Here is a 169506-nt window from a genome sequence, read left to right as displayed (position 1 = left end):
CTTCCACCCAGACGACGCCATCCCAGTTGAATGGATGTCTCGGGGGCTCGTATTTGTGTATAAGACACCGGTCGTACGCGGATGCATGAGTCCGGGGCGGGGCCGGCCGGCACCGCCCCTGACTCATGCGTTCACTGCTCTCTCATGCGTTCACTGTTTGAGCGGGTTGTTGTCGCTGTTGTTGTTTCCCGGCCGCCCGGAGTCCGCTCCCTCGCCCGGCAGGATGGGGGACTCGCTCGGGGACTCCGGCGACTGGGTCGGCGGCTCGATGGGCGACTGACTGGCCGAATCGCTGGGCGTCTCGCTCGGGCTCTGCGAGGGCACGTCAGGCGACTGGGACGTCGACGGGTCGGGGCTCGTCGTCTGCGAGGGAGTCGTCGACGGGCGCGTCGGCACGGTGACCTCGCCTCGCTCGACATCCTGCAGATCGAACTGGGCACCGGAGCCGCCGCCCAGCGCGCCGAGTGTGTAGTCCGCCCAGATCTGTGCCGGGAAGCCACCGCCGTTGGCCCGGCCGGAGTTGGCGGTACCGGTCAGGCTGACCTGGCCGCCGCCGTCCTTGGGGGATTCACCGAAGAGCGCCACGACCGTGGTGAGCTCCGGGGTGTAGCCCGCGAACAGGGCGGCCTTGTTGTTCTCCGAGGTGCCCGTCTTGCCGGCCGCTTCGTAGGCCGAGGTCTTGGCCGCCTGGCCGGAGCCGCTGTCCACGACGCCCTGCAGGACGGAGGTCACGGTGTCGGCGGACTTACGGCTGATCACCTGGCCGCCGATGCCCTTGACCGGCCCGACCGTCCGGTCGCGGTTCTTGGCGGACTTCACGATGAACGGGGTGACCTTCTTGCCGTGGTTGTCGAGCGTGGCGTACGCGCCCGCCATGTCCCAGGTCGAGGCGTTCATCGTGCCCAGCGAGATGGCGGGACGCTCGGGGAAGTTCTGGTCCGGTACGCCGAGCGCCAGCGCGGTCTTCTTCACCTCGGGCGGGCCGACGTCGACCACCATCTGCGCGAAGACCGAGTTGATCGACTTGTTCATCGCGGTCTGCACGGTGACGTTGCCGTAGCTCTGGTTGTCCTCGTTCTCCGGGGAGAACGGGGTGTCGCTGCCCACGACCGGCCGCTTGCTGGTGCCGTCGTAGCGGGTGTTGACGCCGATCAGATCGCCGTCCTGGGTCTTCGACTCGTTCTCCAGCGCGGAGGCGAGCACCAGCGGCTTGAAGGTGGAGGCGGGCTGATAGTCCCGACGCGTGGCGTTGGAAAAGTAGTGCTTGACGTAGTCCACCCCGCCGTAGAGCGCGACGACTTCGCCGGTCTTGGGATCGACGGAGGTGGCACCCGCCTGGACGGTCGCGTCGACCTTGTTGCCCTTGCGGTCCAGCTTGGACTCCAGCTGCCGTTCGACCGACTGCTCCAGCTGCTTCTGCCGCTTCCTGTCGATGTTGAGGGTGAAGGTCCAGCCGCCGGCCTGCCGCATGTCCCCGGTGATGCCCTGCTTGTCCAGCTCCTTGTTGGCGGCCTCGACGAGGTAACCGGTCTGGCCCTCCATGCCGGGGGCGGCCTTGGGCTTGTCCGGGACCGGGAACTTCAGGGTGTCGCGCTCGGACTGGTCGAGCCAGTGCATCTCGACCATGTTGTCGAGCGTGTAGCCCCAGCGGTCCTTGACGAGCTTCCTGCCGGTGGGCGTCGCGACTGCCCAGTCGTACTGGCTGGGGGCCTGGAGCAGCGCGGCCAGATAGGCGCCCTGGGAGACGTCGAGGTCCTTGGCGTCGACCCCGTAGTAGGCCTGCGCCGCGGCCTGGATCCCGCTCGCGCCGCGGCCGTAGTACGCGGTGTTGATGTACCCGGCGAGGATGAAGTTCTTGTCCTTCTTCTGGTCGACCTTGAGCGAGATCACCAGCTCTTTGAGCTTGCGGCTGACCGTCGGGTCCTGCGTCAGGTAGTAGTTCTTCACGTACTGCTGGGTGATGGTCGAGCCACCCTGCTTGCCCTTGCCGGAGAGCGTGTTGAGGATGCCGCGCGCGGTGCCCTTCAGGTCGACGCCCTTGTCCTTGTAGAACGTCTTGTTCTCGGCGGCGACGAAGGTGTGCTGCACCTCCTTGGGGATCTCGGCGAGGTCCACGATCTGGCGGTTGACCCCGTTACCGGTCCGGGTCAGCACTGTGCCGTCGCTGTACTGGTAGACGTTGCTCTGCCGCTCGGCCATGGCGTTGGCCTTGGGTATGTCCACGTACAGGTAGAGCGCCACGAAGGCGCCCATGACCAGCAGGCAGAACCCGAAGAAGGTGCCCAGCATCTTCCGCCAGGTGAAGAGTCTGCGTATGCCGCCGCTCTTCGCAGCCCGCCGCGCTCCGCGCCGCTGGGCTCGTCGCGCATCCGCTCGACCCATTGCTGTGTTGCTCCTGTTTCTCTGCTCGACCAGATCAGCTCGGCCCAGCCAGCTAACACTGTCGGCAAGGACGAAAAGCAACCGATGCGGCCTTTTACGGACGTGACAATCAGCACCGTTCTCTAGGGAACCGACTCACGAGAGGCACCCATGGTTGCGAATCCAGGTAATGTGTAATCACATTGCTAGCACCTAGTCAGTTTTTCGAAACGGGGGATCCCATGTCCGACCAACACGATCCGCACGCCGTGGCCACCCTGGCCGCCGATCTCACGCCCGACGCCCCTCAGATGCCCGAACCGCAGGTGAGGGAGGTGACGGCGCACAGCATTCCCGGCGGCCTCGGCCTGCTGCTGACCGTGCTCGGAGTGATCGCCGGCATCGGTCTCGCCATCGTCGGCGGCGTCGTCGGCTCGAACGGGAACAACGGCGTGGGCGTCCCGGTCCTGATCCTCGGGGTCCTGCTCGCCATCGCCTCGTTCTTCTGCATGACGGGTGTGAAGATGGTCGCACCGGGCGAGGCGCGGGTGATCCAGCTCTTCGGCCGGTACGTCGGCACGATCCGTACCGACGGGCTGCGCTGGATCAACCCGCTCACCAGCAGCCGGAAGATCTCCACCCGGGTCCGCAACCACGAGACCGCGGTCCTGAAGGTGAACGACGCCTACGGCAACCCGATCGAGCTCGCCGCGATCGTCGTCTGGAAGGTCGAGGACACCGCGCAGGCACTCTTCGAGGTCGACGACTTCCTGGAATTCGTCGCCACCCAGACCGAGGCAGCCGTCCGCCACATCGCGATCGAGTACCCGTACGACGCCCACGAGGAGGGCGGCCTCTCCCTGCGCGGCAACGCGGAGGAGATCACCGAGAAGCTGGCCGTGGAGCTCACCGCCCGGGTGCAGGCCGCCGGGGTGCGGATCATCGAATCGCGCTTCAGCCATCTCGCGTACGCCCCCGAGATCGCCTCCGCGATGCTTCAGCGCCAGCAGGCCGGTGCGGTGGTCGCGGCCCGGCAGCAGATCGTCGAGGGTGCGGTCGGCATGGTCGAGATGGCGCTGACCCGGATTGCCGAGCAGGACATCGTCGAGCTGGACTCGGAGCGCAAGGCGGCCATGGTCAGCAATCTGATGGTGGTGCTGTGCGGTGACCGCGCCGCACAGCCGGTCCTCAATACGGGCACTCTTTACCAGTGACGGAAGAGACCCCCGGGCGCAGGCAGCCGCAGCAGCGCAAGCAGATGCTGCTGCGGCTGGATCCCGCGGTGCACGATGCGCTGGCCCGCTGGGCCTCCGACGAACTGCGCAGCGCGAACGCCCAGATCGAGTTCCTGCTGCGCAGGGCGCTGGCAGAGGCGGGCCGTCTGCCGGGCACGGCCCGCCCGATCCCCCGCCGGGGGCGTCCCCCGAAGGACGAGTCGGGCTCGTCCGGCGATTGAGGACCGGGGGTCCGGTGGCCGAGCCCCCACGTATACACCCTAGGTATACACACCATGTAGAGTGCTGCGCATGTCTATTGGCCACACCCTGCTCGGACTCCTGGAGTCCGGCCCCCGCCACGGCTACGACCTCAAGCGCACGTTCGACGAGAAGTTCGGCCACGACCGCCCCCTGCATTACGGCCAGGTCTACTCGACCATGTCCCGGCTCCTGAAGAACGGCCTCGTCGAGGTCGACGGCATCGAGAGCGGCGGCGGCCCCGAGCGCAAGCGGTACGCCATCACCGAGGCAGGCATCACCGATGTCGGCACCTGGCTCGCGCAGCCGGAGAAGCCCGAGCCGTACCTCCAGTCGACGCTCTACACCAAGGTCGTCCTGGCCCTGCTCACCGGCCGCAGCGCCGAGGCCCTGCTGGACACCCAGCGCGCCGAGCACCTGCGCCTCATGCGCATCCTCACCGACCGCAAGCGCAAGGGCGACCTTGCCGATCAGCTGATCTGCGACCACGCGCTCTTCCACCTCGAAGCCGATCTGCGCTGGTTGGAACTGACCGCCGCCCGGCTGGACCGGCTCGCCGCGGAGGTGCGCGCATGACCCCCGCCGGCTCCCTGCTCAGCGCCGACAGCCTGTACAAGTCGTACGGGTCCACGCCCGCGCTCGACGGTGCCTCGTTCTCCATCCACCCGGGCGAGGTCGTCGCCGTGATGGGCCCGTCCGGCTCCGGCAAGTCGACCCTGCTGCACTGCCTCGCCGGAATCGTCACCCCCGACAAGGGCACGATCACCTACGCGGGCCGCGAGCTCTCCGCGATGTCGGACGCCGAACGCAGCGCTCTGCGCCGCACCGAGTTCGGCTTCGTCTTCCAGTTCGGCCAGCTCGTCCCCGAGCTGACCTGCGTGGAGAACGTCGCCCTGCCGCTCCGGCTGAGCGGCGCCAGGCGCAAGGACGCCGAACGCACCGCCCGTCACTGGCTGGAGCGCCTGGAGGTCGACACCGTCGGCGCAAAGCGCCCCGGCGAGGTCTCCGGCGGCCAGGGACAGCGCGTCGCGGTGGCCCGTGCGCTGGCCGCGTCGCCGAAGGTGATCTTCGCCGACGAGCCGACCGGCGCCCTGGACTCCCTCAACGGCGAGCGGGTCATGGAGCTGCTCACCGAGGCGGCCAGGTCGGCCAATGTCGCCGTGGTCCTGGTGACCCACGAGGCCCGGGTCGCCGCGTACTCCGACCGCGACATCACCGTGCGCGACGGCCGGGCCCGCGATCTGGAGCACGCGGTATGACCCTGCTCGACCAGAAGAACGCCCCGGCCGACGCACTGCCCCGGCCCACCCGGCCCACCGGTATCTCCGCCCTGCTGCGCGATCTCGGTCTCGGCATCCGGTTCGCCGTCTCCGGCGGGCGCGAGGGCTGGACCCGCACCCTGCTGACCGCTGTCGGCGTCGGCCTCGGTGTGGCACTGCTGCTGGTCGCCGCCTCCGCACCCCATCTGCTCGGCGAACGTTCCGCACGTGATCAGGCCCGCGCCGAGACCAAAATTTCCGAATCGCCCGACGCCGCGGCCAAGAAGTCGGACACCTCGGTGCTCCGGATCAACGCGGAGACGGAGTACCGCGGCCGCTCCATCGGCGGCTTCCTGATGCGCGCGGACGGCGCCCACCCGGTCGTCCCGCCGGGCGTCGCAGGCTTCCCCGCCGCGGACGAGATGGTGGTCTCCCCCGCCCTGAAGGAGCTGCTGGGCTCCTCGGAGGGCAGCCTCCTCAAGGAGCGTCTGCCGTACCGGATCACCGGCACGATCGCCGACGCGGGCCTGATCTCCCCGGGCGAGCTGTTCTTCTACGCGGGCAGCGACACCCTGACCCCCGCGGGCGGCGGCCACCGGATCGCCGCTTACGGCGACCCGGGTCCGGCCGAGGAGATGCCGCCCATCCTCATCGTGCTGATCATCATGATCTGCGTGGTGCTGCTGGTGCCGGTCGCGATCTTCATCGCGACGGCCGTGCGCTTCGGCGGCGACCGCCGCGACCGCAGGCTCGCCGCGCTGCGTCTGGTCGGTGCGGACATCCGGATGACCCGCCGGATCGCGGCCGGCGAGGCGTTCTTCGGGGCGGTGCTCGGCCTGCTGACCGGTCTGGTGTTCTTCCTGGTGTCGCGTCAGTTCATCGGCTATGTCGAGGTGTGGGACGTCAGCGCCTTCCCCTCCGACCTGGTCCCCGACCCCTTGCTGGCCGCCTTGATCGCCGTCGCGGTTCCGGTGGCGGCGGTGCTCGTCACGCTGACCGCCCTGCGCTCGGTGGTGATCGAACCACTCGGCGTCGTACGCAACGGCCGCGATCGCGGGCGCCGGGTCTGGTGGCGGCTGCTGATGCCGGTCGCGGGCCTCGCGGTGCTCGCGCTGACCGGCCAGGTCGACGAGCAGTCCGCGGTCGATCCGTATCCGATCGCGGGCGGCGCCGTACTGGTCCTGGTCGGGCTCGCGCTGCTGCTGCCCTGGCTGGTCCAGGCGTGCGTGAACCGGCTGCACGGCGGTCCGGTGCCCTGGCAGCTCGCCACCCGCAGGCTCCAGCTGAGCAGTGGCGCCGCCGCCCGCGCGGTCAGCGGCATCACCGTCGCGGTCGCGGGAGCGGTGGCGCTGCAGATGCTGTTCGCCGCGGTGAACGACGACTTCAACCGGGTGACGGGGCAGGACCCGACGCGCGCCCAGTTCTACACGTTCTCCGAGAACGTCACCGGTGACGCGGCCACCCGCACCATCAAGGAGTTCCGGGCCACCAAGGGGGTGGATGCGGTCATCGGCACGGTCGAGTCGTACGTCGTCAAACCGGGCACGTACACGGACGACGAAATGCAGCCCACCACCTCGCTGACCGTCGCCGACTGTGCGACGCTGCGCGAGATCGCCCGGATCGGCTCCTGCGAGGAGGGCGACGCGTTCGTCGTCCACCCCAAGGACAAGGACATGGCCGGGTGGATGGACAAGACCGCCCGCAAGGGCAAGGCGGTCGAACTCAACTACGATTCTGGATCCGCGCCCGGCGCGAAGTCGAAGCTGTGGACCCTGCCCGCCGGCACCCCGACCGTTCTCACTCGCCCGGATCCGATGGGCGAGGAGCACTGGGGCATCATGGCGACGGTCGGCGCGATCGACCCGAGCACCCTGCCGCACGCGCAGATCCGGGCTCAGATCCGGGTCGACGGGAGCGTGAAGGACGTCGCCGAGTACGTACGGAACGCAGCGGCCCGGATCGACCCCGGGATGCGGATCTCCACCCTGAACTCGGTGGCCCGCGACCGCCAGTACGCCAGCGTGCAGACCGGTCTCCAGGTCGGCGCGACCGCGACCCTGCTGCTGATCGCCGCCGCGATGCTGGTCTCGCAGCTGGAGCAGCTGAGGGAGCGCAAGCGGCTGCTCTCGGTGCTGGTCGCCTTCGGTACCCGGCGGAGCACGCTGGGCTGGTCGGTGCTCTGGCAGACCGCCGTGCCCGTGGTCATCGGCCTGGTGGTGGCCGTCGCGGGCGGTCTCGGCCTGGGTGCGGTGATGATCAGGATGATCGCCAAGCAGGTGACCGACTGGTGGCTGTTCCTGCCCATGACGGTGGCGGGCGCGGCGCTGATCCTGCTGGTCACTCTGGTCTCGCTGCCACCGCTGTGGCGCATGATGCGACCGGACGGCCTGCGTACGGAGTGACGGAGCAAGGGGTGCGGACCCAGGAGAACCGGAACCGCACCCCTTCTGCGTCACCCGCCCGCCGTCACCCGTACCGGCAGCGCCCCCATCGCCTCCCGCAGCGCCGTCGCGAACTCCTCGAACTCCTCGTGCCGCGCCGCCCCTGTCCGCATCCCCAGCGCCACCCGCCGCGACGGTGCGGGGTCCTCGAAATACCCCGTGGCCAGCGCATCGTTGCGGCCGGTCTCGACCGTCACCGCGGTACGCGGCAGCAGCGTCACCCCGAGCCCGCCGGCGACCAGCTGCACCAGCGTGGAGAGCCCGGCCGCGGTCGTGGTGACCGGCGCGCCCTCCGTACGCCCCGCTTCCCTGCATATGTCGAGCGCCTGGTCGCGCAGGCAGTGCCCCTCGTCGAGCAGCAGCAGCGGCAGCTCGCGCAGCGCCTCGCGCGGAATGTCGGTGCGCCCGCCCAGCCAGTGGTCCCGCTCCATGACCAGTACGAAGTCCTCGTCGAAGAGCGGAAGTTCACTCACGCCCGGCACCCCGAGCGGCACGGCGAGCAGCAGCAGATCCAGCCTTCCCGCGGCCAGCCCCTCCAGCAGCGAGGAGGTCTGTTCCTCGTGCACCTGGAGGTCCAGCTCCGGGTAGCGCTCGTGGACCAGCCGCAGCACGGTCGGCAGCAGATACGGCGCGACGGTCGGGATCACGCCGAGCCTGAGCACTCCGGTGAACGGCGCCCGGACCGCCTCGGCCTCCTCCATCAGCTCACCCACGGCCTCCAGCACCACCCGGGCCCGGACCGCGAGCCGCTCCCCGGCCGGCGAGAGCAGCACCTTGCGCGTCGTACGCTCGATGAGCTGGACACCCAGTGCCTCCTCCAGCGCCGACACGGCTCCGGACAGCGCCGGCTGACTCATCCCGATTGCTGCCGCGGCGTCCCTGAAGTGCAGATGTTCGGCGACGGCCACGAAGGCGCGCAGCTGCGACAGGCTGGGCTGTTTGGTCCGATTGCCCTGGTTACTCTGCGCCACTGATAGGCACCTCCGATCATCACGACCGAGTGTAGCTATTTCCGCGATCAATGCACTCTGTGCCAAGGTGGAGATCGTCCAACCCTCAGGAACTCCTGCAAAAGGGAATTCCTACGCTACAAGGAGAGCGCGTGCTCACTGTCGGTGACAAGTTCCCCGAGTTCGACCTGACTGCTTGTGTCTCGCTGGAGAGCGGCAAGGAGTTCGAGCAGATCAACCACAAGACCTACGAGGGCAAGTGGAAGATCGTCTTCGCGTGGCCGAAGGACTTCACCTTCGTGTGCCCCACCGAGATCGCCGCCTTCGGCAAGCTGAACGACGAGTTCGCCGACCGTGACGCCCAGGTCCTCGGCTTCTCCGGTGACTCCGAGTTCGTGCACCACGCCTGGCGCAAGGACCACCCGGACCTGACGGACCTGCCCTTCCCGATGATGGCCGACTCGAAGCACGAGCTCATGCGTGACCTCGGCATCGAGGGCGAGGACGGCTTCGCCCAGCGCGCCGTCTTCATCGTCGACCAGAACAACGAGATCCAGTTCACGATGGTGACCGCCGGCTCCGTGGGCCGTAACCCCAAGGAGGTCCTGCGGGTCCTGGACGCCCTGCAGACCGACGAGCTGTGCCCCTGCAACTGGACCAAGGGCGAGAACACCCTCGACCCGGTCGCGCTCCTCTCGGGCGAGTGAGCTGACAGCGACATGGCACTCGACGAACTGAAGGCCGCCGTTCCGGACTTCGCCAAGGACCTGAAGCTGAACCTCGGTTCGGTCATCGGGAACAGCGAGCTTCCGCAGCAGCAGCTGTGGGGCACCGTCCTCGCCTGCGCGATCGCCTCGCGCTCGCCGAAGGTGCTGCGCGAGCTGGAGCCGGAGGCGAAGGCCAACCTCTCCGCGGAGGCGTACACCGCCGCGAAGTCGGCCGCCGCCATCATGGCGATGAACAACGTCTTCTACCGGACCCGGCACCTGCTGTCGGACCCCGAGTACGGGACGCTCCGTGCGGGCCTGCGGATGAACGTCATCGGCAAGCCCGGCGTGGAGAAGATCGACTTCGAACTGTGGTCGCTCGCCGTCTCCGCGATCAACGGCTGCGGCCAGTGCCTGGACTCCCACGAGCAGGTGCTGCGCAAGGCCGGCGTGGACCGTGAGACCATTCAGGAAGCCGTCAAGATTGCCTCGGTGATCCAGGCGGTCGGCGTGACCCTCGATGCCGAGGCCGTGCTCGCCGAGTAGGACCAGCAGTACCCCTTGTACGAGAAGGGCCCCGGGGACGACCGACCGTCCCCGGGGCCCTTCTTCTGTTCACTCGGTCTTCTTGCCGCCGCTGTCCTCGGGCGGCGATCCCGGTGCGGGCGTCGGGGCGACGTCGATCGCGGTCGCCCCACGCGGGGGCGGCGCGTGCCTCAGGGCTTCCTCCTGCCCGAACGACCGCAGATAGCCGACCACCGTATTGGTGACCGCGACCAGCGGCACCGCGACGACCGCTCCGCCGATGCCCGCGACCATGCCGCCCGCGGCGACCGAGAGGACGACGGCGAGCGGATGCACCCGCACCGCGCGTCCCAGGATGAACGGCTGCAGCACATGGCCCTCGATCTGCTGCACGGCGAGCACCACGGCCAGCACCATCAGCGCGGTGAACACGCCCTCGGTGACCAGCGCGACGACCACCGCGAGCGCGCCGGAGATCACCGCGCCGACCAGCGGGATGAAGGCGAAGAGGAAGATGAAGACGGCGAGCGGCACCGCCATCGGCACGTTGAGGAACCAGATCCCGAGGCCGATGAAGATCGCGTCGATCAGCGCCACTATGACCGTGCCGCGCACATAGGCGGTCAGGGTCCGCCAGGCACGCGGCCCGGCACCCGCGACACCCGGCCGGGCCTGCGCGGGCACCAGCTTCAGGACCCAGCGCCAGATGCGCTTCCCGTCGTACAGCAGGAAGAGCGTCGAGAACATCGCCAGCAGTATCCCGGTGAGAACCTCCACCATCACGGTGACGCCCTGCAGCCCTGCGGAGGTGATCTGTTCGGTGTTGGTGCCGATGGTGTCGCTGAGGTTCTTCGCGACGTCGTTGATCTGCTGTTCGGTGACATGGAAGGGGCTGTCGAGCAGCCAGCGCTTCAACTCGTCGATACCCGCCCGCACCTTGTCGGAGAGGGTGTCGAGGTTGTCCATGACCTGCCAGACCACGAACCAGCCGACCAGCCCCATGATGACGAAGCCCAGGACCGCCGTGACCGCGGTTGCCAGTCCGCGCGGCAGACCGTACCGCCTCAGCCGGGCGACGGTCGGCTGCAGCATCGCGGTGACGAGCAGCGCGGCGACGAAGGCCAGAACCACCAGCTGTACGGCGCTGATGACCTTCATCAGCACCCAGAGCATGCCCGCCAGGACGAGCAGCCGCCAGGACGCCTCGGCCGCGACGCGCATGCCCCAGGGGATCGCCGCGACCGGATCGGGCCGGGCGGCCACGGAGGGGGCGTACGCGGGCGGCGGCGGCACCCGGTCGGCAGCGGCGCCACGCCGGCCCGGCTCGGCCGGTACGGCCCCGGCAGGCACTGCAGAGGGGACGGCAGCGGCGGGTTCGGCGCCGGTCTCCGGCGGCTCGATCGACGCGGCCTCGCCCCCCTCGGCCTCGGCCCTGCGCTGTTCCAGCCGCTCGCCCAGTTCGGTGAGTTCGGCGCCCAGACGGCCGAGCCACCCCGGAAGCTTCGACATGATCGTCCCTTTCCCCCGTCTTCTCTCCCCACCGCTCCCCCGCCGAGCGTCCGGAACGACCGTACACGCGCGAAGCCCCTCACCGTAGGACGGCGAGGGGCTTCGAGAGGTTGAGACCGTAACCTCGGAAGGTTCTAGTACCAGTGGTTGGCCTGCCAGAAGGACCAGGCAGCACACGGGCTTCCGTAACGGCCGCTGTTCATGTAGCTGAGCCCCCACTTGATCTGGGTGGCCGGGTTGGTCTGCCAGTCGGCTCCGGCGGATGCCATCTTCGAGCCGGGCAGCGCCTGGACGAGGCCGTAGGCACCGGAAGACTGGTTGGTCGCCCGGTAGTTCCAGCTCGACTCGACGTTCACGATGTTGCTGAAGCACTGGAACTGGTCGGCGGGAACGATCTGCCGCGCGATCGCCTGGATTTCGGCCACGGTGTACGAGCCCTGCTGCGCGAACGAGGAGGCGCTGCGGACCTCGGAACGGCTGGCGCGCTCGGCCGCGTCCTTCTTGTCCTGGCGCTCCTTCTCCAGCTTGTCCTCGGCCGCCTGCTTCTTCGACTTGGCGTCCTTGGCAGCCTGGATGCGGGCCGCTTCCTCCACGGACTTCTTCGCCGACGCGTCGGCCGCGGATGCCTGGGCGTCGGCCTGCTGAGTCAGCGAGGCGGTCTGCACCTGGGCCTGCTGGCCCGCAGGGATGTCGGCGAGAAGCGTCGTGTCGGCTGCGGTCGCCTCGAAGTTGTTGTCGTCGGCAGCGGGAGTGCTGCCCGAGGCAACGCCTACGACGGCGCCGACGGTGGTGACCGCAGTGGCTGACGCCACGGCGAACCCCCGGACCGAGATCCGGCTCACACGGTGTCCTTCCAGCAGCGTCCGCTTAGGTGACCTCGCGGACGCAATCGTGCCCCTGGCGCTGGCCTCCCTACTGCTTGGGTCACGGGAGGCACGGGCCCGGTGGGCAGCTCCCCTGGGGGAGTGCCGCGTGATGCTCGCGGGCGGCATACGGACGGCGATTGTTGAGTTGTGCGGTGCGTGGCACCTCTGGAGGTGCGGGTGTGCCGTATGCGGGGCCTGACGGAAGCAAGACTCTGCCGGAACGGCACGCCGGTAGGCAATTCTCTGTTGCGTGTGAAAGCTCACACCCCGTTCGGAGCAAGTGTTTTACGGAAATGCCGCCGCAGCATGATGCCGCCCGGCTAAGCTGCTTCGCTCGCCGGGCGGCACCAACTGTCGTATCCCGTATCAGATCTGGCCTTCCTCCAGCATTTCGGTCACCAGCGCGGCGATCTGCGAACGCTCGGAGCGGGTGAGCGTGACATGCGCGAAGAGCGGATGCCCCTTCAGTTTCTCGACCACGGCGACGACTCCGTCGTACCGGCCGACCCTGAGGTTGTCCCGCTGGGCCACGTCATGCGTGAGCACCACCCGGGAATTTGCCCCGATCCGGGACAACACGGTCAGCAGTACGTTCCGTTCGAGGGACTGCGCCTCGTCGACGATCACGAAGGCGTCGTGGAGCGAGCGACCCCGGATGTGGGTGAGCGGCAGGATCTCCAGCATGCCGCGCCCCAGCACCTCCTCGATCACCTCGCGTCCGGCGACCGCCGAGAGCGTGTCGAAGACGGCCTGCGCCCAGGGGCTCATCTTCTCGGCCTCGGTGCCGGGGAGATAGCCCAGTTCCTGTCCGCCGACCGCGTACAGCGGGCGGAAGACCATCACCTTCTGGTGCTGCCTGCGCTCCAGGACGGCTTCGAGACCGGCACAGAGCGCCAGCGCCGACTTGCCGGTGCCGGCCCTGCCGCCCAGCGACACGATGCCGACGTCCTGGTCGAGGAGCAGATCGAGCGCGATGCGCTGCTCGGCGCTGCGGCCGTGGATGCCGAAGACCTCCCGGTCGCCGCGCACCAGGCGCACATTCCCCTCGGCGGTGACCCGGCCGAGCGCCTTGCCGCGCTCGGACTGGAGGACCAGTCCGGTGTGCACGGGCAGTTCGGCGGCTTCGGGTACGTACAGCGTCTCCTCCCCGTAGAGCAGATCCACCTGCTCGGCGGCGAGGGGCAGTTCCGACATTCCCGTCCAGCCGGAGTCGGTGATGGCGAGTTCGGCGCGGTACTCCTCGGCGAGGAGGCCGACCGAGGACGCCTTGATACGCAGCGGCAGGTCCTTGGAGACGACCGTGACGTCGTACCCCTCGGCCTGGAGGTTGCGCGCGACCGCGAGGATCCGTGAGTCGTTGTCCCCCAACCGGTAGCCGGCGGGCAGTACGCCGGGGTCGGAATGGTTGAGTTCGACGCGCAGCGTCCCGCCCAGATCCCCGAGCGGGATCGGGGCATCCAGCCGGCCGTACCGGGTCCGGAAGTCGTCCAGCAGGCGCAGGGCCTGCCGGGCGAAGTACCCCAGCTCCGGGTGGTGCCGTTTGGCCTCCAGTTCCGTGACCACGACGATCGGGAGCACGACTTCGTGCTCGTCGAACCGGGCCATGGCGTTCGGATCGGCCAGCAGGACGCTGGTGTCGAGAACATAGGTGCGCCTGTCGGACATGCGGCGCTTTGTGCTGGTCACCACGGAAGGACGTACCCCCTCGGACGAGGTTGGGGTGCGACGGCGTCGCGGAGCATCCCAATGGGAGAGGACGGACCGGGCTGCGGCCCCGATGCACGGGCCGAGCGCCGGCCCTCCGCGTCGGCCGCACTGTATGTACGGTCCTTCGTGTGCAAGAGGCCTCCCGGGCGAGCGGACTCCATGCCGCTCACTTGGACACGACGTCCGCCTGGTTTGTGACCGGACATCGACCTGTCAGGGGTATTCCCTCGAACACGCGAAGCCATGCCGCTCCGGGGCGGGCGGTGAGCTGGGAGTGGTGGCCCGGGCCTGTGGGTTCGGGCACTTCACCCGAACGGCTCCGCCCGCAGAACTCCCCCATGGCCTCAAAGGCATGGGAAAGGCCCCCTCGACGGGCTGGAAAGGGGCCGTGTGGGCGCGGTACCACCACGAGATGACCGGCGGGTGGCAACACTCGAACCCGTCCGGCGATCGCGGACGGAACCGGTACCGCCGGGAGCGGTTGCCCTGTCGGGGGCGGAGCCCCGTGGGGCGGCGGTGTCAGCCGCCGTAGCGGCGGTGGCGGGCTGCGTAGTCGCGCAGGGCTCGCAGGAAGTCGACGCGGCGGAAGGCCGGCCAGAAGACCTCGCAGAAGTAGTACTCGGAGTGCGCGCTCTGCCAGAGCATGAAACCGGACAGCCGTTGCTCGCCGCTGGTGCGGATCACCAGGTCCGGGTCGGGCTGGCCCCGGGTGTAGAGGTGCTCGGAGATCAGGTCGGTGGAGACGATCTCCGCCAGGTCTTCGAAGGACGTCCCCTTGGCGGAGTGGTCCAGCAGCAGCGAGCGGACCGCGTCCGCGATCTCCTGGCGCCCGCCGTAGCCGACGGCGACATTGACCAGTATCCCGTCGATGCCGGCCGTGGCCTGCTCGGCCTCCTTGAGCACGGTCTGGGTGTGGGCGGGCAGCAGATCGAGCGTGCCGACGTGGTGGACCCGCCAGCGCCCGTCCGCCGCGAGGTCGCGCACGGTGTTCTCGATGATGCCGAGGAGCGGCGTCAGCTCGGATTCGGGCCGGTCGAAGTTGTCCGTGGAGAGCAGCCAGAGTGTGACGACTTCCACATCGGTCTCACTGCACCAGCCGAGCAGCTCCTGGATCTTGTCCGCACCGGCCTGATGCCCCTGCGCAGCCGTGCCGCCGGATGCCTTCGCCCAACGCCGGTTGCCGTCGAGGATGACGCCGATGTGCTTGGGCACCTGGGTGTGGTCGAGGCGGGCCTCCACCCGGCGCGCGTAGAGCCCGTACACCAGGTCGCGCAAGTTCACTGAGTTCACCTCTCGGTTCCGTGCGGGCCCGCCCGCCCCATTGCCCGGGGTCCGGGGTCGTCCCCCTGGGGATCGCCGCACTACTCCGCAGAGTCCATCGCCCCGCCGTGCCGTGGCAGTCCCCGAAGTCGCCACATTACTGCGCAGGCGGTGCACCGGCCCAACCCGGCCTGTCACAAGTCCGTGATAAGGAGAGAAACGTGACTGATTCTCCTCTCTTCTACCGGGCCGCCGGTTCGCGCTACGACTCCATGGAGTACCGCCGCACCGGCCGCAGCGGTCTCAAGCTCCCGGCCATCTCCCTCGGCCTCTGGCACAACTTCGGCGACGACCGCACGCTGGACTCCCAGCGGGCGATCCTGCGCCGCGCCTTCGATCTCGGGGTGACCCACTTCGATCTGGCCAACAACTACGGGCCGCCGCCCGGCTCCGCCGAGCTCAATTTCGGCAAGATGTTCCGGCAGGACTTCGCCCCGTACCGGGACGAGCTGATCATCTCCACCAAGGCCGGCTACGACATGCACCCCGGCCCGTACGGCGAGTGGGGCTCCCGCAAGTACCTGCTGTCGTCGCTCGACGCCTCGCTGAAGCGGATGGGGCTCGACTACGTCGACATCTTCTACTCCCACCGCTTCGACCCGGACACTCCGCTGGAGGAGACGATGGGGGCGCTGGCCTCCGCCGTACAGCAGGGCAAGGCACTGTACGTGGGTGTGTCCTCCTACAACGCGGAGCAGACCGCCGAGGCGGCCCGGCTGCTCAAGGAGATGGGTGTACCGGCACTGATCCACCAGCCGTCCTACTCGATGATCAACCGCTGGATCGAGGACGACGGGCTGCTCGACACCCTGGAGACGGCCGGCATGGGCTGCATCTCCTTCGTGCCGCTCGCCCAGGGCCTGCTCACGAACAAGTACCTGACGGGCATCCCGCAGGGTTCGCGCGCCACCCAGGGCAAGTCCCTGGACCCGGGCCTGCTCTCCGACGAGGTGCTGCGCCGGCTGAACGGGCTGAACGACATCGCCCAGCGGCGCGGGCAGTCACTCGCCCAGCTGGCACTCGGCTGGGTGCTGCGGGACAGCCGTATGACGTCGGCGCTGATCGGCGCTTCGAGCGTGAAGCAGCTGGAGGAGAACGTCGCGGCGCTGGCCGGGGCGCCGCTGTCCGCCGAGGAGTTGAAGGAGATCGACACCTTCGCCGTGGACACCGCGGGCACCAACATCTGGGCCGGACGGAGCTGACCGGGGGCGGCCTTCGCGGGGCCGATACGCAGTCGGCACGCGGCCGCCACGGGGTCCGCACAGCGGGCCCACAAAAAACGGGCCGGTCCGTGGGGGGGGATACGGACCGGCCCGAGGGGGGGTTTCCACCATAACCCTTCGTAAGTGATGCTGCGTGCCGCGCCACTCCATAATTACTCTCCGAATTCACTGGACTCCGCTGCGAGCACGGCATCCGGTGACGTCTCAGTGGCCGCCGACCGGCTTCACGCAGCCGGTGCCTTCGAGATACTTGCCGTGTGCCTCTGCCGTGACGAGCCCGTTGACCATGCCGTCCAGCGCCCCCTGCACACAGATCGCACCGAGGTCGAGGATGAACGTGTTGCGGTGGGGCCCGAAGGTGTCGGTGGAGATGGTCTCGGGGCCGTATCCCAGACGGGCGAGTGCCGCACGGATCTGGGACTGGGTCGTCTTGCGGCCCTCCGCCATCCCGGCCAGGCCCGCCTCGACCTTCTTCACTTCGGCAGCACCCTTGGCCCGGTCGGCCGGGGACAGCTCGGCGGTGGACTGAAAGGCGTGGTTCTCCCGGTAGTGCGGCGCGCCGTCGCCGGCGTCCGGTTCGACGTAGGGGGAGGCGCCCACGGCCGGAGGACTGTATCCCGCACCGGGTCCGGCGCCCCCGGCCCGCTCCGTGCCGCAGCCGGCGAGGGCGGGCGTCAGGAGGAGCACCGACGCGGTGACGAGAGCCTTGGCTGTACGTCTCGCAGAGGTCATGGGCCGAGTATGGGACAGGACCTGACCTGATGGGCCGCTAGTTTCCGAATCATGACGACACGAACCGCGACCGTGACCTGGACCGGGGCGAACGCGCGCCGGATGGAACGCCAGGGGCTCGCCGCTCCGGTGCACCTCACCCCGGCCGATGTGGTCGGCGCGCTGCCGGCCGCGCATGCCCAGGTGCTGTCGGCCGCCGAGCTCTCCGTCGGGCTGCGGACGGCGGGCGCGACCCGTATAGATGTGCGCGAGGCGCTCTGGACGGAGCGCACGCTGGTCAAGACGTACGGGCCGCGCGGCACCGTCCATCTGCTGCCGATGGCCGAACTGTCCATGTGGACCGGTGCGTTGTCCGCCGTACCGGCCGCACGCAGTCCGCTCCCCGGGGATATACGGATGACGCCGGAGCAGACCGAGGCCGTGCTCGCCGCCATCTCGGACGCGCTGACCGGGGCTGAGCTGACCATCGACGAACTCTCGGAGGCGGTGGTGGAGCGTGCCGGGGCATGGGCCGGGGAGCGGGTGATGCCCGCGTTCCAGGACATGTGGCCGCGCTGGCGGCAGGTGATGCATCTTGCCGGTCACCGCGGCGCGCTGTGCTTCGCGCCCGGTCGCGGCCGCAAGGTCACCTTCACCCGCCCGGACGCCGTTCCGCTCGACGGTCCGGAGGCGCTCGCCCGTCTCGTACGCCGCTATCTGTACGCGTACGGTCCGGCCACACCCCAGCATTTCGCGAAGTGGCTCGCGGCGCCGCAGCGTTGGGCGGCGGAGCTGTTCGCGGGGATGGCCGCGCGCGGGGAGATCGACGAGGTGGTGTACGAGGGGGAGCCGGCCTGGCTGGTGGCGGGCGACACCGCGTTTCCGGTGGAACCGGTGCGCGGGGTTCGGCTGCTCCCCTACTTCGACGCGTATCTCATCGCCTCCCAGCCGCGCGAGAAGCTCTTCCCCGGGGCGGCGTACATCCGTGCGCTGGCGGGTGGTCAGGCGGGGAACTTCCCGGTGCTGCTGATCGACGGGACCGTGGCCGGGGTGTGGCACCAGCGCCGGTCGGGCCGGCGGATCGCGGTGACGGTGGAGCCGCTGTCACCGCTCACGACCGGGCAGTTGCGGGGGCTGGAGGAGCAGGTGGCGCGGGTCGGCGAAGTGCTTGAGGGCACACCGGAACTGACGGTGGGGAAGGTGGCGGTGGGACCGCACGCGTAGCGCCTGCCGGCGCGGCCGGCGCTGTGACGGCATCGGTTCGCCGGGCCCGTCCGGTCGCCGTCCTGTTCTCAAGCGCCGGACGGGCCGGAAGTCATCCCCTTGCCGGTGCGCCCCGGTGGCCGCGGGTGAAGCGGATCGACACGGTGTCACCGCCGATGACCACGAAGCGTCCGCCCTCGCACCGGATGACGGCCTCGTGCACCTCGCCCTTCTCGTCCCTGCGCTCCTCGGTGCGGGTGACGGTCCAGCCGCCGTCGGGCGGCTGCGGCAGGTTCGACACGGCGGCGAACTCCCACTGCCCCGAGGGTACGCACCAGTCGGGCAGCCCCGGCCAGGCGCCGGGGCCGACATGCAGGGTCCCGTCGGAGGCGCAGGTCAGGAGCACCGACTGGCCGTCGGCCAGCAGGAATTCGACGGCTTCCGGCTCCCCCATCCGCCCTTCCGGCCGGTAGAAGACGCCGAGCACTCCGACGATCCGTGCGCCTCTGAGCCAGTCGGCCTTCCCCCGCCGCGGAACACGCGGCGCTTCGCCTTCGTTCCCCACCCTCATGGCCGGTTCCCTCCCATGCGCTCACCGTCCAGGGTCGCATCCTTCGGGCGAAAGCAGGGGGCACGGCCTACCCCGGTTTGCGGGCCTCGATCTTGCGGGCCTCGATCAGGAATCGGGTGGTGTGGGCCACGAACGGCCCCTCGGTCTCGATCCGGTGGTGCAGCGCGGCCAGTTTCGGCCGGTACTCCTCGACGGTGAAGCCCGGCACCATCCAGATCACTTTCCGCAGGAAGTAGACGACGGCGCCGATGTCGAAGAATTCGGTACGCAGCGTCTCCATCCGCAGGTCGACGACTTCGAGCCCGGCCGCCTCGGCTTCGGCCCGTGCCTTCTCCGGGTCGCGGGCACCGCGCGCCTCGGGCGGCTGCGGGCCGAGGAAGTACTCGACGAGTTCGAAGACGCTGGCCGGACCGACCTGCTGCGAGAAATACGTGCCCCCGGGGGTCAGCACCCGCGCGATCTCCGCCCACCAGGTGGTCACCGGATGCCGGCTGACCACCAGGTCGAAGGCGTTGTCGCCGAACGGCAGCGGTGGCTCGTCCGCATCGGCGACCACGGCCGCACCGAGCGGGTGCAGAAGTGCGGTGGCGCGGGCGATGTTCGGCGGCCAGGACTCGGTGGCGACGGTGAGCGGCGGCAGCTTCGGCACGGAGGCGAGGACCTCGCCGCCGCCGGTCTGGATGTCGAGGGCGGCCCTGGCCCGTCCCATCCGGTCCGCCATGGCGCGGGCGTAGCCCCAGGAGGGGCGCTGTTCGGTGGCCCGGCCGTCGAGCCAGGAGAAGTCCCAGCCGTCGACGGAGACGGCGGCGGCCTCCGCGACGAGGGCGTCGAACCGTGCGTGTTCTGCTGCTTCTGCGGGTGTTCCGGGCATACGGGAATGGTGTCAGCCGGGCGGTGGCCCGCGCGACCTCAATACAGCGGGGCGGGCGGCGGGCCGACCAGCGGTCAGGCGGCCAGAGCGCCGAGCACCATGCCCAGCAGCGCACCCGTGATCATGAAAGGTCCGAACGGGATGCCGGTCTTGCGCCCGGCCCGCTTCAGGACCATCAGCCCGAACCCGTACACCGCACCGAGCAGGAAACCGGCGAAGCCCCCGGCGAACACCACGGCCCAGCCGTACCAGCCGAGGGCCGCACCCAGCGACAGGGCGAGCTTGACGTCTCCGAAGCCCATTCCGTTCGGGTTGATGAGGAAGAGCAGGAAGTAGAAGGCGCCGAGGGCCGCACCGCCGAGCAGGGCCGAGGGCCAGGATCCGCCGTGCTCCGGGAGCAGCGCCGCAATGCCCAGAAGTACGGTGACCGACCCCGCGGCGGGCAGGGTCAGCCGGTCGGGCAGGCGGTGGACGCGGCGGTCGATGGTCGCGAGGAGTACGCCGACGGGGGCCAGCAGCAGCCAGACGGCGAGCTCGGGCCGGAGTCCGGTGGCCGCTGCGAGCGCGGCACAGGCGAGCGCGGTGACGACGGGGACGAGGACACCGGGGGCGTAGCGCGCCGCGGGCTGTCCGGTGTCTTCCCGGCCGCCCCGGTCTCCCGGCTCGGCGCCCGGAGCGGTGGGGACCGGCACCGCCGCCGCGCACATGGCGCACCGGGTGGAGCCGAGCCAGCCGCGGGCGACCCCGGTCAGGGCGTGGCCCGCGGGGCAGGTGTCCCGCCAGGCGTCCTCCGGTTCGACGGAGAACCGGTAGGCGGCGCGCGGGACCAGCAGTCCGGCCGCTGCGCCCCAGAGTGCGGCGAGCACTGTCAGCATGGCGTACACGGAGCAGACCCTAGGCGGGTGCCGGGCACGGGTCATGGGTCCTGGGGCCCACTGCGCACCGTTGTGGACCCAGCGGCCGTCACCGGACGCTACCGTCTTGGCCATGGCTCAATGGCGCAATGGGAATGGGACGTTGACGGTCACCGATCCGCAGGGGGGGCAGGAGCCGGAGATACCGCTGCGGATCGCGGCCACGTACAGGGCCAGGAGCCGCGGGCTGCTGGGGCAGGACGGAATCGACGGCGCCCTGCTGATCACCCCGTGCGGGAGTGTGCACACCTTCCGGATGCGGTTCACCATCGATGTGGCGTACCTGGACCGGAAGTTCAACGTGGTCGCCGTCCACACGATGAAGCCGGGCCGGCTCGGGATGCCGCGGCTGCGGGCCCGTCATGTGATCGAGTCGGAGGCCGGGGCGATGGAGAAGTGGGGACTGCGGCCGGGGGCGCGGGTGCGGATCGTCCAGACCGAGGAGAGCCGGGGCTGAGGCGTGGGCGGCCGGGCTGCCATCACGTAGCGGCAGCCGGGCCGCTCTCACACGTACGACACCTCGTTCACGCCGTCCAGGTGGGGCGGCCGCCGAGGTAGGTGGCCGAGACGGCGACCTCCTCCTGGAACCGTTCGTAGCGCTCGGCGGGTACGGCGTACGGGTCCTGGGTCAGGACCGCCAGGTCGGCCCGCATCCCGGGGCGCAGCATGCCGATCTCGTTCTCCAGGTGCAGTTGCCACGCCGGGTTGGTGGTCACCGCGCGCAGCGCCTCGTCGATGGTCAGGCGCTCGGTGGTGCCGTGGACGCGGCCGCTGGCCGGGGTGCGGCGGGTGAGGGCGGTGGCGACGGAGGCGAGCGGGTCGGTGGGTGAGCACATGCCGTCGTTGTGCAGGGAGACGCGGTGTCCGGCGTCCCAGGCCGAGCGCACGGCCATCCACCGCTCGGCGATCCGAGGGGTGAACAGATCGTCCGCGAGGACGTCGCCCCACCAGCGGATGTGGTCCATGAAGAGGCTGACGGTGGCGCCCATGGCGGCGGCGCGGCGGTACTGGTCGGGGGTGACCGCGCCGCAGTGCTCCATGCGCGGCCGCATGGCCCGCAGCCGCTCCGGGTCGTCGGCGCCGGCCTTGGCGTACGCGTCGAGCACGGCGTCGAAGGTGACGTCGCCGTGGACGTGGCAGGCCATCGGGTAGCCCTGGGCGGTGAACGCGGTGGCCAGCTCGGCGAGTTGATCGGGGCTGTAGTTCATGGGTGCGTGGGCGCAGGGGTCCAGGCCGATGCGGCGGGTGGCTTCGTTGTCCTGGAACGGGAAGCTGGTGGCGATGGTGCCCTGCCATGCGGTGCCCTCGGCCCACAGTTTCATGCCGGAGATGCCGAACAGCTCGGCGGCCGGGGCGTGTCCGGGAAAGCGCCGTTCGGGGTCGGCGGCCAGTTCGGGGGTGCCGATGAGGTAGGAGCGGACGCGCAGGGCCGCCCGGGGGTGATCGGCGGCGGCCCGCAGAGCGGCGAGCAGGCCCGGCTCGGTCGCCAGGTCGGCGGCGGTGGTGATGCCGACCCGGGCGTGCTCGGCGTACGACCATTCCAGCGCGGCGGCGAGCTTCGCCGGCTGGAGCCGGTCGCCTGCCACGACCCACATGAACGCCTCGACGGCGGCACCCTCCTGGGCCTCGCCGGTGGGTTCGCCGTCGGCGTCGCGGACGAAGCGGGCCCCGGCCGGGTCGGGGGTGTCCCGGGTGATCCGCGCGGCGCGCAGGGCGGCGGTGTTGGCGTACGCGGCGTGGCCGCTGGCGGTGAACACCACGAGCGGGGCGTCCGGGCACAGCTCGTCGAGCAACTCCCGCGTGGGGAGCGGAAGGTCGCGCTGGAGCAGCAGATCGATCCCGTACACGGCCACGGGCTCGCCGGGCGCCGCGGCCACGGCCTCCCGTATCCGGGCGTGGACGGCCTCGCCGGTCGGCACGGTGAACGGGCGCACGTCCACCGCGGGCGGGGCGATGGCCAGGGCCATCGTCGTCGGGTGGCCGTGGGCCTCGACGAATCCCGGCATGAGCGCCTGCCCCGCCAGGTCCACGACCTGGGTGCCGGGGCCGCGCAGGGCCAGTACCTCGTCCCTGCCGCCGACGGCGATGATCACGCCCGCCCGTGCGGCGAGGGCCTCGGCCCGGGGGTGTTCGGGGTCCATGGTGAGGACCGGACCACCGACGAAGATCAGTTCGGGGGCTTGCTTCATGGCTCTCTCCTCCGTCGTTCTGTCGTGCGCAGCGGCTATCGGGGGGTGTCGGCTTTGGCCGTCAGCCACTGCGCGGCGGCCGCCAGCAGCGATGTCACGCCGATTTCGACGGTCGGGTCGATGACCGGTGCGAACAGCGGCGAGTGGTTGCCGGGGATCTCGGACGGGATTCCGTTCTCCAGCAGGGCGTCGGGGTCTATGTCCTTGAAAGCGGCCAGGCCCGCGCCGCCGAAGTACCAGAAGACCGAGGGCACTTGGAGCGCGGTGCCGAAGACGCCGAAGTCCTCGCTGCCGGTGAGTGTGTGGGGCAGGGTGAAGACACGCCCCTCTTCCAGGGCCCGGGTCAGCGCCGCCTGGACGGTGGCGGTGGCCTCGTGGTCGTTGACGGTCACCGGGAAGGCGTTGAAGTCCGTGATCTCGGGTTCCTTCGGGGCGCCGGAGGCGGCGGCCTCGGCGCGGACGATCCGCTTGACGGCCTCCAGGACCCGCTCCCGTACCGCTGGAGTCGTACTGCGGATGTTGATCCTGAGGTCGGCGGTGTCCGGGATGATGTTCTCCTTGGTGCCGCTGTGGATCGAGCCCACGGTCACCACCGCCTGCTGCGCCGCCCCCACTTCGCGGGAGACGACCGTCTGCAGCCGCATCACGACCGCGGCGGCCATCACGACGGGATCCACGGTCGCCTCGGGCGTCGACCCGTGCCCGCCCCGCCCGAACAGCCGCACCCGCACACTGTCGGACGCGGCCATCACCGGACCGGGCCGGGTGGCGACGAAACCCGCCGGGACGGGCCCCACATGCTGGCCCAGGCAGACCTCGGCGCGCGGGAAGCGCTCCAGGAAGCCGTCGTCGATCATGGCCGGGGCCCCACCGATCTCCTCGGCGGGCTGGAACACCGCGACGACGGTGCCGCGCCAGGCGTGCCGGTTGGCGGCCAGCAGCGCGGTGGCGCCGAGCAGACAGGTGACATGCATGTCGTGGCCGCAGGCGTGCATCACCGGGACCTCGTTGCCCTCCGCGTCCACCCCGGTCCTCGTGGAGGCGTACGGGAGTCCGGTCTCCTCCTTCACGGGCAGCGCGTCCATGTCGGCGCGGAGCAGCACCACCGGGCCGTCGCCCTCGGTGAGGACACCGACGACGCCGGTTCTGCCCACCCCTTCGGTGACGTCCCAGCCCTGCTCCCGCAGCCGGGCGGCGACGATTCCCGCCGTACGGACCTCCTGGAAGGAGAGTTCCGGGTTGGCGTGCAGATCCTTGTACAGGTCGCGCAGGCCGGGCAGTTCGCCGTTCAGTCCGGACAGCAGCGAGGTGACCGAGGCAGTCATGAGTGCTCCATTGCGAGAGGGGTACGGCGTGCGGAGGAAGCATGGAAGGACGTGGTGTCCTGAGGGGTGGCGACGGCCATGACCGCGGCGACGACCGCGCCCAGCACGAGGAAGGCGAAGGCGACCTGGAAGGAGAAGGTGTCCGCGAGGACGCCCATGACGGGCGGGGCGATCATGCCGGCGACCTGTCCGCCGAAGACGATCACCGCGCTGCCCACTCCGACGTGTTCGGGAGCGAGGCTGCGCAGGGGCACCGCGAAGATCGGCATGTAGCAGAGGGAAGCGGCGAAGATGGCGAGAGTCCCGAAGACGATGAAACCGACGATCGAGGCCGAGAAGGCCATCAGGAGCAGCGCGAGCGCGGCCACCGTCATCCCGGGCACGATCACCTTCCGGTGGTGGCCCTCGAAACGGTCCGCCAGACGGCCGCCGACGATCGTGGCCGCGGCTGCCCCCAGTGCCGGAATCGCGACGAGGGCTCCGGCCGAGGTCAGGGAGATACCGCGCTCTTCGCTGAGGTAGGACGGAACCCAGGTGTTGAGGCCCCACACGATGACGCAGTAGCCGAACATCATCAGCGCGAAGCGCCAGAGCACGCCCATGCGCAGCAGGTCACGGACGCCCCGGCGGTCTCGCGCCCCGGCGTCCGGCTCTGTACGGGGCAGGGGATCCGGCAGCCGCATCCGTATCGCCACCAGGACGAAGACACCGAGCGCCGCCGTCGAGAAGAAGGCGGACCGCCAGCCGAAGACGCTGATCAGCGGTGCGACGGCGAGCGGTGTCACCACCGCGGCGAGTGCGTTCGAGCTCATGATCAACCCGTTGGCACCCATCCGCTCCTCGGGCGTGGTCCGCTCGACCAGCACCTTCGTCCCGGCGGGCGGAAAGATCCCTTCGGCCGCTCCGAAGGCGAAGCGCAGCACGAGCAGGGCGGCGAAGGACCACGCGAGGCCGGTCAGTGCCGTGAACAGGGACCAGGCCAGCAGGGCCCAGCAGGTGACCCGCTTGCCGCCGAAGCGGTCGGCGAGCATGCCGCCGGGGATCTGGCAGGCCGCGTAGGCGAGGAAGAAGGCGGAGACGATCAGTCCCTGCTGTCCCCGGTTGAGGTCGAAGTCCTCACCGATGGACGGCAGTACGAGGTTGATCACGAGCCGGTCGGTGTAGTCGACCAGCCAGGCGGCGAACAGCAGCACCACCGTGGTCCTGACCGTGCGGTTCGCGGCCTCGGGGCGCGGGATTCGCGGGCGCAGAGCAGGCACGGCACTCCTCTCTACAGTGGCCGATACTGGCTGTCGGCCGGGAAGTGCCCTTACGATCCGGCCTGTGTGCGAGGGAGGACCGAAAATGCAGGAAAGCGTCGTCGGCTCACCGGAGGCGCCGGATTCCGACACACGGTTCTCCGAACTGGATCTCGCCCTCGTCGACGCGCTCCAGGCCGCGCCCCGTGCACCGTGGACCCGCATCGGCCGGGCGCTCGGCGTGGACGCGACGACCGCGGCCCGCCGCTGGGAGCGTCTGCGCGCCAACCGCCTGGCATGGATCACCGCCTACGACGCGCCGAAATCGGCCACGGTCGCCTATGTCGAGGTGCGTTGCCGGCCCAGTTCCATCGAAGCGGTCAGTGCCGCCCTGGCCGAACTGCCCTGGGTCTTCAGCATCGACGAGACGGCCGGGGACTTCGATCTCTTCGTGTCCGTCGTCGCCACCGACCTGCCCACGCTCGGCCGGTCGGTCCACCGCACCATCGGCGGTCTGCCGGGGCTGCGCTCCACCCGTACCCGGCTCGGGATCACGCTCTACGGCGAAGGCGGCGACTGGCGGATCCGGGCGATGGAACCGGCGGGGCGTGCCACGCTCCCGGCTCCGCGTGCCGCTCGGCAGTCCACGTACAGCACGGACATGCACGACCGGCCGTCCCCCGAGTACCAGGCGTTGATGACCGCCCTCGGCGCCAACGGGCGACTCGGATACACCGAGCTCGGCGCCGCCACGGGGATGAGCGAGCACACCGCCCGCCGTCGCCTCCAGCGCCTGATCCACCACGGCGACCTCAATTTCCGCTGCGACATCGCCCACCCCCTGGCCGGTCTGTCGACCATGGTGATCTACCGGGCCGCCGTCCCGCACGCCCACCTCGAACACACCGGAAACACCCTCGCCCGCATGGAGCAGGTCCGTATGTGCGTCTCCGTCAGCGGACCGCACAACCTCCTGGTCATCGTCTGGCTCCATGGCCTGAACGCCATCGGCCCGTTCGAGATGCTGCTGGCGGAACGCTTCCCGGCGCTGGAGGTCAAGGACCGCACGGTGACGCTGCATTCCCCCAAGCGCATGGGCTGGCTCCTGGACACCCGGGGCCGCGCGACCCGTCGCATTCCGCTGGACCTGCCCCGGCCCTGACCGGGTTCACGCACATGCTCGCGCTCACGGCGGGCCGGAGCCGAGCAGCGTCCACGCCCCGTAGGCCGCCGACGCCACCGCGAGCACGGCGACGACCGTCACCGTACGGGCCGTGGTGCGCAGCCGCAGCAGCGCGACGGCGGGCGGGAGGAGCAGCGGGAACGCGGGCATCATCAGCCGCGGCCTGGATCCGAAGTACCCGGAGCCGATCAGCGCGATGACGACGACGGCGATGCAGTAGGCGAGTACGGGGAGCGGCTGGCGCTGCCGTACGCACAGGAACACCACCCATCCCAGGCCCACCAGCGCCGCGCACAGCCCGAGCGCGCCGGGCAGCGGCAGCCCGAGGATGAACGAGGCGAGCGCCACGCCTCCGTCGATGCTGTTGCCCCACTGTGCCTGGACGTCGAAGTACGCGAACGGGCTGCCCTCCCGTACGGCGACGAACACCACGTACGCGAGCCAGCCCAGCGGCGCCAGTGCGGTACCGGTCAGCATCCGCGCGTTGCGGCGGACGATGCCGTCCGTCCGGCCGGCCCGGTACTCCCGCACCAGCGTGACCGCGGCGGTGATCGCGAGGGCGGCGATGAGCGCAGCCGCGGAGGGCCTGGTCAGCCCGGCGAGTACGCACAGGACGCCCGCCACGATCCAGCGCCGGGTCAGTACGGCGTGGAGCGCCCAGGCGGCGAACGCGGTGAACAGCGTTTCGGTGTACGCCATCGACTGCACGAACGCCGTCGGGTACACGCCCCACAGCGCGGCCAGCACCACCCCTGCCCGGCGCCCGTACAGATGCGCCCCGACGGCGTGGATCCCCCAGGCGGCGAAGAGCGCGGCGACCCAGGCGACCAGCAGTCCGGCGCCCGCGAGGGAGAGCGGGGTCAGCTCGGCGATACCGCGTTCCAGAGCGGGCAGCAGGGGGAAGAAGGCCAGGTCGGAGTGGATGCCGCCGTTCGGGAGGGTGACGGTGTAGCCGTAGCCGTTCTCGGCGATCCGCTGGTACCAGACGGAGTCCCAGCGCTCGCCGAGGAGGTGGAAGGCGCTCTTGTCGGCGCTGGACGCGGCGGCGGCGAGGACGACGAGACCGATCAGACGCACGGCCGCGTACGCCCCGAGGGCCGGTGCCGCCGCCGCGAGGGCCGTGGCGAGGCGGCCTCGGGCGGGGGGATGCGGCGGTTGCGGCCGCGTTCGGCGGCTGCGCTGCCGCACGAGCTGCTGTGCGGGGGCGGTGGCCTGAGCGGCCGGATCGTCGGCGGGCATGCTGCCGATTATCTCCGCAGCAGGTGGCCCCACCCGCCACGAGCCGGGCAGCGGAGCCCGGCTACGGGCGGAGCTTGGTGCGGAAGAGCGGCAGGGCGGGGGCGATCGACCGGAGGACCTCGGCCCCGTCCTCGCGCCGTGGTCGGTTCGCTGTACGCCTTCTCCCGGCTCTCGCTCGGGGCGCCCGGCTCCTTCGTGACCGGCTGGGCCCTGCTCATCGCCGCGCTGGTCGTCGGCGTCGTCGGCTTCGCCGTGCTGCGGGTCCGGAAGCCGGAGGTCGCCGAACGCGCGGGAACGTTCGCGGATGATCTGGACCGATCCCCGGACCGCCTCTCCCCGATGTCCGGCTCCCCGCACCCCGCGGGGAGCCGGACATCGCTCGTTGGGCCCGACTTTGGGGCCAAGGGCCCAGGTCACCCGGCCCGTACCGCCGTACGCTCACGCCCACACCCGAATGCAGAACTGCGGGCACAGGCATGGCAAGTGAGCGTCGGAGAGGAAGAACCGTGACTGGTGGCGGGGGCTGGGGAAGCGGAAGCGCGGGCCACATACCACCGGGGAGCGGGGGTGGTGGTTCCGGCGGGAGCGGGGGCGTGTTCTTCGCACTGACCCGTAGTTGGGCCGCCGGTGCTCTGGTCTACATCGCCGCCGGATATCTGGTGTCGCGCGGGCTCGTCGAGATGCTCGCCACCGACGAACGGCTCTCGTCCTTCGGCTGGCGCCTCGCCCTGCTGCACGTACCGAACGTCATCACGACCGTGCTCACGGTCCTGGCATCGGCCCGCGTCCTGCCCGACGAACAGCGCGAGTCCCGCCTTCTGACGCTGCTCGCCTCCCTGGGTGTCCCGCTGGCCGCGCTCGTCTACGGATTCGCCGTGTCCTGGCATCTCGTGGGCTTCGAGGGCGCGTTGATGCCGATCGTCTCGCTGGTGACCGGTTCGGCCGTGGGGCTGGCCGTCGACCGACTGCTGGACGACCGCGACGAGCAGCCGGCCGCGGCGCCGTACCACCCGTACTCCTGGCGGGACGGCGGAGCCACCGCGATGGAGTACCTCGGGGTGATCGTCCTCGTCGTCACGATGATCGGCGCGATGGCCATGGCGGGGGTCGGCGGGCAGATCGGGGAACGCATCCGCTGTGCGATCAATTCGATGGGCGGCGGCGGTGCCGGCTGCTCCACCGGCGGCGGGGACACCACCGCGAAGCCGAAGACGGACGCCGACTACGAGCCCAAGATGTGCCAGGTCTCCAGCATCTCCGACACCGTCGGCGACAAGGTCAAGATCGGCTGGTTCGAGTGGGGCAACGAGTACGGCTTCCAGCAGAAGGTAAGCCAGGCCAAGACGGATGTGAACGAGGACGGCAAGGTCGACGAGAACGACAAGCTGGTCTACATGACGTTCACGGACGCCGCCTCGGCCGGTGCCACCGCCAGCACCCCCGGCGTCAAGCTCGGCAAGCTGGGCAAGGCCGATGTGGACGTCGGCGGCGGCATCAAGATCACCAACGGTGACACCTGGGTCTTCAAGAGCGAGGAGGACGCCAAGAAGATGCGGGACGACATCGAGGAAATGAAGATGTGGGAGACCTCCACCAAGTACAGCGGTGGCTACGGCGGCGGCTGGTACTCCGGGATGAAGTGGGCCGACAAGAAGAAGGACGTCGAGAGCAAGATCGGTGACAAGAAGATCTCGTACTCGACCGTCGGCCTCAATGTGTACGCGGACGGCGGCCTCTCCATCAGCGCGGGCGACGAGACCAAACTCGGTGCCAAGCTCGGCGGCAAGGCCAAGTTCTCCCCCGAGGTGACCATCACCAAGGACGACGTCAACGGCAACGAGTCGTACACGTACACCGCCAAGCTCGACCTGGAGGGCAAGGTCGGCGGTTCGGCCGGTCCGCTCGGCGGCACGGCCGCCGCGAAGGACAGCCGGACCGGGGCGATCACCGTCACCCGCGACCAGAAGACCGGCAAGATCGTCCGCATCGACATGACCCAGACCGTCGAGAACGGTTCGACGTCCGACAAGGGCGACATCAGCGGCGACAACGGCGAGAAGGGCAAGGACAAGCGCGGCGGCAAGGTCAGCGGCACCGACTCCTCCGGCGAGACCGGCATCGAGGTCCTGACGAACTCGATCGTCTTCGGCAAGGACACCGACAAGGCCACCGAGGACAAGCGGGCCGTCGCCGAGCAGTGGCTGGACGGCTCCGGCAACAACACCGCCCCGTTCGAGTACATGTTCGGCGACCACTCCATGCAGCAGAAGCCCACCGGAACCGACCCGTTCGACCAGCTGATGTTCCAGGACGGCCTGTCGAGCACCATGAAGTACCACGGTGAGACGGACGCCCAGGAGTTCGGCTTCGAGGTTTCGCTCGGCATGAGTCTCGGATTCTCCATCTCGGACGAGCACAAGAAGGAGACACTGACGGACGCGCAGTTCCTCGGGGCTCCGCAGGGCGACAAGCGCGCGTACCTTCCGTACAGCTACTGCGCGAAGTAGTTCGTACACCGGGTACGGCTACGGTGCGCAGCAACCACGCACGACGACGAGGCGATAGGCGATGACGACGACGATGAAGATGTCCCGGGCAATCGGCGCAGCTGCTGCCGCCGCCATCGGCCTCGCCCTGCTCACCGGCTGCGGCGAAGACGCCGCCGCGGTCCCGGAGGGCTGGGGCAAGCTCGACACCAAGAGCCTCTCCGTCGGCTACCCCGAGAAAGAGGGCTACAAGGAACAGCCCGCGGCCGACCGGGCCAAGGCCAACGCCGCCGTCGCGCTGAAGGAGGAGGGCGGGCTGCGCACCGGCATGGTCTCCGTGCAGCTCGACTTCGCCACGGGCGTGGACGACGCGGGTGAGGCCGCGGCTGCGGCGGGTGCCGGTATCGGTCTCGGGGCGACCCGGAAGGAGACCTCGGACGTGCGGCTGGCGGGTGCGGAGAGCGCCCGTGAGGCGCGCAGGATCGACTACGAGTTCACGTCGAGCGGCAAGGAGCAGACCCCGGCGCCGGGCACCGAGATGACGGGCGTCGTGGTGGCGGGCGTCGATTCGAAGGACGTGCCGTTCGCGGTCCGGATCAATGCGGTGAAGGGCTCGCTGAGCCGGCAGGACCTCGACGCGTTCGTCGATTCGATCACCGTCAAGTAGCGGATCAGGGGCGCTCGTTCATGCAGATCCTGCCCGGCGGCACGGCCACGTTCCTGCTTCTGTTCGGGCTGTTCCTCGGCGCGTTCGCCGTCCGCTCTGCGCTGCGTCTGAATCGGGTGCTGCGGCTGGTCCGGCACGGCGAACACGCCGAGGGCCGGTGCGCGGACCGTCGGACGGTCGACCGGGGGCCGGGCATGGACCGGAGTTACGTCACCGAGTACGTCTTCGCGTTCCGTACCCGCGACGGCCGCGACATCGAGTTCACCGACCATGCCCCGGGCCCGTTCGGCTTCGAGGTCGGGGCGCCGGTCCGGGTCAGCTACGACCCGGCGGCGCCGTCGAAGCACGCCACGGTGGCGGGCCCGGGGGCGTGGGGGCCGGTGGTGATGCCCGCGGTGTTCGCGGTCGTGCTGGGGGTGTTCGCGGTGGGGCTGCTGGTCGGGTTCGCGGCGATGCGCGGGTGGCTCTGACGGGCGTGAGGCGTGCGGGCGTGCAGGCGTCAGAACTTGTCGCGGTCGTACGGCTCCGGGATCGGCTCCAGCGCCCCGGCCGCCCGTAGTTCCCTGTTGGCCTCGACGATCGCCTCGACGCTCGGCACGGTCGTACCGCCCCGGGTGAGGTCGATGACCAGGCCGTCGTCCGCGGTACGGGTGTACGTGCCGTCGAGCCCTTCGGGTGCCGACGCCGCCCGCCCGGCGGAGAGGTAGACCGCCCGGCCGCATCGGGGATGGGAATTCTTGAGGTCGAACTCATCGGACACGGCCCGGAATTCGGACTTGTTGTACACCTGGCCGGCGTCGATGTCCCAGGCCTCGGCAATGACGCGGAGCATCTCGGGGGTGCGCCGGATCACCTCTGCCGATTCCTCCACCTCGCGGGAGCGGAAGGTGACCGCGAGGGAGTTCGTGACCCACTGGGAAGTGCCACCTGCGTGAACGGCCACGGTCACACGCGGCATCCCCGGGTTCTGCGCCCAGAGCGAGGACGTAATTCCGATCACGCCGATGTCCGGTGCTACGTTCTTCCGCTCGATGTAGGCGGTCAGCGTGTCGGCCGAAGGTTCCAGAACGGGGTCCGAAGCAACCCCGTCCTCCGCCTCGTGCCACCCGTCGAACGTCGGACCGTCAATGCCCCTGAGCCCGTTCAAGGTGGTGAGCCAGCGCTCGGCAATCGCTGATGTGCTCTCTTCGCGGACACCCCACAGGCCGTTGGCCACGACGTACAACACGGCTTTCCCTTCAGCCTTGCTTCCCGTTCCGCCTGCCCGGTCCTCGGCCGCCCGTACTCAGCCCGTCACATCACCAGGCGTGTGAACCACCTTAACGTTGATGCCTCGGGACTCGAACATTTCCCTGGCCGCCTCCGCGACGTCCGGATCGGACAGGTGCCATTCGACCGGCTTCCCACGCGCCGCGTCCACTTGCCGGGCGGCCTGGTCCGCCCACCGGTCCGCGACCTTCGGGGTGAGCTCCCCGGTCTCGGCGTTGTAGAAGTCCTTGCCCTTGTACCCGTACTTCGCCTCCAGGTACGTACCGCGCGAGGCGTCCCAGCCGTCGAAGTCGACCGGCTTCCCCGTGAGCTTGTCCAGCGGAACCCGGTACTCCTTTCCGCGGCCCACCTTGGAGATCTGCTCCTGATAACGGGCACCCATTTCGGTCGGGTAGTTCCAGACGCCCGGCTTGATTTCCTGCCAGTTGCCTTCCCCGCCGTCCTTGGCCCCGGCCGGCGGGTCCTTCAGGTCCTTGTACCAGGCCGGCTTCGGTTCGTTCTGAGCACGCTCCAGGTTCTGCCGCCGCTTGGCCGCGTCAGCCGCCTTCTTCGCCTCGTCGGCCAGCCTCTGGGCCTCGTCGGCAGCCGCCTTCTTCTCCGGGTCGACCTCGTCGCACTTTCCGGTGAGGAACCCGACGGGCACAAAGGTGCGGGCCGCGGCCATGACGCCGGTGCCCGAGCCGGGCAGTCCCATGCCCCCACCGCTGCCGTACGGGACTCGTACGTGGCCGCCCATGCCGACTGTGCAGCCCTTGAGGCCGGCCTGCTCGGCCGCGTCGTCGGCGTGCTGCTGTGCTTCCTTCGCGGCCTTCTCGGCGCCCGCGACATCGCCCGCCTTGGCGGCCTTCTTCGCCTTGGACGCGGCCTCCGAGGCCTTCTCGGCCACTTCGCCGAGCTTGCCGAGTTTCCCGAGCTTGCCCAGCTTTCCGAACTTGCCGACGAGCTTGGCCTCGCCGTAGCCGGGGATGAACAGCGAGCCGATGTTCCACAGGCCGGTGCCGATCGCCTGGCCCTCGTCGCCCCTCTTCCACATGTCGCGGACGTCGTCGCCGATGAACATGTCGTCCAGGACCTTCACCCCGGTGCCGCCGGACGCCTTGGTCCAGTCCCAGACCGCACCGAGGTAGTCGCCCTTGGACCACTTGTCCCCGGCGTCCTTGGAGTCCTGGCTCCACTTGTCGCCGAGGCTCTTGCCGTAGTCCATCAGGCCGTTCCACGCCTTGACGGGGTGGATGACCGTGTCGAAGGTGCCGGTGATGTCGCCCCACAGCCCGTCGCCGACCAGGCCCTCGAAGAAGCCACCGGTCTGGTGTGCGGCACAGGAGAAGAACGCGCCGACGCCGGAGGTGCAGCTCTCGCCGGGCTTCTCGTCGCCGCCGTTGTCGCCGTTGTCCACATCGTCGCCACCGTCCGGTTCCCCGGAGGTGTCCACGTCGTCGCCGCCGTCGTCGACCTGGGTGGCGGTGTCGCCTCCGCCGGAGCTGCCGGAGCCGGAGCCGCCTGCGGCGTCGGAACCACCCGCCGCATTGGAACCACCGGCGGCGTCGGAGCCTCCCGCAGCGTTGGAGCCGCCGGCCGCATTGGAGCCGCCTGCCGCGGCGGACCCACCGGAGTCCGAGCCCCCGGAGTCCGTACCACCGGTGGCAACCGACCCGCCCGAGTCCGTACCCCCGGCCGCAGCCGCGCCGCCCGAGCCCGAACCGGCCCCGCCGGATTCCGTACCCCCGGAGTTCTTCCCGTCCCCCGCCACCACATCGCCCCCGGGCGCAGGGCACGCGCTCCCGGTCAGCTGGCAGATCGCGTTCCGCATCTCACCGGTCAGCTGGGCGCCGATCCCCGTGGCGATGAGTCCGCCGATGAGAGCCACGACCACCAGGACCATGCCCAGGTATTCCATCGCGGTCTGACCGTCGTCGTCGCGGCGCCATTTGATCATCCGCGCGATGCTGAACGGCCGGTGCGGCAACCGCTGTTCGAGGGGAAGCTCGAACCAGTCGCGCGAGCTCGGCCGGAACAGCAGGACGACGACGGCGACGGGCATCACCAGCTGCGTCACGCCTCGCCCGCCGCCGTCCCCGCCGAGGGTCGCCAGCGCGCCGAGGGTGAGCCAGACGTGTACGGCCAGGAGACCGCGCCAGATCCAGATGCCGCCGGTCCGCAGATACAGCGAGAGCACGAATGCGGTCACGCTCGGCAGCGCCGCGTACAGCAGCAGGCCGAACAGCTGGCCGTCGACCTCATTGAGCGCCGACGCCACCGTCAGCACACCGGCACCGCCCAGGACCGCGGCCGCGAAGAGGACCCGGACGAGGATCAGTACCGCCTGCAGCGGGCGCGGCAACGGCTGCCTGCCCTGCTGAGCCACGGCAGCACCCCCACCGGCGCCGCCCGAAACCGCAAATCCGCCTATGCCAGACACGACGAGTCCCCCAGCTTGCCGGTGTGCAGCCACAGTTCAGCCACTCCACGCATCCGACCACATCGGTACCCGTCGGGCATGGGCCTCAGGGCCCAATGCGAGGCTCAAAGTTGCGAATTCCAACCGGAGTTGCAGATACCCGAGAGGCCGGGGAACCGCCCCAGCTACCGGCTGGGGACCTCGCTCCCGAACAGCATCCACGGCGACTGATCGAATGACGCCACACCGGACAACTGCGGCTGCATCGCCGCGATTTCATGCCGCACGGCGAGCGTGTCCGGCCAACTGTCGAAGAAGGTCGTGCCGTTGATGACGACACCGCTCCAGTCGGTCGCCGCGGAAGCGCCCTCCCGGTCGACCACGAAGCCGATGCAGAGCACGGAGGCCCGCCCTATCGCCTCCCTGATCGCCCGTGCGGCCACCTCCTGCTCGTCCCGCGTCAGCCGCCCGAATCCGAATTCGAGCGCGACGACTCCGTCCCCCATCCGCCGGATGCGCGCGGGAACGTCGGTTCCGCTCTTCACCCACAACAGGAAGTCGACCCTGTCGAGCCGCTGCAGGCCGGCCAGGAGCACGAGCTGCTCCCTGGTCACCCATGAAGGGGTGCCCCACGGATCCGGCCCCGGGCCGAGGAGCGTGACCCGCCTCGTGGCGGGGTGTCTGAGCCGCAGTCCTGCCGCATCCAGATCGCCGAAGAGCGACTCGGCATCCGGGCGGCTCCAGCCGAGGTGGTACGAGTAGAAGAAACCGTCACTCATCGACACATCACCCCAAGAAGTGGTGGAGCGAGCAGATCCAGGTGCGCATGGGCACGCCTGACAGGCGCTCGTGGCGGGCGCCTGGTCAGGTGGCTCACGGTTCGGTCGGGTACGAGCGTAATCAGCCCCGCCCGCCCGGGCTTGGGCCCACGGACCCAGGTGCGGGCCCCAATGGAACAAAGCGGTGGACACGGGGCCGGAGAACGCAGATCGTGTACGCCGATGACACGCACCGATTCGCCTCCCGCATGGGACGAGCGCACCCAGCTGGCCACCTTCCTCGACTACGCCCGCGACACCGCACGCGCAAAGTGCGAGGGCATCTCGCCCGACGACGCCCGCCGCGCCCCGCTGCCCAACTCCCCCCTGATGACGGTCTCCGGGCTGATCAACCACCTCAGCTGGGTCGAGTACTACTGGTTCGAAGTGGCCTTCCTCGGCGGCGAGGACGAAGGGCCGTGGACGGACGAGGACCCCGACCGCGAGATGCGCATCGCGGTGGACATTCCGCTCGCCGATCTGCTGTCGGAGTACGAGGCACGGACCACCCGCTATCGCGCACTGGTCGCCTCCACCGACCTGGACACGCCGGCGAAGCGCCCGCGCAGGGACGGCCGGCATCCCGATCTCCGCTGGATCGTGCTGCACCTGATCGAGGAGACCGCGCGGCACAACGGCCACCTCGACATGATCCGGGAGATCGTCGACGGCACCACCGGCGTCTAGCCGGACAAGCCGCTCAGTCACAACGGCGTCGACCTGGATCTACGTGCCGGCTCCGCTGGGGTGGTACCGGTGGTGGCCGTCGGTGGGACGGGGCGTGAGATACGGCCGGTGAGAAGGAGTGCGTTCGATGACCAGGAGGGCGGCGTCGTCGGCGGGGTGGCCGCCGATGTGGGTGAGCAGATCGCGGTGGATGTGGTGCAGCAGAGTATCGGGGTTGGTGGTGGGGAAGGAGGCGACCCGTTCGGCAAGCGGGTAGAACGCACCGGACGGCGAGCGGGCTTCGATGACACCGTCGGTGCAGAGGACGAGCATGTCACCGCATTCGAACGTGAACGGGTCGGTGCGGTCGTCCTCGACGCGTGGTTCGCACACGCCCAGCGGAGGCAGGGGCTGCCGGGCGTACAGGACCGTGACCCGCTGATCGCGCACCAGCAGAGGCGGGGGATGCCCGCAGTTGATCATCACGGCGGCCGACAGGGCGTCGTCGGGGATCTCCAGGACGAGGCAGGTGATGAAGTGCTCGCCGACGTCGTGCTCGGTGTCCGATACGTCCTCCATATTCCGGGAGACGCTGTCTCCGAGGGCAGCTACCAGCTCGGGCAGGGTGGCATACCGGTGAGCGCCCTCCCGGAATGCCCCCAGCACCAGCGAGGCCTCACCGATGGCGGCCAGCCCGTTGCCCCGGACATCGCCGATGACCACCCGGGTCGCGGCATGCGTGGCACGGGCGAACGCAAACAGATCACCCCCGATCTCGGCCTCGTCCTGCGCGGACATGTACAGCCATGCCACCTGCAACGGCCCGATCCGGCGTGGTGGAGGCCGAAGCAGAACCCGCTGAGCCGTCTCCGCCACAGAGCGTGCGAGGCTCAGCGCCCGGTCGCGCCGCTCCCGCACGAACCGCAAAAAGACCACCAGAGCGGAGAGCGCGGTCAGCGCGATGATCTGCGCCATGCGGTTGGGCGTGGTCACTCCGCCGAGGAAACCGGCGATGAACACTTGGGCCGCCACTGCCAGGACCCCGGCGAGAGCGGTGAGCCGTGTCCCGGCGAGGGAGGCGGTCAGAGCGGGCGCGATGACCAGCAGCGGGCCCAGCTGGACATTGCTCCCGGTGTAGATGTCCAGCACGGTGATCGTCGCAATCAGCACGAACGGGATCGCCACCAGACCACGGCCTGGTGGCGGCTCCAGGAGGTGATCCCACGACCGTCGCACACCCATATGACCTTTATTTTCCCATACCGGTAGCTCCTGGGCGCCCGCCGCCGCACCTCACCGGACTCCGTACGGCGCCCGCCGGACTCCTGGCGGAGTCCTTCCCTGTCCGGCTACCCCATCGCGGCAATGCCAGGTGCGATGTGCTCGGCGACCTGGTGGGTGAAGCTGACCGGGTGCCGGTCGGGCAGCACCTGGATCTCGCTGATGCCCAGGCTCGCGTACGCCTCCGCGTCCGCGAGAAACGCATCCGGCCTGGCCAGCACCGGGCCGTTGTACATCACGGTCTTCGCGATGGCGTCGTAGTCACGGTCCTCCGCTGCGCAGTGGGCGCGCAGCACATCGAGCTTGTGGGCCACTTCTTCCTGGTCGGTGGCGAACAGATTGCAGGCATCCGCATAGCGGGCGGCCAGGAGCAGGGTCTTCCTCTCGCCCCCGCCGCCGATCATGATCGGCGGGCGCTCGCCGATCGGCTCGGGCACGCACAGCGTCTCGGCGAGCTGGTAGTGACGGCCCCGGAACGGGCCGTTGTCGTCGCTCCACATCTGCAGGCAGATCAGGATCGCCTCCTCCAGCCGTTCGAACCGCTCGGCAACCGGGACCACCGGCACTCCGAGCCCGTACTGCTCCCGCTCGTACCAGGAGGCGCCGATGCCCAGCCTGGCCCTGCCGCGCGACAGCACGTCGAGGCTGGTGACGATCTTCGCCAGCAGCCCGGGGTGCCGGTACATCACACCCGTGACCATCAGGCCGAGCGTCATGCGCTCGCTCACCGCCGCCACGTAGCCGAGCGTGGTGTACCCCTCCAACATCGGGTCGTCGGCGACGGTCTGCCCGGTCTCCATCTGGAAGTAGTGATCCATCACGGTGAACGACGAGATCCCCGCCTGTTCGGCGATCCTCACCGACTCCGCGAGCGTCGGCGCGATGAGCGCGGGGTCGGCCGGTGTCGAGTAGTTCCAGTAGTGCAAGCCGAGATTCACGTCCGACCTCCGCAGGTCAAGGGAGAGCAGGCCGGGACGGCGTCGCCGCCCCGGCCGAACTGTTCAGGACGCGTGCTTGGCGTACTCGCTCTGCACCGCGTCGACGCTCACGTACTCGCGGTCGGGCAGGTTCCTCGCGACCGTGGCGCGTTCCGTGAGCCCGTTCGCGGTGAAGTGGGAGACGAGTTGCTCCTTCGTCGCCGGGAACTTCAACCGCTCGAGGTCCGCCCGCAGGTTCGACCCGTTCGCTTCATAGATTTCCACCAAGGCTTTCAGCCTCCGAATCCAACCATTCGACTACCCTATGTAGCCACTCGTCACGCTACGCGCGGTCGGAGTCATCGGCATTTCGGTACGCCCGGCCGAGCGGACCCCGCGCTCGGCACGGGTACGCCACGGATACCGCCGGGGTCGCCGAGGTGTGCGGCTCACGCGATACAGCGCCGTTCCTGCCGCCCGACCGACGCATACGGGTTCTGGCTGCTCGCCTCGGACAGGGACGGGCCGAACGACGGGCTCGCGCCGAGCACGCAAGTCGCCGCGTCCAGCCCGGCGTGAGCGTCTCGCTACTTGAGTGCGTAGTCCCGGGTGACGGTCTGGACGGTGCGGTTGCCCGCGGCGTCCCAGCCCTCGGTCCTGAGGGTCACGAACCCGTTGGTGTCCGCCGCTCCGGCTCTGCGGGCACCTGGCACCGCGACGCGCTCGCGGTACCGGGCACCTTTCAGGGCCCTGCGCGGTCTGAGCGTCTTTGGGCTCAGCCTCGCAATGAACGCCGCCGAGGACTTTCGAATACGGTGAGCGGAGATTCTTGCCGACCATCGAGTCCGGCCAACTCCGGGTGTCTCCTCATGGCGTCCTGGCGCAGAGCGAACTCGTCGGGCCAGTTCTCGCGCCACGGCGAGGCATCGAGAACGATCGCATCCCAGTCCTCGTCCTCGGTTGCACCCGAATGGTCGACGATGAACCCCATGCACGCGTCACGACTTTTGCGGATCTCCGAGAGGACCACGTAAATGACGTGCGCCTGCTGCATTTTGTCCATGCCGTCGAGTCCGAATTCGAGGACAGCCACATCACTGTTGCACCGACGACGGATCCGCGTGAAGACGTCGGTACCGCCATCCAGCCAGATCTGGAAATTGACCTCGCTGATGGCTGACAAGCCGGCAGCGGCAATGAGTTCCTCGCGTGTCACGGATGCCTGCTCACCCCAGGAGAGCGGCCCGTTGGTGCTGGAAGTGATCAACCCCGTGGAGGGGTTGCCGAGCGCCAGGCCGTGCCCTTCGAGGCTGTGCAACAGAGGTGATGCCTGCACGGAGCCCCAGCCTCGGTGATACCAGGTGATGAAACCGTCACTCATTCATCTCGCCTCACGGAAGTGTGAATTGCCCTCTGCCGCTGCCGGGTTGCGGCTTCCCCGATTCCCCCGGGGACCGCGGTACCGAAGTCCGCCGCACCGGGACCCCCGGCCGGAGCGCGCCGGACCCGACAACGTCCAGGCCCCGATGTCTCGCTATCGCTCGGCCGGAGCGGGCTGTCTTCGCGCATCCGCCATTTCGCGGCCTGCTCGGCAAAGTTCCGGGGCGCACAGTTCTGCACGGTGCGGTGTGCGGCCGCAGCCGTCACCAGTACGACTGCCGGCAGGCGCCCACGTCGACCGGCGGCCGCCCCGACTCGCTCGCATACACACGGTCCACCGGAGCTGCAGTGACGCCGTTGCCACACCGCACCCGTACCGCCCGACGCCGAGCACCGGCGCAACGGTCGGCAGCCGAACCGGATGCGTCGGCCACGGCAGCGCAAGCAGTCGAAGCACACCCCGGACGGCGCCACCGCCATCAGTAAGCCACATTCCCCCACCCCGAGACGGCGATTCACTAACGCGAATCAGAGGATAGACATACGAGAACTTGCAGGGCAAGGAATCTGATGACCATGTGTGCAGCAGCAAGGGAAAAGGGGCTCCCGCCGGCAGGTCGCCTCACCGCGCGAGTGGGCGGCAGCCCTCCCGTACAGGGTCGGCTGCCCGGAGCCGCAAGGAGGTGATCGCCGAGGTGCCGGCGGGCGACGGGACCGGGTACGGACTCGGGGTCGAGTTCCGGCTCCCTCCCCGACTCCTTCGCCGCTCTCCCCCGCTCCAACGGCCGAGCGCGCCGGACCGCCGCCCTCGCTGATGCCGGGTGTGCTCAACTCGCCGCAGTGGCGCCGGAAGTCGCCGCTACGGTGTCCTGCATGACCGACGTCACCTTCTGGACGTCGCCGGCGGACCGGATGGTCCGTGGCGGCGGAGCACGCTACGACATCACCGTCCTCCAGCCGCCCTTCACCGCCACCGCCCGAAGCTTTCCACCCAACGCCCCTGCCACGGCGCGCCAGTTCGCCGAGTCCTTTCCCACTGTCGATACGGTCCTGGAAGAGCTCGGACTCCGCCCCGCGAGCGAATCGCTCTATCTCGCCACGCGGGCCGACCTCGATGTGGTCCAGGCCGGCGCCTGGGGCAATGTGATGGCCATCAGCGACCCGGCCCTGGTCGACAACGGCAACGACACCCCCCTGTTCTACGAGGTGAAGAGACTGCGCGAGCGCTTCCCCGACGCGCGGATCGTGGGCCGGGTCGAGGTCGACTGCGGGGAGGACCACACCGAGGACATCGTCTGGCTCCCGGACGGCACCATGTTCCACGCCTCCGGCTGGCCCACCGACGAACCCTGGGAGCTGTCCGGCGACCCTCACGCCGTCGCCGCCGCCCTCGGTGTCGCCACGCAGATGCTGGAGGACATCGACGTCGACCTCGACGCCGAGCCCGGCGAGGTCGTATGGGCGGACTTCGTCTCCCTCGCCCTGGGCGAGGCCGACCCCTGGCCCTGGACCCACCTGAAGACCTCGGCCTTCCGCGTCCGCCACACCCGGTCGTACACCCGCACCATGGAGGAGCTGTACTTCCTCGGCGGCTGACTTATCCGTGTGGGCCATGTGTTGACGGCTCGCCGAATCCGTCAAGGGCGTGATTGACACCCGGCCCCGATCCATGGTCCGACTCGACGCCGGACCGGAACCAGCCGGCCCGGGCAGGCACCAGCACGAATGATCAACGGCCCCACCCCCTGGCCCAAGGAGGTGGGGCCCTGATCGCTTCTCCGCCGGGATCCGAGACGATCCGGATGGTCGACGCCGCCGGATGAGTGGCGACGACCGATGAGTTTCTCCGCGATCCGCAGTCAGTCAGTAATAGTTGGTGCAGCGCAGCCGCGAAGCCGACTGAAGCGGCACCGACCGGACTTTCTGCGAACCAGCCAGTGACATTGGGAGACCTCAGATGCGCACCCTGATCAGCACCGCCTTCGTCTCGCTCGACGGCGTAGTGGAGGCCCCGGGCGGGGAGCCCGGTTACCGGAACTCGGGGTGGACCTTCAAGGACATGGAGTTCGTCCCGGAGGCATTCGAAATCAAGGGCCGTGAGCAGCAGGAAGCCGCCGCGATGATGATGGGCCGGGTCAGCTACGAGGCGTTCAGCCCGGTCTGGCCGGACATGGAGGACTTCGTCGACTACAAGGCGATGCCGAAGTACGTCGTCTCCACCACCCTCACCGAGGACGACCTGGTCCCGAACTGGGGCGAGACCACGATCCTGCGCTCACTCGACGAGATCGCCGCACTGAAGGAGACCGAGGGCGGACCGATCATCATCCACGGCAGCGCCACCCTCAACCGGAACCTCTCGGACGCCGGCCTGATCGACCGCTACCACCTGCTCGTTTTCCCGCTGCTGCTCGGTGCGGGCAAGCGTCTGTTCAGCGACACGGACAAGGACACCCAGAAGCTGAAGCTCGTCGAGCACGAGGCGTACTCCAACGGCCTGCAGAAGAACGTCTTCGACGTCATCCACTGACGCCGCGGTCAACGGATCAGCAACACCCACGCCTTGGTGCCTCGTGCACGACGACGTGCTCCTCACCGATGAGCATGCCGTGGTGCAGCTTGCCCTGCCGCCCGGCAGCCTCCAACGAGATGACCACCCCAGAGGTGAGGACCGTCTTCATCAGTGGCAGCAGTAGGGAGGACAGCTTCCCGTCCTCCTCGATCAGAGCGCAGTCCAGCAGTTCCTTCCGGGCCGCCGTGCTCGTCGGGCACCTCGCCCCCTGCCGCCGGCTCGGAGAACACGATCACTTGCTCTTCTGCCAACCGGAAGCGGGGGCGGGAAATGCCGAACGAAGGCATACACACTCACTTGGTAGTCGCTCAGTACTGGGACTCGGCCCAGAAGCTGAAGATTCTCGAAAAGCCCGCCCGTACAGCGCCGCGCCGCGTGAGCACGGACCGGTCGACTCCGGAGAAGAGAGCCGCGAGGGAGATGTCGGCGGCCAGGACCCGGCCCACCGCCTGCACAGTTACCTTCTTGCCGCTTCCGAGGCCCGACTGCCGCACCGTGATGACGGCACCGGGGTCTTCGTCGTCCGGCTGCCGGGACAGCTCGTACGCCCGGCGGTTGATCGCCGTGAGTCTGTATGCGTCGCCCAGATACGTCATGTGCAGGGAGCGCCCCCGGTGCGTCGGCGCCCACCGGTTCCGGCTCATCCGCACGAGCCCGTCGCCCACCCGGAGCGTCGCGCGGTTAAGGGTCGGCATCGACACGACGTCCGTGTGCGCACCGCGCGTCTCGAACGTGGCCGTGGGTATCAGTCCACCGCGCACATCCGTGACAATCACGTTCGGCATGTCGCGGCCCGCCGGGTACGCCACCCGGATGTCGCCGAACTCCGGAGAAGTGCCCTGCCAGCCGACCTTCGTGCGCCCGGCGGGCTGTTTCTCCTTCCAGTACGCGAGCGTGAACGAGCTGATGGTCGTGTGCATGTCTTTCCCTCGCTGGTCGAACGGGTTGAGGGCGCTACCCGGCTTCTTCGCCCCGTCGGCGATACCGTCCCCGATGTCCGAGGCCTTGTCACCCACCCAATCCCCGGTCTTCTCGATGCCGTCCTGCTGCCCCCACGGCTGGCCGAACTGCTGCGGCAGCTCTCCGAAGAGCACCGACCACGGCCTCAGCTTTTCACGGACGCATTCGGGTCCCCGCCTGCTCTTCCCCGGCATGGTGCCGGGCAAGCCGATCTCCACTCACGCGATGACTCAGAAGCCCGGCCGCAGTTGGTGCGAAGCAGAACGCATACCTGACGCGCTGACGCGGTATGCCGGGCACCTGTCGACGACCCTGACGACCCTGACCCCGTACGGCAGAAACCGAGCCCGGCCAAGCGTCGAGACCATTGCCGCAAGCCTCAACGAGGCAGCTGAACCCACGACTTGATGCCTCGCTGCGGCGGGTTGGCCTCGCAGGCACCCCACTCCCCGCCCCAGTCGTCCACAACAGCCGCCAGCAGCCAGAGCGCCTGCCGACGCCGCGTCTCGCAGAGCGTGGCCACGTCCGGTTCGGGGTGGTGGGGGTGCTGGTCCCAGACGAGGAGGCGGAGCGCGTCGTCGCGGTGGCGCAGGGATACGTAGAGCTCCTTGCCCGGGCTCATTCTGGCGGTGACTGCGATGAGTTCGGCCGCCGCGAGTGTGGTCGGCCAGATGTACGGGGCGAGCGCGTGCGCTTTCAGAGCGGCGCCGATCGCGGTACGGCCGATGAGCGCGCTGCGGATATCGCCGGGGAGGGTGAAACTCAGCGTGAGCCCGCGCGCGGAGCGACCCTTGGAGCGCAGGTAGGGCTGGGGGTACTGCTGCGGGTGGGGATGCGGGCTGCCGGGGTGCGGATACGGGAACGGCGTACGCGTCTCGGCGGCGGCCGGGCAGAGTGCGGCGAGTGGAGATGAGTGCATGGACTGACTCCCCTTGTACGGGTGGTGAGTTGGCGGCGTCTCTCTTTCGCGTGGGTGCGCACAGGTGGCTCACACAGTTGTGTTGTGGACGAGCAGTGGCCTGTCTCCCCGGCGCGGGCCTGCCCCTCCCAGGGCAGGAGGTTGCGGGCAGGACCGCGCGATGCACTTCCGGCTCGTCGTCGCTGTGTGAGCGTGCGTGACCCAATGTAGCTTCGGGAGGGCAAAATAACCCTCCCATTCTGGCGAATGAACCCTTTCGTGGCCGCGTCGCACGCGCACGCGGCAGACTGCCGGTGACCGCATGCGGAAAGGAACGGCATGGCAGCAAGGACGTCTCCCACCGAACGTCAGAAGCGGCTCGGTGCCGAGCTGCGGAGGATGCGCACATCGGCCGACGTCTCCGCCGAGTTCGCGGCCGGCCTGCTCGGCGTGGACCGTGGCAAGATCTCGAACATCGAGGCCGGCGCACGCCCCATCAGCCCGGACCGCCTACGCACACTGGCCTGCAACTGCGACTGCACGGACGAGAAGTACATCGACGCGCTCGTCGAGATGGCGCAACCACGCGGACGTGGCTGGTGGGAGAGATATCGAGGCACTCTGCCTCAAGGTCTGCTCGACATCGCCGAACTGGAGGCGCACGCGCTCCGCATGCGAGCTGCGTACTCGATGCACATCCCGGGCCTCCTCCAGACCTCGGATCACGCCCTGGCCCTCTTCCGGGTGGTGATCCCCCAGCTGCCGGAACGGGAGGTCGCGCTGCGACTTGCACATCGCGTGGAACGCCAAGGGGTTCTGGACGGGGATACGCCGCCGTCTTACACAGGAATCGTCCACGAGGCGGCACTACGAATGCAGTTCGGCGGCCGTGCCGTGGCGCGCGCCCAGCTGGATCGCTTGCTGCAGAAGTCCGAGCAGGCGAATGTGACGCTTCTGGTCATCCCTTTCGAGGCAGGAGCTTTCCCCGGCGCCGGGCAGACCGTCCTGTACGCAGAAGGACCGGTGCCTCAGCTCGACACCGTGCAGATCGACAACTCACACGGACCCCTCTTCGTCCACACGGACATTCAACTGGTCAAGTACCGCGCCCACTTGGACTGGATGGAAAGGATCGCGCTGTCGCCGGACAAGTCGCGGGACTTCATCCACAACATCGCACGCCAACTCTGAGGAGATGACCGATGTCGGACGTCAACTGGGAAGACTCATTCTGCGGAGAAGGTAACTCCTGCTTCCGGATCGGAACTGATGAACAGGGCAACAGCTACATCGCGGTCACCGGCGCGGAGGAGCACTTCCTCACCGACAGCCGCGAAGCGCTTCAGCAGATGATCCGTGACATCAAGGCCGGTAAGGCCGACCACCTGCTGTAACCACAGCGGCCCGGCACCACAACATGCGCGCGGTGCCGGGCCGTTGCTTGCTCAGCCTCCCCTGATCCGCGATCAGCCGCTCGTTGGTCCGAGTGTGCCGTTGACTGACGCGCAATGGGCGCGGATCGGGCCGTTGCTCCCGGACCGCACGCCGAAGCGAGGTGGCCGACAAGCGCGGCATCCGAGCGGTGATCCCCGTCCCGGCGGACCAGCGCGGTCATCGACTGCGTCGCGGGAGCCGGGGAGGCCCGCCACCGGCCTTCGACCGCGAGAGCTACAAGCAGCGCAATACTGTCGAGCGATGCATCAGCCGCCTGAAACAGTGGCGCGGCATTGCGACCCGCTACGAGAAGACCGCGACCATCTGCCTGGCCGGACTCCACATCGCAGGCATCTTCCTCTGGTCCGCCCGGTGATTCTTACGAACCGATCAGCCCCAGGTCAGCGGGTCGAGATGAAGGTAGAAGCACAGGCGGTCGTAGTCCAGGGCGATGCCGTACCTCTCGGCAAACGCCACATCCGCGGCCCGTGCCTGCTCCTCGTCCGTCCACGTCTCTCGCGCATTGGCGAACAGCAGTGCCAGGTCGGCGTAACGGTCGGCCAGCCCGAGGCGGCCCAGGTCGATGAAGCCGGACACGTCCAGGGTCTGAGGATCGAGCAAAATGTTGGGCAGGCACAGATCCCCGTGGCAGACGACTGTGTCGGCGACCTCCTGATCCCGTCGCCGAGGAATCTGCCGAGTGAGGCGGGTCAGCAGCTCCGTGGGGGGCGTGTGCTGCTGCTCTACAGGGAGGAACTCCAGGTTCACGGCGTCCCGGGCCACGACGTCGCGTGCCACGGCGACCATAGCGTCCAGGCTCCGGCGGAATGGGCACTCTGACACGGGCACCTCGTGCAGCCGACGGACCGCGTCCGCGATGCGTTCCCAGGAGACTCGCAGGTCCTCAGCGGGCACCTGATCAGCAGGTATGCCGGAGACGGCACTGGTCACCAAGCAGGCACCCGCATCACCGGAGTACCAGTCGAGCACCCGGGGGCCCGGTACGCCCTGACCGCTCAGCCATGCGATCCGGTCACGCTCGGCCGTCAGGTCGGCTGCATCCGCAGCGGGTACGCACTTGGCATACCGAGTGGCACCCGCACTGCGAAAGACAAAAGCCCCCGACTCGCCCGCGGTGACAGGCAGCCACTCACCGCCACCCATGCCGAGCAGCGCCGACGATACAGCCTGAGGTCCGGAGTGGTCGCTCATAGCGGCAACCCTAGCCAGCTCGGCATTCCCAGCTCGAGGCCGTAGCATCCCCGCCCCTGCCACGACCCGGCGTGCGGCAGGAACGTGATCCGAACGAAACGGCCCAGGTCAGTTGGGGCTGCGTTGGATACGAGTCGTGTCCCACAGGAGGCCACGCCGGCCATCGGCCACCTGCGCAATCAGGGCCTGCCCACGCTGCCCCACCGCGAGATACCAAGTCCCCGGCAACAGATCGGCCACCACCCGCGGAGACAAGTCCTCCGCAACAAGCTGCCGGGACTCGGGCACTGTGAACCAGTATCCAGAGCGCTCACCGTCCGGCTTCCTCACGCGTGTGCCCCCGGGAGGACTCTCTCGCGCGGACATCGCTCTCATTATCAGGTCCGCATCGCGGTCAGGATGCGCCCCGTGCCTCCGGGGTCCCGGTTCGACCCGGGACCGGAGCGCGGAAAGAACGAGTGACAGCTCTCCGACCGGCCGGCCGCTGCCCGCAGCGCCCAGAACCACGTCCGCGTCCACATCGCGTTCCGCGAAGCGGAGAGCCGTTGCGAGTCGAGCAAGGCCTGCGGGGGACTGATGTCGGCCGGCATAGCGAAGCAAGTCCAGTGCCATTGCGGGACGTTCACCTGCACGCAAACCCTGCGCCGCCTCCATCACATCCATCGCCGAGAGCATCTTCGCCGCATGGACAAGAGATCGATGCACACTGTCCCTGTTCCCTGAATTCCAGAGATCCAGCAGCGCAGGTACCAGTTCACTCACCGGCAGCCCCTGAATCAGCACCGGAGGAGTCCGGGCTGCAGCGACAGGTTCTCCGGGCCCTGTGGCGTGAGCGGCCGGGGGTGGCACGGCGGTACCGGCCTTGTCTGCTTCTGTCGCCATGGCCTGACCGCGGTGGCCTGCCGGGGCAGGCTCGGCGTGCCCCGGATCGCGGGGTACGGCCGGCACCTCGATGTCGGGCACGCCGATGCGAGGCGGCCCTACCCGGCCCGCCGCTACGTGACCTGTACGTGTCGTCAGCTGATCGAAAGGCACCTGCGAAGGTGGTGGTGGTGTCGGTGCACCAGGGGGTTCCGCAACATCGACCGCAGGGCTGCCGACAATCGCGGTAAGTGCCTCGGTGACCTCTTCAGCCGTTGCTCGCCCAGCAGGATCTTTGACGAGCAGACGCAGAAGGACGGGCGAGAGATCACCTGCGCTCTGCATCGGCCGGGGCTCCCTGCCACAGATCGCCGCAATCAATGTGGCGTAGGTGTCTCCTTGGAACGGAGGCCGCCCTTCGACCATCTCGTACAACGTCGCGCCGAGCGACCAGAGATCGGAGGCCGCGTCACCACGGGCGTGCTGAAGCTGTTCCGGGGAGGCGTATTGCAGGGTCACGGGAGCGCCCCCGTCCCCGGTCATGGCTGTTGCGTCAGCCATGAGCGCGATCCCGAAGTCTGCAATGAACACTCTCTGGCCGGAGAGCAGGATGTTGGCCGGCTTCAGATCTCGATGCACGACCTTGGCTCGATGAGCCTCTGTCAGCGCCGCCAGTACGGCCAGTCCGATCTCCGCCACCCGGCGTACCGGCAGCGGCCCTTCATCGTCGAGCAGCTCCTTGAGGGACGGCCCCTCCACGTGCTCCATGACGATCACGGGCGGATCGATCCGCGAAAGGATGTCAAACACGGTGACGATGCCGGGATGCTGACTGAGACGGGCCAGCGCCCTGGCTTCCCGCCGAAAGCGCTGCACCTGACGGCTTCGCTCCTCCTCACCGACGGCGAACCCGTAGAGGATCTCCTTGAGGGCGACGTTCCGGTCCAGTTCCTCGTCGTGAGCGAGCCAGACGCGGCCCATACCGCCCTTCCCAATGGCCCTGATCAGTCGGAATCGGCCATCGACCAGCTCACCTTGCTGCCCCATGACCATTACTCTAATGGCGCTTCACGCACACCGTGGAGATCGTCCGACAGGGCCGACCACCTGCTGCAACAGCAAGGGCCCGACCCCGCGACGCGCTCGCGGGGCCGGGCCCTTGTGTGTGCGGGTGCCTCAGGAAGAGGTGCCGCGCGGGAAGGAGACCTCCACCCGGCGGTTCTTCTTGCGGCCCTCTTCCGAGCTGTTGTCGGCGATCGGGTACTGCTCGCCGTAACCGCGGATGTCGAAGCTGACGGTCGAGCCCAGCTCCTTGACCAGCACCGATTGCACGGCGTTGGCGCGCTGCTTGGACAGCACATCACCATGGGCGGAGGAGCCGAGGTTGTCGGTGAAGCCGAAGACGCGCACCTTGGTGGCGTTCTGCTTCTTGATCTCGGCGGCGATGGCCGCGATACGGGAGTTTGCGGCGGAGCTCAGCTTGGCGCTGTCCTTGCCGAAGAGGACTTCGGCCTGGAGCGCGAACTTGATGTTCGCGTTGCTGTCCTCGCGACGCTCTTCGCCGCCCTCGTCCTCGATCACCTGGACGATGTCAAGGACCTTGGCGGGGGCGAGCGTGCCGCCTTCGGGCATTTTCAGATCAGGGTCGTTGGGGTCGAGCTTGACGGGGGGCACTGACGTCGCCTCGGTGCCGGGGGGCACGCTGGGGCCGTCGTCGGCGAGCGCCGACGACGCTCCGAACAACGTGGCGCTCGCCACCACCATGGCTGCCGCAACAGTAAGTCCGGCGGCACTGATCGGCTTCAGCCTAGTTCGGTTGTAGGTCATGTCAGCCGTCACCCTGAGATCTTCAGGGAAGCCGTCGCGAACGACGGCAGGGTGAAGTCAACCTCGGTCGTCGTACTCGGAGGCGCGGGGAACTGCATGAAGACTGGAATCGTCTTGCCAGCCAGCAGCGGCGGGATGCTTGTGGTGCAAAGGCATCGATACTCCGTGTCACGCAGCACGTAGTAACGCTTCTTCCCTGACTTATCCACCAGCGTGGCGCCAGCAACAGAGTTCGGGTTCTTGGAGGAGATCGTGCTCTCCGTGCCCGCCCACGTACTGGTATTGCGGGTCTCGCCACTGTCGTTCTTGATCTGTCCCTGAACGGTGACGAACCCTCCAGAGTCACGCTTGACCTGATTGATGACGAGCGTCAGCCCATCTCCCTTGACCTCGGCGAGTTTCACATTCGGGTCCACGTTGTCCCCGGCAGCAGTGTCTTCCTGCTCCGCCCCCTTGTCCCCATCTGAGGACTTGGACGGCGCGGAGGACGGCGACGAACCGGCGTCGTTCGTCTTTCCGCCACCATCAGTGCCGCAGCCGGTGATGGCCAGGGCCAGGGCCGCCGTCAGCGAGACGGCTGCCACTGCCCTTCGGGACTTGGTGGAGCGCCGAATGCTCATGGGTTCTTATTCCTTTACTCGTCGTTCGCTGTCAATTGTCGACCAGATGCACGTCGTAGAGAATCTTGCTCACCTGGGACCAGGGCGGAGGACTGCCCGGCGCGATTTCGACCATCCCGGCGTCCCCGCACGTGAAGATGTACAAGTCCTGGACACCGTCATCGTTGAAGTCCACGGACTTCCAGGTGCAGCGGAACTCGACTATGGCAGTGGCCTCAGCCTTCGCGAACGTCTTCTCCGTACCGGGAATCACCGACGAGTCCACCGGTTTACGGCCCTCGACCTCGACCTTAATCCGGTCTCGATAGCCGCCAGGTATCGGCTGGCAGTCGGTGACGTCAGCCTGATTCTCTGCGGCAAGCGCCTGAGCCGCAGGGCACCCGGTAACCGCGTGAGCCTGAAGGAACTGCTCCAGCATGTTCCCGGGGAGCGACGCGAGGAACGGGGCCTCAAAGTCCTCACGAGTCTGTTGAGCGGCAGCCAGCGCGGCAGCGTCCGCCGCACCCTGGGATCCATTACGCAGGGCCGCGGCCTTGCCGACAGCAAAGAATGCGAACACGAGGAAGAGCAGGCCCGCCACCATCACTACATAGATGGGGAAGGCCTGCCCTGCATCGTTGCGCGAACGACCAATCATCACTGAGTGGTGATGCTGTCCACCAGGCCCCGGATCTTCTGGCTGATCGCGCCACCGATACCCGTGGCCACGATCGCACCGATGATCGCCACGACCACCAGGATGATGCCCAGGTACTCGAACGCCGTCTGACCGCGGTCCTTGGCCGCGTAACGCTTCTGGATCGCGCTGACCGCGGTGTTGGCCCAGCCGTTGACGCGTACGGCGGTCTTCAGGGTGATGTCCGACATGGTGTTCCCCTCCGGGTTCGGCCGACCGGTAGCCGGCCGACTCGCACGTTTCTTTGGTGTCGCCCGCGGTACCGGCTTCCTCCTGGCCGGTGCCGCTGGCGACATGAGAAACATACGGCTGCACACCCTGCTCGCCGGAGGGTCCCAGGGCCCATTCCCGGGCCCAAAGAACCAGTTGGCCCTGTGCCGGTACGTGCTGGGCCCGACGCCCCGCACGCACCCCCACAGCCCCCCTCCCTCGCTCAGCCACGATGACCACCGGCCCCGCGCGTCCCTGGTCCCGCCGTGGGGGCCGTGCCGAGCCAGCGGGCGATGGCCTCGCTGCGACTCGCGCTGTGCAGCTTGGTGAAGATGCGGTTGATGTGATTCTTCACCGTCTTCTCGCTGATGAAGCAGGTGGCGGCGATCTGCTGATTGCTCATGCCGGACGCGATCAGCTCCATGACCTCCACCTCTCGTGAACTAAGCCCGTACTGCTGCCTGTTGAGAGCCACGCCCGGCCCCCCGGTCACGGAAGACTGTGCCACAACTGGTTGCAGATGCGAAAGACCCTGTGATGGTCGGACTGGACGCGCCGCAGGTGGAGACGGTTCAGGTTTGGGCACATGTGCAGGCGCACCGTGTTGCTGAACGGAACTTTGACCGTGGCCGTCGTAGCCGGGTCCTTGGTATGGAACGCCCGTGGTCAGGGCCGCGCCGAGTCCCTCCGGGAGCGGTCGTCCCTGTGGTCCGGGACCCTGGCGCATATGGGCGAGGAGGGCGTTGGCCGCAGTGGCGGTGAAGTGGGCCCGGCCGTTCTTGGTGTCGCGTACGGCCTGCACCAGTTGGTCGGCTGTGAACTCGCCGTGGACCAGATAGCCGCCCGCGCCCAGGCGGAGCGCCTCGTGGACAATCTCGCTCTCGCGGCTGTAGGTCAACATCATGACCGGTGCGACCTGCACGAGGTGAGGTAGAGCGGAGATGCCGTCGACGCCGGGCATCCGAACGTCGAGCAGAACAACGTCCGGGCGGTGCAGAACGGCCATGTCGTAGGCCTGGCGGCCGTCTGCGGCCTCTGCGACGACTTCGATGTCGTCGCGGCCGGAGAGCAGGACGCCCAGGCCGGCCCGGACCACGGGATTGTCGTCAGCGACGACGACCCGCAGGGCGCCGGGGACGGGCGTGGGTGCCGCCGCAGGGAAGGGAGGCAGAGACTGGGATGCCGCGGACTGCTGGGGGACGGGGGCGGGGAACGCGTGGGAGCTGGGCTCCGAGTTGAGCGGGGTGACGTGCGAGGACGTGTGCTGGGAGGCGTGGTTCTGTGCTGCCCAGTTCTGGCCCGACGCGCGGGAGACGTCGTCCGGCATCTGCGACCTCCTCTCAGGGGTTCTATGGGGGGTGAGGGTGGGGTTGAAGCAGTTCAGTTGGGCTTGCTGTCCAGTCCGGTTGTTGTTCAGTTCCGTTGCTCTGCGTCGGCAGCGGTGTGCAGAGCGGCTATCGGGAGCTCCAGGCGCACCTCCGTGCCTTTGGCGGCCTGGCCCTTTCCAATGCGGATGCGAGCGCCGATGGATGCGGCGCGTTCGACCATGCCGACGAGGCCGAAGTGCCCGGCGTGCCGGAGGTCATCGAGCGTGGTGCCTGCGGGCAGTCCGCGCCCGTCGTCGTACACGCTGACGCGCAGGACATCGCCCTTCACGCCGGCCAGTACAACGAGGTAGGTGGGTTGAGCATGGCGGTGCGCGTTCTCCATCGCTTCGGAGGCGACAGTGAGCAGCTGGCGCGCGACGACCTGGGGGACATGCGGGATCGGGGCGTCGTTGAGGAGTCGGAAAGTAGCTGTGAGGGCGTTACGGCGTGTGAAGTCATCGGCACGCGCCCTGAGTTCACGTACTACGTCTACGCCGCCATCGAGTCCGGACTCACGGCGCAGGTCGGAGAGGAGTTCACGGGACTCGGCAGCGGCCCGGCGGGCGGCGCGGGCGACCAGTTCGGCCTGGTGCTTGACGGTGAGCGGGTCCATGCGGTCGGACGAGCCGGCCAGGCCATCGGCGGCCAAGGCGAGGCCGTGCAGGGTCTTTGCGACCGAGTCATGCATTTCTCGGGCGAGCCGGGTGCGTTCGCCCTCCACGGCCTCGTTGACGGCGAGGCGGGCCCTGGTCTCGGTAAGGGCCTGGCTGGCTGTCCCGAAGCGGAGAAGCAGATTGCGCAGGGTGACACCCACCGCACCCGCGATGATGCAGAAGCCAGGGAGGAGGACCGCCGTGGCATCAGCAGGTTGCAGCTTCGGGTCTGTGTTGTACACACCGAGAACGATGACGATCTGGAGGGCGGCGAAGACCGCCGCGCCGCGCCAGCCGTAGACGAGTCCGGCCAGCAGCGGGGTGCAGACGGTGACGTACGCGAGGGTGGACTCGGGAGAAGCGGTGATCAGCAGCAGGGCTCCGAAGAAGGCGTCTATGCCGAGGAGCCAGGGGTGGCGCAGGAGTACGGGACCGAAGCGTTCCCAATCGCGGAACAGAACGTACGAGCCCATGAAGGTGACGAGGATGGCTGAGCCGATCAGCCAGGAGGCCAGGCCCGAGGCGGTGTGGCCGATCGCAAACGGGGTGGCTATGGCGATCATCGCGAGCCGGAAGCCGAAGACCTGCCGGCACATTGCCTGGAGCGCGTTGAGCTGGATCGCGAACGCCGGGCGTGATCCGGGATCGGTGATCGCCTGACGCACCTCCGCATTCAATCCGGTCTGGATGCTGCCGAGTTGGAACGACATGAGCCTGTCACCTCCCTCTGGCCATCCTGCTCACCGTCCGCGTCGCTCACGTCATCCGCCCGTGAGGAAGCTGAAGTCGACGTTGGCTCCGTAGACAAAGCCGACCGTCAGCAGCACCAGGGTTCCAGGGAGGAGGAAGGTGGTGACTGCGAAGGTCGCCTTGGGGACGGCCCTGGCCGCTTTCCTGCGGGCGTTCTGGGCGTCGGTGCGCCGCATGTCATTGGCAATCTGGATCAGCGTCTCCACGATCGGCGCACCCAGCTCCTCGCCCTGCTGGAGCGTGGTCACGAACATCGCGACCTGCTCCGAGTCATTGCGCTTGCGTAGCTGCTCGAAGGCCTCGCGGCGGCTGACTCCCATGTCCATCTGGCGCAGGGTGATGCGGAGTTCATCGGCCCAGGGGCCCTCGTACTTCTCGGCGACGCGTCCCAGCGCCTGACGGAAGCCGAGGCCTGCCGAGACGACGACGGCGAGGACGTCGAGGAAGTCGGGGAGCGTCCGGTCGATGTGGTCCCGGCGGACACGGACCGCCGACCAGATGCCGACCTCGACCCAGAACAGGCCGAAGGCGATCAGCAGCAGGGAGAGGAAGATCTGGCCGCGGATGATCATCGTGAAGGCGCCGAACGCGCCGAGTCCGCCGTAGACGGCGCGGCGTGCGGCGTAGCGGTCGATGGTCAGGCCGCCCGGGTTGCCCGCCATGTCGATCTGGCGGCGCTTCTTGTTGACGGCCTTGGGGCCCATCATCCGCAGGACCGCAGGGGCCCAGCGCATGCCGAGTCGGTCGATGCCGGAGCCGACCGCGCTGGTGCGGGTGGAGCCGACCTCCAGGGCGATCGCGAGGTCACCGGGGAGCTTCGCGTCGCGCCGGTACATGCGGATGCCGGCGATGGCTCCGTACACCGCGAGACCCATGACACCGGCGAGCAGAAGGTCCATGTGCGCCCCGCCCATCAGACGTCGATCCGGGACATGCGGCGGATCACGACGAATCCAATCGTGTACAGAACGATGGAGACGATCACCGCGACCTGGCCGATGAAGGCGCCGGTCATACGGTCGAGTGCGCCGGGCATGACTGCGTTCATCAGAAGCATGGCGCCCAGGCCGAAGATGGGGACGGCGTAGGCGGTGACAGTGACCTGGGAGAGCTGGGTCTTGACCTCACGCCGGGTCTCCTTGCGCTCCTCCAGCGTCTCGGTGAGGTTGCGCAGCGAGCTGACGACCGTACCGCCGGCCCGGTTGGACAGGACGAGGGTGGTGACGAGGACGACGAGTTCGCGGGAGGGCAGTCGGTCGGTCAGCTCACTCATCGCGTCCTCAAGGGGTTCACCGACGGCGAGGCGTCGGGAGACCCGGGCCAGTTCCTCGCCCGCCGGGTCCTCCATCTCATCGGCCGCCATGCTGATGGACGTACGCAGCGCAAGGCCGGCCTGGGTGGCGTTGGCGAGGATACGGGCGAGCTCGGGGAGTTGGTTGATGAAGCGTTCGGTGCGTTTGGTCCGCTGCCAGTTCAGGAAGGCGTTGGTGCCCCAGAGGCCGATGAGGGCGGCGACCGGGCCGAAGAAGCTGGCGAGCATGGACGAGGCGATCATCCAGAGGCCGGCCATGGCGGCGAGCGCATAGACAAAGAACTCGCCCGGTGTGATGTCGAGCCCTGTGGCAGCCAGCTTCAGTTCGAGTTTGCGGCCGAGGCCGGTCTTGCGCAGCCTGCTGTCGAGTCCCCGAAAGCGGCGGTGGCGACCGGTCTCCGGGATGTGGCCTGTGTGCGAGAGGCGGTCCACCAGGGCGTCCCGGTCGGCCTTCCCGCCGGAGTAGGCGTGAAGGCCGGTGACGCCCGTGACACCGCAGAGCAGTGTGACGCCGATCGTGAGAAGTGGGAGATTCGTCATGGCTCGGTACCTAGTTGGCCTCTCGGGTGGCGAGCTGTTCGGCGGATGCGGCGACTCCGAAGGCCTGCGGGATGGGCTGGCTGGCCATGTAGAGCCGCTCGGCGATCTTGCGCGGGATCGGGAGGTACTGGAACTCGCCGTTGATCCGCCCCTCGGCGTCCATCGGCTGGGCGTCGAACCGGGCGACGGTCACGATGCGGTACGGGTCGCGGCCGTGCGAGTCGAGGACGGCGATTTCGGTGACCTTGCGGGAACCGTCGGCGTGCCGGGTCAGCTGGACTATGACGTCGACGGCGCTGTTGATCTGGTCGTGCAGTGCTTCGAACGGGATCTTGATCTCGGACATCGAGGCCAGGGTCTGCAGACGCATGAGCGCGTCCTCGGCATTGTTGGCGTGGACGGTGGCGAGCGAGCCGTCGTGACCGGTCGACATCGCCTGGAGCATGTCGAGCGATTCACCGCCACGGACCTCACCGACGACGATGCGGTCGGGTCGCATACGCAGGGAGTTGCGGACCAGGTCACGAATGGTGATCTGGCCCTTCCCCTCGACGTTCGCCGGACGGGACTCCAACCGGATCACATGGCTCTGCTGGAGCTGGAGCTCTGCGGAGTCCTCGATGGTGACGATGCGCTCGCTGTCGGGGATGAGGCCGGAGAGCGCGTTGAGGAGCGTCGTCTTGCCGGTACCGGTGGCTCCGGAGACGATCACGTTGAGCTTGGCCTGGACGAGCCCGGAGAGCAGGATCAGCATCTGCTCGTCGAGCGAGCCGACGTTGATCATCTCCTGGAGCGTGAAGGCCCTCGGGAACCGTCGGATGGTGAGCGTGGCGCCAGTCAGCGACAGCGGCGGGATGATCACGTTGACACGCTCACCACTGGGTAGACGCGCGTCAACCATGGGGTTCGACTCGTCGACGCGGCGGTTGACGGTCGAGACGATGCGCTCGATGGTCTGCATCAGCTGCTCGTGCGAACTGAAGCGCATCGGGAGCTGTTCGACCTTGCCGCTGCGCTCGACGAAGATCTGGTCCGGTCCGTTCACCATGATTTCGGTGATGGACGCGTCTTCGAGGAGCGGTTCCAGAATGCCGAGACCGAGGGCCTCGTCGACGACCCGGCGGATCAACTGGGTGCGTTCGACGGTCGAGAGGACCGGTCCTTCGCGGCTGATGATGTGACTGAGTACGCGCTCCAGCCGGGCCCGCCGGTCTGCGGCGGCGAGCGAGGACATCTCCGCCAGGTCGATCTCTTCGAGCAGCTTGGCGCGGTAGGTGGCCACCATGTGGCTGTCCTCCCGCGCCCCGCTGTTCTTCTCGGGGGCGGTCATGCGTGCCCGCAGACTCATTCCGTAACTCCTCGTTCCAACTCGCTTGTTGAGCCGCTGGTGAGGCAGCGGCACCTGCGCCGCGGGGGTCAGGTGCGGGGCATCGTGGAGCTTCGTTCGGCCCAGCCCCAGATGTTCACGCCCGGAAGGATGTCAGGCACTTTGACGCGAGCGGTGCAGGTGACCTCGTCGAAGGAGGAAGGTCCTGTGATGTGCGCCCGGCGGGCGGTCCAGTCGCTCATCGCGTCTTTGCCCGCCCCCTCGTCACAGCCGCCCGTCGACATGCTGGCCATACGGGCTGCCGCGCGGGCCCCGGTCCCCGCCTGGTTGGCGGCGTACGCGGCGAGGCCGGCCTGGATCGCGAGGAGACCGACCAGGAGCAGCAGGGGGATGAATCCCAGATACTCGATGGCGACCTGGCCTCGGTCATGGCTGGTGGTGGTAGTCGCCGTCCGGCCAAATGTGTGCGTGCGCTTGGTCATCGCTCAGCCCTCCAACGGCGCGGCCGCATAGCCGGTGACCGGGAACTTCCAGTTGAGGACGCCGGGCACCAGGACCGGCACCTGCAGCTTGACCTCGGCCGTGTACATACCGGACTTGGAGCGGCACTTCGGCTGCTTCATGGCGTCTCGCCAGGCCTTCGGCAGGTGTTTCTCGACCGCGTCCCGGCATTCCTTCAACCGCAGGCCCTGTGCAACGGCGCCCTTGTGCGCCGCCTCATCTGCCGCGTTCCCCGCCAGGCTGAACGTGTAGCCGATCAGCGCGCACTGCCAGAGCGCGACCGCCAGCAGGATGATCAGCGGTGTGACACCCAGAAACTCGATCGCGGTCTGACCGCGGTCACGCTTGCGGCCGAGCAGCCTGCCGTACAGCCGGCCCCGCGTCCGGTCACGCGTCAGGCGGCCCCGCGCCGGGGACGGATCACCGTAATGCCTTCCCCGTATCTCCGTGTCTGTCGTCTCGGTAATTGCCATTGGTCAACTTGCCCCCTTGGTCGTCGCCCGGTTCCCGGCGTCGCCGTCGCGTCTGCCGATGCGTGGGCGCCCGATCGAGCCTCGGTCGTTCTTGAACATTCCGCCGCTCTTGGCGCCGCTCTTCTCGGCCTTCTCAGGAACCTTGACGATGCCGAGCTCGCCCGCAAGGGCCCAGAGGGCCTGTTTGACGGTGCTCTTGGAATCGAGTTCGTGCAGCCGGCCCGCGTCGACCACGCTCTGGAGTTCTTTGAAGTTCGCGGGAACGGCCGTGTTGGCCGTCCGGGTCCCGGTGATCTTCTCGATCAACTGCGGCTGGATCTCGGTGTTGCGGATGAACCGGTTGACGATGGTGACCGTCTCCTCCGCCTTGCGGATCTGGAGCCGGTCCCACATCCGTACGAGGCGCTTGGCACCGCGCACCGCGATCACATCGGGTGTCGTGACCAGCAGCGCCGTGTCGGCCATCTCGATGGCCGCGGCGCTCGCTCCCTGCAGCTGGCTGCCGCAGTCGACCACCACGACCTCGTAGCGCGAACGCAGGGCACTGACGATCTGCCGGGCCGAGCGGTCGCTGACTTCCTCGGCACTCTCGCCCTCACCGGGTGCCAGGAGCAGCGCAAGGCCGGAGCTGTGGCTGAACACGGCGTCGGACAGGACACGTGGTGAGATGTCGGTGATCGCCGACAGGTCGACGATGGAACGCCGGAACTGCACATCGAGGTACGAGCCGATGTCACCGGCCTGGAGGTCCAGGTCGACCAGCGCGACGGAGCGCCCGGACGCCTGGGCCGCCAGGGCGAGTTGTACGGCCGTGACGGTGGCTCCGACGCCGCCCTTGGCGCCGCTGACCGTGATGACCGTACCGCCGGGGCCGGTGAAGACATCGGCCCCGGCGCTCAGGTGTCGTCGGACGCCGACCGACCACTGGGCGGCGGACTGAACCCGGTTGGCCAGTTCCTCGTAACTCAGGGGGAGGGTGACGACGCCTCGCGCTCCCGACTCCATCGCGGACGAGAACAGACCGGGGGTGACATCGGCGGTGATCAGCACGACCCCGATGGCGGGGAAGCGCAGGGAGACCTCCCGGATCAGTTCCAGTGCCGGCACCGGACCGATCCGCTCGTGGACCAGCACGACCTCGGGCAGTTCGTCGAGCGACTCGCCCGCGAGCCGGGCGAGGGTGTCGATGAGCTGCGTCGAGTCACCGACCGGAGCGGCCGGCTCCGCCTCGGGGAGCTGGCTGAGCAGGGTGGAGACGGATCTGGCCGCGTCGACGTCACCGACAGCCGGGAGGATCCTGGTGGTCATTCGATCCTCACTTGTCCTTGTCGAGCGTGTAGGTGCGGTCGCCCGGGCGGATGGTGGCGTCGCTGCCGGAGGCGAGGAGCGCGAGGCGTACGTGCTCAGCGAAGGACTCGGCGTAGGCGATGCGCTGGGTGTCGAGCGTGTTGAGCGCGAAGGTGATCGGGACGGCCTCGGTGCCCATGTTGGACTTGCCGTCGCGGCTCGGCTCCAGGGCGGTCAGCTTGCCGACGTCCAGCACCTTGGCGTTGGAGACGATGACCTTCGACTGGGAAGGGGCGCCATCGTTCTCACCTGCGAAGGTGGCGTAGATGTTGACCGTGGCACCGGGGGTGATCTTGCCTGCGACGCCGGTCGCGGCGTCGATCATGATGGCGATCTCCTGCTCCCCGGGCTGCAGTTCGGGGCGCTTCTGCATCATGTCGGACTGGAGCAGCGAGCCCTTGCGCAGCTGGGTGACGGCGATCTTGCCGTTCACCTCGGAGAGGTCGGTCACCGCGTTGGTGGAGAGCCAGCGCTTCGGCATCGAGATCTTCTCGAACTGCCCGGACGACAGGGCGGTATAGGGCGCTACATCGGATTTCAGCTGGTAGGCCGAGACCTCGGGGCCGACCTTGGAGTTGACGTCGCTGATCACCGAGAGCACGCCGGCGAAGGCGCCGAAGGCGCACAGAACCGACAAAAGCAGGAGTATCACGCCGCGGCGCTGGCGGGAGTTCATGGGCCGGACAACCTCGTTCGAATCGGATGCGTGGGGCAGCGGACAGGAGGGCGTCTACGGAGGAAAGCGGAAGCGCTAGGACTGCGGTGGTGCGGGCGCTCCCTGGCTGAGGACACCGGCGGAGTGCATTCGGGTCTCGGCCGCGGGTAGCGGGGAGGAGCAGAACCCGCAGCGGTCACCGATGAGGTCCATTCCGCACCAGTGGCAGTTCTCGCGACGTACGGAGGACACCAGTTGGTACAGGACGGAGATGTCTGGAAGATAGGCAGCGAATTCAACCAGTTTTCCGGTTCCCCACCATGCTGGGGAATCAGAAGGAAGCGCGGCCTCGTGAATGGACTGGACCTGCCACGCGGGCGCCAGGGTCTGCTTCACCCACTCGGACTGCGACTGCCCTTTGGCGATCACCAGATCGGTGGCGAATTCCGGGCCGGTCGGTGGGTCCGCCTTCGGGCCGACCTTGACGAGCTGCGGGTCCGGCCCCGCGACCACGGCGAACTGGGAGCCAGGCACCCAGGACTTCGCGTGTGTCCTGAGGTCGACCGGGACCCGGTCGAACTTGGTGACGGAGTTCAGCAGGGCGCCCGCGTGGATGTAGTGGGACAGCAGCCGGGCGGCGGAGGCGACCACTCCCGGACTGAAGTCACAGATGGACAACTGGCGGAGCTGCCTTACGAGTACGGCGACGCCCAAGGGGGGGAGGTCCACCTTGAGCAGGGCGATGCGGTCGCTCTCCAGAACGGACCGCACGGAGTAGAGCCGGCGTTCATGGGCGGGCGCGATGCCGGTCGGGTAGACGGCGACGACGTAGCCGTGCTGTTCGAGCAGCACGTGCATGTCACCGATGGCCATCTCCAGCGCCTGGGCGTCGGGTGCCTGCAGCAGGGCTGCTGTCGGTGTCTGCTGGTCGGTCGGAGGTAGTACCAAATCAGCACTGGTCACTGCTATTGCGGTCGGCACGCTGTTCCCCGTTTCGGCTCCGGCCAAACGACGGTCATGACGTCGGCCGCAATCGCTCCTGCTCCGCGGTTCTGCCTCAGCACTTTATCCACGTCTTACCTGGCAGAGAACACTTTTCGGAGGTCAGTACGACAACCTGTGAGAGTCGCCTGCACAACATCTCCATGCTAAATCGGACCAAATCGAAAATCGTTAACTCCTGTACCACTGCGGAGTGTTACGAATCCACCTTCTGATTACCTGCCGCCGGAAATTAATCTCCGCACGTCAGGCCGGATGCGGAACCTGCCGCACGGGACTCCGACGGGGCCGGATCGTCACTGTCCGAGCATCTGGGCCGCGTCACCCACACGAGGGGCACCCGGCTCAACAAATCGTCAATTCGTTGGGGGCCCACGGCCGTTGCGGAACCTCTGAACGACCGTTCGCGGGTGACCGACGGGGCGGCCGCGGAGCGCTCCGGCGACCACGGCCCGCACAGCCGGCATTGCCAGAGGTCTTGACAACTTGATTGGTCTGGACCAGTTTATCGGCCAGCGGTGACCACCGTCGTTCAACTGCACTCCCCCTTCATCCCCGCGCCACTCCCCGGACGGCCCGGGTACCGCCGGTCGACCCCGCCGGCTCATCCCAGGTACCCCGCCCGGCATCCCCAACTCCCCCACGGAGGCAGCAAGTGGAACCTTCCCCCGTCAGCGGCCACAGAATCCGCAGGCGCCACACCCGGCCGCTCCTCGGCGGAGCCATGGCCGTCCTCGCAGCAGGCGCGCTGACCGCCACCGCTCTCGTCGGCAACGCCGAGGCCGCCGATGTCAACGTCGCCAAGAACGCGGGCTTCGAGTCGGGGCTCGCCAACTGGACCTGTTCCGGCGGCAGCGGCACCACCGTCTCCTCCCCCGTGCACGGTGGCACCGCCGCCCTCAAGGCCACCCCGGCCGGCCAGGACAACGCGAAGTGCACCCAGACCGTGGCCGTGAAGCCCGACTCGACGTACACGCTCAGCTCCTGGGTGCAGGGCGGGTACGCGTACATCGGCGCGAGCGGTACCGGTACCACCGACGTGTCGACCTGGTCCCCCGGCTCCAGCAGCTGGACCCAGCTCACCACCAGCTTCAGAACCGGCCCGAGCACCACCTCGGTCACGGTGTACACGCACGGCTGGTACGGGCAGGCCGCCTACCTGGCGGACGACATCTCGGTCAGCGGCCCCGACGGCGGTGGCGGCACCGATCCCGCGCCGGAGATCCCCGCAGCGCCCGCCGGTCTCGCCGTCGGCGCGACCACATCCTCCTCCATCGCCCTGTCCTGGAACGCGGTGTCCGGCGCGACCGGCTACACCGTCTACAAGGACGGCGCGAAGGCCACCACGTCCACCGGGACCTCCGCCACGATCACGGGCCTGACCGCCGACACGGCGTACCAGTTCGCGGTGACCGCCACCAACGCGGCCGGTGAGTCCATCAAGTCCGCGACGGTCAGCGGGCGTACGGCCCAGTCGGGTGGCAACCCCGACCCGGGTACCTCGGTGCCCAAGCACGCGGTGACCGGTTACTGGCAGAACTTCAACAACGGCGCGACCGTGCAGAAGCTCAGCGACGTGCCCGCGAACTACGACATCATCGCGGTCTCCTTCGCCGACGCCACGACCACACCGGGCGCCGTCACCTTCAACCTGGACACGGCGGGCCTGAACGGCTACACCGTCGACCAGTTCAAGGCCGACATCAAGGCGAAGCAGGCGGCCGGGAAGAACGTCATCATCTCGGTCGGCGGTGAGAAGGGGTCCGTCTCGGTCAACAGCGACGCCTCCGCCACCAACTTCGCCAACTCGGTCTACTCGCTCATCCAGGAGTACGGCTTCAACGGCGTCGACATCGACCTGGAGAACGGTCTCAACTCCACGTACATGACGAAGGCGCTGCGCTCGCTGTCGCAGAAGGCGGGCTCCGGCCTCGTCATCACGATGGCACCGCAGACCATCGACATGCAGTCCACCTCGGGTGAGTACTTCAAGACGGCGCTCGGCATCAAGGACATCCTGACCGTCGTCAACATGCAGTACTACAACAGCGGTTCGATGCTCGGCTGCGACGGCAAGGTCTACTCACAGGGCTCAGTCGACTTCCTCACCGCGCTCGCCTGCATCCAGTTGGAGGGCGGCCTCGACCCGTCCCAGGTCGGCCTCGGTGTCCCCGCGTCCACCAGCGGTGCGGGCAGCGGCTACGTCTCGCCGTCGATCGTGAACGCGGCCCTGGACTGCCTGGCCGTCGGCACCAACTGCGGCACCTTCAAGCCCGCGAAGACCTACCCGGGGCTCCGCGGCGCGATGACCTGGTCGACCAACTGGGACGCCAAGTCGGGCAACGCCTGGTCGAACGCGGTGGCCCCACACGTACACGGCCTGCCGTAACCACTGTCCGGCACCAGTGACCAGCAGCGCCGCCGCTCCCCCGGCGGCGCTGCTGCATGTGTCCCGGGCCTGTCCCGGACCCGGGCGCGCTGTCCGGGACAGGTCCGCCCCATGGCCTCGCGGGCACCCGCGTGCCACCGTGGTGGGGGCACGGTGGTGCGACAGGGGGAGTGACATGGCCGGGGCGCGGGTTCAGGCGCTGGGTGCGGACGATCCGACGGTGCTCGGGCCTTACCGGCTGATCGGGCGGCTGGCCTCAGGCGGCATGGGGCGGATCTACTTGGCCCGGAGCGACGGCGGGCAGAGCCCCGGGGAGTCCGGCCGGGGAGCCGAGGGCGCCGGTGGGCTCGTCGCGGTGAAGACGCTGCTCGCCGAGGGGGAGGTCAGCGATGTCGACCGGCGGCGGTTCGCCCGGGAGGTGACGCTCGCACAACGGGTCGACAGCGCGCACACCGCGCGGGTACGGGACGCCGATCCGGGCGCCGAGCGGCCCTGGATGGCCATCGACTACATCGCCGCTCCCCCGCTCTCCGAACTGGTCCGCACCTGCGGGGTGTTGCCCGCATCGGCCGTGCGATGGGCGGCGGCCGGCACCGCGGAGGCACTGGTCACCCTCCACCGGGAGGGCATCGTGCACCGGGACGTGAAGCCACAGAACGTTCTGCTGCCGCTCGACGGCCCCCGGCTGATCGACTTCGGCATATCCCATGCCAGCGACCTCACCCGCACCAGTCTCACCCTGGGCACCATCGCGTTCACCTCGCCCGAGCAGGCACGCGGCGAGCCGTCCACGGCCGCCTCGGACGTGTACTCGCTGGGCGCGACCCTGTTCCTGCTGGCCACCGGGCGGCCGCCGTACCGCGCGGACGGCGACACCCTGCGTCTGCTCGCCCGGGTCCAGCGCGGCGAACTCGACCTCGGCGGGCTGCCGAAGGAACTCGTCCCGACGATCCGTCCCTGCCTGGCCACCGACCCGGCCCAACGCCCCACGCCCGCGGATCTGCTCGGCCGGTTCCGGGCGGACCAGGCCGGGATGCCGGCGACGCACAGCGGCAGGCGCTGGCTGCCGCCGCGCTGGACGGAGCTGATCGGGGAGTACGCGGCCCAGGGCCGGGACCTCGCGCGCACGAACCGGATCGAACCGGAAGCCTTGACCGTCGACCAGCGCACGAGCGTGGTGCCGCCGCCGAACACCACCCGGATGTACACCGAGGAGCGCGAGGCGCACCTGCGGCGGCTGCGGGAACGCGCCGCGCGGGAACGGCAGCGTGCCGCCGAGGAGCACGAGCGGGCCGAGCGGGCACGGGCCGAGCGGCGTGCCCGTGCCTCGTCAGCACGGCCGTCGTCGTCCCCGTCCGCGGCATCGTCCGCGTCGGCACCCCGCCGCACACCCACACCGACACCGACACCGACACCGACGACACCGGCGGCGAAGAAGTCCTCGGGCAGCGGCTGGCTGCTCATCCCGGTCCTCTTCTTCGTACTCGTGATCTGGCGGCCCTGGGAGTCCTCGGGCACGAACAGCACCACGGGCAACACCAGCAGCACCGCGTCCGGCGGGAGTGCCTACGGTTCCACTGCGAGGCAGACCCCCACACCCACCCCCACGCCCACCCCCGACGCCATGGACCTGGCGTTCCGCGCCGTGCGTTCCGGCGACTGTCTCAACGTCTACGACGACGGGCACGGGAGGTGGAGCGCCTCGGTACCCATCCGGGTCGGCTGCGATTCCGCCAACGCCTATGTCCGCGTCACCAGCGCCACCTCCACCTCCGGTTCCCCGTACGACTGCAGCAGCGGAAACGGTCGCGGCGAGTGGCACCACTCGGCGGACGACGGGTTCGACACGACCCTCTGTCTGTCGCGTCAGTTCCGTAAGGGCCAGTGCTTTCCCGCCGACCTGAAGGGGAGCGTCCAGGCCGATCTGATGGTGGTCTGGAACTGCAACTCCGACCGTGTGCCGCTCGCGGGCTACTCGATCGTGCAGATCACCGGCTACTACCGGGCGCCCGAGTCGTACAGCGGCCAGATCTGCCCGACGGATGCCGGGCAGCAGTACTGGTACTGGAAGGTGGACGGCGACAAGAACATCGTCTGCACCCGCCAGTCCTGACCCGGACCCGGCACCCGGCACCCGGCACCCGGCAGAGTGCGGCCGACAAGGCGTGGCCGGCAGTTGCTCTAGATCACCAGGCTGAGCAGCGCCGCCACCGCGAACCCCGCGACCGACAGGACCGTCTCCAGGACCGTCCAGGACTTCAGGGTGTCGCGTTCGGAGATGCCGAAGTACTTCGACACCATCCAGAAGCCGCCGTCGTTCACGTGCGAGGCGAAGATCGAGCCGGCCGAGATCGCCATGATGATCAGCGCCAGATGCGCCTGGGACATGTCCTGGCCCTCGACCAGCGGCACGACGATGCCCGCGGTGGTGACGATCGCGACCGTCGCCGAGCCCTGGGCTACGCGCAGGACCACGGAGATCAGCCAGGCCAGCAGGATGACCGGCAGGCCGACGTCGTTGAAGGTGTCGGCGAGCGCGTCCGCGATGCCGCTGGCCTTGAGGACGGCGCCGAAGATGCCGCCCGCGCCGACGACCAGCAGGATGTTGCCGACCGGCTTCAGGGATGAAGTGGAGACCGATTCGAGGGACTTGCGGGACCAGCCGCGGCGGATGCCCAGCAGGTAGTACGCGAGCAGCAGCGCGATCGTCAGGGCGACGAAGGGGTTGCCGAAGAACTCGATGACCGATCGGAAGGTGGAGGGGTCCAGCGCGATGGAGGAGAACGTCGCGGCGAGGATCAGCACCAGCGGGGTGCCGATGATCGTGAGCACGGTGGAGAGCGCGACCGGATCCTCGCGCGGGGTGACCCCGGCGGCCCGCTGCTCGGCGACGACCGCGGCCTTGGCCTCCTCGGCTGCCTCGACCATGTCCTGCGGGACCTCGACGAAGATCCGCTTGCCGATCCAGGCGGCGTAGCCCCAGGCGGCGAGTACGGACGGGATGCCGACGACGGCGCCCATCAGGATGACCCAGCCGAGGGAGACATGGAAGAGTCCGGCGGCGGCGACCGGTCCCGGGTGCGGCGGCAGGAAGGCGTGGGTCATGGAGAGGCCCGCCAGCAGCGGCATCGCGTAGAGCAGGATCGACTTGCCGGAGCGTTTGGCGGCGGCGTACACGATCGGCGCCAGGACGAAGATGCCGACGTCGAAGAAGACCGGGATGCCGAAGATGAGGCCGGTCAGGCCCATGGCGAGCGGGGCGCGCTTCTCACCGAAGAGGTTCAGCAGGCGGGCGCTCAACACCTCGGCACCACCGGACACTTCGAGGATCGCGCCGAGCATCGTGCCGAGGCCGATGATGATCGCGACATGGCCGAGGATGCCGCCCATGCCGGATTCGATGACGGAGACGGCGGCGGACTTCTGGACCGTACCGAAGAGTTCGGTGACGGAGAGACCGGCACCCAGGCCGACGGCTATGGATACGGCGAGCAGCGCGACGAACGGCTGCAGTCTGACCTTGATGATCAGGAAGAGAAGGAGCGCGATCCCGAGGGCGGCGACGGTCAGCAGACCGGCGGTTCCGTCGATGAGCGGGAGGAGTCCACCGGTGTGGGGTGGCGTCTCGGCCGGTTGTGGGGTTGCGGCGAGCAGCATGGGTAACTCCGTTGTCGGAGAGGGCTTTTGGGTAGGGGGGAGCGCGGCACGGCGCTCCCGTGGTGCTGGGCGCCGTGCCGTGCGTGGTGATGCGGTGGAGCGGGTGCGGCAAGTGGATCAGCTGGTTCAGCCGAGGACCGCGAGCGCGTCGATCTCGATCAGCAGGCCCTTGGGGAGGCCGACGTAGACCGTCGTACGGGCGGCCGGGGCCGCCTTGAGGTTCTGCTCGCCGAAGTAGGCGTTGTAGATCTCGTTCATCTCGGCGAAGTGGTCGACGTCCGTGAGGTAGACGCGCATCATCATCACGTCGTCCCAGCTCGCGCCGCCCTCCTCCAGGATCGCCTTGACGTTGGCGAAGGTCTGGAGGGTCTGCTCGCGCAGCGTCGGACCGGCGGGGGTCGGGGCCTGGCCCTCGACGGCGGGGAGGAAGCCGACCTGGCCGGCGACCTGGAGGATGTTCCCCTTCTTCACGCCGTGCGAGAACTTCGCGGGCGGCGTGGTGTGGGTGCTCGGGGTGAGGGCGATCTTCTCGGTCATGGCTGTTCAGGCTTTCTTGGGTTGGTTGGTGCCGGAGTACTCCCGGCTGATGGTGTCGGCGGTGCGGCGCACCAGGGGGAGCAGGGTGAGGAGTTCCTCGGCCGTGACGACGACATTGGGTGCGGAGACCGACATCGCGGCGACGACCCGCCCGTCCGCACCCCGGATGGGGGCGCCGATGCAGTTGATGGACTCCTCGTGGCCGCCGAGGTCGGTGGCCCAGCCCTGTTCGCGGACGACGGCGAGCTCCTTGAGGAAGGCACCGGCGTTCGGGATCGAACGGGACGTGTACATGGGGTAGTCGAGCTTCTCGGCGATGGCGCGCCGCTCGGGCTCGGTGAGATCGGCGAGGAGCAGCTTCGCGACGGCGGCGACGGTGATCGCGACGGGCTTGCCGATCCGCGAGTACATCCGGACCGGGTAGCGGCTCTCGACCTTGTCGATGTAGAGGACCTCGTGCTCCTCGTACACCGCGAGATGCACGGTGTGGCCGCAGCTCTCGTTGAGTTCGACGAGGTGGGGGTGGGCGATCTCCCGTACGTCGAGGTTCTCGACGGCCTCCTGCGCGAGCGCGAAGAGGCGGGCGCCGAGGCGGTAGCGCTGGTCCTGCTGGCGGTAGACGAGTCCGTGCTCGTGAAGCGTACGGAGCAGGCGCAGCGCGGTGGACTTGTGGACGCCGAGCCGCTCGGCGACCTGGCCGAGGTCGGCGGGCCCCTGGGCGAGCAGCGGCAGGATGCTCAGCGCCCGGTCGACGGTCTGGCTCATGCGCGTGCCTCGCTGCCCTCGGCCCGGTCTTCGCCCGGGACGCCCCTCTTGTCCGTTCGCTCGCTGCGCTCGCTCACGTCGTACGTACCTCCTGGTCGTCCCCCGTCCACCCGGGGCCGAGACGAAGTCTCCCCCAGGCCTCGGCGTCCAGTGCGGCAAGGGCGTCGGCGTGAGCGCGGGCGGGAGGGTCGGTGAGGTCGCCGGGGACGGTGAGGACGGCGGCGGCCATGAGGTGGCCGTGCCGGACGCGGTCGCGTACGGGGAGGTCGCGGAGGGTGGCGGAGAGGAACCCGGCGGCGAAGGCGTCACCGGCGCCGACGGGGGCGACGACGTCGACCCGGAGGGCGGGGACGGTGGTGACGTCGTCGGCCTCGCCCGCGTCCGAGAAGACCGTCGCCCCGTCGGGCCCGCGCTTCACGACCAGCACCCCCGGCTCCGGCAATGCCGCGCGAATCGCCTCCGCGCCCTTCACTCCCCACGCCTCCTCCGCCTCGTCCTCGCCGACGAAGACCAGGTCGGAGCGGCGGGCCAGGTCCAGGAGCACCTCGGGGGCCGCGTCGGCGTCGCGCCACAGGCCCGGCCGGTGGTTGACGTCGAAGGAGATCAGCGGGCGACCGGGCCGCGGGGCGGTCAGGGCGTGGAGCAGGGCCAGGCAGTCCGCGGAGAGCGCCGCCGTGATGCCGGACAGATGCAGGACGCGGCCCGCGAACAGCGCCTCGTACGGGACGTTTTCCGGGGACATCGCGGAGGCGGCGGACCCGGCCCGGTAGTACGCGACCTCGTGCACATCGGTGGCCCGGTCCGTCGCCGTACGGAAGTAGATCCCGGTGGGCCGCGCCGGATCGCGCTGCACGGCGGAGGTGTCGACCCCGTAGCCGGCGACCGCCTCGACGAGATGGTCCCCGAACCCGTCCGCACCGACCCTGCTGATCCAGGCCGCCCGGTGCCCGGCGGCGGCGAGCGCGCAGGCGACATTGGACTCGGCGCCGCCGATACCGCGGCCGAAGGAGGGTACGTCGGCGAGGCGTCCGGGCTGCGACGGCAGGAACGTCACCATGGACTCGCCGAGGCACACGACTTCGGCGGCCGTGGCGGCGTCGGCGGTCCTGGCCGGGGTTCCGGACACTCGGGGCTCCTCGCGGGGTCGGCTGGTTCGGTGATGTGGCGGGGCAGCGGTTCAGGGAGAGGCGGCGCCGGCTGTCGGCTCTCGGCATTGACCCGGCGTCGGCTCGGATGTTAGACAGCGTTAAGCGATATGCGCAATGGGCGTTGCATATGCTGCAACGAATACTTCGATCGAGGAGGCCCCCTTGGCCGCCGACCGTCCTGTGACCGGACTTGCCGACGAGCTGGTCGACCACCGCTTCAAGGCGCTCCCGCCCGACGCGGAGGGCCTGACCGTCGGCGCCCTCGCCGCCGAGCGACGCAATCTCTTCACGGGCGGTTTCACCACTCCGGTGCTCGCTCTGTCCGCCGAGTCGGTCGAGCACAATCTCGCCCTTCTGGAGACGTACGCGGAGCGCCACGGGCTCGCCTTCGCCCCGCACGGCAAGACCTCCATGTCCCCACAGCTCTTCGCCCGCCAGCTGGAGCACGGCGCCTGGGGCATCAGCGCGGCGGTGCCGCACCAGGCGCGGGTCTACCGGGCGTACGGGATCCGGCGGATCTTCCTCGCCAACGAGCTCGTCGATGCCGTGGCCCTGCGCTGGCTCGCCGGTGAGCTGGACTCCGATCCGGACTTCCGCTTCATCTGTTACGTCGACTCGGTGCGCGGCGTGGAGCTGATGGACGAGGCGCTGCGGGCGGCGGGCGCCTCCCGTCCCGTGGACGTCGTCGTGGAGCTGGGCGCGGGCGAGGGCGCGCGTACGGGTGCCCGTACCGAGGCCGAGTGCGCGGCGGTCGCCGATGCCGTGGCCGAGACCTCGACGCTGCGTCTGGTGGGCGTGGCCGGTTACGAGGGCGAGGTGCCGGACGCGTCCGGCGAGCGGGTACGGGAGTGGCTGCGCCGGCTCGTCGCGCTGGCCGTCGGCTTCGACCGCGCGGGCCGGTTCGCGGCGTCGGCGGCCGACGAGGGGATCGTGATCAGCGCGGGCGGCAGTGCGTGGTTCGACGCGGTGGCGGATGTGTTCGCCCAGATCCCGGAACTCTCCGGTCCGGTGCTCAAGCTGCTGCGCTCGGGGGCGTACGTCTCGCACGACGACGGCCATTACCGCCACATCACCCCGTTCAACCGTGTCCCGGAGGAGGGGGCCCTGCAGCCCGCCTTCCGGCTCTGGGCCCAGGTTGTCTCCCGGCCCTCCCCCGAGCAGGCGTTCCTCAACGCGGGCAAGCGGGATGCGGCGTACGACCTCGACCTCCCGCAGGCACAGGTCGTACGGTCCGGCCGCGACGGCTCGGTCCGGCCCGCGGAGGGTGTCGCGGTCAGCGGCCTGTCGGACCAGCACACGTGGGTGCGTACGGAGCCGGGCGCGGAGCTGGAGGTGGGTGACTGGGTGGGGATGGGTCTGTCGCACCCGTGCACGAGCTTCGACAAGTGGCAGCTGATTCCTCTGGTGGAGGCGGACGGCACGGTCACGGACTACATCCGCACGTTCTTCTGATCCCTGCCCGTCCCTCCCCGTGACCGGGGGCTCCGCCCCCGGTCACGGCGCTCCTCGATCGCCGGAGGGGCTTGATCCTGGCGAAAGGCGGCCCATCCCATGGACCTGGTCATCCGTAACGCACACGTCATCGACGGCACCGGCGCCCCCGCCCACCGCGCGGACGTGGCCATCGGCGAAGGCCGGATCATCGAGATCCACCCCGAACACGCCCCCGGCCCGCGCCCCACCGGCCGCCGTACCCTCGACGCCGACGGACTCGCCCTCTCCCCCGGCTTCATCGACATGCACGCGCACAGCGATCTCGCGCTGCTCCGCGACCCCGACCACAGCGCCAAGGCCGCACAGGGCGTCACACTCGAAGTCCTCGGCCAGGACGGCCTGTCGTACGCCCCGGTCGACGACCGCACGCTCGCCGAGGTACGGAAGACGATCACCGGCTGGAACGGCGACGGTTCGGACCTCGACTTCGACTGGCGCACGGTCGGCGAATACCTGGACCGCCTGGACCGCAACTTCGACGGCCGGGGCATCGCGGTCAACGCCGCCTACCTCATCCCGCAGGGCACGGTCCGGATGTACGCGATGGGCTGGGAGGACCGCCCGGCCACCGATGCCGAGCTGACCCGGATGAAGGAGCTCGTCGCCCAGGGCATGGCAGACGGCGCGGTCGGCATGTCCTCCGGCCTCACCTACACACCCGGCATGTACGCGAACGACGCCGAACTCACCGAACTGTGCCGGGTGGTGGCCGGTTACGGCGGCTACTACTGCCCGCACCACCGCTCGTACGGGGCGGGCGCGCTCGGCGCGTACGAGGAGATGGTGCAACTCACCAGGAACGCGGGCTGCGCCCTCCACCTCGCCCACGCCACCATGAACTTCGGCGTGAACAAGGGCAAGGCACCGGAACTCCTCGCCCTGCTCGACGACGCCCTCGACGCGGGCGCGGACATCTCCCTCGACACCTACCCGTACACGCCGGGCTGCACGACCCTCGTCGCGATGCTGCCGAGCTGGGCGAGCGAGGGCGGACCCGAGTCGATCCTCACCCGCCTCGCGGACGACAGGGCGGCGGAGCGGATCCGGCACCACATGGAGGTGCTGGGCTCGGACGGCTGCCACGGTGTGCCGATCGAGTGGGACACGATCGAGATCTCGGGCGTCAGCGTGCCCGGCCTCGCCGGCCATGTCGGCCGTACGGTGGCCGAGTCCGCCCGTCTGCGCGGCGAGGCCCCCTGGGTGACCGCACGCCGGCTGCTCATCGAGGACCGGCTCGGCTCCACGATCCTCCAGCACGTGGGCCACGAGGAGAACGTCCAGCAGATCATGCGCCACCGTGTGCACACCGGCGGCAGCGACGGCATCCTCCAGGGCGACAAGCCGCACCCGCGCGCATACGGCACGTTCCCGCAGTATCTCGGCCGGTACGTACGGGAGTTGGGCATCCTGTCGCTGGAGGAGTGCGTCGCCCACCTCACCTCCCGCCCGGCGAAGCGGCTGCGTCTGACCGACCGGGGACACGTACGCGAGGGCTACCGTGCGGACCTGGTCCTCTTCGACCCGGCGACGGTGGCGGCGGGCTCCACATTCGAGGAACCGCGTACGTTGCCGGCCGGCATCCCGCATGTGCTGATCGACGGCCGCTTCGTCATCGAGGACGGCCGCCGGACCCAGGTGCTGGCGGGCCGGGCCGTACGGGGAACCGGACGCGCCCAGGGCCTATGAGGCATCCGGGCCCTCGGCCGCACGCTCCTTCGCCCAGGCCAGGTCCTCCTCGGTCGGGGCGTCGTCCTGGGTGAGGCTCGCCCGCCAGTAGCCGCTGAACTCCACGGCGGCCCTGGGCAGTCCGCGCTCCTCGACCAGGTGGCGGCGCAGGGTCCGCACCGCCCCGGCCTCACCGGCCAGCCACGCCGCACCGGACCCTGCGGGCAGTTCGGCGCCCCTCACCGCGTCCGTCAATGTCTCGCCCCGGTCCCGGTGCACCCAGTGGACGGTCACCTCGCCGGGCGAGTCGAGCAGCTGCTCCTCCGCCTCGTCGGCCACCTCGGCGTACACCACCGCCCGAGCCCCGGACGGGAGGGATTCCAGGAGCGTCCCGATCGCCGGGAGCGCCGTCTCGTCCCCGGCCAGCAGCAGCCAGTCGGCGGCGGGCAGCGGCCGGGCGTACATCGACGACGGGCCGACCATGCCGAGGACGTCCCCGGGGCGCGCGTCCCGGCCCCAGCGGGCGGCGGGTCCTTCGTCGCCGTGGAGCACGAAGTCGACGGCCATCAGGCCGAGCCGTCGGTCGTACGCGCGAACCGTGAAGCTCCGCATCAGCGGACGTTCGGGCTCGGGGATCGCGAGGTAGGCCTCGTACCACCGCATGCCGTACGTGTCGTCGGCGTCCGGCTCCGGCAGCCGGGGCACGTCCTGCCCCTCTCTCGGGAAGCAGAGCTTCATCTGCTGGTCGGGCCGGTCCTCCATGAGCTCCGCCGACGCGTCCCCGGCGAAGGTGATGCGTGCTGTCCGCGGGGTGATCCGCTCCACGCCCACGACCCGTACGTACGACACGGGCAATGCCTGCCCCATCGCGGCACCCACTCTCTGCGACTGATAGTTTATGCCGTAAAGAATTACCTCGGCGAAGTTACTTTATGGCATAAGGAGTCGCAAGTGGTGGTCTTTGCCGGACAGGGCGATGCCCGCCGTTCGATGTCCCTGCTGTGGCGCGCCGAGCAGCCGGCGCAGCCGCGCCGCGGCCCCGGGCCGGGCCCCAGGCCGGGGCTGAGCGTGGACGCGATCGTGACCGCCGCGATCGCCGTCGCCGACGAGGACGGCATGGCCGCGCTCTCGATGCGCGCGGTGGGCGAGCGGCTGGGCCGTACGGCGATGGCGCTCTACACCTACGTCCCCAGCAAGAGCGAGCTGCTGGACCTGATGTACGACGCCGTCCACGCCGAACTGCCCACCCAGTACACCGGCATCGACAACTGGCGTGCGGGACTGACCGATTGGGCGCGGGACACGCTCGCGTTCCTCCTCCGCCACCCCTGGGTGCTCCAGGTCTCCCAGGCCCGCCCGGTCCTCGGCCCGCACGAGTACGCCGGCCTGGACACGCTTGTACGCCTGCTGAACGGAACCGGGCTCGACGCCCCGCTCCTGCGGCGGCTGGTCGGCACGCTGTCCCACTTCGTCCGCGGCTGCGCCGGGACGGTCGCCGAGGCGCGGCAGGCCGCGGCGGTGACGGGCGAGTCGGACGAGGAGTGGTGGTTCGCCCGCTCGGCACTGCTGGGCGAGGTGGCGCCCGACTTCGCGGACCGTTATCCGGGCCTGAGTGCGATGGAGAGCGAGAGCACCCCTCAGCAGCCGCCCTCCGCCCCCGGCGAGGAGGCGATGCCGTACCTGGAACGCGAGGCGCGGGAGACGTTCACCGTCGGACTCGATGTGCTGCTCGACGGGATCGAGGCGGCGATCCGGCGTACGGGCACGCCGTGAGCCCACGAGCGCGCGTCGCCGCCACGGTGCCCGGTCGGCATCGCGGCGGCGTGGCTCACGAACTCACGGCTTGGGCAGGGCACACCCCGGCCGGTCGAGGTCGAACTTGTTGCCGGTACCGATGCACGGCACGATGCCGTAGGTCTCCTGGGCGTAGTTGATGCCCTGGCGCACCGTCACATTGCCGCTCTCGTCGACCTCGCACGGGTTGTTGTCCGTGCACTGCTGCCCGTCCTCGTTGCCCGTGTTGTTGACGGCGACGACCTTGCCGGTCGCGTTGTCGATCACCGGGGAGCCGGATGTACCGCCGATGGTCTGGCAGGCGGAGGTGTAGCGGACCGAGTCCTTCCAGGTCCACTCGCCCTCCTTTAGGCGGTAGACGAAACCGTCGACATTGCAGGCGTACGTGCGCTTCCAGTAGCCGGAGACCACCGTGATCGCGGTGCCCTGGACCGGGTGCGCGGTGTTGAGTTCCAGCGCCTTGATGCCGTAGCTGCTCTCGATCTGGGCATAGGTGCGGGTGAGTTCGTACACCGATATGTCGGTGTCGGTCATCGTCCCGTACGCGATCTTGCTCGCCCGCAGGGTGCCGACCCCGCTGCCCGAGGCGTTCAGCAGGGTGAAGCTCCGGGTGGACGGCTGGTCGAACACGACCTCGCCCGGCCCCGGGAATCCCGACTCCATGCAGTGCCCGTTGGAGAGCACGAGCGCGGGGTCGGTGGGCTGGGAGTCGGGCGTACGGACGACGGAGCCGGAACAGTTGCTGAGCGCGACGGTCCCGGCGAAGTTGACCGCTTTGGGCCTGAGCTTCGTCTTGACGGTGCCGGTCGCTGCCGCATCGTGGCCGGCGGCCGCGGTCGCGGGTGCGATTCCCGCCCCGAGCAGCAGAACGGTGAAGAGCGCGCCGACGAGAGGCTTCTTCATGTGGGGGGTCCCCTCTAGTGACCTGTGCAGGGTTCAAAAGGCCCCTGCGACCGAAGTTCCTTCGGTTTTGACATGCGCATGTTGGCGCACGGCAGGGGCCCCCACAAGGGGCGGTTTCAAGCCATCGGGTCTCGGGCCGTCCGGTCTCAGGCCGTCCGGACCGAGGCCCCGGTCTCAGGCCGTGGTCCGCTCCACCGGGATCCAGAGCTCCGCCTCGGCCTGTCCGGCGTCCTGCGACACCCGGGTGCGCAGGATCTCGGGACCGGGTCTGCTCCGGTACGGGTTGGACGGGAACCACTGGGTGAACACATCCCGCCACAGGTGCTGAAGTGCCTGCGGGAAGGGCCCGGAGTTCTCGAAGACGGCCCAGGCGCCCGCCGGGACCACCAGTGCGTCCAGGTCCTCGGGCACGGCCCCACCGGTCACCACGGCGTGGTAGTAGTCGAGTTCGGTCCCCTCCGCCCGGCTGTCGGCGAGGTCGTCGCTCACCGAGACGATTCCCTCCGGCTCCTGGTCGGACAGTTCCGCGATGCGCCGCACCGTCTCCTGTCCGATGCCCCGGATGAACTCGGCGATGGCCGGGTTCACCCCCTCGTGCACGAGGGGAACCCGCGCCTTCTTCCCGACCACACGGAACTCCTCCTTCTCCACGATCCGGTACCGCATGCTGCTGCTCCCTTCGACCACGAGATGGAAGGACATCCGGGGCTGGGACCGCAGAGCCGCACCGGTCCGTCTGGCCTCACCGGGGCCGACGCCATGCATGGCCCGGAACGCCCGCGCGAACGCCTCCCCCGAGGTGTAGCCGTAGCGCACCGCGATCTCCAGCAGCGTCCGCTCCCCTGCCAGCACCTCGGCACCCGCGAGCGTCAGCCGCCGGCGCCGGATGTATTCCGACAGGGGCATCCCGGCCAACGCCGAGAACATCCGCCGGAAGTGGTACTCCGACGTCAGCGCGATCCGCGCCGGCTCGGCCGCATCGATCCGCTGATCGAGGCGGCACTCGATGTGCTCCATGGCCTGGTTCAGCCGCTCCAGCACCCCGGACTCCTTCCCCTACGAGCACTCACGTCAGGAAGCACGCACCCCGGCGGACCCGACATTCCGTGCCCGGATCGGCCGGGTCGGATGCGGCGGTGCGCCGAAGCGGGCGAGGCAGTGCCAGACCATCTTGAGCGACTGCAGCTCGTACCGACCGGTGCGGGCGGCATCTCCGATGATGCGGGGGTCGAGCATTCCGTCCTGTGCGATCTCGGCGCCGAGATCGACGGACTCCGCCCCCCGGTAGTCGGGGTGGCGCCGCAACTGCTCGACGGTCAGCCGGAATCCGGCGTGCCACTCCGTACGGCAGGGGAGCCGGCGGGCCGCCTCCTCGACGGGTGTGGACCGGTAGCCGGGGTCCAGCACCAGGGCGTCGACATGGCGGTCGAGGACGACCGGGCCATGGATCTGCGCCTCGATGTAGTCATCGAGCGCGTCCCGGTCGTCGGCCTCGGCCAGCTCGATGAGGTGCGTACCGGACGCGACGCCGAAGTCCGTCGGCTCGGCAGCGCTGTCCGGGTAGCAGAACGTGGCACGCGGGAGAGTGTCCGCGGCCAGCCGGAAGTACGAGGACCCGAACCTCGGTGCCGCGCCGACGGCTCTGCGACGGAAGTTCAACGCGCCGTACACCGGACGCTGTTCGGCGGGCGCGTCGTCGTAGGCACCGCCGAAGATCCGGCTCTCCCAGCGCCACCGGTCACCGCCCGGATACGCGGTCAGGCCGCCGTTGCTGGTACCGGTGACGAACTGCGAACGGTAGACACCGTCCTCGGCCAGCCGGACCAGGATCGGCCGGCCGCCCGCCATCCGGTCGGGATGGAAGTTCAGCGTCAGGGGCAGGGTGGGGTCGAGCGGCCTGCCCGCGGACCGGGACTCGACATGGCTCAGGGCCCGCACCTGCGGCGACGGGTATGAGGCTGCGTTCACCAGCGCAGTGTGCCGGAGCGCGGTTCGCCGCCGCACCCGGATTGCGTCCGGCCGCCGGTATCAGGCCTTGTCCGCCCGGGTCGGCGTTCGGGTCAGCCGCTCACAGGAGTCCTCCACCACCGCTTGCAGCACCAGTACCGAGAGGTCGTCCTCGACCGGCCCCACCCCGAAGTCGTGCGCCGCGCGCCGTACGTGCTCCGCAAGTGCCTTCGCGCCCAGCCCCATACCCTGCCGGAGCACATCGGCCAGGCCGTCGTTGTCGTCCAACTGCCAGTTGCCACAGCGGCGTTCGGTAACGCCGTCGGTCACACACAACAGTGTCTCGCCGGGCGCGAGGTGGAAGGTGCCGGCCCGGAATTCGGCGCCCTCGTCGATGCCGAGCAGCATCTGGGGTTCGGAGGCCGGTTCCACCCTGCCGTCGGCGAACAGATGCAACGGCGGGGGATGACCTGCGCTGGCGACCGTGCAGCGGGCCCCGGCCACGCCCGGGGCGACCGCCAGCTCCCCGTACAGCAGGCTCAGGAAGCGGGAGCCCGTCTGCTCGGCGCCGAGCGCGAATGCCTCGGCGCTCTCTTCCGCCATGGCGACGTTCAGCCGGCCGAGCACCGACTCGACGCCATGGCCCTCGCGCGCCAGCAGCCTCACCAGATGCCGGGCGAGGCCGGTGACGGACATCGCCTCCGGGTCCTTTCCCTGTACGTCCCCGAGCAGGAAGCACCAGCGGTCCTCGCCCATCGGGAAGATGTCGTAGAAGTCGCCGCCCACGGTCTGTCCCTCGCCGTGCGGCTCGTAGACGATCGCCGTGTCGACGCCGGCGATCCTGGCCAGCGTCGCAGGCAGCTGCCTGCGCTGGAGCGCGGCGCTGATCCTGCGCTGCCGGGTGTACTGGCGGGCGGTGAACACGGCCTGCCCGACCCGGCGGGCCACGTCCTGCACCATCCGCACCACGTTGTCGGTCATCTGCGCCTGCCCGGCCCGGCCGAGCAGCAGTACGCCCTGGTCGGCGTTGCGGGCGACAAGCGGGAAGGCGAACGCCGACCCGCCCGCACGGTCGGCGCCGGCACTCTCCGGCCACGGCCAGGGCGTACCCCCGGCGCGAAGCGCGGTGGGCGGCGGAATCCGTTCCAGTTCCTCGCGCAGCGGAGTCATGCGCTGCTCGTCGGCATGCCAGACCCGGGACAGCTGCAGGCCCATCCCCGGCGTGCTGAGCCAGATGCCGCACCAGTCCGCGAGCCGGGGTACGAGCATCTGGGCCGCGAGCGCGGTGACCATGGCCTCGTCGAGCTGGCCGGCCAGGAGTTCGCTGGTCTCGGCGAGGAACGACGGGCCGCCGCGGTCGGACCACTCGGCGGCGTACCCGTGGCCATGCGCCGGATGTTCGGGGGGCCCTGCGTCACGGGACCGTGTGTCGCCGCCGGGCTCGGTGGTACCGGGCCCGGAGGAGGCCGGATCCGTCGCAGGTGTCTCTCTCTCCGCGGCCTCCAGCCGGAACCAGACCCGCTTCTCCGCCCGCCGGTAGGTCACGCCCCAGGACTCCGAGAGCGCGTTCACCAGCTGGAGGCCGTAGCCGGGCTCGCCGTGCCGGGTGTCCACTCCGCCCCGTACCCCTCTGGAGGGGTGACGGTCCGCGACCTCCACGACGACGCCCACCCGGGTGACCGGGTTCCGCTCCAGGCGGCAGACCACGTCGATATCGGTGCCGGCGTACATGACGGCATTGGTGACCAGTTCACTGACGAGCAGGACGGCGTCGTCGACGAGCCCCTCGATCTCCTCGGGGACCGGCACCGGAGCAGTGGCCGCGCCCGCATCGGGAGCCGCATCGGTGGCCGACGTCCCGCTCCCGCGCCCGTCCACGAGATCTGCCGTCCACCCCTGGAGCGCCGCACATACGAATTCCCGCGCCCGGGCGGCCGCCATCTGGTTCGCCGGCAGCCCCTTCCTGGACACGGACTGGCTCGCGTGTACGGACAACGGGATCACCATTCCTCCCGTATGCACCAAATACGCACGAGAAAGAGTCTTTTCGTGCGCTTTATACTATGACATGCGTGACCTAATGAACCTCTGGTGAGCACCAATGGATCTTGGGCGGAGGGTGTTTCCATGGCACTGGCCCCGGCCCGGCCCGGCACACAGTCAGACGGACAGTGGGTTCGTACGAGTGATCTGCGCCCGTTGCTGGTCGCGATGAAGGCCCTGTGCGACGGTGATTTCACGGCGCGAGTGGAGGACTCGGAGCAACGGGGCGGTGCGACCCTGCCGGACGGGGTGCCGGCCGAAATGGCCGGGGTGTTCCAGCAGATCGTTGCGCGGAACGCGCATCTCGCCTCGGAGCTCCAGCGGGTACGCCACGAGATCATCCGACAGGGACGGCTGGACGAGCGGATCTCGGCGAGTCCCGGCTCGGGGACCTGGACGACGAACATCGAGGCCGCCAATACGGTGCTCGAAGCGCTGGTGGTGCCGGTCGCCAAGGCCACCCGGGTGCTCGACGCCGTCGCGGACGGCGATCTGACCCAGCACGTCGATCTGCACGACGGGAGCCGCCAGCTCCGCGGCGACCTGCGGCGCCTGGGCATCGGTGTGAACCGCATGGTGGACCAGCTCTCCCTCTTCACCGGTGAGGTGACCCGGGTCGCCCGCGAGGTCGGCACCGAGGGCCGTCTCGGCGGCCGGGCGAAGGCGCAGGGACTGTCGGGCGACTGGCTCCATGTGACCGAAGCGGTCAATACGATGGCGTCCCGGCTCACGGCGCAGGTGCGGGACATCGCGGTCGTGACGACGGCGGTGGCGCGCGGCGACCTGACGCAGCAGGTGACGGTCGAAGCCACCGGCGAGCTGCTGGAGCTGAAGCTCACGGTCAACACCATGGTCGACCAGCTGCGGGCGTTCGCCGACGAGGTGACCAGGGTCGCCCGCGAGGTCGGCACCGAGGGCCAGCTCGGCGGCCGCGCCCAGGTCAGGGGCGTATCCGGGGTCTGGAAGGACCTCACCGACAACGTGAACTTCATGGCGTCCAACCTGACGTCCCAGGTCCGCAACATCGCCCAGGTGACCACCGCCGTCGCCAACGGCGACCTCAGTCAGAAGATCACCGTGGACGCGCGGGGCGAGATCCTGCAGCTGAAGTCGACGATCAACACCATGGTCGACCAGCTCTCCGCCTTCGCCGACGAGGTCACCCGCGTCGCCCGCGAGGTCGGCACCGAGGGCCAGCTCGGCGGCCGCGCCCACGTCAGGGGCGTATCCGGGGTCTGGAAGGACCTCACCGACAACGTGAACTTCATGGCCGACAACCTCACCTCCCAGGTCCGCAACATCGCCCAGGTCGCCACCGCGGTCGCGGAGGGCGACCTCGGCAAGACGATCACCGTGGAGGCCAAGGGGGAGATCCTGGAGCTGAAGTCGACGATCAACACCATGGTCGACCAGCTCTCCGCCTTCGCCGACGAGGTGACCAGGGTCGCCCGCGAGGTCGGCACCGAGGGCAACCTGGGCGGTCAGGCGCAGGTCAGGGGCGCTTCCGGGGTCTGGAAGGACCTCACGGACAACGTCAACCGCATGGCGCTCAATCTGACCTCTCAGGTCCGCAACATCGCCCAGGTGACCACCGCCGTCGCCAACGGCGACCTGTCGAAGAAGATCGACGTCGACGCGCGCGGCGAGATCCTGGAGCTGAAGGACACCGTCAACACGATGGTCCAGCAGCTGCGAGCGTTCGCGGACGAGGTGACCAGGGTGGCCCGCGAGGTCGGCACCGAGGGGCGACTCGGCGGCCAGGCCCAGGTCCACGGCGTCTCGGGGGTCTGGAAGAACCTCACCGACAACGTCAACTTCATGGCCGACAACCTCACCTCCCAGGTCCGCAACATCGCCCAGGTCGCCACCGCGGTCGCGGAGGGCGACCTGTCGAAGAAGATCGACGTCGACGCGCGCGGCGAGATCCTGGAACTCAAGTCCACGATCAACACGATGGTCGACACGCTCTCCGCGTTCGCCTCCGAGGTGACACGAGTGGCCCGCGAGGTGGGCAGCGAGGGGCAGCTGGGCGGCCAGGCCCGGGTGGAGGGCGTCTACGGGACATGGAAGGGCCTGACCACCAGCGTCAATGAGCTGGCGCTGAACCTGACCACCCAGGTGCGCGCGATCGCCGAGGTCGCCAGCGCCGTCACGCAGGGCGACATGTCCGGCTCCATCTCGGTGGAGGCCCAGGGCGAGGTCGCCGCCCTGAAGAACAACATCAATCTCATGGTGGCGAACCTCCGTGAGACCACCCGCGCCAAGGACTGGCTGGAGTCCAACCTGACCCGTATCGCCGGACTCATGCAGGGCCACCGCGACCTGGTCGAGGTCGCCGACCTGATCCTGCGCGAGCTGACCCCTCTGGTGAACGCCCAGTACGGCGCGTTCTTCCTGGCCGAGGCGGGGGCGGCACCCGGCGAGGACCTTGAGCTCCTGGCCGGCTACGGCACCGGACAGCCCGAAGGACGCCGCCGTCGTACCCGGATGAGCCTCGACGCCCCCGGCTGGGGTCTGATCACCCAGGCCGCCACGGAGAAGCGGCGGATCCTCATCGAGGCGGTTCCCACGGAATACATCACCATCAGTTCCGGCCTCGGCGCCGCGCCCCCGGCCAGCGTCGTCATCCTGCCGATCCTCTTCGAGGACCGGGTGCTCGGAGTCATCGAACTGGCCTCGTTCAGCCGCTTCAGCGAGGTCCACCTCGCATTTGTCGACCAGTTCGTGAACACCATCGGTGTCTCCATCAACACCATCATCGCCAACTCCCGCACCGAGTCGCTCCTCTCGGAATCCCAGCGCCTCACCGCCGAACTGCGCAAGCGCTCCGACGAGTTGCAGCTCACCAACGCCGAGCTGGAGGAGAAGGCGGCGCTGCTGGCCACGTCCTCCCAGTACAAGTCGGAATTCCTGGCAAACATGTCGCACGAATTGCGCACCCCGCTCAACTCGCTCCTCGTGCTGTCCCGGCTGCTCGCCGACAACCCCGACGACCACCTCTCCCCCCAGGAGGTGGAGTTCGCCGTCACCATCCACCGGGCGGGCTCCGACCTGCTGCAACTGATCAACGACATCCTCGATCTGTCGAAGATCGAGGCAGGCCGGATGGATGTGCATCCCAAGACGCTGCCGCTGATCAAGCTGCTCGACTACGTACGGGCGACGTTCCAGCCGCTCTCCCTGGACCGCGGCCTGTCGTTCGACATCAAGGTCGGCGAGAACGTTCCCCTCGAACTCTTCTCCGACGAGCAGCGTCTCCAGCAGATCCTCCGCAACCTCCTCTCCAACGCGATGAAGTTCACCTCGTCCGGCGGAGTGCAACTGCTCGTCGAACGCGCGACGCCGTCGGACTTCGAGGACGAGACGCTGCGCAACGCCGATGCCGTCATCGCTCTGAGCGTCAGGGACACCGGAATCGGTATCCCGCCGGAGAAGCTCGACGGGATCTTCGAGGCGTTCCAGCAGTCCGACGGCACCACCAACCGCAAATACGGCGGCACCGGGCTCGGCCTCTCCATCAGCCGGGACATGGCGGGCCTGCTCGGCGGCCGGATCATCGCCGAGAGCGAGCCGGGTGTCGGCTCCACCTTCACCCTCTTCGTCCCCGCGCACTACACAAGTCCGCCCTCCGACGCCGTCCCCGCAGTCGAGCCGCGTCCCGTCGGCGGCGCCACCCGAGCCATCGCCGGACCCACCCGCCTGGCCGGCCGGCCCGCGGCCCAGCCCGGAGCCGCGCAGGCCGATGCGCTCAGCACCCAGGAGTCCGCGCCCCGCACCGGAACCCGGCCCGAAGGCGGCGACGACGGCGTCAGCTGGCCGGAGACGACCCGGCTCAAGGACTGGCTGAGCGGCCGCGCCGCCGGCGTGCTGGCCAACCGTCGCATCCTCATCGTCGACGACGACATCCGGAACGTCTTCGCACTGACGCATGTGCTGGGCCGCGTCGGCATCAGCGTCAAATACGCGGAGAACGGCCGCGAGGGCCTTGAGGTCCTCGATCGGACACCTGACGTATCACTGGTGCTGATGGACATCATGATGCCCGAAATGGATGGATACGAGATGATCGCAGCGATCCGCCGCACACCTCGTTTCGCGGACCTGCCGGTCATCGCGCTCACCGCAAAGGCCATGCCCGGTGACCGTGAGAAAGCCATCGAGAGCGGCGCGACCGACTACGTCCCCAAGCCGGTGGACGTCGACCGCCTGCTGTCCGTGATCTGCCGGCTCCTCGACCCGCAGTCCACTTCGCCGGAGCCGCGACCCGATCCCTCCGACAACACCCGCTCCACGGACCGGGACCGGAGCGACACCCTCCCGGACCAGGGCCACGACGGCACCCTCACCGACGGGGACGACGACGCGACAGGGCGGCCATCATGACGGCGACACGGGAAACAGCCTCGGAGACCTCCAGCATCCTCATCGTCGACGACATGGAGGAGAATCTGGTCGCCCTCGAAGCCGTACTCGGCTCGCTCGCCCAAGTGGTCCGCGCACAGTCGGGCGAGGAAGCTCTCAAGGCGATGCTGCGTCAGGAGTTCGCGGTCGTTCTCATCGACGTGATGATGCCGGGCATGAACGGCTTCGAGACCGCCGCCAACATCAAGGGCCTCGACCAGACGAAGGATGTCCCGATCATCCTGCTGACCGGTGCCGCGGTCGACCCGAACTACGCCTACCGCGGCTATACGGTCGGCGCCGCCGATTTCCTGATCAAGCCGTTCGACCCCTGGCTGCTGCGGACCAAGGTCAACGTCTTCCTCGACCTGCACCGCAAGAACCGCCAACTTGTGTCCCAGGCCGACCAGTTGAAACGCCTCCTGACGGCCGACGGCGGCCACCCCGGGATCCCGTCGGCCGCCCCCGACCCCGCTCACGCATCCGCCGAGACGTCGTCCGGTACGGACCACACGGACCACACGGACCGCACAGATCCTACGGGCTCCGTGGAACCCCCGGCGCCCCCAAAAGAGCCCGACCGGCTCGCCGAGGTCGCCGGCCAACTCGCCCAGGCGGAACTCCTGCTACGAGATGCCGACAGTCCTGGCCGGGCGGACCTCGCCGACCGCATCGTCGAACTGGAACAGGCCGTGGAACGGCTGATGGCGGCCCGCGAGACATAGGAACGCGCCCGGAACGTCCCCGCGTCCCGGTCCCGGCCGCGCGGCGAACCGCCCGATCCGTCTCGTACCGCTGATCCATACCGACGCCCCGGCCGCCACCACCTTCGCCGAGGACAGCGGCAAGTGATTCATCACGGCTGGGGCGACGCCGCGTCCCGAAGGATGTTCTCCCTTCCCCACGCACCGAGCGGCCCCAGCGCCTCGTTGAGTCCGACACCCAGCGGGGTCAGCGAATACTCGACGCGCGGCGGCACCTCCGCATGCACCTCGCGGTGCACGATGCCGTCCTCCTCCAGCTCCCGCAGATGTGACGTGAGCACCTTCTCCGTCACCCCGGGGACCATCCTGCGCAGCTCGCCGAAGCGGCACACCTGTTCATTGAGCGCCCAGAGGATCAGCACCTTCCACTTGCCGCCGATCACATCCATCGCCGCGTCGATCCCGCAGACGTACGCCCCCGGCCTCCGTACGGTACCCATGGTCCGCCCTCCCACCTGCTCGCTCACCCGGCGGTAACCACCCACTTGGAAGTGCGTACTTGATCACTTCCGAGCCTGCGGCAAGCCTAATCGGCATGACCGACAACGCCATTGAGAAGTCGCCGCTCACTCTTCTCGGGCTCGGTGCCATGGGTACCGCGCTCGCCCGCACCTGGCTCGCCGCCGGGCATCCGCTCACCGTCTGGAACCGCAGCCCCGGCAGGGCCGAGCCGCTCGCCGCCGAAGGGGCCGCCGTCGCCGGGACCGTTGCCGGGGCGGTGGCGGCGAGCAGGCTGGTCGTGGTCTGCCTGCTCGACGACGCCTCGGTCGACGAAGCCCTGACCGGCGTCGACCTGACCGGCAAGGACCTGGTCGATCTCACCACCTCCACGCCCGCCCAGGCCCGCGCCCGCGCCGTCCGGGCCCGCGAGCGCGGGGCCCGCTTCGTGGACGGCGGGATCATGGCGGTCCCGCCGATGATCGGCGCCCCGGGCTCCGGCGCCCATGTCTTCTACAGCGGCTCCCGCGCCCTCTTCGACACCCACCGCGACACCCTGGCCGTACCGGCCGGCACCTCCTACGTCGGCGAGGACGCCGGCTTCGCCGCCCTGCACGACGTGGCGCTGCTGAGTGCGATGAACGGGATGTTCGCCGGGGTCTCGCACGCGTTCGCCCTGATCCGCAAGGAGAACATCGAGCCGACGGCCTTCGCCCCGCTGCTCGCCGACTGGCTCGTCGCCATGACATCCTCCGTGCACGCGGCCGCCGCCCAACTGGCCGACGGGGACTACACGCGCGGGGTCGTGTCCAACCTCGCCATGCAGGTCGCGGGCAACGCCACCCTGCTGCGCACGGCCGAGGAGCAGGGGGTCAGCGCCGAACTGCTCACTCCGTACCTGGCCCTGATGGAACGTCTCCTCGCGGACGGGCGCGGCAACGAGAGCACGACGGGTGTGATCGACCTGCTGGCACTTCGACCCACCCGATTGCGTAACGTCGGCGCATGACATCCGACCCCGAAGCCGCCCACGGCCACCGCACCGCCCCCGGCCTCGACCTCGACGCCTATCTCGCCCGCATCGGCTGGACCGGGGAGCGCCGGCCCACCGCGGAGGTACTGCGCTCCGTGCACCGTGCCCACGCACTGGGCATCCCGTTCGAGAACCTGGACCCCGTTCTGGGCCACGCGCCCTCGCTCGCGCTCGCGGACCTGGAGGCGAAGCTCGTACGGGGTGGGCGCGGCGGGTACTGCTACGAGCAGAACACCCTGCTCGCCGCCGCGCTTGCCGCGCTCGGGTTCAGGATCACGCTGCTCTGCGCACGGGTCGTGCTGGGGGCCGGGCCCGGGGACGTACGTCCGCGCACCCACATGCTGATGCGGGCCGAGGTGCCGGGCGAGCCGACCCCGTATCTGGCCGATGTCGGCTTCGGCGCCACCGGCTCGCTGCTGGAGCCGATCCCCCTGGTCGCGGACGCGGAGCTGCACGACGCCCCGCGCCGCCACCGGCTCGTGCACACCCCGCACGACGGGCCGCTGGAGCAGTGGGAGCTCCGGGCGCAGACCGCCGACGGGACGTGGGAGGCCCAGTACGCCTTCACGCTGGAACCGTTCGAGGCGCCGGACTACGAGGTCATCAACTGGCACATCGCGACCAACCCGCGCTCCCCGTTCCAGCACCAGGTGTACGTCCAGCGCACCACCCCGGACGCCCACCTGTCCCTCACCGGCCGCACACTCGCGGTCACGGCGAACGACGGCACCCGCGAGGAACGGGAGCTGACGGACGGCGCCGAGGTGCTCCGGGTACTGGCAGCCGACTTCGGCATCCACCTCCCCCGGGGCACCCGGCTGCCGGAGTGACGGGAGGCAAGCGCCACTCGCGCCCCCCAGCGCCCCTCACGCCCCGAAGACTGCCGCTCACGTGGCGCATCTCACCCGTCCGTGTCCGTCACGCGCCCATTCCGGCCCATTCCAAGCCCCGCCCCGTCCCGGACCGGCGTTCCCACGGTTCGGGGGCGTGGGTGCATGGCTATGGAAGACGAAAGCGGAGCGCCGGGGTTACCCGGGTGGGGCAACCGGAGGGGAAAGCCCGGGCGGCGGCCGAAACGCAGTCGTAAGCTCCCAGACATGCAGGTCATCCAGTCCACGAAGCTCGCCAATGTCTGTTACGAAATCCGGGGCCCCGTGCTCGAGGAGGCGATGCGGCTGGAAGCAGCCGGTCACCGCATCCTCAAGCTGAACACCGGCAACCCTGCCGCGTTCGGGTTCGAGTGCCCGCCGGAGATTCTCGAAGACATACTGCGCAACCTCTCCGGGGCGCACGGTTACGGCGACGCGAAGGGACTGCTGTCCGCGCGGCGGGCGGTGATGCAGCACTACCAGACCAAGGGGATCGACCTCGACGTCGAGGACATCTACCTGGGCAACGGCGTCTCCGAGCTGATCCAGATGTCGATGCAGGCACTGCTGGACGACGGCGACGAGGTCCTCGTACCGGCTCCGGACTATCCGCTGTGGACCGCCTCGGTGTCGCTGGCCGGCGGTACGGCCGTGCACTACCGGTGCGATGAGCAGGCCGACTGGATGCCGGACCTCGCCGACATCGAGCGGAAGATCACCGACCGCACCAAGGCGCTCGTGATCATCAACCCGAACAATCCGACGGGTGCGGTGTACGACGACGAGATGCTGCGCGGGCTGACGGAGATCGCCCGGCGCCACAATCTGGTCGTCTGCTCCGACGAGATCTACGACCGGATCCTGTACGACGGAGCGACCCACACCCCGACCGCGACGATCGCGCCCGATCTGATGGTGCTCACCTTCAACGGACTCTCCAAGAACTACCGGGTGGCCGGATACCGCTCGGGGTGGATGGCGGTCTGCGGTCCGAAGGCTCATGCCTCCTCGTACATCGAGGGGCTGACGATCCTCGCCAATATGCGACTGTGCGCCAATATGCCGTCGCAGCACGCCGTGGCCACCGCACTCGGCGGGCGGCAGTCGATCAACGATCTGGTGCTGCCGGGCGGCCGGATCCTGGAGCAGCGGGATGTCGCGTACGACCTGCTGACCCAGATCCCCGGCGTGACCTGCGTGAAGCCGAAAGGGGCGCTGTATCTCTTCCCGCGCCTCGACCCCAAGGTCTACAAGATCAAGGACGACCGGCAGATGGTCCTCGACCTGCTGCGGGCCGAGAAGATCATGGTCGTGCACGGTACCGGGTTCAACTGGCCGGAGCCCGATCACTTCCGTGTCGTGACGCTGCCCTCGGCCGAGGACCTGACGGACGCGGTGACCCGGATCGCGCACTTCCTGGACGGATACGGCCAGCCTTGACGGGCGGCCGGTTCCCCCTCCACCCCGGAATCGATTGCAGATAACTTTAGACTAAATCCAATGTAGGATGGTTCCACAGCAACACCAGGAGGCCATCCATGTACGAACCGATCCGCACCAAATCGGTCCACACACCGGCCGACCACGCCGACGACTTCCCGCACCGTTCCCGCGAGGAAGAGCTGGACATCCAGCTCGCCGGACACCTGGCCGCACTTCTCGCGGTCACCGACGAGCTGGACCTCGGCGCGGCGGGCGACCGCATCGCCGAGCAGGTGGCCAGGCTGCGCGGCGCGCCGCCCGCCCGGCACGCCGGTCGAACCGATGCACCCGCACTCGCGCTGCACCGCCGCGCCCACGCCCTCGCGGGCCGCGCACTGGTGGTGGCCGCGTCCCGCGCCGACACTGCCGTCGCGATTCTCGCGGCCGAGCGCATGGACGCCCACACGGCGGCGGTCGCCGCCGCCACCGCCCCCGCCGCCCCCTCGCGACTGGTCGGCGCCCTCTGACGGCCCCGGTCCACGGGCCGTCGAGGCGCGTGGACCGGGTGCCACCCATTGCTGATTGCGGACCCGTACCGTCGCCGACGCCGTTCGATGCGTTCTGCAGGTCGTCGCCCGAGCGGCCGACCTCATCCGCCCGTCAAGATGCAGATCCCTACCGGGAGATGAGCGGCAGAGTCCCCTGCTACGGTGCGCCGATGTCATCGATCAAGCAGTTCCAAGTCACCTTTGACTGCGCAGAACCTGAGCGCGTCGCTCGCTTTTGGTGCGAGGTGTTGGGGTACGTCGTACCACCGCCGCCGGAGGGGTTTACCACTTGGGACGAATACGATCGCTCGCTTCCGCCTGAGCGTCAGGGTGCAGCGTTCGCATGCAAGGATCCCTCAGGCGTGGGCCCGCGCCTGTACTTCCAGCGCGTCCCCGAAGGCAAGGTCGTCAAGAATCGGGTGCATCTTGACGTGCGGGTCGGCACCGGGCTCGTGGGCGAAGAGCGCCTCGCCGCACTTGAGGCCGAGTGCGCACGACTGGTCGCGCTCGGCGCGGTACATGTGCAAACACTGCGTGCCGATGGCGTAAACGAGTCGTGCATCCCGATGCAGGACATCGAGGGCAACGAGTTCTGTATCGACTGAGCATTCGCCGAACCGGCGAGGTGGGGAGCCGTCCCCCTTGGGCCTCTCTCAAAGGTGGTCTCGTGTGGGGCGGGTTATCCGTGAGGGAGAGGTTGTGCAGTCGGGCGATGCCGAGCATCGCGGTGTGAATGCCATCGCCCTTCAGCCGGCAGCCGGCAGTCGCGAAGGATCTTCCAGGTCCTCATCCGCGCGAAGACGTGCTTCCAAGCAGGCAGTTGGGTCTGGCCGCGTTCGCGGCGGTGCGGGACGACAGGGCCGGTGCCCCGACAGCCGCCGTCCGCGATGACCGTGGTCCCGCCGACGGCGGCCTTCGCACCGGACTGTTTCCACGCCTTGCAGCTTTGACGTTCTTTATAGAAGGGGCGGGAAAAGGGCGACCCCCGGAACCGTAAGGGGATTCCGGGGGCCGTACCGCAGCGGGCCATTGACCCCACAGGTCAGGGCGGATGTCTGAAGACCCGGCCGCGGGGTGTGCGGGGGCGCACCCACACGGGGTGCGCCCGGGGGCGTCAGCCCAGACGCTGGACCAGCGCGCGGTACTCGTCCCACAGTTCCTTCGGCGTGTGGTCACCGAAGGTGTTGAGGTGCTCGGGGATCAGCGCCGCCTCCTCGCGCCAGACTTCCTTGTCGACGTCGAGCAGGAAGTCCAGGTCGGAGTCGGAGAGGTCCAGGCCATCGGTGTCCAGGGCGCCCTTGGCGGGCAGGATGCCGATCGGCGACTCGACACCCTCGGCCTTGCCCTCCAGCCGCTCGACGATCCACTTCAGGACGCGGCTGTTCTCACCGAAGCCGGGCCACACGAACTTGCCCGCTTCGTTCTTGCGGAACCAGTTCACGTAGTAGATCTTCGGGAGCTTCGACTGGTCCGGCTTGTCCGCGCCGACCTTGATCCAGTGGTTCATGTAGTCGCCCATGTTGTAGCCGCAGAACGGCAGCATGGCGAACGGGTCGCGGCGCAGCTCGCCGACCTTGCCCTCGGCGGCGGCGGTCTTCTCGGAGGCGACGTTGGCTCCGAGGAAGACGCCGTGCTGCCAGTTGAAGGACTCGGTGACCAGCGGTACGGCCGAGGCGCGGCGGCCACCGAAGAGGATGGCCGAGATCGGCACGCCCTTCGGGTCCTCCCACTCGGGCGCGATGATCGGGCACTGGCCGGCCGGGACGGTGAAGCGGGCGTTGGGGTGGGCGGCGGGCGTGTCGGACGCGGGCGTCCAGTCGTTGCCCTTCCAGTCCGTGAGGTGGGCCGGAGCGGTCTCCGTCATGCCCTCCCACCAGACGTCACCGTCGTCGGTGAGCGCGACGTTGGTGAAGACGGAGTTTCCCCACATGGTCTTCATGGCGTTGGCGTTGGTGTGCTCGCCGGTGCCGGGCGCGACGCCGAAGAAACCGGCCTCGGGGTTGATCGCGTAGAGGCGGCCGTCCTCACCGAACCGCATCCAGGCGATGTCGTCGCCGATGGTCTCGACGGTCCAGCCGGAGATCGTGGGCTCCAGCATGGCGAGATTGGTCTTGCCGCAGGCGCTCGGGAACGCGGCAGCGACGTACTTCGGCTCACCCTGCGGCGGCGTGAGCTTGAGGATCAGCATGTGCTCGGCGAGCCAGCCCTCGTCGCGCGCCATGACGGAGGCGATGCGCAGCGCGTAGCACTTCTTGCCGAGCAGGGCGTTGCCGCCGTAGCCGGAGCCGTACGACCAGATCTCGCGGTCCTCGGGGAAGTGCGAGATGTACTTGGTGGAGTTGCACGGCCACGGAACGTCTTCCTGGCCCTCTTCCAGAGGCGCGCCCAGCGTGTGGACGGCCTTGACGAAGAAGCCGTCGGTGCCGAGCTCGTCGAGGACGGCCTGTCCCATGCGCGTCATGGTGCGCATCGAGACGGCGACGTACGCGGAGTCGGTGATCTCGACACCGATCGCGGAGAGCGGGGAGCCGACGGGGCCCATGCAGAACGGGACGACGTACATCGTGCGACCGCGCATGGAGCCGCGGAAGACACCCTTCTCACCGGTGAAGATCTCCCGCATCTCGGCGGGGGCCTTCCAGTGGTTCGTCGGGCCCGCGTCCTCCTCCTTCTCGGAGCAGATGAAGGTGCGGTCCTCGACGCGCGCGACATCGCTCGGGTCGGACGCGGCGTAGTAGGAGTTCGGGCGCTTGGCCTCGTCCAGCTTCGTGAACGTGCCCTTGGCCACGAGCTCCCCGCACAGGCGCTCGTACTCGGCCTCGGAGCCGTCGCACCAGACCACCCGGTCCGGCTCGGTGATGGCTGCGATCTCATTCACCCAGGAAACGAGCTCCTGGTGGTCGGTGGGGGCAGTGAGGGGAGCCGCGATGTCGCGCGCCACGATCGCTCCTTGATGAGGGTGTCTGTTTGGTAGTTGCCCCGTGGGGGCTGCGACCCGGATGCTTCGTAGCCGCTCATCCGGTGCCGAACGCACTCATTTGATCATCCGACCGATTCGCCCATATGTCCAGGGGGCCGCCCACGTGAGCATCGCCACTCGCGTTCGTTACCTACGGTTGCGTAGGTACGATGCGGGAATGACTGCTGCCGCCGCCGCGCCCGAGCCAGCCGGGCTGGAAACAGCCGAGTCCGACACCGTCCCGGTGAAACCACGGATGCGTGGCTGGCTGCACGCCGGAATGTTTCCCGCCGTGATCGTCGCGGGGATCGTGCTGATCGCGCTGACGGACAGCGTCCGCGGCCGGATCGCCTGCGGCATCTACGTCCTGACCGCGTGCCTGCTGTTCGGCGTGAGCGCGCTCTACCACCGCGGCACCTGGGGTCCGCGCGGCGAGGCGGTGCTCCGCCGGCTCGATCACGCCAATATTTTTCTGATCATCGCGGGCACCTACACTCCGCTGACCCTGCTTCTGCTCCCCGAGTCGACCGGGACGCCGCTCCTGTGGGCGGTCTGGGCGGCGGCGACCGCGGGCATAGCCTTCCGGGTGTTCTGGGTCGGCGCCCCGCGCTGGCTCTACACGCCCTGCTACATAGCGATGGGCTGGGCCGCGGTCTTCTTCCTGCCGGACTTCATGCGGACCGGCGGGATCGCGGTGCTGGTGCTGGTCGTCGTCGGCGGACTGCTCTACAGCGCCGGCGGCGTCATCTACGGCATCAAGCGGCCCAATCCGTCACCGCGATGGTTCGGCTTCCACGAGGTCTTCCACTCGCTGACCCTGGCGGCCTTCGTCGTGCACTACGTCGGCATCTCACTGGTGGCCTACAACCACAGCTGAGCACCCCCTTCCATCCCCTCCCCCGCAATGGCCGTGGCTTGAAAGCCGCGGCCATTCGTCATTCCCGGGCCGGGGCGGCGACACACATTGACACTCACAATCTTTTGAGAGTTACTTTCACTTGACTGTAACTCTCGAAGGAGTTTTCCCATGAACCGACGCTGGTGGGCCCTGGGCGCGCTGGTCGCGAGCATGCTCGTCCTCGGATTCGACATGACGATCCTCAATGTGGCGCTGCCGACCATGGCCGAACAGCTCGGCGCGACAACCGGCGAGCAGCAGTGGATGGCCGACGCATACGTCGTGGTCTTCGCCGCTCTGATGCTCCCGGCCGGGCTGCTCGGTGACCGGTTCGGGCGCCGCCGGATGCTCATCACCGGCCTCGGCATCTTTCTGATCGGCTCGCTCGTCGGCTCGCTCGCCGACGCCGTGCCCGCCGTCGTGACCGCCCGCTGTGTGATGGGCATCGGCGCGGCACTCGTGATGCCGCTCGCGATGGCCGTGCTGCCGTCGCTGTTCGGCGCGCCCGAGGACCGGGTCAAGGCCATCGGCATCGTCTCGGCCGCGTCCGCGCTCGGGCTGCCGCTCGGCCCGATCCTGGGCGGCTGGCTGCTGGACCACTTCTGGTGGGGCTCGATCTTCCTGATCAACATCCCGATGGTGGCGATCGGCATCACCGCCTGCGTGTTCCTGCTTCCGGAGACCAGCGACCCGGCCTCCCCGAAGGTCGATGCCGTCTCCACCGCCCTGACCGCGACCGGTCTCGGCGCGCTGATCTACGCGATCATCGAGGCCCCCGGACGCGGCTGGGGCGACCCGCTGGTGCTGGGCACGCTGGCCGCCGGTGTCGTGCTGATCGGTGCGCTCGTCGTACGGGAACGCGGCGCCGAACGCCCGATGCTCGACATGTCCCTGCTGCGGCAGCGGCCGTTCCTGCTGAGCACGCTCGCCGCGACCCTGGTGATGTTCGTGATGTCGGGGCTGATGTTCCTCCTGCCCGGCTACCTCCAGGCGGTTCTGGGCCACGACGCCTTCGGTACGGGGCTGCGGATGCTGCCGATGATGGGCGGGCTGATCGTCGCCGCGAAGACGGGCGCCCCCGTCACCCGGCGGTTCGGGGCCCGCGCCACGATGACGGCGGGCCTGGTCGTGCTCGCCTTCGCCGCGCTCCTCGGCAGCCGTACGACGGTCGACAGCGGTTACGGCTTCACGGCGCTGTGGCTCTCCGTCGCCGGGGTCGGTTTCGGCTTCGCCGTCGTGCCCGCGATGGACGCCGCGCTGGCCGCCCTGCCCGCGGACCGTGCGGGGAGCGGGTCGGGGCTGCTGATGACCGTACGGCAGACGGGCAGCGCCCTCGGGATCGCGCTGCTGGGCAGCCTGCTCGCCGGTGCGTACAGCGGCCGGCTCGACACCACCGGCGTACCGGCCGCCGCCGCGGACACGGCCGGGGACTCGGTCGTCGCCGCCCATGTCGTCGCGGCGAGGCTCGGCGCGCAGCGGCTGGCCGGTTCGGCGGACGCGGCCTACCTTCACGGCATGAGCGTGGTCCTGCTCGTCATCGCTGTCACGGCCCTGGTGTCCGCGCTGCTGGTCGGGGCGTTCCTGACGAACCTCCCCACCGAGTCCCGGGAGGGGGCGGACGTGGCCCCCGCGCCCGTCGATGCCTGACAATGGCGACCATGGCCGCCACCTCTCGTACCCCTTCCGTTTCCGCCCCCGGGACGCCTCCCGCGATGGGGCTGCGCGAGCGGAAGAAGCTCAAGACCAGGATCGCGATCCGCCGGGCGACGTACCGGCTGATCTCCGAGCAGGGGTACGACGCGACGACGATCGAGCAGATCGCGGAGGCGGCCGAGGTGTCGCCGAGCACGGTCTTCCGGTACTTCGCGACCAAGGAGGACATCGTCCTCACCGACGAGTACGACCCGATCATGGAGGCCGAGCTGCGGAACCGGCCGGCCGACGAATCGCCGCTGGATTCGCTGCGGTTCATCATGGCCGAGGCGCTGACGGCGTTCCTCGCGAGCGAGGAGGAGGAACTGCGGCAGCGCACTCGGCTGATGGTGGAGGTCCCCGCCATCCGGGCGCGGATGACGGAGACCATGTCGGACACGGCGAAGGTGCTGGCCCGGGCGCTCGCCGACCGCAGCGGCCGCAACCCCGACGACCTGGAGGTCAGGGTGTTCATCGCGGCGGTGCTGGGGGCGCTGCGTGAGGTGACGCTGTACTGGGGCGAGCACGGCCAGGAGGGCGACCTGATCGCGATGATCAACCAGGCGCTGGACACCCTCGAAGGCGGGCTGACGCTGTAGCCGGGGCTTCGCCCTCAGTCCCCCGACGGCTCCGTCGTCAGTCGTCGGACGGGCTTGGTCCGAGGCTCCGCGCCAGTTCCTCCCGGTCCGTCGTCGGCGCATCGCAGACGAAGTGCCTGCACACATACGCCGTCGGCGCCCCGCCCACCATCGGCCGGTCCGCCAGCAGCGGGAACTCCGTCCCGGCCGTCTCCCCCGCCGCCACCACCGCGCCGGGCGCCCGCCCCAGCAGCGCCGTACGGTGCAGTTCGCCGCCGACCGGCCCGGCGACCGCGACCTCGCGCGGCCCGTCGAGCAGTGCCTCGGCGACGCCGAGCCCCCAGCCGATGAACCGGGGAACCCGCGGGCCGAGCGCCTTCACCACGCCCAACGCCCCCTCCGCTGCGGTGCGATGGGCTTCCGAGCCGGTGTAGGCGGCGTACGAGAGCAGCGCACCGGCCGCCGCCGTCCAGCCCGCCGGGGTCGCGCTGTCGGTGGGGTCCTGCGGGCGGCGGATGAGCTTCTCGGCGTCGTCCGCCGTGTCGTACAGCTGCCCGCCCTCGCCGGTGAAGTGCTGGAGCACGATGTCGAGCAGGAAGCCGGCGAACTCCAGCCAGACGCCCTCGCCGGTGACCGCGGCCAGGGCGAGGAAACCCTCCGCGACATCGCCGTAGTCCTCCAGGACCCCGGCGTGCCCGCCGGTCCGTCCGTCCTTCGACGTACGGGTCAGCCGGGCCACGTCGCCCATGTGCACCCGTACCAGCAGATCCGCCGCCTCGGTGGCGCGCTCGATCAGATCGGGCCGGTCGAAGTACGCCCCCGTCTCGGCGAGCGCGGCGATCGCCAGGCCGTTCCAGGCGGCAACCACCTTGTCGTCCCGCCCGGGACGCGGGCGCAGCTCACGGGCGGCCAGCAGCCTGGCCCGTACGTCGGCGGCCCGGTCCTCGTCCACCGCGGCGCCCGTCCGCACGAGCCGCAGGACCGAGGCGCCCTCCTCGAATGTGCCCTCCTCCGTCACCCCGAAGTACTCGGCGGCGAAAGCCGCGTCCTGATCGCCGAGGACCTCCCTCAGCTGCTCGGGCGTCCATACGTAGTACGCGCCCTCGACATGCCGGCCGGCCCCGTCCTCACTGTCGGCGTCGAGCGCGGAGGCGAAACCCCCCTCCGGCGTGCGCAGCTCGCGCACCATGAAGTCGGCGGTCTCCAGAGCGACCCGGCGGGCCAGTTCCGAGCCCGTCGACCGCCACAGGTGTGCGTACACCCGGCAGAGCAGCGCGTTGTCGTAGAGCATTTTCTCGAAGTGCGGAACGACCCACTCCCGGTCCACGGAGTAGCGGGCGAAACCCCCGCCGAGCTGGTCGTACATCCCGCCCATGGCCATCGCCGCGCAGGTGTCGGCGGCCATGTCCAGGGCGCCTTCCGCCCCGGTGCGGGCGTGGTGGCGCAGCAGGAACTCGATGATCATGGACGGCGGGAACTTGGGCGCGCCGCCGAACCCGCCGTGCTTCTCGTCGTACTCCCGGGTGAGCCCGAGAAGCGCCTGCGCCAGTTCACTTTCGCCCGGCAGGCCTTCACCGCCGTGTGCGAGGGAGCGCTGGGCGAGGTCGTGGACGATGCGCCCGGCGACCTCGGCGACCTCCTCGGGCCGGTCGGACCAGGCGGCCGCGACACCTTCGAGCACCTGGTGGAAGGAGGGCATGCCGTGGCGCGGCTCGGGCGGGAAGTACGTGCCGAAGTAGAAGGGTTCGGCGTCGGCGGTCAGGAAGACGGTCATCGGCCAGCCGCCCTGGCCGGTCGCCGCCTGCACGGCCTCCATGTACACGGCGTCGACGTCGGGCCGCTCCTCGCGGTCGACCTTCACCGGGACGAAGTGTTCGTTCAGATAGGCCGCGACCCGGTCGTCCTCGAACGATTCGTGCGCCATCACATGACACCAGTGGCAGCTCGCGTAGCCGACGCTGAGCAGCACCGGCACATTCCGCCTGCGTGCCTCCTCGAAAGCCTCGGGCGACCAGGGCCACCAGTCGACCGGATTGTCGGCATGCTGGAGGAGGTACGGGGAAGTCTCACGGTCCAGGCGATTCGGCATACCCACATCCTCTCTCAGGCCCGGTTGATCGCATCGCTCTCTCGCGCTGACGCGCCGTACCCAGCACACTGGGCGGCGATGACAGCAGGGGCAGTTGCAATCGTCGTATCCGGAGGGGGACGCACATGCGGGACAGCCATCGGGCGGAAGCCGAACGGCTGTTGGTACGCGCCGTCGAGGAAGAGGTACGGCGGTCGGGTGGCCGGGCGGACGCCGGTGCGCTGACGGCACGCGGGCGGGCCGCGCTCGATTCCCTGGCGGCCCAGGCTGCCGAGGAGTACGCCGCGTATCTCCAGGCGCTGGAGGCGGCGGAGTCCGGACAGCAGCCGCTGTCGCAGCGGTTCAGCCGATCGGCCATGGGAACTCCACTGCTGGTCACCGGAGTTGCCGCGGTCGCCGCCTTCGGGGCCGATGTCGCGTTCGGTACGGCGGCGGGGCCGGCCCTCGGCGCGGGCGCCGTCGTCGCGGTCGCGGGGGCCACGGCGACCGTCGCCAGGATCACCGCATCGCACTGGCCCGCCGCCCACCGGCGCGCAGGTGCGCTCGGGCAGCCCGGCGGCGCCGAACAGCTGCGGCTGCAGTGGCTGGCGGCGCTGGAAGTACGGGGCATCCGTCCGTTCCTCGACCAGCAGCGGATGCTTAACCCCTCGCCGCGCACACCGGCGAAGAAGGTCCCCGCGCAGTCGCGGACCGCCCCGTCGCTGCGCGGCGGGGACCGCAGCGCAGCGGCCCGTATGCGCGCGATCCTTGAGCAGTCGTTCGGCCATCTGCCCGCATCCGAGGGGCCGTTCGCCGGGCGGCGGGCCGAGCTGGCGCAGATCGCGCAGTGGGTGCGGGAGGCCCGTGCGTCGACGGAGACCAAGCCGACCGTCGTCGTCCTGCACGGTGCGCCCGGCGCCGGGCGCACCACGCTCGCGGTACGGGCGGCGCACAGCCTGAAGGACCAGTTCCGGGGCGCCTGCGTGGTGGACCTGCGCGGCGACGTGGCCGGGGAGGCGCCGCTGCCGACGCGTGACGCGCTGCTGCATCTGCTGAACCGGCTGGGCGCACCCCGCGAGCAGTTGCTGTTCCGCGAGGGGGTCTCCCCTGGCCGAGCAGAGTCGGGAACCCGGGGAAGGGCCTTGGCCGAGCAGCAGGTGCGGCGGCTCAGCGAGCTGTACCACCAGCATCTGACCGGCACCCCGGTGACGATCGTCCTCGACGACGCCAGCGACGCGGCCCAGGTCCGCACGCTGGTCCCCGAGCGTTCCGACAGCCTCGTCCTCGTCACCGCCCGCGAGCCCCTGGAGCTGCCCGCCGACATCCCGGCCCGGGTCCACCAGCTGCCGGTCGGCGCACTGGACGCGGCGGGCGCGGAGGACCTGCTGCGGGAGGCCGCCGAGGCGGAGGAGCAGGGACCGTACGACTCCCAGTCGACGGACACGGTCGTCGAGCTGTGCGGCGGGCTGCCGCTGGCGCTGCGCATAGCGGGCTCCTCGCTCGGTCCACGCACCCGGAGCGCGCTCGCCACCGATCTCGCCGCGTACGGCCCGGTCGCACCGGTCGAGCGGGCGCTGTGGCTGCGCTACACCGACCAGTCCGAGCAGGCGCGGCGGCTGCTGCGGCGACTCGCGCTGGCCGGGCGGGCCAGCCTGGGCGCCGCGGCGGCGGCCGCGCTGCTCTCGGCCGACGAGCAGGAGGCCGAGCGGCTGCTGAGGGCGCTGGCGGAGGCCGGGCTCCTGGACCATGTGCGGGGCTCGCGCTACCGGCTGCACGATCTCGTACGGGGCTTCGCCCTGGCCCGGCTGCGGGACGAGGAGGAGGTGGCGGACCGCACCGCGGCCCAGGAGCGGCTGATCCAGAACTACGCGGAGCTGGCCGGTGCCGTGATCCGCATGGTGGACGGCAAGATGTCCACCCGGGCCGGGCAGTTCGGCTCGCACGGGTTCGGTTCGCTGGACTCGGCGCTGCGCTGGCTGGACGACGAATCGAGTTTCATCACCTCGGCGCTGCGGCACGCCGAGGGCGTCGACCAGGGGGCCGTACTGGACCTCCTGGGCGCGCTGTGCGACTACTGCCTGCTGCGCGGCGACCTCTACCGGCTGGGCGAGATCAGCGAGTTGACTCAGGCCGTGGACAAGGGGCTGCTGGAGCGGTCCGTGCAGTGGCGTACCGGCATCGCGGCCCGTCAGCTCGGCGAGCTGGACAAGGCGCGCACCACGCTGTCGTCGGTCGTCGGGCTGTACCGCGAGGCGCAGAACGAGGCGGGTACGGCGCTGGCGCTCTGCTCGCTCGGCATCACCCTGCACCACCAGGGCAATCTGACCGAGGCGTCGGCGCGGCTGCGCGAGGCGATCGAGCTGCAGTCCACCGAGGAGCAGGCCGAGGACCGGGCCTGGTCGCTGCACGCCCTGGCCGCCGTCGAACGCGACCGGGCCCATGTCGCGGAGGCGATGGATCTCCTGGACACCGCGCTGGCTCTGCACCAGGAGGGCGAGTCGCTGCACGGTGAGGCGTGGACGCAGTTCCAGCTGGGCCAGACCCTGCTGCGGATGGGCGACGTGGAGCGGGCGGAGGAGGCGCTGCGTACGGCGCTCGATCTGTACGGCCGTACCCGCGACGAGCGCGGCGAGGCATGGGCGCTGACCCAGCTGGCCCGCGCGCGGCTGCTGGACGGCGACCCGGCCCCGGCCGTCGAGCAGCTGGACCGGGCCCTGGCCCGCCACCGCGACAACGAGGACGCGCGCGGCGAGGCGTGGACGCTGTACTACCTGGGCCAGGCCCTGGAGGAGAACGGCGACACCGACCAGGCGGTGCGGCAGCTGGAACGGGCGCGCACGATGTTCTCCCGGATGCGGGACACGTACGGGCTGGCGTGCGCCCGGCACCACTCGGGCCGGGTCACCCGCGACCAGCGGGCCGCCCAGACCGGGAACCTCCGCAACTCCGGCTTCGCCCGCCAGCTCCTGGTCGACGCCCGCGCCGACTTCCGGCGCATCGGGGTCGCCCACGGCGAGGCCTGGACGTGCCTGGAGCTGGCCCTGATCGACGCGGGCAACAACCGTGCCCCGCAGGCGCTGGAGCTGTGCGGCGAGGCGGCGGAGCTGTTCGACTCCTACGGCGACACACGGGGCGGGGACTGGGCCCGCTTCCTGCGCTGCACGCTGCTGCCGTACGCGTCACCGGGCGGCAGCGAGGTGGGCACGGTGGTGGCCCAGCAGGAACTGGCCGACCTGCTCCTGGCCGGCCACCCGACGCGCGACAGCAAGCTGGAGGACTGCGTGGAGGCGTTCACCGTGGTGCTGAACCGCGGCGTGGACCTGGAGGACGGCTGGCAGGCCTGGCGCCTGGGCATGACACCCACACGCCACGCACGGGAGGTCATGGGCGTACCTGTCCGGCCATGACCGGCCCGTCCGGCGATCGAGGACGCCTTCGACCCCGGCCGGGCACAACCGCCCCGTCCGGCGCCAGGCGAACGGGGCGGCTACCGGACGCCCCGGTACCGCCCCGCGCCTACTTCCGCTTCGCGGACCCCGCACCCGCGGCAACGGCGCCACCGGACGCCGCCTCCGGGTCCGGGGCCTCCTCGAAGTCGACCTTGCCCATGTGGCGGTTCATGGACTTCATCAGCAGCCACACGCCGACGGCGAGCGCCGCGAAGACGATGAAGCCGAGAACGCCGGGAGTCACCTTGTTGTCGTCGACCTCCTTGGCGAGAGGGACGAGATGGGTCAGTGCCTGGGTCGCGTACATATCAGGCATTGTCGCGGATGCCCGCGAAGAGGTCGCTCTCGGGGAGGGAGGTATCGACGAGAGACTTCGCCAGCTCGTACTCCTCGGTCGGCCAGACCTCCTTCTGGATCTCCATCGGGACGCGGAACCAGCCGCCGTCGGGGTCGATCTGCGTCGCGTGCGCGATCAGCGCCTTGTCGCGGATCTCGAAGAAGTCCGCGCACGGAACATGCGTGGTCAGCGTGCGTTCGTCGCGCTCGAACTCCTTCCAGCGCTTCAGCCACTCGCCGTAGGGGGACTCCAGGCCACGGGCCAGCAGCGCCTCGTGGAGCGCCACCGTGCGCGGCCGGTTGAAGCCCTGGTTGTAGTAGAGCTTCTGCGGCTGCCAGGCCGGACCGAATTCCGACTCGGGAAACGTCTCGGCGTCCGACGCGCCGTCGAACGCGATCATCGTGATCTTGTGCGTCATGATGTGGTCGGGGTGCGGGTACCCGCCGTTCTCGTCGTACGTCGTGACGACCTGCGGCCGGAACGCACGGATGCTGCGGACGAGACGCCCCGCGGCCTTCTCCTCGTCCTCCAGCGCGAAGCAGCCCTCGGGCAGCGGCGGCAGCGGGTCGCCCTCGGGCAGACCCGAGTCGACGAAACCGAGCCACTCCTGCTCGACGCCCAGGATCTCCCGGGCCTCGTCCATCTCCTTCTTGCGCACCTCGTGGATGTTCTCCTCGATGTACGCGTCGCCCTGGAGCTTCGGGTTGAGGATGGAGCCGCGCTCGCCTCCCGTGCAGGTCACGACCAGCACGTCCACCCCCTCGGACACATACTTGGCCATGGTGGCCGCGCCCTTGCTCGACTCGTCGTCGGGGTGGGCGTGAACGGCCATCAGTCGCAGCTGCTCAGTCAAGACTCGATCCTCGTTGAGTTGGACGCCATTGAGAGGTGCCGTCCCGAAGGGACGTCGGTTCGGGGTGGCGGTCGGGGGGCGGGTGGGAGGCTTCTATAGTGACCGAACCGGGGGGTGGAAAATTCCACGATCCCCGGCACGGGAGGAACGATCATGACTGCGGTGCGCGAAGCGCTTCCGGAGAACCGCTACGGCCGCTCCGCGGACCAGCGGGCGGACCGCAAGCTCAAGATCATCGGTTCGGTGCTGGGCGTCGCCCTTCTCGGCGTGATCGGCTGGATCGGATACGACTACGTCGCCGGGCAGGGCATCAGCGCCGAGGTGATCAAGTTCAAGGTCGTCTCGGACGAGCGGGTCGATGTGCACCTGGAGGTGCGCAAGGGCACCGACACCAAGGGCTACTGCACGCTCCGCTCGCAGCACGAGGACGGCAGCGACGTGGCCCGCAAGGACTTCCGCTTCGACGACCGCACGGACCGTATCGACCGCGTCCTGTCGTTGCGCACGACATCCAGGGCGACCAGCGTCGAGCTACTGGGCTGTACCGACGACGGCGGGGCGGCACATTGACCGCCGCACGCCGACGCTGAACCGCTGTTGTAGCCGCTGACCTGCGCATACGCAGTCCTGACGGTTTACCTTCTCCCCCTTTTCCTGGGGAATTGTTAGGCTCGTGGTTTCGCCCACCCGTGGAGGCACATGCTTACGGGTAGGGCGATGCTTTGTATTCCCAGTACCGACGAGGAGCACCCTGTGACCCAGACCAGCGAAAACGTCACCTGGCTCACGCAGGAGGCGTACAACCAGCTCAAGGCCGAGCTGGAGTACCTGTCTGGTCCCGCGCGCACGGAAATCTCCGTAAAGATCGCGGCGGCCCGTGAGGAGGGTGACCTCCGGGAAAATGGCGGGTACCACGCGGCCAAGGAGGAGCAGGGCAAGATGGAGTTGCGGGTGCGCCAGCTCACCCAGCTCCTGGAGCACGCGAAGGTCGGCGAGGCACCTGCCGACGACGGCGTGGTCGAGCCCGGCATGGTTGTGACGATCGCCTTCGACGGAGACCCGGACGACACGATGACCTTCCTGCTCGCCTCGCGCGAGTACGCGAGCTCGGACATCGAGACGTACTCCCCGCAGTCGCCGCTCGGCACCGGCGTGAACGGCAAGAAGATGGGCGAGGACGCCGAGTACGAGCTGCCGAACGGCAAGACGGCCACCGTGAAGATTCTCACGGCGAAGCCCTACACGGGCTGATCCGGCACCACTGATGCGGGGAGCCTCCGGCCCGACGGGCCGGGGGCTCCCCGCATGTGCGGCATGACGCCCGACGGCAGAACCCCGGGGTCGGGGGCGCGTCGCGTCTCCGCAGCACCCGCCCTGCCGACTGTGCGGACTTCTCGCCGATGAGTGTCCGCCGGTGCCTCGCCGTCCGACGAGCTCGTGCACGGTCGGCGGCGCAGCTCGTTCCCTCGACAGGGCCGCAGAACGCGACACCTCGCGGCACACAAGGGTCAGCTCATCACCAGATAGCCCGCGTCGTGCAGCGCCGCCGAGACCTCCTCGCAGTGCTCCGGCCCCTTCGTCTCCAGTTGCAGCTCCACCTCGACCTCGGTGAGCCCGAGCCGGGGGTCGGTCCGCACATGGCCGATGTCGAGGACGTTGGCGTCTACCACCGAGAGCACGGCCAGCAGCGTGGCCAGCGCGCCGGGGCGGTCGGTCAGCCGCAGCCGCAGGCTCAGATAGCGGCCGGCCGCCACCATGCCGTGGGTCAGGATGCGCTGCATCAGCAGCGGGTCCACATTGCCGCCCGACAGCAGCGCGACCACCGGCCCGCGGAACGACTTCGGATCGCTCAGCAGCGCCGCGACCGGGCTCGCACCGGCCGGTTCCACCACCAGCTTCGCCCGCTCCAGACAGAGCAGCAGTGCGCTGGACAACTCGTCCTCGGAGACCGTACGGACCTCGTCGACCAGCTCCCTGACCAGCTCGAACGGCACATCGCCGGGGCGCCCCACCTTGATGCCGTCCGCCATCGTGTTCAGCGTACCGATCGACACCGGGTGCCCCGCGGCCAGCGACGGCGGATAGCAGGCCGCGCCCGCCGCCTGCACGCCGACGATCCGCACATCGGGCCTGACCGCCTTGACCGCCACCGCGATGCCCGCGGCGAGACCGCCGCCGCCGATCCCGACGACGATGGTGCGCACCTCGGGGCACTGTTCGAGGATCTCCAGGCCCACCGTGCCCTGGCCGACGATGATGTCGGGGTGGTCGAAGGGGTGGATGAAGACCGCACCCGTCTCCTGCGCGTACTCCTGGGCGGCGGCCAGCGTCTCGTCGACGACATGGCCCTGCAGCCGGACCTGTGCCCCGTACTGGCGGGTGGCGGCCACCTTCGGCAGCGGCGCCCCGACCGGCATGAAGACCGTCGACCGTACGCCGAGCAGAGCAGAGGCGAGTGCGACACCCTGCGCATGGTTTCCGGCGCTGGCGGCTACGACTCCGGCGGCCCGCTCCACCGGGGACAGGCCCGCGATCCGTACATATGCGCCACGCAGTTTGAACGAACCGGTCCGTTGCAGGTTCTCGCACTTGAAGTGGACCGGCGCGCCCACGAGCTCGGTCAGGTGGCGGCTGCCTTCCATGGCGGTCACTCTGGCCACGCCGGAAAGCATCTTCTGCGCCCCGCGGATGTCGTCGAGGATCAGTGGGGGAAAATGGCCGGGCGCGCGGAAGTTCATACGGTAAGTCTTGCAGCTCGGCAGGGTGCCCGGCGCCTTGTGCGGTCCCGTCCTGAGCCGTTGTCCACAGGTTTGTGCAGCACTGGTACACGTTGCCCCGTGGCCGCGTACTCTGTCCCCCACCCCATCCGACACCGCACGAAGAGAGCCCCCGGCCATGCCCCCTCAGGACATGACGACAGCTGCGTCTCCTTCCGGGGGCGCCACCCCCGAACCCACGGGTTCCGACCACGTCCTCGATGCGCTGCAGCACCAGGTCGCGGTATTCGCCCGCCGTGCCGAGCAGACCCGCCTCGGCGGTGTCGGCCAGGTGCGCAATTCCATGGACCGGGCCGCCTATCTGCTGCTCAACCGGCTGGACCGGGAAGGCCCGATGGGCGTCAAGGCCCTGGCCGCAGGCATGGGGATCGACTCCTCGACCGTGACCCGGCAGGTCGCGCCCCTCGTCGACACCGGTCTGGTCAAGCGCACCTCGCACCCGGAGGACGGCCGCGCCGTCGTGCTCCAGCTGTCGCCGCGCGGCCAGGCACGGCTGGACGAGGTCCGCGAATCCCGGCGCGAGCTCATGACACAGGTGACGGACGACTGGACGGCCGAGGAGCGCGAGACGTTCTGCACGCTGCTCACCCGGTTCAATCTGGCACTGGCCGCCCGCCAGACCTCGCCCCAGGCGTCCCCGGCCGGCTAGCGGGAGCGGCAGCCCGACGGTGCTGCGCAGGCTGTCGGGCGCACGCCTCTTGACCAGGAGCCCGGCAGCGGCTCGGATGAGGACTGTGCGAGAGCGCCAGGCGGGCCGGGAGCGGCGCCGCGCCCAGGAGTTCGAGACCTTTGTGGCGGGCGCGGCCGGCCGACTGCTGCACACGGCCACGCTGCTGACCGCCGAGCCCATGCAGCCGCCCGGAGCGAACCCCCGGGCCCAGCGGATGCTCATGGCCGCGCTGGCCCGCACGTACGCGCAGTGGGGGCGGCTGCGCGGCGAGGACCCGTACGACCGCACCCGGCGGGAGCTGGCTGTCCGGTTCGCCCACGAGGTCTGGCGGCACCACCGGCCGCGCGGCGGGCTGTTGGACCGGCTGACGCCGCAGGAGCGTCTCGTTCTCGTGCTGCGGCTGTACGAGGGCGTCGCGGAGGAGCAGGCCGCGGCGCTGCTCGGGCTTCCGGTGGAGCGGATCCGGGCGATCTGCAACCGTTCGGTGGCCACGATGCGCGGCACCCGCGGGCCCACGGCACGGTGGGGGTTGCAACGGCCGCTGGGGATCGTGCCATGAGCCGCAGCAGCAGCCGCGAGGACGAGGTCCGGCGCATGCTGGACGGTCCGCATCCGCAGGTGCCCGCCGATCTGGCACAGCGGGCGGCGGAGCGCGGCGGCCGGCTGCTGCACCGGCGCCGTTTCGCCCGCAGGCTGGCGCTGCTGGTGGCGTTCGCCGCGGTGGTCGCCTTCACGGTGTGGGCGCTGAAGGCGCAGCCGTGGCAACTGCCTCCCACCGAGACGACGCCGCCGCTGGACAGCTGGTGAGGGCCGATCCGGGGCGAACTATCCTGGAACGTGGCGTCACGGGGAAACCGGCCGAGGAGGCTGCGATGACCAGGAAAGTCGCCGACTGCCGCAAGTATCCGAGCGTCACGAACTGCTCACTCGCCATCTCCGGCGAGGAGGAGGAAGTCGTGAGGGCCGCGGCGGAGCACGCGGTCTCCGTCCATGAGCACACCGACAGCCCGGAACTGCGCGAACAGATCCGGGCGTCGCTGGACGACGAGAAGGCCGGCGTCTGAGGTTCCGAGGGCGGCCGGGCCGGAACGATCGGGCCCGCCCGCCTCTGCCCGGCCCCGAGAGCGCCTAGCCGAGTGCCTGCGTCAGATCGGCGATCAGGTCGTCGGCGGACTCGATGCCGACGGAGAGCCGGACGAGGTCGGCCGGCACCTCCAGCGGGGAGCCGGCCGCCGAGGCGTGCGTCATGCGGCCGGGGTGCTCCACGAGGGACTCGACGCCGCCCAGGGACTCACCGAGGGTGAACAGCTTCGCCCGGTTGCAGACGTGTACCGCCGCGTCCTCGCCGCCCACGACGCGGAAGGACACCATGCCGCCGAAGGCCTTCATCTGCTTGGCGGCGACCTCGTGGCCCGGGTGCTCGGGCAGCCCCGGGTAGAGGACCTGGGTGACCTTGGGGTGCCGGGTCAGCAGATCGACGATCTTCGTGGCGTTCTCGCTGTGCCGGTCCATGCGGACCGCGAGGGTCTTGATGCCGCGCAGCACCAGCCAGGCGTCGAACGGTCCGGCGACCGCGCCCATCGCGTTCTGGTGGTACGCCAACTCCTCGGCCAGTTCCGGGTCGTTGACGATCAGCGCACCGCCGACGACGTCCGAGTGGCCGCCCATGTACTTCGTGGTCGAGTGCACCACGACGTCGGCGCCCAGGGCGAGGGGCTGCTGGAGGTAGGGGCTGGCGAAGGTGTTGTCGACGACCAGTCGTGCACCCGCCGCGCGGGCCACACCGGCGATCGCGGCGATGTCGGTGATGCCGAGCAGCGGATTGGACGGGGTCTCCACCCAGATCGCCTTGGTGCGCGGGGTGATAGCCGCCCGTACCGCCGTCACGTCCGAGGTGTCGGCGACCGAGAAGTCCACGCCCCACCGCGAGACGACCTTCGCGAACAGCCGGAACGTTCCGCCGTAGGCGTCGTTCGGGATGACCACATGGTCGCCGGGGGTGAGCAGCGTACGGAGCAGGCAGTCCTCGGCGGCGAGGCCGGAGGCGAAGGCGAGTCCGCGGCGGCCGCCCTCCAGGGCCGCGAGGTTGTCCTCCAGGGCGGTACGGGTCGGGTTGGCGCTGCGGCTGTACTCGTAGCCGCCGCGCAGTCCGCCCACACCGTCCTGCTTGTACGTGGATACCTGATAAATGGGCGGAACAACAGCGCCGGTGAGGGGATCGGCGGTGTTTCCCGCATGGATCGCGAGAGTCTCGAAGCTGTGCTGGTCGCTCATGGGGCCGAGCGTAGTTCGTCGCGAGGGCGCCCACCGGGCTACCTGGCCGTCCGGTGACAATGGGGGCATGGAGATTCTCTGGTTCCTGCTCGCACTGTGCATGCTCGCCGCGGTCATCGGCCCCTTCGTGCTGCGCCGCCGCGGCGGCATCCGGCAGGTCGCGCCCGGTTCCCCGGACGCCGCCGATCCGGACACCTACGGCTTCGTGCGCCAGGAGGAGCTGGACATCCGGCTACCGGGCCCGGACCAGGATCTTCTCGATGTGCTCGATGTCGTGCAGCGTTCCCAGGACTGGCGGGCGGCTTCGCAGTTGCTGGCCGGTACGCCCAAGGAGGGCGAGGTGCGGTGGCAGCGGGTGCAGGCGTTCGCCGGTGCCGCCTCGCTGGAGCTGGCGCAGCAGCCCGGTGTCGGTGGTTCGTGGCTGCGCAAGTGGCGGGCCGATGCGCCGAAGGACGCCGGCGGTGCGGCGGTGCACGCCGAATTCCTGGTGCAGCAGGCGTGGCGTTCGTCGACCGCGGGGACGGACGACTTCCGGATCATCCTGGAGGAGGCCCGTACGGTCTGCGGCGAGGCGGCGCTGCTGGCGCCGGGCGACCCCGTTCCCTACCTCGTCGAGCTGGCGGTCTCCCGTGGACTCGGTTACTCGCACGAGGAGTTCGACCGGCTCTGGGCGAAGGTGATCGACCGGGCCCCGGCCCACATGGGCGCGCACATCGCCGCGCTGCACTACTGGTGCGAGAAATGGCACGGCTCCCGCGAGGAGGCCGACCGCTTCGCCACCACGGCCGCCGCCCGCGCCCCGCAGGGCTCACTGCTGGCCGCGCTGCCGCTCTTCGCGGTGTACGAGCATCTGCCCGAGGTCAATCTCGTACAGGGCTTCTACCGGAGCGCGGTGGTGACCAAGGCGGTCGAGGGCGCCCTGTTCGCGGTGCACGCGGCCCGCGCCGACGACCCGATGCTCGCGCACGTCCGCCATCTGCTGGTGCTGTTCCTGGTCCGGATGGAGCGCTGGTCGGAGGCGATGAACCAGCTCGTCCACATCGACGGCCATGTGGGCGCGCTGCCGTGGACCCAGAGCCCCGACCCGGCCGCCGAGTACACGGTCTACCGGGCACTGGCGGTGGCCGGATACGAGGCGAACGGCGGCAGCCCGGCGACGCTGCCGCGGTAGCCGCGTGCGGAATCCATGACGTTCCGGGTGCGTTGTAGCAGTGGCAGACCGACCCCAGGAGGAGCCCCCGCATGTTCCTGCAACGCCGTACCCCCCAGCTCCCCACCCCCGAGGAGGCCCTGAAGGGCCGCCCCACCCCCGAATTCACCGTCCCGTCCCGCCACACGGTCCTGGGCAACCCGCTGCTGGGCCCGTACCCGGAGGGTCTGGAGGTCGCAGACTTCGCGCTGGGCTGTTTCTGGGGCGCCGAGCGCAAGTTCTGGCAGACGGACGGCGTCTGGACGACGCTCGTCGGCTACCAGGGCGGCTACACGGAGAACCCCGCATACGAAGAGGTCTGCTCGGGCCTGACCGGCCACACGGAGGCGGTCCGCGTCGTCTTCGACCCGAAGACCGTCTCGTACGCCGAGCTGCTGAAGCTTTTCTGGGAGTCCCACGACCCGACGCAGGGATTCCGCCAGGGCAATGACGTGGGCACGCAGTACCGCTCGGCGATCTACACCCACTCGCCCGAGCAGGCAGCAGTCGTGGCCGCCTCCCGCGAGGCTTACCAGAAGGTCCTCACGGGCTCCGGCTACGGCGAGATCACCACGGAGATCCTCCCGGCCGAGGGCCGCACGTTCTGGCCCGCGGAGGCGTACCACCAGCAGTACCTGGACAAGAACCCGGCGGGATACTGCGGGATCGGCGGGACGGGTGTCTCCTGCCCGATCGGTGTGGCACCGGCGCCGTCCGGCGACTGACAGCGGCGTTCTCGCCCACCCTCCGACAGCACCTCATGAAGGGGCTGTCGGGGCCCGGACTCTCAGCGGGACGCGATGGCCGCCGAGATCATCATCGGACCGATGATGAGGACCACGAGCCGTTCCAGGGCCAGCAGGGAACGGAGGCCCGACAGCACCCGTGGAAGCGGTCGGATGCCCAGGTCCGCCAAGGCGAGTCCGGTCATCCGTATCGGCTTCGCGTCGGGGGTCCGACGGGCGCGCTCGACGGCGTACCGGCGGATGAGGCGGTCGGCCCGGGTACCGGTGAAACTCAGCCTCGTGCCGGACGCGTCGGTGACTACGAGGAACGTCGTGGCGCCCCCACGATGGACCTCTTTCCAGGTGCGTACGGACCGCAGGGCGTGCAGGTCGATCGTGCGGGGCCCGGTCCAGGTGCGTGCGGTGAGGAAGCGTGCGTCGGGGCCGTGCCTGTGCCACGGCTTCCGGGCCGTGCACAGGTGCGGCAGGGCGGCGCAGCCGAGGCCGCCGACGAATCCGGCGGTCATCATGACCGGGGAGGCCTCGGCGAGCGGCGCGGCCAGCATCGCCGGGACCACGGTGACGGCGGCGAGGCCCATGACGATGAGGGCCGTGCGTGTACGGATACTTCTGCGCGAGGCGGGACGCGGGATCACCGTCCCGTCCGCTTCCCCGGTATGCGCGGTCAAGGGGTCCGACATGAGGAAAGGTTAGCCACCTCGCCCCGGCCGGTCACCGTTTCCGGCAGGGATCGACCACCGCACGAAGAGGAGTTCCCCACCGATGACGAGCGAAGGCCGCAGCGCTCCTGCCGCCATGGCCGGCCGGCCCTGGTTCATGGCCAACGAACTTCTCGCGTTCGTCGTCGAGTTGGTGGCACTGGCCGCTCTGGGCCGGTGGGGTTTCGCCACCGGGGACGGCACGGCTGCTCGGCTGCTGCTGGGGCTCGGGACGCCGGCGGTGGCCATCGTGCTCTGGGGGATGTTCGCCGCCCCTCGCGCCCGCTTCCGGCCGCCTCTCGCGGGGGTTCTGCTGGTCAAGGCGGTGGTGCTCGGCGGCGGTGTGTACGCGGTCCACGCGGTGGGGCATCCGGTGGCGGCGGTGTTCTTCGGCTTCGTCGTGGTCGTGAACACGGCCCTGGCGGAGACCCTTCGGCACCGCACACCGCAGCGCGGAGCGCCGGCTGCCTGACGTGACAACGGCCCGGCCGCGGAAGGCGGCCGGGCCGGTGTGGCGTCGGATCGGCCGGATCAGATGAGCCCCTGGGCGAGCATCGCGTCCGCGACCAGTTCGAAGCCGGCGATGTTGGCGCCCACCACGTAGTTGCCCGGGCTGCCGTAGCGCTCCGCGACCGTGTGGCAGGAGTCGTGGATGTGGCGCATGATCTGCGCGAGCCGCTCCTCGGTGTGGGCGAACGTCCAGGAGTCGCGCGAGGCGTTCTGCTGCATCTCCAGGGCGCTGGTGGCCACGCCGCCCGCGTTGGCCGCCTTGCCGGGGGCGAAGGCGACGCCCGCGTCCTGGAGGATGCGTACGGCCTCCGGGGTGGTGGGCATGTTGGCCCCCTCGGCGACCGCCTTCACGCCGTTGCGTACGAGGGCCAGGGCGTCGGCCTCGTGCAGTTCGTTCTGGGTGGCGCAGGGCAGGGCCACATCGCAGGGGACGTTCCAGAGGCCGGTGCCGGGGACGAACTTGACGTGTTCGCCGCGACGCTCCGCGTACTCGGAGACCCGACCGCGGCCGGCCTCCTTGATCTCCTTGAGCAGGGCGAGGTCGATGCCCTTCTCGTCCACGACGTACCCGTTGGAGTCGGAGCAGGTCACCACGGTCGCGCCGAGCTGCTGGGCCTTCTCGATCGCGTAGATCGCGACATTGCCCGAGCCCGACACGGCGACGCGCTGCCCGTCGAGGGACTCGCCACGGCTGCGGAGCATCTCGGCGGTGAAGAGCACACAGCCGTACCCGGTCGCCTCGGTGCGCGCCTGAGCACCGCCCCAGCCCAGGCCCTTTCCGGTGAGGACACCGGACTCGTAACGGTTGGTGATCCGCTTGTACTGGCCGAACAGGTAGCCGATCTCGCGGCCGCCGACGCCGATGTCACCGGCGGGGACATCGGTGTACTCGCCGAGGTGACGGTGCAGTTCGGTCATGAACGACTGGCAGAACCGCATGATCTCGGCGTCGGAGCGGCCCTTCGGGTCGAAGTCGGCGCCGCCCTTGCCGCCGCCGATGGGCATGCCGGTGAGCGCGTTCTTGAAGATCTGCTCGAAGCCGAGGAACTTCACGATGCCGAGGTTGACCGAGGGGTGGAAGCGCAGCCCTCCCTTGTACGGTCCCAGCGAGCTGCTGAACTCGACCCGGAAGCCGCGGTTCACATGGATGTCGCCGGAGTCGTCGGACCACGGCACGCGGAAGATGAGCTGGCGCTCCGGCTCGCAGATGCGCTCGATGATCCGGGCGTCCACGAACTCCGGCCGCTGTTCGAGGACGGGGCCGAGGGTCTCCAGGACCTCCCGTACCGCCTGGTGGAATTCCTTCTCGCCCTGGTTGCGGCGGAGAATCTCCGCGTACAGCGGCTCGATGACACGCATGTGAGTAAGACCTTCCGTGGGTCGGCATCGCGCGCGAAGGTGCCCCCGTCCCGAGGGACACCAGCGGTCCCCCTCCCCATTGAGGGCGTCGCCCAGACATCGCACGCTCTGCGGCTCACGAAAGCGACGTACAGAACCGTTGTGGCATATCGATTGTCCCAGTGGCTCCGGAGGATCGTTCACCGCGTCCGCATCCTGGGCCCGGTCTACGACTCCACCGGGCGGCGCAGCCTCCACAGCCCCGCTCCGGACGCGAGGACGACCACGCCGGAGACGACGCTCAGCGCGATGTGCAGACCGCTGTCGTCCATGAGGAAGTTCAGGGAGACATTCGCGGCGATCGCCGCGCAGAGCACGATCCAGAGCAGTGCTTTCATGAGCTTCGCCTTCCGTTGTCGGGTGATGGATCCATTCTTCCGGCGCGTATCCGCCGTCACGAGGGACCGGTCCCCCACATCCGTGGTGTAGCCAGCTGAACCGACGTGCGGTTCGAACGGTCCCGTTAGGGTTTGCGAGGTGGGGATCACCGAGAGAACTGCGACGCGCGAGCGGGGGGACGAGCGGGTCGGCGCCGGTGTGCACCGAGCGGTCACGGATCCGGACTCGGCGCGGTGGTGGGTGCCGGGTCTCGCGGTGCTGGTCGTCGTGCCGTTGTACCTCCTGTGGGCGCTGGTGCTGGCCACCGGCGGCGGTGATCTGGCGGCGCAGTTCGCCTGGGCCGGGTTCGCGTCCCGGCATCCCGAGTCCGCGTACAACCTCTCCTGGTACGGAGGGACGCACACCGCCAACTACAGTCTGCTGACGCCGCCGCTCATGGCGGTGTTCGGGGTGCGGGCCGTCACCGTCGCCGCCGGGCTCTGCGGGTCCTGGGCGCTGGGGCGGCTCTGTGAGCGGACCGGGGTGCGGTGGCCGGTCGCGGTCTCGGTGCTGGGGTCGTCGGTGCTCTGGTGCAATGTCGCGTCCGGGCGTACCACGTTCGCACTTGGCGTGGCGATCGGGCTGGCCGCGCTGTTGTACGTACGACGCCGTGCGGGCATCGCCGCGGGCTGCGCGGCGCTGGCGACGGCCGCGAGTCCGGTGGCGGGACTGTTCCTGGTGGTGGCGGGCGCGGCGTACGGGCTCGACCGGCAGTGGCGGCGGGCGGCCGTGCTCCTCGTACCGCCGTTCGTGGTGGTGGCGGCGACGACGGTGCTGTTTCCGTTCACGGGCGAACAGCCGATGGCGCCGGGGAAGTTGTGGATGCCGTTGGCCGCCTGCGCGGCCCTGTGGCTCGCGGCGCCGCGCGAGGGCGGCTGGCGGGTGGTCCGGTTCGCGAGCGTGGTGTACGCGGCCGGTGTCGTCCTGACCTTCCTGATCCCCTCGCCCATCGGGACGAATGTGGAGCGGCTGGTGGGGGTTGCCGGCCCGCCCGTGCTGCTCGCGGCGGTACTGGCCACCCTGGCCGGCCGGGCGCGGGGCGGCCTGCTGCCGCGGGTGCGGGCAGTCGTGCTCGTCGGGATGCTCGCGTTCAACACCGGCTGGCTGATCAACAAGACCGATGATGATCTGCGGGTCTCCAACACCGTGCCCGCCTGGGCGACGCACACCGACGGTGTGGTCGCCGAGCTGCGCAGGCTCGGTGCCGAACGGACCCGGGTGGAGGTCGTACCGGCCCGAAATCACCGGGAGGCGGCCGTGCTCGCGCCGCATGTGAACATGGCGCGCGGCTGGAACCGTCAGCTCGACGTGGAGCGCGGGCGGCTGTTCTACGAGGGAAAGCCGACCCCGGCGGCGTACCGCGCCTGGCTGGACCGGTGGGGCGTGGGTCTCGTGGTGCTGCACAGCGGCAGGCCGGACGGCCCGGCCGAGGCGGAGGCGGAGATCGTCCGGCGCGGGACCGACTGGCTGGAGCCGGTGTGGCAGGACGCGGGGTGGCGGATCTACCGGGTGCAGGGCGCCGTTCCGCTGGTCTCCGCGCCGGGCGCCGTCGTGCGCGGGGACGACGCCTCCCTGGTGGTACGGATGCCCGCCGCCGGATCGGTGACGGTACGGATCGCGTACTCGCCCTGGCTGCGTGCCGACGGCGGCGGGTGCGTACGGCAGGACGGCGAGTGGACGCGGCTCACGGTGGAGCGGGGCGGCGAGTACCGGCTGGACTCGCGCTACCGGCTGTGGCCGTCCGGGGCTTGCTAGCGGACGCTGCTGGACAGTTCGCTGCTGACGCCGGGGCCGCGGTTCAGTCGGTGATGCCGAGGTCCTGACGCATCAGTTCCCGCATCGTGTCGAGGCAGGGGTCGGCCGCCCTCAGCTCCTCCAGGGCCCGTTCGACGCTTTCGCCGTCACGGGCGAGGCCCCGGTCGAGGCGTTTGATGGCGGCGTCACCGGCGGCGAGGACCCGGTTGAGGTCGCGGGACGCCTGCAGTATCCGTTCGGGGACGATCATCTGAGCCTCGGCGTAGCGGTCGCGGTGGTCGAGGCGGGCCTCTTCGAGCTGGCCACGTTCCTGCTCGGTGTAGACGTCGTCGCGGATGCGGTGCAGGGCGTCCTTGAGGAGTGTGTGGAACTGCCGGGAGGCCCGGTTCATGGCCGTGTACTGGGCACGCCGCTCCTCGAACTTCCGCTGCTCACCGGCCAGTCGGGCCTCTTCGGCACGCTGACGTACGGTCAGGCGCTGTGCGAGCACCGGGGCGAAGAGGGTGCCGAGCACCCCGACTACTGCGGTGATCATGGCAGTGATGGCGACGGTCATGACTGCGAGATTAATGCGGCGTACGGGGCAGCAGGAGTGCGGTCCCGGGCACACGGTGACCGGCAATCGGACATGATGCCGTCATGACCACGTCGCCGGGGCACAGACGTAACCGAAGCTGTTCCGGGACGGCCTTACCGGCCGTCCGCACACCGCCCGGGCCGGGGCACCCGGGACCCGCCGGGCCGTACGCCCATCCGGCTCTCCCGCCCGTCCCCGGGCAGCGCACCGCGCCCCGGATCCCACCGCGCGCGGGCGACATGCGCCGCTATCTCGCCGTCGGCCTCGACTGCTACCTCTGCCTGGTCACCGGCGGCTTGCTCGCCCGGCCGTATGTGGACACGGCCCGCGTTCCCGAGACCGTCGGTCTGCTGCTCGGCCCGACGCTCGCGTTCTCGTTCCTCAACCAGGTGGTCCTCGCCGCGATCGCCGGGGGCGGCGCGGGCAAGCTGATCATGGGGATACGGGTGATCAGACTGCCCGACGCCGGGCGGCCGGGGCCCTGCAGGCTGGTGCGGCGCTGGCTGTACGGACTGTGCCGACTGCCGTTGCAGCCCTGGTACGCGCTGAGCTCGTTCCTCGTGGGCCCCGGCGTCCTCCCCCTCAGCGCCTTCTGGAGCAGCGGGCACGACGATCCGGTGGGCCTGCGCCAGGTCCGCCACAGCGACCTCACGGCCCATCGGAACGCCGTGGCCGAACACCGCTGAGGCCGGACCGGACCACCACCTGGAGGCGGACCGGACCACGGCCGGGGCCGGACCGGACCCGCCCGCCGGTCGACGGCAGGACGCCCGCCGGACCGACCGGCGCCCCGCACGAAGCCCTTCTCAGGCCGCCGCGTTCTCCGTGATCGTGACCTTGCCCTTGCGAATCGTCGCCAGTCGTGGTGCACGCCGGGCGATGGCGCTGTCGTGCGTGACCATGATGAAGGTCAGGCCGTGCTCCTTCCACATGGTCTCCAGCACCTCCATGACCTCGTCGCGCATCGACTCGTCGAGGTTGCCGGTGGGTTCGTCGGCGAGCAGCACCTTCGGCTGCTTGACCAGGGCCCGGGCGATCGCCACGCGCTGCTGCTGACCCCCGGACATCTCGCCGGGCAGATGTCCGAGCCGTTCACCGAGTCCGACGGATTCCAGTGCCTCCGCGGCCCGCCTGCGCCGTTCGGCCGCCTTGCCGCCGAGCGGTACGAGCGCGGTCTCGACGTTCTCCTGGGCGGTGAGCGTCGGAATGAGGTTGAAGCTCTGGAAGACGAAGCCGATGTTCTGCGCGCGCACCTTGGTGAGCCTGGCCTCGCTGAGCTTCGCGAGGTCCACACCGTCGAGTTCGACGCTGCCGCTCGTGGGGCGGTCGAGGCCGCCGAGCATCTGCAGCAGTGTGGACTTGCCGCCGCCGGTGGGGCCCTGGATGACGAGCCGGCCGCCGTCCTCGATGGTCAGATCGACACCGGCGAGCGCATTGACGGTGGACTTGCCGCGCGTATAGCGCTTGGTGACGTCTCTGAGTGTGTACATGGGTCAACTCCTGCTGGAACAAAGTGGGGTGGGACGCCGGTGGGCTATTCGACGCGGCGCAGGGCGTCGGCGGGGCGCAGCCGGGAGGCCCGCCAGCCGCCGAACGCACCGGCGATCAGCCCGCCCGCCACGGCCAGCACGACGGCGATCAGGATGATGGAGAGCGAGACGGGTGCGGTCAGCGCGATGTCGAGGGACTTGGCCGCGGCCTGCCGGCCGGGTCCTGCCATGCCGGGGCCGCCGAGCATGCCGCCGCCACCGCCGCCCGAACCACCGAGTTGCGCGGTGAGCGTGGGGCTGATCGCGGTCACGACGTACGCACCGGCGAGACCGACCGCGATGCCGAGGACGCCGCCCATCAGACCGTTGACGAGGGCCTCGCCGACGACCTGGCGGGTGACCCGGCCGCTCTTCCAGCCGAGCGCCTTCAGCGTGCCGAACTCCCGCACCCGGCGGCTGACCGCGGAGGAGGTGAGCAGCCCGGCCACCAGGAAGGCGGCGACGAGGACGGCGATCGACAGCCACTTGCCGACGCTGGAGGCCAGGTCGGACGCGGTGGACAGGGAGCCGGAGACCGTGTCGGCGAGGTCCGCGGAGGTGGTGACCGTCGTGCCCGGGATGTTCTTCTGGATGGCGGACTTGACGTGGTCGATCTGCTGCGAGTCCGCGGCCTTGACGTAGACCGTGGTGACCTTGTTCTTGGAGTCGGCGAGGGTCTGCGCCTGCTTCAGCGGGATGTAGAGGTTGGCGGCCGCGTCGCCGCTGTCCGCCGTCGAGACGCCGACGATCTCGTACTTGGTCCCGGAGACGGTCACGGTCTTGCCGACCGCGAGCTTCTTCTCCTTGGCGTACGAGGCGTCTACGACCGCGACCTTCGCGTCGGTCTCGGTGGTCTTGAACGTACGGCCCTTGGTGATCTTCGACGAGGTCAGTGGGCCGAGGTCCTGCTTGGTGACGTCGGTCCCGTACACGGTGTACGAGTTGACGTCGAACGAGGCGCCACCGCCCCTGACTTCACCCTGCGGCTGCGTGCTGCCGCCCCGGCCGCCGGGGCCGGCCGTGCCACCGGTCCCGTTCTGCTTGAACTCACCGCGCTTGAACTGGCCGTCCACCTTCATGACGGTCAGGCTGAGTCCGCCGACGGCGTCCGCGACGCCGTCCTGCTTGCCGACCTTGTCGACAGTGGTGGCGGACAGGGTCTGGAAGCCCTGGACCATGACCCGGTCCGAGCTCTGATTCGCGTCGTCGTCGTTGTCCTTGGCGTCGAACTCGAACCGGGGCCGCTGGGTGCCGGAGCCCGATGCGGCGGCAGCCTGGGTCACCGTCATGTCCGTGCCGAGGCCGTACAGCGATTCCAGGACCTTGTCCTGGGCCTTGCTCATGCCGGAGGACACCGAACTGACGATGATGACCAGCGCAATACCGAGGGCGAGCCCCGAGGCGACGACCAGCGCCGCCTTTCTGCGGCGGCGCAGCTCGCGCCGGAGGTAGGTGAAGAACATGGCGCGAGGCTAGGGACGGGGCGTGATGGCGAGATAAGGCCACGATGAGAGCCGTATGAGAACCCCTGCGAACGCCACAGGCGGCGGCGCCGCGGATCCGAGGGGATCCGGGTGCCGCCGCCTGTGTACGGGGATTCGGTACTGCGGGAGGGGAGGCGCGTGCGGGTCAGGCCTCGGAGCCCGCCGTCCACTCCGACCAGCTCATGTTCCAGCCGTTGAGGCCGTTGTCGGGGGTGATGGTCTTGTCCGGGGAGTTCTTGACGATGACCACGTCGCCGACGATGGAGTTGTTGTAGAACCAGGCGGCGGGCTGGTTGGCGTCGTTCGCGCCCTTCACGTCGGCGAGGCCGACACAGCCGTGGCTGGTGTTGGCGCTGCCGAAGATCGACCGCGCGCCCCAGTAGTTGCCGTGGATGAAGGTGCCCGAGGTGGACAGCCGCATGGCGTGCGGCACGTCCTTGATGTCGTACTCGCCCTTGCCGTCGTCGTCGGTGAAACCGACCGTCGCGCCGTTCATCCGGGTCTCCTTGAACTTCTCGGAGATCACCATCTGCCCGTTGTACGTGGGGTTGGCGGAGGAGCCGGAAGAGATCGGGATGGTCTTGACCGTCTTGCCGTTCTGGGTGACGGTCATCGTCTTCGTGTTGGCGTCGACCGTCGAGACCTGGTTGCGGCCGACCTTGAAGGTGACCGTCTTCTGCTGCACACCGAAGACGCCGTCCGCGCCCTCGACGCCGTCCAGCGCGAGCTTCAGCGTGACGGTGGAGCCGCCCTGCCAGTACTGCTCGGGGCGCAGGTCGAGACGCTGCGCGTTGAACCAGTGGCCGACGACTTCCTGACCGCTGCTGGACGTCACGGTTATTGCGTCCTGGACGGCCTTCTTGTCCGTGATCGGCTTGTTGAAGTTGATCGAGACCGGCATGCCGACGCCGACCGTGGAGCCGTCCTCGGGCGTGAAGTTGCCTATGAAGCTGTTGGCGGGCGACACGGTGGTGAACGAGGAGTTCTCGTGCGCCTCGCGGCCCTTGGAGTCCTTGGCCGCCGCATTGATCTTGTACGTGGTCGAGCGCTCCAGCTGGACGTCCGGCTTCCAGCTCTTGCCGTCGGCGGCGAGCGTGCCCTTGACGGTCGCGCCGGCCGACGTGGTCATGGTGACCTGGGACAGCGTGCCCTTGGCGACGGTGACCTTGGCGTCGTTGTTGATGCTCGCGTTGGTCGCGCCGTTCTTCGGCGCGATCGTGATCTGCGCCTCCGACGCGTCCTGGGCGGCCGCCTTGTCGACCTCGGCCGCCTGCGACTTCTTCGAGCTCTCGGCGCTCGCGCCGTTGTCGTTGCAGGCAGTGAGCACCAGAACGCCACCGAGCAGTGCGGACGCGGCCATCAGGCCCTTGCGCCGCTTGCTGTCCGTCATCACACGTTTCTCCATCGTTGCCTAATCCCCAAAAACCCCGAGCAGAGCCGCCGACCGGCGAAACCCGTCAATGTTCCTAGAACCCATGGAAGGGGTCTTCCGTTCCACATCCAAGAGGGATGTGGGGAACAACACTCATCGACGCATCCGCGTCGGCGGTGGTTCCCGGTGCCGGTCGCGTATATACGGCCGGTACGCACGACGGCCCGGTCCGCGGAAAGCGGGCCGGGGCCGTGGCTCACCGCCTGCTAGATCCGCCGCTCCGCACCGCCGCTCGCGCCGCTGTGCTCGCCGTCGTCCTCACCATTGTGCGGGACGTCGCCGTCGCCCCCCTCGTCGTCGAGGTCCCAGCCGTCCGGGTCGTCCGGGTCGTAGTCGACGGTCTCGCTGCTCCAGGACGCCTGGGTGAGCTCGACCCCCGGCACCTCGCTGACCAGGTCGAACGGATCGATGAGGGAGGCGAGGGCCTCCGCTCCGTCCTCCCGTACGGCCGCCTCGGCCTGCATGCGTTCCTCGGCGGACTCGCCGCCGGGCTCCCCGTACTCGGCGGCGATGGACTCCAGTGCGGTGCCGCTGAGGGCGGCAGGGTCTGTGATCTCCAGCACCATTTCGACCTGAAGTCGAACAAACCGTGATGTCTCAGAAGTGCTCATGTGCCGGAGCGTAAGCTCCCCGCCCTCGCGACTTTCCTGCGACCCGCTGCTTTCACTAGCATCGGCGTACAGGCCTAACTCACGGCTGTGACAAGGGGGATCGATTCCGTGGCCGCTGCTCGCCGCCCGCTCCTGACCGCCACCGCTGCGGGCACATTGCTGGCCGCCCTGTGGTTCGTCCCGTCCGCCAACGCGACGGACGAGTCGACCGGCACACCGGGCGCACAGAGCCGACGGGTCACCGCCGCCGTGGACACCACGTCCGGCCCGAGGCTCGCCGACACCGGGGCCGGGGTCGACACCACCCCGTATCTGATCGGCGGCACGGCGTTCCTGGGCATCGGCGCAGCGTTCGTCACCTGCTCGGTACGCCGCGCCGACGCCCTGTCCATCTGAACCCGCCGGACCTAGGCCAGCGGTCCGGTCACCGGCTCGACCGCCGCGACCAGCTTCCCGGCACGCACGAACGCATCCGCCGCGGCCAGGTCCGGCGACAGGAAGCGGTCCGGTCCCGGACCCTCGACACCTGCCGCACGCAGCGCCTCGATGGCGGCCTGCGAGGCGGGCGCGGGGGTGAGGCCCTGGGCGGCACGCAGTTCGATGGCACGGGTCGCCGCGTACAGCTCGACGGCGACGATCCGGGCGAGGTTGTCGACGGCGGTACGCAGCTTGCGCGCGGCCGACCAGCCCATGGAGACGTGGTCCTCCTGCATCGCGGAGGACGGGATCGAGTCGGCCGACGCGGGGACGGCGAGCCGCTTCATCTCGCTGACCAGGGCGGCCTGGGTGTACTGGGCGATCATCAGGCCCGAGTCCACACCGGCGTCGTCGGCGAGGAACGGCGGCAGCCCGTGCGAACGGTTCTTGTCCAGCAGCCGGTCGGTGCGGCGCTCGGTGATCGAACCGAGGTCGGCCGCGACGATCGCCAGGAAGTCGAGCACGTACGCGACGGGGGCGCCGTGGAAGTTTCCGTTGGACTCGACCCGGCCGTCGGGCAGCACCACGGGGTTGTCCACGGCGGAGGCCAGCTCGCGGTCCGCGACGATCCCGGCGTAGTCGAGGGTGTCGCGTCCGGCGCCGTTGACCTGGGGCGCGCAGCGCACGGAGTAGGCGTCCTGGACACGGGGCGCGTCGTCCTGGTGATGGCCGGTGAGGCCCGATCCGGCCAGTACCCGCAGCATGTTGTCGGCGCTGACGCCCTGGCCCGGGTGCGGGCGGATGGCGTGCAGCTCCGGGGCGAGCACCTTGTCCGTGCCGAGCAGCGCCTCCAGGGAGAGGGCGGCGGTGATGTCGGCGGAGGTGTAGAGGCTCTTCAGGTCGGCCAGGGCCATGACGAGCATGCCGAGCATGCCGTCGGTGCCGTTGAGGAGGGCGAGGCCCTCCTTCTCACGCAGCTCGACCGGGGTGATGCCATGGGCGGCGAGCAGCTCACCGGCGGGGCGCACGGTGCCGTCGGGGCCCTCCGCGTCGCCCTCGCCCATCAGCGTCAGGGCGCAGTGGGAGAGCGGGGCCAGGTCGCCGGAGCAGCCGAGCGAGCCGTACTCGTGGACGACGGGGGTGATGCCCGCGTTGAGTACGTCGGCCATGGTCTGCGCGACCTCGGGCCGTACGCCGGTGTGCCCGGAGGCGACCGTCTTCAGCCGCAGGAACATCAGGGCGCGGACGACCTCGCGCTCGACCCGCGGGCCCATGCCGGCGGCGTGCGAGCGGACGATGTTGCGCTGGAGCTGTGCGCGTAGATCCTGGCTGATGTGCCGGCTGGCCAGCGCCCCGAAGCCGGTGGAGACGCCGTAGACCGGCTCGGGCTTGGCGGCGAGCGCGTCCACGATCTCGCGGGCGGCGGCGAGTGCGCTCACGGCGGCCGCGGAGAGCTCGACACGAGCGTTGCCGCGGGCCACGGCGATGACGTCCTGAGCGGTGGTACCGGACGTCCCCACCACGACTGTATGCATATCCATATTCAGAAGCGTACGGATTGAATCCCTTCATGTCACTAGTGGTCGTCGGGTTGACCCCTTACCGATCCGGTCACACGGTCAGGGCCGACTGCCGCGCAGGTGGCGGCGGTCGTGCGGGGACTTCGGCGGCGAGTCGGCCAGCCGGATCACCTCGCCGTCGCGCCCCGCCACCACCGGCTTCGTGGAACGGGCCGCCTTCGCCCGGTACTGGGCCGCGTCCGCCAGCCGGAACAGCCGCCGCGCCGACACCACCGGGCCGATCGGATCACCGGTCGACGCGATCCCGCACGCCACCCCGTCACCGAGCTCCAACTCGGCTGCGCGTTCGCAGAGTTCGGCGGCCACCCGGATCACGTCGTCCGTCTCGGGGCCCACCGCGAGCAGGCAGAACTCATCACCGCCGAGCCGGGCCGCGAGCGCACCGGGCAGCATGGCACCGCAGCGGGACAGCACCGAGCCGAAACGTTCCAGCAGACGGTCGCCGACCGCATGGCCATGACTGTCGTTGACCCGCTTCAGGCCGTTGAGGTCGCAGACGACCAGGCTGACCACTGCCCCGTCCGTCCGGTGCTGCTCCACCGCTTCGTCGAGCCGCACATCGACTGCGCGGCGGTTGGCCAGCCCGGTGAGCGGATCGGTGAAAGCGAGCTTGCGGAGCTCCTCCAGCCGCTCGGTCTGGGCGATCCCGGCGGCGACGACGGCAGCCAGCACGGTCGCGAAGTCCGCGTCCTCCCGCACGAACACCGCCTCCCCCGCCGGGCGGGCCACATACAGCTCGCCCCAGGCCCGCCCGTGCAGCACGATCGGTGCGACCACGCAGCAGCCGCGCCTGCGCCGGCGCAGTGCGGCCACCCGCTCATGGCGGTACACATGCCCGTACCCCCGCACCCCCTCGCCCTCCATGCCGCCCACCGGGCCGTCCGCGGTCTCCACCCAGGCGTCCGGCTCACCGCCCCCGGCCCACCGTTCATGCAGGAACTCGGTGATCTCCGGGAACCGGTGCACCGGGTACGTCTCCTCCTCGGGGAACTCCTCCTCCCCTTCGGCCCGTTCGCCCGCGTTGACCAGCACGCGCAGGCGCCCGGGCCCGCGCTCCCAGACGGAGAGCGCGGCGAAACTGCCGCCCAACGCCTCGCACGCCCCCAGCGCGGCCGCTCGCCACGACCCCCGCGGGGTGTGTGCCGCCGCCATCGTCTGCGCAAGCGAAACCACGGCCCGCAGCCGCGCATCATCACCACCCATCGCTACAGCTTATGTAGTTTTGTAGTGATTTGATCAGTTAGGGACGTCGACAATGTCTGCTGCGTGTCCTTGTAAATACACAACGTCACTCGCCGGGCCAGTTCGGCTTCCTCTTCTCGTTGAACGCGGCCACACCCTCGGCCCGGTCGCCGGAGAAGGCCACCGAGCGCCAGGCGGCGTCCTCGACTTCGAGTCCGGCCCGGAGATCGAGGCCGTGCCCGAGCCGCAGCGCCCGCTTGGCGGCCCGCAGCCCCACCGGGGAGTTGGCGGCGATCCGGCCCGCGAGCGCCAGCGCGGCCTCGCGGTCCCGTCCCGCCTCCACCAGCTCGTCGACCAGCCCCGAATCACGGGCCTCGGCCGCCTCCACCCGCCGGGCCGTGAAGACCAGCTCGGCGGCGCGCGCCGCACCGATCCGCCGCGGCAGCAGCTGCGTACCGCCACCACCCGGAATGACACCGACCGACACCTCCGGCAGGCCCACCACCGCCGTGCGGTCGGCGACGATCAGATCGCAGGACAGGGCCAGCTCGAATCCGCCGCCGAGCGCGAAACCGTGCACGGCCGCGATCGTCGGCATCGGCAGTTCGAGTACGCCGGTGTACGCAGCGCGGGCGGTGGGGCGCTGGCGCAGCAGCTCGGCGTCGGTGAAGGAATTGCGCTCCTTCAGGTCCGCGCCCACACAGAAGGCCCGCTCATGGCTGGAAGTGAGGACGGTGACCCGTACACCCGGGTCGGCGGCGAGCGCGGCGCAGGCGGCGGCGATCGAACGGGCCATGTCCGTGGACACGGCGTTCATCGCCTTGGGCCGGTCGAGGACCAGTTCGGCGACGTGTTCCTGCCCCTCGTGGACCCGTACGACGACGAATTCCCCGAACCGCTGCTCGGACGTGACGGTCATGACTGCACCCCTCCGGTTAACGATCGTTACCGGAGGGATCCTATGGGGCGCCCCGGACAGCGGTCCGGGGTGATGTCAGGACGTGCCCCGGCGCGCCAGCAGCCAGGGCTCCACGACGCCGAGGCCGCGCACCGGGCGCTGCCACATCGGCTGCAGCCCGTAGCGGTACTTGGGCGCGGACGTCGACTCCACGCCGTTCTGGCGCTCCTTCTCGGCCACCGCGGCCTCCTCCGCCGCCTGCGCTTCGGAGGACGGAGCGTCGCCGGTACGGATCAGCTCCTCCGCGAACGCCCCGTCCACCAGCACGGCGTCCTTCGGCGCTATCGAGGTCAGCCGGCTGGCGAGGTTCACCGTCGTACCGAAGACATCGCCCATTCGGGTGGTGACCGTGCCGAAGGCGATGCCGACGCGCAGTGCGGGCATGGTCTCGTCCTGGTTCATCGCCTCTATCAGGCGCAGCGCGATCTCGGCCGCCGTGCCCGCGTCGTCCGCGGCGTAGAGGACCTCGTCGCCGAGGGTCTTGATGAGCCGGCCGCCGTGGGCGGCGACCAGGTCGGCGCAGGTGGTCTCGAACGCCTCGACCAGCTCGCCGAGCTCCTCCTCCTCCAGCCGCCGGGTCAGCCGGGTGAACCCGACGAGGTCGGCGAAGCCGACGGCCAGGCGCCGGTCGACCATTTCCTCGTCGTCGGCGGCCTGCACGACCCGGCCGGTGGCGGCGGCGAGCTGGCGCCGCCACACGTACACCAGGAACTCCTCCAGCTCCGGGAGGAGCAGCTCGACCAGCGGGTACGTGACCTCGGTCCGGGTCATGCCGGGCTCGGGCGGCTCGGTCAGCCCCTCCAGGAAGGAATCGATCTGCCACTCCGCCAGCCGGGCGGTGGTCTGCCCGGTGGACCGGGCCACCTGGATCGCCATCGGCTCGCTGAGCAGCCCCGCCTCGACGAGACCGGCGAGCCGGCGCAGCGCCAGCACATCGGCCTCGGTGAGCGCCCTGGCCTGCCCGATGTCGGCGAAGCCCATGGCCCGCCAGAACCGGGAGGCCAGGTCCATCGAGACGCCGGCGGTACGGGCCGCCTGAAACGGCGTGTAGCGCCGGTCGGCACCCAGGATCAGCTGTTCCAGCCGGATCGCGAGGGGATCGTCGGTCGGTTCCGCCGTATGGTCGACTTCGTGATGCGGTGTCGGGTGGACCGAGGGTTCCGACGGGGGCTCCGCGCCCGCGCCGGAGGTCGTGTCGTCGACGGTCACCAGCCGCCTCCTGCCCGTTCCCTGCGCACTGCCCTGCCGATCTGTCGGTGGATCGCCTCAACGATACGGCAGGTGTGCCGTGGCTCACGTCGCTAAGTCATCCCGGAATGTTCCTGGGTGGGCCGGGGGCGTGGGTGGTTGCGCCCGACGGTGGGTTTCCAGGAGGGCAACGGCTCATGAAGTCATCCCGGAATGTTCCTGGGTGGGCCGGGGGCGTGGGTGGTTGCGCCCGGTGGTGGGTTTCCAGGAGGGCACGGTCTCACGCCCCCGGTACGTGTCGAGGCAGGTCGGAGGTGGAGGGCGGGCGTAGACACACCGCGGCCCCGCACGCACGGCGGACGTTGCCCCGGTACGTGTCCGGGTGAGGCGGAGGGCGGCCTTGCACGACCGCCGCTGCCTCACGTCAGGCCGCCGCCGACGCCCCGCAGGTGCACGATGTCGCCCGCCGATACGGGCTCCTGGAGGCCGTCGCCGGTGGACAGGATCAGTCGGCCGTCGCCGTCGATCGCCACGGCCTCGCCGGTGAGCGTGCGGTCGCCGGGCAGCTGGGCACGTACCGTCCGGCCGAGCGTCGCGCAGCCCGCCGCGTACGCCTCCTGCAGGCCGCTCGCCGCCGCGTCGCCGTCCGCCGCGCGCCACTGGCCGTACCAGTGCTCCAGCGAGCGCAGTACGCCCCGCAGCAGCGTCTCGCGGTCGGTGGAGACCGCCCCGGCCAGGGCCAGCGAGCCGGCCGTGGGGGCGGGGAGTTCGTCGGCGCGCAGGGACACGTTGAGGCCGATGCCCACGACGACGCCGTCCCCGGCACGCTCGGCCAGGATGCCGCCCGTCTTGCGCTCCTCGTCCAGTGGGGTCTCCCCTGGACGGAGCCGGTCGGAGTCCTTGGGAATCTTCACAATGAGGTCGTTGGGCCATTTGAGGGACATGTCGACGCCCGCCGCACGGGCCAGACCCGTCGCCGCCGCGACGCCGGTGAGCAGCGGCAGCCAGCCCCACCGGTGGACAGGGACATCGCCCGGCGTCAGGAAGACGGAGAAGAACAGGCCCGAACGGGCCGGAGCCGTCCATGTGCGGTCGAGGCGGCCGCGGCCCGCGGTCTGTTCCTCGGCGACCAGCACGGCGCCGCCTGCGAGCCCCGCCGCCGCTCGCCCGGCAAGGTCGGAGTTGGTGGACCCGGTGGTCTCCACGACGTCGAGCGAGGTCCACAGTCCGCCCGGCCGCAGCAGCCCGCGGCGCAGCGCGGGCACGTTCAGGGGCGGTCGGTCCAGGTCCGACCAGCGGCTGTGAGACGCATCCGAAGGTGTCATGCAAGCCAGACTAGGTGTGGCAAACGACGCACTGCCGAACCGTATCCACGCCGATACGCTACGGATCAGTAGGTGTTCAGTACCTGATCAGCAGCACAGTCGTCCCCGTGACCAGGCAGGGAGCCGCCACCCGATGTCCGAGCCGGAAGAGATCGACATCCACACCACCGCGGGCAAGATCGCGGACCTGCAGCGCCGTATCGACGAAGCAACGCACGCGGGCTCCGAGCGCGCGGTCGAGAAGCAGCATGCGAAGGGCAAGTTGACCGCCCGCGAGCGGATCGACCTGCTGCTCGACGAGGGCTCCTTCGTGGAGCTCGACGAATTCGCCCGGCACCGCTCCACCAACTTCGGCATCGAGAAGAACCGCCCCTACGGAGACGGCGTCGTCACCGGCTACGGCACGGTCGACGGCCGCCCCGTCTGCGTGTACTCGCAGGACTTCACCATCTTCGGGGGCTCGCTCGGCGAGGTCTACGGTGAGAAAATCGTCAAGGTGATGGACTTCGCGCTGAAGACCGGCTGTCCGGTCATCGGCATCAACGACGGCGGCGGCGCACGCATCCAGGAGGGTGTGGTGGCGCTCGGCCTGTTCGCCGAGATCTTCCGCCGCAATGTGCACGCCTCGGGCGTCGTCCCGCAGATCTCGCTGATCGTCGGACCGTGCGCGGGCGGCGCGGTCTACTCCCCCGCGATCACCGACTTCACCGTCATGGTCGACCAGACCTCCCACATGTTCATCACCGGCCCCGACGTCATCAAGACCGTCACCGGCGAGGACGTCGGCTTCGAGGAACTCGGCGGAGCCCGCACCCACAACACCACTTCGGGTGTGGCGCATCACATGGCGGGCGACGAGAAGGACGCCATCGAGTACGTCAAGTCGCTGCTGTCGTACCTCCCGTCGAACAATCTTTCCGAAGCACCGGCCTTCCCGGAGGAGGCGGAACTCGCCACCACCGACGAGGACCGCGAACTCGACACCCTCATCCCGGACTCGGCGAACCAGCCGTACGACATGCACACCGCCATCGAACACGTGCTGGACGACGGCGAATTCCTGGAGACCCAGTCCCTGTTCGCGCCGAACATCATCACCGGCTTCGGGCGTGTCGAGGGCTACCCGGTCGGCATCGTCGCCAACCAGCCGATGCAGTTCGCCGGCTGCCTGGACATCAACGCGAGCGAGAAGGCGGCACGGTTCGTCCGCACCTGCGACGCCTTCAACGTGCCCGTCCTGACCTTCGTCGACGTCCCCGGCTTCCTGCCCGGCGTCGACCAGGAGTACGGCGGCATCATCCGCCGCGGCGCAAAGCTGATCTACGCCTACGCGGAAGCGACCGTCCCGCTGATCACGGTGATCACCCGCAAGGCCTTCGGCGGCGCGTACGACGTCATGGGCTCCAAGCACCTGGGCGCCGACATCAACGTCGCCTGGCCGACCGCGCAGATCGCCGTGATGGGCGCGCAGGGCGCCGTGAACATCCTGCACCGCCGCACCATCGCCGCCGCGGAGGATCAGGAAGCAACCCGCGCCGAGCTGATCGCCGACTACGAGGACACGCTGCTCAACCCGTACGTGGCGGCCGAACGCGGCTACGTCGACGCGGTGATCATGCCCTCCGAGACCCGCGCCCACATCGTGAAGGGGCTGCGCCAGCTGCGCACGAAGCGGGAGTCGCTGCCTCCGAAGAAGCACGGCAACATCCCCCTCTAGAAAGGGTCCTGGCCATGATCAAGGTCGTACGGGGCAACCCGACCCCTGAGGAGCTGGCTGCCGCACTGGCGGTGGTCCGGGCGCGTGCCGCGGCGACGGCGTCCGATGCGTCGTCCGGCGCGCCGACGCTGCCCGGCCAGTGGTCCGACCCGGGGCGTATCGTCCGACGCGAGCGCCGTCTGCCGGGGCCGCGAGCCTGGGCGCGGACGTACTGGCCCGGGTAGTCGCAGGAGTACCTGTTCGCGCACGTTTTCGGATGTCCGGGCCCCTTTGGGGTCCGGACCTCCGGTGCGTCCGGGCGCGATCTGGTCCGTACGCACCAGAGCGGCTGAGTACCTGTACTCAGGCGCGGCATCCGCCCCCGCAGCAAGATCGGTCCCATGCTGTGGTCCGACCCGGAGAACAAGCCGCCGAAGGAACTGCGCGACGCCCAGGACATGATGCGGCGCGCGGGGCTGGTGCTTGCGCTCGCGATGGTGGTCGCGATGTTCGTGCTCGGGACACGGTGAGGGGTGCGGTGGGGGTGGGGTGGCCGCTGCGCGGGGTTTGTTCCCCTGCCCGTCCCTTCCCGGCTGCGTCGATGTGCGGTTCGGCCGTGTGGGGGGCTCCGCCCCTGACCCCGGTCCTCGAACGCCGGACGGGCTGAAATCCGTCCGGGCGGGCCGGATGCCGGCCCGCCCCTTCTACGATGGCGCGTATGACTGATCAGCGCCGTCTCGTGCTCGCCTCCGCCTCCCCCGCCCGTCTCGGCCTCCTGCGGCAGGCCGGATTCGCGCCCGAGGTGATCGTCAGCGGGGTGGACGAGGACGCGCTGAGCGCCCCGACGCCGGCCGAGCTGGCACTCGTTCTCGCCGAGGCCAAGGCCGCCGCGGTGGCCGGCCGGCCGGAGGCGGCGGGTGCCCTGGTCATCGGGTGCGACTCGGTGCTCGAACTCGACGGCGAGGCGCTCGGCAAGCCGGCCGACAGCGAGGAGGCCATCGCCCGCTGGAAGTCCATGCGCGGCCGGGCCGGTGTGCTGCAGACCGGCCACAGCGTGATCGACACCGCGACCGGACGTACGGCCTCGGCGACCGCCTCCACGACCGTTCGCTTCGGCGAACCGACGGACGCCGAGATCGCCGCCTACGTGGCCTCGGGCGAGCCGCTCCACGTGGCGGGCGCCTTCACGCTGGACGGCCGTTCGGCGCCGTTCGTCGACTCCATCGAGGGCGACCACGGCAATGTCATCGGGCTCTCGCTGCCGCTGCTGCGCCGGCTGCTGGGCGAGCTGGGGATCTCCGTGACCGAGCTGTGGGTCTGAGCCGGACCCGTTCTGCGTCAGGCCGTGGCCGGAGCGCTGGGTTCGGCGTCGTCCGTGGGCCGGTCGGCCTCGGGGCCGTACGCCACCAGCGCCAGCACGATCAGCCCGAGCACCACCATCAGACACGCGAACGCGGTCCAGCCGACCAGCCCCACCGTCAGCGCGCCCAGCACCCCGTGCACCACGGCGCAGGTGATGAGGGCGATGCGGCCGACACGGCCGGGGGCCCGGTCGCGGATGCCGGCCAGCAGGAGGACCAGCCCGCACAGCAGCAGATACAGGCCGAAGACTCCGCCCATCACCCATGTGCCGTTGGACATGGCTGCGGACTCCAGCCCGGCCAGTGACATGTCCTGGTTCTTGACGACGGTCGCCAGGATGCCGTTGATGACCACGATGCCCACGGCCTCCACGAACAGCACGATCGCCGTCACGAACGCCACCGGTCTGCGCACCACGGTGCTCACCCCCTGTTACCTGCAGTACGTGCGATAGCGCGGACCCTACTAACGGGTAACGCTCCGGACAAGGGTCCGGACGGCCTTCACTCTCACCCCGTACCCCCGAGGCGCACCCGCGCGCTCTCCTCGCGCCCCCCTTGTCGTGCCTCTCGTGCGTCGGGCAAAGAATCGTTCGCCCGTTAGTGGGGACTCGACAAAGAAACGCCGTGCGTGGCTGCTTGCACCAACAGAGACCTGGACCACACCTCGTGGCTACTGTGCGGTCATGAATCCCGGCGTACCGTGGTGTCACAAGGGATTTCGCGACTTGAGCAAGCCTCGAATCACACTCCGTGTGGGCAAGCTCACCAATGGGGACGGGTCGTAGGGCCGTGTCGGTAGTCCCTAAACTCAGCTTGTTTCAAGGAGGGAGCCATCGTGCGCAAGGTGCTCATCGCCAACCGTGGCGAAATTGCTGTCCGCGTTGCTCGGGCATGCCGGGATGCCGGAATCGGGAGCGTGGCCGTCTACGCCGACCCGGACCGCGACGCTCTGCATGTACGTGCGGCCGACGAGGCATTCGCTCTGGGCGGTGACACCCCGGCCGCCAGCTACCTGGACATGGCCAAGGTGCTCCAGGCTGCCAAGGACTCCGGGGCGGACGCGATCCACCCGGGATACGGCTTCCTGTCGGAGAACGCCGAATTCGCCCAGGCCGTCATCGACGCGGGTCTGACCTGGATCGGCCCGCCGCCGCAGGCGATCCGGGACCTCGGTGACAAGGTCGCCGCCCGACACATCGCGCAGCGCGCCGGTGCCCCGCTGGTGGCCGGTACGCCGGACCCGGTCGAGGGCTCCGCCGAGGTCGTGGCGTTCGCGAAGGAGCACGGGCTGCCGATCGCGATCAAGGCCGCCTTCGGTGGTGGCGGTCGCGGGCTGAAGGTGGCGCGCACGCTGGAGGAGATCCCGGAGCTGTACGACTCCGCGGTCCGTGAGGCCGTCGCGGCGTTCGGCCGCGGGGAGTGCTTCGTGGAGCGCTACCTCGACAGGCCGCGCCACGTCGAGACGCAGTGCCTGGCCGACAGCCACGGCAACGTCGTCGTCGTCTCCACCCGTGACTGCTCGCTCCAGCGCCGCCACCAGAAGCTGGTCGAGGAGGCCCCCGCGCCGTTCCTCTCCGAGGCTCAGAACGCGGAGCTGTACGCGGCATCGAAGGCCATCCTCAAGGAGGCCGGTTACGTCGGTGCGGGCACCGTGGAGTTCCTCGTCGGCACGGACGGCACCATCTCGTTCCTGGAGGTCAACACCCGCCTCCAGGTCGAGCACCCGGTCACCGAGGAGGTCACCGGCCTCGACCTCGTACGCGAGATGTTCCGCATCGCGGACGGCGAGAAGCTCGGCTACGACGACCCGGCCGTGCGCGGGCACTCCTTCGAGTTCCGGATCAACGGCGAGGACCCGGGCCGCGGCTTCCTGCCCGCCCCGGGCACGGTGACCACGTTCGCCCCGCCGACCGGCCCCGGTGTCCGCCTCGACGCGGGCGTGGAGTCCGGTTCCGTCATCGGCCCCGCCTGGGACTCGCTCCTGGCGAAGCTCATCGTGACCGGTGCGACCCGTGAGCAGGCGCTGCAGCGGGCGGCGCGCGCGCTGGCCGAGTTCAATGTCGAGGGCATGGCCACCGCCATCCCGTTCCACCGTGCGGTCGTCATCGACCCGGCTTTCACCAGCGACCCGTTCCAGGTCCACACCCGGTGGATCGAGACCGAGTTCGTCAACGACATCAAGCCCTTCACCGCCACCGCCGATACGGAAGCGGAGGAGGAGACCGGCCGCGAGACCGTCGTCGTCGAGGTCGGCGGCAAGCGTCTTGAGGTCTCGCTGCCCTCGTCGCTGGGCATGAGCCTGGCCCGTACCGGGCTCGCGGCGGGCGCCAAGCCCAAGCGCCGCGCGGCGAAGAAGAGCGGCTCCGCGGTCTCCGGCGACACCCTGGCGTCCCCGATGCAGGGCACCATCGTCAAGATCGCCGTCGAGGAGGGCCAGCAGGTCAGCGAGGGCGACCTCATCGTCGTCCTGGAGGCCATGAAGATGGAGCAGCCGCTGAACGCGCACCGCGCCGGCACCATCAAGGGACTCGCCGCCGAGGTCGGCAGCTCGGTCTCCTCCGGCGCCGTGATCTGCGAGATCAAGGACTGATCGAGCGGTACCCGACGTTCTGCCGGGGCCCCTGCGAAGTCGTACGGCTCCGCAGGGGCCCCGGTCGGTCGTTCGGCGGCGTGCGTCACTCCCCGGCGGGTGGCGCGGCGGCCGTCCTCGTGGCGAGCAGCAGGATCAGGGCCGGCGCCAGGAAGCCCGCCCCGGTCGAGCAGCCCTCGACCATCCCGTCCGGCCCCGGCAGATCCGCCGCCCGGACCGCGGCCCGTACACCGTCACCAGCGTGGCAAGGCCCAGGGCGTAAACGGAGGTTAACTCCGAAACGTCACAGAGGCACCCTCCGGATGTGCAATGGCATCCTGGACCCTGGGGCGGAAACGAGGGAGGACTGCGCGATGGCGATGAGCACGGCACAGACGCCGGCCCGGCCCATGCGTGCCGACGCGCGCCGCAATTACGACCGGCTGCTGGGTGAGGCCCGTACCGCCTTCGCGGAACACGGCACCGATGCGTCCCTGGAGGACATCGCGCGACGTGCGGGCGTGGGGATCGGCACGCTGTACCGGCACTTCCCGAACCGGCACGCGCTGATGAACGCCGTCTTCCAGGAGGCCCTCACCTCCCTGATCACCCGTTCCCGTGAACTCGCGGGGGCGGAGCATCCGTGCGGGGGCCTGGTGGAGTGGCTGGGCGCGATCATCACTCATGCGGGTGAGTACCGCGGGCTCGCCCAGGCGCTCATGTCGACGTCACGGGACGAGACTTCGGCACTTTCGCAGTGCAATGTGCCGCTGCGCGAGGCGGGGGCGGTGCTGCTGGCGCGGGCGCAGTCGAGTGGGGCCGTGCGGGCGGATGTGTCCATCGACGACCTGATGCAGCTGACGAACGCGATCGCGCTGGCCGCGGAGCAGTCGCCGGACGATCCGGAGTTGGCGGGACGGCTGCTGACGCTGACCCTGCAGGGGCTGAAGGGGCCGAACGCGGAGGGGGGTTGAGGAGTGCGGGTACGTGCGGCTGTGTGCGGCGCGGGTGGCCGTGGGCGCCGCGGGTCCGCTGCGCGGGGCCTGTTCCCCTACCCGCCCCTTCCCGAACCGGGGCGCCGCCCCGGGCCCGGTCCTCAGTCGCCGGACGGGCTGGAACAACAACCAGGGGCTCCACCCCGGTCCGGGAAGGGCGGGTCTGCGAGGAGTAACCCCCGCCCGCTACCGGCGTCGCAGATCCGCCACTCTCGCGCGGTCCCCCTGCCCCTGTTCCGCCAGTACCGCAGCGCTCCGCAGCGGCTGCGGGCCGGGCCCCCCGGGGCCACCCCCGCGTGTACGGCGCTGCCCGGGCAGTGGCATGTCGCGGCGGGTCTGACGGCCCGGCGGAAGGGCCTCGGCCGGTGCGGGGCCGTTTCCGGCGCCGGCCACCGCGATCTGCACCCCCTGGTCGGCAAGGGCCTGCAGTTCGGTGGCGGCACGGTCGTCGTGGCCGGGCGGTTCGTCCGTCACCAGACGGGTGATGAGATCCGTCGGCACCGTCTGGAACATGGTGTCGGAGCCGAGCTTGGTGTGGTCCGCCAGGACCACCACCTCCGCCGCGGCCTGCACCAGGGCGCGGTCCACGCTCGCGGAGAGCATGTTGGACGTGGAGAGGCCGCGTTCCGCGGTGAGCCCGCTCCCGGAGAGGAACGCGCGCGAGACCCGCAGCCCCTGGAGGGACTGCTCGGCCCCACTGCCCACCAGGGCGTAGTTGGAGCCGCGCAGGGTGCCGCCGGTCATCACCACTTCCACCCGGTTGGCATGGGCCAACGCCTGGGCGACCAGCAGCGAGTTGGTGACGACGGTCAGGCCGGGGATCCGCGCGAGCCGACGGGCCAGCTCCTGCGTGGTCGTACCGGCACCGACGACGATGGCCTCACCCTCTTCGACGAGACCGGCGGCCAGGTCGGCGATGGCCGTCTTCTCGGCGGTGGCGAGATGGGATTTCTGCGGAAAGCCGGACTCCCGCGTAAAACCGCCCGGCAAAACCGCACCGCCGTGCCGGCGGTCGAGGAGTCCTTCTGCCTCCAGCGCCCGCACGTCCCGCCGTACGGTCACTTCGGAGGTCTGGACGACGCGGGCGAGCTCACGGAGCGATACCGCCCCGTTGGCACGCACCATTTCGAGGATCAACTGACGACGTTCTGCAGCGAACACGAAACTGACAGTAACGTGACGCTCGAGTGTTTTCAGCAGTTTGCGCCGAATAACAGAAGTTGTACATACAAGGGGCCGCCAAGTGGTATAGGCGGCCCCGTTGTTGTTCCGTACTGATCGCCAGACAGTCGCCCGACCGCCTGAGTTGCCGGGAGTTGCCGGGGATTGCCGGGTTCCCGAAGGTGCTTACGCCTCGCCCGTGAGCTTACGGGTGTGCAACTGACGGGCCACTTCCGCGATCGATCCCGACAGGGACGGATACACAGTGAAAGCGTTTGCGATCTGTTCCACCGTCAGATTGTTGTCGACCGCGATCGAGATGGGGTGGATCAACTCGCTCGCCCGCGGCGCGACGACACAGCCGCCGACCACGATGCCGGTGCCGGGCCGGCAGAAGATCTTGACGAAGCCGTCGCGGATGCCCTGCATCTTGGCGCGCGGGTTGCGCAGCAGCGGCAGCTTGACCACCCGGGCGTCTATCTTGCCGGAGTCGACGTCGGCCTGGCTGTAGCCGACGGTGGCGATCTCGGGGTCGGTGAAGACGTTCGAGGAGACCGTCTTCAGGTTCAGCGGGGCCACCGCGTCACCGAGGAAGTGGTACATCGCGATCCGGCCCTGCATGGCGGCGACCGAGGCGAGGGCGAAGATCCCGGTGACGTCACCGGCCGCGTAGACACCGGGGGCGCTGGTGCGGGAGACCTTGTCGGTCCAGATGTGGCCGGACTCCTTGAGCCTGACCCCGGCCTCCTCCAGCCCCATGCCCGCGCTGTTCGGGATCGCGCCGACCGCCATCAGGCAGTGCGAACCGGAGATGACCCGGCCGTCGGCGAGGGTGACCTCGACCCGGTCGCCGACGCGCTTCGCGGCCTGGGCGCGGGAGCGGGCCATGACGTTCATGCCGCGGCGCCGGAAGACGTCCTCCAGGACAGCGGCCGCGTCCGGGTCCTCACCCGGCAGTACCCGGTCACGGGACGAGACGAGGGTGACGCGTGAGCCGAGCGCCTGGTACGCGCCCGCGAACTCGGCACCCGTCACGCCGGAGCCGACCACGATGAGCTCCTCGGGGAGCTCGTCGAGGTCGTAGACCTGGGTCCAGTTCAGGATGCGCTCGCCGTCGGGAAGCGCATCCGGAATCTCTCGCGGGTGGCCACCGGTCGCGATCAGTACGGCGTCGGCGGTGAGCGTCTCCTCCGTACCGTCGGCGGCGGTCACGACGACCGTGCGGGAGCCGTCGGCGGCCTGGAGGCCCTTGAGGCGGCCGCGGCCGCGCATCACGCGCGCGCCCGCACGGGTGACGGAGGCGGTGATGTCGTGGGACTGGGCGAGCGCCAGGCGCTTCACGCGCCGGTTGACCTTGCCGAGGTCGACGCCGACGACACGGGCCGCCTGCTCGATGTGCGGCGTGTCGTCCGCGACGATGATGCCCAACTCCTCGTACGAAGAGTCGAAGGTGGTCATCACCTCTGCCGTCGCGATCAGGGTCTTCGAAGGCACGCAGTCGGTGAGCACGGACGCGCCGCCGAGGCCGTCGCAGTCGACGACGGTCACCTCCGCGCCGAGCTGGGCGCCCACCAATGCCGCCTCGTACCCGCCGGGTCCGCCGCCGATGATCACGATCCGGGTCACGAAAAGTCCGCCTCGCGTGTGTCATCCCGCGGCCGTCTGCTGCCCCGGCCGGGGGTCCGGGGGGTCGCCCCGGGGAATGCAGTACGTACTTCATTGTCCCGCACGCGCCAAGGTGCTTCGCCCCGGGGCCCTCCATACGTGCGCCGGGGCGTGTGCGACGGGGTTCCGGGACGGTGAGCGGAACACTGCACGGAACCCCGTAAGGGGTCTTCCTCACAGGAATCGACGTTCCGCCCACCGCCTCCCGTACCCTCGACCCCATGTCGCTCTACGCCGCGTACGCCGGCAACCTCGACGCGCGGCTGATGACGCGCCGCGCACCGCATTCCCCGCTGCGCGGCACCGGCTGGCTCAATGGCTGGCGGCTGACCTTCGGCGGGGAGCAGATGGGCTGGGAGGGCGCGCTCGCCACGGTGGTGGAGGCCCCCCGTTCCCAGGTCTTCGTGGCGCTTTACGACCTGGCACCGATGGACGAGGACTCCATGGACCGGTGGGAGGGCGTCGGCCTCGACATCTACCGGCGGATGCGGGTGCGTGTGCACACCCTGGACGGCGAGGAGCCGGCCTGGATGTATGTGCTGAACGGGTACGAGGGCGGGCTGCCGTCCGCCCGCTATCTGGGCGAGATCGCGGACGCCGCGGAGTCCGCGGGCGCGCCGCACGACTATGTGATGGAACTGCGCAAGCGTCCCTGCTGACCCGCCGGACCAGCGCTTTTGTGTGAATGTACGAGGAAGCGTGTGCAGACTCTATGCATGGGCATCTACGCGCGTAGGGAATCACCGGCTACCCTCATCCGCGTGAACGCATCAGTTATTCCGGACAACATCCAGGGCGACCCGCACGCCGCCGCCGCCGACGCCGCCGCCCGCCTGCGCGAGCTGACCGGTGCCGAGACCCACGACGTCGCGCTCGTGATGGGTTCCGGCTGGGCACCTGCGGGCGATGCGCTCGGCACTCCGGAGGCCGAGTTCCCGGTGACCGACCTGCCCGGTTTCCCGGCGCCCGCCGTGCAGGGGCACGGCGGCACGATCCGCTCGTACCGGATCGGCGAGAAGCGCGCCCTGGTCTTCCTCGGCCGCACGCACTTCTACGAGGGCCGCGGCGTCGCCGCCGTCGCGCACGGGGTGCGGACCGCCGTCGCCGCCGGCTGCAAGACCGTCGTCCTGACGAACGGCTGCGGCGGTCTGCGCGAGGGCATGCGCCCCGGGCAGCCGGTCCTGATCAGCGACCACATCAACCTGACCGCTGCGTCCCCCATCATCGGCGCCAACTTCGTCGACCTGACCGACCTGTACTCGCCGCGGCTGCGCGCGCTGTGCAAGGAGGTCGACGAGACCCTCGAAGAGGGTGTGTACGTGCAGTTCCCCGGTCCGCACTACGAGACCCCGGCCGAGATCAACATGGTCCGTGTCATGGGCGGCGACCTGGTCGGCATGTCCACCGTGCTGGAGGCGATCGCCGCACGGGAGGCGGGGGCCGAGGTGCTGGGCATTTCGCTGGTCACGAACCTGGCGGCGGGGCTGAGCGGGGAGCCGCTCAACCATGAAGAGGTGCTGCAGGCGGGGCGGGACTCGGCGACCCGGATGGGGTCTTTGCTGGCGCGGGTGCTGGACCGCATCTGAGCGGGCGTCGCGCCTGCGGCGGGCGGTTTCCCCTGCCCGCACCTTCCCGAACCGGGGCTCCGCCCCGGGCCCCGCGCCTCGCCGTCGAAGCCGAAAAGCAAGCCCCTCCGGCGATCGAGGAGCGAGGGTCCGGGGGCAGCGCCCCCGTAACCCACCCCACCCCGCAGAAAGGCGGACACCGTGCAGCAGGACCTCATCGCACAGGCCAGGGCGTGGCTCGCGGAGGACCCCGATCCCGAGACCCGTGACGAGCTCGGCAAGCTCATCGACACCGAGGACCTCGACGAGCTCGCCGCACGGTTCGCCGGCACACTGCAGTTCGGAACCGCCGGGCTCCGCGGCGAGCTGGGGGCCGGACCGATGCGGATGAACCGTGCTGTCGTCATCCGTGCCGCCGCCGGGCTCGCCGCGTATCTGAAGGCGCAGGGGCAGACCGGCGGCCTGGTCGTCATCGGGTACGACGCCCGCTACAAGTCCGCCGACTTCGCCCGGGACACCGCGGCCGTGATGACCGGCGCGGGCCTGCGCGCGGCGGTACTCCCCCGCCCGCTCCCCACTCCTGTGCTGGCATACGCCATACGGCACCTGGGCGCCGTCGCGGGCGTCGAGGTGACCGCCAGCCACAATCCACCGCGCGACAACGGCTACAAGGTCTACCTCGGCGACGGCTCCCAGATCGTCCCGCCGGCGGACGGCGAGATCGCCGACGCGATCGCCGCGGTCGGCCCGCTGGCCGGCGTCGACCGGCCGGAGAGCGGCTGGGAGATCCTCGACGACGAGGTCCTGGACGCCTACCTGGCCCGTACGGACGCGGTGTTGGACGCGGCAACCCCGCGGACCGCCCAGGTCGTGTACACCGCCATGCACGGCGTCGGCACGTCCGTCCTGACGGCCGCCTTCGCCCGCGCCGGGTTCCCCACGCCCGTGCTGGTCGCCGAACAGGCCGAGCCCGACCCTGCGTTCCCCACCGTCGCCTTCCCCAACCCGGAAGAGCCCGGCGCGATGGATCTCGCCTTCGCCACCGCCCGGCGCGCGAACCCGGACATCGTCATCGCCAACGACCCGGACGCCGACCGCTGCGCCGTGGCCGTGCCGGACGCCACCGTGGACGGCGGCTGGCGGATGCTGCGCGGCGACGAGGTCGGCGCGCTGCTCGCCGCTCATCTGGTCGCCCGAGGTGCCACCGGCGTCTTCGCCGAGTCGATCGTGTCGTCGTCGCTGCTCGGCCGGATCGCCGAGAAGGCGGGCAACGGATACGAGGAGACGCTGACCGGCTTCAAGTGGATCGCCCGCGTCGACGGCCTGCGCTACGGGTACGAGGAGGCGCTCGGCTACTGCGTCGACCCGGAAGGCGTACGCGACAAGGACGGCATCACGGCCGCCCTGCTCGTCGCCGAGCTGGCCTCCGTGCTCAAGGAGCAGGGGCGTACGCTCCTCGATCTCCTCGACGACATCGCGGTCGAGCACGGGCTGCACGCCACCGACCAGCTGTCGGTCCGGGTGGAGGACCTGTCGGTCATCGCGGATGCCATGCGGCGGCTGCGCGTCACCCCGCCGACCTCACTCGCGGGCCTCGCCGTCACCTCGGCCGAGGACCTGTCGGAGGGTACGGAGCAGCTGCCGCCCACCGACGGGCTGCGCTACCACCTCGACGGTGCCCGGGTGATCGTCCGCCCGAGCGGCACCGAGCCGAAGCTGAAGTGCTACCTGGAGGTCGTGGTGCCGGTCGGTTCGGCGGACGAACTGCCCGCCGCCCGCGCGAAGGGCGCCGAGCTGCTCGCCGGGATCAAGCGGGATCTGTCGGCGGCCGCCGGCATCTGAGCGGGAGCGGGCACCGTCATTCACGCATCAGGTACGTGAAACCGGTGTCCGGTCCCACGCAGGACTGGAGCGTCAGATCGCCCCAGTAGAGGCCGTGGGCGGGGGCGCCGCGGCCGGGCGTGAGGTAGCGGGCGTAGACCTTGTAGCGCAGGACCTGGCGCGGGGTCTCCACCGTGGCCACGGTGCCCACCGGCAGCGTCGCGAACTGCTGGAATCCGCAGAAGTCATGGCCGACGACGACGGCGGTGCGCATCTTGTAGCCGTCCTCGGTGCCGAGGTCGGGTCCTGCCCACTGGACCGCGTCCCGGCAGGCGTCGACGGCCTCCTGGCCGCCCCGCACGACCTTCGCCGACCAGGAGCCGATGCGCAGGGTGGTGACGCGGGGGCGGCGTGCCGAGCCGGTGCGGGCCGTGGAATCGCCTGCGGTGGGGGCCGGGTGCGGGGCCTCGGGGGTCGTCCGTCGTGGGGGTGCGGTCGTGCGGGAGAGGTCGGGGCCGGACCGCGCAGGAGCGGGGCGCGCCGTCGGTCCGGGCGGGGTACGGACCAGGGGCCGGTTGCGGGCCGCGGTTGCCGTTGCCTGAGGTGTCGCTCGCACGGGCGCGGGCGGGCCCGGCGTCGGCCCGGCGGACGACGGGGCGGGAGCCCGTACCGCCTGCGGGTCCGCCGGGCCCGTACCGCATCCGGCGAGCAGCGCGGCGCACACCGCTGCCGGCACGGCCGCCGCGCGCCGGCGAGCTGTCATCCGAACCGCCCGTTCACATAGTCCGAGGTGCGCTCGTCCCGCGGCGAGTTGAACATCGCGTCCGTCTCCCCGTGCTCGACGATCACGCCGGGCGTGCCGTGCGAGGCCAGGAAGAAGGCGCAGGTGTCGGAGACCCGGGCGGCCTGCTGCATGTTGTGCGTGACGATGACGATCGTGACCTCGGACCTGAGCTCGGCGATGGTCTCCTCGATGCGCCGGGTCGAGGTCGGGTCGAGCGCCGAGCAGGGCTCGTCCATCAGCAGCACCCGGGGGCGCACCGCGAGCGACCGGGCGATGCACAGCCGCTGCTGCTGGCCGCCGGACAGGGCGCCGCCGGGCTGGCGGAGCCGGTCCTTGACCTCCTTCCACAGGCCCGCCTTGGTGAGGCACTCCTCGACCAGTTCGTCCTTGCCGTCGCGGGAGGCCTTGATGGCATTGAGCTTCAGCCCGGCGAGGACGTTGTCGTAGATGGACATCGCGGGGAACGGGTTGGGCTTCTGGAAGACCATCCCGATCTCGCGCCGGGCGTGCGTGATGCGCCGCCCCCGGTCGTAGATGTCCTCGCCGTCGAGCAGGACGCGCCCGGCGAGCGAGGCGGAGCCGATCAGCTCGTGCATGCGGTTGAGGATGCGCAGGAAGGTCGACTTGCCGCAGCCGGAGGGGCCGATGAGCGCGGTGACCTGGCGTGCGGGCATGGTGAGCGAGACCTGGTCGAGGACCTTGTGGTCGGCGAACCAGGCGGACACGGCGTCGGCGTGGAGGGTCGCGGGGCCCTGCCCGGGGACGACCCGCGGCTGTACGAGGGTTTCCGTGAAGCCGTCGGCCGCGAAGGCGTCGGCGGTATCGGTGGTGTCCGTGGTGTCGGCAGACATGGCGTCGAGGTCAACTCCTGTACAGATTCGGGTGGTTCAGAGAAGGTTCGGCAGCAGCGCGGTGATGGCCCGGGAGTCCGCGAGGCCCAGGGCCACAAGGACCGGTCCCGCGCAGATCCATGTCTGCCAGCGGCCCCAGACGCGGTACGCGATCACCGCGAGCAGGGACATGAGGAGCAGACCCTGGGACCAGAGGAAGACGGCGAGCCAGGCACCGTCGTCGGTGCCCAGTGCCTGTTCGGACGGCGCGATCCAGCCCGCGCGCAGATCGCGCGGCGGGTTGGGCTGCACGGGCGTGATCAGCTTGGCGTCGACGCGCAGCACACCGCTCGGCGTGTACGGGGCGCCGGTGGCGGTGATCAGCGTGAGCCGGCCCTGCCCCTGGCCGAGCGCGGCGGGCAGGTCGTCGCCGGCCCTGCGGATCCCCGTGACCTCGTAGACGGACTTGCCCTGCCCGGTCGTCAGCTCGAAGCGGGTGCCGGCGGGCAGGTTGTGCAGGTTGTTGAAGGGACTGCCGTACGCCCACTGGCGGCCCATGATGACCACCGTGCCGGCCTGGCCGGGCAGCGGGGTGTCACGGCGGTGCCCCGGCCCCGCCATCAGCAGGTCCGAGGTCGTCCCTTCCGCGACGACCTCCTTGATGCCGAGGGCCGGGATCCGCAGCAGGGCCACGGGCACGCCCGGTTCGAGCAGCCGGCCCTCGAAGTCGCGCTGGCCCACCGGAGCGATGCCGAGGGCGAGTTGGCGGCGCAGCTCGTCGTACGCGGTCTGCTGGTCGCGCGCGTGCTGCAGGTGGCCGACGATCATGAGGTTCGCGGCAAACCCGAAGAGGACGGCGGCCAGGACGCACAGGGCCGCCCCGGCGAGTGCGAGCCCGGGGCGGGCGGGGGGCCGTGGAGCCTCGGCAGGCCGCCGGGGCGCGGGCGCGTCGGGCGGCGGCGCGGGCGGCGGCTCGGCGGCGGGCGGGTCGGCGGTGGGCGGGGCGAGCGTGGTCACGGGGTGCGCTCCTCGAAGCGGGGTGGGTGGAACGGGCGGGTCCGGGGACGTGTCGGCGAACGCCCCGGACCCGGCCCGGTCAGTGCTGGGGGCTGTCGCCGCCGAAGGTCAGCAGGCCCTTGCGGCGCATGCGGATGACGAGCGCGGAACCCGCGCACATCAGCGCGAGCGCGGACAGGCCGATGACACCGGCCTCGGCGCCGGTGGCCGCCATGGAGCCGCCGCCACTCCCGCCGTCACCGCCACCGGAGAGGCCACCCGCGTCCGTACCGCCCGTGTCGGCGCCCGCGCTGCCGCCCCCGGTCGCGCCGGAACTGTCGGACGGGCTGGGCTCGGGGCTCTCGCCGGCCACGTCACCGGTCGTGAACGCGAAATCGACGCTGTGCCCGTCGGTCTTGTCCTCGGCGAGCGTCAGCACGTGATCGCCGTCCTCGATCTCCTCGGGCACGGTGAACGCGTAGTTCTCGACGGTGCCGTCGGCGTTCGCCGTCGCGTCGTCGAAGGTCGTCTCACTGTCCGCGAGCGTCACCTTCACCTCGGCACCGTCCCCGTACCCACGAGCCGTGATCTTCACGGTCTGACCGGGCTCAAGGTTCGGGTTGGCCTCCAGCGTGTTGCCGTCCTCGTCGGTGACGTCCAGATCGGCGGGCTCGGTGGGGCTGGGGCCGGCGGAGGGGTCCTCGTCGGTGCTGGTGAAGGTGAAGGCCGCAGACGCGCCGTTGTTGGGCTGCTGCCTGAACTGCAGGCGGTGCTCGTCATTGGTCAAGGCGTCGGGCACGGTGAAGGCGTAGTCCACGACGGCGCCGTCGGCGTTCGCGGTCACATCGTCCAAGGTGCCATTGCCCCCGGTGACGCTCACCGCCACGGTGGCTCCCGGCTTGAAGCCCTGGGCCGTGACCTTCACCTTCTGGCCGATGAAGAGGGTGGGCTTGTCGCCGAGGGTGTTGCCGTCGGCGTCCTTGGCGGTGACGAGGTAGTTGATGTTTACCGGCGTGCTGACCTGTGCGTCGCCGAAGGCGTCGGAGTCGGTGGGCGTGAAAGCGGCGTCATACTTATGGGCGCCACCGGTCGTGGGTGCCGTGACCGTCAGCTCCGCCTTGCCGTCGGTCACCGGAGCCGTGCCGAGAACCCTTTTGACCGGCGTTTCGCCCGAGGTGTCCGTGTCCGAGAATTCGACGGAACCGGCCGCGGCGGGAGACACCGTGGCGGTGAGCTCGAAGTCCTGGTTGACGGAGACCGTCGTGGGGTTCGCGCTCAGAGCGAGGGTGGTGGCCTGCTGGTCGATCTGGGCCCAGGTGTCGCCGGTCACGCGGATCTTCCTGACGAACAGGTAATCGGGACTCGCGCTACCCAGATTGCACGGCAGGACGAGCGTGTAGTCACCGTCCAAGGAGCCCTCGGGTTTGTAGCCGCGCAGCGCCGTCACCAGAGAAGTCGCCTTGACTATGGGGGGAACGGCTGTCGAAATGAGCGGGAGCGTGAATGCTCCACCGGTCATGTCGAGAGTCGACTTGAACCCCTTGGCCAGCGGCCTGCTGTTGTCAGTGGCTTTGCCGGCCGGGTTTTTCGGGTCGACCAGCCGCAACACGGTCGCGTTGGCATTGGTCGAGGTTCCGGCAGGGCAGGGCCCGTCCGTTGTGGCTGACGACGCGATGACGTCCGCGGTGATGCTTCCGGTGTCCGGCTCCAGGCTGAAGGCGCCGAGCCGTTGATACTCGACCGCCTGCGCTTTGCTGGAGAACGCGAGCACGGCGGCCAGGGCCGCGAACAGCATCGCGCAGCATGTCAACAGCGCCACCGGTGATCTCAGTTGCGCCAGTCGGTTGTTCATCTCGATGTCCCCCACGGGATTTCGGTTGCGATTGGGATACGCCGCGGGGCCGGGCACCCGATGGGTGCCCGGCCGTTGTGCGGCTAGCGGGTGGTGCTGATCAGCGCTCGCCCTTCAGGGCCGTGGCGCCGCAGGTGGAGATCCGGCCGAAGCCGAACTTCTCGATCACGTTCTGGCCGAGCGTGTCCGTCGCGGTGCAGACCTTCGAGTCGGCGCCGACGAAGGTGGCGGCGATGGTGGCGTCGCCCACCTTCGAGGTCGGGACGACGTTGTAGACGTCACGGCTGTAGACGAAGGACGTGTTGAGCTTGCCGTCGGTCGTGAAGGGCTCACTGCCGTCGATCTTGCCGAGGACGCTGACACCGTGCCGGTCGGTCGACACGTTGGTGACCTGGGCGATGTACTGGGCGATCGAGTACGGCGCGATGTCGCCGGCGGAGTTGAGCTCCACGCCGTTGTGCTCCTGCATGGTGGCGACGCAGGTGCCGAGCTGGGCCTCGGTCACGCCGATCTTGCCGAGGAAGAAGGTCCGCGTGCCGGAGTTGGCCTGCGGGATGAGCGGGGTCAGGGTGACGCCGTTCAGCGTGGTCAGGTCGCAGGTGTAGATGTCGTGCAGCTGGGCCGTGGTCAGGTCCGGGTTGTTGAGCGCGCTGTCCTCACGGACCGCGATGGACACCGCGTCCTTGGCGAACGGGATCCAGGTGAGGTCCTGGGTGGTGGTGTCCGCCGGGCCACGCGAGGAGCGGGCGAAGTCCAGGCAGCCCGCGAGCGTGTCGACGTCGTTGCGCAGCGCGTCGATACCGGCCGAGGATCCGTCGGGGCGGTTGATGTTGGCACAACCGGTCGTGCGGGTCTTGATCGTGGCCGAGCCGGTCGCGTTGTACGAGGCGATCGTGGCGCCGCCGTCGACCGCGTTGCCGATGCCGTTCATGACGTCCTGCGTGGTGTCCGAACCGACGCCGGCGAGGACGCGGTAGTCACCGGCCGCCGGGTCTGCGACAGCCGAGCCGGCCATGGCACCGACGCTGAGAACGGCGGCGCCGACGACGGCACCGAGACGAACACGGGACTTGACGTTCACTTCGTTTCTCCTCCGTGGAGACGGATTTCGAGGAATGCACGTTCAAGCAGAATCCGGATTTTGTTTCCACCGACCCGTCGGCCGGCCGCGACAAACAATTCCGCATACCGGCCGACAGCAACCACCAACGCCATCCACCCATCAAGTTAAGAGCTGATTTCCAAGGCGACACCTACGGAATTCCGTAACGGCGACGACTTTTCCCCGGGGCGCGGGACGTCCCGGGGAAAAGGGCCGCACGAAGAAAGGTCGGATCAGCCGGTACCGCCACCCGGAGGCGTGGCCCTGCGCACGGACAGCCGCAACATGACGGGCCCGGCGAGCGCCGCCGCACCGCCCGCGATCAGGACCCCGAGCAGAACCCAGCGGATGAGCCCGAGCACTTCCGAGGGTGTGAGCCCGCCGGACTGGGCCACGTTCTGCTTCGCCGGGTCCGTCGGGGAGACGGACGGGCCGTCCGATGCGTCCGGGTCGGTTGCGCCGCCCGCGGCCCCGGACGTGTCTCCACCCGTGTCTCCGGCTGTCGCAGCGCCGTCGGCGTCGCCGCTCCCCGGGCCGCCGCTGCCGTTCGGCGCATCGTCCGGAGCGGTCGAGTCCGTACCCGACGGATCCGCCGACGCCCCCCGTTCCAGCCGGTCGGCCGCGTTCTCCGCCTGTTGACGCAAGGCCGCGGGCAACGGGGCGTATCCGTAAGGCAGTTGCCCGTTCGCGGTGCCCTGGCTCTGTCCCGGGCCGGCCGCGTACCGGATCGCCCGCGCGTAGTCCTGCCGGGCATCCTTGGCCTGGTCGACCGAGGCTGCCGCATACACCACGGCGGTCAGCGGATAGGCACCGTCCTTCGCCTTGGCCGGGTCGGGCGCCTTCACCCCGGCCACGTCCGAGTCGGGCATCTGGGCGACCGCCTTGAGCAGGGAGTCGTCGGTCGGCTTGACGTACTCACCGTCGGCGTTCGGGAGAGCGGCGGTGATCAGCTGGTAACGCACGGCCGACGGGGTGTCCACGATGCCGAACTGGCGCTGGTCGGTGACCGCCGGCCGGCCGGCGCCCGTCAGCTTCGGAACGTTGCTCTCGACGATGCACTGGAAGGCCGTGCCCATGTCGCCCCGGCGGACCTTCACCGCCGCTTGGTGCATGTCGTTCGCGTAGGGGACCATGTCCAACCCGTTGCGCGACAGCGAGGTCCCGTTGCCGCAGTCCAGCGGCGTGGGCGTGAGGTCGGCCTTGGGGAAATAGTCCAGGGATTCAGAGATCACGCTGCCCTTGTAGGCCGCGTTGACCTTCATTCCCCACGGATCGATTTCCCCTTGAATGAATTTCCCCGCATCACTGTTCGCCAGAACATAATCCCACACCATGCGGGCCGTGTCGGAATTTTCCGAGGAGACAACAAGGCCGATGGGTGACATCGAATTCTGCTTCAGAGCCTCCAGCCCCGGATTGAGTCTCTGGAATTCAGGATCCTGGCCGATGGAGCGCGGGTTCCCGGCAAGGTAGTCGGGAATCTGCTCCCGGTTCAGAACCAGGCTGCCGGCATAGGACTGGGTGAGCACTTTGGCCAGCAGTCTCTGGTTGAGCCTGAGTTCCTTGACCGGCAGCTTGACGGCCCCCGACGACTTCTCGTACATCCAGACGAAGCCGATCGTCAGGCCGCTCACCGACACGGGCGCGTGCACCACTGGTGCCGCTCCCTCGGGCGCATGGACGGGATCCACAGTGATGGCAAGCCCCGGCGAGGAGTCGCTGGGTGCGGTGACCGCCTGCCGTGCCTCCTCCTCACCCGCCTGGGTGTAGGTGAACCGGTGAGTGCCGGACGTGCACAGCTCGCTCTGCCACGAAGTGATCGCGTCGGTGCCCAGTTCGGAGCCGATGATCCGGCGCTCCGGCTTGTCCGGGTCGCAGTTGTCCCCTACCGGCTCGAAGTCGAGGCGGAAGGCGATCCGCTGGTCCCAGTTCGACTGGCTCAGCGAGGACGCTACGAGGTTTCCGCTGTTTCCATTGCTCCCGTCGGGATCGTGGGCACCGCGGGGCACGACCACCAGCCAGCACGGCTGTACCTCTCCTGTCGGCGTCCGGCGGGCGCCGCAGCCCAGCGCGGGCTGCTCCAGGGACGACTTCACCTCGAACGCCACATCGCCGCCGCCGTTGCCGTCGTTGGGCAGGAACGGGATGGCGTTCGTGTCCCCACCGGTGAAGTACGTCGCGTCCGTCGAGCTCGTGGTGGGGTCGCCCTGCCCCGGGACCGGCCGGAACGGCACGTAGTGAGTGCGGTTCTGATCGACCGGGGTCGCGGTCTCGGTCTCCAGCGGGTCGCTGCCCTGGCCCGGGGCATCCGGCAGCAACACACGACGGCTGTTGCCCGCATCCACTCCCGAACTCAGCCCGAACTCGCACTGCGTACGGTCCGGCCCCGACGCATCGTCTCCCCAGCACTGCATGAGTGCCAGGAAGTTGCGCCCCTCGGACGTGCCGCGCGGCGTGCCCCCGCTCCACGTCACCCGCGTCGCCTGCCCGCGCAGCCCCTTCGTCCGGTGCACGGTGACCTTGAGATCGGAGAAGTCGTCGTACGTCCCCTTGGATCCGCTCTTGGTGACCGACGAGTCCCCGGCCGCCGCGGCCTGCGCCTGGTCCGCGCCCCGGGGCAGCGGCAGCAGGGCGAGGACGACGGCGGAGAGCAGACAACCCACGCCCGCCATGACCCGCCTGCGGCCGGGAGACGCTGCCGGCCCCGGTATCACCGGTTTCCGTATTCGTGGCGTCGGCCGTCTCATCAGAGCTCTCCCTTACGGCGTGAGCGTGCCGCGAGGGCCCGCGCGGTGAGCGGTGGACCGATGACCACCGCGACGAGGAGTACGGCCGACAGCGCCATGAGGGCGCCGCGCAGCCCGAAGGCATTGCCCGAGGCGAGGCTGACCGGGTTGGCGGCCACCGAGGTGTCGCCGGTGCCGGTGCCGTCGTCGCTGATCGGCAGGCCGGTGTCGGGGTCGATGGCGCCCCCGGACGTACCGTCGGTCGTCGAGCCGCCCGTGCTGTCGGGCTGCCCGTCACCGTTCTTGTCCGTGCCGCCCGTGGTGCCGCCGGAACCGCTCCCTGCGGAGCCGCCGCCCGAGGAGCCCGAGCCGCCGGAGCCCCCGCTGGCGCCCTGCGCGGACGGCTTCACCGGGGTGTTGTGGCCCTGGGCGCCTGCCGTGCCGTCGGAGCACTGCTTGGACCCCTTCTTGTCGCACGACTTGGGATACGGCGCGTTCTTGGCCAGTGTGTTGGTGCCGTCCGAGGAGAAGGTGGGGTTGCGGCAGCTGTTGATGTTGATCGAGGAGGTGGGTGCGCCGGGAACCTTGCGGAGCTGGTCGAAGCCCGCCTCGACGAGGTTCTTGGGCAGCGGCGAGTAGCCGAGCTCATCCGCCTGCTGCTGGCCGTCGCACAGGAAGTAACGGCCGAATGTGCCGAGGGAGTTGCCCTTGGCCTTGGTGAAGTTGGCTTCTTCCTCGGTCGGCAGGATCATGTAGCTGTAGCTGGAGAGCGGGTAGGTGCGGGAGTCGGTGTTGCGGTAGACGCCGTCGAGGATCTGCGTCAGGTAGTTGACCGACCTCTTGTTCTGGTTGATCTCGGCCTTGGTCAGGGCCACCGCCACGCTGGACGCGGTCGGCTCGACGTAATAGCCGTTCCTGTTGAGAACCTTGGCCACTGGGAAGCCTGTCTTGATGGCGTACGAGTACTCGACGTAGGTGATGGCGCCCTCGCCCGAGGGCTGGCGCACATGGCCGGACACACCGAGGGAGCCGTACTTGGAGACCATCGCGGAGCCGCTGAGCAGCGGGTAGTTGGAGGTCATTCCGCAGTTGGAGCCGCGGCCCGTGCGCTTGCAGTAGTCGTTCCAGATGCCCGTCTCCTCCTTGGCCATCCAGGTGGTGAACTGGGCGCTGGTGCCGGAGCCGTCGGAGCGCACGACCGGGATGATCTGACGGGCGGGCATGTTCAGACCCGGGTTGTCCGTCCGGATCGCGGCGTCGTTCCACCGCGTGATCTTCCCGGTGAAGATCTTCGCGAGGACGTCGCCGGACAGGCGCAGGTTGGTCACCCGCTTCCCGCCGATCTTGAGGTTGTACATGAACGACGTACCGCCGGCCACGATCGGCATGTAGGCGTAGCCGCGCCTGGGCGGCTGGTCCGTGACGCCCTGTTCCTTGAGGCCGTAGGGGATCTCGGAGACCGCGAAGTCGACGACGTTGTTCTTGAACTGCTCGCGGCCCTGCGAGGAGCCGTTGTCCGTGAAGTTGACCGTCATGCCGTAGTTGGCCTTGACGTTGCGGATCCACTGGTTGACGGCGTTGGAACTCCAGGTCGACCCGGAGCCGGTGATCTTCGCGTAGGAGGCCGCCGATGCGGATGTCGTCCGGGCGGCGAGCACCGCGCACAGCAGCGACAGCACGATGGCCGCCAGACGGAAGCGGGTGGCGGGTTTCACGACGAACTCCCGGGGTGTGTACGGAAGGTGGCGGGTGGAGTGGACGGCTGCACGTCCGGAGCGGGTGGTCCGGGCGGTGCGGACGGAGCAGCCGGGCCGGCCTGGGTCGAAGGCTCGGCCGCAGTGGACGCAGCGGTCGGGGCGGCCACCGTCGCCGGGCGCGCGGCGAACCGTCGCGCGTCGCGCCGGGACGCACTCACACGCCGGTGTTCCTGGCGGCGCGTCAGGTGTCCTGGACCACGGCCGCCGAGGATGCGGGCGGCCACGAAGAGCAGCAGGACCAGCGTCATCAGCAGGGCGGCCGTACCGAAGCCGCGGGAGATCATGGTGGGCTCGGGCGACTTGACGAACTGGAAGGTCGCGAGCGGCAGGGAGACCATCGGGCCGCGCAGCGGGTCGAGGTTCAGCTCCGTGGTGTATCCCGCCGTCAGCAGGACCGGGGAGGTCTCGCCGATGCCGCGCGCGGTGCCGAGGATCACCGCGGTGGTCAGACCGGAGCGGCAGGTGGGCAGCACCACGTGCCAGACCGTGCGCCAGCGCGACGTGCCCATGGCGTAGGCGGCCTCGCGCAGGGTGCCGGGCACCAGGCGGATGACGACGTCGGCGGCGCGGATGATGATCGGCAGCATCATCACCGAGAGGGCGAGTGCGGCGGCGAAGCCTGAGGGCTCCATGCCCAGGCCGAGGATCACCGTCGCGTAGATGAACAGGCCGGCGACGATCGACGGCAGCGCGGTCATGGCCTCGACGATGGTGCGTACGAACCGGGCGAAGGGGCCCGGCACCTCGCTGAGGAACACCGCGCAGACCAGGCCGACCGGCACGGTGACCACGAGCGCGATGACGATCATGATCATGGTGCCGGCCGCCGCGTGCAGGGCGCCGCCCACGTCGAGCGGTTCGAGGGGGCCCGCGAGCTGCATGTCCTGGCTGAAGAAGTTGAGGTGTACCAGGGCCTTGCGGCCCTCGACGAAGGCGTACATCACGACGAAGACGAGGATCACGACGAGGAGGACGCCCATCGAGCGCACGACGGCCGCCGCGATCCGGTCGACGATGGCGGGCCCGTCCTCGTCGAAGGAGACGAGCAGGGCGTACACCAGGAGGAAGAGGCCGTAGGCCATCACGACGAAGCCGACTGTGCCGTCGAAGGGCAGCAGCCAGGCGAACAGCAGCCAGGTCAGCGCGAGTGCGGACGCGGCGGCGCCGACCGCGGCGTACACGTCGGTGCTCCGCAGCGAGGTGAGGGCACGGCGGTGCTCTCCGCCGGGTTCGGCGCTGCGCGGCGGGCCGGGCAGCACCGTGCGCGGACGCTCGGGCGCCTGACGCGCGCCGGGCGCTTCGGGGGCAACGGTCATGGTCGCTCTTTCCTCTGTCGGTGCGGGCGGCCGTGCGATGGCGGTGAAGACCGAGGCTTCGGGGGTGGTGCCGTGGTCGGTACGTCGGGCCGGAGTCGGGAAGTGCGGGCAGCAGTGACCCGGCCCTCATGGACCGGGGCCGGCCATCAGGCGTCGCTCGATGCGCCGGAGCGGGAACGGGCCACGATGGACGAGGCGGCGAAGTTGACGATCAGAGTCATCAGGAACAGTGCGAAGCCCGCTGCCATCAGGGCGGACATGCCGAACCGGCTGGCCTCCCCGTAGCGCAGGGCGATCAGCGAGGAGACCGAGCTGGTGCCGGACTGCAGGACGTGCCACTGGATGTCGAAGGTCAGCGAGATGATCATGAACACGGCGATCGTCTCGCCGAGCGCGCGGCCGAGGCCCAGCATCGTTCCGCCGATCATGCCGCCGCGGCCGAAGGGCAGCACGACGCTGCGGATCATGCCCCAGCGGGTGGCGCCGAGCGCGTACGCGCCCTCACGCTCCCCGACCGGGGCCTGCGAGAAGACCTCGCGCATGATCGAGCAGATGATCGGCGCGATCATCATGCCGACCACCAGTCCGGCGATGAACGTCGAGGACGTGTAGACGCTGGCGGGCGCGAGCGGGTCGTCCGGATCCGCGCCCTCGACACCGAAGACGGGGATCCAGCCGAAGTACGTGGCGATCCAGCGTGCGGTCGGCAGCACCTTGTCCTGGAGGAAGAACGCCCCCCACAGGCCGTAGACCACGGACGGCACCGCGGCCATCAGATCGACGACGCTGATCAGCGTCCGGCGCAGCCGCGGCGAGGCGTACTCGGAGATGTACAGGGCCGCGCCGGTGGCCAGCGGTACGGCCACGCAGACGGCGACGGTGGCGATCAGGACGGTGCCGACGAGAACGGCCGCGATGCCGAACCGCCCGGCGTCCGGCGCCCATTCGGCGGTGGTCAGGAACGACCAGCCGGCCTTGTCGAGGGCCAGCCACGCCCGGTACAGCAGAAATCCGCCGACCAGAAGCATGACCGCGAGCACCAGCCCGCCGCCGCTGCGGGCCACGCCCCGGAAGACGCGGTCGGGCAGCCCCGGATCCGCGTACAGCTTCCGGGACAGGTCCTGCGCCTCGGCCCCACTCGTATCTCTCGTCACGCGGTCGACGCTGGCGGTGCGTCATGGACATGCACGCTCCGAGATGTGAATGAGGTGTGCCCTAAAGGCAACTTCCGGTGACACCCCCCATCTCGCCGAGCAGCGCGCGGAACCGTTCGTACGCCGCCCGGCAGGTCGAATGCCGTTCGTACGCCCGCGCAGAGACAACGGTGGCCCGGCCGTCCCGGTCCCGGAGTAACCACATCCAGCCGTTGCCCTCCGGTGTGTGCTGCACCGCGCCCACCAGACCCTGCTGCCCGACGCACAGTTCCTCGAACGCGGCACGGCACTCGCCGTACTCTCCGTACGAGAGCGCGGAGACCGCGACCACGCGACCGTTCTGCGCGATCATCCGCCAGCCGTATCCGCCGTCCGTGTCGATGTCGATCCGGCAGCGCGCACCACTGGTGTCCGCTCTGCCGGAACCGCCGGCGTCCGTCATCTCGCCCCACCCCCCGCCGCCCGCATCGGAAGTCGGGGCAGCACGCGCAATGTATGGAGACGGACGTGACCAGTGGGACCGTAAACCGGCGGCACGGTCGGCTTTCACACGGAAGTTGCCCGTAGGGCGCCCGGCATACATGGGGGTGTTTCCCGGCGCGGTGGCTGTTGCGACGCGGGCGCCGGGTCGCCGGCAGTGCGGACGGCGGTCGCCGCGGTGATTCCCCGAAGCGCACGGCTGTCGCGGACGGAGGTTCACCGCGAGCACGGTCGCACTCGGGTGCGGGCGGTGCACGGGGACATCCCGGTGCCGGTGCCCGTGGTGCTCGAACTGCCCACGGGCCGACAGCTGATGAGTCGGCCTTCGGCGGTGCGGGCGTCGCACCGGTGGATCCAGGCAGTGGTCTCCCGGCCGGCGGAGGACGTCCGGGCGATCGGACGGACGCGATGTGCTCACACACTCCGTCACTGATCGTCCTGGGCCGTCCCCCGCTCCGTTCCGGGTCCACCACGTCGGCTACTTGATGTTGAGCAGCTGCTCCAACGGGTCGATGGCGAAGTAGACGAGGAAGAGCGCCGCGGTGCCCCAGAGCAGCCAGTGGACTTCGCGGGCCTTGCCCAGGCACGCCTTGATGACCACGTAGGCGAGGAAGCCGGCGCCGATGCCGTTGGTGATGGAGTAGGTGAACGGCATGACGGCGATGGTCAGGAAGGCGGGGATGGCGAGTTCGTACCGGTCCCAGTCGATGTGCTTGACCTGGGTCATCATCAGGAACCCGACCGCGATGAGGGCGGGGGCCGCAGCCTGGAGGGGCACGATGGTCAGAACGGGGGTGAAGAAGAGGGCGAGGGCGAACAGGCCGCCGGTGATGAGATTGGCGAAGCCGGTGCGTGCGCCTTCGCCGACACCGGCGGCGGACTCGATGTAGGTGGTGGCGGACGAGGCGGAGGCGGCGCCGCCGACGACGGCGGCTGCGCCGTCGATGAGCAGCACGCGGCCCAGACCGGGGACCTGGCCGCGCTCGTCGAGGAGTCCGGCTTCGGCCGTGACGCCGACGACGGTGCCCATCGTGTCGAAGAAGTCGGACAGGATGAGAGTGAAGACGAGCAGGACGACGGTCAGCACGCTGACCTGACCGAATGAGCCGAACAGATCGAACTTGCCCAGGAGTCCGAAGTCGGGTGCGGCGACGGGCTTGTCGGGCAGCGAGGGCTCGGTCAGTCCCCAGGACTTGATGTCGGCGATCCCGTTGATGACGACGGCGACGACGGTCATCACGACGATGCTGATGAGGATGGCTCCCTGCACCTTGCGGGCCAGGAGGACGATCGTCATCAGAACGCCGAGACAGAAGACGAGCATGGGCCAGCCGGTGAGGGTGCCTGTGCCGATCTGAACGGGCACGGTGGTGTTCGCGGCGTCCGGGATGCGGGTGACGAACCCGGCGTCCACGAAGCCGATGAAGGCGATGAACAGGCCGATGCCGACACTGATGGCTTGTTTGAGAGGTTGCGGAATGGCGTGCATGATGGCCTCACGCAGGCCGGTCATCACCAGTACGCAGATCAGCAGGCCTTCGAGCACGATGAGGCCCATCGCGTCGTCCCAGCTCATCAGAGGGGCGATCTGGAAGGCGGTGACGGCGTTGAGACCCAGGCCCGCGGCCAGAGCCAGCGGCAGGTTGCCGCCCACACCCATGATCACGGTCATCACGGCGGCCACCAGGGCCGTGGCGGTTGCCAGTTGACCGGCGTCCAGCTGGTGGCCGAACTTGTCCTCGGTACTGCTGAGGATGATCGGGTTGAGTACGAGGATGTACGCCATGGTGAAGAAGGTGGCGAACCCGCCGCGTATCTCACGGCCGTACGTCGAGCCGCGTTCGCCAATACGGAAGAACCGGTTGAGCGGGCCACCGGGCCTGATTGTCGGCGCTTCGGCCGGGCCTGTCGTGCTGGTGTGCATGACTGAGTCTCCTGGACCTGCAAGTGCGAGGGAAAACATGGCAGTGGCGCCGGAAGCGTGTGTCAGTCAGTCGGTTGTACGAACACACATACGGCGCCTTGCGAGCGGATCATACGCGGCAGGAAAGTGATCTCAATCGCTTTGCGGACTCGATTGGTTGACCTTTCGGCACCGCCCCTGTCGGTTCCTCCAAAATCACTGGCGACCTATCCAGTCAAACCGGGATGCGGGCGACAGCAGCCATGGAGTTCACCCCGGGTGACTCCCTACTCTCGGTCCGTGCATCCACCGCTCCCCTTCAACGCGCGCGCCGCCCGCATCCTGCGCGAGAAACTCGGGATGGCCCCCGGCCACGTCGCTTACGGCATGCGCGCCTCCTACGGCACAACCCACATCACCCCCGACCACATCACCGCGTGGGAACGCGGCACCGCACTGCCCACCGCCAACGAACTCACCGCGCTGGCCGGTGCCCTGTGGTGCAACCCCCGCGAACTCATGGGCGCTCCCCGCACCTTGCGTGAACACCGTCTCGCCCGCGGACTGGCAGTCGAGGACGTCGCCCGTGCCACCGGCCTCACCCTCGACGCCTACCACCAGATGGAAGAAACCGGCCGATGGACGGGCGACAAACGACAGTCCGCCGAACTCGGCGCCCTCCTCAACCTTCCTCCACGCGACTTCATCGCCATCACCGGCCTGGAGGACGAACTCGCCCGCCTCCTCACCGAAGCCGTCTCCACCCGCTGGCAGGCCCACATCCGCGCCATCGCCCGCCTCGTCTCCACGGAACGCCGCGACCTGCAGGACCCCCTGCGCGACATGCACCACGAGTACCAGGCCCTCATGGCCGCCACCCTCAGCCGAGCCGGCGGCACCACCGCCTCCGGCGAAAACGGGCGACGCTACCTCGACGACATCGTCAACCAGTTCTGGGCCCGGCTCCCGGAGCACTAGCCGGACCGCATCCGCACGGCGGGTGCATCGGGAACGTGATCAGGCGGACCGGTCCGCCTGATCACGGGGCCCGGGAGGCAGACATGGCCCGGGCGAGCGCCACCGGGCAGCAGCCGGAGAAGCGGCTGCGAGCAGGGCCTGCGCGGGGACGGATTCTCGATGCCGCGGCGCGACGGCGACACCGTACGCATACGACACCCGCGACATCGCAACGCGCCTGCGGGCCGGGGACGACGACCGGGTTGCGCAGGGGGTGGGCCGGACACACCGTTCCGGCGCCTCACCGACCCCGGAACCGGGCCCGGCAAAGATGGCGGTGAAGTGCACGCACCCGCCGTCCCGGTGCGCGCACTCCGTCGAGCAGCGAAGCCCCTGCCATCGGGCTCGGCCGGGCCCCCGCCACGCGTCAGCTCTTGACCGGCCACTCCAGCGGGTCGTTGTAGAAGCCCTGGCTCAGTTCGACCGCGGCGGCCTTCTGACCCTCGGGGATCAGGAAGGCGGTGCAAATCTTCTCCGACTGCCCCGGGCTCAACTTCTTGCCGGTGTCGGGCGCCGGGCAGTTCGGCCACTTGGCGTCGCCCATGATGACGATGAGGGCCTTGGTGCGCTCACCCTTGTCCGTCTTGACGACCAAGTCGTCGTCCATGTCGCCGAGTTCCATCGGCTTGCCGCTCTTGTGGGTGAGGGTGGACCACACGTACACGGGGACCTTGGGGGCCTCGTCCTTGTCCTTCTCCAGGCCGGAGTTGTCCATGTCGGCCTTCGTTCCGGTCTGCACCTTCGTGGGCGTGACCGTGAACTTGCTGTCCTTCGATTTCTGCATGGTGCTTTCCTGCGGCGGGCTGGCCTCACCAAGACGGTAGGTCGTCCTGTCGCCCGACGAGGAGGAGCCGGAACTGCTCCCGCCCTTCCCCGAATTCGAGTCGTTGCAGCCAGTCAGCGCCACGGCCAGCGCCAGGGCGCCCACCGCCGCCGGCGCAGCACGATTCCACATGCGCATATCTTCTTCGATCTCCCCGTTAATACATTCCCGTTGCCCGGCCGGGCGGCAAGTCCCCCGCAGCCGGGCCATCGTTCAAGCGCACGATCCTGCCAGATGCAAGGCATCCGCTCGCGGGGAGGGGCCACCTGCTGCACCGGATCGTGACAGTCACGATCCAAAACGCCTTGTCGGAAGACAGGCTCCTTCCGGAGAACGAGCCAGTGGCTCGTCACGCAGCCTGGAACAGGGAGCGTACGCCCGCTCGTGAGTGGCTACCTCGGGAGCTGCCATCACTCTTTCAGCGGCTACATCCCCCATATGCGGATTTCTAACTTGGTGGAGGCACATCGCATCGACCTATGTCCAGGAGGAACCATGCCGATCAGGCGTACCGGCTTCACTGCCATCGCAGCGGCCACACTGCTTGTAGGCGCCACTGCCGCGGTAGCTGCGCAGAGCGAGGCCGGCACGGCTTCGCCCTCATCATCAACGGCCACAGGAGTCGAGCATCTGCATACCCAGGTCGACCTGCCGGCCGGCACCTGGACCAGCACTCCCCTGGAGGTCACCCTCCCCAGGTCCGGCACCTACGAACTCGAGGCAGACGTCCGCGGGCGTCTCGCAGGCATTCCCCCCATCAACACGTACATCACCGCACGGCTGTGGAACGTCACGTCCGGCACCGTCGTGCCGACGAGCGAGCGACTCGTCAACCAGATCATCGACACCAACGGCGGTGATGCCGAGGCAAGTGGCAACCAGACCGCACCGATCGGCGAGCTGATCAGAGTGAAGAAGCAGACGACGATCCGGCTGCAGGCCCGGCGGATCGACGCCGTCGGGACGGCAACCGTCAGCCAGGTCTTCTCCGACGCCCATGGCTACACCTCCCTCCGCTACGAGCGGGTCGGCTCCTGACGGAGTCGTTCCTTCCAGAGAAGTGCACGGTCCCCGCCCCGGACAGTCCGGGGCGGGGACCGTGCACTTTTCAGGTCCTGGAGACAGTCTGCCGACCACCGGACAGCAGGTTGATCACCGGCCGACGATGCGGGCCGAGCCACTGGCAGAGCTCCACCACTCGCGGGAGGAGCCCGGATCCGCATATCAGGAGGCGCATCGGCCGGCCGATGGAACACGACCGCAGGCGGATCGGTGGGCAGCCGTCGGGGGTCTCGGCGAAGAAGCTCCCATTCCACATTATTAGGTAGACTGGTCTACCTAATCTTGGAGAGGGGCAGCCATGACCGATGCGAGGGCCACCGGGAAGCAGCCGGGAAAGCGGCGGCAAGGACCTGCGCGGGGGCGGATTCTTGAGGCCGCGGCGCGACGGTTCTACGCGGACGGTGTGGCGGCGACCGGGATCGACACGATCACCGCCGAGGCCGGTGTGGCGAAGATGAGCCTCTACAACAACTTCGCCTCCAAGGCCGACCTCGTCTCCGCCTACCTCCAGGCCCGGCACGAGGAGTGGCTCGGCCTCTACCGGCGGCGTCTGGCCGGCGCGCAGGGCCCGCGGGAGGCCGTACTGGCCGTCTTCGATGCCTACGCCGACCATGCCGCTCTCGCCTACGAGCACGGCTTCCGCGGATGCGGGCTGCTCAACGCGGCCGCCGAGCTGCCCAACGGACACGAGGGCCGGACGGTGGTGCGCCACCACAAGGAGGAGGTCGAGAGCCTGCTCGCCACCCACCTCCAGGAACTGCTGCCCGGCCAGGACGAGAAGGCCCGCGCCGCAGCGGAACACCTGGCGTTCCTGCTCGAAGGGGCCATCGTGCGCGCGGGCCTCGAAGGAGACGGCGTACGCATGCGACGCGCATGCGACATGGCGGCGCACCTGGTGGACGGCCTGTGATGGGGCGCGCCGGTCGCACCGCGGCCGGACCGGGGGCGGGCGCACTCGCCGTGCTGCTGGCCTCGGTGCTGTGGGGCACCACAGGCACTGCGGCAACCTTCGCACCACAGGTGGGGCCGCTGGCGATCGGCGCCGCGGCGATGGGCCTGGGGGGTCTGCTGCAGGCTCTGGTGGCCGGGTCTCGCATCACGCAGGCCCGCGCGGCGCTCAGGGCGCAGTGGCGGATCGTGCTCGTCGGGGGCTCGGGCGTGGCTCTGTATCCGCCGGCGTTCTACACCTCCATGCATCTGGCCGGTGTCGCGGTGGGAACGGTCGTGTCCATCGGCTCGGCCCCGCTGGCGTCGGCCCTGATCGAGCGGATCGTCGACCGGCAGCGCCTGTCCCGGCGGTGGATGGCCGGTGCCGCCCTGGGGCTGGCCGGCACCGTGCTGCTGTGTGCGGCCGAGGCCGCGCAGGGCGGTTCCGGAACCGGTACGGGGTCTGCCGGGCAGACCGTCGCCGGGGTGGGGCTCGGGCTGGTCGCGGGCGTGACGTACGCGGTGTACGCGTGGGCCGCGCACCGCCTCATCACACGCGGCGTCACCTCGCGCGCGGCCATGGGAGCGGTGTTCGGACTCGGCGCGCTGATGCTCGTGCCGGTGCTGTCGGCCACCGGCGCACCGCTGGTCGCCTCCTGGACGAATGCGGGCGTCGGCCTCTACATGGCGCTGGTGCCGATGTTCACCGGGTACGTCCTGTTCGGGTTCGGCCTGTCCCGCATCCCCGTCAGCACCGCGACGACCCTGTCCCTGCTGGAGCCCGCCGTAGCGGCTGTGTTCGCGGTCCTGGTCGTGGGCGAACAGCTGCCCGCCCTCGGCTGGGCCGGGATCGTGCTCGTCATCGCCTGCCTCGGTGTGCTGACCGTCCCCTCCCGGCGTCTGCGAGCGCCTCGCCGTGCCACCGCGGGGAAGCCGACGGCGGAATCGGCGGAATCGGCGGTCCCGGCGCCTTCGGACCGTGTCGCGCGCGCCCGAGACCACCTCACGGAACTGATCCCAAAACCCCCACCGCCCGCCGTGCCGCCTCAGAACCGGACCGGCAGGCCCACCGGGTAGGTGCCGTCGCCCGCGAACCCGACGCGCTCGACGGCTTCCCTCCCGGTCGGTCGGTACATCGATGCACAGCCCGCCCGCGCCGCCGCCGGAAAGCTCGCGCCGTATGTGCAGGTGGACAAGGCATCGGGGCGTGCGGTCGGGGCCACGTCCTACTGGGATCCACGGCTGTGATCGACGGGGGACGACGGTCTGTGCGCGATCGAGGCCGGATTCACGTCTCAGCCCGTCGCGAGCAGCACCACCAGCAACACGGCGCCCACGACCGCCGGTGCGATCACCTCGAACGCCCAGCGCACCGAGACCGAGGACGCCGAAGAATCCGAAGTCGCCGCGGACTTAGACGACTTCCCCGAACCCGCCCCCGTCTTGGCCCGCTCCACCAGCTCCCGCAGATCCGCCATGGTCTGGTCGGCCGTCGCCATCCGGGACTTGGTGTCACGGACGTCCGCATGCACGGAAGTGCGGTCGTACGGGTCGTCCAGCGACCGCCGGGACTGCTGCCTGGCCGCTTTCTTCCGCTGGCGCAGCGACACGGGCACCGCCCACAGCTGGTACTTGGTGCCGTCCTCGGTGAACAGCTCGCTCGAATACCCGGCCCGCAGATCCGCGACCGCCGTCCACGGCATGGTGATCGTCCGGAACGGGTTACGGATCTTGATGCGCTGCTCGTTGGCGAGGACGACGGGCCGCAGCGTGAACGCGACGACCAGCGGCACCGCGGTCAGCAGCCCGGCCAGCGCCAGCCACGGCAACCGGCCGTCGCCCCGGAACGCGGCGTCCCCGCCGATCCAGCAGATGAGGAGCAGCAGCAGGACACCCCCGGCGATCCCGGCGGGCGACCGGAAGGTCCGGTCGGCGTAGGTGGGCTCGGCGGGCGGTGTGGGGCTCGTCATGGGCCCGATTCTGCCTGACGTGCGCAAGGGGCGCCGGGGCGGCTGCCCCGGTACTGTGCGACGCACGGATGAGCAGGCCCCCTGTACAGGTCGCTACGCGCGTAGATATGCTCCTCTGGTGACCATGCCCACCACTGCTCCCGCATTCTCCGACGCGACCGCGTCCGACAGTGCGCTGCGCCGCTTCCTGCACGGGCTGCCCGGCGTCGACGCCGTCGGCCTCGAAGCGCGCGCCGCGTCCCTCGGAACCCGTTCGATCAAGACGACGGCCAAGGCGTACGCCATCGACCTGGCCATCTCGATGATCGACCTGACGACGCTGGAAGGCGCGGACACCCCGGGCAAGGTCCGGGCTCTCGCCGCCAAGGCCGTCAATCCCGACCCGACCGACCGCACGACCCCGCGCACCGCGGCGGTCTGCGTCTACCCCGACATGGCGGCGACGGCCGTCGCCGCGCTGGCCGGTTCCGGCGTGAAGGTGGCGTCGGTGGCGACGGCCTTCCCCGCCGGCCGCGCCGCGCTCGACGTCAAGCTCGCGGATGTCCGCGACGCCGTTGCCGCCGGGGCCGACGAGATCGACATGGTGATCGACCGGGGCGCCTTCCTCTCCGGCCGTTACCTCAAGGTGTACGAGGAGATCCTCGCCGTGAAGGCCGAGTGCGCGCGGGCCGACGGCCCCGACGCCCGGCTGAAGGTGATCTTCGAGACCGGCGAGCTGTCCACGTACGACAACATCCGCCGCGCCTCCTGGCTCGGCATGCTGGCGGGCGCCGACTTCATCAAGACGTCGACCGGCAAGGTCGCCACCAACGCCACGCCCGCGAACACCCTGCTGATGCTGGAGGCCGTGCGCGACTTCCGTGCGCAGACCGGCGTGCAGATCGGTGTGAAGCCGGCCGGCGGCATCCGCACCTCCAAGGACGCGATCAAGTTCCTGGTGCTGGTGAACGAGACCGCGGGCGAGGACTGGCTGGACAACCACTGGTTCCGCTTCGGCGCCTCCAGCCTGCTGAACGATCTGCTGATGCAGCGCCAGAAGCTCAGCACCGGCCGTTACTCCGGCCCCGATTACGTGACGGTGGACTGATCCCCATGGCATCTGCATTCGAGTACGCCCCCGCCCCCGAGTCGCGCTCGGTCGTCGATATCGCGCCCTCGTACGGCCTGTTCATCGACGGCGAGTTCACCGACGCGGCCGACGGCAAGGTTTTCAAGACGGTCTCGCCGAGCAGCGAAGAGGTGCTCTCCGAGGTCGCACAGGCCGGCGCCGCGGACGTCGACCGGGCCGTGAAGGCGGCCCGCAGGGCTTTCGAGAAGTGGTCGGCGCTGCCCGGTTCCGAGCGCGCCAAGTATCTCTTCCGGATCGCCCGGATCATCCAGGAGCGCAGCCGCGAGCTCGCCGTTCTCGAAACCCTCGACAACGGCAAGCCGATCAAGGAGACGCGCGACGCCGACCTCCCCCTGGTCGCGGCGCACTTCTTCTACTACGCGGGCTGGGCCGACAAGCTCGACCACGCCGGCTACGGCGCGAATCCCCGCCCCCTCGGCGTCGCGGGCCAGATCATCCCCTGGAATTTCCCGCTCCTCATGCTGGCCTGGAAGATCGCCCCGGCGCTCGCCACCGGCAACACGGTGGTCCTCAAGCCCGCCGAGACGACCCCGCTCTCCGCGCTCTTCTTCGCGGACATCTGCCGCCAGGCGGGCCTGCCGAAGGGTGTCGTGAACATCCTCACCGGGTACGGAGACGCGGGCGCCGCCCTCGTCGAGCACGAGGACGTCAACAAGGTCGCCTTCACCGGCTCGACCGCGGTCGGCAAGGCCATCGCCCGCCAGGTCGCCGGTACGGACAAGAAAGTCACCCTGGAACTGGGCGGCAAGGGCGCCAACATCGTCTTCGACGACGCCCCGATCGACCAGGCCGTCGAGGGCATCGTCACCGGCATCTTCTTCAATCAGGGCCAGGTCTGCTGCGCGGGCTCGCGCCTGCTCGTGCAGGAGTCGATCCAGGACGAGCTGCTGGACGCCCTGAAGCGACGGCTGTCCACTCTCCGGCTCGGCGACCCGCTGGACAAGAACACCGACATCGGCGCGATCAACTCCGCGGAGCAGCTCGCCCGGATCACCGCGCTCGTCGAGACGGGCGAGGCGGAGGGCGCCGAACGCTGGTCCGCCCCCTGTGAACTTCCCTCTTCCGGCTACTGGTTCGCCCCGACGCTGTTCACGAACGTCACCCAGGCACACACCGTCGCCCGCGACGAGATCTTCGGCCCGGTGCTGTCGGTGCTGTCGTTCCGCACGCCCGACGAGGCGGTCGCCAAGGCCAACAACAGCCAGTACGGCCTCTCGGCCGGCATCTGGACGGAGAAGGGCTCCCGCATCCTCGCGGTGGCGAACAAGCTCCGGGCGGGCGTCGTCTGGGCCAACACGTTCAACAAGTTCGACCCGACCTCGCCCTTCGGCGGCTACAAGGAGTCGGGCTTCGGCCGCGAAGGCGGCCGTCACGGCCTGGAGGCGTACCTCGATGTCCGATAACCGTCTGAGCGTCTTCAAGACCTACAAGCTGTACGTCGGGGGCAAATTCCCCCGCTCCGAGAGCGGCCGGGTGTACGAGGTGACGGACTCCAAGGGCAAGTGGCTGGCGAACGCCCCCCAGTCCTCCCGCAAGGACGCGCGTGACGCGGTCGTGGCCGCCCGCAAGGCGTTCGGCGGCTGGTCGGGCGCGACGGCGTACAACCGCGGCCAGATCCTCTACCGCATCGCGGAGATGCTGGAGGGCCGCAAGGACCAGTTCGTAGGGGAAGTGGCGGACGCGGAGGGTCTGTCGAAGTCCAAGGCGGCGGCCGTCGTGGACGCGGCGATCGACCGCTGGGTCTGGTACGCGGGCTGGACCGACAAGATCGGCCAGATCGTGGGCGGGGCGAACCCGGTCGCGGGCCCGTTCTTCAATCTGTCCACGCCCGAGCCGACCGGTGTGGTCACGGTGCTGGCGCCCCAGAAGTCCTCGTTCCTGGGCCTGGTCTCGGTGATCGCCCCGGTGATCGCGACCGGCAACACGGCGGTCGTCATCGCCTCGGCCCACTCCCCGCTGCCGGCTCTGTCCTTGGGCGAGGTGCTGGCCACCTCCGACCTGCCGGGCGGCGTGGTCAACATCCTGTCCGGGAAGACGGCGGAGATCGCGGCACCGCTCGCGTCCCACCAGGACGTGAACGCCATCGACCTCACGGGCGCGGACGCCGCTCTGGCGAAGGAGCTGGAGATCGCGGCGGCGGACAACCTCAAGCGAGTCCTCAATCCACAGCCTGTGGATGAAGACGGCGCCTTCGACTGGTCGGCCGATCCGGGCACCCACCGCCTGACGGCCTTCCTGGAGACGAAGACGGTCTGGCACCCGACGGGCGCACTGGGCGCCTCGGGGTCGTCCTACTGACCGCGTGACGACGGCCCGCCCCTCCGGGATCCCGGAGGGGCGGGCCGTGTCCGTGCCGGTGTCCGCACCCCTGCCCGCGTCCACCTCAGCCGTGCAGCACCTCAGTCACCTGCCCCACCACCGGCAGGTCCTTCAGCGCGCCCCCGCCGGCCACCGGGCCGGTGACGGCGGCCGTGGAGAGTGGCTTGAAGTCGGCGACCTGCGTCCCCACCGAGTTGTCCAGCGGGTCCACGCCCGTACCGGCCAGCGGGTCGAGGCGCAGATGCGTCACCGGTGCGATGCCGTTCTCGAGCGAGTGCCCGAGCGTCCCGGTCGCCGCGCTCCCGGTCGCCTCACCGGCCTCACCGACTCCGCCGAAGCTGCTGTCGGCTCCCGCGGCCGGCACGAGAGGCAGCGGCGCCGCCTGGGCCGCCGCACCCCCCGCACCGAGCGCGGCACCCACCGCGGTGACGGTCAGACCTGCCCGCAGCAGGGCGCGGCGCCGGGACTTGGAAAGTGCATGACGTGCCATGGAGTTCCCACCTGATCGTGAAGATCGAGTAACCATCTGAGTGCGTAGAGTAGTTGAGGTGTGATGCTCGATACCAACACAGGCACCGGGGGATCCCCTGCGCGGGTCAATGCCTCACACTCGTGTCCTGTGAATTCCCAACCGATCCCGACCCGCGTCGTGCTGCTCGCCGGCCCTTCCGGCTCCGGCAAGTCCTCCCTCGCCGCCCGCACCGACCTGCCGGTGCTGCGCCTGGACGACTTCTACAAGGAGGGCGACGACCCCACGCTGCCGCTCGTTCCCGGCAGTATGGACATCGACTGGGACTCCGCGCAGTCCTGGGACGCCGATGCGGCGGTCGCCGCGATCATGGAACTGTGCCGCACAGGGCGTACGAACGTCCCGGTGTACGACATCGCCACGAGCTCCCGCGTCGACCGGGAAGCCCTCCACATCGAGCGCACACCGCTGTTCGTGGCCGAGGGGATCTTCGCGGCGGACATAGTCGAACGGTGCCAGGAACTGGGCGTGCTCGCCGACGCGCTGTGCCTGCGCGGCCGTCCGACGACGACGTTCCGCCGTCGGCTGTTGCGGGATCTGCGGGAGGGACGGAAGTCGGTGCCGTTCCTGCTGCGGCGGGGGTGGCGGCTGATGCGGGCGGAACGGCGCATCGTGGCGCGGCAGACGGCACTGGGTGCGTATCCGTGCGGCAAGGAGGAGGCACTGGGACGGCTGGCCGCCGCGGCGGCGGGACGCTGCCGACGGGCGTCCGCGGCACGGGGCACGGCGTAGCGGTCTTCCCGTAACCGGGGGCACCGCCCCCGGACCCCCGCTCCTCGATCGCCGGCGGGTCCTGATCCTGCACACACGCCGACGGGGCCGGACCGGACCCCCCGGCCCGTCCGACCCCGCAGCACTCCCCCGTGCACCGCCGCCTCCCCCGAAGCAGCGGCCCCGCTTTCCCCCGTATCCCCCGTATCCCCCCGTCCTCTCAGGCCACCAGCTCGCCGAAGGACTCCTCCTCGTCACGGCCGAAGCTGAGGACCTCGTCCTCGCGCAGCCGGCGGAGCGACCGCCAGATGCTGGACTTCACCGTGCCGACACTGATGTCGAGGATGGCCGCGATCTCCGGGTCGGTGCGGCCCTCGTAGTAACGCAGGACCAGCATCGTGCGCTGGAGTTCGGGCAGCCGCGCCAGCGCCTGCCAGAGCACGGCGCGCAGTTCCGTGCCGCGCATCGCGTCCGTGTCGCCCGCCGTCTCCGGCAGCTCCTCGGTCGGGTACTCGTTGAGCTTGCGCCTGCGCCAGGCGCTGATGTGCAGGTTGGTCATGGTGCGGCGCAGATAGCCACCGACCGCCGCCTTGTCGCTGATCCGGTCCCACGCCCGGTACGTCGAGAAGAGGGCGCTCTGCAGCAGATCCTCGGCCTCGAACCGGTCTCCGGTCAGGTGGTAGGCGGTTGCGTACAGGGAGGCGCGGCGCTCCCGGACGTAGGCCGTGAACGCCGTCTCGGCGTCCTCGGCCTGCGCCGGGGACTTCCGCTCCCCCATGGCCTCCCCGTACGCGGCTCCCCCGTTGGCCCCCACAGGCGCGTCAACCACCGTCATGTACGGCGTGTGCTGACGCCCGGTGCCACGAACGCACCCCCGCCCGTTCGCGGCACCGGACTTCTCGGTGCTCCGGCCGACATCGTGGAGACGCGTGACAACTGCGCTTGCGGTGGTGCTGTGAGTTGCGTTCATCTTGCGCCCCCCATCGGTGGAGTCCGTCCGTTCCTTGTGCCAATGAGCTTGCCGGGGCAGTTTCATCGCGCTGTCCGCCGACTGTCACAGCCCTGTCACAGGGCCTGCCGTCTGTGCGTCGGCGGTGCGCCGGATGTATGAGTCGGCGCCAACTGTCGAACTGGGGCTCCACCATGGGTCAGAATGACCAGCGTGCCTTTCCTGTTGCTGATCGAGGACGACGACGCCATCCGCACGGCCCTCGAACTCTCGCTGTCACGCCAGGGCCACCGTGTGGCCACCGCGGCGACGGGAGAGGACGGCCTGAAACTGCTGCGTGAGCAGCGGCCGGATCTGGTCGTGCTGGATGTGATGCTGCCCGGTATCGACGGTTTCGAGGTGTGCCGGCGTATCCGGCGCACCGACCAGCTGCCGATCATTCTGCTGACCGCGCGCAACGACGACATCGACGTCGTGGTCGGGCTTGAGTCCGGTGCCGACGACTATGTGGTGAAACCCGTCCAGGGCCGGGTGCTCGACGCCCGGATCCGGGCGGTGCTGCGCCGCGGTGAGCGCGAGTCCACCGACTCCGCGTCCTTCGGGAACGTGGTGATCGACCGCTCCGCGATGACCGTGACCAAGAACGGCGAGGATCTGCAGCTCACGCCGACCGAGCTGCGACTCCTGCTGGAACTGAGCCGCCGGCCGGGCCAGGCCCTGTCGCGGCAGCAGCTGCTGCGGCTGGTCTGGGAGCACGACTACCTCGGTGACTCCCGGCTCGTGGACGCCTGTGTGCAGCGACTGCGCGCCAAGGTGGAGGACGTACCGTCCTCGCCGACCCTGATCCGTACCGTTCGGGGTGTGGGCTACCGGCTGGATTCGCCTCAGTGAGCGACGCCGCCAAACGGAGCCTGCTCGCCGGGCTTCGCTGGACCAGTCTGCGACTGCGTCTCGTCGTCGTGTTCGCGCTGGTGGCGCTGACCGCCGCAGTGTCCGCCTCGGGGATCGCGTACTGGCTGAACCGCGAGGCCGTACTGACGCGTACCCAGGACTCCGCACTCGGGGACTTCCGCCAGGAGATGCAGAACCGAGCGGCCTCGCTGCCGCTGCGTCCCACCAAGGACGATCTGCAGAACGCCGCCGTGCAGATGGCGAGCAGCTCGCCCGGCTACAGCGTGCTGCTGGTCGACGAGCGCGACACCGGCAAGCCGATCGTCGGCAACTCCGACCTGGACACCTTCACGCTCGACAACGTGCCGCTGTCGCTGCAGAAGGCGGTCAACAAGAAGCAGCCGGTGGAGGCCGGCAACAAGTACGAGTACCACCTGTTCTGGCAGCGGGTCAGTATCCGCGGTACGCCGTATCTGGTGGGCGGTACGAAGATCATCGGCGGTGGCCCGACCGGCTACATGCTGAAGTCGCTCGACCAGGAGCGGCAGGATCTGAACTCCCTCGCCTGGTCGCTGGGGATCGCCACCGGGCTTGCCCTGGTCGGCTCGGCGCTGCTCGCGCAGGCCGCCGCGACGACCGTGCTGCGGCCCGTGCAACGGCTCGGTGACGCCGCGCGCAAGCTCGGCGAGGGCAAGCTCGACACCCGGCTCGTGGTGTCCGGCACCGATGAACTCGCCGATCTCTCCCGCACGTTCAACAGGACCGCGAGTTCACTGGAGAAGAAGGTCGCGGACATGAGCGCGCGGGAGGAGTCCAGCCGACGGTTCGTCGCCGACATGTCGCACGAACTGCGCACCCCGCTCACCGCGATCACCGCGGTCGCCGAGGTGCTGGAGGACGAGGCCGACAGTCTCGACCCGATGATCGCGCCCGCCGTGCATCTGGTGGTGAGCGAGACCCGGCGCCTCAACGACCTGGTCGAGAACCTGATGGAGGTCACCCGCTTCGACGCGGGTACGGCCCGGCTCGTCCTCGACACGGTCGATGTCGCCGACCAGGTCACCGCCTGCATCGACGCCCGCGCCTGGCTGGACGCGGTGGATCTGGACGCCGAGCGCGGCATGATGGTCCGCCTCGACCCGCGCCGGCTCGATGTGATCCTGGCGAATCTGATCGGCAACGCGCTCAAGCACGGCGGTTCGCCGGTACGGGTTTCGGTACGGACCGAGGGCGACGAACTCGTCATCGAGGTCCGCGACCACGGCCCCGGTATCCCCGAGGACGTCCTGCCGCATGTCTTCGACCGGTTCTACAAGGCCAGCGCCTCCCGGCCGCGCTCCGATGGCAGTGGTCTCGGCCTGTCGATCGCCATGGAGAACGCGCACATCCACGGCGGTGACATCACGGCCTCGAACTCGCCGGACGGCGACGGCGCGGTGTTCGTACTGCGGCTGCCGCGGGATGCCGAGCCGCTCACCCGTTCCGCCGGGGATCATGACGCGGGGGTTCAGGACGAGGAAGGCGACGCGACGTGATGGGCAGCAACCGCCGGGCACACCGTTCGGCAGTGGCGCTGGCCGGTGCCGCGATCACGGCCGTGCTGGCCGCGGGCTGCGGGATCAGGACCACCTCCGTGCCGGTGGACGCCGGGGCCGCACCGTCCCAGGTGCCGTGCTCGATGTCCGCGGAGGACGTCGCCACCCAGGCTCTCCAGGGCATCCCCGTACAGATCTATCTGGTCTGCTCCTCGCAGCTGGTCACGGTGGACCGCACGGTGCAGGTCGGCGATACGAAGTCGGACCGGCTCCGGATCGCGCAGGCGCTCCTGGACGAGCTGGAGCAGAAGCCGCCCGCCGACGAGCGGCAGGCCGGGTTCTCCACGGCCGTCCCGGCGACCCTGCAGATCAGCGCGGCCCGCCGCGGCGACCGGCAGGGCACGCTGCGGCTCAGCGAGCAGCCGGAGGACCTGCCGTCCGAGGCTCTGGCGCAGATCGTGTGTACGTACGCGGAGAGCGAGTCGCTCGCCCCGGACGGCACGGTGGTGCTGGGCGGGCCGGGGAACTATGCCCCGCGTGGGTACCTGTGCACCTCCGAGACGAAGGCCAGGCCGAAGGCGGCACCGACGCTGGGGGCGGGGACGGGGCTCTGAGCGGGGGCCGGGGGCGTCCGGCGGCCGGTTCTTCCGTCCTCAAGCTCCGGACGGGCTGGGTTCTGCGTCGTCGCGGCTGGGATCCGGGTTCGTCGGGCCGGACGGAACCGATCCTGCCGCCCGGCGCGTCTTGGGGGGCGTGCGTCAAGGTTCGGGCAGTCAAACTGTCATCCGCTTCCGCGCGGCCGGGGTATCTCTCCTCCTCGCGCATCTGCTGCTTGTCGGGTGGCTGACGCTGCGCCCGCTCGATGTGCCGTGGACGACCGCCTCGAATCTTCAACCGTTCGCCGGTATCAGAGCGGACCTGTCGCTGGGCCCGGTCGAGGCCGCCCGCCGGATCGGTGAGGGGCTGCTGCTGCTCGCCCCACTGGGCGTGCTGCTGCCGGTGGCCGGGGGCCGGCTGCTCGTCTCCCCATGGGCCTCGCTGGCCCGTACCGTCGCGGCGGGGGCGCTGATCTCGCTGGCCATCGAACTGGCGCAGACCGGGGTGCCGGGGCAGGTCGTCGACGTCGACTCGCTGCTGCTGAACACCACCGGTGTGGCGCTCGCCCATCTGCTGGTCGTGCCCATGTGCCGGGCGCGGCTGCGCCGCAGGAACCAGCAGCGGGTCAGGGTGCTGCCCCACCCCAGGGACGAGGCGGCTCAGGGGTCGACCCCGACGATTCCCAGGGTCGGTATCGCACCGTAGAGCGACGCTTTGCCCCTGTTCGCCGGGCGACCATGGATGCATCGGGAGCACGAAGGAACTGCTCCCTCAGCAACGGTTCACGAAGGAGCCCACCATGGCCGCACTTGCCCGCCCCCGTGACGGACGCATGATCGGCGGAGTGTGCGCAGCGCTGGCAAGGCGCTTCGGCACCTCCGCGGGGACCATGCGCATCATCTTCCTGGTCTCCTGCCTGCTGCCGGGGCCGCAGTTCCTGCTCTACCTGGCGCTGTGGGTGCTGTTCCCGTCCGAGAAGACGCCGTCCGCCGCCTGGTGACCCCGTACGCACAACAACGTCTGTGGGGCGGACAAACCCACACGGTGTGCCCCCCCCCCAACAGTGTAAAGAGATAACACCCCCAACGGGAGAACCGTTGTAGAAAAACCCCA

General features: G+C 69.6%; 157 protein-coding genes and 2 pseudogenes. 71 read left to right on the top strand and 88 right to left on the bottom strand.

Features of this window, described 5'->3' with window-relative positions; all coding sequences use genetic code 11:
- Positions 1 to 150: 150 nt before the first annotated feature.
- On the bottom strand, positions 151 to 2382 hold the full coding sequence (locus tag ACFVYE_RS17590; protein ID WP_389606216.1) for a transglycosylase domain-containing protein: 2232 nt from the start codon (positions 2380 to 2382) through the stop codon (positions 151 to 153).
- Positions 2383 to 2603: 221 nt separating this feature from the next.
- On the opposite strand from ACFVYE_RS17590, the gene ACFVYE_RS17585 reads away from it, so the two are divergent.
- From ACFVYE_RS17585 to ACFVYE_RS17565, 5 genes are all read left to right on the top strand, one after another.
- Positions 2604 to 3575: an SPFH domain-containing protein gene (locus tag ACFVYE_RS17585; protein WP_383976898.1), complete on the top strand. Its 972-nt coding sequence runs from the start codon at positions 2604 to 2606 to the stop codon at positions 3573 to 3575.
- Complete coding sequence (locus tag ACFVYE_RS17580; protein WP_383976895.1) at positions 3572 to 3817, top strand: hypothetical protein; 246 nt, start codon at positions 3572 to 3574, stop codon at positions 3815 to 3817. Before ACFVYE_RS17585 ends, ACFVYE_RS17580 begins: the two co-directional genes overlap by 4 nt.
- 70 nt (positions 3818 to 3887) lie before the next feature.
- Entirely contained in the window at positions 3888 to 4412 is a 525-nt protein-coding gene (locus ACFVYE_RS17575; RefSeq protein ID WP_383976892.1) for a PadR family transcriptional regulator, read from the top strand.
- On the top strand, positions 4409 to 5095 hold the full coding sequence (locus ACFVYE_RS17570; RefSeq protein WP_383976890.1) for an ABC transporter ATP-binding protein: 687 nt from the start codon (positions 4409 to 4411) through the stop codon (positions 5093 to 5095). Before ACFVYE_RS17575 ends, ACFVYE_RS17570 begins: the two co-directional genes overlap by 4 nt.
- Positions 5092 to 7500, top strand: a complete 2409-nt coding sequence (locus tag ACFVYE_RS17565) for an FtsX-like permease family protein (protein WP_389606213.1) — start codon at positions 5092 to 5094, stop codon at positions 7498 to 7500. Before ACFVYE_RS17570 ends, ACFVYE_RS17565 begins: the two co-directional genes overlap by 4 nt.
- Before the next feature lie 50 nt (positions 7501 to 7550).
- On the opposite strand, the gene ACFVYE_RS17560 is transcribed toward ACFVYE_RS17565, so the two are convergent.
- Complete coding sequence (locus ACFVYE_RS17560) at positions 7551 to 8510, bottom strand: hydrogen peroxide-inducible genes activator (RefSeq protein ID WP_383976884.1); 960 nt, start codon at positions 8508 to 8510, stop codon at positions 7551 to 7553.
- Positions 8511 to 8641: 131 nt separating this feature from the next.
- On the opposite strand from ACFVYE_RS17560, the gene ACFVYE_RS17555 reads away from it, so the two are divergent.
- The gene (locus tag ACFVYE_RS17555) at positions 8642 to 9196 is read left to right on the top strand and encodes a peroxiredoxin (RefSeq protein WP_150487917.1); all 555 of its coding nucleotides are present in this window, start codon (positions 8642 to 8644) and stop codon (positions 9194 to 9196) included.
- Positions 9197 to 9208: 12 nt separating this feature from the next.
- Positions 9209 to 9742, top strand: a complete 534-nt coding sequence (locus ACFVYE_RS17550; protein ID WP_072483998.1) for an alkyl hydroperoxide reductase — start codon at positions 9209 to 9211, stop codon at positions 9740 to 9742.
- 69 nt (positions 9743 to 9811) lie between these two features.
- Here ACFVYE_RS17550 and ACFVYE_RS17545 read toward each other — a convergent pair whose 3' ends face one another.
- The 4 genes from ACFVYE_RS17545 to ACFVYE_RS17530 all read right to left on the bottom strand — a co-directional run bounded on the left by ACFVYE_RS17545 (position 9812) and on the right by ACFVYE_RS17530 (position 15084).
- Positions 9812 to 11230, bottom strand: a complete 1419-nt coding sequence (locus ACFVYE_RS17545) for an AI-2E family transporter (RefSeq protein ID WP_389606210.1) — start codon at positions 11228 to 11230, stop codon at positions 9812 to 9814.
- Between the two features lie 134 nt (positions 11231 to 11364).
- The gene (locus ACFVYE_RS17540; RefSeq protein ID WP_389606208.1) at positions 11365 to 12072 is read right to left on the bottom strand and encodes a transglycosylase SLT domain-containing protein; all 708 of its coding nucleotides are present in this window, start codon (positions 12070 to 12072) and stop codon (positions 11365 to 11367) included.
- A 390-nt stretch (positions 12073 to 12462) separates the two neighbouring features.
- On the bottom strand, positions 12463 to 13785 hold the full coding sequence (locus tag ACFVYE_RS17535) for a PhoH family protein (protein WP_383976551.1): 1323 nt from the start codon (positions 13783 to 13785) through the stop codon (positions 12463 to 12465).
- 537 nt (positions 13786 to 14322) lie between these two features.
- Positions 14323 to 15084 (bottom strand): isoprenyl transferase, encoded by a 762-nt coding sequence (locus ACFVYE_RS17530; RefSeq protein ID WP_327273203.1) that lies wholly within the window; start codon positions 15082 to 15084, stop codon positions 14323 to 14325.
- A 200-nt stretch (positions 15085 to 15284) separates the two neighbouring features.
- Between ACFVYE_RS17530 and mgrA the strand changes: the two genes are divergently transcribed.
- On the top strand, positions 15285 to 16325 hold the full coding sequence (mgrA, locus tag ACFVYE_RS17525) for an L-glyceraldehyde 3-phosphate reductase (protein WP_383976553.1): 1041 nt from the start codon (positions 15285 to 15287) through the stop codon (positions 16323 to 16325).
- Between the two features lie 225 nt (positions 16326 to 16550).
- Here mgrA and ACFVYE_RS17520 read toward each other — a convergent pair whose 3' ends face one another.
- Positions 16551 to 17078 carry a hypothetical protein gene (locus ACFVYE_RS17520; protein ID WP_383976555.1) on the bottom strand — a complete coding sequence of 176 codons (528 nt, stop codon included), beginning with the start codon at positions 17076 to 17078 and terminating at the stop codon, positions 16551 to 16553.
- Between the two features lie 51 nt (positions 17079 to 17129).
- On the opposite strand from ACFVYE_RS17520, the gene ACFVYE_RS17515 reads away from it, so the two are divergent.
- Positions 17130 to 18281: a winged helix DNA-binding domain-containing protein gene (locus ACFVYE_RS17515; RefSeq protein WP_383976557.1), complete on the top strand. Its 1152-nt coding sequence runs from the start codon at positions 17130 to 17132 to the stop codon at positions 18279 to 18281.
- A gap of 91 nt (positions 18282 to 18372) precedes the next feature.
- Here ACFVYE_RS17515 and ACFVYE_RS17510 read toward each other — a convergent pair whose 3' ends face one another.
- From ACFVYE_RS17510 to ACFVYE_RS17500, 3 genes are all read right to left on the bottom strand, one after another.
- Positions 18373 to 18831 carry a hypothetical protein gene (locus tag ACFVYE_RS17510; protein ID WP_383976559.1) on the bottom strand — a complete coding sequence of 153 codons (459 nt, stop codon included), beginning with the start codon at positions 18829 to 18831 and terminating at the stop codon, positions 18373 to 18375.
- A 67-nt stretch (positions 18832 to 18898) separates the two neighbouring features.
- Positions 18899 to 19702 carry a class I SAM-dependent methyltransferase gene (locus ACFVYE_RS17505; protein WP_383976561.1) on the bottom strand — a complete coding sequence of 268 codons (804 nt, stop codon included), beginning with the start codon at positions 19700 to 19702 and terminating at the stop codon, positions 18899 to 18901.
- Between the two features lie 74 nt (positions 19703 to 19776).
- Positions 19777 to 20586, bottom strand: a complete 810-nt coding sequence (locus ACFVYE_RS17500) for a prepilin peptidase (RefSeq protein ID WP_383976562.1) — start codon at positions 20584 to 20586, stop codon at positions 19777 to 19779.
- A gap of 103 nt (positions 20587 to 20689) precedes the next feature.
- On the opposite strand from ACFVYE_RS17500, the gene ACFVYE_RS17495 reads away from it, so the two are divergent.
- Positions 20690 to 21073, top strand: a complete 384-nt coding sequence (locus tag ACFVYE_RS17495) for a DUF192 domain-containing protein (RefSeq protein WP_383976564.1) — start codon at positions 20690 to 20692, stop codon at positions 21071 to 21073.
- 67 nt (positions 21074 to 21140) lie between these two features.
- Here ACFVYE_RS17495 and ACFVYE_RS17490 read toward each other — a convergent pair whose 3' ends face one another.
- The 3 genes from ACFVYE_RS17490 to ACFVYE_RS17480 are packed head-to-tail and all read right to left on the bottom strand — an operon-like array spanning position 21141 to position 25389.
- Positions 21141 to 22805, bottom strand: coding sequence for an amidohydrolase (locus ACFVYE_RS17490; RefSeq protein WP_383970131.1), 1665 nt, complete (start codon positions 22803 to 22805; stop codon positions 21141 to 21143).
- A 35-nt stretch (positions 22806 to 22840) separates the two neighbouring features.
- Positions 22841 to 24130 carry an amidohydrolase gene (locus ACFVYE_RS17485; RefSeq protein WP_389606203.1) on the bottom strand — a complete coding sequence of 430 codons (1290 nt, stop codon included), beginning with the start codon at positions 24128 to 24130 and terminating at the stop codon, positions 22841 to 22843.
- Entirely contained in the window at positions 24127 to 25389 is a 1263-nt protein-coding gene (locus tag ACFVYE_RS17480; RefSeq protein ID WP_383970137.1) for an MFS transporter, read from the bottom strand. Before ACFVYE_RS17480 ends, ACFVYE_RS17485 begins: the two co-directional genes overlap by 4 nt.
- A gap of 85 nt (positions 25390 to 25474) precedes the next feature.
- On the opposite strand from ACFVYE_RS17480, the gene ACFVYE_RS17475 reads away from it, so the two are divergent.
- Complete coding sequence (locus ACFVYE_RS17475; protein ID WP_389606200.1) at positions 25475 to 26530, top strand: Lrp/AsnC family transcriptional regulator; 1056 nt, start codon at positions 25475 to 25477, stop codon at positions 26528 to 26530.
- Between the two features lie 24 nt (positions 26531 to 26554).
- Here ACFVYE_RS17475 and ACFVYE_RS17470 read toward each other — a convergent pair whose 3' ends face one another.
- The gene (locus tag ACFVYE_RS17470) at positions 26555 to 27790 is read right to left on the bottom strand and encodes a hypothetical protein (protein ID WP_389606198.1); all 1236 of its coding nucleotides are present in this window, start codon (positions 27788 to 27790) and stop codon (positions 26555 to 26557) included.
- A gap of 138 nt (positions 27791 to 27928) precedes the next feature.
- Here ACFVYE_RS17470 and ACFVYE_RS17465 point away from each other — a divergent pair, with 138 nt between their 5' ends.
- From ACFVYE_RS17465 to ACFVYE_RS17450, 4 genes are all read left to right on the top strand, one after another.
- The gene (locus ACFVYE_RS17465; RefSeq protein ID WP_389606196.1) at positions 27929 to 28300 is read left to right on the top strand and encodes a hypothetical protein; all 372 of its coding nucleotides are present in this window, start codon (positions 27929 to 27931) and stop codon (positions 28298 to 28300) included.
- Positions 28267 to 30297, top strand: a complete 2031-nt coding sequence (locus tag ACFVYE_RS17460) for a hypothetical protein (protein ID WP_383970147.1) — start codon at positions 28267 to 28269, stop codon at positions 30295 to 30297. The genes ACFVYE_RS17465 and ACFVYE_RS17460 overlap by 34 nt, the downstream gene beginning before the upstream one ends.
- 61 nt (positions 30298 to 30358) lie before the next feature.
- A complete protein-coding gene (locus ACFVYE_RS17455; protein WP_383970149.1) occupies positions 30359 to 30943 on the top strand; it encodes a hypothetical protein in 585 nt (194 codons plus the stop codon).
- A gap of 20 nt (positions 30944 to 30963) precedes the next feature.
- Positions 30964 to 31413: a DUF3592 domain-containing protein gene (locus tag ACFVYE_RS17450; RefSeq protein WP_389606194.1), complete on the top strand. Its 450-nt coding sequence runs from the start codon at positions 30964 to 30966 to the stop codon at positions 31411 to 31413.
- Positions 31414 to 31442: 29 nt separating this feature from the next.
- Here ACFVYE_RS17450 and ACFVYE_RS17445 read toward each other — a convergent pair whose 3' ends face one another.
- The 3 genes from ACFVYE_RS17445 to ACFVYE_RS17435 all read right to left on the bottom strand — a co-directional run bounded on the left by ACFVYE_RS17445 (position 31443) and on the right by ACFVYE_RS17435 (position 35389).
- Positions 31443 to 32171 carry an Imm52 family immunity protein gene (locus tag ACFVYE_RS17445; RefSeq protein ID WP_389606192.1) on the bottom strand — a complete coding sequence of 243 codons (729 nt, stop codon included), beginning with the start codon at positions 32169 to 32171 and terminating at the stop codon, positions 31443 to 31445.
- Positions 32172 to 32228: 57 nt separating this feature from the next.
- Positions 32229 to 34577, bottom strand: coding sequence for a Tox-REase-5 domain-containing protein (locus ACFVYE_RS17440; RefSeq protein WP_383970158.1), 2349 nt, complete (start codon positions 34575 to 34577; stop codon positions 32229 to 32231).
- Positions 34578 to 34795: 218 nt separating this feature from the next.
- Positions 34796 to 35389 (bottom strand): hypothetical protein, encoded by a 594-nt coding sequence (locus ACFVYE_RS17435; protein WP_383970160.1) that lies wholly within the window; start codon positions 35387 to 35389, stop codon positions 34796 to 34798.
- Between the two features lie 222 nt (positions 35390 to 35611).
- Between ACFVYE_RS17435 and ACFVYE_RS17430 the strand changes: the two genes are divergently transcribed.
- Positions 35612 to 36115, top strand: coding sequence for a DinB family protein (locus ACFVYE_RS17430; RefSeq protein ID WP_383970163.1), 504 nt, complete (start codon positions 35612 to 35614; stop codon positions 36113 to 36115).
- Between the two features lie 39 nt (positions 36116 to 36154).
- Here ACFVYE_RS17430 and ACFVYE_RS17425 read toward each other — a convergent pair whose 3' ends face one another.
- The 5 genes from ACFVYE_RS17425 to ACFVYE_RS17405 all read right to left on the bottom strand — a co-directional run bounded on the left by ACFVYE_RS17425 (position 36155) and on the right by ACFVYE_RS17405 (position 39673).
- Positions 36155 to 37279 carry a PP2C family protein-serine/threonine phosphatase gene (locus tag ACFVYE_RS17425; RefSeq protein WP_389606189.1) on the bottom strand — a complete coding sequence of 375 codons (1125 nt, stop codon included), beginning with the start codon at positions 37277 to 37279 and terminating at the stop codon, positions 36155 to 36157.
- A 164-nt stretch (positions 37280 to 37443) separates the two neighbouring features.
- Positions 37444 to 38313, bottom strand: coding sequence for an LLM class F420-dependent oxidoreductase (locus tag ACFVYE_RS17420; RefSeq protein WP_383970169.1), 870 nt, complete (start codon positions 38311 to 38313; stop codon positions 37444 to 37446).
- 63 nt (positions 38314 to 38376) lie between these two features.
- Positions 38377 to 38577: a DUF2795 domain-containing protein gene (locus tag ACFVYE_RS17415; protein WP_389606219.1), complete on the bottom strand. Its 201-nt coding sequence runs from the start codon at positions 38575 to 38577 to the stop codon at positions 38377 to 38379.
- 302 nt (positions 38578 to 38879) lie between these two features.
- The gene (locus ACFVYE_RS17410) at positions 38880 to 39005 is read right to left on the bottom strand and encodes a hypothetical protein (RefSeq protein ID WP_389606187.1); all 126 of its coding nucleotides are present in this window, start codon (positions 39003 to 39005) and stop codon (positions 38880 to 38882) included.
- A gap of 62 nt (positions 39006 to 39067) precedes the next feature.
- The gene (locus ACFVYE_RS17405) at positions 39068 to 39673 is read right to left on the bottom strand and encodes a hypothetical protein (protein ID WP_389606185.1); all 606 of its coding nucleotides are present in this window, start codon (positions 39671 to 39673) and stop codon (positions 39068 to 39070) included.
- 872 nt (positions 39674 to 40545) lie between these two features.
- Between ACFVYE_RS17405 and ACFVYE_RS17400 the strand changes: the two genes are divergently transcribed.
- Together ACFVYE_RS17400 and ACFVYE_RS17395 are read left to right on the top strand one after the other, a co-directional pair.
- Positions 40546 to 41268, top strand: a complete 723-nt coding sequence (locus ACFVYE_RS17400) for a DUF6333 family protein (protein WP_383970178.1) — start codon at positions 40546 to 40548, stop codon at positions 41266 to 41268.
- 361 nt (positions 41269 to 41629) lie between these two features.
- Positions 41630 to 42202, top strand: a complete 573-nt coding sequence (locus ACFVYE_RS17395) for a dihydrofolate reductase family protein (protein WP_383970181.1) — start codon at positions 41630 to 41632, stop codon at positions 42200 to 42202.
- Positions 42203 to 42552: 350 nt separating this feature from the next.
- On the opposite strand, the gene ACFVYE_RS17390 is transcribed toward ACFVYE_RS17395, so the two are convergent.
- Together ACFVYE_RS17390 and ACFVYE_RS17385 are read right to left on the bottom strand one after the other, a co-directional pair.
- On the bottom strand, positions 42553 to 43338 hold the full coding sequence (locus ACFVYE_RS17390) for a hypothetical protein (RefSeq protein ID WP_389606183.1): 786 nt from the start codon (positions 43336 to 43338) through the stop codon (positions 42553 to 42555).
- A 245-nt stretch (positions 43339 to 43583) separates the two neighbouring features.
- Positions 43584 to 44123: an ATP-binding protein gene (locus ACFVYE_RS17385; protein WP_389606181.1), complete on the bottom strand. Its 540-nt coding sequence runs from the start codon at positions 44121 to 44123 to the stop codon at positions 43584 to 43586.
- Positions 44124 to 44441: 318 nt separating this feature from the next.
- Between ACFVYE_RS17385 and ACFVYE_RS17380 the strand changes: the two genes are divergently transcribed.
- The 3 genes and pseudogenes from ACFVYE_RS17380 to ACFVYE_RS17370 form a co-directional block, all read left to right on the top strand.
- Positions 44442 to 45293 (top strand): helix-turn-helix domain-containing protein, encoded by an 852-nt coding sequence (locus ACFVYE_RS17380; protein WP_383970190.1) that lies wholly within the window; start codon positions 44442 to 44444, stop codon positions 45291 to 45293.
- 11 nt (positions 45294 to 45304) lie between these two features.
- Positions 45305 to 45496, top strand: a complete 192-nt coding sequence (locus ACFVYE_RS17375; protein ID WP_383970192.1) for a hypothetical protein — start codon at positions 45305 to 45307, stop codon at positions 45494 to 45496.
- Between the two features lie 137 nt (positions 45497 to 45633).
- Positions 45634 to 45912 (top strand): annotated as a pseudogene (locus tag ACFVYE_RS17370) (IS5/IS1182 family transposase); the annotation flags it as partial.
- A 14-nt stretch (positions 45913 to 45926) separates the two neighbouring features.
- Here ACFVYE_RS17370 and ACFVYE_RS17365 read toward each other — a convergent pair.
- The 16 genes from ACFVYE_RS17365 to ACFVYE_RS17290 form a co-directional block, all read right to left on the bottom strand.
- Positions 45927 to 46748, bottom strand: coding sequence for an APH(3'') family aminoglycoside O-phosphotransferase (locus tag ACFVYE_RS17365; protein WP_389606179.1), 822 nt, complete (start codon positions 46746 to 46748; stop codon positions 45927 to 45929).
- A gap of 108 nt (positions 46749 to 46856) precedes the next feature.
- Positions 46857 to 48656, bottom strand: coding sequence for a protein kinase (locus ACFVYE_RS17360; protein WP_389606177.1), 1800 nt, complete (start codon positions 48654 to 48656; stop codon positions 46857 to 46859).
- 129 nt (positions 48657 to 48785) lie between these two features.
- Entirely contained in the window at positions 48786 to 49436 is a 651-nt protein-coding gene (locus ACFVYE_RS17355; protein ID WP_389606175.1) for an OmpA family protein, read from the bottom strand.
- A gap of 8 nt (positions 49437 to 49444) precedes the next feature.
- Positions 49445 to 50056, bottom strand: coding sequence for a hypothetical protein (locus ACFVYE_RS17350; protein ID WP_389606173.1), 612 nt, complete (start codon positions 50054 to 50056; stop codon positions 49445 to 49447).
- 31 nt (positions 50057 to 50087) lie between these two features.
- Positions 50088 to 50693: a pilus assembly protein TadG-related protein gene (locus ACFVYE_RS17345; protein ID WP_389606171.1), complete on the bottom strand. Its 606-nt coding sequence runs from the start codon at positions 50691 to 50693 to the stop codon at positions 50088 to 50090.
- Entirely contained in the window at positions 50693 to 50923 is a 231-nt protein-coding gene (locus tag ACFVYE_RS17340) for a hypothetical protein (RefSeq protein ID WP_389606169.1), read from the bottom strand. Before ACFVYE_RS17340 ends, ACFVYE_RS17345 begins: the two co-directional genes overlap by 1 nt.
- A gap of 242 nt (positions 50924 to 51165) precedes the next feature.
- Entirely contained in the window at positions 51166 to 52269 is a 1104-nt protein-coding gene (locus tag ACFVYE_RS17335) for a response regulator (RefSeq protein ID WP_389606167.1), read from the bottom strand.
- Positions 52270 to 52355: 86 nt separating this feature from the next.
- On the bottom strand, positions 52356 to 53672 hold the full coding sequence (locus ACFVYE_RS17330; protein WP_389606165.1) for a sensor histidine kinase: 1317 nt from the start codon (positions 53670 to 53672) through the stop codon (positions 52356 to 52358).
- A 51-nt stretch (positions 53673 to 53723) separates the two neighbouring features.
- Entirely contained in the window at positions 53724 to 54611 is an 888-nt protein-coding gene (locus ACFVYE_RS17325) for a DUF5936 domain-containing protein (RefSeq protein ID WP_389606163.1), read from the bottom strand.
- A gap of 14 nt (positions 54612 to 54625) precedes the next feature.
- Entirely contained in the window at positions 54626 to 55564 is a 939-nt protein-coding gene (locus tag ACFVYE_RS17320; protein WP_389606161.1) for a type II secretion system F family protein, read from the bottom strand.
- A 10-nt stretch (positions 55565 to 55574) separates the two neighbouring features.
- On the bottom strand, positions 55575 to 56912 hold the full coding sequence (locus ACFVYE_RS17315; RefSeq protein ID WP_389606159.1) for a CpaF family protein: 1338 nt from the start codon (positions 56910 to 56912) through the stop codon (positions 55575 to 55577).
- A gap of 68 nt (positions 56913 to 56980) precedes the next feature.
- On the bottom strand, positions 56981 to 57373 hold the full coding sequence (locus tag ACFVYE_RS17310; RefSeq protein WP_389606157.1) for a TadE/TadG family type IV pilus assembly protein: 393 nt from the start codon (positions 57371 to 57373) through the stop codon (positions 56981 to 56983).
- Between the two features lie 3 nt (positions 57374 to 57376).
- Positions 57377 to 57865, bottom strand: coding sequence for a TadE family protein (locus tag ACFVYE_RS17305; protein ID WP_389606155.1), 489 nt, complete (start codon positions 57863 to 57865; stop codon positions 57377 to 57379).
- Between the two features lie 3 nt (positions 57866 to 57868).
- Positions 57869 to 59173 carry a CpaE family protein gene (locus ACFVYE_RS17300; protein WP_389606153.1) on the bottom strand — a complete coding sequence of 435 codons (1305 nt, stop codon included), beginning with the start codon at positions 59171 to 59173 and terminating at the stop codon, positions 57869 to 57871.
- A gap of 7 nt (positions 59174 to 59180) precedes the next feature.
- On the bottom strand, positions 59181 to 59888 hold the full coding sequence (gene cpaB, locus ACFVYE_RS17295) for a Flp pilus assembly protein CpaB (RefSeq protein WP_389606151.1): 708 nt from the start codon (positions 59886 to 59888) through the stop codon (positions 59181 to 59183).
- A gap of 75 nt (positions 59889 to 59963) precedes the next feature.
- Positions 59964 to 60830 (bottom strand): hypothetical protein, encoded by an 867-nt coding sequence (locus tag ACFVYE_RS17290; protein WP_383962903.1) that lies wholly within the window; start codon positions 60828 to 60830, stop codon positions 59964 to 59966.
- Positions 60831 to 61593: 763 nt separating this feature from the next.
- On the opposite strand from ACFVYE_RS17290, the gene ACFVYE_RS17285 reads away from it, so the two are divergent.
- Positions 61594 to 63258: a chitinase gene (locus tag ACFVYE_RS17285; protein WP_383962935.1), complete on the top strand. Its 1665-nt coding sequence runs from the start codon at positions 61594 to 61596 to the stop codon at positions 63256 to 63258.
- Between the two features lie 175 nt (positions 63259 to 63433).
- On the top strand, positions 63434 to 65371 hold the full coding sequence (locus tag ACFVYE_RS17280; RefSeq protein WP_389606149.1) for a serine/threonine-protein kinase: 1938 nt from the start codon (positions 63434 to 63436) through the stop codon (positions 65369 to 65371).
- 68 nt (positions 65372 to 65439) lie between these two features.
- On the opposite strand, the gene ACFVYE_RS17275 is transcribed toward ACFVYE_RS17280, so the two are convergent.
- From ACFVYE_RS17275 to ACFVYE_RS17260, 4 genes are all read right to left on the bottom strand, one after another.
- Complete coding sequence (locus tag ACFVYE_RS17275) at positions 65440 to 66915, bottom strand: GntP family permease (RefSeq protein ID WP_383962897.1); 1476 nt, start codon at positions 66913 to 66915, stop codon at positions 65440 to 65442.
- Between the two features lie 126 nt (positions 66916 to 67041).
- Positions 67042 to 67452, bottom strand: coding sequence for a RidA family protein (locus ACFVYE_RS17270; protein WP_093897317.1), 411 nt, complete (start codon positions 67450 to 67452; stop codon positions 67042 to 67044).
- Positions 67453 to 67458: 6 nt separating this feature from the next.
- Entirely contained in the window at positions 67459 to 68217 is a 759-nt protein-coding gene (locus tag ACFVYE_RS17265; RefSeq protein ID WP_327273255.1) for an IclR family transcriptional regulator, read from the bottom strand.
- Between the two features lie 73 nt (positions 68218 to 68290).
- Complete coding sequence (locus tag ACFVYE_RS17260) at positions 68291 to 69343, bottom strand: sugar kinase (protein WP_389606145.1); 1053 nt, start codon at positions 69341 to 69343, stop codon at positions 68291 to 68293.
- Positions 69344 to 69527: 184 nt separating this feature from the next.
- Between ACFVYE_RS17260 and ACFVYE_RS17255 the strand changes: the two genes are divergently transcribed.
- Positions 69528 to 70817: an amino acid deaminase gene (locus tag ACFVYE_RS17255; RefSeq protein WP_389606143.1), complete on the top strand. Its 1290-nt coding sequence runs from the start codon at positions 69528 to 69530 to the stop codon at positions 70815 to 70817.
- 99 nt (positions 70818 to 70916) lie between these two features.
- The gene (locus ACFVYE_RS17250) at positions 70917 to 72545 is read left to right on the top strand and encodes an amidohydrolase family protein (protein WP_389606141.1); all 1629 of its coding nucleotides are present in this window, start codon (positions 70917 to 70919) and stop codon (positions 72543 to 72545) included.
- On the opposite strand, the gene ACFVYE_RS17245 is transcribed toward ACFVYE_RS17250, so the two are convergent.
- Positions 72540 to 73391 (bottom strand): siderophore-interacting protein, encoded by an 852-nt coding sequence (locus ACFVYE_RS17245; RefSeq protein WP_389606139.1) that lies wholly within the window; start codon positions 73389 to 73391, stop codon positions 72540 to 72542. The genes ACFVYE_RS17250 and ACFVYE_RS17245 overlap by 6 nt on opposite strands.
- 84 nt (positions 73392 to 73475) lie before the next feature.
- On the opposite strand from ACFVYE_RS17245, the gene ACFVYE_RS17240 reads away from it, so the two are divergent.
- Positions 73476 to 74297: a TetR/AcrR family transcriptional regulator gene (locus ACFVYE_RS17240; protein ID WP_389606137.1), complete on the top strand. Its 822-nt coding sequence runs from the start codon at positions 73476 to 73478 to the stop codon at positions 74295 to 74297.
- 63 nt (positions 74298 to 74360) lie between these two features.
- Here ACFVYE_RS17240 and ACFVYE_RS17235 read toward each other — a convergent pair whose 3' ends face one another.
- From ACFVYE_RS17235 to ACFVYE_RS17220, 4 genes are all read right to left on the bottom strand, one after another.
- Positions 74361 to 75221: a serine protease gene (locus ACFVYE_RS17235; RefSeq protein ID WP_389606135.1), complete on the bottom strand. Its 861-nt coding sequence runs from the start codon at positions 75219 to 75221 to the stop codon at positions 74361 to 74363.
- Positions 75222 to 75395: 174 nt separating this feature from the next.
- Positions 75396 to 76262 (bottom strand): GyrI-like domain-containing protein, encoded by an 867-nt coding sequence (locus ACFVYE_RS17230; RefSeq protein WP_383962877.1) that lies wholly within the window; start codon positions 76260 to 76262, stop codon positions 75396 to 75398.
- Positions 76263 to 76292: 30 nt separating this feature from the next.
- The gene (locus ACFVYE_RS17225) at positions 76293 to 77189 is read right to left on the bottom strand and encodes a DUF3626 domain-containing protein (RefSeq protein ID WP_383962874.1); all 897 of its coding nucleotides are present in this window, start codon (positions 77187 to 77189) and stop codon (positions 76293 to 76295) included.
- A gap of 60 nt (positions 77190 to 77249) precedes the next feature.
- Positions 77250 to 79175, bottom strand: a complete 1926-nt coding sequence (locus tag ACFVYE_RS17220) for a SpoIIE family protein phosphatase (RefSeq protein ID WP_389606132.1) — start codon at positions 79173 to 79175, stop codon at positions 77250 to 77252.
- A gap of 120 nt (positions 79176 to 79295) precedes the next feature.
- Here ACFVYE_RS17220 and ACFVYE_RS17215 point away from each other — a divergent pair, with 120 nt between their 5' ends.
- Complete coding sequence (locus ACFVYE_RS17215) at positions 79296 to 83594, top strand: HAMP domain-containing protein (protein WP_383962871.1); 4299 nt, start codon at positions 79296 to 79298, stop codon at positions 83592 to 83594.
- Positions 83591 to 84337 carry a two-component system response regulator gene (locus ACFVYE_RS17210; protein ID WP_389606130.1) on the top strand — a complete coding sequence of 249 codons (747 nt, stop codon included), beginning with the start codon at positions 83591 to 83593 and terminating at the stop codon, positions 84335 to 84337. Before ACFVYE_RS17215 ends, ACFVYE_RS17210 begins: the two co-directional genes overlap by 4 nt.
- A gap of 131 nt (positions 84338 to 84468) precedes the next feature.
- On the opposite strand, the gene ACFVYE_RS17205 is transcribed toward ACFVYE_RS17210, so the two are convergent.
- Entirely contained in the window at positions 84469 to 84816 is a 348-nt protein-coding gene (locus ACFVYE_RS17205; RefSeq protein ID WP_383962866.1) for a winged helix-turn-helix transcriptional regulator, read from the bottom strand.
- 95 nt (positions 84817 to 84911) lie between these two features.
- Between ACFVYE_RS17205 and ACFVYE_RS17200 the strand changes: the two genes are divergently transcribed.
- From ACFVYE_RS17200 to ACFVYE_RS17180, 5 genes are all read left to right on the top strand, one after another.
- A complete protein-coding gene (locus tag ACFVYE_RS17200) occupies positions 84912 to 85823 on the top strand; it encodes an NAD(P)-dependent oxidoreductase (protein WP_383962863.1) in 912 nt (303 codons plus the stop codon).
- On the top strand, positions 85820 to 86677 hold the full coding sequence (locus ACFVYE_RS17195; RefSeq protein ID WP_389606127.1) for an arylamine N-acetyltransferase: 858 nt from the start codon (positions 85820 to 85822) through the stop codon (positions 86675 to 86677). Before ACFVYE_RS17200 ends, ACFVYE_RS17195 begins: the two co-directional genes overlap by 4 nt.
- Before the next feature lie 267 nt (positions 86678 to 86944).
- Entirely contained in the window at positions 86945 to 88156 is a 1212-nt protein-coding gene (locus tag ACFVYE_RS17190) for a pyridoxal phosphate-dependent aminotransferase (protein WP_383962857.1), read from the top strand.
- Between the two features lie 98 nt (positions 88157 to 88254).
- Positions 88255 to 88665, top strand: coding sequence for a hypothetical protein (locus tag ACFVYE_RS17185; RefSeq protein WP_327273271.1), 411 nt, complete (start codon positions 88255 to 88257; stop codon positions 88663 to 88665).
- A 191-nt stretch (positions 88666 to 88856) separates the two neighbouring features.
- Positions 88857 to 89291, top strand: coding sequence for a VOC family protein (locus ACFVYE_RS17180; protein WP_383962854.1), 435 nt, complete (start codon positions 88857 to 88859; stop codon positions 89289 to 89291).
- Between the two features lie 82 nt (positions 89292 to 89373).
- On the opposite strand, the pseudogene ACFVYE_RS17175 reads toward ACFVYE_RS17180, so the two are convergent.
- Together ACFVYE_RS17175 and ACFVYE_RS17170 are read right to left on the bottom strand one after the other, a co-directional pair.
- Positions 89374 to 89656: pseudogene (locus tag ACFVYE_RS17175) on the bottom strand (IS5/IS1182 family transposase); the annotation flags it as partial.
- A 144-nt stretch (positions 89657 to 89800) separates the two neighbouring features.
- Positions 89801 to 91627, bottom strand: coding sequence for a phosphoenolpyruvate carboxykinase (GTP) (locus ACFVYE_RS17170; protein ID WP_389606124.1), 1827 nt, complete (start codon positions 91625 to 91627; stop codon positions 89801 to 89803).
- 196 nt (positions 91628 to 91823) lie between these two features.
- On the opposite strand from ACFVYE_RS17170, the gene ACFVYE_RS17165 reads away from it, so the two are divergent.
- The 3 genes from ACFVYE_RS17165 (at position 91824) to ACFVYE_RS17155 (ending at position 94834) form a co-directional block, all read left to right on the top strand.
- On the top strand, positions 91824 to 92522 hold the full coding sequence (locus ACFVYE_RS17165) for a hemolysin III family protein (protein WP_383962848.1): 699 nt from the start codon (positions 91824 to 91826) through the stop codon (positions 92520 to 92522).
- A gap of 150 nt (positions 92523 to 92672) precedes the next feature.
- Entirely contained in the window at positions 92673 to 94190 is a 1518-nt protein-coding gene (locus tag ACFVYE_RS17160; protein ID WP_389606122.1) for an MFS transporter, read from the top strand.
- Positions 94191 to 94201: 11 nt separating this feature from the next.
- Positions 94202 to 94834: a TetR/AcrR family transcriptional regulator gene (locus ACFVYE_RS17155; protein ID WP_383962843.1), complete on the top strand. Its 633-nt coding sequence runs from the start codon at positions 94202 to 94204 to the stop codon at positions 94832 to 94834.
- Positions 94835 to 94871: 37 nt separating this feature from the next.
- Here ACFVYE_RS17155 and ACFVYE_RS17150 read toward each other — a convergent pair whose 3' ends face one another.
- Entirely contained in the window at positions 94872 to 96902 is a 2031-nt protein-coding gene (locus tag ACFVYE_RS17150; RefSeq protein WP_389606120.1) for a thioredoxin domain-containing protein, read from the bottom strand.
- Between the two features lie 125 nt (positions 96903 to 97027).
- Between ACFVYE_RS17150 and ACFVYE_RS17145 the strand changes: the two genes are divergently transcribed.
- Positions 97028 to 100288, top strand: coding sequence for a tetratricopeptide repeat protein (locus ACFVYE_RS17145; RefSeq protein ID WP_389606118.1), 3261 nt, complete (start codon positions 97028 to 97030; stop codon positions 100286 to 100288).
- Between the two features lie 109 nt (positions 100289 to 100397).
- On the opposite strand, the gene ACFVYE_RS17140 is transcribed toward ACFVYE_RS17145, so the two are convergent.
- Positions 100398 to 100637 (bottom strand): hypothetical protein, encoded by a 240-nt coding sequence (locus ACFVYE_RS17140; protein WP_383962834.1) that lies wholly within the window; start codon positions 100635 to 100637, stop codon positions 100398 to 100400.
- 1 nt (position 100638) lies between these two features.
- A complete protein-coding gene (gene mca, locus ACFVYE_RS17135) occupies positions 100639 to 101520 on the bottom strand; it encodes a mycothiol conjugate amidase Mca (RefSeq protein ID WP_383962831.1) in 882 nt (293 codons plus the stop codon).
- Positions 101521 to 101673: 153 nt separating this feature from the next.
- Between mca and ACFVYE_RS17130 the strand changes: the two genes are divergently transcribed.
- Positions 101674 to 102090 (top strand): DUF4307 domain-containing protein, encoded by a 417-nt coding sequence (locus tag ACFVYE_RS17130; RefSeq protein ID WP_383962828.1) that lies wholly within the window; start codon positions 101674 to 101676, stop codon positions 102088 to 102090.
- 183 nt (positions 102091 to 102273) lie between these two features.
- Positions 102274 to 102771 carry a transcription elongation factor GreA gene (gene greA / locus ACFVYE_RS17125; protein ID WP_383962826.1) on the top strand — a complete coding sequence of 166 codons (498 nt, stop codon included), beginning with the start codon at positions 102274 to 102276 and terminating at the stop codon, positions 102769 to 102771.
- 257 nt (positions 102772 to 103028) lie between these two features.
- On the opposite strand, the gene ilvA is transcribed toward greA, so the two are convergent.
- Positions 103029 to 104258 (bottom strand): threonine ammonia-lyase, encoded by a 1230-nt coding sequence (gene ilvA / locus ACFVYE_RS17120; RefSeq protein ID WP_383962824.1) that lies wholly within the window; start codon positions 104256 to 104258, stop codon positions 103029 to 103031.
- Between the two features lie 157 nt (positions 104259 to 104415).
- Between ilvA and ACFVYE_RS17115 the strand changes: the two genes are divergently transcribed.
- The 4 genes from ACFVYE_RS17115 (at position 104416) to ACFVYE_RS17100 (ending at position 106031) form a co-directional block, all read left to right on the top strand.
- The gene (locus tag ACFVYE_RS17115; RefSeq protein WP_383962822.1) at positions 104416 to 104946 is read left to right on the top strand and encodes a MarR family winged helix-turn-helix transcriptional regulator; all 531 of its coding nucleotides are present in this window, start codon (positions 104416 to 104418) and stop codon (positions 104944 to 104946) included.
- 85 nt (positions 104947 to 105031) lie between these two features.
- Positions 105032 to 105526: a sigma factor-like helix-turn-helix DNA-binding protein gene (locus ACFVYE_RS17110; protein ID WP_383962819.1), complete on the top strand. Its 495-nt coding sequence runs from the start codon at positions 105032 to 105034 to the stop codon at positions 105524 to 105526.
- Positions 105523 to 105774: a hypothetical protein gene (locus tag ACFVYE_RS17105; RefSeq protein WP_383962816.1), complete on the top strand. Its 252-nt coding sequence runs from the start codon at positions 105523 to 105525 to the stop codon at positions 105772 to 105774. The genes ACFVYE_RS17110 and ACFVYE_RS17105 overlap by 4 nt, the downstream gene beginning before the upstream one ends.
- Before the next feature lie 65 nt (positions 105775 to 105839).
- Entirely contained in the window at positions 105840 to 106031 is a 192-nt protein-coding gene (locus ACFVYE_RS17100; protein ID WP_383962813.1) for a DUF1059 domain-containing protein, read from the top strand.
- A gap of 64 nt (positions 106032 to 106095) precedes the next feature.
- On the opposite strand, the gene ACFVYE_RS17095 is transcribed toward ACFVYE_RS17100, so the two are convergent.
- Complete coding sequence (locus ACFVYE_RS17095) at positions 106096 to 107241, bottom strand: cystathionine gamma-synthase (protein ID WP_383962810.1); 1146 nt, start codon at positions 107239 to 107241, stop codon at positions 106096 to 106098.
- Positions 107242 to 107308: 67 nt separating this feature from the next.
- On the opposite strand from ACFVYE_RS17095, the gene ACFVYE_RS17090 reads away from it, so the two are divergent.
- Positions 107309 to 108412 carry a hypothetical protein gene (locus tag ACFVYE_RS17090; RefSeq protein WP_383962807.1) on the top strand — a complete coding sequence of 368 codons (1104 nt, stop codon included), beginning with the start codon at positions 107309 to 107311 and terminating at the stop codon, positions 108410 to 108412.
- 71 nt (positions 108413 to 108483) lie between these two features.
- Positions 108484 to 109155, top strand: coding sequence for a peptide-methionine (S)-S-oxide reductase MsrA (msrA, locus tag ACFVYE_RS17085; protein WP_383962804.1), 672 nt, complete (start codon positions 108484 to 108486; stop codon positions 109153 to 109155).
- Between the two features lie 62 nt (positions 109156 to 109217).
- On the opposite strand, the gene ACFVYE_RS17080 is transcribed toward msrA, so the two are convergent.
- Positions 109218 to 109856: a hypothetical protein gene (locus ACFVYE_RS17080; RefSeq protein WP_383962801.1), complete on the bottom strand. Its 639-nt coding sequence runs from the start codon at positions 109854 to 109856 to the stop codon at positions 109218 to 109220.
- Between the two features lie 115 nt (positions 109857 to 109971).
- Here ACFVYE_RS17080 and ACFVYE_RS17075 point away from each other — a divergent pair, with 115 nt between their 5' ends.
- Entirely contained in the window at positions 109972 to 110346 is a 375-nt protein-coding gene (locus tag ACFVYE_RS17075; protein WP_383962930.1) for a YrdB family protein, read from the top strand.
- 59 nt (positions 110347 to 110405) lie between these two features.
- Here the strand turns inward: ACFVYE_RS17075 and gdhA are convergent, their stop codons facing one another.
- Both gdhA and ACFVYE_RS17065 read right to left on the bottom strand, forming a co-directional pair.
- Complete coding sequence (gene gdhA, locus ACFVYE_RS17070) at positions 110406 to 111743, bottom strand: NADP-specific glutamate dehydrogenase (protein WP_383966598.1); 1338 nt, start codon at positions 111741 to 111743, stop codon at positions 110406 to 110408.
- Between the two features lie 206 nt (positions 111744 to 111949).
- Positions 111950 to 112120: a hypothetical protein gene (locus tag ACFVYE_RS17065; RefSeq protein ID WP_383966601.1), complete on the bottom strand. Its 171-nt coding sequence runs from the start codon at positions 112118 to 112120 to the stop codon at positions 111950 to 111952.
- A gap of 241 nt (positions 112121 to 112361) precedes the next feature.
- Here ACFVYE_RS17065 and ACFVYE_RS17060 point away from each other — a divergent pair, with 241 nt between their 5' ends.
- The gene (locus ACFVYE_RS17060) at positions 112362 to 113915 is read left to right on the top strand and encodes a hypothetical protein (RefSeq protein WP_383966707.1); all 1554 of its coding nucleotides are present in this window, start codon (positions 112362 to 112364) and stop codon (positions 113913 to 113915) included.
- Positions 113916 to 113958: 43 nt separating this feature from the next.
- Here ACFVYE_RS17060 and ACFVYE_RS17055 read toward each other — a convergent pair whose 3' ends face one another.
- Positions 113959 to 114471: a hypothetical protein gene (locus ACFVYE_RS17055; protein WP_383966604.1), complete on the bottom strand. Its 513-nt coding sequence runs from the start codon at positions 114469 to 114471 to the stop codon at positions 113959 to 113961.
- Between the two features lie 83 nt (positions 114472 to 114554).
- On the opposite strand from ACFVYE_RS17055, the gene ACFVYE_RS17050 reads away from it, so the two are divergent.
- The gene (locus tag ACFVYE_RS17050; protein WP_383966606.1) at positions 114555 to 115178 is read left to right on the top strand and encodes an RDD family protein; all 624 of its coding nucleotides are present in this window, start codon (positions 114555 to 114557) and stop codon (positions 115176 to 115178) included.
- A gap of 120 nt (positions 115179 to 115298) precedes the next feature.
- On the opposite strand, the gene ACFVYE_RS17045 is transcribed toward ACFVYE_RS17050, so the two are convergent.
- The 4 genes from ACFVYE_RS17045 to ACFVYE_RS17030 all read right to left on the bottom strand — a co-directional run bounded on the left by ACFVYE_RS17045 (position 115299) and on the right by ACFVYE_RS17030 (position 119548).
- Positions 115299 to 115982: an ABC transporter ATP-binding protein gene (locus ACFVYE_RS17045; RefSeq protein ID WP_383966609.1), complete on the bottom strand. Its 684-nt coding sequence runs from the start codon at positions 115980 to 115982 to the stop codon at positions 115299 to 115301.
- 44 nt (positions 115983 to 116026) lie between these two features.
- Positions 116027 to 117484, bottom strand: coding sequence for an ABC transporter permease (locus ACFVYE_RS17040; protein WP_383966612.1), 1458 nt, complete (start codon positions 117482 to 117484; stop codon positions 116027 to 116029).
- A 166-nt stretch (positions 117485 to 117650) separates the two neighbouring features.
- Entirely contained in the window at positions 117651 to 118910 is a 1260-nt protein-coding gene (locus ACFVYE_RS17035) for an Ig-like domain-containing protein (protein ID WP_383966615.1), read from the bottom strand.
- 233 nt (positions 118911 to 119143) lie between these two features.
- Positions 119144 to 119548: a hypothetical protein gene (locus ACFVYE_RS17030; protein WP_383966618.1), complete on the bottom strand. Its 405-nt coding sequence runs from the start codon at positions 119546 to 119548 to the stop codon at positions 119144 to 119146.
- A 108-nt stretch (positions 119549 to 119656) separates the two neighbouring features.
- On the opposite strand from ACFVYE_RS17030, the gene ACFVYE_RS17025 reads away from it, so the two are divergent.
- Positions 119657 to 119944, top strand: coding sequence for a hypothetical protein (locus tag ACFVYE_RS17025; RefSeq protein ID WP_383966621.1), 288 nt, complete (start codon positions 119657 to 119659; stop codon positions 119942 to 119944).
- 11 nt (positions 119945 to 119955) lie between these two features.
- Here ACFVYE_RS17025 and hutH read toward each other — a convergent pair whose 3' ends face one another.
- The 5 genes from hutH to ACFVYE_RS17000 form a co-directional block, all read right to left on the bottom strand.
- A complete protein-coding gene (hutH, locus tag ACFVYE_RS17020; protein ID WP_383966624.1) occupies positions 119956 to 121506 on the bottom strand; it encodes a histidine ammonia-lyase in 1551 nt (516 codons plus the stop codon).
- 78 nt (positions 121507 to 121584) lie between these two features.
- A complete protein-coding gene (locus tag ACFVYE_RS17015; RefSeq protein WP_383966627.1) occupies positions 121585 to 122748 on the bottom strand; it encodes a diguanylate cyclase domain-containing protein in 1164 nt (387 codons plus the stop codon).
- Between the two features lie 85 nt (positions 122749 to 122833).
- Positions 122834 to 123646 carry an enoyl-CoA hydratase/isomerase family protein gene (locus ACFVYE_RS17010; protein ID WP_383075548.1) on the bottom strand — a complete coding sequence of 271 codons (813 nt, stop codon included), beginning with the start codon at positions 123644 to 123646 and terminating at the stop codon, positions 122834 to 122836.
- Positions 123647 to 123721: 75 nt separating this feature from the next.
- Positions 123722 to 124894, bottom strand: coding sequence for an adenylate/guanylate cyclase domain-containing protein (locus ACFVYE_RS17005; protein ID WP_383966631.1), 1173 nt, complete (start codon positions 124892 to 124894; stop codon positions 123722 to 123724).
- 398 nt (positions 124895 to 125292) lie between these two features.
- Positions 125293 to 126198, bottom strand: a complete 906-nt coding sequence (locus ACFVYE_RS17000; RefSeq protein WP_389606109.1) for a biotin--[acetyl-CoA-carboxylase] ligase — start codon at positions 126196 to 126198, stop codon at positions 125293 to 125295.
- A gap of 133 nt (positions 126199 to 126331) precedes the next feature.
- On the opposite strand from ACFVYE_RS17000, the gene ACFVYE_RS16995 reads away from it, so the two are divergent.
- From ACFVYE_RS16995 to ACFVYE_RS16980, 4 genes are all read left to right on the top strand, one after another.
- Positions 126332 to 127915, top strand: coding sequence for an acyl-CoA carboxylase subunit beta (locus ACFVYE_RS16995; RefSeq protein WP_383966637.1), 1584 nt, complete (start codon positions 126332 to 126334; stop codon positions 127913 to 127915).
- A gap of 14 nt (positions 127916 to 127929) precedes the next feature.
- Positions 127930 to 128139 (top strand): acyl-CoA carboxylase epsilon subunit, encoded by a 210-nt coding sequence (locus tag ACFVYE_RS16990; RefSeq protein ID WP_383966640.1) that lies wholly within the window; start codon positions 127930 to 127932, stop codon positions 128137 to 128139.
- A gap of 156 nt (positions 128140 to 128295) precedes the next feature.
- Complete coding sequence (gene mmpB / locus ACFVYE_RS16985) at positions 128296 to 128424, top strand: morphogenic membrane protein MmpB (RefSeq protein WP_093900106.1); 129 nt, start codon at positions 128296 to 128298, stop codon at positions 128422 to 128424.
- Between the two features lie 179 nt (positions 128425 to 128603).
- On the top strand, positions 128604 to 129215 hold the full coding sequence (locus ACFVYE_RS16980) for a nucleoside triphosphate pyrophosphatase (protein ID WP_383966643.1): 612 nt from the start codon (positions 128604 to 128606) through the stop codon (positions 129213 to 129215).
- 17 nt (positions 129216 to 129232) lie between these two features.
- On the opposite strand, the gene ACFVYE_RS16975 is transcribed toward ACFVYE_RS16980, so the two are convergent.
- Positions 129233 to 129682, bottom strand: a complete 450-nt coding sequence (locus tag ACFVYE_RS16975) for a hypothetical protein (RefSeq protein WP_383966645.1) — start codon at positions 129680 to 129682, stop codon at positions 129233 to 129235.
- 411 nt (positions 129683 to 130093) lie between these two features.
- Here ACFVYE_RS16975 and ACFVYE_RS16970 point away from each other — a divergent pair, with 411 nt between their 5' ends.
- Together ACFVYE_RS16970 and ACFVYE_RS16965 are read left to right on the top strand one after the other, a co-directional pair.
- A complete protein-coding gene (locus ACFVYE_RS16970; RefSeq protein ID WP_383966648.1) occupies positions 130094 to 131848 on the top strand; it encodes an acetyl/propionyl/methylcrotonyl-CoA carboxylase subunit alpha in 1755 nt (584 codons plus the stop codon).
- A 353-nt stretch (positions 131849 to 132201) separates the two neighbouring features.
- Positions 132202 to 132801: a TetR/AcrR family transcriptional regulator gene (locus ACFVYE_RS16965; protein WP_389606105.1), complete on the top strand. Its 600-nt coding sequence runs from the start codon at positions 132202 to 132204 to the stop codon at positions 132799 to 132801.
- 207 nt (positions 132802 to 133008) lie between these two features.
- Here the strand turns inward: ACFVYE_RS16965 and ACFVYE_RS16960 are convergent, their stop codons facing one another.
- Complete coding sequence (locus tag ACFVYE_RS16960) at positions 133009 to 133983, bottom strand: DeoR/GlpR family DNA-binding transcription regulator (protein ID WP_389606103.1); 975 nt, start codon at positions 133981 to 133983, stop codon at positions 133009 to 133011.
- 186 nt (positions 133984 to 134169) lie between these two features.
- Positions 134170 to 135609 carry an NAD(P)H-quinone dehydrogenase gene (locus ACFVYE_RS16955; protein WP_389606101.1) on the bottom strand — a complete coding sequence of 480 codons (1440 nt, stop codon included), beginning with the start codon at positions 135607 to 135609 and terminating at the stop codon, positions 134170 to 134172.
- A 260-nt stretch (positions 135610 to 135869) separates the two neighbouring features.
- Between ACFVYE_RS16955 and ACFVYE_RS16950 the strand changes: the two genes are divergently transcribed.
- From ACFVYE_RS16950 to ACFVYE_RS16940, 3 genes are all read left to right on the top strand, one after another.
- Positions 135870 to 136307, top strand: coding sequence for a gamma-glutamylcyclotransferase (locus tag ACFVYE_RS16950; protein ID WP_072486709.1), 438 nt, complete (start codon positions 135870 to 135872; stop codon positions 136305 to 136307).
- A 102-nt stretch (positions 136308 to 136409) separates the two neighbouring features.
- Complete coding sequence (locus ACFVYE_RS16945; protein ID WP_383966660.1) at positions 136410 to 137234, top strand: purine-nucleoside phosphorylase; 825 nt, start codon at positions 136410 to 136412, stop codon at positions 137232 to 137234.
- Positions 137235 to 137414: 180 nt separating this feature from the next.
- Positions 137415 to 139055, top strand: a complete 1641-nt coding sequence (locus ACFVYE_RS16940; protein ID WP_383966663.1) for a phospho-sugar mutase — start codon at positions 137415 to 137417, stop codon at positions 139053 to 139055.
- Positions 139056 to 139071: 16 nt separating this feature from the next.
- Here the strand turns inward: ACFVYE_RS16940 and ACFVYE_RS16935 are convergent, their stop codons facing one another.
- The 11 genes from ACFVYE_RS16935 to ACFVYE_RS16885 all read right to left on the bottom strand — a co-directional run bounded on the left by ACFVYE_RS16935 (position 139072) and on the right by ACFVYE_RS16885 (position 153955).
- Entirely contained in the window at positions 139072 to 139797 is a 726-nt protein-coding gene (locus ACFVYE_RS16935; RefSeq protein ID WP_389606099.1) for a hypothetical protein, read from the bottom strand.
- Entirely contained in the window at positions 139794 to 140669 is an 876-nt protein-coding gene (pstB, locus tag ACFVYE_RS16930; protein WP_389606097.1) for a phosphate ABC transporter ATP-binding protein PstB, read from the bottom strand. Before pstB ends, ACFVYE_RS16935 begins: the two co-directional genes overlap by 4 nt.
- 36 nt (positions 140670 to 140705) lie before the next feature.
- Positions 140706 to 141665: a sortase gene (locus ACFVYE_RS16925; protein ID WP_389606095.1), complete on the bottom strand. Its 960-nt coding sequence runs from the start codon at positions 141663 to 141665 to the stop codon at positions 140706 to 140708.
- Between the two features lie 79 nt (positions 141666 to 141744).
- A complete protein-coding gene (locus ACFVYE_RS16920; protein ID WP_389606093.1) occupies positions 141745 to 143496 on the bottom strand; it encodes an Ig-like domain-containing protein in 1752 nt (583 codons plus the stop codon).
- Between the two features lie 100 nt (positions 143497 to 143596).
- Positions 143597 to 144577, bottom strand: a complete 981-nt coding sequence (locus ACFVYE_RS16915) for a hypothetical protein (RefSeq protein WP_389606091.1) — start codon at positions 144575 to 144577, stop codon at positions 143597 to 143599.
- A 254-nt stretch (positions 144578 to 144831) separates the two neighbouring features.
- Positions 144832 to 147270, bottom strand: a complete 2439-nt coding sequence (locus ACFVYE_RS16910; RefSeq protein ID WP_389606089.1) for a hypothetical protein — start codon at positions 147268 to 147270, stop codon at positions 144832 to 144834.
- A gap of 74 nt (positions 147271 to 147344) precedes the next feature.
- Positions 147345 to 149039 (bottom strand): phosphate ABC transporter substrate-binding protein PstS, encoded by a 1695-nt coding sequence (pstS, locus tag ACFVYE_RS16905; RefSeq protein WP_389606087.1) that lies wholly within the window; start codon positions 149037 to 149039, stop codon positions 147345 to 147347.
- Entirely contained in the window at positions 149036 to 150397 is a 1362-nt protein-coding gene (gene pstA / locus ACFVYE_RS16900) for a phosphate ABC transporter permease PstA (RefSeq protein ID WP_389606085.1), read from the bottom strand. Before pstA ends, pstS begins: the two co-directional genes overlap by 4 nt.
- A gap of 146 nt (positions 150398 to 150543) precedes the next feature.
- The gene (pstC, locus tag ACFVYE_RS16895) at positions 150544 to 151551 is read right to left on the bottom strand and encodes a phosphate ABC transporter permease subunit PstC (RefSeq protein WP_383966689.1); all 1008 of its coding nucleotides are present in this window, start codon (positions 151549 to 151551) and stop codon (positions 150544 to 150546) included.
- Between the two features lie 61 nt (positions 151552 to 151612).
- Complete coding sequence (locus ACFVYE_RS16890) at positions 151613 to 151993, bottom strand: hypothetical protein (protein WP_383966692.1); 381 nt, start codon at positions 151991 to 151993, stop codon at positions 151613 to 151615.
- A gap of 516 nt (positions 151994 to 152509) precedes the next feature.
- The gene (locus tag ACFVYE_RS16885; RefSeq protein ID WP_383966695.1) at positions 152510 to 153955 is read right to left on the bottom strand and encodes an NCS2 family permease; all 1446 of its coding nucleotides are present in this window, start codon (positions 153953 to 153955) and stop codon (positions 152510 to 152512) included.
- A gap of 279 nt (positions 153956 to 154234) precedes the next feature.
- On the opposite strand from ACFVYE_RS16885, the gene ACFVYE_RS16880 reads away from it, so the two are divergent.
- On the top strand, positions 154235 to 154912 hold the full coding sequence (locus ACFVYE_RS16880) for a helix-turn-helix domain-containing protein (protein ID WP_383966698.1): 678 nt from the start codon (positions 154235 to 154237) through the stop codon (positions 154910 to 154912).
- 406 nt (positions 154913 to 155318) lie between these two features.
- Here the strand turns inward: ACFVYE_RS16880 and ACFVYE_RS16875 are convergent, their stop codons facing one another.
- On the bottom strand, positions 155319 to 155906 hold the full coding sequence (locus ACFVYE_RS16875; RefSeq protein ID WP_383966701.1) for a hypothetical protein: 588 nt from the start codon (positions 155904 to 155906) through the stop codon (positions 155319 to 155321).
- 363 nt (positions 155907 to 156269) lie between these two features.
- Between ACFVYE_RS16875 and ACFVYE_RS16870 the strand changes: the two genes are divergently transcribed.
- The 3 genes from ACFVYE_RS16870 (at position 156270) to ACFVYE_RS16860 (ending at position 158840) form a co-directional block, all read left to right on the top strand.
- On the top strand, positions 156270 to 156812 hold the full coding sequence (locus tag ACFVYE_RS16870) for a hypothetical protein (RefSeq protein ID WP_383966705.1): 543 nt from the start codon (positions 156270 to 156272) through the stop codon (positions 156810 to 156812).
- A 322-nt stretch (positions 156813 to 157134) separates the two neighbouring features.
- Positions 157135 to 157746: a TetR/AcrR family transcriptional regulator gene (locus tag ACFVYE_RS16865; protein WP_383978602.1), complete on the top strand. Its 612-nt coding sequence runs from the start codon at positions 157135 to 157137 to the stop codon at positions 157744 to 157746.
- The gene (locus ACFVYE_RS16860) at positions 157746 to 158840 is read left to right on the top strand and encodes a DMT family transporter (protein ID WP_383978605.1); all 1095 of its coding nucleotides are present in this window, start codon (positions 157746 to 157748) and stop codon (positions 158838 to 158840) included. Before ACFVYE_RS16865 ends, ACFVYE_RS16860 begins: the two co-directional genes overlap by 1 nt.
- A gap of 218 nt (positions 158841 to 159058) precedes the next feature.
- On the opposite strand, the gene ACFVYE_RS16855 is transcribed toward ACFVYE_RS16860, so the two are convergent.
- Positions 159059 to 159733, bottom strand: a complete 675-nt coding sequence (locus ACFVYE_RS16855) for a PH domain-containing protein (RefSeq protein WP_383978608.1) — start codon at positions 159731 to 159733, stop codon at positions 159059 to 159061.
- A gap of 124 nt (positions 159734 to 159857) precedes the next feature.
- On the opposite strand from ACFVYE_RS16855, the gene deoC reads away from it, so the two are divergent.
- From deoC to ACFVYE_RS16840, 3 genes are read left to right on the top strand one after another with little or no spacing between them, the layout of a single operon-like run.
- Positions 159858 to 160820, top strand: a complete 963-nt coding sequence (deoC, locus tag ACFVYE_RS16850) for a deoxyribose-phosphate aldolase (protein WP_383978617.1) — start codon at positions 159858 to 159860, stop codon at positions 160818 to 160820.
- 5 nt (positions 160821 to 160825) lie between these two features.
- Entirely contained in the window at positions 160826 to 162265 is a 1440-nt protein-coding gene (locus ACFVYE_RS16845; RefSeq protein WP_383978611.1) for an aldehyde dehydrogenase family protein, read from the top strand.
- Complete coding sequence (locus ACFVYE_RS16840; protein ID WP_383978614.1) at positions 162255 to 163160, top strand: aldehyde dehydrogenase family protein; 906 nt, start codon at positions 162255 to 162257, stop codon at positions 163158 to 163160. The genes ACFVYE_RS16845 and ACFVYE_RS16840 overlap by 11 nt, the downstream gene beginning before the upstream one ends.
- Before the next feature lie 85 nt (positions 163161 to 163245).
- On the opposite strand, the gene ACFVYE_RS16835 is transcribed toward ACFVYE_RS16840, so the two are convergent.
- Complete coding sequence (locus ACFVYE_RS16835; protein WP_389606080.1) at positions 163246 to 163671, bottom strand: hypothetical protein; 426 nt, start codon at positions 163669 to 163671, stop codon at positions 163246 to 163248.
- A 63-nt stretch (positions 163672 to 163734) separates the two neighbouring features.
- Here ACFVYE_RS16835 and ACFVYE_RS16830 point away from each other — a divergent pair, with 63 nt between their 5' ends.
- A complete protein-coding gene (locus ACFVYE_RS16830) occupies positions 163735 to 164442 on the top strand; it encodes a uridine kinase (RefSeq protein WP_389606078.1) in 708 nt (235 codons plus the stop codon).
- Positions 164443 to 164641: 199 nt separating this feature from the next.
- Here the strand turns inward: ACFVYE_RS16830 and ACFVYE_RS16825 are convergent, their stop codons facing one another.
- Positions 164642 to 165391 carry a SigE family RNA polymerase sigma factor gene (locus ACFVYE_RS16825; protein ID WP_383978629.1) on the bottom strand — a complete coding sequence of 250 codons (750 nt, stop codon included), beginning with the start codon at positions 165389 to 165391 and terminating at the stop codon, positions 164642 to 164644.
- Between the two features lie 192 nt (positions 165392 to 165583).
- Here ACFVYE_RS16825 and afsQ1 point away from each other — a divergent pair, with 192 nt between their 5' ends.
- The 5 genes from afsQ1 (at position 165584) to ACFVYE_RS16800 (ending at position 169393) form a co-directional block, all read left to right on the top strand.
- Positions 165584 to 166261 (top strand): two-component system response regulator AfsQ1, encoded by a 678-nt coding sequence (afsQ1, locus tag ACFVYE_RS16820; RefSeq protein ID WP_383978637.1) that lies wholly within the window; start codon positions 165584 to 165586, stop codon positions 166259 to 166261.
- Complete coding sequence (locus ACFVYE_RS16815; protein WP_383978626.1) at positions 166258 to 167796, top strand: ATP-binding protein; 1539 nt, start codon at positions 166258 to 166260, stop codon at positions 167794 to 167796. The genes afsQ1 and ACFVYE_RS16815 overlap by 4 nt, the downstream gene beginning before the upstream one ends.
- Positions 167793 to 168410, top strand: a complete 618-nt coding sequence (locus ACFVYE_RS16810) for a hypothetical protein (RefSeq protein ID WP_383978623.1) — start codon at positions 167793 to 167795, stop codon at positions 168408 to 168410. The genes ACFVYE_RS16815 and ACFVYE_RS16810 overlap by 4 nt, the downstream gene beginning before the upstream one ends.
- 139 nt (positions 168411 to 168549) lie before the next feature.
- Entirely contained in the window at positions 168550 to 169098 is a 549-nt protein-coding gene (locus ACFVYE_RS16805) for a VanZ family protein (RefSeq protein WP_383978620.1), read from the top strand.
- A gap of 94 nt (positions 169099 to 169192) precedes the next feature.
- The gene (locus tag ACFVYE_RS16800; RefSeq protein ID WP_114246256.1) at positions 169193 to 169393 is read left to right on the top strand and encodes a PspC domain-containing protein; all 201 of its coding nucleotides are present in this window, start codon (positions 169193 to 169195) and stop codon (positions 169391 to 169393) included.
- The last annotated feature ends 113 nt before the right edge of the window (positions 169394 to 169506 follow it).

Source organism: Streptomyces sp. NPDC058239, assembly GCF_042882185.1.
Taxonomy (GTDB): domain Bacteria; phylum Actinomycetota; class Actinomycetes; order Streptomycetales; family Streptomycetaceae; genus Streptomyces.
This window is presented reverse-complemented; position numbering and strand designations above follow the sequence as displayed.

What these genes read in the sequence shown, in the direction of transcription:
- ACFVYE_RS17590 (WP_389606216.1), bottom strand. Translation starts at nt 2,382, where the DNA reads ATGGGTCGAGCGGATGCGCGACGAGCCCAGCGGCGCGGAGCGCGGCGG.
- ACFVYE_RS17585 (WP_383976898.1), top strand. Translation starts at nt 2,604, where the DNA reads ATGTCCGACCAACACGATCCGCACGCCGTGGCCACCCTGGCCGCCGAT.
- ACFVYE_RS17575 (WP_383976892.1), top strand. Translation starts at nt 3,888, where the DNA reads ATGTCTATTGGCCACACCCTGCTCGGACTCCTGGAGTCCGGCCCCCGC.
- ACFVYE_RS17570 (WP_383976890.1), top strand. Translation starts at nt 4,409, where the DNA reads ATGACCCCCGCCGGCTCCCTGCTCAGCGCCGACAGCCTGTACAAGTCG.
- ACFVYE_RS17565 (WP_389606213.1), top strand. Translation starts at nt 5,092, where the DNA reads ATGACCCTGCTCGACCAGAAGAACGCCCCGGCCGACGCACTGCCCCGG.
- ACFVYE_RS17550 (WP_072483998.1), top strand. Translation starts at nt 9,209, where the DNA reads ATGGCACTCGACGAACTGAAGGCCGCCGTTCCGGACTTCGCCAAGGAC.
- ACFVYE_RS17545 (WP_389606210.1), bottom strand. Translation starts at nt 11,230, where the DNA reads ATGTCGAAGCTTCCGGGGTGGCTCGGCCGTCTGGGCGCCGAACTCACC.
- ACFVYE_RS17520 (WP_383976555.1), bottom strand. Translation starts at nt 17,078, where the DNA reads ATGACCTCTGCGAGACGTACAGCCAAGGCTCTCGTCACCGCGTCGGTG.
- ACFVYE_RS17515 (WP_383976557.1), top strand. Translation starts at nt 17,130, where the DNA reads ATGACGACACGAACCGCGACCGTGACCTGGACCGGGGCGAACGCGCGC.
- ACFVYE_RS17510 (WP_383976559.1), bottom strand. Translation starts at nt 18,831, where the DNA reads ATGAGGGTGGGGAACGAAGGCGAAGCGCCGCGTGTTCCGCGGCGGGGG.
- ACFVYE_RS17505 (WP_383976561.1), bottom strand. Translation starts at nt 19,702, where the DNA reads ATGCCCGGAACACCCGCAGAAGCAGCAGAACACGCACGGTTCGACGCC.
- ACFVYE_RS17495 (WP_383976564.1), top strand. Translation starts at nt 20,690, where the DNA reads ATGGCTCAATGGCGCAATGGGAATGGGACGTTGACGGTCACCGATCCG.
- ACFVYE_RS17490 (WP_383970131.1), bottom strand. Translation starts at nt 22,805, where the DNA reads ATGAAGCAAGCCCCCGAACTGATCTTCGTCGGTGGTCCGGTCCTCACC.
- ACFVYE_RS17485 (WP_389606203.1), bottom strand. Translation starts at nt 24,130, where the DNA reads ATGACTGCCTCGGTCACCTCGCTGCTGTCCGGACTGAACGGCGAACTG.
- ACFVYE_RS17475 (WP_389606200.1), top strand. Translation starts at nt 25,475, where the DNA reads ATGCAGGAAAGCGTCGTCGGCTCACCGGAGGCGCCGGATTCCGACACA.
- ACFVYE_RS17470 (WP_389606198.1), bottom strand. Translation starts at nt 27,790, where the DNA reads ATGCCCGCCGACGATCCGGCCGCTCAGGCCACCGCCCCCGCACAGCAG.
- ACFVYE_RS17460 (WP_383970147.1), top strand. Translation starts at nt 28,267, where the DNA reads ATGGCAAGTGAGCGTCGGAGAGGAAGAACCGTGACTGGTGGCGGGGGC.
- ACFVYE_RS17455 (WP_383970149.1), top strand. Translation starts at nt 30,359, where the DNA reads ATGACGACGACGATGAAGATGTCCCGGGCAATCGGCGCAGCTGCTGCC.
- ACFVYE_RS17450 (WP_389606194.1), top strand. Translation starts at nt 30,964, where the DNA reads ATGCAGATCCTGCCCGGCGGCACGGCCACGTTCCTGCTTCTGTTCGGG.
- ACFVYE_RS17435 (WP_383970160.1), bottom strand. Translation starts at nt 35,389, where the DNA reads ATGAGTGACGGTTTCTTCTACTCGTACCACCTCGGCTGGAGCCGCCCG.
- ACFVYE_RS17430 (WP_383970163.1), top strand. Translation starts at nt 35,612, where the DNA reads ATGACACGCACCGATTCGCCTCCCGCATGGGACGAGCGCACCCAGCTG.
- ACFVYE_RS17405 (WP_389606185.1), bottom strand. Translation starts at nt 39,673, where the DNA reads ATGAGTGACGGTTTCATCACCTGGTATCACCGAGGCTGGGGCTCCGTG.
- ACFVYE_RS17400 (WP_383970178.1), top strand. Translation starts at nt 40,546, where the DNA reads ATGACCGACGTCACCTTCTGGACGTCGCCGGCGGACCGGATGGTCCGT.
- ACFVYE_RS17395 (WP_383970181.1), top strand. Translation starts at nt 41,630, where the DNA reads ATGCGCACCCTGATCAGCACCGCCTTCGTCTCGCTCGACGGCGTAGTG.
- ACFVYE_RS17385 (WP_389606181.1), bottom strand. Translation starts at nt 44,123, where the DNA reads ATGCACTCATCTCCACTCGCCGCACTCTGCCCGGCCGCCGCCGAGACG.
- ACFVYE_RS17380 (WP_383970190.1), top strand. Translation starts at nt 44,442, where the DNA reads ATGGCAGCAAGGACGTCTCCCACCGAACGTCAGAAGCGGCTCGGTGCC.
- ACFVYE_RS17375 (WP_383970192.1), top strand. Translation starts at nt 45,305, where the DNA reads ATGTCGGACGTCAACTGGGAAGACTCATTCTGCGGAGAAGGTAACTCC.
- ACFVYE_RS17365 (WP_389606179.1), bottom strand. Translation starts at nt 46,748, where the DNA reads ATGAGCGACCACTCCGGACCTCAGGCTGTATCGTCGGCGCTGCTCGGC.
- ACFVYE_RS17360 (WP_389606177.1), bottom strand. Translation starts at nt 48,656, where the DNA reads ATGGGGCAGCAAGGTGAGCTGGTCGATGGCCGATTCCGACTGATCAGG.
- ACFVYE_RS17355 (WP_389606175.1), bottom strand. Translation starts at nt 49,436, where the DNA reads ATGACCTACAACCGAACTAGGCTGAAGCCGATCAGTGCCGCCGGACTT.
- ACFVYE_RS17350 (WP_389606173.1), bottom strand. Translation starts at nt 50,056, where the DNA reads ATGAGCATTCGGCGCTCCACCAAGTCCCGAAGGGCAGTGGCAGCCGTC.
- ACFVYE_RS17345 (WP_389606171.1), bottom strand. Translation starts at nt 50,693, where the DNA reads ATGATTGGTCGTTCGCGCAACGATGCAGGGCAGGCCTTCCCCATCTAT.
- ACFVYE_RS17340 (WP_389606169.1), bottom strand. Translation starts at nt 50,923, where the DNA reads ATGTCGGACATCACCCTGAAGACCGCCGTACGCGTCAACGGCTGGGCC.
- ACFVYE_RS17335 (WP_389606167.1), bottom strand. Translation starts at nt 52,269, where the DNA reads ATGCCGGACGACGTCTCCCGCGCGTCGGGCCAGAACTGGGCAGCACAG.
- ACFVYE_RS17330 (WP_389606165.1), bottom strand. Translation starts at nt 53,672, where the DNA reads ATGTCGTTCCAACTCGGCAGCATCCAGACCGGATTGAATGCGGAGGTG.
- ACFVYE_RS17325 (WP_389606163.1), bottom strand. Translation starts at nt 54,611, where the DNA reads ATGGACCTTCTGCTCGCCGGTGTCATGGGTCTCGCGGTGTACGGAGCC.
- ACFVYE_RS17320 (WP_389606161.1), bottom strand. Translation starts at nt 55,564, where the DNA reads ATGACGAATCTCCCACTTCTCACGATCGGCGTCACACTGCTCTGCGGT.
- ACFVYE_RS17315 (WP_389606159.1), bottom strand. Translation starts at nt 56,912, where the DNA reads ATGAGTCTGCGGGCACGCATGACCGCCCCCGAGAAGAACAGCGGGGCG.
- ACFVYE_RS17310 (WP_389606157.1), bottom strand. Translation starts at nt 57,373, where the DNA reads ATGACCAAGCGCACGCACACATTTGGCCGGACGGCGACTACCACCACC.
- ACFVYE_RS17305 (WP_389606155.1), bottom strand. Translation starts at nt 57,865, where the DNA reads ATGGCAATTACCGAGACGACAGACACGGAGATACGGGGAAGGCATTAC.
- ACFVYE_RS17300 (WP_389606153.1), bottom strand. Translation starts at nt 59,173, where the DNA reads ATGACCACCAGGATCCTCCCGGCTGTCGGTGACGTCGACGCGGCCAGA.
- cpaB (WP_389606151.1), bottom strand. Translation starts at nt 59,888, where the DNA reads ATGAACTCCCGCCAGCGCCGCGGCGTGATACTCCTGCTTTTGTCGGTT.
- ACFVYE_RS17285 (WP_383962935.1), top strand. Translation starts at nt 61,594, where the DNA reads ATGGCCGTCCTCGCAGCAGGCGCGCTGACCGCCACCGCTCTCGTCGGC.
- ACFVYE_RS17280 (WP_389606149.1), top strand. Translation starts at nt 63,434, where the DNA reads ATGGCCGGGGCGCGGGTTCAGGCGCTGGGTGCGGACGATCCGACGGTG.
- ACFVYE_RS17275 (WP_383962897.1), bottom strand. Translation starts at nt 66,915, where the DNA reads ATGCTGCTCGCCGCAACCCCACAACCGGCCGAGACGCCACCCCACACC.
- ACFVYE_RS17270 (WP_093897317.1), bottom strand. Translation starts at nt 67,452, where the DNA reads ATGACCGAGAAGATCGCCCTCACCCCGAGCACCCACACCACGCCGCCC.
- ACFVYE_RS17265 (WP_327273255.1), bottom strand. Translation starts at nt 68,217, where the DNA reads ATGAGCCAGACCGTCGACCGGGCGCTGAGCATCCTGCCGCTGCTCGCC.
- ACFVYE_RS17250 (WP_389606141.1), top strand. Translation starts at nt 70,917, where the DNA reads ATGGACCTGGTCATCCGTAACGCACACGTCATCGACGGCACCGGCGCC.
- ACFVYE_RS17245 (WP_389606139.1), bottom strand. Translation starts at nt 73,391, where the DNA reads ATGGGGCAGGCATTGCCCGTGTCGTACGTACGGGTCGTGGGCGTGGAG.
- ACFVYE_RS17235 (WP_389606135.1), bottom strand. Translation starts at nt 75,221, where the DNA reads ATGAAGAAGCCTCTCGTCGGCGCGCTCTTCACCGTTCTGCTGCTCGGG.
- ACFVYE_RS17220 (WP_389606132.1), bottom strand. Translation starts at nt 79,175, where the DNA reads ATGGTGATCCCGTTGTCCGTACACGCGAGCCAGTCCGTGTCCAGGAAG.
- ACFVYE_RS17215 (WP_383962871.1), top strand. Translation starts at nt 79,296, where the DNA reads ATGGCACTGGCCCCGGCCCGGCCCGGCACACAGTCAGACGGACAGTGG.
- ACFVYE_RS17210 (WP_389606130.1), top strand. Translation starts at nt 83,591, where the DNA reads ATGACGGCGACACGGGAAACAGCCTCGGAGACCTCCAGCATCCTCATC.
- ACFVYE_RS17205 (WP_383962866.1), bottom strand. Translation starts at nt 84,816, where the DNA reads ATGGGTACCGTACGGAGGCCGGGGGCGTACGTCTGCGGGATCGACGCG.
- ACFVYE_RS17200 (WP_383962863.1), top strand. Translation starts at nt 84,912, where the DNA reads ATGACCGACAACGCCATTGAGAAGTCGCCGCTCACTCTTCTCGGGCTC.
- ACFVYE_RS17195 (WP_389606127.1), top strand. Translation starts at nt 85,820, where the DNA reads ATGACATCCGACCCCGAAGCCGCCCACGGCCACCGCACCGCCCCCGGC.
- ACFVYE_RS17190 (WP_383962857.1), top strand. Translation starts at nt 86,945, where the DNA reads ATGCAGGTCATCCAGTCCACGAAGCTCGCCAATGTCTGTTACGAAATC.
- ACFVYE_RS17185 (WP_327273271.1), top strand. Translation starts at nt 88,255, where the DNA reads ATGTACGAACCGATCCGCACCAAATCGGTCCACACACCGGCCGACCAC.
- ACFVYE_RS17180 (WP_383962854.1), top strand. Translation starts at nt 88,857, where the DNA reads ATGTCATCGATCAAGCAGTTCCAAGTCACCTTTGACTGCGCAGAACCT.
- ACFVYE_RS17165 (WP_383962848.1), top strand. Translation starts at nt 91,824, where the DNA reads ATGACTGCTGCCGCCGCCGCGCCCGAGCCAGCCGGGCTGGAAACAGCC.
- ACFVYE_RS17160 (WP_389606122.1), top strand. Translation starts at nt 92,673, where the DNA reads ATGAACCGACGCTGGTGGGCCCTGGGCGCGCTGGTCGCGAGCATGCTC.
- ACFVYE_RS17155 (WP_383962843.1), top strand. Translation starts at nt 94,202, where the DNA reads ATGGCCGCCACCTCTCGTACCCCTTCCGTTTCCGCCCCCGGGACGCCT.
- ACFVYE_RS17150 (WP_389606120.1), bottom strand. Translation starts at nt 96,902, where the DNA reads ATGCCGAATCGCCTGGACCGTGAGACTTCCCCGTACCTCCTCCAGCAT.
- ACFVYE_RS17145 (WP_389606118.1), top strand. Translation starts at nt 97,028, where the DNA reads ATGCGGGACAGCCATCGGGCGGAAGCCGAACGGCTGTTGGTACGCGCC.
- ACFVYE_RS17140 (WP_383962834.1), bottom strand. Translation starts at nt 100,637, where the DNA reads ATGTACGCGACCCAGGCACTGACCCATCTCGTCCCTCTCGCCAAGGAG.
- ACFVYE_RS17130 (WP_383962828.1), top strand. Translation starts at nt 101,674, where the DNA reads ATGACTGCGGTGCGCGAAGCGCTTCCGGAGAACCGCTACGGCCGCTCC.
- ilvA (WP_383962824.1), bottom strand. Translation starts at nt 104,258, where the DNA reads ATGAACTTCCGCGCGCCCGGCCATTTTCCCCCACTGATCCTCGACGAC.
- ACFVYE_RS17115 (WP_383962822.1), top strand. Translation starts at nt 104,416, where the DNA reads ATGCCCCCTCAGGACATGACGACAGCTGCGTCTCCTTCCGGGGGCGCC.
- ACFVYE_RS17105 (WP_383962816.1), top strand. Translation starts at nt 105,523, where the DNA reads ATGAGCCGCAGCAGCAGCCGCGAGGACGAGGTCCGGCGCATGCTGGAC.
- ACFVYE_RS17100 (WP_383962813.1), top strand. Translation starts at nt 105,840, where the DNA reads ATGACCAGGAAAGTCGCCGACTGCCGCAAGTATCCGAGCGTCACGAAC.
- ACFVYE_RS17095 (WP_383962810.1), bottom strand. Translation starts at nt 107,241, where the DNA reads ATGAGCGACCAGCACAGCTTCGAGACTCTCGCGATCCATGCGGGAAAC.
- ACFVYE_RS17090 (WP_383962807.1), top strand. Translation starts at nt 107,309, where the DNA reads ATGGAGATTCTCTGGTTCCTGCTCGCACTGTGCATGCTCGCCGCGGTC.
- msrA (WP_383962804.1), top strand. Translation starts at nt 108,484, where the DNA reads ATGTTCCTGCAACGCCGTACCCCCCAGCTCCCCACCCCCGAGGAGGCC.
- ACFVYE_RS17080 (WP_383962801.1), bottom strand. Translation starts at nt 109,856, where the DNA reads ATGTCGGACCCCTTGACCGCGCATACCGGGGAAGCGGACGGGACGGTG.
- ACFVYE_RS17075 (WP_383962930.1), top strand. Translation starts at nt 109,972, where the DNA reads ATGGCCGGCCGGCCCTGGTTCATGGCCAACGAACTTCTCGCGTTCGTC.
- gdhA (WP_383966598.1), bottom strand. Translation starts at nt 111,743, where the DNA reads ATGCGTGTCATCGAGCCGCTGTACGCGGAGATTCTCCGCCGCAACCAG.
- ACFVYE_RS17065 (WP_383966601.1), bottom strand. Translation starts at nt 112,120, where the DNA reads ATGAAAGCACTGCTCTGGATCGTGCTCTGCGCGGCGATCGCCGCGAAT.
- ACFVYE_RS17055 (WP_383966604.1), bottom strand. Translation starts at nt 114,471, where the DNA reads ATGACCGTCGCCATCACTGCCATGATCACCGCAGTAGTCGGGGTGCTC.
- ACFVYE_RS17050 (WP_383966606.1), top strand. Translation starts at nt 114,555, where the DNA reads ATGACCACGTCGCCGGGGCACAGACGTAACCGAAGCTGTTCCGGGACG.
- ACFVYE_RS17045 (WP_383966609.1), bottom strand. Translation starts at nt 115,982, where the DNA reads ATGTACACACTCAGAGACGTCACCAAGCGCTATACGCGCGGCAAGTCC.
- ACFVYE_RS17040 (WP_383966612.1), bottom strand. Translation starts at nt 117,484, where the DNA reads ATGTTCTTCACCTACCTCCGGCGCGAGCTGCGCCGCCGCAGAAAGGCG.
- ACFVYE_RS17035 (WP_383966615.1), bottom strand. Translation starts at nt 118,910, where the DNA reads ATGGAGAAACGTGTGATGACGGACAGCAAGCGGCGCAAGGGCCTGATG.
- ACFVYE_RS17030 (WP_383966618.1), bottom strand. Translation starts at nt 119,548, where the DNA reads ATGAGCACTTCTGAGACATCACGGTTTGTTCGACTTCAGGTCGAAATG.
- hutH (WP_383966624.1), bottom strand. Translation starts at nt 121,506, where the DNA reads ATGGATATGCATACAGTCGTGGTGGGGACGTCCGGTACCACCGCTCAG.
- ACFVYE_RS17015 (WP_383966627.1), bottom strand. Translation starts at nt 122,748, where the DNA reads ATGGGTGGTGATGATGCGCGGCTGCGGGCCGTGGTTTCGCTTGCGCAG.
- ACFVYE_RS17010 (WP_383075548.1), bottom strand. Translation starts at nt 123,646, where the DNA reads ATGACCGTCACGTCCGAGCAGCGGTTCGGGGAATTCGTCGTCGTACGG.
- ACFVYE_RS17000 (WP_389606109.1), bottom strand. Translation starts at nt 126,198, where the DNA reads ATGACACCTTCGGATGCGTCTCACAGCCGCTGGTCGGACCTGGACCGA.
- ACFVYE_RS16995 (WP_383966637.1), top strand. Translation starts at nt 126,332, where the DNA reads ATGTCCGAGCCGGAAGAGATCGACATCCACACCACCGCGGGCAAGATC.
- ACFVYE_RS16990 (WP_383966640.1), top strand. Translation starts at nt 127,930, where the DNA reads ATGATCAAGGTCGTACGGGGCAACCCGACCCCTGAGGAGCTGGCTGCC.
- mmpB (WP_093900106.1), top strand. Translation starts at nt 128,296, where the DNA reads ATGCTGTGGTCCGACCCGGAGAACAAGCCGCCGAAGGAACTGCGCGAC.
- ACFVYE_RS16980 (WP_383966643.1), top strand. Translation starts at nt 128,604, where the DNA reads ATGGCGCGTATGACTGATCAGCGCCGTCTCGTGCTCGCCTCCGCCTCC.
- ACFVYE_RS16965 (WP_389606105.1), top strand. Translation starts at nt 132,202, where the DNA reads ATGGCGATGAGCACGGCACAGACGCCGGCCCGGCCCATGCGTGCCGAC.
- ACFVYE_RS16950 (WP_072486709.1), top strand. Translation starts at nt 135,870, where the DNA reads ATGTCGCTCTACGCCGCGTACGCCGGCAACCTCGACGCGCGGCTGATG.
- ACFVYE_RS16935 (WP_389606099.1), bottom strand. Translation starts at nt 139,797, where the DNA reads ATGACAGCTCGCCGGCGCGCGGCGGCCGTGCCGGCAGCGGTGTGCGCC.
- pstB (WP_389606097.1), bottom strand. Translation starts at nt 140,669, where the DNA reads ATGTCTGCCGACACCACGGACACCACCGATACCGCCGACGCCTTCGCG.
- ACFVYE_RS16920 (WP_389606093.1), bottom strand. Translation starts at nt 143,496, where the DNA reads ATGAACAACCGACTGGCGCAACTGAGATCACCGGTGGCGCTGTTGACA.
- ACFVYE_RS16910 (WP_389606089.1), bottom strand. Translation starts at nt 147,270, where the DNA reads ATGGCGGGCGTGGGTTGTCTGCTCTCCGCCGTCGTCCTCGCCCTGCTG.
- pstA (WP_389606085.1), bottom strand. Translation starts at nt 150,397, where the DNA reads ATGACCGTTGCCCCCGAAGCGCCCGGCGCGCGTCAGGCGCCCGAGCGT.
- ACFVYE_RS16890 (WP_383966692.1), bottom strand. Translation starts at nt 151,993, where the DNA reads ATGACGGACGCCGGCGGTTCCGGCAGAGCGGACACCAGTGGTGCGCGC.
- ACFVYE_RS16885 (WP_383966695.1), bottom strand. Translation starts at nt 153,955, where the DNA reads ATGCACACCAGCACGACAGGCCCGGCCGAAGCGCCGACAATCAGGCCC.
- ACFVYE_RS16875 (WP_383966701.1), bottom strand. Translation starts at nt 155,906, where the DNA reads ATGTGGAATCGTGCTGCGCCGGCGGCGGTGGGCGCCCTGGCGCTGGCC.
- ACFVYE_RS16870 (WP_383966705.1), top strand. Translation starts at nt 156,270, where the DNA reads ATGCCGATCAGGCGTACCGGCTTCACTGCCATCGCAGCGGCCACACTG.
- ACFVYE_RS16865 (WP_383978602.1), top strand. Translation starts at nt 157,135, where the DNA reads ATGACCGATGCGAGGGCCACCGGGAAGCAGCCGGGAAAGCGGCGGCAA.
- ACFVYE_RS16860 (WP_383978605.1), top strand. Translation starts at nt 157,746, where the DNA reads ATGGGGCGCGCCGGTCGCACCGCGGCCGGACCGGGGGCGGGCGCACTC.
- ACFVYE_RS16855 (WP_383978608.1), bottom strand. Translation starts at nt 159,733, where the DNA reads ATGACGAGCCCCACACCGCCCGCCGAGCCCACCTACGCCGACCGGACC.
- deoC (WP_383978617.1), top strand. Translation starts at nt 159,858, where the DNA reads ATGCCCACCACTGCTCCCGCATTCTCCGACGCGACCGCGTCCGACAGT.
- ACFVYE_RS16845 (WP_383978611.1), top strand. Translation starts at nt 160,826, where the DNA reads ATGGCATCTGCATTCGAGTACGCCCCCGCCCCCGAGTCGCGCTCGGTC.
- ACFVYE_RS16840 (WP_383978614.1), top strand. Translation starts at nt 162,255, where the DNA reads ATGTCCGATAACCGTCTGAGCGTCTTCAAGACCTACAAGCTGTACGTC.
- ACFVYE_RS16835 (WP_389606080.1), bottom strand. Translation starts at nt 163,671, where the DNA reads ATGGCACGTCATGCACTTTCCAAGTCCCGGCGCCGCGCCCTGCTGCGG.
- ACFVYE_RS16830 (WP_389606078.1), top strand. Translation starts at nt 163,735, where the DNA reads ATGCTCGATACCAACACAGGCACCGGGGGATCCCCTGCGCGGGTCAAT.
- ACFVYE_RS16825 (WP_383978629.1), bottom strand. Translation starts at nt 165,391, where the DNA reads ATGAACGCAACTCACAGCACCACCGCAAGCGCAGTTGTCACGCGTCTC.
- ACFVYE_RS16800 (WP_114246256.1), top strand. Translation starts at nt 169,193, where the DNA reads ATGGCCGCACTTGCCCGCCCCCGTGACGGACGCATGATCGGCGGAGTG.